The following is a 173,942-nucleotide window of genomic DNA, read 5'->3' as shown; positions in this document are numbered from 1 at the left end:
CGGCTTCCCCTGGTCACTGGGCGTCGGGATCAACTTCTCCTACACGACCCCCAACATCCTGATCGACGATGGTGACATCACCGGCCCGCCCTTCGGCCTGGAGTCCGTCATCACCCCGAACCTGTTCCCGGGTGTGTCGATCAGCGCGGACCTGGGCAACGGCCCCGGTATCCAGGAAGTCGCGACCTTCTCGGTGGACGTCAAGGGTCCGGCCGGCGGGGTGGCGGTGTCCAACGCGCACGGCACCGTGACCGGTGCGGCCGGTGGTGTGCTGCTGCGTCCGTTCGCCCGCCTGATCGCCTCGACCGGTGACAGCGTCACCACCTACGGCGAGCCTTGGAACATGAACTGAGCACATGAACGTCCAGTTCTAGGCCTCAACAAAGCAGCCCCTGGAGAAATCCAGGGGCTGCTTTTGTGTTCGGGTGTCTACTTGTCGCGGTCGGCGCTCGTGTACTTGGCGGTGTCGGGGCTCGGGCCGGTGCCGGGGCCGGTAACGTGCTTGCCGCCGGAGCCATTCTCGGCCAGCAGGTCGCGGATCTCGGTCAGGATGCTCAACTCGGTGTCCTGCGCCTGTTCGACCTCGCCGCGCTCGCGCAACTTCTTGTACGGCAGAACGATGACGAAGTAGATCACCGCGGCCACCAGGATGAAGTTGATGGCGGCAGACAGGACGGCATTGAAGTCGATGAACGTCTCGGGATCGCCGCCCAGCGAGATTTTGAGAACCCCGTACTCCTTGCCGGGGCCGGCGCCGATGCGGTCGATCAGCGGCTGAACGACCTTTTCGGTGAAGGCGGTGACCAAGCCGGTGAAGGCGGCGCCGATGACCACAGCAACCGCAAGATCGATGACATTACCGCGGGAGAGAAACTCTTTGAAGCCCTTCAACATGCGGGGACCCTTCCTGCAGTGTGGGTTGTTAAATGGGACAAGCAAACAGTAACGGAGTTGGCTGAGCGGCTGGGTGATTGTGGGACAACAACTTCGACTCGTGTGAACTGCCTTGTCCGGCAAGGGAACCCGAGCTCAGTGAATGGTCAGTGTCAGTGCCTGCACCAGGCTGGTGGCCGCCACTTCATTGGCCGGGCGGGCCGGTAGAGCTACCAGCGCCACCCGGTCGCCGCCCGCACCGGCTCCGCGGACCTTCTCCGAAACGAGCACCACCACGGCTCCGGCGGCCACCACGACCGGCCGGGCCGGCCCCTTGTCGTCCTGATCGGCGGTCACCGTCAGCACATCGACGACGTCGCCGGGGCGGATCAGATCCAGCAGCGCGGTGTCGTTGAGTTTCACCGGCACGATGCGGGCATCCGGGCCCGCTGCCGTCTCGGCCAATCGTGATCCGAGCAGCCGGACATCGGTGATCACCTCGCCGCGACGGGCCGGCGCGGTCAGCGTCGCGCCGATCATCGGTGCCACGTCACGCTGGGCGCCGTCGGGCACCGTCGCCGTACTACGCCGCTCCAGCCGCACGTCGGTGGCGGTCAACGCGACGCCAGGGGACAGGTCGTGCGCTGCCACCGCGACCTCGATGTAGTCGCCGTGCGGGTCGGAGCGTAACGCGGCAATGGCCGCCAGAATCACCAGACCGGCCGCCGCGGCGCGGCGGGCAGCCACGGTTCGGGTCCAATCAGGCCGCGCAGCAGTCAGCCGACGCCACGGTGGCGGGTTGAGTGATGCGGCCATGGCGCCACGGTAAGCGCGCGACGGCCGGGTGGGAACGGCGTCTTCGCCGCCCTGTGGATAACTCGGAGGCTAGCTTGACGCGGCCGCGGCGGGGGCGGCGCTGGAGCTGCTCGACGAACTCGAGGACGAAGAGCTCGATGAGGACGACGACGAGTCCGAGGACGTGCTCGACGACGAGCTGTCCGCGCTCTTGCCGGACGAACCGTTGGACGAGCTCTTGCCCGACTCGCGGTTGTCGGTGCGGTAGAAGCCGCTGCCCTTGAACACCACGCCGACCGAACCGAAGAGCTTGCGCAGCTTGCCGGAGCACTTGGGGCAGGTGGTCAACGCATCGTCGCTGAAGGCCTGCACCGCGTCGAACCGATTGCCGCACTCAGTGCACGCGTAGGAATAGGTAGGCACGAAAACCCTCCGAGTTGGTCAAACTTGTTAGCACTCTACCGGCTCAAGTGCTAGAACCGCTACGTGGGCCATGTCATTCCCGCGGGCCGCCGGCGCCGGCGCACCGGAAGATTAGCGGTCCTGCTCGTGGTGGCGGTAATCCTGGCGGTGCTCGCCGTGCTCGTGCTGGCCCGCATGAAGGCCGCCACGCCGGTCGACGGCTCCGCCGCGGCCTCGGCACCGCCCCCGACGACAGGCCTGGCGCCGGCGCCGATGCAGCGGACGCCCGGTTACGACCGGGCCCGCACGCTGTTGGCGGGGTTGCCGGTCAAGGGCTGGGACCGCGACACCGATTACGCCCGGTACCGCTTCGGTGAGGCCTGGAGCGACGACGTCAACGTCGAGTTCGGCCGCAACGGGTGCAACACCCGCGACGACATCCTGCGCCGCGATCTGGCTCGACTGACCGTCCGGCCCGGCACGTGCTATGCCGCCACCGGTGTCCTGCACGACCCCTACACCGGCGTCGAGATCGCGTTCACCCGCGGCCCCGACACCTCCAGCACGGTGCAGATCGACCACCTCGTATCCCTGTCGGACGCTTGGTACAAGGGGGCGCGGTCCTGGGACCCGCAGCGGCGCAAGGACTTCGCCAACGATCCGCGCAACCTGATCGCGGTCGGCGCACAACCCAACTTCGACAAGGCCTTCCGCGACGCGGCCGGATGGCTCCCATCCAACGTGGCGTTCCGCTGTGAGTTCGTGGCCCGCCAGGTCGAGGTGAAATCCGCCTATCAGCTGTGGGTCTCGGCCAAGGAGCAGCGCGCCATGGCAGTGGTGCTCGACAGCTGCTAGCCGCGCCGGTAGCTCGGCGCGATCATCACCGGCACCGGCGAGCGGCGCAGGATCTTGCCCGCCGCCGAGCCGAGGAACACCTGGGCCGTCGGGGCGGCGGCACCCGAACCCAGCACCAGCATGTCTCCGGTGTCCCACCCGATGCTCTGCACTGCGGCATTCCAATCGTGACCCGCACCCACCACCACGTCGACGTCGGGAACTGCCATCCGGTCACGAACGGCCTTGAGCTGTTTGGTGATCTCGGCGATGGTTCGCCGGGACCACTGCTGCACCACCAACTCCTCGGCCGACGATTCGATGGTTCCGGCGAACGCTGCGGTGTTGCGGACCGTGAACGAGACGATGCGCAGCTTGGCCTGCCATGACGCCGCGAGTTCGGCGGTGGCCGGGATGAGCCCGTTGACGTCGGCCTCGCCGCCGTACGCCGCGGTGAGCCGGCTGATGCGCCCGTCGGCCTGGGCATACCCACGTGGCGCGAACGCCACCGGCACCCGGGCGGTGTGCACCAGACGTTCGGTCACACTGCCCAGTGTGACCCGGCCGAGCATGCCCGACGAGGACGAACCGACGGTCACCATGGTCGCCCGGTGGGCATCGGCAAGCTCGATCAAACCGGTTGGAATCGAGGTGGAATCGTGTACCACCGGGGTGACGTCGAGATCGATGGGCAGGACCGCGACTGCCCGCTGCAACGCCTGGGTGGCCTGTGCGCGCACGTAGGCCAGGTACTCGCCCTCGACCATGTCATCGCGCGCCGCCCATGACCGTTCTATCACCGCCGCGGCGATCACCTGCTCGCCGGTGGTGCGGGCGATCTGGATCGCCAGGTTCAGCGGTGCGCTGCTGTGCCGGCTCGCGCTGAACGCGGCCAGGATGGTCACGACACTTGCTCCTGGGTACGGGTTCGCGACACCACATGGGTCACCGGGATCTGGTAGTCGGCGCGGGCCCGGTCGACGACCTCGAACCGGTGCCACACCGAATCCTCCGGCGGCAGCGTCGAAATCACTATCTGGTCGGGCCGGAACGTTTCGACGGCGTGGGCCAGGGCCCGCAGCGGACGATAGTCACCCAACTCACCGTCGGCCTGCAGCTCTTCGGAGCGCAGCGTGCTGAGCGTCTGATCGAGGCGACGCTGGGCCGCGCGGGTGGTGGCCTCGGAGATGTCGAGCGGCCCGTGGGTGGCGGCCACCCCGGTGTCGATCGGGCTGGCCGGCACCACCACCTGATAGACGGCGTCGCGGTCCGCGCCGATGCGCCGCAACTCGTCGAGCAGTTCGTTGGATTCGACGGTCTCGTTGGCCAGCACCAACACTCGGTGTGGATGGGCGGCTCCGTCCGCCGGGGCCACGCCGGCCACCTCGGGCCGGTGTCCGATGAACCACCGGTTGGCCAGGAACAGCAGGATCACCACCACCCACGACGCCACGCTCAACGTCAGGGCCTTCCGGTTGTCCCCGCCCTGCACATACATCTGGATCAGGATGCCGAAGATGGCTGCGGCGGTGAGGATCGACAGCACTGGGAACAGCCACATCTTCACCTTGAGCTGGTCTGGTGAGGTGCGATAGCGCAGCACGATCTGCGAGATGCAGATGAGCAGGTAGACGAACAGGATCACGGCGCCACTGGAATTCAGCAGGAACGCGAAGATGGTGTCCGGCCAGAACGCCGCAGCGATCACGCACAGGAAGCCGATGACAGACGAGGTCAGGATTGCCGGGGCCGGGACGCCGCGTCGGGTCACCGCGACCAACTGCGGCGGTGCCTCGCGCCGGGCGGCCAGCACGAAAAGCATGCGCGATGCGGTGTACATCCCAGAGTTCAGACAGCTGAGCACCGCGGTGAGGACCACCGCATTCATGATGTGATCGGCGTAGGGGATACCCATCTCGGTGAACACCGAGACGAACGGCGACGCGACATTGCCCGCGGCGTCCTTCTTGAAGTGATCCCACGGCAGGATCGTCGTGATCAGGAATGAGGAGCCGACGAAGAAGATCGCGATACGCATGATGACCGAGTTGGCGGCCTTGGCCACGGCGCGCTCGGGATCGGCGGACTCGGCGGCGGCGATGGTGGCGATCTCCGCACCGACCATCGAGAAGATCACCGTCACCACACCGACGGTGACGGCCATTGCGCCCATGGGGAAGAACCCGCCGTGAGAGGTCAGATTCGAGAAGTCCATGTCCTTGTTCGGCCACAGTCCGAAGACGAAGAGCGCGCCCAAACCGATGAACGCCAGGATCGCCGCCACCTTGATGCCGGCGAACCAGTACTCGAATTCACCGAAGGACGACACCGAGAACAGATTGGTGGCCGTCATCGCGATCAACAGGAGCAGTGCGGTCAGCCAGATGGGGACATCCACCCAGAATTGGATGATCTTGGCGCCCGCGATCGCTTCGAAGCCGACGACGATCACCCAGAAGTACCAGTAGAGCCAGCCGACCGAGAACCCCGCCCAGTTGCCCAGCGAGTTGCGCGCGTAATCGGCGAATGATCCGGTCGACGGGTTGGCCACCGCCATCTCGGCCAGCATCCGCATCACCATGATGACCAGGACCCCGGCCAGCGCATAGGTGATGAACGAGCCGGGTCCAGTAGCGCCGATCACCACCCCGGAGCCGACGAACAGGCCGGCGCCGATCACGCCGCCGATGGCGATCATCGTCAACTGACGCTGACTGAGTGCCTTCTTCAATGCGGGTGTTTCACCCATTTGCGTACCGACTCCTCCGTGGTATGTGACTCAGGTCACAAGCGACCAGAAGGAAACGCTATGCCCGGCGGCCGATCGATGGAGCCGAAATTGGGCCGAAACTGTAGGAAACCCAGGCGGCCGGTTCAGACAGTTGTCGAATCGGGCCGGTACAGCCCGGCAAGCCGGGCCAGTCGCAGGCTCAGCATCAGTTCGAAACGGGTCTCGCCGTCGCTGAGGTCGCTGCCGACGGCCTCGGTCAGCTTCTCCAACCGGTAGTACAGCGTGGACCGGTGCAGATACATGTCCTCGGAAGTGCGCCGCACGTCGCCGCCGTTGGCCAGGTAGGTCTCGAGCGTGCGAAGGAGGTCGTCGCGACCCTGTTCGATCAGGCTGACGATGCCGGGGTGGACCAGCTCGCCGAGCCGGTCCCGGTCGTAGGCCTGGCCCAGCAGCGCCAGTGTGCGCCACGAACCGAGTGCGGACCAGTCGGCAACCTGGGTGCTGTTCGCGCCGACGCCCGCGAGCGTCAGTGCCAGGCTCGCGTGTCGAAACCCAAGGGCCGCTTGTGTTATCGGCAGAGCGACGCCGGAGGTGCCGATGGCCAGGTGCGTTCGGTAGCTGGCCCGGACGGCACCGGCCACAGTTTCGGCCGCCGCGGCAGATCCGGTGCGCGATACCGCGACGATCGTGGTCGGCGATCCGGCGAGGGTGTACCACCGGTGCGTTCGGTCGGTGGCCGTCAACCGCAGGCGCAGCGCCATACTCCGATCGACCGGATTGCCCGCGCCGTCGAGGGTGGGCTCGAACCGGAAAATCTGAACCACGTCGTCCGGCTCGACCATCGCCCTGGCATGCAGCTCACGGACGACTGCCTGGGCGAGCGCAGGTTCGTCGGCGGCAAGCAACCGCATCAAAAGGCCCTGCTGCGCAGACTCTTCGGCGCGCAGTGCCGCGTTGCGGCGGTCGAGGATGGCCAGCAGGTCGGCGCCGGCTCGTTCGGCCAGCCGTTGACCGTCCTCGGACAATGACCCTTCAGGGGCGATGATCCACAGGTAGCCGAACCGCTCGGACGCCGAGCGCACTGGCACGCAGAACCGCGGCATCAAGTTGTGTTGCGGAAATGCCGGGATCCACACCGCCGAGTCGGCCGAACCGATTCCGAATTCGAACAGCGCCGCTTTGACCTCGGCGCGGGTCTCGCGTTGCAACACGCTGTGGACCCGCACGTCGTCGAGTTCGCCGAGTTGACGGCTGTGCGTGATCGGGGTCAGCTCCTCGTCGTCCAGGAGCACTGCCCGATCCAGGGTCTGGGCCAGGACGTCGACGATCAGCTGCATGCGGACACTGAAGTCGGCGCTCACCGGATCGGACACTCTGATGATTCTGGACCGCTCAGCTGTGCAACGTCACCATTCCGCCCGACGGCGTCAACGCGTGCGTCATGCGCACGTCGTGGGGGTCGGTGGGCAACTCGTCGAGCAATTCGTCGTCCCGTACCACCGCGACCAGTCGCGCATGCGGTGAGGCGTAGATCAGGCTGCGGTCGTAGAAGCCGGCGCCCCGGCCCAGCCGGTTGCCGTGGCGGTCGACGGCCAGTGCGGGCACCAGTACCACCGCCGCGTCGGCGATCGATCCGGCGGGCAACCACGGCGGCGCGGGCTCGCGGAGACCGAACTCGGCTGCCACCAACGTGCCGGGTACATACTCACCCCACTGCATCGGCATTGCGCGGCCGTCCCCGTCGTTGCGGGCCACCGGAAGCAGTACGCGCACACCGAGTTCCAACAGGGTGTCCAACATGGCCGCAGACCCCGGTTCGGAGCCGACCGGAACGTAGGCGCACACCGTTTGCCCGGGACGGACCAGTGCGGGCAGCCAGTGGCAAATTGCCTGCGCCTCGCGGTTGCGGCAGTCGTCGGTCGCGGCCCGTCTTGCACGGAGAACGCCAGCTCGCAACTCGGTCTTGGTCGGCGGGGTCACGCCCTCCACCATTTCAGAACGGACGTTAGTGTGTGAACGATGAGCACCTCTCCCAAGGCGCCTGAAGTGCCGATTCCCTACACGGCCGTGGTCCCCGCGGCCGGTCTGGGCACGCGCTTCCTGCCCGCGACCAAGACGGTCCCGAAGGAACTGCTGCCTGTGGTCGACACCCCCGGCATCGAGCTGGTCGCGGCGGAGGCGGCCGAGGCCGGCGCCGAGCGGCTGATCATCATCACCTCCGAGGGCAAAGACGGTGTCGTCGCGCACTTCGTCGAGGACCTGGTGCTTGAGGGCACGCTGGAGGCCCGCGGCAAGAAGACCATGCTGGAGAAGGTCCGGCGGGCTCCCGCGTTGATCAAGGTCGAGTCGGTGGTGCAGGCGGAGCCGCTCGGGCTGGGGCATGCCATCGGTTGCGTCGAGAGTGCGCTGGCTCCCGACGAGGACGCGATTGCGGTGCTGCTACCCGACGATCTGGTGTTGCCGACGGGCGTGTTGGAGACCATGTCGAAGGTGCGGGCCAAGCGCGGCGGCACGGTCCTGTGCGCCATCGAGGTCCCTGAAGACAAGATCAGCGCCTACGGCGTCTTCGACGTCGAGACGGTGCCCGATGCGGCCAACCCGAACGTGCTGCGCGTCAAGGGCATGGTGGAAAAGCCCAAGTCCGAAGACGCGCCGTCGCCGTACGCCGCGGCCGGCCGCTACCTACTGGACCGGGCGATCTTCGATGCGCTACGTCGGGTTTCGCGCGGTGTGGGTGGCGAGATCCAGCTGACCGACGCCATCGCGCTGCTGATCGAAGAGGGCCATCCGGTGCACGTGGTCGTGCACCGCGGAGCCCGACACGACCTGGGAAATCCCGGCGGCTACCTGAAGGCTGCGGTTGACTTTGCGTTGGAACGTGACGACTACGGCCCCGAATTGCGGAGCTGGTTGGTCGAACGGTTGGGTCTGGCCGGACAGGAGGGCTAGCAACGCGTCGGGCCCTACGCCGCGCGTTGTCCGGCAGTCGGGGCCCGTAGATAGGAAGGCGTGTTGTGCGTTCGGTCGAGGAACAGCAGGCTCGGGTAGCGGCTGCCGCGGTGGCGCCCCGGCCGGTGCGAGTGGCCATCGCCGAGTCACAAGGTCTGATGTGTGCCGAAGAGGTCGTGACCGAACGGCCCATGCCGGGATTCGATCAGGCCGCGATCGACGGCTATGCGGTCCGCAGCGTGGACGTGTTGTCGGTGGGCGACGGTGCCGGTGAGATCAGCTTGCCGGTGATGGGCTCGATCGAGGCGGGGGCGCGGACCCCGAGCCGCTTGCAGCCCCGGCAGGCTGCCCGGGTGCAGACCGGTGCGCCGATGCCGACGCTGGCCGACGCGGTGCTCCCGTTGCGGTGGACCGACGGTGGGGAGAGCCGCGTCCGGATCCTGCGCAGTGTGCGTTCGGGCGCCTACGTCCGGCGCACCGGAGACGACGTGCAACCCGGTGATGTCGCGGTGCGGGCCGGCACCATCATCGGTCCGGCCCAGGTGGGCCTGTTGGCCGCGGTCGGACGGGACCGGGTGCTGGTGCATCCGCGGCCGAGGCTGTCGGTGATGTGCGTGGGCGGCGAGCTCGTCGACGTGTCCCGCAGCCCGGGAACCGGGCAGGTGTACGACGTGAACTCGTATGCTCTCGCCGCGGCGGGCCGGGATGCGGGCGCGGAGGTCAACCGCGTCGGCATCATCAGCACCGACCCGAGGGAACTCCGGGAAACCGTTGAGGGCCAAGTCAATCGCAATGAGATCGTGGTGATCGCCGGGGCGGTGGGTGGGGCCGCCGCCGAATCGGTGCGCAGCGTGCTCACCGAACTCGGCGAAATGGAGGTGTCCCGGATCGCGATGCATCCCGGGTCGGTGCAGGGCTTCGGGCAGCTCGGCCGGGACCGCGTTCCGGTCTTCCTGCTGCCTGCCAACCCGGTCAGCGCGCTGGTGGTGTTCGAGGTGATGGTCCGCCCGCTGATCCGGCTCTCACTGGGCAAGCGCCAGCCCATGCGACGCGTGGTGCAGGCCCGCACGCTGGCACCGATCAGCTCGGTGGCCGGGCGCACGGGATACCTGCGCGGGCAGTTGATGCGGGACCAGGACACCGGCGAGTACCTGGTGCAGGCACTCGGCGGGGCGCCCGGGGCGTCGACGCATCTGCTGGCCACCCTCGCCGAGGCGAACTGTCTCGTGGTGATTCCGAGCGAGGTGGATGAGGTCCGGACCGGCGAAACCGTGGATGTGGCATTCCTGGCCCAGCGCGGCTGATAAGACTTCATTCGATGAATGACGGTGTGACGAATCGACTGTGCGGATGAGCCTGCTGCGGTCCAGTGCCTTTCACCCGGGTTGGCCCGGGCCGATCGGTCCGCTGCGGGTGCAGGCGGGCGTGGTGCGGCTACGCCCGGTGCGGCTGCGCGACGCGGCGGTGTGGAGCCGGATCCGGTTGGCTGACCAGGCCCACCTGGAGCCCTGGGAGCCGGTAAGTGGCGTGGATTGGCATGTCCGCCATGGGGTTTCGTCGTGGCCTGCGATCTGCTCGGGTTTGCGCGGTGAGGCCCGGCGCGGGCGGATGCTGCCGTATGTGATCGAGCTCGACGGCGAGTTCGCCGGCCAGCTCACGATCGGCAATGTCACCCATGGCGCGCTGCGATCGGCCTGGATCGGCTACTGGGTGGCCAGTGACAAGACCGGCGGCGGGGTGGCGACCGGAGCGCTGGCGCTAGGTCTCGACCACTGCTTCGCCGGGGTGCAGTTGCACCGGGTCGAGGCCACGGTGCGGCCCGAGAACGCCGCAAGCCGGGCCGTGTTGGCACGCGTGGGGTTCCGCGAGGAGGGCCTGTTGCGTCGCTATCTCGAGGTCGACGGTGCCTGGCGGGACCACCTTCTGGTGGCGGTCACGTTGGAGGAGCTGAAACATTCGGCGTCTCAAGCCCTTGTGTCGGCCGGGCGGGCCAGTTGGTGCTGAGCCGTCCGGGTCGGCCCGGATTGCGGCGCGCCGTGTCGAAACTGCGCCCAGGGTCGTGATTTCGCCGGATTCACAGCCCTGGAAGCCATCTCGGCGAATTCGGGTTCTTGAGCTGTTACCAATGTGACACGTGTGACTAGTGGTGCTTGTATCGAATGAATTACAGGTGTGTAATTGTGTCGGCGCGCCATCCATGGATGCGCTGGTCACAGACCTAGCCTGAAGGGGAAAGGAGCAGGCGTCATGCCAAGCATCCCCCAGTCACTGCTGTGGATTTCCCTTGTCGTTCTCTGGCTTTTCGTTTTGGTCCCGATGTTGATCAGCAAGCGCGACTCGGTGCGTCGCACCAGTGACGTCGCCCTGGCGACACGAGTTCTCAACAGTGGCCGCAACGCACAACGCTTACGACGCGGCCCGGCCGCCGGGCATCACAGCGATCCGCACTGGAAACACACGGCCGACCACCTCGACGAGAACCTCGATGACGACTTCGAGGAAGACGAAGAGCCGGCCGAGGTGCGCGTGCACGCCACCGTGCAGCGCACCGTTGTGGTGGCCGCCGTGAGCGTCGAGACCCCCGAACCCGACTATCTGGATGTCGACGTCGTCGACGAGGATTCCGGTGCACTGCCGGTCGGTGCGATGGCCGAGGCTGCCGAACCCGTCGCCGAACCCGAGGAAGTCGCCGAGCCCGAACTCGAGCTGGAATTCGAGACGCAGCCTGAAGCGGAAGCCGAGCCGGAACCGGAGCCCGAAGCGGAGCCTGAGCCCGTCGCGGTCGAGGAGCCGGCCGCGGAGTTCGACGCGGTCGAATCCGAGGCCCAGACCGAGCGCATCGCAGTGGATCTCGATGAGAACCAGGAACCCGAGGGCGCGCCGGGCCCCGTCGGCGCCGACGATGAAGAAGAACTTGCCGACGAGTACGAGTACGTCGACGACTCGTCGGGTCTGGAACCCGAGGCCGAGGACGAACCGGTCGGCGAGGAATCGGCAGAGACCCCCGTCGGATCGCCGAGTGCGCCCCGCCAGCGCCGGTTCGAGTCCAAGACCGCCGCGGAGGTCAGTGCCCGCAAGTTCCGGTTCCGCAAGCGGGTGCTCGCGGTGCTGGCGGCCACGATGCTGTTCTCGGCGGGCGCTGCCTTCCTGGTGACGCCGTCGGCCTGGTGGGTGTGTGGCGGTGCCGGCACGGTCACCGTGCTGTACCTGGCCTATCTGCGCCGCCAGACGCGTATCGAGGAACAGTTGCGGCGTCGTCGTGCACAACGGATGGCGCGGTCCCGGCTGGGCGTGGAGAGCACCGACGACCACAAGCTCGACGTAGTGCCGGCCCGCTTGCGTAGGCCCGGCGCAGTGGTACTCGACATCGACGACGAGGATCCGATCTTCGAGCACCTGGCCTACGCGTCGTATGGGTCGATGTCGCGCGAATACGATCTACCGCGGGCTTCCGGCCAGTAGGCCGGCCGGTTTCCGCTTCCGGGCCGACGGCTGGTAGCCTTTCGTTCCGGTATCAGGGGCTATAGCGCAGTTGGTAGCGCGTCTCGTTCGCATCGAGAAGGTCAGGGGTTCGATTCCCCTTAGCTCCACTCTCAAATGGCAGGTCAGGCAACTGATCTGCCATTTCTGGTTTGTGGGCGGCCCACAGTAACGCCTCCGCGTCCGTCCCCGTCGCCCCTTGAAGATCAATCCAGCCTTCACCCGTGCTGCGGCGCACTAAGCGGACATAATTCAGAAGATCGTATGGTCATCGTATGGTCTAGGTATCTGATGGACTGCCTGTACAGGGATAATGCTCCAGATTGTTGACGCTCAGATGTTCTTGGTCATACGGTTGTGGCAAATATGTCGGCTAGGGCCCGATATGGGCCTCGCGGAAGGTGGGAACGTCGATGAACGTCAACAGCGTGGCTCCCAACGTCTTCGACGCGGGGCTGCCGACCCTCAGTTACAGCCTCACCGCCACTCCGCACGACATCCTCGAAGATGTCCGAGCGGCGCAGGCACGCGCGCCTATCGCCATCGGGCCCCTCGGTCCGGAAATCCTGTCCTACGAACTGGCTCGCGACATACTGCGTGACAACAGGTTCCGCCTCCCGCCCGGTATCACTCTGGCGGCCCAGGGCATCACCTCTGGTCCCTTGTTCGACAAGATGGTGGGCAGCCTCCTGGGCCTGGACGGTGCACCACATGTGCGGTTGCGCAAGCTGGTTTCCAAGGCGTTCACTCCCCGCGCGACCTCACGCCTGCAGGACACGATCCACGACGTGGTGAACGGGCTGATCGATCGAGTGGTGGACGCCGGGCAGTGCGACGTCGTGACCGACATCGCGCGTCCCTACCCCACCCCGATCATGTGTGCGCTGCTCGGTGCGCCTCGCGCGGACTGGCATTTGTTCGCGGACTGGACTGAGGAGGTCTTCAAAGCCCTCAACTTTCAGCCGGACGCCAACTTCGACGAGTCCGCGATCATGCGTGCGTGGGGTGAACTCGACGACTACGTCGACGGCATGGTTGCCGCCCGCCGGGACAACCTGACCGATGATCTGCTGTCCGAGCTCATTCGCGCCGAAAGCGATGGCGACCGGCTGAATCTCGACGAACTCCGCATGCTGGTGGCCGGTTTCTTGATGGCGGGAACGGACACAACGCGAAACCAGCTGGCGGCATCGGTTCAGGTGCTCTGCGAGCATCCGGACCAATGGGCGAAGCTGCGCGACCATCCGGAACTTGCGATGCAGGCGGTCGAGGAGAGCATGCGCCACTCGCCAGCGGCCTGTATCGTGCCGCGAGCCGCCGTCGAGGATGTCGAGTTCGGTGGGTATCTGTTCCCGGCGGGCACCTTCGTACTCGCGAACACCTTTGCCGCCAATCGAGATCCGGCCATCTATGACGATGCTGACCGCTTCGACATCGCGCGCAACGACGTTCCCGCAATTCTGACGTTCGGCGGTGGCGCGCACTATTGCCTGGGGGCGAACCTCGCGCGCCGGGAACTGGCGGAAGCACTCACAGTCCTCACCCGCCGCCTCCCCACCACCCATCGTGTCGGGCCGGCTCCATGGAAATCGGTGCTCGGAATGACCGGTCCCACAACTCTTCCGATTGAATTCACCAGCGACAGGCTGGTGGCGGCGAATGCGTAGTCGTGGCTGGGCGGGTTCGACGCCCTCATCGGACGAGGAAGCTATCTCGCGCATCCTGACTGCGGTAGATGAGGAGATTGCCGAGCATGGAGCCGGGATACGTCTCGCCGACGTCGCCCGCCGACTCGGTGTCACTCGCCAGACGGTGTACCGCTACTTCCCCAACGCCGACGCGCTGCTCATCGCCAGTGCAATGCGTGCCGTCAACGGATTCATCGACCAGGTCACGGATCAGGTCAGCGGCGTCGGCGACCCGGTCACCGCAGTGGTCGAAAGCGTTTCATTTGGAATCGAGACCCTCTCCGGCGATCCACAGCTGGAGAAGCTACTGACCCGTCGAGAGGGCGGCGAACCCGTCACCTCGCTGACTTCCGACACGGCAATCACCTTCTGCTTGTCCGTCTTTCACCGACTCGATGTCGATTGGAGACTTCACGGCTTCGACGACACCGGCCTGCGTGAACTTGCCGAGATGACGTTGCGTACGGTGCAATCGATATTGACCGATCCTGGAACGGGTCCCCGCACGGGACCCGCATTGCGCCGCTTCGTCTCTCGCTGGCTGGGCCCGGCAATCCTCTATCCACGATGGGCGTCGTTGTCGATTTACGGACGGGCATCAGACGATGTTCATCGAGTCAAGCAGGGTGGTCAGTAGTTCCTGGTTTCCTGATATGGCGATGTCGGATGTGCGCCAGTCGACCCGTTTGGTCGCCCACACCGGAAAACTGTTGACATTGCCTCGTATAGAGGCAACCGGGCCGCAATCGCCAGCAGCGGTAGCGATCGTGCCGTCCGGTCGGATGAGCCACCGGCCACCACCGTCGCCATAGAGTTCCAGGCAGACTGGCGCTCTCAGCCATGAGGGCGGGTTAGCCCTCAGTTGATTGGCCAGCACAGCCAGCATCCACTCGACAACGACGGACATGCGTCCGGCGTCCGTACCGGGCGCAGGTGCGCCGATGGCCGGGGCGATGTCATGGCGTAGATGAGTGTGATGGTCGAAGACAAGTGCTCCGGGTAGGACCAGGCCGACCGTGAACGATCCGAGTTCGCCGAGGCGGGTGCGTAGCGCACGTGCCGGTGACCTGGCGACCAGCGAGGCTGCACGTAGTGTTCGGCCGCTCCACCGTTCGTATTCGGCCAGTACCTGGCTCCAATGCCAGTGGCGTCGGGAATCGACCGGGATGTTGTTGGCGCGCTCAATGTCTCGCGTCGTCAACAGCGTGATCGCGGCAGGGGTGAAAAGAGCGCGACAGCTGGCGCCGAGGTGGGCCACGACATCTTGCACGCGCCATCCGGCGGCCGCGCTGTCGGCCCGCCACTGCGACTGGGACAACTCGGCGCAGAAGCTCAACAAGGCAGCGCGTTCTCGTTGGAACGCGGCGACTCGATCGATCGTCACCGGTTGTCGTCCTCGTCCTGAGTCTTGAGCGCAAAGTCCGAGCTGGCGCCGACGGTCTTGGCCAGTCGGTCGCGATATCCGGCGCGTTGCCTCGTGTCGACTCCTCGCATGGCGCGGTCGTAGTCGGTAGCCCGTAAGAAAGGCTGTCGGAGGCGCGGCGGCAACAGGGCCAGTGTGCGCATCAGGGCGCCCGACCATGCCGGGACAGTGACCTCGGGCTTGGCGGCCAGGCCGGCTTGCACGATCGCCGCCGCGACCGTCGACGGGTCCGAGATCGGCACTCCGCGTTCGGGAACGCCACTCGACAGCTCGGTGCGGACCACGCCCGGCAGCACCACCGAGGCCGTCACCCCCGATCCATGCAACTCCTGCTGAAGCGCATGGGTGAAGCCGACAACGCCGAACTTGCTCGCGCTGTACGCCGCGACACCTCCGCCGGCGACGCGCCCCAACACCGACGCGATGTTGATGATCTGCCCGCGCCGTCGCTCCAGCATGCCAGGTAGAACGATGTGACAGCCGAGGATGACGCCCCACAGGTTGATGTCGATCGTCGCACGGACCGATGCCAACTCACCTTCGGTGAATGCGCCGACCGGCATGATTCCGGCGTTGTTGACGAGCACATCGATGGCGCCCGCTTCGTCGTGGACGGCGGCGACGAACCGCTCGTAGGACGTCTGGGACGACACGTCGAGACCGTGTCCGGATGCTCCTCGTCCGATTGCTGCGGCGGCCTCTTTGGCCGCCTGTTCGTCGAGGTCGCCGATGACGATCCGTGCCCCGCGTTCAGCGAAAGCGGCCGCCGTTGCGTGTCCGATGCCCCGAGCCCCACCGGTGATGACGACGACGGCATTGCGGAGATTTTCGTGAGGCAAGGTCAGTTTCCCTTCTCGATAAGTTTGACTAACGGTCAAACTTGACCGTCGGTGCTACGGTGGACGAAGTTTGACCGAAAGTCAATGTTTGGAGGATCGATGGCGAGTGGTGCGCGTCGACATCGCGATCCGGCCCGACGGGCAGAGCTACTGGTTGCGGCGGCCGACTGTTTCGCCAGCCGTGCATTCGATGACGTATCGATGGATGACATCGCTGAGCGCGCGGGCGTCACCAAGGGGTTGCTGTTCTACTACTTCGGTTCCAAGCGGCAGTGCTACCTGGCGGTCATCGAGGACTTCCATCGCCAGCTGCTCGACCACGCGCGGATGAACGAGGATGTCCCGCCTCGTGAGTTGATGTCCGCCATGCTCGACCGGTATCTGGATTTCGCAGTGAGCTCGGAGGCGGCCTACCGCCTGATCATGAGTGGCGGTCTTGGTGTCGACCCGGAGGTGCGTGCGTTCGTCGCCGACCACCGCGCTCAGTATCGGGCGCTGTTCACTCAGATGGTCTTGCCGGGTCAGGCTGAGCCCCCGGCCATGCGGGTCGCACTCGAAGGATTTCTGAGTTTCATGGAGGGTGCAACGCTGGACTGGTTGAGTCACCGCAAAATCAGCCGAGAAGCATTGCACCGCTTGATCATGTCGCTGGCCGCAGCCGTTCCGATGGCGGCCGTAGCAGCAGACCCGACGCTGGAACCCGAGCCCGTCGGTGAGGCGATGCCGCAGGTTTGAGGGGGCCTCCTTAGCGACGCTACGTCAAGCCGCGCGCCCGCAGGTTGATCGGCAGGTCATCGGCCGGCATCGGTCCGGTGCCCCAGGTCAGCTGGGGCCGGTAATCGTCAGGCACGTTCCACTCGAACCGGCGCAGCATCTGATGCATGGTGGTCTTGACGGTCATGTCGGCGAACTGCTGGCCGATGCACTTGTGTGCTCCGCCGCCGAACGGCGCGAACACGTAACGGCTCACCGCGGCACGAGATGCGGCGTTGTCCACGAACCGCTCCGGGTTGAAGGTGTCCGGATCGGGCCACCAGTCGGAAAGACGCATGGAGGCATAGACATTGATGGCCACCTGCGTTTTGCGTGGGACGAAGTGACCGAGGATCTCGGTATCGCGAACCGTTTGGCGGAAGAGTGCGCCGGCCGGCGCGTACATCCGCAGGATCTCCTTGAAGGCGGCGTCGAGCAGGGGATAGGCATCGAGGTCGAGAAGGGTCGGGGTGTCGTTCGGGTGAGCGAGCGCCTCCTCGCGAAGCGCGTCCTGCCACTGCCGGTTTCGGCCCAGTTCGTAGGTCAGCATGGACAACGCGATGGCGGTGGTGTCGTGTGCGGCCATCAGCAGGAAGATCATGTGGTTCACGATGTCGGCCTGGGTGAACCGGGCACCGTCCTCGTCCTCACTGCGGCACAACATCGAGAACAGGTCGGTGCCGTCGCCGCGTTGGCGGTCGGGAACCTGCGCGGCGAAGTAACGCTCGAGCCGCTCCCTGGCCCGTAGCCCCCTGGCCCACACACCGCCGGGTACGTCGGCCCGCACCAGTGCCTGCCCGCCGCGGACCGTGTCGTGGAAATCGGCCGACAACTGGTCGGATTCGGGACCGAGGTGAGTGCCGACAAACACCTCCGCGGCCTGCTCGAGCAGCAGATGCTTGATGGACGGATAGAACGGAAAGCTCTGTGTCGAGGGCCAATTGCGAAGCGTGCGATCGATACTGGGCCGCATCAGTTCGAGGTAGCCGTCCAGCGCGCTGCGGGTGAAGGCCTCCTGCATGATGCGGCGGTGATCGCGGTGTTCGTCGAAGTCGAGCAGCATGATTCCGCGGTGGAAGAACGGTCCGATGACCGGCGCCCAGCCGCGGGTGCTGGAGAACACCTTGTCCCGGTTGATCCATGCGGTTTCCAAGGCGTCAGGGCCCATGAGGCCGACGACGCGAAAGCCGACGCCGCCGGCCCAGGACACCGGTCCGTAGCGCTCGTAGCGATCCCGGGCGAAGGACAGCGGGTCGGCCAGGGAGCTCAACACGTGGCCGAGGAACGGGAAACCGTAGTTGCCCATGACCGGCTTGAGATTCGATCCCGGTGGCGGTGCGGCGAGTGGGCGGTCACCGCTCGGAAATCTGGAGGTGACGGCAGCGCCGAAGGCTTGGACGCGGTGCTTATTCACCGGGGAGGTGAGGCAGGTGGCCAAGATCGTCATCGGTTGATCCGGTTCAGGTAGTCGCGGCGACGGTCCGCATCGAAATGCCCGGGTGGCTCGTTTCGGGTGGCAAGTCGTTTGAACAGTTGCATCACCGGCTCCGGCGTGGCCTCCTCCAGCAACCCGAACGGCGACAACCATTTCGGGACGGTGACTTCGCGTCCGGGGTTGCGTGCGCTGTCGGCAATGACGGTTCCGATCTGCTCGGGTTGGCGGGTGGGGAGAAGGTCGAGTGTGACTCCTGCTGTCAGGTCGGTGTGGACTGCGGTAGGCATGACCGTAGTGATGGTGACGTCGGAGTGGGCGATTTCGGCGCGAACGGCTCGTGACAACGCCGCCACCGCGTACTTCGTCGCGCAGTACACCGACATGCCCGGAGTGGTCACCTTGGCCGCCATCGATGCGACGTTCACGATGTGGCCGTGATTACGATCGAGCATGCCGGGAAGAAACTCGTGCATGCCGTTGACGACGCCGGTCAGATTGACGGCGATCTCTTGGTGGTACGCCGCGAGTTTCTGGCCCACGAAGGGGCCCATGTGCTGGATGCCGGCGTTGTTCACCAACATCGCCACCGGTCCGTCAGCGCGGGCAGCGCTGTGAAACGCCGCCACACTCGCAGCGTCCGTGACGTCGAGATGTGCGGCGTTGGCGCCGATCTCATGTGCGGTGCGGGTGGCTGCATCGGCGTCGACGTCACCTATCCACACCCTCGCGCCCCGCTCGACCAGAGCCACCGCGGTGGCTCGACCGATACCGCGTGCGCCGCCGGTGACGCATACGACGGCCCCGGCGAGATCGATCACCGGCCGGCGCTTTCGTCGCTGAACTCCCGCAATGCGAAGTATGCGATGGGTCGCACTTCGCCGCTGTGCATGTTCAACAGGGCCCGCCCGAGATAGAGGCCGGGCAGCAGCTCGACGATTTCGTCGCGGGTCCGTTTGATCGGGAAGGTGCGCACGCTGGGGTTCCGGTATTCATCCGGGCTGTAGTCCAGTGCCCGAACCTTGATGTAGGGCGGGATAGCCGCGGTGTCGATGCGGTGGGTGAACTCGAATCCCACCATCTCGGATCCGGCCCGACGCAGTCCGCGGTACAGGGGCGCGATGACGCGCATCGCGTACTTGGCGATCGGCGCGAGCCGGTTGAAGCCGGTATCGGTGTCGAACGTCTTTCCGCGCCAGGTCGGTTCGATCTTCAACAGCGGATTCGCCAGGGACGCCTCGGGAATGCCGAAGAGGTTGCCGACGATCAGACCCTCCATGGCTCCGTGCGGTCCGTCGGGTTCGTGTCCCCGCTCGAACAGCGCGGCGAGTTGGTCGCGGCGACCCGCGGTGCCGAGTTCCTGTAGGTAGTCCCAGCCCTGGCGCCAGGCCAGGGCCGGTGCCGTCTGCGCCAACTCGCGCAAGTCGTTCAATACCGACCCCTTGGTGGCGTCCGGTGTGCGGTTGGCGTCGTGCGCTCTTGTGTCTGCGGTGGCCATGGGCGCCCCTCTCGAGCATCTGGTACGGAATCGTGCCCAATATCTGGTACTGAACCGTGCCAGAATGTGTTGGTGGTGTCAACGACCAATCGCGCCTACGGAGGCCAATCAGCTGACGCCCGCCGCCGGCAACGGCGCGGGCGCCTGCTGGATGCGGCGATGGACCTGATGGTGCGCAATGAATGGCGGGGTGTGACGGTTGAGAAGATTTGTGCCGCAGCCAGTCTCAACAAACGGTACTTCTACGAGAGCTTCACCGATCTCGACGGTTTATCGGCCGCGGTCGTCGACGACATCGCCGACGAGGTACGTAGCGCCACCGTGACGGCAGCAGATGCGGCGGCACAGCAGCCATTGGAGGTCCAGGCCCTGGCGAGTGTGGCTGCCGCGGTGCGGACCCTCGTGGACGACCCGCGTCGCGCCCGTGTCCTACTCGGGGGTGTCGCGGCGTCGCCCGAACTCGATGCGCACCGTACGACGGTCATGCACCGGCTGACCGACGTACTGATAGATCACGGACGCACCGTGCACGGGGTCGAGTTGGAAGCCGATCCGCTGGCGCAGGTCGCACCGGCGTTCATCGTCGGCGGGACTGCCGATGCCATCCTGGCGTTCGTCAACGGCGACGTGCATCTGTCGCTCGACGATTTCATCGCGCAACTCGCCACGCTGTGGTTGATCACCGGCAACGGAGCGGCGCAGGTGGCCCGCACCCGTATCGCGCCGGCTTAGTGCCCCGGCTTCACGCGAAGGTGATTCCCGTGAGTTCCTCCGACACCGTCCACACACGTGTGGCGTTCGCGTTGTCGCGCAGTGGTTTCCAGAGTTTCTGTTCACCAGGAGGGCCGCCGACGTGCCCCGGCTACTGGGGACCGTAGAACGCGCCGTCCTTCGCCTGGGCTGACGCCGCGGCCATCAGCGCAGGCAGTTTCGCGCTCGCCACGGTTCCCACGATGAGGCCCCGCGCCGAGAACCAGCGGATCAGCCGCACACCGACGGTGTCCTCGGCCCGCCCGACTTCCGGGCGAGCCGCCAGCAGGCTGGTCGGAGCGACGCCGGGGTGGGCGATATTGCTGGTGATGCCCCAGCCCGCGGCAATACTGCGACGGCTGAGCTCAAGTCCGAACAACTGTTGGTCTACACCGCTGCACCGGGCAGCGAGAGCTACGAGAAGCTGCAGTTGCTCTCGGTGATCGGCGCGCAGCCGGGGTAATTCGTCCACTCAGTCGAGTAGTCGACCCGCCCTGGTTAGGATGGGCTCGTGGAGGATCAGCCTGCGGGTTCCAGTCGCGTGGAGCGCCGTCGTGACCGGCGCAAGGCCGAGATCGTCAAGACCGCCACCCGCATCCTGACCGAATCCGGCTACCAGGGCATGAGCCTGGAAGATGTCGCCGAGCAGACCGACATCGCCAAGGCCACTCTCTACCACTACTTTTCGTCCAAGGATGCTCTGGTGGCTGCCGCACTGGAGGCCCTGACCCAGGAAGTGCTGCAGCGGTTGGCCGCGCGCGAAGAGGCGCTCGGAGAGGTGGATGCCCGCGAGCACCTGGCGGCCGTGATCGATGAACAGATCCGCATCCTCACCGAGACCGCGCCCGAGGTGGCCGCGGTGTTCTCCTGGCCGCGAGGCTGGCCGGAGGTCTTCGAGGAGCCGATGAAAGACATGCGGCGCCGCCACGACGCGGTGTTCCGCCGGGTGGTGGAGCAGGGTGTGGCCAGTGGTGAATTCACCTGTCCCGACGTCAATGTCGCTCTGCAGTGCCTGCACGGCGTCCTGAACCAGTCCTCGGTGTGGATCGGACCGGGCCTGCACGACGACGATCGCGGTGAGCTGCGCGCCGCGATCGTCGACCGTGCTCTGTGCCTGTTCTACTAGCCGCGAGCGGCCGCGGCGGCCACCTCGATCAGCATGTGCTCGTTGGCGTTGATGCGCTCGGCCTCGACCCCGTAGTGCGGTGGGTAGAGCAGCGCCCAGTCCACGACGTCGGCGTACCGGCGCAGTTGTTCGACGATGTCCTCCGGGGTGCCGAACACCGCACGGTCCTCGACCATCGCCTGCCCGGCGGCCACGACACCGTCGATATCATTGCGGGCCAATGCTTCCCGTGCGGATTGCCGTTCGGTGCTGTGCTGTGCCGTGCACCGGGGAACAACGCGTCGTAACCCTTGGGTGTGGCGTAGAAGCCCACCTGTGCCGCGGCTTCGTGACGTGCCGCGTCACGGTCGGAATCGGCTGCGGCCACGATCTGGGTGGTGATCCGGATGTCCTCGACAGCGCGCCCGGCCTGGGCGGCACCGGAGGTCAGCAGCGGCAGTGACGCGTCGCGCAGATTCTCGGCCGACGCGATGGTGTGCCCGACGAAGCCGTCCGCGCACTGCCCGACCGCCCGGACCATGTGCTCGCCCACTCCTGCCGCCATGATCGGTACTTCGGTGGGAAGCCCGGCGCGCTCATAGTGGCCCATCGCCACGGTGTCGAACCGTCCGTCGAAACGGAACGGGCCGCTGCGATGCGAGATCAGCTGTCGGATCAGCTCGATGCGCTCCTGGACCTGCGGCGCGGGGTGTTGCAGCGGCGCGCCGTACCAGTCCTGGTTCATCCGGCGGGTGCTGCTGCCGACCCCGAGCACGAACCGGCCACCGGCGATGGCCTGGATGTCGGCGGCCGCCGAAGCCAGCGCCAGCGGTGCACGGGCGAAAAGCGGTGTGACGCTGGTGCCGACGATCGCGTTGTCCGTGACCGCGGCGAACGACGCGGCGCGGGTGAGGCTGCTGCGGTTGTAGTAGTCGATGCTCCACAGCGAGTGCACGCCGGCGCGGTCCGCTGCCTTGACCACGTTCAATGCGTCGGAAGGATTCTCGTCCATCACGACCAGGCCGATCTTCATGTCAACTGTCCTGGGGCGGCTGCGCGGACGGGAACTGTGGCGCGCGCTTCTCACGCAACGCGGTGTAGCCCTCCACCACGTCCGGGCCGAGGAAAGTCAGCATCTCGTAGGCCGCGGACTGGTCGAAGATCGGGCCGGCGTTGCGCAGCCAGTTGTTGAGTGCCCGCTTGGTCAGCCGGATCGCCTGTTGAGCGCCGGTGGCCAGATTGTCGGCGATCCGCAGTGCCTCGTCCAGAACCTCCTCGCGTGGAAGGGCTTTGGCGACCATCCCGATTCGCTCGGCCTCGACGCCGCCGATCATCTCGCCGGTCATCAGGTAGTACTTGGCCTTCGCGGTCCCGGCCAGGAGCGGCCAGATGATGGCGGCATGGTCGCCCGCGGCCACGCCGAGTTTGACGTGTCCGTCGCCGATTCGGGCGTCCTCGGCGATGATCGCGACGTCGGCGAGCAGGGCCGCCACCGCGCCGGCGCCGACGGCGACACCGTTGATCGCGGACACGATCGGTTTGTCGCAGTTGATCATGTTGTAGACGAGGTCGCTCATCTCGGACAGCATGTGTGACACCCGGTCGTAGTCACCGGCCATCCGCTCGACCATGGCCAGATCGCCGCCTGCGCTGAAGGCCTTGCCTGCGCCGGTGATCACCGCGACCCGGGTCTGTGGATCGGCGGCCACGTCTTTCCAGATGCTGGCCAGCTCGGTGTGCATGCCCTCGTCGGCCGCGTTGTACTTCTCCGGCCGGTTCAGCGTGATCAGCAGAACGCCGTTGTCCCGGCGGGTCAGCGTCAGCTGCTGGTAATCAGAGAAATCCATGCGGGCGGTCCCTTCTGTCTGCACACACTGCAGCGTGCGTATTCAACCGAAGCTACGGTTTTTCGACCATATAAGTCAATTATCGACCGAATGGTTGATTTTCTGCGTCGGTACGCCGATAGTGGCCAGAGAGTCGACATCACCGCAGATATCACCGCAGATCGAGAGGCCAGATAGTGCGATTCGACAACAAAGTCGCCGTTGTCACGGGTGCCGCCTCGGGCATCGGCCGGGCGATCGCGATAGATCTGGCGGCGGACGGCGCCGCCGTCGCCGCCGTCGACCGCAACGAAGCGGGCCTGGCGCAGACCGTGCAGGCGTGTGCCGGCGCCACCGCCCACGTGGTCGATCTGGCGGATCCGGCGGCGGTGAGCACACTGCGCGACGAGGTGTTGGCGGCGCACGGACTGCCGGGTGTCATCGTCAATGCCGCGGGCTTCGACCGCGTCGAGCCGTTCATGTCCAACGACGATGCGCTCTGGCAGTCGTTGGTCGCGGTGAACTTCCTCGGACCGGTCCGCCTCACCCACGCGTTCCTCGAACCGATCCTCGCCAAGGGAGAAACGGCAAAGATCGTCAACATTGCCAGCGATGCAGGGCGGGTGGGCAGTCTGGGGGAGACCGTCTACGCCGGCACCAAGGGTGGGGTCATCGCATTCACCAAGTCACTGGCGCGTGAGATGGCGCGCCACCAGATCAACGTCAACTGTGTTTGCCCTGGACCGACCGACACCCCGCTGTTCGATTCGCTTCCCGACAAGGTCCGGGACGGACTGATCAAGGCCATCCCGTTCCGTCGGCTCGCCGAACCCGAGGAGGTCGCCAAGGCGGTGGCCTTCTTCGCTTCTGACGATGCCAGCTTCATCACTGGCCAAGTCCTTAGTGTCAGTGGAGGCTTGACGATGGCCGGTTGATGACCAACGGGTGACCGGCACACGCCGAACCCGCTCTTGGTCGACGCCAGTTCGCAATGGCATACTTGCTCAGCCCCTGGGCTCAACCCAGCCGATTCGGTTAGCCTCGGGGAGCAGATTGGCCAGTTGGGGGATTGCTATGGCAAACGATCTGAGAGTGGACCCGGGGGCGCTGAGGGCGGGGGCCACTAGCAGCGAGATGATCGCTGCCGAATTGAGGCTGACTCCTGCCCGTCCGGATGCCGGGGGCTACCCCAGCAGTACCGGTGTCGTCGCGATGGACGGGGCGGTGAGCACAGCGCGGACCTCCCAGTCGAGTCGCGTGAGTGCGCAGGCCGGGGACCTGTCTGCGGCCGCGCAGCGGTACGACGCGGTCGATGAGCAACACGCCGGGGGTCTGGCGGAGTTGATGTGAATGATCCGTCCGGCACCGGTCCTACTGGTGGAGACCTGACTCGTTCTCAGCTGGAAGCTTGGGACACAACGTATCTGGCGGAAGCTGCGGCCCGCTGGCGTCAATCGGCCGCCGAGTCGGAAGCGCTGTTCGAGTGGCACCGGCAGAACGTGCACGCCCCCGGTGGTGCCGAGTGGTCCGGCGACGCCAGTGAAGCCGCGGGGGAGCGGGTCAGCGCGGACACCGTCGTGGTCCGCAGGCAGGGCGACATTCAGCGGGAGGCCTCCGAGATCGCCGAGAACGGCTGCCGGGACATCCGCCTGGCAGTGGGGCAGGTGCTCGACGCCATCACCGCGGCCGAGGACGACGGTTTCCAGGTATCGGAGGATCTGAAGGTGCGCGACACTCGGCGCATCGACGTGGCCACCATGGCGACGCGGTACACCGCATCGCGAGAGCACGCCGAGGACATCCGGTGGTACTGCGAGCGGCTCATGCAGGCCGAGATCTATCTGGGGCAGCGGCTCGAGGGCAAGGCCCTCGAGCTCGCCGCCGTCCGGTTCTCGGTGTAACCGAACGCTCGTCCGCTACAGCTGCGCCCAGATCGACTTGGTCTTGAGGTAGCCGTCGATGCCCTCGTAGCCGAACTCCTTGCCGACTCCGGACTGCTTGAAACCGCCGAACGGCACGTTGTGGTCGAACGTCAGCTGACAGTTCAACCCCACCATGCCGGCCTGCAGGCGCCTGCCCACGCTGTGTGCACGGGCCAGGTTGGTGGTCCATACGGTGGCGGCCAGGCCGTAGTCGGTGTCGTTGGCCATCGCGATGGCTTCGTCGTCATCGTCGAACGGAAGGATCGTGACGACCGGTCCGAAGATCTCTTCCTTGTACAGTCGGCTGGTGGCCGGGTCGACATTGGTTAGCACCGTGGGTTTGACGAAGTAACCCTTGCGGTCGAGTCGGTAACCGCCGGAAACGATCTCGACACCGTCACGCTTGCCCTGGTCGATGTAGCCCAGCACCCGGTCGAGCTGCTTCTGGCTGACCAGCGGGCTGATCATGGCGCCCTCATCCTTGGGGCCGCCCAGGACGAGGTTCTCGCCGATCATCGAGATGCCTTGAACAACACGCTCATACACGCTGCGCTGCACGAAGATTCGTGATCCGCACACGCAGCCCTGCCCGGAATGCACGAAGATGCCCATCGAGGCCATCATGATCGCCATGTCGAGGTCGGCGTCCTCGTAGATCAGCACCGGTGATTTTCCGCCCAGCTCCAGGGTGACCTTCTTCAAGTTGTCCGCCGAGTCCCGCATGATCTGCTTGCCGACCTCGGTGGAGCCGGTGAAGGCGACCTTCTCGACATCGGGGTGCGCGGTGATCGCGGCGCCCGCGGTGGCGCCGTAACCGATCACGAAGTTGGCCACCCCGTCGGGGACGCCGGCCTCGCCGATGAGCCGCTCCAGCAAGACGGCCGACAACGGGGTCTCCTCGGCCGGCTTGACGACACTGGAGCAGCCGGCGGCGAGAGCCGGGGCGATCTTGGCGCAGGCATTGAACAGCGGGCCGTTCCACGGATAGATCAGGCCCACCACGCCGTACGGCTCCTTGGTGGTGTACGCGTGCAGGTTCGAGTAATTGCTGTTGACGCCACCCTCCATCTGCACCTGGTAGCTGCTGCCGTTGAGCTTGGTGCACCAGCCCGCGTAGTAGCGGAAGAACTCGGCGCAGGTGGAGACGATCATCTCGGCCTGCATCGGCGGCATGCCGGCGTCCAGCGATTCCAGCTCGGCGAATTCCTTGGCGTGCTCGTCGATGAGATCGCCCAGCTGCCACAGCACCTTGGCGCGCTGGCGGGCCGGAATGTCGGTCCAAACCCCGGACTGGTAGGCCGATTTCGCAGCGGCGACGGCCTCGTTGACCGCTTCCGGCCCGCAGTCCCGGAACTCGGTGATCTGCTCCTCGGTCGCCGGATCGATGACCGGAATCGTCTCGCCGGTACCCGGTCGGTCGCGGAGGTCGTCCAGAACTGTCTGCAGCGCCATGTGGTTCCCCTTCGTCAGCTGTCGTGAATGCTGAGCACTTGCTTAGCATTTGAGGATGTGTCGGTCAAGACCCGCACCTGCGGGCCCAATAGCGCGATTGCGTGGTATTTGCGGTTGTTGGAGGCTCGAGGTGTCGATACGCTGACGCGATGCCAGAGATCCGGGTCCGTGAGGCCGCCGAACTGCTCGGGGTCAGCGACGACACGGTGCGTCGCTGGATCGACGACGGATCCCTGCCTTCCCACCTCGACGGCTCCGGCCGCAAGGTGATCGACGGGGCGGCTTTGGCGGCGTTCGCGCGGGCCAACGCCGCTGCGGCGCCAAAGGATCCGCTCGGCATAGGCAGCTCGGCACGCAACCGCTTCACCGGGCTGGTCACCAATGTCATCGCCGACGAGGTGATGGCCCAGGTCGAGATGCAGTGTGGACCGTTCACCGTGGTGTCGCTGATGAGCAGCCAGTCGGTGCGTGAACTCGAGTTGGCCCCCGGCAGTGTCGCCGTCGCCGTGGTCAAGGCCACGACCGTGATCGTGGAAACCCCGAAAGGAAAGTCATGACCCGAGCCCGGATGTTCGCCCTGGCACTTACCGGGGTGGCAGCAACGGCCCTGATCGGTGGCTGCAGTTCGGCCACGCAATCGGTCCCGGCTTCCCCCTCCGGCGTCGGCGGCGGTTCGATCACCGTGTTCGCCGCCGCGTCGCTGAAATCCGCGTTCACCGAGATCGGCGAGCAGTTCAAAACCGACAACCCGGGGAGCTCCGTGGAGTTCTCGTTCGCAGGATCCTCGGACCTGGTCACCCAGCTCACCCAGGGTGCCGACGCCGACGTGTTCGCCTCGGCCGACACCCGGAACATGGACAAGGCGGTGAGCGCGGACCTCGTCGAGGGAGGCCCGGTCAACTTCGCGACCAATACTCTCACCATTGCCGTCGCTCCGGGAAACCCCAAGGGCATCAAGACTTTCGCCGACCTGACCAAGCCGGATACCAGCGTCGTGGTGTGCGCACCGCCCGTGCCGTGTGGCGGTGCCACCGAAAAGGTCGAGAAGGTCACCGGCGTCACGCTGTCCCCTGTGAGTGAGGAGACCTCGGTCACCGACGTGCTCGGCAAGGTGACCAGCGGGCAGGCCGACGCCGGCCTGGTCTATGTCACCGACGCCGCCGGAGCCGGGGACAAGGTGAGCAGCATCGCATTCCCCGAGGCCGCGCAGGCGGTCAACACCTATCCGATCGCCGTGCTCAAGCAGTCCAAGCACGCTGACCTGGCACACCGCTTCGTCGACCTGGTCACGGGTGAGGCCGGTCAAAACGCTCTCGCCAAGGCCGGATTCGCCAAGCCCTGACTGAGCCTGCGGTGGCGTCGTAGCCTTGGGGGCGTGGCCGATCTGAGCGAGATCAGTGCTGACGACCTGGCGGCGCTGGAATTCTTCGCCGGATGCCGGCCGTCCGTCCTGGCACCGCTGACCGCCCTGCTGCGGCCGTTGTCGGCCGCGCCGGGCCAGGTGCTGATCCGGCAGGGGGATCCGGCGCTGACGTTCATGCTGATCGCCTCCGGGCGGTCCCGGGTGGTCCATGACGGGCCCGACGGTCAGGCCGTCGTCGCCGATCTGGAGCCCGGTCTGATCATCGGCGAGATCGCGCTACTGCGCGATGCGTCGCGCACCGCCACCGTGACGGCACTCGAACCGGTCACGGGCTGGGTGGGTGACCGCGACGCGTTCGAAGTCATCCTGCACCTACCCGGCATGTTCGACCGCATGGTGCGCATCGCGCGCCAACGGTTGGCCGCGTTCATCACACCGATCCCGGTACAGATGCGCACCGGCGACTGGTTCTATCTGCGGCCGGTACTGCCCGGCGACGTCGAACGCACCCTGAACGGGCCGGTCGAGTTCTCCAGTGAGACCCTCTACCGGCGTTTCCAGTCCGTGCGCAAGCCGACCAAGGCGCTGCTGGAGTACCTCTTCGAGGTCGACTACGCCGACCATTTCGTCTGGGTGATGACCGAGGGTGCGTTGGGTCCTGTCGTGGCAGACGCCCGGGTGGTCCGTGAAGGGCACGATGCGACGACGGCCGAGGTGGCGTTCACCGTCGGCGACGACTATCAGGGCCGCGGTATCGGCACGTTTCTGATGGATGCCCTGGTGGTTTCCGCCGATTACCTTGGGATAAAACGTTTTACCGCCCGGGTGTTGAGCGACAACTACGCGATGCGACGCATCCTGGACCGGCTCGGCGCGGTATGGGAGCGTGAGGATCTCGGGGTGGTGCTCACCGACGTGGCGGTGCCCGCTGTCGACACGATCGGCCTGGAACCTGAACTGGCGGCCAAGATCCGGGATGCGACCCGACAGGTGATCCGGGCGGTGAGCCAGTGAGTGACGCGCTGCCGGCGCGTGGCCGCAGGCCACCATTGAGTAAAGACACGCGCGTGTGCATCTCGCTGGCGGCCCGGCCCAGCAACATCGGCACCCGGTTCCACAACTTTCTCTACGAACAACTCGGACTGGACTACCTCTACAAGGCTTTCACCACAACCGATATCGCCGCGGCGATCGGTGGCGTGCGGGCCTTGGGTATTCGAGGTTGTTCGGTGTCGATGCCGTTCAAGAAGGACGTCATCGACCTTGTCGACGAGGTCGAACCGTCGGCGCGGGCCATCGATGCGGTCAACACGATCGTCAACGACCTGTCGGTGCCCGGGGGCCGTCTCGTCGCCTCCAACACCGACTACCTGGCGGTGCAGGAACTCGTCGAGCGGTTGAACCCGGATGACGCCGTGCTGATCCGGGGCAGTGGCGGCATGGCCAAGGCGGTTGGTGCGGCCTTGCGGGACAAAGGTTTCAGCAACGGGACGGTGGTCGCGCGCAACCCCGAAGCGGGGCGCGCACTGGCCGACGCGCTTGGTTACGGCTATGCGCCCGAGGTCGGCACCCTGACAGCACCCATCCTGGTCAACGTCACCCCGATCGGGATGGCAGACGGACCCGACGAACATCGCAGTGCGTTCGAACCGGCCACCATCGCGGCGGCGGGCGCAGTCGTCGACGTCGTGGCGATGCCGGCCGAAACGCCGTTGATCGCCGCGGCCCGGGCGGCCGGCGTGCCGGTCATCACCGGCGCCGAGGTGATCGCGCTCCAGGCCGCCGAACAATTCGAGCGGTACACGGGAGTGCGGCCGACGCGTGAGCAGGTGGCTGCGGCGTCGGCCTTCTCCCGGCAGGTGACTACGGCGTGATGACCGTCTGCTCGTCGATCGCCGAGGTGGCGTCCATCAACGGACCCATCTGATCCTCGGTGCCATCGGCATTGAACTGCAGGACGAACAGCCCGTCGGATCCAGGAATCACCACCGTCTTCTGAGCGATCAGGCGGGTGGCGCCGTCCTTCACGTAGGTGGCACCGATCTGGTACGAATCGAATCCACTCAGTTGGCCCGCGGACCCGTCGCCCTGGTTCTCGTAACCCGGCAGGTTCCTGATCTCGTTCGGTGCGTACTCCAGGATCTTGGCCGGGTCGACGTCGCCGGTCAGCTTGGACATCAGCGCGATGATGGACGGCGGATCTGCTTCGAACGCCGGATCGGTGGATACGATTGCGGCCCAGGCCCATTCGGGAGCCGACGAGGTTGCATCCGTCCAGCCTTCGGGAATCGGAAGCTCCAACGTAGGTGTGCCCGGATCGCCTTGGTGGACCGGGGTTTCGGTGATGTTGTTGTCGCGGATGTAGTCCACGATCGTGTATTGGTGCCCTGTCGGGCTGTCCTTGTCATCGGCTTTGATCTTGGTTGGGGCGGTGCTGGATTCACTGGTTCCGGCGGCACCGGGGGCCTCGGTGGCGGTGCCCGACACTGTCTTGCTGGCGCAGCCGGCGAGTGCGACCCCGAGTGCGACAGCAGCGATGGCGATTCCACCGGCCCGCATTGAGGTGGTCATCGGTCTCCAATCGGTTGGACGCCCCGGCGAGGCGCAACTGATCTGCACGATAAACGCTTTCCTGGGCATCAGCTGGCAGAAGCCTCAGTCCTGGGCCGCCATCTTTTGCACAGTGAAATGTTCGACGGAGTGACCGGCTGGGCGGTCCTCAGCAATTTGCGGACAGATACACCGTCCGCTGCAGAATCTGCGCCGGCCGGACCGACGCGACGGTGCACCGATCGAGAGCAGCCGTACCGGCCCGGTAGATGATGACGTCGAAACCCTGTCGTTCCAGTTCGTCGGCGGTGTCCTGCGCGGACCCTACCCCCGACGGCGAGGCGGGGGCCGCGGCGGGGAAACTCAGGGCCAGGGCCGACAGAGCGCTGCCGGCCAGCACAGCTCCAGTCAGTGCGTACACCTGTTCTGCCCCTCATCATCGTGGATCTCCTACAGGCGACAACTACTCGCGCGACGGTTAAATTCCGCTGTATCGCAACACTTGTCGTGTTGTCAGCCCGAAAAACGAGTTGACAAAGGGCGCTGCGACCGTCCTCGACAGCAAACCCGGGGCTGTGGTATCAAAACGCCGTGCGCCTTTTCGCCGTCCCGACGGTTCTCCTGGTGTGCACCCTGGCCTGTGGGGTGGCATGCGGGCCGCGGCCGGCGCCGCAACCGACGTCGAGAACTTCGTCGCCTCAGACCACCGGTGCCGCCACCGTGAACCCGGCCCGCATCGACCGGGTGCGCCAAGAGCTGCCGTCCGGCTACGAAGTGGTGGCCATCGACCCACGGGCGACCCCGGTGTCGCTGTGGGGATTCGGGCCGGACTGGACCGCCGCCCCGGCGCGGTGCGCAGCGGCAGCCGCCCCTGACACCGAACCCGGCCGGGGTTGGTCGGCCTCGGGGCCCGGGGGCATCGTGTACGCGGCCGTTGCGAAAGAAAAGGCGGGGCATCCCGGCGCGGACGCGCCCGATCCCGACGCCGAAGGAACGTGCGAACAGTGGAGCGTGTCGGGCGGACATTCCACCGGTATCGTCACGCCCGTTGCTGCTCCGGGGATCGAGGGCGCGGTGACCGCGGGGATGTCCACCGCCGTCACCACCGTCGTCGAAGGCGGCACCGAAACCAGATCTCACGCCGACACTTTCACCGCCGATCTGCATTCCGAGGGTGCTGACTACCACGTGTTCATCACCGTCGTCACGGATCCCGGCTCGCCCAATCCTGCGCTCGATACCGCGTTCACCTCCGATCTCCTGGTGAAATCGGTTTCGGCGTTACGCGGCTGAGCCGGTCGCCCCGGGTATGTGGGCGAGCCCAGGTATGTTGTCCAGCGATGGAGAACCGCAACGTCTTACTCGCCGCCGCGGGCGTCCTTGCCTGCGCCACCGGATTGGTCGCGTGCGGTCAATCGGACCAGTCGACGTCCGCCAATGCGGACATCGCCAACATCGCCAAGGTGCGCTCCAGCTTCGGGCCGGAGTTCAAGGTCACCGACGTCGCCCCGGCCGGAATCGACCCCAAGAAGCTCGCGCCGCACAAAATGCCGCCCGGGGTCAAGATCGAACCTGCCGATTGCGCGAAGTTCGCCGAGGGACAGTCCCTGCCGGACGAGCTGAAGGGCAACGTGGCGGCCACCACGGCCGAAGGTGAGGGTAACCGGTTCATCGTGATGGCGCTGGAGACCTCGGAGCCGGTGCCGCTGAACGATCCCGGCGATGCGTGCAAGCAGGTGAAATTTCTGGGCCCCGGGATCCGCGGGCAGGTGGACGTGGTCGAGGCCCCGAAGATCGACGGGGCTCGCACGACGGGGACGCACCGCATCGTGCAGACCGCGATGGGCGGCCAGGCCCGCACCGGCGAGTTGTACAACTACGTCGCCAGTTTCGACACGTTCATGGTGATCGTCACGGCCAACCCCCTGGTGGTCCCGGACAAGCCGGTGGCACCGGTGGACGACAAGCGGGCCCGTGAGCTGCTCAGCGCCGCGGTCGCCGCGGTACGGGGCTAGCCCGGCGCTTCAACGCACGTCCTGCGGGCGGAACTGGATGCTGATGCGCGGCCCGACGAGGCTGGTGGTCTTGGGTATCGAATGCTCCCAGGTGCGTTGACACGACCCGCCCATCACCAGCAGGTCGCCGTGGCGGTGCTGTAAGCGCAGGGCGTGCCCGCCGCCGCGTGGGCGCAGTGCGAAAACCCTTGTCGCGCCGAGCCCGACGATGGCCACCATGGTGTCCTCGGTGCGGCTGCGGCCGATGGTGTCGCCGTGCCAGGCGACGCTGTCGTTGCCGTCGCGGTACAGGCACAGGCCCGCGGTGGTGAACGGTTCCCCGAGCTCGCCGCCGAAGGTGTCGTTGAGCCTGCGCCGGATCTGCTTGAGCCGGGGATGCGGCACCGGTTCGTCGATTAGATGGTGGAAGCTGACCAGGCGCGGAACCGCCACCACGCGGTCGTACATCTCGCGTTCCTCGGATCGCCAGGGAATCCCGTCCATCAACTCCTCGAACAGTGAATCGGCGTCGGGCAACCAGCCCGAGCGCAGTTCCACCCAGGCGTCGTTGCCGAGTCGACGCCGTTCAGCGTGCTCGAACAGTGAGCCTTGCAACGCCAGCTCCATGCGCGCGAGTGTATCGCACAGACGTTCGATTGCGTTAGAGGCGGGAGGCGCCCGGGCCCTGCTCGGCGAGGACGTCCCCCGGGTTGGTCAGCAGGCAGGTCTTGAGGCTCAGGCAGCCGCAGCCGATACAGCCGGTCAGGTTGTCGCGCAACCGTTGTAGATGCACGATGCGGTCATCGAGGTCCTGGCGCCAGCCGGCCGAGAGCTTGGCCCAGTCCTTGCTGGTCGGCACCCGGTCGGCGGGCAAGCCGGCCAGCGCCTCGCGGATGCGCGCCAGCGGAATGCCGAGGCGTTGGGACATCCGGATGAACGCCACGCGGCGCAGCGTCTCGCGTGCGTAGCGGCGCTGGTTCCCCGAGGTGCGGCGGCTGGCGATGAGCCCCTCGCGCTCATAGAAGTGCAGTGCCGACACCGCCACGCCGCTGCGCTGCGACATCTCGCCAGGAGTTAACTCGTGCGTCTCCATACACCTCAACCATAGTTGAGTTAACGTCATGGTGTGGAAACTGCGGCGTTCGGTTCCAATTCCGAGGTCGGCACACTGCGCGCCGTGATCCTGCACCGGCCGGGGCCGGAGTTGCAGCGGCTCACCCCGCGCAACAACGATGCCCTCCTGTTCGACGGCCTGCCGTGGGTGGCCAAGGCGCAGCGTGAGCACGACGCCTTCGCGGCAGTGCTGAGGTCCCGCGGCGTCGAGGTGTTGCTCCTGGCCGATCTGCTGACCGAGGCGCTCGACAGCGGCGCCGCCCGCATGCACGGCATCTCCGCCGCGGTCGACGCGCGGCGCCTGGGTGTTCCTCTGGCCCAGGAACTTTCGGCCTATCTACGTGGCCTGCCGCCGGCCGATCTGGCGCACATCCTGATGGCCGGGATGACCTTCAACGAGGTGCCCTTTCACGGTGCCGAACTGTCGCTGGTGCGCCTCATGCACCACGGCGGAGACTTCGTGATCGAGCCGCTGCCCAACCTGCTGTTCACCCGGGATTCGTCGTTCTGGATCGGCCCGCGCGTGGCCATCACCTCGCTCGCACTGCCGGCCCGGGTGCGCGAGACCTCGCTGACCGATCTGATCTACGCCCACCATCCGCGGTTCCTCGGCGTCCGGCGGGCCTACGAGTCGCGCTCGGCACCCGTCGAAGGCGGCGACGTGCTGCTGCTCGGGCCCGGTGTGGTGGCGGTCGGCGTGGGGGAGCGGACCACGCCGGCCGGTGCCGAGGCGTTGGCGCGCAGCCTGTTCGACGACGACCTCGCCCACACCGTGCTCGCTGTGCCGATCCGGCAGGAGCGCGCCCAGATGCACCTGGACACCGTGTGCACCATGGTCGATGTCGACGCGGTGGTGATGTACCCCAACATCGTGGACTCGTTGTCGGCGTTCACCATTCACCGCACCGAAGCCGGGATCCGGATCGACGACGAAGTGCCGTTCGTGCAGGCCGCCGCGGCTGCGATGAGAATCGAGCAACTGCGGGTGATCGACACGGGGCTCGACCCGGTTACGGCCGAACGCGAGCAGTGGGACGACGGCAACAACACCCTGGCTCTGGCGCCGGGTGTGGTGGTCGCCTACGAACGCAATGCCGAAACCAATGCCCGGCTGGCGGATTCGGGCATCGAGGTGTTGCCGATCGAGGCTTCGGAGCTGGGTACGGGCCGCGGCGGGCCGCGCTGTATGTCCTGCCCGGCAGCGCGGGACCTGCTCTAGCTCGACTGGGCGTGCTCCACGGTTTTCTAGCCCTTGCTCGCCGTTTTCGACGTGAGGGTCGTTGTGCGTGGGGTTTTGCAGCCCTCAAGTAGAAATCGGCGAAGGGCCCCGCCAAAACCGCGAACGGCGACAAGCCGGCGCAGGACCCGTTAAGGCCCAACTAGCGCCACGAGGGCAACCAGATCTCCAGATTCCAGGTCGACTGCGAAATCGGGATGCCTGTCAGGACCGGGTACAACCACGCGAAGTTCGCGATCACCAATGCCACGTAGAAGCACACCACCAGTAGGCCCAAGGTTCGGCGTTCGGGGTTCTGATTGGGTTTGTACAGGATGTCGCCGAGGATCAGCGCGATCGCCAGCACCAGGAATGGCGCCATCACCGTCGCGTAGAAGAAGTACATCTGCCGGTCGATGTCGAAGAACCAGGGCAGGAAACCCGCCGAGTAACCGACCAGGACCACGCCGTAGCGCCAGTCCCGTCGCACCACGGCCCGCCACAGGGCCCAGCCGAGCACCGGCACCGCGATGAACCACATCGCCGGAGTGCCCACCAGCATCACGGCCTTCACACACGACTGCGTGCCGCACCCGGCCACATCGTGGTTGTCGATCGCATAGAGCACCGGCCGCAACGACATCGGCCACGTCCAGGGCTTGGACTCCCACGGGTGGTGGTTGCCGTCTGCGTTGGTCAGCCCGGCGTGGAAATGGTAGGCGGCGTAGGTGTAATGCCACAGTGAGCGCAGCGCGTCGGGCAGCGGGATGATGCTGTTCTCGCCGATGGACTGGCCCGCCTCGTACCGGTTGATGCCGGTCTCGGAGGCGAACCACGGCCCGTACGACGCCAGGTACACCGCGAACGGGATCAGGCCGAACACATAAGCGGCCGGCCCCACATCGCGGCGCAGCATGCCGCGCCAGGGTGCCGGTACGTGGTACTGCTTGCGCGCGATCGCGTCGAGCACCAGCGTCATCACGCCGAAGAACGCCACGAAGTACAGCCCGGACCACTTCGTCGCACACGCCAGGCCGAGCAGCACGCCCGCACCGAACCGCCACCACCGCACGCCCAGCCGCGGACCCCACGGCGTCTCGGCGATCCGGCCTTCTACGAAGGCGGTGTGCATGCGCCGGCGGACGTCGTCGCGGTCCACCATCAGGCAGGCGAACGCCGCCACCACGAACGTCACCAGGAACACGTCCAGCAGCGCCGTGCGGGCCGAGACGAAGCTGACCCCGTCGGCGATCAGCAGGAGTCCGGCGATACCGCCGACGAGGGTGGAGCGGCTGAGCCGGCGCCCGATCCGCACCACCAGCATCACGATCAGCACACCGCACAGCGCGCCGGAGAACCGCCAGCCGAGCCCGTTGTATCCGAACAGCGCCTCGCCGATCGCGATCAACTGCTTGCCCACGGGCGGGTGCACCACGAGCCCGTAGCCGGGGTTGTCCTCGACGCCGTGGTTGTAGAGCATCTGCCAGGCCTGCGGCGCATAGTGCTTCTCGTCGAACACCGGGGTGCCCGCGTCGGTCGGCGAGCCCAGGTTCAGGAACCGGCTTATCGCGGCCAGTCCGGTGATGACCGCCGTCATCAACCAGCCCTGCAGCCGGTCGGTCGGGCCGAAATCGGCAGGCGGGATCAGCGGCGCGGGGCTGATCAGGGGGACCGAGCGACCAGCCGTCGGCGTATCGGTGGCGGTGGCGGTCACGCAAGCGATCGTAGGCTGTCTGGCGTGACACCCGGCAAACTACTGATCGGCGCCACGCCGCTGGGTCGGCCAGACGATGCGTCGACGCGGCTGGTCGAGGCGTTGACGACGGCTGACATCGTGGCGGCCGAAGATACCCGGCGCGCGCGTGCGCTGGCCCAGTCGCTGGGCGTGCAACCGTCCGGTCGGATCCTGAGCTTCTTCGACCAGAACGAGGCGAGCCGCGTGCCCGGCCTGGTCGCCGAGATCGCGGCGGGCGCGACGGTGCTGGTGGTCAGCGACGCCGGTATGCCGTTGATCAACGACCCCGGCTACCGACTGGTGGCGGCCTGCGCCGAGGCCGGGCTGCCGGTCTCGTGCCTGCCGGGTCCTTCTGCGGTGACGACGGCGCTGGCGGTGTCCGGGCTGGCCTCGGACCGGTTCTGTTTCGAGGGTTTCGCGCCGCGCAAACACGCGGCCCGGCTGGCCTGGCTGCAGACCCTGGCAGCTGAATCGCGCACCAGCGTGTTCTTCGAATCGCCGCGCAGATTGGCCGAGACCCTGCGCGACGCCGTCGAGGTGCTGGGACCGGAGCGTCGTGCCGTGGTGTGCCGCGAGCTCACCAAGACGCACGAGGAGGTCCGCCGCGGCAGCCTGGCCGAGCTCGCGGAGTGGGCCGCCGACGGAGTGCTGGGGGAGATCACCGTCGTGTTGGCCGGGGGCACCCCGTCGGTGGAACTGTCCGACCTGGTGGCCGAGGTGGAGGAGCTGGTGGCCGACGGCATCCGGGTCAAGGACGCCTGCGCCCAGGTGATCGCTGCGAACCCGGGGGCGCCGTCACGGCGCGAGCTCTACGACGCTGTGCTGCGCGCCCGGGATTGAACGATCGAGGCCGCTTTGTGCAGGCACTCTTCCCATTCCGCGTCGACGTCGGAATCGGCGGTGATGCCGCCGCCCACGCCGAGTACCGCCGAGCCGTCGGCGTTGAATTCCACGGTCCGGATCGCGACGTTCAGCTCGCATCCTGCCACTGGTGACGCCAATCCGACTGTGCCGCAATAGACTCCGCGACGTGCCGCTTCCCACTGCCGCAGCAGTTGGCGGGCCCGTCGCTTCGGTGTGCCGGTCACCGAGGCTGGGGGGAAGGTGGCGTCCAGCAGGGCGCTCATCGGCACCTGCGTGGGTAGCTCGGCGGTGACCGTCGAGACCAGGTGCCAGACCCCGGGCGCCGGATGTACCGCGAGCAGTTCGGGCACCGTCACGCTGCCGGTGGTCGCCACCCGTCCCAGGTCGTTGCGGACCAGGTCGACGATCATGACGTTCTCGGCGACATCCTTGACCGAGGCCAGCAGGGCGGCGGGGTCGGCCGAGGACGGCAGCGTGCCCTTGATCGGACTGGAGGTCACCGCGGTGCCCGCCCGGCGCAGGAACAACTCCGGCGACAACGACGCCACCGCACCCCAGTCGCCGGCCACATACGCGGCCCGTGCAGGCGCGGTCCGGGCCACCGCCTCGGTGAAGAAATCGATCGGCTCGCCGTCCATTCGGCCGGTGAACCTCGTGCACACACAGGCCTGATACACCTCGCCCGCCGCGATGGCGTCCAGGCAGGCCAGCACGCCACGGCGGTGATCATCGCGGTCGGGGGCCACCCAGCTCAGGGTGTAGCCTCCCGGCTGCGCCGGTTCCAGTGCTCGCAGCCAGGCGGGAAGCGCTGCGCCGCTGAGGCTTTCGAACCACCAAAGGCCCTCGGAGTCCTGGCGCAGCACGCAGTCCGACCAGCCGCCGGCGGCCACCGGGATCCGCGGTGGTGTGCCGTCGGCGCCGGGATCCGGGTAGGCGAGGTAGCCGAACCACCCGCCCCCGACCGCGTCCGACGGCCCCGAAGCGTCCTGTGCCACCGCGAAGGCGGTGTCGGGCGCAACCGATGTCACCGACACCGAGGGTGCGATCACCGCGCGTGACGAGAACCAGTTGCCGATCAGCGCGGCGGGTGGCGCCACGCCGGCGCGGGAGGCCGCCGCGGCGACACCGCGCAGCACCGCCGGGGCATCGCCCAGCGCGCCGAGCCGCTCGATCCGCATGGAGCTAGCTTGCTTCCTCCCGCGAGCAGACGCAAAATCGTGCGTTTCAAGGGGAAACAGTGCGAGTTGACGTCTGCTCGGCGGGAGTAGCGCGAGGGAGACTCAGCGACTGATCACCCGCGGGATGTCGACGCCGGTCAGTTTGTCCGGATTGCGCATCGCGTAGAAATGGGTGATCTTGCCGTCGGCGACCTCGACGGTGACCACGCCCTCGAAGCTGTCTTCGAGGTACAACTTGTACGCGGGGGCGTTGTTGTAGGTCGTCGGCTCGAAGCGGCCGCCCTGGTCGATGAACCGCATGAGGCCGACCACCAGCTTGGCCACCGACTGGGCGCCGGTCACCGGCCTGCGCGCGGCGCTGCGCTTGCCGTCGCTGTCGGCCGTCCACACCACATCGGGTGCGAGCAACTCCAACAACGTGTTCATGTCGCCGGTCGTGGCGGCGGCGAAGAACCGCTGGGTGATCTCTGTCGACACCTGCGGGTCGACCGGTTCGAACCGCTTACGCCGTGACTGCACATGGTTGCGGGCCCGGTGTGCCATCTGGCGCACCGATGCGCTGGATTTGCCGATCGCCGAGGCGATTTCGTCGTGACTGAATCCGAACACCTCGCGCAGCACGAACACTGCACGCTCGTCCGGGGTCAACGTCTCGAGCACCACCAGCATGGCCATCGAAACCGACTCGGCCAGCACCACATCGGCTGATGCGTCGCCGGCGACCCCGGCCGTCAACAGCAGCGGTTCGGGCAGCCACGGGCCCACGTACTCCTCGCGTCGCCGTGACTGGGCGCGAAGGGCATTGAGCGCCTGGCGGGTGACGAGCTGGGCCAGGAACGCCTTGGTATCGCGGACCGTGTCCAGATCCACCTCGGCCCAGCGCAGGTAACTCTCCTGCAGGACGTCATCGGATTCCGTTGCCGTCCCGAGGATCTCGTAGGCGATGGTGAACAACAGCGGCCGTAGCAGCGTGAACCGTTCGGCGTGTTCGTTCGAGTACGAGGTCGAGTTACCTGCGCCGGGCGTGTTCATCGGTTGTCCTTGCTCCTCGCGTCCGCGCCGACCAGTGTCTCCTGCTGTGCCTCGGCCAACTGCCGTGCTCGGTTGTCGCCCTTGAACCAGAAGTACGACCCCGGCTTCACACCCTCCTTGCGCAGGAACGTCAGCGTCGCCCGGCAGACCTGTTCTTTGAAGAAGGCGCCGGTCCGTCCGCCGATGAAGACGCGGCGCGGGCTGTCGTCCGAGTGGCACAGCTGCACTGTCCCGGCATTACGGCCGACGCTCACGCACTGTCCGGCGAAGGCCTGGTTGATCACCTTGGGCTCGGCGCCCGCGATGCGGGCCAGCACGGTGTTGGCCGACTGCACCCCCAACGGGCCTGCGGACTGGCAGCTCATCCGCAGCGGCACCCCCGACGGTGCGGCGGCGTCGCCGGCTGCCACGATGCGCGCGTCGTCGACGCTGGTCAAGGTCTCGTCGGTGAGCAACCGGCCCAGCTCGTCGGTACGCAGTCCGCTCGCCGCGGCCAGGCCGGGAACCCCGAACCCGGTGGTCCACACTGTCACCGCACTCGGCAGCCGATTACCGTCGGCCAGCGTGATGGCGTCGGCCTCGATCGCGGTCACCAGGACCTCGGGTCCGTCGATGATCGAGACGCCCAGCTTGGTGAGCGCCTTGACGATCGAGCGACGGGCGCCTGCGCCCACCGAGGCGCCGACCACGTCGGTGACGAGCGTGACCTTGCGGCCCGCCTCGGCCAGCTCGCTGGCCGCCTCGATGCCGGTCAGCCCGCCGCCGACCACGACCACCGGTGCCGACATCGGCACGTCCTGCAGCCGGGCGCGTAAGCGCTGGGCCTGCTCCAATTCCGAAAGCGGATAGGCGAATTCAGCAGCGCCGGGCACGGAGGCGGGCACCCCGCCGGTGCTTCCGACGGCGTAGACCAGGTAGTCGTAGTCGATGACGTTGCCGGACGTCAGCTGCACCTGGCGGATGTCGGCGTCGATGTGCTCGGCACCGTCGACCAGCAGCCGCACCCCGGCGCCCAACAGTGTGTCGTAGGCCGCGGTGGCATCGTGGTTTCCGGCCACCAGCTGGTGCAGCCGGATCCGTTCGACGAACTCGGGCCGCGGATTGACCAGCGTGACAGCCACGCCCGGTGTGCCCTGCAGTCGGTTGGCCGCCAGCACCCCGGCATACCCTCCGCCGATCACGACCACTCGGGTGTTCTGCGCAGTTGTTTCGGTCATGGGAGCGTCTCCTGTTCTCAAAGGCTTATGCCCTCAAGACACCGCGGGACGCGGATTTGTGACGGGACTTCAGGTGATGTGACCCACATCACCCTCGAGGTGTCGTCAGACGAGCCCCAACGCCAGCATCGCGTCGGCCACCCGGATGAAGCCGGCGATGTTGGCGCCGGCCACGTAATTGCCCGGCTGGCCGTACTCGTCGGCGGTGGTGAGGCAGCGATCGTGGATGCGGCGCATGATGTCGGCCAGCCGCTCCTCGGTGTCGTTGAAGGTCCACGAGTCCCGCGAGGCGTTCTGCTGCATCTCCAGCGCGCTGGTGGCCACACCACCCGCGTTGGCAGCCTTGCCCGGGGCGAACTTGATCCCGGCCTCTTCGAAGTACTTCACCGCGTCGGGCGTGCACGGCATGTTGGCGCCCTCGGCCACGATCTGGCAGCCGTTCTTGATCAGCATGGTCGCATCGTCGCCGGAGACCTCGTTCTGGGTGGCGCAGGGCAACGCGATGTCGCACGGCACCTCCCACACGCTGCGGTCCGTCACGACATGTGCGGCGCCGCCACGGGCCTCCGCGTAGTCCTCGATGCGGCCCCGACGCAGTTCCTTGACCTCTTTGAGCAGGTCGAGGTCGATGCCCTTGTCGTCGCGCACGTATCCGCTGGAGTCCGAGCAGGCCACCACGGTCCCGCCCAGCGAGTGCACCTTCTCGATGGCGTAGATCGCCACGTTGCCCGAGCCGGACACCACAACCTGCTTGCCGTCGAAGGACTGCCCGCTCGACCGCAGGATCTCGTCGACGAAGAAGACCGTGCCGTAACCGGTGGCCTCGGTGCGGACCTGCGACCCGCCCCAGGTCAGGCCCTTGCCGGTGAGCACGCCGGATTCGTAGCGGTTGGTGATCCGCTTGTACTGGCCGAACAGGTAACCGATTTCGCGCATGCCGACGCCGATGTCGCCGGCCGGGACGTCGGTGTACTCACCGATGTGGCGGTACAGCTCGGTCATGAAGGACTGACAGAAGCGCATCACCTCGGCGTCGGAGCGGCCCTTGGGGTCGAAGTCCGACCCGCCCTTGCCGCCGCCGATCGGCAGGCCGGTCAGCGAGTTCTTGAAGATCTGCTCGAAGCCCAGGAACTTCACGATGCCGAGGTAGACCGACGGGTGGAACCGCAGGCCGCCCTTGAAGGGACCGAGCGCCGAGTTGAATTCGACTCGGAAGCCGCGGTTGATCTGCGCGGTGCCGGAGTCGTCGAGCCAGGGCACCCGGAAGATGATCTGCCGCTCGGGCTCGCACAGCCGGCGGATGATGGCGCCGTCGGCGTAGTCGGGATGCTTGGCCACCACCGGGCCGAGGCTGGTCAGGACCTCGTAGACGGCCTGGTGGAACTCCTGCTCACCGGCGTTGCGTTGCGATACTTCCTCGTAGATCGCCTGCAGTTTCTCGTGTAGTACAGCCATCTCAGTCCATCTGGTAGCGGGGGAAAACCCCGGTGGGCGCGGGCAATTCGGTACCTGGCTTGAGCCGGGTCCCGATGGAGTCGAAGTCGCGTGCGTCGGTCGGCTGGCCCAGCAGGTCGAGCAGCTTGGCCATCGAGTCCGGCATCACCGGCTGCGTCAGCAGCGCCGCGATCCGCACCACCTCGAGCGTCGTGTAGAGCACCGTACCGAACCGTTGCTGGTCTGTTGGATCGTCGGACTTGCGCAGGACCCACGGCTCCTGGGCGGAGAAGTAGCGGTTCGCTGCGCCGAGTACCGACCAGATCGATTCAAGTGCGAGGTGCATCGCGGGCACATCGTAGTGCGTGCGCACCTGCTCGAGCAGGGCATCGGCGGCACTCAGGAGTGCGGTGTCGTCCTCGTTGAACGATCCGGGGTCGGGCACCACGCCGTCGAGGTTCTTGGCCACCATCGACAGCGAACGTTGCGCCAGGTTGCCCAGCTCGTTGGCCAGGTCGGCGTTGATCCGGCCGATGATGGCTTCCTCGCTGTAGCTGCCGTCCTGCCCGAAGGACACCTCACGAAGGAAGAAGAACCGCACCTGATCGAGGCCGAACGTGTCGATCAGATCGACTGGATCGACTACATTGCCGACCGACTTGCTCATCTTCTCGCCCTTGACGTTGATGAAGCCGTGCGCGAAGACCCGCTCGGGCAGCGCGATCCCGGCCGACATCAGGAACGCCGGCCAGTACACGCTGTGGAACCGGATGATGTCCTTGCCGATCATGTGCAACTTGGCCGGCCAGTACTTCTGAAAAGCGTCGGAGGCCACGTCCGGGAACCCGACGCCGGTGAGGTAGTTGGTCAGCGCATCCACCCACACGTACATCACGTGATCAGGGTGGTCGGGAACCGGCACACCCCAGTCGAACGTGGTCCGCGAGATCGACAGGTCCTTCAGTCCGCCCGAGACGAAGCTGACGATCTCGTTGCGGCGCACATCGGGCCCGATGAATTCGGGATGGGCCTCGTAGTGGGCCAGCAGGCGCTCGGCGTAGGCCGACAACCGGAAGAAGTAGGTCTGCTCCTCGGTCCAGGTGACGGGGGTGCCGGTCTCGATCGCGGTGCGGGTGCCGTCGGGACCCGCGGTCGTCTCGTCCTCGGCGAAGAATCGTTCATCGCGGATCGAGTACCAACCCGAGTAGGTGCCAAGGTAGATGTCGCCGGCCTCGTTCATACGGCGCCAGATCTCCTTGGACGCCTCGTAGTGGTCGGCGTCGGAGGTGCGGATGAACCGGTCGAAGGAGATGTTGAGCTTCTCCTGCAACCGCTGGAACACGTCGGAGTTGCGGTTGGCCAGCTCGGCGGCCGAGATGCCCTCGGCAGCGGCGGTATCGGCCATCTTCTGGCCGTGCACGTCGGTGCCGGTCAGGTAGCGCACATCGAAGCCGTCGAGTCGCTTGAACCGGGCGATCGCATCGGTGGCGATGTACTCGTAGGCGTGCCCGATGTGCGGCGCGCCGTTCGGGTAGGCGATGGCCGTAGTTATGTAGAAAGGCTCACTCATTTGGACCCCACCTTATTGTGTTGCGGTGGGATCCAAACGCTCAGCCAGGGAGAAGCCGCCGGCTCCGGAGCCGTTGGCTCCGCTGGTCGACGCACATACCCACCTCGACGCGTGCGGCGCGCAGACCGCGCAGGATGTCCGGGCGATCATGGATCGCGCGGCCGCGGTCGGAGTGGGCCAGGCGGTCACCATCGCCGACGATCTGGACTCGGCGCGCTGGGTGACCACGGCCGTCGAAGCTGATGAGCGGGTTTTCGGCGCGGTGGCGTTGCACCCCACCCGGGCCAATGCGCTCGACGACGCGGCCAGGGCCGAGGTGGAGCGGCTGGCGGCCCATCCGCGGGTGGTCGCGGTGGGCGAGACGGGGATGGACCTGTACTGGCCGGGCCGGCTGGACGGCTGCGCGACGCCCGCCGAGCAGCGCGAGGGCTTCGCGTGGCACATCGACCTGGCCAAGCGCACCGGCAAGCCGTTGATGATCCACAACCGGGATGCCGACGCCGAGGTGCTCGACGTACTACGCGCCGAGGGAGCGCCCGAGACAGTGATCTTCCACTGTTTTTCGTCAGGACCGGAGATGGCTCACACCTGCGTCGAGGCCGGCTGGGTATTGAGCCTTTCGGGCACTGTCAGCTTCCGTAATGCCGCTGAGCTGCGGGAAGCCGCTCGGGTGATCCCCCCGGGCCAGCTGTTGGTGGAGACCGACGCGCCGTTTCTGACCCCGCATCCGTTCCGCGGAGCACCGAACGAGCCGTACTGCCTCCCATACACTGTGCGGGCACTCGCAGAGTTGCTGGACCGACCTGCCGAAGAGGTCGCGTCCGAGACCGCAGCCACTGCGGCGCGGGTGTACGGACTTAACGGGGAGTCGCCGGCTCTAGTTGCCGAGTGAACCCCTTTTCGTTACCGTCTTGTGATCAAACCTCAACCGCCGGCGGTGATCTATGCCGTCCGTACCGGGGAGAAATGCGAGAACCGTGGACGCGCTCAACAAAATTCATGAATCCCGATCTCCGCTGCTGCGAGGCGTGGTGGGGGCCCTGCTGGTCACGCTGACCGCCGCCGGGGGCTACGCCGTCGGATCGCACAAGACCGTGACGCTGAGCGTCGATGGTGCGCCGATGACCGTGACGACGATGAAGTCGCGGGTGATCGACGTGGTCGAGGAGAACGGGTTCTCGGTCGGCGATCGGGATGATCTCTACCCCTCGCCCGACGAGTCCGTGCATCAGGCCGACACCATCGTTCTACGCCGTAGCCGACCGCTGGAGTTGTCGTTGGACGGCAATGACAGCAAGCAGGTGTGGACCACTGCCTCGACCGTCGATGAGGCCCTGGCGCAGCTGAAGATGACCGACAAGGCACCAGCCGCGGCCTCCCGTGGCAGCAGGGTTCCGCTGGGCGGCATGGCGCTGCCCGTGGTGAGCGCCAAGACCGTCCGGATCGATGACGGCGGCAACGTGCAGACCGTGCATCTGGCCGCCCCGAACGTGGCCGGTCTGTTGGCCGCGGCGGGGGCCCCGCTGGAGCAGAACGACACCGTCGTTCCGGCCGCATCGACCCCGGTCACCGAGGGTATGCAGGTTCAGGTGACCCGCATGCGCATCGAGAAGGTCACCGAGCGGGTGGCGTTGGAACCGGGTCATCAGCGCATCGAAGACGCCTCCATGAACATGAGCCGGCAGGTCGTCGAGGAGCCCGGCGCCCCGGGCACCCAGGACGTGACCTACGCCGTGGCCAAGGTGAACGGCGTGGAGACCGGCAGACTGCCAGTAGCCAATGTCGTGATCAACCCGGCTCGTGACGGTGTGCTGCGCGTCGGAGCAAAGCCTGGCACCGAAGTTCCGCCGGTCACCAACGGCGCTGCCTGGGACGCCCTTTCGCAGTGCGAAGCGGGAGGTAACTGGGCCATTAACACAGGTAACGGATTTTTTGGTGGGGTCCAATTCGACCAGAACACCTGGGAGCGACAGGGTGGTCTGAGGTATGCTCCGAGGGCCGATCTGGCGACTAGAGAAGAGCAGATTGCGATTGCTACGGTGACGCAGGCCCGGCAGGGTTGGGGAGCTTGGCCAGTGTGTAGTGGGAGGATTGGGGCGCGCTGACTATTCGACTGCTCGGGCGGACCGAGATACGACGCTTGGCGAAAGAAATCGACTTTCGACCACGCAAGGCCTTTGGCCAGAACTTCGTTCATGATGCCAACACCGTTCGGCGCATCGTGTCGGCCTCCGGGATTCACCGGAACGACCATGTGCTCGAAGTCGGACCCGGTCTCGGGTCGCTGACACTGCCCCTGTTGGACCGTGGTGCCAGGGTGACCGCAGTGGAGATCGATCCGGTGCTGGCCAAGCAATTGCCGGCCACCATCGCCGATCATTCCCACAGCGAGATCAACCGGCTCACGGTGATCAACCAGGACATCCTGACGCTGATGCCGTCTGATCTGGCCGAGCAGCCGACGGCGCTCGTGGCGAATCTGCCGTACAACGTGGCGGTGCCCGCACTGCTGCACCTGTTGGCCGAGTTCCCGTCGATCCGGACGGTGATGGTCATGGTGCAGGCCGAGGTGGCCGAGCGTCTGGCGGCCGAGCCCGGCGGCAAGGACTACGGCGTGCCCAGTGCCAAGGCGCGTTTCTACGGAAACGTGCGCAGGCACGGGATGGTCTCGCCGACGGTGTTCTGGCCGATCCCGCGGGTGTACTCCGGACTGGTCCGCATCGACCGGTACGAGACATCGCCGTGGCCGACGGACGCCGAGTTCCGCGATGAGGTGTTCCAGCTCATCGACATCGGATTCGCGCAGCGGCGCAAGACCTCTCGCAACGCGTTCGCGGACTGGGCGGGTTCGGGCAATGAGTCGGCAGAGCGGCTGCTCGCCGCCAGCATCGATCCGTCGCGCCGTGGCGAGACGCTCGGCATCGCCGACTTCGTCCGACTGCTGCAGCGGGCCAAGGAAGCCGAGGGTGAGGCCGCAGCTCAGATCGAGGCGGCCGCCGAGGTTGAGGCGGCACGGCAAGGCTGAGGACCGCCGAATGTGAAGAAGATCGCGAGATTGTCGGACAATCTCGCGATCGTCTTCACATCGGGGACCTGAGGGCCTCGGCGATCAGGCTGACGAACTCCGAACATGAGGGGTGTCTGCGCTCGGGGTCCTTCGCGAGTGCCCTGGCGATGATCGGGTCGGCCGACGGTGGAATCCAGTTGCACCGCTGCGATATTCGTGGTGGTCGGCTGTACATCTGATGATCGATCAGGGCTATCGCGGTATCTGCGGAGAACGGCGGTGCTCCGGTCAGCAGCTCAACTGTGGTGCACGCCAGCGCGTACTGATCCGTCGCCGCCGAAGGTGTCCGGCCGCTGAGGAGCTCGGGTGCCGAATAGGGCAGTGACGCTTGGATATCCGGGTGTGGTCGGGCTGCCTGGCGGGTGATGCGCCGGGCCGGGTCGAGGCTCATCCGGCCGTGCCGGTCGTGGGCCAACTTGGCAGCCACGTCCGCGGCCATCGAGTGGGCCACTCCGAAATCGATCAGTACCGCTCTCGAAAATGGTTGATCGACAAGGATGTTGGCGGGTTTGACGTCGCAGTGCACGATTCCGTGCCGGTGGGCGTGATCGAGTGCCCCGGCGATCTGGGCCAACGCGGTAAGCCGCTCCGGCGTGCCGGACAGGTTGCTCACCGTGCCGCCGTCGAGGAGTTCCATCGCCAGCCAGCCCGGGCCTGCCGCGTACACCGTGACGATGTTGGGGTGGGTGAGCTGCCTGGCGAAGTCGAACTCGCGCTGCAGCCGGGCCAGATGGGCGGGTTGGCGGTGCCGATCATCGAGAACCTTGAGCGCGACGGTGGAACCGTCGGGATCGCGGGCCAGGTATACGACGGCTGAGCCGCCGCTCCCCACGACTTTCACCGCGGTGTAGCCCGCGATGATCACCTCGGCTGAGGGCACCGTCTCAGCTTAGGTTCACCGACAACCACGGGTGAGCGGCGATAGTGTCGTGGCCGTGTCAGCATCCGATGGCAGTACCGCGTCCGAGTGGGTCCCCACCGGGTCGGTGACCGTGCGTGTACCCGGCAAGGTGAATCTGCACCTGGCGGTCGGGGATGTGCGCGACGACGGCTACCACGACCTCACCACGGTGTTCCATGCCGTGTCGCTGCTGGACGAGGTGACGGTGCGCAATGCCGACATGCTGTCGCTGACGGTGGCCGGCGAGGGCGTGGAGTCGGTGCCCACCGACGAGCGCAATCTGGCCTGGCGCGCCGCCGAGTTGCTGGCCGAACACGTGGGCCGGTCCCCTGATGTGGCGATCAGCATCGACAAGTCGATCCCGGTGGCCGGTGGCATGGCAGGAGGCAGCGCCGACGCGGCCGCGGTGCTGGTGGCGATGAACACGCTGTGGGAGCTCGGGGTGCCCAGGCGCGATCTGCACGCCCTGGCGGCCCGGTTGGGCAGTGATGTCCCGTTCGCGCTGCACGGCGGCACTGCGCTCGGCACCGGCCGTGGCGAGGAGCTGGCCACGGTGCTGGCCCGCAGCACCTTCCACTGGGTGCTGGCCTTCGCGCACAAGGGTCTGTCCACCCCGAAGGTGTTCGGCGAGCTGGATCGGCTGCGCGCAGACACCTCGACGGGCGGCCCGCCGCGGGCCGAGGAGCCCGAGCCTGTCCTGGCTGCGCTGGCTTCCGGTGATCCGGCCGAACTTGCCGCGCTGTTGGGCAACGACCTGCAGCCGGCCGCCCTGAGCCTGTACCCGGAGCTGCGCCGGACGCTGCGTGCCGGGGTGGAGGCCGGTGCCCTCGCCGGCATCGTGTCCGGCTCGGGCCCGACGTGTGCGTTCCTGTGTCCGTCGTCGACGTCGGCGGTGGACGTGGGGACTGAACTTGCCGGGGCCGGGGTGTGCCGGACGGTGCGGGTGGCCAGCGGCCCCGTCAGCGGTGCCCGCGTCGTTCCAGAGCCGTCGACGTCGGCCTGACGGACGTGTCTGGCAGGCGGGCTGCCTGGCCGTCGTCGCTGTTTTCGACGCCAGGGCTGCGAACTTTGCGCCGGAACAACCCGTCGAGTAGAAATCGACGGAGTACCCGTCGACGTCGGTCTGAAACTGTGACGCAGACCTCAATTATCGCGAGGGTTTGGCAGTTACTTAAGGGTCTCTTAAGATGAGCGGCGGTGAATGCTAGCGATCTCGCATCGGATGCGACTTGTGCTCCCGCCGTCCATGACGGTGGGGGGTCGCCCAGACGTACACCCGGATCTGGGGCATCACCTTTTCGAGACATAACTGCTCCCCAATCGTGTGCGCGCGCCTACCCAAAAGCGGTGCACAGCGGGCGGAGCATGGATAACCGGGCAACTGCACCTGGCGCACTGTCGTCGGTGTGGGGGCCGCGGAACCCAAGGAGGTCGTCGTGAGCAGATTCACCGAGAAGATGTTCCGCAATGCTCGTGAGAGCAAGCGCGGAATGGTCACTGGTGAGCCGCATGAGCCGGTTCGCCACACCTGGGGTGAGGTTCACGAGCGGGCCCGGCGGATCGCAGGCGGTCTGGCCGCCGCGGGTATCGGTCACGGCGACGCCGTGGGCGTGCTGGCCGGCTTCCCCGTCGAGATCGCGCCGACCGCGCAGGGCGTCTGGATGCGCGGCGCGAGCCTGACCATGCTGCACCAGCCGACCCCGCGCACCGACCTGGCGGTGTGGGCCGAGGACACCATGAACGTGATCGGCATGATCGAGGCCGACGCCGTCATCGTCTCCGAGCCGTTCCTGGTCGCCATCCCGGTGCTTGAAGAAAAGGGCATCAAGGTCGTCAAGATCGCCGACCTGCTGGCTGCCGACCCAGTCGATCCGGTGGAGACCGGCGAGGACGATCTGGCGCTGATGCAGCTGACGTCTGGCTCCACAGGGTCTCCTAAGGCAGTCCAGATCACGCACCGCAACATCCACTCCAACGCCGAGGCGATGTTCATCGGTGCGGAGTACGACGTCGACAAGGACGTCATGGTGAGCTGGTTGCCCTGCTTCCACGACATGGGCATGGTCGGCTTCCTGACCATCCCGATGTACTTCGGCGCCGAGCTCGTCAAGGTCACGCCGATGGACTTCCTGCGCGACACGCTGCTGTGGGCGAAGCTCATCACCAAGTACAAGGGCACCATGACCGCGGCGCCCAACTTCGCTTATGCGTTGTTCGCCAAGCGGTTGCGCCGTCAGGCCAAGCCGGGCGAGTACGACCTGTCCACCCTGCGGTTCGCGCTCTCGGGCGCCGAGCCCGTGGAGCCGGCCGACGTCGAGGACCTGCTCGACGCGGGCAAACCGTTCGGGCTGCCGTCCTCGGCGATCCTGCCGGCCTACGGCATGGCCGAGACCTGCCTGGCCGTGTCGTTCTCCCCGTGCAACGCGGGTCTGGTGGTCGACGAGGTCGACGCCGACCTGCTGGCCGCGTTGCGCCGCGCCGTGCCCGCCACCAAGGGCAACACCCGCCGGCTGGCCTCACTCGGCCCGCTGCTCAAGGACCTCGAGGCCCGTGTCGTCGACGAGCACGGCGACGTGATGCCCGCTCGCGGTGTCGGCGTCATCGAGCTGCGCGGCGAGTCGTTGACCCCCGGCTACATCACCATGGGCGGCTTCCTGCCGGCTCAGGACGAGCACGGTTGGTACGACACCGGAGACCTCGGCTACATCACCGAGGAGGGCAACGTCATCGTGTGCGGTCGCGTCAAGGACGTGATCATCATGGCCGGGCGCAACATCTACCCGACGGACATCGAACGTGCGGCCGGGCGGGTGGAAGGTGTGCGCCCGGGCTGCGCCGTGGCGGTGCGTCTGGATGCCGGTCACTCGCGCGAGACCTTCGCCGTCGCCGTGGAGTCCAACGCCTGGCAGGATCCGGCCGAGGTGCGCCGGATCGAGCATCAGGTGGCACACGAGGTGGTGTCCGAGGTCGACATGCGTCCGCGCAACGTCGTGGTGCTCGGTCCCGGCAGCATCCCGAAGACCCCGTCGGGCAAGCTGCGTCGGGCCAACTCGGTCTCACTCGTCACCGGCTAGCTGCAGCACTTCGTACCAAAACCGCCCCGTTTCGATGGAAACGGGGCGGTTTGTGTTCTGCCGCAACACGACGCGTACTGGCTCATTCGTCGTGCAATGACACGCAGTCATTTGTTGGACGGCCGGTGAACTGTGCGTGACCTGTGTATTCTGACGCCGAAACTAATTTGACGAGAGGACCGGCATGGTCAAATCCCGATGGGTTTCGGCGATCCTAGGCGCAGGCGTTGTCGCCGCCGGGATTACCGCGGGCACCGCCTGGGCGGGTGGTCCCGGAGGTTACGTCGAAGACCCCGAAGACATGTTTGCGGCAGTGGGCACTGGCGAATTCGTCGACACCTTGGCTGGTTTCACCGCTACCGGTGATACCGCCGAGGAGGCCTCCGCGGCAGTGATCGCGGCATGCACGAATGCCGGCGGTGTGGAATGCACTGCCGACGAGGTGACCAACGACAACCTGTGCATCGTGTCCGTCGCCAGTCCCAGCAATCACGCGGTAGCCGGCGGAGCCGGCGCGACGGTGGAGGCTGCCCGCCAGGACGCATTCAACAAGGCGGCTGCCAACAACACCCCGCTCGATGCAGATTCCTTTGTTGTCGTATCGGCCTGCCCCTGATGAGCGAGCGGATGCCGCCCCGTGTGGCGCATGACCATTCTGGTATCGCGATCGTAGCCCGGAAGGGGAAGGACATGATGACAGGTCGCGGGAAGTTTGCCTTTCTGATGGCGGGTTTGGTTGCGGTGTCAGTATTTTCGGCACCGATGGCTTCGGCTAGGCCGACCTGCCAGGAGACCGCCACCAAGACCATCTGCACGACCAACGGCAGCACATCGATCAAGGCGAGGCCCGGAACAACGGCGCCGCCCGCCAACATCCCGGTGTTCCCGTGGCTCGGAATGCCGGGGGCACGCCGCTAGGTAACCCCGTAGTACCGACCCCCGAGCGGGCGTGCCTCTGGTGGCGCGCCCGCTCGCGGCGTTTATGGAGTCGACGCGTGCACCGTGCGCTCAGCCGTATCGGCGAGCCGGTTCTGCCGAATTACGTAGCCGCGCAACATCAACAGCATCGCGGCCGGTGCCGCCATCATCGACATCACTTCGAGCATGTCCGACATCAGCTGGCCTGCTTGGTGTTTGCAGCGTGGTCGGTGCCGATCCGGTTGTAGACCTGCCACCAGATCAGCTCGTGATCGACCGCGGCGAGCTCACCGCGGTCGCGGCGTTCATCGGCTTGCAGGAGTGTCGCGGCGAGCACGACCAGGCGCTCCCGGGCACTCTGCGGTCCTGGATCGTCGTAGCCGGCCATCGTCGTGGCGCACAGTGTCCGCACCCGGTGGAAGGCGCTGCCGGACAGGCCGAGTGTGATGGCGCCGGTGGCGCAGTAGACCGCGGTGGCCACACCGAACGCAGGCCAGGGTGACATCTGCCCGCTCAGCCAGAGCTCGCACAGCAACCACACGAGCATTCCCCATAGTGGCCAGCCGCGGGCGAGTCGGACCAACCGGCGCTCTGCGGTGCTCAGGCCCGGCGGGTAGACCACCAGCCGGTAGTAGGTGATGCCGAAACGGCCCGGCCGGATCTGCACGCAACCCCATACCCGGGAGCCGTCGAGCAGTGGGGTCAGTAGCCGAATGTCGTCCATATCTCGGGTGTACCCGCTGCGCACGCGCTCGGACCGAGCCCGAACGGTTTCTTTACGGCGCGACGACGGATCCTTGCACTCTGGGTATAGTTATCTATACTCAGCTGCATGGAGCCGAAGCTTTCACCCCGCCTGGCCGATCACCCGACTGTGCGCGCGGTGCGCGCCCGCGCCGACGCGGTGGTGCCCGACGTGATCGACGCGGACTGGCTGCGGCAACTGTGTCTGGACGCCGGAGCCGACGACGTTGCCTTCGCCGCGGTGGATGATCCCGCTCTGGCCTCCGAGCGCGAACATGTCGAGGCTGCGCTGCCCGGGGTGCGCAGCTACATCTCGCTGGTGGTCAAGATGAACCGCGACAACGTCCGGTCGTCCACTCGCAGCGTGGCCAACCAGGAGTTCCACCGCAGCGGCGAGATCATCAACGAGGCCGCTCACCGGATCACCCGGGTACTCGAAGACGTCGGCCATCGCGCGGTGAACCCGTCGGCCACCTTCCCGATGGAGATGGACAGATACCCGGGGCGGATCTGGGTGGTGGCACACAAACCCGTCGCGGTCGCCTCGGGGTTGGGGGTGATGGGCATCCATCGCAACGTGATCCACCCCAGGTTCGGAAACTTCATCCTGTTGGCCACCATTCTGGTGGGCTCACCGATCAACAGTTACGGTGAGCCGCTGGATTATTCGCCGTGCCTGGAATGCAAGCTGTGTGTGGCGGCCTGCCCGGTCGGCGCCATCGGGAAGGACGGCGAGTTCGACTTCGCCGCCTGCTCGGTGCACAACTATCGCGAGTTCATGGGTGGGTTCACCGACTGGGCGCAAACCATCGCCGACAGTGCCGACGCCGCCGACTTCCGCTCCCGGGTCAGCGATTCGGAGAACGCCTCGATGTGGCAGAGCCTGTCCTTCAAGGCCAATTACAAGGCGGCCTACTGTCTGGCGGTGTGCCCGGCGGGAGAGGACGTGATCGAGCCCTACCTCGACGACCGCAAGGAGTTCATGGACCGCGTGCTCAAACCTCTGCAGGAGAAACGGGAAACGCTGTACGTGCTGCCGAACTCGGCAGCCAAGGCTCACGCCGAGAAACGGTTTCCGCACAAGACCGTGCAGGTGGTCGCCAGTGGAATCCGCGCGCTCGACGGCAGTTGAAATCCGCCTGAGCGCAACACCAGACGTCGCCGGACCGTGGCGCTAATCTGTCGCGACGATGGCGAAGCAGGGTGAGTTCCGGCTCTGGGCGTTCGGCGACGCTCACGTGGGCACCGACAACCAGTTCGATCGGGAGAGCCTGGCCGACGCCATCCGGCAGTCGGAATACGGTGGCGCCGAGGGCGGTCCGCCGTTCGACTGGGACATCGCGGTAGACGTCGGAGACATGTCCGGCGCGCATCACAGCCTGCCCGATGACGCCGAGGGGCGGGAGGTCCGCAGGCAGCTGTCGGTGATGCGCAAGCACCGGCGCGAGGACGTGTACTCGGTGTGCGGGAATCACGATCGCAGTGGTCTTTCCGAACCCGACGCCTGGTGGTGGCAGAAATGGATCGATCCGCTGGGTGCGCACACCGCACATTCCGGGGTCGACGCCACAGCCCGGCCCTATCCCGTCAGCGGGACCTGGGAGCGGTACTCCTTCCGGGTGGGCAACCTGCTGTTCCTGATGCTGAGCGACCGCAACGAGCCGTCGCAGACGGTCGGTCGGGGCACGCTCGGGGGTAATCCCGGCGGAGTGGTGTCCGCCGAGACGTTCGAGTGGTGGGCGAACATGGTTGAGCAGAACCGTGGTTCGATCATCGTCACGGTGCACCACTACGTCCTCAAGGACACCACGGTGGCATCGGGGGAGTGGGAGGGGGTGCGCCGGGATTCGGATGGGAAGCTCCATGAGCACTACCATCGGCCGTTCCTGGAGGGGACGCCGCAAGGCGCGTCCTACCTGTACTGGGTTGGCGGCAAGCCGGATTCCGGGGCCTTCGAGCGGTATCTCACCGAACATCCGGGGGCGGTGGCGCTGTGGCTGGCGGGGCATACCCACACCAATCCCGATGACTCGTATGGCGGCAAAACCCATGTCGAGCAGGCCTGGGGTGGAACCTATTTCATGAATGTGGCGTCACTGAGCCGCCATCACATGCCGATCACGACCCTGCCGATCAGCCGGCTGCTGACATTTCGTCCGGGTAGCCACGAGGTGAGGGTGCAGTGCTATCTGCACACCGACCAGCATGCGGCGCAGGGCTGGTATGCACCGGCCGAGCGCACGCTCACTCTGGATAGGCCGTTCCGTTGGTAGCCGGTGCAGTCCGTCCGCGAGCAGACGCAAACTTGCCCATTTTCGTGTGAAAAAGGGCAAGTTTGCGTCTGCTCGCGCGAGGAAGCCCGCAGCGAATCACCAGGCGTGAACGGTGTTCTGGGCGGGCTCCAGGCCCTGGGCGATCAACAGCTCGGTGGCATCGGCGGCCTGCTCGCAGATCGTCGGCAGCTCGGTGCGTTCGGCGGCAGTGAAGGCCTCCAGCACGAACGCCGCCGGATCCTTACGGCCCGGCGGGCGGCCCACTCCGATGCGGACCCGCTGAAAGTCCTTGCTGCCCAATGCCGACGCGACCGACCGTAATCCGTTGTGCCCGCCTTCGCCGCCTCCGACCTTGAGCCGGATCCGGCCGAAGTCGATGTCGAGTTCGTCGTGGATGACCACGATGCGGCCCGGTGGCACCGAGTAGAACTTGGCCAACGGCCCGACCTGACGGCCGGACTCGTTCATGTAGCACCGAGGTTTGGCCAGTACCACCGGGGCTCCTGCGAGCCTGCCGGTGATCACCTCGGCGCCGGACTTCTTGTGCACCTTGAAGGCCGAGCCGATGCGGGCGGCCAGTACATCGGCCACCATGAACCCGACATTGTGCCGGGTCTTGGCGTAGGCGGGCCCGGGATTACCCAGGCCCACCACCAGCAGCGGCTCGGCCATCGAAAGGGGTACTTACTCGGCGGCTTCGGCAGCCTCGGCGGCCGGCTCCTCGGCCGGGGCCTCGGCGGCAGCCTCGCCGGCGCCCTCGGACTCGAGGTCCTCAGCGCTCGGGGCCTCGACGACGTTGACCACGAGCAGCTCGGGATCCGACACCAGCGAAACGCCGGCGGGCAGCTCGATCTGGCCGGCCAGGATCTGGGTGCCGGTCTCGACGCCCTCGATCGACACGGTCAGGTGCTCGGGGATCGACAGGGCCTCGGCCTCGATCTCGATGGTGTTGGTGTCCTGGGTGACCAGGGCGCCCGGGACGGCGTCGCCCTCGATGGTGACGGTGACCTCGACGGTGACCTTCTCGCCACGGCGCACGACGAGCAGGTCGGCGTGCTGGATGTTGCGGCGGATCGGGTGGATGTCCAGCGCCTTGGTCAGGGCCAGCTGCTCCTTGCCCTCGATGTCGAGGGTGAGCACGGCGTTGGTGCCCGAGTGGCGCAGCACGGCGGCGAACTCGCGGGCGTTGATCTCTAGGTGCTGGGGGTCGGTGCCGTGGCCGTACAGAACGGTGGGCACGTTGCCGTCGCGGCGGGCCTGGCGTGAGGCGCCCTTGCCGGTGCGGGTGCGCACCGTCGCTGTCAGCTTGTTGGGGATGTTCTTGGCGGCGGTCTTGGCCATGATGTTGCTCCTCTAAATTGCGGTACTGCGGTCAGATCGTCAGCACGGCAAGGGTCGCAACACTTGAAGAAGTTCCCGCCGATAACGGTGGCCCCAAAGGTCCACCCTCGCCGTGACGCCAGGTCAGGGTAGCAAAGACGGGGCCGCCACCAAAAATCCGAGCTGGGCCTTACAGCGGGTATGCCGTGTCGGTGAGCTGCTCGGACAGGTCCCACAGCCCTTTCTGGGTGTCCACCCGCCGGGCCAGCGGGCTGCGCCCCACCGGTTGGCTGGGGCCGAACTGGCCGAACCGCGGCCCGATGAAGCTGTCGCCGGGAACATCCTGGGACACCGCATAGAGCGTCTGGCGGGCGCCGAACGACGGCTCGCTGGCGAATACCCGGTTGGCGACGGCCATCATGCGGGCACCGAACTTGTTGCCGCTCTGGCCCTGCAGGTTGGTGGCCGAATAGCCGGGGTGAGCGGCCAGTGCGCGCACCTGCGATCCCGACACGGTCAGGCGGCGCTGCAACTCGGAGGTGAACATCAGGTTGGCCAGTTTGGACTGCCCGTAGGCCAGCCAGGCCGAGTACGGCCGGGACTTCCAGTTGAGATCCCGCAGATTGACCTGCCCGAACAGGTGCATCAGCGACGACACCGTGACCACGCGGTCGGTGATCTTGGGCAGCAGCAGATTGGTCAGCGCGAAATGCCCGAGGTGATTGGTGCCGATCTGGCTCTCGAAGCCGTCGACGGTCCGGCTCAGCGGGACCGCCATGATGCCGGCATTGTTGACCAGCACGTCGACGCTTTCGACAGTGTCGGCGAACTCGCGGACCGAGGCCAGGTTCTGCAGGTCGAGTTTGCGCACCTCCACCTGCCCGCCGGTCATCGTCTCGGCGGCCGCGGTGCCCTTTTCCAGGTTGCGGACGGCAACGGTCACCTTGGCGCCGACGCGGGCGAGCTCACGGGCGGTGACGAGCCCCAGCCCGCTGTTGGCGCCGGTGACGATCACCCTGCGGCCGGAGAACGAGGGCAGGTCGGCGCTGGTCCATCCACTCATGCTGACCACCCTACGGGCGGCCCGATCACTTCTTCGCGATGTTGAAGCCCGCGATGATCGATTCGATGTCCGGTCCCTGTGCCGCAGCTTCGTCGGCGTAGGTGGTGACGGTCAGCTGGATGAGGTACCGCTGCGGGGGCTGTAACCCATCGTTGGCGATGATGACGCGGTTGTAGCTCTGCATGCGCTTGCCGTTGAGGTCGTAGCTGCCCTCGATCATCGCCGACGGGAAGCCCTTCCAGTCCGCGTTGGAAGCATTGAGCTGCTTGAAGTTCTCCGACAACTGGGCATCGGCGTACCCGTGGTCTTTGAGGGCCTTGGGCACATCGAAATCACCGTGCAAGGTGAACGCCAGCATCATCGCGGTGGGGTAGGTGTTGCCCTTGGCGATCATCCGGGTGCCCGGGGCCAGGTTCGGATTGTTGTAGGGATGCCAGCCCGGGGGGCTCGGCATGGTCACCGTCAGATGCGGGATCTTCTCGGGTGCGATGGGCTCACCGACCACGCCGGAGTCTTCCAGGTACTGCCACAGCGGCACCGGCTGGTTGTCGGCGGGGGCAGCGGGGGTCGTCGAGCTCGTCGTCCAGATCGACTTGTAATCAGGCGTTTCGGCGCCGCAACCGGTGACGAGCACCGCCAGCGCGCCGGCCGTGGCGAGCAGCCGCTTCACAGAATCTCGCGCACCGAATCGATCGGCCGGGCCAGCCGGGTGCCGTTGTCGGTGACGACGAACGGGCGCTCGATCAGGATCGGGTTCTGGGCCATCGCATCGAGCAGTTCGTCGTCGGACGCATCGGCCAAACCCAGTTCGGCGTACAGGGATTCACGTTTGCGCACCGCGGTGCGCACGTCGATCCCCGCAGCTTTGATCAGCGCGGCGATCTCGTCACGCGTCGGCGGCGTCTTCAGGTACTGCACCACCTCGGGCTCGATCCCGTTCTCGCGCAACAGATCCAGCGTCTTACGAGAGGTGGAGCACTTGGGGTTGTGGTAGATCCGTGCCGGCACGCTAGGCCGACCCGTCGAACAGTCCGGTGACCGAACCGTTGTCGAACACCGCGCGGATGGTGCTGGCCAGCAGCGGGGCGATGGACAGCACGGTCAGCTGCGGGAACTGCTTGTCCTCGGTGATCGGCAGCGTGTTGGTGACGATCACCTCGCGGGCACCGCAGTCAGCCAGGCGCTGGGCGGCCGGATCGGAGAGCACGCCGTGAGTCGCGGCGATGATGACGTCTTTGGCGCCGTCCTCGCGGAGCAGCTTGACCGCGCCGGCGATGGTGCCGCCGGTGTCGATCATGTCGTCGGTGAGGATGCAGGTCCGCCCCTTGACGTCACCGACGACCCGGTTGGCCTTGACCTGGTTGGGCACCAGCGGGTCACGGGTCTTGTGGATGAAGGCCAGCGGGACGCCGCCCAGGGAGTCGGCCCACTTCTCGGCGACACGCACGCGGCCCGAGTCGGGAGAGACGACCACCATGTCGGTGCCGGCGTACTTGTCGGCGATGTAGCCGCACAGCAGTGACTGACCGCGCATGTGGTCGACGGGACCGTCGAAAAAGCCCTGGATCTGATCGGTGTGCAGGTCGACCGAGACGATGCGGTCGGCACCTGCGGTCTTGAGCAGGTCGGCGACCAGGCGGGCCGAGATGGGCTCGCGGCCGCGGTGCTTCTTGTCCTGCCGTGCGTAGGGATAGAACGGCAGGATCGCGGTGATGCGCTTGGCGCTGCCGCGCTTGAGCGCGTCGATCATGATGAGCTGTTCCATGAGCCACTGGTTCAGCGGTGCGGGGTGGCTCTGCAGGACGAACGCGTCGCAACCACGCACAGATTCATCGAACCGGACGAAGATCTCGCCGTTGGCGAAGTCCCGCGCGGTTTGCGCGGTCACCTCGACCCCGAGCTCCTTGGCCACCTGCTCCGCCAGCTCCGGATGCGCGCGCCCCGAGAACAGCATCAGGTTTTTTCGATTGTCGGTCCAGTCCGTGGCCACTTCGCTGCCTTCGCGGTTGGGGATCGATACGGAGCAATCGTACGTAGCGTTTCTGGTAGTTCGTAGCCGGGTTACCAGATTGCCAACACGAAACTTCCCAACGGCACCGAGCTGGGTGGGGAGCAAGGCGTCCGCGGGCGACCGCCTATGCCTCGGATTGCTGCTCGATAGTGACTGCGATCCGAGGCGCAGATGTGTCAGTCTTCGGCGGCGCGGGCCTTGCGGGCGGCTTCGGCAGCGGCCGAGCCCGGGCGCTTGCGTTCGACCCAGCCCTCGATGGTGCGCTGGGCGTTGTCCGAGACCGCCAAGGCGCCGGGTGGGACGTCGTCGCGGAGCACGGTGCCGGCCCCGGTGTAGGCACCGTCGCCGACGGAGACCGGCGCGATGAACATCGTGTCGGAGCCGGTGCGCACATGGGAGCCGATGGTGGTCCGGTGCTTGTTCTCGCCGTCGTAGTTGACGAAGACGCTGGACGCCCCGATGTTGCTGTGGTCGCCGATGTCCGCATCGCCGACGTAGGTCAGGTGCGGCACCTTGGTGCCCGCGCCGATGGTCGAATTCTTCGACTCGACGAACGCGCCGAGCTTCGATTCGGCTCCGAGGATCGTGCCTGGGCGCAGATAGGCGAAGGGGCCGACGGTTGCGCCCGCGCCGATCACGGCGAGCTGGGCGTGCGTGCGCACCACCGATGCGCCGTCGCCCACCTCGACGTCGGTCAGGGTGGAGTCCGGGCCGATCTCGCAGCCGGCGCCGATCTCGGTCGTCCCCAGGAGCTGGGTGCCGGGGCGGACGACGGTGTCGCGGCCGATGGCCACGTCGACGTCGATCCACGTGGTGGCGGGGTCGACGATCGTCACGCCGGCGCGCTGGTGGCCGGCCACGATGCGGCGGTTGAGTTCGGCGCCCAGATCGGAGAGCTGCACCCGGTCGTTGACGCCGGCGACGAGGGCGCTGTCGTCGACGTGCATGGCCCGTACCGTCCGGCCGTCCTGGCGCACGATCGCGATGACGTCCGTCAGGTACAGCTCCTGCTGCGCGTTGTTCGAGCTCAACCGGCTCAGCGCCGAGCGCAGGTCGGCGATGTCGAATGCGTACACCCCGGCGTTGATCTCCCGGATGGCCCGTTGCGACTCGGTGGCGTCGGCCTGCTCGACGATGCCGATGACCTCGTTGTCCTGGGTGCGCAGGATGCGACCGTAGCCGGTGGGGTCGGGCACGGTGGTGGTCACCACGGTGGCGGCGGCGGTCGCGGCGCTGTGGGTTTCGATGAGCCCGGCCAGGGTGTCGGCATCGAGTAGTGGGACGTCGCCGGAGGTCACCACGACCGTGCCGGCAAATTCGTCGGGCAGTGAGCTGAGGCCGCAGGCGACGGCGTGACCGGTGCCCAGTTGCTGGTCCTGGATGGCGACGTCGATGGTGCGGCCCAGCTTGTCGGCCAGTTCGCCGACCGCGGGGGCGATGCGCTCCCGGTCGTGGCCGAGAACGACGACAAGATGCTGGGCGGCGGCGTTGGCCACGGTGTGGACCGCGTGGCTCAGCATGCTGCGGCCGGCCAGGGTGTGCAGCACCTTGGGGGTGTCCGAGCGCATTCGGGTCCCGGCACCTGCTGCCAGTACGACGACTGCGGCTTCGGTGGTCGACACCATCATCCCCTTCTCTGCCGGGCGACCTCCCCCGCAAGCGGGAGGTGCCCCCAGCATCCGTGCTGGCACGCCGCCAACTGTGTCATTTTGCGGTCGCTCGCCGGGATCGTGAGCTCCGTCGCCAGGACTCGAACCTGAACTATCTGAACCAAAATCAGAGGTGCTGCCGATTACACCACGACGGAATGTTCGGAAGAGACTCTAGTCGAACGGTCTAGCCTGATATGCGTGGCAGCACCCGACAAGGAAGTCAGGGCCCCCCGGGCCCGGATGACCGGCAGCGAACGGCGACAACAGCTCATTGAGATCGCCAAGTCGCTCTTTGCCGAGCGGGGCTATGAGGGGACGTCGATCGAGGAGATCGCCCAGCGCGCCAATGTCTCCAAACCCGTGGTCTACGAGCACTTCGGCGGCAAGGAAGGTCTGTACGCCGTCGTCGTCGACCGGGAGATGTCGGCCCTGCTGGACGGGATCACCTCGTCGCTCACCAACAACCGGTCGCGGACGCGGGTCGAGCGGGTGGCGCTGGCGCTGCTGACCTATGTCGAGGAGCGCACCGACGGTTTTCGCATCCTGATCCGGGACTCGCCGGCGGCGATCACCTCGGGTACGTACTCGACGCTGCTCAACGATGCGGTCAACCAGGTGTCCTCGATTCTGGCCGGGGATTTCTCCCGTCGGGGACTTGACCCGGACCTGGCGCCGCTGTACGCCCAGGCGCTGGTCGGTTCGGTGTCGATGACCGCGCAGTGGTGGCTCGACGTCCGCGAGCCGAAGAAAGAAGTGGTGGCCGCGCATGTGGTCAACCTGATGTGGAACGGGCTGACGCATCTGGAGTCCGACCCGATCCTGCACGAGGAGTAGGTCAGCGGTTCGCTCGTACAAACTGCAACCTTGAGGTTGCAGCAACGGGTTCTGATGTGCAACTCTTGGGTTGCAGCAATTCCGCCAAGAGAGGAACCCTGACATGACCACGGACTTCGACCGCATCGAGCGCGAGATCGCCATCGACGCACCGGCGCAACGCGTTTGGGACCTGGTGAGCGAACCCGGCTGGTACATCAACGAAGAACGGATCACCGAACATCAGATCGATCGTGACGGCGACGTCGCGATCGTCACCGACCCCACACACGGGAAGTTCGCCTTGCGAACCGTCACACTCGATGAGCCGCATTATGCAGCCTTCCGGTGGCACATCGACGCCGATGACCTCGACAGCTCATCCACCCTCGTCGAATTCTGGATCACCCCGGCACCATCCGGCGTGGTGCTCCGGGTTGTCGAGAGTGGGTTCGCCTCGCTCAACGAGCCCGAGGCCGACCGCCGCTCCCGGTTCGACGACCACAGCGGCGGCTGGCCGCTTGAGCTCGGCCTCGCCCAGAAGTACCTGGTGGGGGCCGCCGCCGATGCCTGAGAACGCCTCGCCGGTCGAGGTTTTCGCTGCGCTTGCCGATGACAGTCGGTGGCAGGTTCTGGTTGCCCTGGGGCACCGGCCCGCGTCGGCGTCAGGGCTGGCAGACGAGCTCCCGATCAGCCGCCAGGCCATCGCCAAACACCTGAGAGTGCTCACCGATGTCGGCCTGGTGGTGGCCACCCGGGTCGGGAGGGAGATCAGGTACGAGACGGTGGGGGCTCGGCTCAGTGAGGTGGCGCGGCGGCTCGACGGCATCGCGGCGGGCTGGGAACGCCGGCTTGCCAGGATCAAAGACGCTGTCGAGCAGGATGGTTCAATGTAGCTGCCGGGTCTTCGCGCGAGCGCTCATCCCAAGTCCCGCGATAGCAGATCCGCCGTCGTCTCCCGGCGTACCAGCATCCGCGCGGCGCCGTCGCGCACCGATACCACCGGAGGCCGCCCGACCATGTTGTAGGTCGAGGCCATGCTGTGTTGGTAGGCGCCGGTGCAGGCCACGGCCAGCAGGTCACCGGCATGGATGTCCGCGGGCAGTTCCACATCGCGCACGATCTCGTCGCCCGACTCGCAATGGCGGCCCACCACCGTGGCCACCATCGTCGGTCCCAGCGGGTGGCGATTCGCCAGGGCCACGGTGTATTTCGCTCCATACAGGGCGACCCGCGGGTTGTCGCTCATGCCGCCGTCCACCGCGACGAACGTGCGGCCGCCCGGCTGGGTCTTCACCCCGTGAACCCGGTACAGCGTCACCCCCGCTCGTGCACTGATGGCCCGGCCAGGCTCGACGACCAGACGTGGCCGCGGAAAGCGTTCGGCCGCACACGCCGCGGTCAGCTCGTCGTCGACGACGGTGGCGAACGCACCGATGTCGAGAGCCACGTCCCCGCGGACGTATGGAACCCCGTGGCCGCCACCGATGTTGAGCTCGGTCAGCACCAGGCCGTGTTCGGCACGGATGTCTGCCATGGCGCCGATCAGGCGCCGCACCGCCACTCCGTAGGGGGCGGGATCGGTGATCTGTGAACCGATATGGCAGTGCAAGCCAACCAGATCGAGGTTCGGGGTGGCCAGAATGCGGGCCGCGGCGCGGGCAGCCCGGCGGTCGGCCAGAGCGAAGCCGAACTTCTGATCGGTCACGCCCGTGGTGACCGCCCGGTGCCCGTGAATGTCGATGTCGGGGGTGACCCGGATCAGTACCGGCTGCGGCCGGCGCACCAACCCGGCGAGGTAGGTGATCTCCATCGGCGAGTCGATCACGATCCGGCCCACCCCGACGTCGATGGCATCGCGCAGCTCGTCACACGACTTCGCGTTGCCGTGCAGCACGATGCGCGTCGGGTCGACCCCGCCGGCCAGGGCTGTCGCGAGTTCGGCCGCAGAGCAGACATCCACTCCGAGGCCCTCCTCGGCGGCCCAGCGAGCGACGGCCGTGGTCAACAATGACTTGCCGGCGTAGACCACCTCGGTCTGACCGAGGGCGGCGCGGTAGCGTCGGGCACGGGTGCGGAAATCGGTTTCGTCCAGAACATAGGCCGGGGTGCGGTACTCGTCGGCGATGTCGGCCAGCGCCACCCGGCCCACAGTGATCCGACCCAACTCGTCGACACCCGTCGTCAGTGGCCAGATGTTCGGGTCGAGCCGCGGTCGGGTGGTGTCGCGAAGTGAGGGCAGGATGTCCAGCAGGGTCATGACTCCACCGTGGGCCGTGGCAGCGGAGCTGTCAGCAAGCTTGACGTTTCCTTGACGTCACCGGGGCCGATCCTGACGTGTTCAGGCCCTGCCGAAGGACTTCGTCTCCGTCGCCGTCGCGATGAACCCGTTGCCTTTGACGGGATCGGCCATCCGGCAGGCGAGCAGGATGTCGTCGGTGTGCACGCAGGTGGCGTTGCCCGCGTCGAAGCGTTGGCCGGCCGGGAGCATCGGGGCTTCGTCCGCGGTGAGGCCGTCGACCGGGCTGAGCGGCTCTGCGGTACGGGTGAAGCTCATCGGTATCGCGCCGTTGGTCGTGCCGTAACTGAACAGGTGCGCCAGGTTGGCATCGTTGGGCGCTCCGACGAAGGGGCCACGGCAATCCAGTGCGTACATCGCGCGGTGCTGGGTGGTCATGCAGGCGAAGCCGTCGGGGGTGCGAAATCCCTGGACCGGAAATCCCTGGCCTTCACGCAGGACATACTGCGTCGGATCGACGGCGGGGTAGGCGGCGAAGTCGGGGACGCCGTCCGGTCCGAGGTGCGTCGGTACTGCCTCGTGCGTGGATTCCGACGAGTGCCGGCCGGTCAGCCAGATGATCGCGAGCGCCACCGTCAGCACGACCGCGAGCGCCGCCGCCCACCGCTTCATCGGTCCATGATCTCCCCGGACAGAGCGGGGCGGAGCCGAATTCCCGGCCCCGTAGAATGGCGCCATCATGACCGCACCGGGGCACAACCATGTCCAGACCCCGATCGCGGGTCTCGTCGAGCTGGCATTAACCGATCCGTCTCTGCAGGACGTCCTTCGCCGCGCCGCCGACCGGCCCGCTGATCTCGCGCTCGTCGGGCCGGCCAGCGCCCGCGTGCTGGTGGCTGCCGGGCTGGCCCAGCAGGGCCCGTTGCTGGTGGTGGCTGCCACTGGGCGCGAGGCCGACGATCTGACCGCCGAGTTGCGAGGCGTCGTCGGCGATGCCGTCGCACTGTTCCCCTCCTGGGAGACGCTGCCGCACGAGCGGTTGTCCCCGGGGGTCGAGACCGTCGCTGCCCGATTGTTGCTGCTGCGCCGGTTGGCTCATCCCGAGGACGAGACGCTGGGGCCGCCGCTGCGGGTGGTGGTCACCACCACGCGTTCGCTGCTGCAGCCGATGGCCCCCGACGTGGTGGATACCGAGCCGGTCACGCTCACCGTCGGTGCGGAGGCCGAGTTCGAGGCCGTCGTCGCCCGCCTGGTCGACCTGGCCTACACCCGCGTCGACATGGTCGGCAAACGCGGGGAGTTCGCCGTGCGCGGTGGCATCCTCGACATCTTCGCGCCCACTGCCGAGCATCCGGTTCGTGTCGAGTTCTGGGGCGACGAGATCTCCGAGATGCGGATGTTCTCGATCGCCGACCAGCGTTCGATCCCCGAGATCCCGGTGCACGACGTCGTCGCAGTGCCATGCCGCGAACTGCTGATGACGCCGGATGTGCGCCGCCGTGCTGCGGTGCTTTCTCAAGAACACCCCACGCACGAGAACAGCGTGCCGGGCAGCGTGCCCGACATGCTGGCCAAGCTCGCCGAAGGCATCCCGGTCGACGGGATGGAGGCCCTGCTGCCGTTGCTGCATCCGGTGCAGCCGACGACGCTGACGCACCACCTCCCCGAGGGTGCCCCGGTGTTGTTGTGCGACCCGGAGAAGGTGCGGACCCGGGCCGCGGACCTGATCAAGACGGGCCAGGAATTCCTGGAGGCGTCGTGGTCGACGGCTGCCGTCGGCGGGGATGCCCCCATCGACCTCGAGGCGCTGGGTGCGTCCGGGTTCGTCCCGTTCGAGCAGGCCCGTGAGGATTCCGTGGCCGGCGGTCATCCGTGGTGGACGCTGAGCCAGCTGCCCGACGGCAAGGCCACCGAACTCGACCTGCGGCCGTCTCCATCGGCCCGCAGCCAGCAGAGCCTTGAAGAGATCTTCGCGATGCTGCGCGCCCACGTGGCCACCGGTGGCTACGCCGCGGTGGTCACCCCGGGCGCCGGTACGGCGCACCGCGTGGTGGAGCAGCTCGGCGATTCCGACACGCCTGCAGGCATGTTGGAACCGGGGACGGCACCCAAGGCCGGTGTGGTCGGGGTGCTCAAGGGGCCGTTGCACGACGGTGTGATCCTGCCCGGAGCCAACCTCGTCATCATCACCGAGACCGATCTGACCGGTAATCGGGTGACGGCCTCAGAAGGCAGAAAGCTTGCGGCCAAACGACGTAACGTCGTCGATCCGCTGGCGCTGACCGCCGGCGATCTGGTGGTGCACGATCAGCACGGCATCGGCAAGTTCGTCGAGATGACCGAGCGGGTGGTCGGCGGAGCGCGTCGTGAGTACCTGGTGCTGGAGTACGCGTCATCCAAACGAGGTGGCGGATCGGACCGGCTGTACGTGCCGATGGATTCGCTGGATCAGCTGTCGCGCTACGTCGGCGGTGAAGCGCCGTCGTTGTCGAAGCTCGGCGGCAGCGATTGGGCCAATACGAAAACCAAGGCTCGCAAGGCGGTTCGGGAGATCGCCAGTGAGCTCGTCGCGCTGTACGCCAAGCGGCAGTCCGCGCCCGGGTATGCGTTCGGTCCGGACACTCCATGGCAGAACGAGATGGAGGATGCGTTCGGCTTCACCGAGACCATCGACCAGATGACCGCGATCACCGAGGTCAAATCCGATATGGAGAAACCGGTTCCGATGGACCGGGTGATCTGTGGCGATGTGGGTTACGGCAAGACCGAGATCGCGGTGCGGGCGGCGTTCAAGGCCGTGCAGGACGGCAAGCAGGTTGCTGTGCTGGTGCCCACGACATTGTTGGCCGATCAGCATCTGCAGACCTTCACCAACCGGATGGCGGGTTTTCCGGTGACGGTCAAGGGATTGTCGCGGTTCACCGATCCGGCGGAATCGCGGGCCACCATGGAGGGAATGAAGGACGGTTCGGTCGACGTCGTGATCGGCACGCACCGGCTGCTTCAGACCGGGGTGACCTGGAAAGACTTGGGCCTCATCATTGTTGACGAGGAACAGCGCTTCGGCGTCGAACACAAAGAGCACATCAAGTCGATGCGTACACACGTCGACGTGCTCACGATGAGCGCCACCCCGATCCCACGCACCCTGGAGATGAGCCTGGCCGGCATCCGGGAGATGTCGACAATCCTGACCCCGCCCGAAGAGCGCTATCCGGTGCTGACCTATGTCGGCCCGCACGACGACAAGCAGGTGGCCGCGGCGCTGCGTCGTGAGCTGCTGCGGGATGGTCAGGCGTTCTACATCCACAACCGGGTGCGCACCATCGACCAGGCCGCGGCGCGGATTCGTCAGATGGTGCCCGAAGCCAGGGTCGTCGTCGCGCATGGACAGATGAACGAGGAGACCCTGGAGAAGACCGTCGAGGGCTTCTGGAACCGCGAGTACGACATTCTGGTCTGCACCACGATCGTCGAGACCGGCCTGGACATCTCCAACGCCAACACGCTGATCGTCGAACGGGCCGACACCTTCGGGTTGTCACAGCTGCATCAGCTGCGTGGCCGGGTGGGGCGAAGCCGCGAACGCGGATACGCCTACATGCTCTACCCGCCCAATTCACCGCTGACCGAGACCGCCTACGACCGGTTGGCCACTATCGCGCAGAACAACGAGCTGGGTGCGGGCATGGCGGTGGCCATGAAGGACCTGGAGATCCGCGGCGCGGGCAACGTGCTCGGCGCCGAGCAGTCCGGCCACGTGGCCGGGGTGGGCTTCGATCTGTATGTGCGACTGGTGGGCGAGGCTGTCGAGGCCTACCGAGCTGCTGCCGACGGGAAAACCGTTGCCACAGCGGAGGAGCCAAAGGAAGTGCGGGTCGATCTGCCGGTCGACGCTCACCTGCCGCCCGAGTACATCGGCAGTGATCGGCTGCGACTGGAGGGCTACCGGCGGCTCGCGGCGGCGACGGATGAGGACGCGGTGAAGGCCGTGGTCGACGAGCTCGTCGACCGTTACGGCCCGTTGCCCGAGCCGGTGAAGCGGCTGGTGGCGGTAGCCCGGTTGCGGCTGCTGTGCCGTGAGTACGGCATCACCGAGATCGGTGCGGTGTCGGCATCGACGATCAAACTGTCGCCGCTGGTCCTTCCCGATTCCGCGCAGTTGCGGCTCAAGCGGATGTACCCGGGTGCGCACTATCGGGCCACCACCTCGGTGGTTCAGGTGCCGATCCCGCGTGAGACCGACGGCATCGGCTCCCCGCGGATACGTGACCTCGACATTGTCCGCATGGTGGCCGGCCTGGTGTTGGTGCTCCACGGGCAGACCGAGGGCAGCATCGACATCACCGCGGGCCTGTAATTTTTTTCTCGCATCTTATTGCCTGGTCGCGGCGCCTTTCTGGCGTCTGCGCCTCACCGTATCCGCGAAGCGCTGTTAACGCACCGACACGGGGATCCGACATATATGCGGGGGGTCAAGGTATTGCGTAGTCGTCTGCAGAGAAGGCGGCGAGACCGTCGGCCATAGGGCGGTCATGCAATTTCCCAAACCGAACATCACGCGATTGACGTCTATTGGCGACAGATCGCGGTGAGGCAAGGCGAAGGAGTGACCATGAACTTCAAGAAGTTCGCAGTAACCACAACGATGGCCGGAGCACTGGGATTGGGCGCGTTTGGCCTGGGTACAGGCCTGGCGCAGGCCGTTCCGAACGTGCCCACGCCGCCTCCGGTTCCCGGTCCGGCGGTGCCCAATGTGGGCACGCCGAATGTGTATGTGCCGGGTGTCAACGTTCCTGATGTGAACGTTCCGAGCGTCAATGCTCCTGATGTGAATGTGCCGGCGGTGAATGTTCCTGATGTGAACGTTCCGAGCGTCAATGCTCCTGATGTGAATGTGCCGGTGGTGAATGTTCCTGATGTGAACGTTCCGAGCGTGAATGTTCCTGATGTGAACGTTCCGAGCGTGAATGTTCCCGATGTGAACGTTCCGAGTGTGAATGTTCCTGATGTGAATGTGCCGGCGGTGAATGTTCCCGATGTGAACGTTCCGACCGTCAGGTTTCCCGAGGTAGATAATTTCTTCGGGCAGCCGAACGGAAACATCGCGCCGGGTCAGTTGACGAACTCACCGACCATCAACGGCGTTGCGAATCCGTTCTTCGGAATCGCGCCTGGTCAGCTCAAGACGCTGCCCACGGTGAATGGAGTCGCCAACCCGTTCTACGACCAGACGCCGGGTCACTGGGTGATCCCGGAGGGCCAGTTCCCGCCGGAGTCGTAAACCACGGCCTGTGACATGATGGCCGCCTTGCCTTCGGGCAGGGCGGCCATCCCGTGTGGCTGCCGCCCGGTGCGGGCGAATCGCCGCGTTGGCCGTGCTCACGACGTACGTCGAAGTCGGGCACAGTGTTGGTATAACCGAGATCAGCAAATCTCGTCGAAATGGAAGGGGTGGAGCTCGATGACCGTCGTATTGGTCGACCCGCGCCGCCCTTCGCTGATCCCTGTCGACGCGATCGATCTGCTCACCGGCGATGTCCAGTACACCGAGGAAATGCCTGTCAAGGTGCCGTGGTCGCTGCCGGCGGCGCGACCGGCCTATGACGGTGAAGATGCTCCCGTTCTGCTGTCCTCGGACCCGGAGCATCCCGCGGTCAAGGCCCGTTTGGCCGCCGGGGACCGGTTGATCGCCGCCCCGCGGGCGCAGGCCGGGGAGCGGCTCGTAGACGCCGTGGCGATGATGGACAAGCTGCGTACCGACGGGCCGTGGGAAAGCGAGCAGACCCACGACTCGTTGCGTCGCTATCTCCTGGAGGAGACTTACGAGCTCTTCGACGCGGTGCGCGGCGGCAATGCCGACGAGCTGCGCGAGGAACTCGGCGATGTGCTGCTGCAGGTGTTGTTCCACGCCCGCATCGCCGAGGATGCGCCCGTTCACCCGTTCAACATCGACGATGTCGCCGATTCGCTGGTGCGCAAGCTCGGTAACCGGGTCCCGGCAGTCCTTGCCGGAGAATCGATTTCCCTGGATGAGCAGCTGGCTCAGTGGGAGCAGCGCAAGGCACAGGAACAGAAGGTGAAAGCCCGCGGGTCGTCGATGGATGACGTGCCCACGGGGCAACCAGCTCTGGCACTGGCGCAGAAAGTGCTGGCCCGGGTGGCCCAGGCTGGGCTGCCCGGCGACCTGGTGCCGGTTGCGCTGACCTCGGTGGTGGTTTCTGCGGATGCCGATGCCGAGAATGATTTGCGCAGCGCGGTTTTGGGGTTCATGGATACCGTGCGGGTGGTGGAGTCCGATGTCGCGGCGGGTCGCCGTGGCGAGGACGTTCCCGAGGAACTCGACGTGACACCGCTGGGGTCGATCACCGAGGACGAGTGGCGGACCTACTGGCCGCGCGCAGTTGCCGAGCCTGAGCCCGAGCCTGATGCGGACGGCGAGTTCGGGGACGATGGCGAGGATGCCGCTCCAGTCGAGGACGTCGCGGACACCGAGGAAGCTGACGCCGACGCGGATGATTCGGACTCTGAGGGCGACGCGGCCGACGACGCAGCTGAAGAGGGCGCTTCAGTCTCCGAGGGCGACGAGGCCGACGAGGGCGATCACCCTTAGCGATTGACGCCGCCCGCGTTTGTAACGTCAGGGCGGTTTCCGGCCGGTTTCTCCGCCACCACGTTACAAACGCGGGTCGCGGCGGACCGTTCTGGGCTGTTTCAACGGAGGTTCGGCCACTGCGAAGTTTGGCCCGTCCATCCTGACGGCGTGCCAGCAGCTTGCCACCTCGGGGCCCCGTTACCGTGGGGCCATGACGATGCTGCGGACCGCCACCACCGTCCTCGCGCTGGTCGTGGGAATGGTGGTTGCACCGCAGGCCATTGCGGACTGCGCGGCCACGGGATGTGATCTGCGCTCGCGCATCGCGGCGGCAGATTCCTACCTGGCGTCGCGGCCGGGCACCGTCGGCTATGTCCTACGTGATCGCGCCGCAGGCACACGGTACGCCAATCCCAATGCGAACCAGATGATCTGGACCGCCTCGACCATCAAGCTGGCCATGGTCGTCGATCTGCTGACCCGGGAGCGTGCCGGAGCACTGCGGATGTCGGGCAATGACCGGCAGCTCATGGTGAACATGCTGCGCAACTCCGACAACGACGCGGCCGATGCGCTGTGGACCCGCTACGGCGGCGCGGACCACAAGGCGTTCAACGCCGGCTTCCCGCGCTACGGCATGACCGACCTTCGGCCGCAACCGGGGTTCGGTGACATGTTCCCCTACTGGGGCTTCCAGAAGTCGACCGCCAATGATCTCGACCGGTTGATGAACTACACACTGACCCAACTGAATCCGTCCGATGCGGCCGCGGTGGTGGCCGAGATGCGACGGGTCGGCGGGGAGCAACAGTGGGGCGTCTGGGGTGCGGGGCCGTCGATGAGCCCCGGCAACAAGAACGGGTGGTCGCAGGAACAGGGCGGCTGGGTCATCAACTCGGTCGGCTTCGCCGGGCCCGATCAGCGCTACACGTTGGCGATCATGAACGGGCTCAACGGGCAGGGCGGCTACGACGACGGCGTCGCAACCACCACCCGGCTCAGCCAGATCCTGCTCGGCGCGTGACCGCGCCGCGCGGCCTCTCTATTCGGCCAGCGCCTGGTCGAACAGCGAGGTCAGATCGTCATAGCTGTGTGGCTGGATGCGCTCGCCGTTGAGAAAGAACGTCGGCGTGCCCTGCACGCCCAGGGCGCGGCCGTCGGCCACATCGAGTTGGACGCGGGCGGCGGTGGCCGGGTCGCTGTAGGACTTGTCGAATGCGGCCATGTCGAGACCGAGTTCTGCTGCGAAGCCCCGGAATACCTCGTCCGCCGGATCCTGCTTTTCGCCCCATTGACCTTGGGCGTCGTACATCTTCTTGTACATCGCCTCGAACTTGTCCTGCTGGGCGGCGGCCTCGACGGCGCGTGCCGCTCGTTCGGCGTTGTAGTGAGCGCTGAGCGGGAAGTACCGGATGACGAAGTTCACCCGGTCGCCGTACTCAGCCCGCAATTGCTCGATGGAGGGATACACCGCGCGACAACCTTCGCATTCGAAGTCGAGGAACTCCACGAATGTCACGTCGCTGTCGGGAACGGAGTTCAGCCGATGGCTGTTCTCACGTACCACTTGGCCGGATTCCCCGGCGGCCACCGGTGGCGGACCGCCGCGATCACGAGTCGACTGATACACGAAGACGCCGATGGCCAGCACCGCGATTGCCAGTGCGGTGAGCAGTATTCGGGTGTTGCGCGTCATCGGGTCAGTGCCTCACTCGAACAGCGTCGAACCCCAGTACCCCGAGCTGTCACCGTCACGCAGCCCGGGCGGGCAGGCGAAGATGGCCGTCCCCGTATGGGTGATGTACTCGTTGAGCGCGTCCTTGCGGGACAGTTCCCGCTGCATCGGGATGAACTGCTTCTCGGGACTGCGCACGAACGCGATGAAGAACAGGCCCGCGTCCAGGTGGCCGAAGCCGTCCGAACCGTCGGTGAAGTTGTAGCCGCGACGCAGGATCTCGATGCCGCCGAGGTGGTCGGCCGAGGCCAGCCGAACATGGGCGTCCTTGTCGATCTTCGGATCGCCCTTGCCGTCGGTGATCTCGAAATTGAGCTCGTCGAATTCCTGCTGCAACCCGTTGGGGGCGCCGCTGCCCTTCTGCCGGCCGATCACCCGCTCCTGCTCCAGAAGTGTGGTGCGATCCCAGTTCTCGATGCGCATCCGGATCCGTCGGGTGATCAGGTAGCTGCCGCCGGTGAGCCAGGCCGGCCCGTCACCCTCGCCCACCCAGACGTTCTTGTCGAGCAGATCGGTCTGATCGGACTTGAGGTTGTTCGTTCCGTCCTTGAACCCGAACAGGTTTCGTGGGGTGGCCTGGTCCCGGGTGGTCGACGAGGTACGGCCGAACCCCAGCTGTGAGTACCGCACCGCGACCGTGCCGAACCCGACGCGGGCCAGGTTGCGGATCGCATGCACCGCGACCTGGGGATCGTTGGCGCACGCCTGGACGCAGATGTCGCCCCCGCTACGGGCCGGATCCATGGTTTCGTTGGGGAACTTCGGCAGATCCTTGAGTTCGGCGGGCTGCTTGTCGGCGATGCCGAAGCGGTCCTTACCGTCCTTGCGGAAGAACGACGGCCCGAACCCGATCGTCAGGGTCAGCTGTGAGGCCGGAAGTCCCAGTGCCTCACCGGTATCCGAGGGTGGCGCATACGGATTGCCGTCCACGGCGCCGCCGTCTTCGGTCTCCTCACCGCGCGTCATCCGCTCGGCCATCTGCGTCCACTGCTTTAGCAGTGCAACGACGTCCTCGCGGTTGTCGGTGGTGACATCGAAGGAGCAGAAGTGCATCCGGTCCTGCGCCTCGGTGATGATGCCTGCCTGCCGGTCACCTCGAAACGGGACCGGCCCCTGCAGGACACCGTGCGGGACGCTGGCCGCCGAAGCGCGGCCGGCCAGCGCACCGGCGCCGGCCGCACCGACTACCGCGGCGGTGACCCCGGCGGCGCCGAACAGCTTGCGCCGGGAGAATCCTGCGGACTGCTCGGCATCCGAGGTGGATTCCGGAGAATCACTGCTTGGCGATGACACCCTGTACCTGGCTCACTTCTTTGCTCAGCGCGTCGATGGCGCGCGACAGTTCCTGGCGTTGCGGCTCGGTCACCTTGTCGTAGGAGACGAAGCCGTCGCCGTCACGATACTTCTCCAGCAACTTCTCGACGTCGGCAAAGCGGGCGTCCACCCGCTTGCCCAGCTCGGCGTCGCGCTCGTCGAGGATCGGCCGCACCGAGGCCACCGCGGTCTGCGAACCTTCGACGTTGGCCCGGAAGTCCCACAGGTCGGTGTGGCTGAAGATGTCCTCTTCGCCGCTGATCTTGCTCATGGCGATCTCGTCGAGCAGACCCTGTGCACCACCGGCGATCTGGGTGGAGTCGATGGTCCAGTCCGGTGCCTTGACCCCGGCCTGGAGTTCCTTGACGTCGGCGATCAGCTGATCGCCGAGGGCGTTGGCGTCCGGTTGCAGGCCGGTGACCCACAGCTGCTTCTCCAGCGCGTGGAAGCCGGTCCACTTCTGCCCGGGCTCGAGGTCGGCCTCACGCAGGTCGACTCGCGGATCGAGGTCATTGGGGAAGGATTCGGCGACCGGCTCGATGCGCTCCCAGTAGACGCGCGAGGTCGGGTAGTGCGCCTTGGCCTTTTCGACGTCCTTGGCCTTGACCGCGGCGACAAATTCCTCGGTCGCCGGAACCAGGGCGTCGACCTGGCTGATCACGTAGCGCTTGTAGTTGTCGGCGGCGTCCTTGAACTTGCCCTCGGTATCGACCTGCACGGCCTCGCCGGTGACCTCGAAGTTGCCGCGGATGCCCTCGCCGACCATGCCGGGCCGGCACGAGGTCTGGTACGTGCCGGGCTGGGTGAGTTGAACGATCAGCTGCCGCCTGAGTCCGGGGGAGATGTTCTCCACCTCGCCCATGACCCGCTCGCCCTCGCCGTAGACGTAGAACTCGGTGACCTTGTCGCCGGTGTTGGTGACCTCGAAGGTGCTGGGCCCGGTGGTCGCGGTTGTCCCGGACAGCTTGCACTCGGTGTCGGAGGCGTCGACGGTGATCGTGCCCGCCTTGGCGTCGTCGCCGCTGGTGGTCTCCTTGGCCTGGCAGGCGCTCATCGAAATGCCGGCCAGCACCGCGGCGGTGGCCGCGAATCCGGTCTTGACGACAGGGGTCATCTTCACTTGGTCGACCTTTCGGGTGCGGTGGAGGTCTCCGGCTCGACGGTCGACTCGGAGGACGGCTCGGAAGTGGTTGAGGCGCCGGAGGCGGCGCTGTGGGCGCGCACCGGCTTCAGGAACAGCGCCAGCACCACCACGATGTAGGCCACCCACGCACCGAACTGCAGCACGGTCGGTGTGGGGTCGATGTTGAAGACGCCCTGGATGATCTCGCCGTACCAGGCCGACCAGTCGAACGCACCGCTCATGTCGAAGGCCTTGGCGCTGAGCCCGGGGATCCAGCTGACGGTCTGCAGCGCCTTGATGCCGTAGGCCAGGATTCCGGCGGCCACCACGATCAGGAAGATGCCGGTGTATTTGAAGAACTTGGCGAGGTTGATCCGGACGGCTCCGGCGTACATGCCGTAGGCGATCGCGGCGGCGATCAGCACACCGATGATCAGACCCATCAGCGGCCACAACGTCTCGGCTTCGGCGTAGCCGACCATGAACAGCGCGGTCTCGACCCCTTCACGCCCCACCGCCAGGAAGGCCAGCAGTGCCACCGCCAGGCCGCCGGTCTCCAGCGCCTGCGACATGTCGCCGCGCAGCTGGCCCGACATCGAGGCCGACGCCTTCTTCATCCACAGCACCATGGTGGTGACGATGACGACGGCGATCAGTGAGGCGATGCCGGCGATGGCTTCGGCGCCCAGTCCGCTGATGGTGTTCTCACCGAACTGGATCACGAGGAAGACGGTGACGGTCATGGCAATCGCGGCGCCGACTCCCAGCCACACCCATTTGAGCGCGTCGCGGCGTTCGGATTTGACCAGAAACGCCACCAGGATCGAGACCACGATGGCGGCTTCGAGGCCTTCCCGCAAACCGATCAGGCCACTGCCGAATACCTGCGATGTGACGTTGGAGGCGGCCAGCGTGCTGGTCGGAACGTCCGAGATGACAGTCATCAAATCGTCCTCGTTCGACCGGGGTGAAAGCACCGTGAAAAATGTAGCCTTGCCTTGCCATAGCAAGGCGTGGCTCACCTTAGCAGGGGGGTCTGTGGGACCGGCTGACTTCACCTGCCGTTCTTCCGGCACGCCCCCGTCGCCCGACGCGTCCACGGTCGCGCATGCGACGATGGCCAATCAGACCGAGCGGGGTTGAGGGAGTCCGGTGTCGCCAGTGCGTTGGCTGCGGGCTGTCGCCGTTATTGCTGCGACAGCGCTGCTGTTGGCATCCAGCTGTTCGTGGCATCTGGGGACCCCAATTCCCGAAGGTGTGCCACCGCCGGCCGGGGATGCGGTGCCTGCGATCGATACCTATGCCAAGGGCCGACCGGCCGATCAGCTCCACGAATGGGCGGCGCAGCGAGCGCCCGCGATGGGCATGCCCGTCAACGCCCTGGAGGCCTACGCCTACGCCGCGCGCGTCGCCCAGGTGGAGAACCCCAACTGCAAGGTGGCCTGGACCACCTTGGCCGGCATCGGCATGGTCGAGAGTCACCACGGCACCTACCGCGGCGCGATGATCGCCCGCAACGGCGACGTCACGCCGCCGATCCGCGGCGTCCAGTTGGATGGGACGGCCGGCAACCTGCGCATTCCTGACACCGACAAGGGCAAGCTCGATGGGGATCCGCTGATGGACCGGGCCATGGGGCCGATGCAGTTCATCCCGGAGACCTGGGGTCATTTCGGGGTGGACGCCAACAACGACGGGGTCGTGAGCCCGGATAACTTCGATGACGCCGCGCTCTCGGCCGCCGGCCTGCTGTGCTGGTATGGCAAGGACCTGTCCACGCCGCGGGGCTGGATGACGGCGCTGAAGGCCTACAACAACTCCGACCAGTACGCCCGGATGGTCCGTGACTGGGCGACGGCGTATGCCGGTGGCCACGGCTTGTGACGCGCGTGGGTGACCCGCGTGACAAGCCCAAACACGCCGTCGCGCCCGCCACGATCTAGTCTCATCCCTACACGCCGGACTCAATAAGGAGAAGCCAGTGCCCATCATCGAGCAGGTTGGAGCCCGCGAGATCCTCGACTCCCGTGGCAACCCGACGGTCGAGGTCGAGGTGGCCCTGACCGACGGCACGTTCGCTCGGGCGGCAGTGCCGTCGGGCGCGTCGACCGGTGAGCACGAAGCGGTGGAGCTGCGCGACGGCGGCTCCCGCTACGGCGGTAAGGGCGTCGAGAAGGCGGTTGAGGCCGTTCTCGACGAGATCGCCCCGGCGATCATCGGCCTGGCCGCCGACGATCAGCGTCTCGTCGACCAGGCGCTGCTGGATCTGGACGGCACCCCGGACAAGTCGCGTCTCGGCGCCAACGCGATCCTCGGCGTCTCGCTGGCGGTGGCCAAGGCCGCGGCCGACAGCGCCGCGCTGCCGCTGTTCCGCTACCTCGGTGGTCCGAACGCGCACATCCTTCCGGTGCCGATGATGAACATCCTCAACGGCGGCGCTCACGCCGATACCGGGGTGGACGTCCAGGAGTTCATGGTCGCCCCGATCGGCGCTCCCTCCTTCAAGGAGTCGCTGCGCTGGGGTACCGAGGTCTACCACTCGCTCAAGTCCGTGCTCAAGAAGCAGGGCCTGTCCACCGGTCTCGGCGATGAGGGCGGCTTCGCCCCCGACGTCGCGGGCACCAAGGCCGCCCTGGACCTGATCGCCACGGCCATCGAGGCCACCGGGTTCAAGCTGGGCAGCGATGTGGCACTCGCGCTGGACGTCGCCGCCACCGAGTTCTACACGGACGGCACGGGTTACGCCTTCGAAAAGGAAACCCGCACCGCCGAGCAGATGGCGGAGTTCTACGCCGGCCTGCTCGACTCCTACCCGCTGGTCTCGATCGAGGACCCCCTGTCCGAGGACGATTGGGACGGTTGGGTGGCGCTGACCTCGGCCATCGGTGACAAGATCCAGCTGGTCGGCGACGACCTCTTCGTCACCAACCCGGAACGCCTCGAGGATGGCATCGAACGCGGCGCCGCCAACGCGCTGCTGGTGAAGGTCAACCAGATCGGCACGCTCACCGAAACGCTGGATGCCGTTGCGCTGGCACACAACAGCGGTTACCGCACCATGATGAGCCACCGCTCCGGTGAGACCGAGGACACCACCATCGCCGACCTCGCGGTCGCGGTGGGAAGCGGTCAGATCAAGACCGGTGCCCCGGCCCGCAGCGAGCGGGTGGCCAAGTACAACCAGTTGCTGCGTATCGAGGAGGCGCTGGGCGACGCTGCGCGCTTCGCGGGCGATCTCGCGTTCCCTCGGTTCGAGGCCAAGTAACGCAGGCGCCTGCGCCCCCACACGTCGATGCCTGAAGCGAAGCGGCCAGACCCGAAGCGACGGTCCCCAGCCTCCCGACCCGGCAAGCCGGGTAAGGCTGGGGAGTCGAATCGGCCGCGCGCTTCACAGCCCCGGCGCCGGGCGACCGAGTCCCGACCGGCACAGGCGGAACCGGTTGCCGACGAGACGGTCACCAAAGCCATTGCGGTGCAGGCGCAGCAGCAGGCCGAGCTGCAGTCAGAACAGCGGTTCGGGTCGACGGCGCGCCGAGCGGCGATCCTCGCCGCGGTGGTGTGTGTGCTGACGCTGACCATCGCGGGTCCGGTTCGCACCTATTTCGCCCAGCGCACCGAGATGAAACAACTCAAGGCCAGCGAGGAGCAGTTGCGCGCCAAGATCGCCGACTTGGAACAACAGAAGGTCAAACTGGCCGACCCGGTGTACATCGCGGCCCAGGCCAGGGAGCGGCTCGGCTTCGTCATGCCCGGCGACACTCCATATCAGGTGCAACTGCCGCCCGGAGCCATCGCGGCGGGCGAACCGGGCGAGCCTGTGCTGCCGGGATCTGCCGTGCCCGTGGGGCAGCCGTGGTACACCTCGCTGTGGCACACGATTGCCGATGAGCCCCATGGGGTTTCCCCGACCATCGGTGGACCACCGCCGGCACCGGGTGGACCACCACCACCCCCCGTTCCGCCACCAGCCGAGCCGTCCAGAGGTCCCAATGGTTGATCCCGCCGACATCGAGGCTGTGACACGGCAATTGGGCCGCGAGCCACGCGGCGTTCTTGAGGTCGCCTACCGCTGCCCCAACGGCGAACCCGGCGTGGTCAAGACCGCGCCGAAACTGCCCGACGGCACGCCATTCCCGACGCTGTACTACCTGACGCATCCGGCGCTGACTGCGGCCGCGAGCCGGCTGGAATCCTCCGGGCTGATGCGGGAGATGACCGAACGCCTGCAAGAGGATGAGGCCCTGGCCGCCGCGTATCGCCGGGCGCACGAGTCGTATCTGGCCGAGCGGGACGAGATCGAATCGCTGGGCACCACGTTCACCGGCGGCGGCATGCCCGACCGCGTGAAGTGCCTCCATGTGGTGATGGCCCATTCGTTGGCAAAAGGTCCCGGTGTCAACCCCTTTGGCGACGAAGCGCTCGCAGTGCTCGCGGTCGAGCCGGCGATGGCAGGAATCTTGGATCGAGAGGTGTGGGTTTGAGTCGGGTCGGCGCAATTGACGGCCCGCGCCGGGTCGGCGCAATTGACTGTGGCACCAACTCGATCCGCCTGTTGATCGCCGATCTGGTGGACGGCAAGCTTCACGATGTGCACCGTGAGATGCGGGTCGTACGGCTGGGGCAGGGCGTCGACGCCACCGGACAGTTCGCTCCGGAAGCCTTGGCGCGCACCGAATCCGCGCTTGCTGACTATGTGGCGCTGATGATCGAGCATTCGGTGACCGCGGTACGCATGGTCGCCACGTCGGCCGCGCGGGACGCCGGTAACCGTGACGAGTTCTTCGCGATGACCGCACGTCTGCTGGGCAAGGTGGTCCCGGGATCGGTGGCCGAGGTGATCACCGGTACCGAGGAGGCCGAGCTGTCGTTCCGTGGTGCGGTCGGTGAACTCGACCCTGCCGCAGGACCTTTCGTCGTGGTCGATTTAGGTGGCGGCTCCACCGAACTGGTGCTGGGCGAGACGGCCGTACAGGCGAGCTTTTCTGCCGACATCGGTTGTGTGCGGCTCACCGAACGGTGCCTGCACTCCGACCCCCCCACCGCGGACCAGGTGGAGCAGGCGCGGCTGGTGGCTCGTGACGGCCTGGCCGAGGCGCTTGCGGTGGTGCCGGTCGACGGTGCTCACACATGGGTGGGTGTGGCCGGGACGATGACCACGCTCTCGGCGCTGGCGCAGCGGATGACCGAATACGATCCCGAGGCAATTCACTTGTCCCGCATAGGTTTCGATGATCTGCTCGGAGTTTGTGAGCGGTTGATCGGAATGACCAAGGCCGAACGCCTCGCGCTCGGGCCGATGCATGCCGGCCGCGCTGACGTGATCGGTGGTGGTGCGATCATCGTCGAGGAGTTGGCGGCCGTTCTCAGCGATCGGGCCGGTATCGGTGAACTGGTGGTCAGCGAGCACGACATTCTCGACGGCATCGCGCTGTCGATCGCCTGACCTTTTCCCGCACTGATGGCGCTTCTTACGTTTCGAAAGCGCTTCTCCGCGCGCAGATTTCTACACCTGGGTTGTGATCCCACGCGATCGGCAGCCCTGGTGTAGAAAACCGCGGCGGGGCGCGGCGGGTGATCGAACGGGCCACGCGGCGGCGCCTCATCGTTTTCTACCGTGGGGTCGTTGGACCACGCGATCGGCAGCCCTGGTGTAGAAAACGGCGGTGGGGTGCGGCGCAGCGGGCAGCGCAACACCCCACACATAAAACAACGGCCGAACGCGGTTGCCCGCGTTCGGCCGTCGCCTTGACTACCTAGATCAGGACGCAGTCCCGTGGTTGCTCGCCGGGGCGACCGCGGGGGCCGGGGCGGGCGTGATGACCGGCTGGGTGCCGGCCGGAACCAGTGCGGGCTCGGGGGCGGGAGCAGCCGGAGCAGGAGCACCAGGAGCGGCGGCGGGCGCACCCTCGGCGGGCACACCTTCGGCCGGCGAGATCGCGGTGGCGGCGTTACCCGCACCGGTGGCGGCCGGTGCACCCTCGGCGACCGGGGTGCCGTGAGCGACCGGGGTCGACTCGGTGCCCGGGGCCGGAGCGGCCGGAACCGCTTCGGTGCCGGCCGGGGTGGCGGCCGGAGCGCCCGGAGTGCCAGGAGCGGCGGGGGTTGCGGCCGGTGCACCCGGAGCGCCCGGGGTCGCGGCCGGCGAGAGCGCGGTAGCAGCGTTGCCTGCACCGGTGCCGGCGGGCGTAGCCGGAACGGCGGCGGGCGCGGGAGCCGGGGAGGCGGCGGCCGGAGCCGCATTCGGAGCACCGGCAGCCGGAGCTGCGGCAGGTGCCGGGGTGGCGGCCGGAGCCGGACGCTTCGGGGCGCCGGCGGCCGGGGCCGCGGCGGGCGTAGCGGTCTTGTCCCACGCCAGCACGTCATGGCCGCCGGCGTTGTAGACGACGGACGTCGGCTGGTCGCCGGTGACGTCGAAGTAGATCTTGCCGCTGGTCTTCTGGCCCTGGGCGAGGGTGGCCGGGTTGACGCCCTGGGTGCTGGGCACCTGGAACAGCGCGCGGTAGTTCTGGCCGTCGGCGGCGCGGACGTTGAAGTTGGAGACGATCGGCGTCACCGAGCCCTGGAGGGCCTCGTTGGTCGCAGTGACCTCCCACAGGGTGCCGCGCGGGGTGTAGTTGATGGTGTCAGTGCTGGGCTTCAGGTCGGTCACAGTCCAGACCTGGGTACCGCCGTCCAGCTTGCCCTGGCCGCCGAGCGCAGCGGTGGTGACAGCACTGTCCTCGGCGTCGGCGAGCGCCATCGGGGCGCTGGCGACGAGCGCCATCGGGGCGCTGGCGACGATCGCCGCGGCGGCGATGGCCGCTCCGGCAAAGGCCGTACTGATGTTCGTCTTCTTCAAGGCGTTCACTCCTGACTGGTCCAAAGAAAGGTGGCAGGCCCCCCGGCAGTGGGACACCCACTTCATGCGAAGTTATCAGCTTAAGAGGACGGTTAGGAACAGTAGTTCACAGTTTCTGCCATCGGTGCCTGGCAGAAAGCGTCGTTGGCCTGGTCCCGAACGCTGCTGGTCGGAACCGAATGTGACGATGACCAGCCGTTTTTCCTGCTCATCGAATCTCGATGAGCGGTAGTGCCCGGCCTACTGACAGGGACAGCCGTTGACGCCCCAGCGCAGGCCAGGCTTGCACGGCGCAGAACGGCGCGCACTGGTGTTGGGCAGTGTCTGACTGGCCGGAGCGGGTGCCGACGTGGACACAGCACTGGGTCAGCCGCTCCTCGATCATCGTGGACATATCCATGAACGGTTTGACGGTCAGGCGCACCACGCGCTCGCCAAGCAGCTTGCGGATCTTGCGGCGGCGGCCGGGCAGTGCCGAGGACGCCAATGTCAGCAGTGTCCCCATACCCAGGTCGCAGCCCTCGCAGATGGCGCGCCAGACGTCACCGATTTGAGGGTGCGACAGGGACGACTGTTCCGAGAGCAGCCCGAGCAGTGACTCCTGAACGGCCATGCGCAGCTCGCGGGGGAGTTCGGCGTCGGCGATCCGATTGGACACCAGGCCCAGCTTGTCCTTGAGACTCTCGGTGCCGATCAGGGATACCAGCGAGCGCCACCGGTCGTTGTCGTCACGGACCAGATAGCCGACCGAGCAGCAGTGCGGGTGCGAGCAGGGCAGAGCGGTCAGGTCGCGCCAGGTGACGGCGCCGCCGGTCTGGGGTCCCAGCCGCTTGAGCACCCCGGTGTGGGTCAGTCGGTGCATGGGGTCGATCGCCCCTGACCGCCCGGAGCCGAACTGCGGCTGAATGGTGAGCCCACCGACGTACGGGGTGTCCAGGGCCAGCCGGACCATGTCGCCGATCTCGTCGTCGTTGACGCCCAGTGCAGTCGTCATCACCAGGGTTGTGAAGATCTCCCGCTCGGAGAGCCGTTGTAGGGCTTGGCTTTTGGTGCGACGAAGGTCGCCACCGCGGTGGTGGCGGTGGGCCTGCTCGGACAAACCGTCGTACTGCAGGTACACCTCGACGCGTTCGCGGTGCGCGGTGAGCAGATCCAGCAACGCGTCGTCGTTGGCGATGCGCACCCCGTTGCTGTTGATCAGGATTCGGGTGATCGGACGGGCCACCAGCTCATCGAGCAGTTCGGCGAGGTTCGGGTGCAGAGTGGGTTCACCGCCGCTGAGCATCAGGACGTCGATGCGGCCGTTCTCGCGGGCCAGCCGCTGATCGACGTTGGCGAGCACGTCAGCGGTGGGCACCACATGCCGCAGATCGGGCGAACTGTCGGTGAAACAGGTGGGGCAGCGCAGGTTGCAGGTCTCCGCGATGTCCTGCAGCAGGATGCAGGTGTGCTGGGTCTGCATCTCGGGCAGGCCACGCAGGTAGGCCGACGGGATCGGGTCGAAGTTCCCGGCGACGTCGGGGATGTGGGCCTTGGTCGGGGCGGTCCACTCCTCGAGGTAGGACAGGATCTCGGGGTCCTCGTCGTACAGGGTGCGTACCAACCCGTGTGTGCGGCAGCCGCGTTCGAGCCAGATATGCCCGTCGCGCTCGACCAGGATGCCGGCCAGGCGCACGACGTCGGCCAGCGGGCGCTCGGGTGCCTCGCTGTGGCAGTGCGGGCAGAACGCGGTGACGTAGCGGTGCAGGCGGTCGCCGCGCAAACCCATCCCGGTGCTCACCGGGCGTACAGCTCCGGGTTGACGCCGGTGCAGAAGCCTGCGGTGAATAGTGACATCAGGGCCCAGCCCACCATCAGTCCGATGCCGAGGCCCCTTGCCGTCGGATTCTTGGACATCAACATCAGGAACCCGCCGCCGAAGGCGACGGCGGCCAAGAACACTGCGGCCCCGCCGAGGACCAGGTTGGCGCTGCCGCCGGCGCTGTCGGTCGCGCCGGCGCCCATGAAGGCGACGAATCCGATCACCAGGTTGAGCGCGGCATAGATAAACGGACCGAGAATCACCATGAGGACGGAGATGCGCTGCGGGGGTTTCGGCGGTGGGCCGTACGAATAGGCGGTCGGGTACGGATATCCGGGGTAGCCCTGAGGCGGAGGTGGTGGCGGAGCGGGCTCGCCGTGATAGGCCGGTGGGATCCCTTGTGGTTCAAAGCTTTGGGGGCCGAAGGTAGGCGGTCCGGAAGGCGGTGGAACGAAGCCCTCGGGAGGCGTGTCATCGGGAGGATCGGGCGGTGTCGTCATGCGGGCACCTCCTCAGTGCGGGCTGGGTTGCGATAGTACCCGCGGCGGTAGCCGTACCACAGGCGAAATCCCAGGATCAGCAGCGATGGCAGCAGGAACCATTGCGGGCGGGTCAGATCCAGCCACACCGTCCCGTTGGCCCGGACGAACTCGACGAGGAAGCGGAACACCGCGTAGGCCGCGACGTAGAGCACGAACAGCTCACCGGGCCTGACGATCCGGGGACGCAGCCACAGCAACACGGCGAATGCGGTGAGCTGGAAGGCGATCTCGTACAGAAACGACGGATGCATCGCCAGGCCGGCCAGACATCCGGGACATTCGGGGGTGTCGGCCGGGGCGTGGATTCCCCACGGCAGTGTGGTGGGCCGTCCGGGCGCTTCGGTGAGGTGGCAGCCGATGCGGCCGATTGCCATGCCGAGCGCGACTGCGGGTGCGAACAGGTCGCCGGTCTTCCCGCGGTAACCGCCGAGACGCTTGGCGATCAGCACACCGAGGTACGCCCCGAGCAGTCCGCCGAGGATGCTGCGCGAGCCGAACTGCCAGGCCTGCGCCAGGGTCGGATTGGCGCTGAAGTCCAGGTGACGGATCCACCCGGTCAACCTCATCCCGATCGCACCACCGATCAGCGCGCCGGCCGCGGCGACCACGGACTGCTCGTTGACCGCGCCGCGCCGGCGGGCCTCGGTGACGAACACGAGCAGGGCGGCGAACACCCCGAGGGCGACGAACAGGTTGTGCACCCCGACGGTGACGGGCCCCAGGTGCCACTGCGCAGTCACCTGCCGAACCTAACCCGCGAGCGCTTCACCCGGCCAGCGACAGTCCGGCGGCGACGGCGAATCCCAGGACGGCCGCCAGACCGGCGTTTTCGCCGGCTTTCTCGGTGGCCTCCGGAATCATCGAGCCCACCAGCATGACCAGCAGTGCACCGGCGGCGAATCCGTTGATCCCGCCTTGCAATTGGGCGCCGGCGACATCCTGCAGCTGATAGCCGCCCACGGTGGCCAGCGCGCACAGTGCGGCGATCGCGGCCCATCCGCCCACGATCCGGCGGGCCGGTTCTCCGGCGGATCGCATGTCGCTGGCCGACCCGATGGATTCGGGCAGGTTCGACACGAAGATGGAGACCACCAGCGCCAGGCTGACACCTGCCCCGGTGGCGATTCCGATGCCGAGCGCGGCCTGTTCGGGAATGCCGTCGAGTAGGGCGCCCAGCAGCAGGGGCAACCCGGCGGTCTGGGTTCCCTTGCGGCCCATCCGATCTACTGCTTTGTCCGCGAGGTAGAACACCACGGCCCCGAGGGCCAGGCCGAGCGCCACGGCCCAGCCGCCGCTGGCTCGGAAGCCTTCCTCGGCGAGCTCGAAGGAGATGCTGGAGATGAGTGCCCCGGCTCCGAAACCGAGCACGAGGCCGACGAGACGTCGATTCCAATCGCGGACGACACCGGCGACCGCGCCGATGAGCAATGAGGATGCGGCGACCAGGCCCCAGGTCAACGCGGTGAGCACAGCCGCAGCATAAGACAGCGATGGCTCAGAACCCGGGATGCAGGAGTGGTGAGAAATGTGGCGAAGCGCGAAATGGCGCGACCGATCGGTGCGATCGATGAGGTGATGGCCCGATGATCAGGCGGCGTAGGGGCTACGGGTGGTGACCTGTCGCCGGTTGCCCGGACGACAGGCCACCGACGGCGTCAGCGCCGTGCGTTGCAGTTCGGGGGGTTTCCGCAGTGGTGGCCACCGTCGCAGGCATTACAGCGACAGGTGCAGGATCCCTTGGTTGCCATGCGCATCGTCGTTCAACTCCTCACTGTTCGGGTGCCGCCGGTATGACCGGCAGCAAACTCCCGAGTATGGGCGGACATCAACATATAACGACTTCACAATAGTTCGCTCCACGGTGAAAATAAAGGATTCCCTAAACTGCGCGGCTTTTTGCGCGACGGTTATTTCGGCTGCGGACACGCCGGTGAACAGTGCGTGAAACTCTTTGGCTGCGGCGGCTTTAGGGGCTCAGGCGGAGGTGTCGCGGGCGCCGAGCCGGAGGTGCTCGATGTGGTAGATGGCCTCGTCGAGCAGTAGGGCGACGTGGTTGTCGTAGAGCCGGTACACGATGTTGCGACCGGACCTGTCACCGGTGACGAGGCCTAGCGCCCGCAATAACCGGAGTTGATTGGAAACCGCGGGTTGCTCCATGCCGACTGCGGCGGACAGTTCGGTGACCGAGCACGGCGATTCCCGGAGTCGGGTCAGGATCAGCAATCGGTTGGGGGAGGCCAGGGCCTGCAGCGTCTCGGCGACTTTGGTCGCGGAGGCGGCGTCGAGGGACGCTGCCGGCGTCGCGTGCCCCTCAACTCCGTGGCCCATGGCACTCATTCAAGCATGCGGAACAAACATGGTTGATACATTTCAATCTTTACATGTATAAATGTATGCGCTGTAGGGGCCGAGCACGAACGAGAGGTGTCGTCGATGACCGCTCTGTCGACCGACCGGTCGCCGCTGTCCGGCGCCGACGCGGGGCCCGCAGGTTCACGCGGTGTCGGTGCATGGATGTGGTCCCTGGATTCGGTGCGTTGGGCGGCCGCAGCCCTTGTGCTGATGCTGTGCGGCGTGCTCGCGCAAGCGGCGAATGCTCCGCAACCGCTGTGGTGGACCCTGTATCTGGCGTGTTATCTCGCCGGCGGCTGGCAGTCGGCGGTATCCGGTGTGCAGGCGCTGCGTGCCCGCACGCTCGATGTCGACCTGCTGATGATCCTCGCGGCGATCGGTGCGGCAGCCATCGGGCAGGTGTTCGACGGCGCGCTTCTGATCGTCATCTTCGCGACGTCGGGCGCGCTGGAGGACGTGGCCACCGCACGCACCGAACGTTCGGTGCGTGGTCTACTCGACCTGGCTCCGGCCGACGCGACCGTCCTCGACGAGGACGGCACCCATCGCGTCGTCGCCGCAGGTTCTCTGCGCCTCGGTGACCGAATCCTCATCCGGCCCGGGGAACGAATCTCGGCTGACGGCACCGTGTTCGGTGGATCCTCGGACGTCGACCAGTCCTCGATCACCGGTGAACCGTTGCCGGTCGCCAAACAGGTGGGCGACGACGTCTTCGCCGGGACGCTCAACACCACCGGGGCCATGCAGGTCACCGTCACCCGCGACCCTTCGAGCACGGTGATGGCGCGCATCGTCGCGGCGGTCGCCGAGGCTTCGGCAACCAAGGCCACCACGCAGCTGTTCATCGAGAAGATCGAACAACGCTATTCGGTGCTGGTGGTGGCTGCCACCCTGGCGCTGTTCGCGGTGCCGTTGGTGTTGGGTGCGGATCTGCGCTCAACTCTGCTGCGCGCCATGACGTTCATGATCGTGGCGTCGCCGTGTGCTGTGGTGCTCGCGACCATGCCGCCGCTGTTGTGCTCGATCGCCAATGCCAGCCGGCACGGAGTGCTGGTGAAGTCCGCGGTCGCCATGGAACGACTGGCCGATACCGACGTCGTCGTGCTCGACAAGACCGGGACCTTGACCACGGGAGCCCCGCGTGTCGTGCAGATCGTGGGGCTGCCCGGTGGCGACAGCGGCGACGTCCTCGCAACTGCCGCTGCCGCAGAGCAATTCAGCGAGCATCCCATCGGACGCGCCATCGTCGCCGAGGCGGTGATACGAGGCATCCGGATTCCGGAGGCCACCGATTTCACCGCCCGCGCGGGTCGTGGTGTCCGGGCGGTCGTCGATGGGCGCACCGTCGAGGTCCTGAGTCCGGCGACGTATCGAGGCCCAGCGGTCCCGGACGTGGCCGAGATCGAGGCCACCGGGGCGACTGCTGTCGTCGTCACGGTCGACGGGGAGGCGAGCGGGGTGGTGGGTCTGCAGGATCGGGTGCGCCCGGGTGCCGCGGATGCGGTCCGGAAGCTGCACGCGCTCACCGGATGTCAGCCGGTTCTGCTCACCGGTGACAACCAGGTGGCGGCGTCGCGGCTCGCCGAGCAGCTGGGCATCGAGGATGTGCGGGGTGGTCTGCTGCCCGACGACAAGGCCGCTGCGGTCCGGGAGTTGGAATCCGGTGGACGGCGCGTGCTGATGGTGGGCGACGGGATCAACGATGCACCGGCCATGGCGTCCGCCCATTCCTCGATGGCGATGGGGCGCAGCGGTGCCGATCTGACGGTCGACACGGCTGACGCGGTCACGGTCGGCGACGACCTGTCGACGATCGGCGCGGTGGTCACGTTGGCCCGGCGGGCCCGGCGCCTGGTGAGCGCCAACCTGGTGATCGCCGCCACCGTCATCACCGTCCTGGTGATCTGGGACCTGTTCGGGCACTTGCCGTTACCGCTCGGGGTGGCCGGTCACGAGGGATCGACCATGCTCGTCGCCCTCAACGGGCTGCGACTGTTGAGCAGCCGCGCGTGGCCCCGACTTCCCTGGCGCGAGCAGACGTGAAAGTACCCGGGTAACCCCATTTCCGGGTACCGCAACGTCTGCTCGCGGAAGAAACTAGGGCCGCAGCACGTTCTTGAGCGCGTCGAGCACCGCGGGATCCTCGATGGTGGAGGGCACCGGCTCGTCGAGCCCGTCGGCGATACCGCGCATGGTCTTCCGCAGGATCTTGCCCGAGCGGGTCTTCGGCAGCGCCGCCACCACGTCGACCTTCTTGAAAACCGCCACCGCGCCGATGTTGTCCCGCACCCGGTCGACCAGCTCCTGGGTGATCCCCTCGGTCGAGGCCCCGGTCTTGAGCACCACGAACCCGCGTGGCACCTGGCCCTTGAGCTCGTCGGCGACTCCGATCACCGCGCATTCGGCCACCGACGGATGGTCGGCGAGTACGGCCTCGATCGATCCGGTGGACAGGCGGTGCCCGGCCACGTTGATCACGTCGTCGGTGCGGCCCATCACGAATAGATAGCCGTCGGAGTCGATGTAGCCCCCGTCGCCGGTGAGGTAGTAGCCGGTGAACGCCGACAGATACGACGCGACGTAGCGGTGGTCGTCGCCCCACAGTGTGGGCAACGTGCCGGGCGGGAGCGGCAGCTTGACGCAGATCGCGCCTTCCTCTCCGGCCTCGCACCGGGTGCCGTCGGAACGCAGGATCTGCACGTCGTAGCCGGGCATCGGCACCGTGGCCGAACCGGCCTTGATGGGCAGGGGTTCGACGCCCATCGGGTCGGCCGCGATCGCCCATCCGGTCTCGGTCTGCCACCAGTGGTCGACCACCGGGATGCCGAGTTTGTCGGCGGCCCAGTGATAGGTGTCGGGGTCGAGGCGCTCGCCGGCCTGGAACAGGTACTTGAGCCCGGACAGGTCGTAATCGGCCAGTCGCGTGGCGTCGGGGTCTTCCTTCTTGATGGCGCGGATCGCGGTCGGGGCGGTGAAGAGCGCCTTGACGCCGTACTCGGCGGCCACCCGCCAGAACGCCCCGGCATCGGGGGTGCCGATCGGTTTGCCTTCGTAGAGAACGGTTGTCGCGCCCAGGAGCAGTGGGGCGTACACGATGTAGGAGTGCCCGACCACCCAGCCGACGTCGGAGGCCGCCCAGAAGACGTCGCCGGGTGCCACGTCGTAGATGTTGCGCATGCTCCACAGCAGGGCCACCGCATGGCCGCCGTTGTCACGGACGATGCCTTTGGGCTTGCCGGTCGTGCCCGAGGTGTAGAGCACGTACAGCGGATCGGTGGCGGCGACCGGCACCGGATCGACCGGTGCAGCGTCGGCCGCCAGCTGCTGCCAGTCGTGATCGCGCCCGTCGACCAATTCGCACGGACTCTGCTCGCGCTGCAGGATGACGCAGGCCCTGGGCTTGTGCTCGGCGATGTCGAGCGCGGCATCCAGCATCGGCTTGTACTCGATGATGCGGGTCGGCTCGATGCCGCAGGATGCGCTGACCACGACCACGGGACGGGCGTCGTCGATGCGGGTGGCCAGCTCGTGGGCGGCGAACCCGCCGAACACCACCGAGTGCACCGCGCCGAGGCGGGCACAGGCCAGCATCGCGATGACCGCCTCGGGGACCATCGGCATGTAGATCACCACGAGGTCGCCCTTGTTCACCCCGAGCTCACGCAGGGCACCGGCGAACCGGGCGGTGTCGTCGCGCAGCTCGCGGTAGGTGTAGGTGGCCTTGGTGCCGGTGACAGGGGAGTCGTAGATCAGTGCGGCCTGTTCGCCGCGCTCGGCGACGTGGCGGTCCAGGGCGTTGGCGCAGGTGTTGAGCTCGGCGTCGGGGAACCAGCGGTAGAACGGCGGGTTGGTGTCGTCGAGTACGCGCTGCGGCTCGGAAGTCCAGGTCACCGCCTTGGCAGCGTCGGCCCAGAACGTGGCCGGGTCGTTGAGGCTGGCCTCGAAAAGGCTGCGGAAACGGGCGCGAGTACCGGACATACCGCAAACCGTAATCTGCGTCACTTGCAACGGCCGTGCAACCCTGCGAATGAGCGACAAGCGGTGCCATTTTGTCTGCGACCGGCAGGCGCGTTTGACTCTGGCGCTGCCGGGTAGCCCAGCGTCGAAGCCGTGCTGCACCGGTTGATCGCCGGAGCGACGGACGGCACTGACACCGAAAGGAGCGTGCGTCGTGGAATCTTCCCCGGTCGCTTCGGACAGCCACCTGGTCGTCAAACGCGACACGACGGCCACTCGACAACAGGTATGGGACGTCATCGCCGACGGCTGGACGTATTCACAGTGGGTGGTTGGGAACACGCGCATGCGCGCTGTCGACTCCTCCTGGCCGGCCCCCGGCAGCCGCATTCACCACACCATCGGCATCTGGCCGGTGGTGGTCAACGACGAGACGGAGGTCGAATCCTGTGCGCCGACCCGCGAGTTGGTGCTGCTCGCCAAGACCAGGCCGTTCGGAAAAGCCCGGATCGTATTGCGGCTCACCGATACCGAAACCGGGTCGCGTATCGAGATGGCCGAGGTCCCGGCCGGTGGACCATTGAACCTGATTCCGCGGCGGCTGGCTCTGCTGGCCGCCTACCCCCGGAATCGCGAATGCACTGAGCGATTGGCGGCGTTGGCCGAGCGTCGCGTCGAGCCGAAATAAGCCACGCCATCCTGCCGCTCACCGCGAGGAGGCCAATGGTCGGGTGGCCCGATACTCACACAGATGCCGACGGGCCGGGTCAGGATTGCGGCGACGCTGGTGCCATGAGCGGCTACTCCTGGAAGCGGTAGCCCATCCCGGCCTCGGTCAGCAGGTGCACCGGATGCGACGGATCGTCTTCGAGCTTGCGGCGCAGCTGCGCGAGGTACACCCGTAGGTAATGGGTCTCCTTGGCGTAGGCCGGACCCCACACCTCACGCAACAGTTCCTCGCGGCCCACCAACTTGCCGCGGTTGCGCACCAGCATCTCCAGCATGCCCCACTCGGTGGGGGTGAGATGTACTTCGTGATTGTTCTTCGTCACCTTCTTGGCGGCGAGATCCACCGTGAACGACGAGGTTTCAATGACGGGCTCATCGGTTTCGGAAGCCGCCGCCCCGCGGCGCACGGCCGCCCGGAGCCGGGCCAGGAACTCGTCCATGCCGAACGGTTTGGTGACGTAGTCGTCGGCGCCGGCATCGAGCGCCTCGACCTTGTCGGACGAGTCGGTGCGGGCCGAGAGCACGATCACCGGTGCCGAGAGCCAACCGCGAAGGCCGGCCAGGACCTCGATGCCTGACATGTCGGGTAGACCGAGGTCGAGCACGATCACGTCGGGCCGGTGATCGGCCGCGGCGCGCAGTCCCTGTCCGCCGTCGGTGGCAGTGTCGACCTCGTAGCCGCGCACCGACAGGTTGATCCGCAGCGCACGCAGGATCTGAGGTTCGTCGTCGATCACCAGGACGCGGGTCTTGGGTGCGGTGGTGGATGTCATGCAGATTCGTCCTTTGGCGGTGCGGCAAGGTCGATTTCGACGGTCAGACCGCCGCCGGGGGTGTCGGTCGCCGAGATGGTGCCGCCCATGGCTTCGACGAAACCGCGCGCGACGGACAGCCCCAGGCCGACACCGATGGTGGTGTTGTGGTCGCCGAGTCGCTGGAACGGCGCGAAGAGTTGTTCCTCGGCGCCGCGCGGCATTCCGGGCCCTTCGTCGATCACCGCGATCAGTACCCGGTCGGCCACCTGACCGGCGCTGACCCGGATGGGGCCGTCGGGCGCATACCTCAGGGCATTGTCGATCAGGTTGGCCAGCACCCGCTCCAGTAGCCCGGCGTCGGCCATCGCGACGGCATCGCCGACCTCGACCTTCACCCGGTCCAGACCTTCGCGGGTGAATCCGGTGGCGCCCTTGCTGATTCCGAGCAGTGCCCGCTGCACGTTCTCCTCCAGATACACCCGGCGCAGCTCGGGGCGGACCACCCCGGCTGACAGGCGGGAGGAGTCCAGCAGGTTGCCCACGAGCGCGGTGAGCGCGTCGACGGATTCCTCGATGGTGGCCAGCAGTTCGGCGGTGTCCTCGGCGGAGAAGTCGATGTCCTCGCTGCGCAGACTCGACGCCGCCGCCTTGGCCGCGGCCAGCGGGGTGCGCAGGTCGTGGCTGACCGCCGAGAGCAGCGACCGGCGCAGTTCGTCGGCCTGCGCGATCGCTGCGGCCTTGCCCGCCTCCTCGGTGAGCTCGCGTTGTTTGACCAGTCCGGCAGCCTGTTTGGCGACTGCGCTGAGCACGCGGCGGTCACGGGCGGCGAGTTTGCGTCCGGCCATCAACAGCCAGAACTCGTCGTCTCCGACCTCGATCGCGGTGTCGGCGGTGTCCACCTCGGCACACGGCTTGGTGCCGACGCACGCGACGATCTCGGCGGTTCCGTTCTGTTCGCGCAGCAGGCTCACCGCGCGTTGGGAGTACGTCTCGCGCAGGCGTTCCAGCAGGGTGGTGAGGTCGGCGCCGCGGAGCACCGACCCCGCGAACAGGGTCAGCAGTTCGGCCTCCTGCGAGGCCTTCCTGGCTTCGCGGGCCCGGCTCGCCGCTCCGTCGACCAGAGCCGCCACCGCCACCGCGACCAGCAGCAGCACGACCACCGTGACCGCGCTGTCGGGTTCGGAGATGGTGAACGTGTGCCGCGGCGCCACCAGGAAGTAGTTCAACAGCAGACCGGACAGCAGGGCCGACAGCCCCGCGGGCGCGACACCACCCAGAAGCGCCACGACCAGTACACCGATGAAGAACAGCGCGCTCTCGCCGCTGACCCCGAGAATCGGATCCAGTACCCCGACGATCAGCAGGCAGATGGCGGACGGAACCACCAGGGCCGCAAGCCAGGACACGACGTGGCGTTGCCGGGGTGTGGCGGTTGCCCAGCCGAACCCGCGACGGGCCTGGTCGTGGGTCACCATGTGGACATCGATCTTGCCCGATTGCTGCACCACAGCGGGCCCGATGCCTTCCTCGAAAATCCGGGCCCATCGGGACCGCCGCGAGGTGCCGAGCACCAACTGGGTGGCGTTGCGTTCGCGGGCGAAATCCAGCAGGGCCGCGGGTACGTCGTCGCCGACGACGGTGTGCACGGTGGCGCCCAGGCTGGCGGCCAGCTCCCGGACCTTCCCCATCTGCGGCGCCGAGACACCCGAAAGCCCGTCTCCGCCAACAACGTGGACCACCATCAGCTCGGCGCTGGACTTCGAGGCGATGCGCGAGGCCCTGCGCACCAGGGTTTCCGACTCGGCACCGCCGGTGACGGCGACGACGACGCGTTCCCGGGCTTCCCAGGTGTCGGTGATCTTGTTGTCGGCGCGGTACTTGGCCAGCGCGGCGTCGACCTGATCGGCCAACCACAGCAGGGCCAATTCCCTTAGCGCGGTGAGGTTTCCGCGCCGGAAGTAGTTGGACAGGGCGGCATCGACACGTTCGGGCGCGTACACGTTGCCGTGGGACAGCCTGCGCCGCAGTGCCTCCGGGGTGATGTCGACCAGCTCGATCTGGTCGGCCGCCCGGACGATCTCGTCGGGAACCTTCTCCTGCTGCTCGATTCCGGTGATCTGGGTGACCACGTCGTTGAGGCTTTCCAGGTGCTGCACGTTGACCGTCGAGATCACGGTGATGCCGGCGGCCAGCAGTTCCTCGACGTCCTGCCAACGTTTGGGGTTCTTGCTGCCCGGGGTGTTGGTGTGGGCGAGCTCGTCGACCAGCACCACCTGCGGGTTGCGGGCCAGCACCGCGGCCACGTCGAGTTCGGGAAAGGTGCCTCCCCGATACTCGACGTAGCGCGGCGGGATGATCTCGATGCCGTCGATCAGATCGGCGGTTTTCTTGCGCCCGTGGGTCTCGACCACCGCGGCGACGACGTCGGTGCCGCGTTCGAGACGGCGGTGCGCCTCGCCGAGCATCGCGAAAGTCTTCCCCACGCCGGGCGCCGCACCCAGATATATGCGCAGCTCACCGCGTTTGGTGGGACTGGACGCCGACGTACTCACAAGACCATCATCCTCGCGCCTACAGCGCGTCGAGGGCGATGTTGAGTTCGAGCACGTTGACCCGCGGTTCGCCGAAGAAGCCCAGGGTGCGCCCGTCGGTGTGCTGGGCCACCATCGCCCGCACCAGATCGGGGTTGAGACCGCGGATCCTGGCCACCCGGTTCACCTGCAGATCGGCGTAGGCCACCGAGATGTTCGGGTCCAGGCCGCTGCCGCTGGCGGTGACGGCATCGGCCGGTACCGCGGGGTCGGCGGGCGCGCTGCCACGGATCGGCACGATCAGGCCGAGGCTGTAGTCCTCACCGACTTTGGCGCATTCCACCCGGACACCCTCGTAGGTGTTGACGAACGGGGTCTTCGTCGTATCGCAGGGCTCGTTGACGCTGACCACCTTCGTCGGGTGAACGACGTTTCCGCGGGCATCCCGCGGTCCGATCACCGACAACACCGCGCCGACACCGTCTCCGGTGCAGAACGGGCGAGCGCCGTCGACACCGTCGAGCTTGCCGATGGCTGAACTGCGCGTGCACACCTGGGTGAGCAGGCTGGGCTTGTCGGGTTGATCGACAACGCTTTCCGGGCCGAGGTTGCTCGCGCTGGTGGCCATCGGGTCGTACCCGTCGCCGGCCATCGAGGGCCGGCTCTGGAAGTACCGGGGCAGCGGGTTGCCGTCGGTGTCGGTGAAGGACTGACCGATCAGGCTGCTGCCCACCGGTTTTCCGCTCGCCTCGATCAGCGACCCGTCGGCTTTGTCGCGCAGGCCGGGGATCTGGGCCACCAGCCAGATGAAGACCGGATAGCCGATCCCCAGGATCACGGTGAGTACCAACAGCGCCCGCAGGGCCGCGGCATGTTGACGAACCAGGTTGGAGATTTTCATGTCACATTCCCGGGAAGAGTTGGACGACGAGGTCGATCAGCTTGATGCCGATGAACGGCGCGATGACGCCGCCGAGGCCGTACACGTACAGATTGCGGCTCAACAGCTTGGACGCACTGCTCGGGGTGTAGCGGACACCCTTGAGCGCCAAAGGGATCAGCGCCACGATGATGATCGCGTTGAAGATCACCGCGGACAGGATCGCCGACTGCGGGCTGTGCAGCCGCATGATGTTCAGCAGGTCCAGGCCGGGGAACAGGGCCACGAACAACGCCGGGATGATCGCGAAGTACTTGGCGATGTCGTTGGCGATGGAGAACGTGGTCAGTGCCCCGCGGGTGATCAGCAGCTGCTTGCCGATCTCGACGATCTCGATGAGCTTGGTCGGGTCGGAGTCGAGATCCACCATGTTGCCGGCCTCTTTTGCCGCCGAGGTCCCGCTGTTCATCGCGACGCCGACGTCGGCCTGGGCCAGGGCGGGGGCGTCGTTGGTGCCGTCGCCGGTCATCGCGACGAGCTTGCCGCCGGCCTGCTCCTTCTTGATCAGCGCCATCTTGTCCTCGGGCGTGGCCTCGGCAAGGAAGTCGTCGACACCGGCCTCGTCGGCAATGGCCTTGGCCGTCAACGGATTGTCGCCGGTGATCATCACGGTGCGGATGCCCATGCGGCGCATCTCGTCGAAGCGTTCCCGCATGCCCTGCTTGACGACGTCCTTGAGATGGATGACGCCCAGCACTTGGGCTTTTCCGTCGACCACGTGACCGACGGCCAGCGGGGTGCCACCGGCGGCGGAGATCCCGTCGACGATGTCGCCGAGTTGGGTCGGGACCTTGCCGCCTTCGGAGCGAATCCATTCGGCGACCGCACCTGTGGCGCCCTTGCGCAGGCGATGGTCACCGGACAGGTCGACGCCCGACATCCGGGTGTTGGCACTGAATTCGACCCAGTGCGCCTTGTCGAGCTCGCCAGGCGTGCGGCCGCGTAGCCCGAATTCCTGCTTGGCGAACACCACGATCGAGCGGCCTTCAGGGGTTTCGTCGGCGAGGCTGGACAGCTGTGCCGCGTCGGCGAGTTGCTCGGGTGTGACGCCGGACAGTGGCACGAACGCGGCGGCCTGGCGGTTGCCGAGGGTGATGGTGCCGGTCTTGTCGAGCAGCAGGGTGTTGACGTCACCGGCGGCCTCGACGGCGCGGCCGGACATGGCCAGCACGTTGCGCTGCACGAGTCGGTCCATGCCGGCGATGCCGATCGCCGAGAGCAGCGCGCCGATCGTGGTCGGGATCAGGCACACCAGCAGCGACACCATGACGATGCCCGAGATGCCACTCCCGTTGAGCGCCAGGGTGTCCGCGACGCCGGGGTTGTTGGCCTTGGAGAAGATGGCCAGTGGCTGCAGGGTGGCGACGGCGAAGACGAAGATGATCGTCAGCGAGGCCAGCAGGATGTTCAGCGCGACCTCGTTGGGGGTCTTCTGCCGGTTGGCGCCCTCGACGAGGTTGATCATCCGGTCGATGAAGCTCTCGCCGGGCTTCTGGGTGATCTGGACGACGATGCGGTCGGACAGCACCGTGGTGCCGCCGGTGACGGCGCTCCGGTCACCGCCGGACTCACGGATGACGGGTGCCGATTCACCGGTGATCGCCGATTCGTCCACCGAGGCAATGCCTTCCACGACATCGCCGTCTCCGGGAATCACCTGCCCGGCCTCGACCACCACGACGTCGCCCTGCTGCAGCAGCGGAGCGGCGACCTCTTCTTCGGCGCCTGAGGCGGTCAGGCGCCGCGCCATGGTCGAGGTCTTGGTCTTGCGCAGCGACTCGGCCTGGGCCTTGCCGCGTCCCTCGGCGACGGCCTCGGCCAGATTGGCGAAGATCACCGTGAGCCACAGCCAGACCACGATCAAGCCGGCGAACCAGGACGGGTTGAGGACCGCCAGGATCGTGCTCCAGACAGCGCCGATCTCGACGATGAACATGACCGGGTTGCGCCACAGCGTGCGCGGGTCGAGCTTGCGCAGCGCGTCGGGCGTGGATTTCCACAGCATCTTCGGGTCCAGCAGACCGCCCTGGATTCGCGTCTTCTTTGTCACGCTGGAGTGGCTCCCGGCCGCGGACGCCACTCTGGCGTGACGCTCGGCAACGGGGGATGGGTTAACGCTTGGCATATCAGTGAATTCCTTCAGCAAGGGGCCCGAGCGCGAGCATGGGCAAGAAGGTGAGGGCGACCAGAATCAGGGTGACGCCGGCGACCATGCCGACGAACTGGGGTCGATGGGTGGGTAGGGTGCCGACGGATTCGGGTGTCTTGCCCTGGCGGGCCAGCGATCCGGCCAGCGCCAGCACGAAGATGATCGGCAGGAAGCGGCCGAACACCATCGCCAGGCCGAGCGCGGTGTTGTACCACTCGGTGTTGACGCTGATGCCCGCAAACGCGGAACCGTTGTTGTTGGCAGCCGACGTGAAGGCGTACAGCACTTCCGACAGGCCGTGCGGTCCGGTGTTCAGCATGCCCGCCCGTTGGCCCGGCATGGCCATGGCCACCGCCGTCCCGGTCAACACGAGCAACGGTGTGATCAGGAAATACGTTGCGGTGAGCTTGATCTCCCGCGGGGTGATCTTCTTGCCCAGATATTCCGGGGTGCGGCCGACCATCAGGCCCGCGACGAACACCGTGAGTATCGCGAGAACCAACATGCCGTACAGACCGGAGCCGACGCCGCCGGGAGCCACCTCACCGAGCTGCATGTTGAACATCGTGATCATGCCACCGAGGCTGGTGTACGAGTCGTGGAAGGAGTCCACCGCACCGGTCGACGTCAGTGTGGTCGCGTCCGCGAACACCGCCGAGTTGGCGATACCCAATCGCTGCTCGACACCTTCCATCGCTGCGCCGGCAGCGGTGGGGACGGTGCCGTGGGCCTGCAGCTGGAACAGCATCATCAGGCTGACGCTGATCGTCGCGATCACCGCCATCGCCGCGGCGATGGCCAGACCTTGTTTGGGGCTGCCGACCATGCGGCCGAACGTGCGCGGCAAGGAGAACGGGATCATCAGGATCAGGAAGATCTCCACCCAGTTCGTCCACGTGGTGGGGTTCTCGAACGGGTGCGCCGAGTTGGCGTTGAAGAAGCCGCCACCGTTGGTGCCGAGCAGTTTGATGACTTCCTGGCTGGCGACCGGGCCACCCGGGATGGTCTGTGTGCCGCCGATGAGGGTGTTGACGACCTCGGTGTGCAGCGCGAAGTTCTGAATGGCGCCGCCGCCGACCAGGATCAGCGCGCCGACGATCGAAATTGGCAGCAGGATACGGAGATTGCCGCGCACCAGGTCGACCCAGAAGTTGCCGAGCTCACCCGTATTACGCCGGACCAGACCCCGGACGAAGGCCATCGCGACGGCCATGCCGACCGCGGCGGACACGAAGTTCTGCACCGCCAGGCCGGCCATCTGCACCAGGTGGCCCTGGGTCGATTCACCGGAATAGGCCTGCCAGTTCGTGTTGGTGACGAAGCTGACGGCGGTGTTCCAGGCCAGCGCCGGTGTCATCGGAGTGCCCGGATCGTTGAGATGCAGCGGCAGCTTGCCCTGCACCAGCTGCAAGACGAACAGGAACAGGATGCTGATCGCGGAGAACGCCAGCACGCTGCGGGCATACGCCCCCCAGGTCTGCTCGGCCTTCGGATCGGCGCCGATCAGGCGGTAGATGACGCGCTCCACGCGCGAATGCTTGTCCGACGTGTACACGCGGTACATGTAGTCGCCGAGCGGCACGTGGACCGCCGCCACCGCGGCGATGAGGACGACGAGGAAGACGATCCCCGCGGTTGTAGTAGTCACTAGAACCTTTCCGGAAACAACAGCGCCGCGAAGAGGAACAGCGCGATCAGAATGGCCAGGCCCAGGCCGACGACGTTTTCGTAGCTCACAGGCCCTCGACCAACTTCTGCACCAGACCCAGCAGCGCAAAGATCGCCACTGTCAGCGCCAAATAGAGCAGGACAGACATGCCGTCTCCGTTCGAAGACACGTTTACGGGCCTCCGGATTTCGGTGGCCTGCCCCAGGATCTGCCCAGGCAGATGCCACGAACGGGGCCTTGACGCTTTCTTTACGGCCGCGGCGCAGTCCTTAACGGACTTCGTTCACGAAGACCCGGATTCTCAGGGCTTGGCGTCAACGCGGCGTCAAAGTTCCCACTGTGCCTGTCAAGGGCCCGCAAAGATGCTGGTGCGCTCCCAGGCGGCGGCGGAGTCTCGAGCTGTACGCCCGTGGCAACCGGCCGGGGCGCCTTGCAGAAGAGGTTTCAGTGACGCTGCCGATCGGACTTCGATCATTGGGTGTGGTCGAGCTATCCCTACCAGCAACAGCTTTGGCTGACTGTCGAGTTGCCAAGCGGGCGCGTGATCACGGACTCGCCGTCGAGGTCCGCACCGGGGCAGACCTGATCACCGCGATCGGTGTGGGTATCCACCCGATGTTTCTCATCGTGTACGCCGACCGGATGACCGCCGACGAATTGGTGTTCTGCACAGCCAATCTCGGGGTGGGACGGATCGTCGTGACGACGACCGACCAGGTCGACCTGCTCGTGTCGGCCACCGTGGCACACCGCAGGCAACGGGTGCTGGTGGGGATGACGCGGGTGGCCGATGACAAGGTGGTCGACGCGGTGGTGGCGGGCCGACGTCTGGATCTCGTCGGGCTCGCGTGTGAAATCGGCTCCGGCGAGGACGCTTTCGTCAGTTATCCGGCCGCGATGGGTGACATGCTGGCGGAGATGGCGCAGATCCGGCGTGCGCACAGCATCGTGTTGACCCGGGTCGCGATCTCCGGGGACGGATTCGCCGTCGACGAGACACCGGGCGGGTTGTCGGAGCTGGCCGAGCTGATCGACCAGACCCTCGACGACGCCTGTGCGACGTTGCGTTTTCCACGACCGGTCGCCATGGTGACGGCCCAGCCTGCGGGAACGAGGCGGCAACCCTGTACAGCGGACCTGCATCGGACATAAATTGAGCCGTGGGCCCAAAACGGCCCCAGGGCCGGCACCACGTCCAGTCAGCGCCGCAAGCGTCGCTGAAGGTGCTCGTTGTCGGTGCCGGGGTCGGGGGTATCTCCATCGCCCGCGGATTGCTGCGCGACGGGCATGACGTCACGGTGTTCGAGCAGCGCCCCGAGGTGCGGGCCGGCGGTGGTGCCGTCACCATCTGGTCGAACGGCGAATCGGTGCTGCGGCAGCTCGGCGTCGACATGGACGGTGCCGGCCAGGAGTTGGCCACCGTTCGGGTGGTGACCTCGACGGGGCGCCCGATGACCACCCTCGACGTGGCCGCGATCGTGAGCCGGATGGGTGCGCCGGTCCGGATGGTCCCGCGTCGGATTCTGCTCGAACGGCTGCTGGAAGGGTTTCCGGCTGAACGGATTCGGTGCAACACGCAGGTGGTCGGCGTCGCGAACGACAGCCACGGTGTTCGCCTCGATTTCGCCGACGGCAGTTGCGCGGAAGGCGATCTGGTGATCGGCGCGGACGGCCTGCACTCGAAGATCCGCGAGATCGTGGGCGCACCGCACGCGGAGCCGACGGGCTGGTGCAGCTGGCAAGGGCTGGCCGCGCTTCCGGATGAGGCTGATCGGCACGTCGCCTTCGTCATCGTCGGCGAGCGCGGGAACCTCGGCCTCTGGCCGGCCGGAGACACCGAGGTGCAGTGGTGGTTCGACCTGCCATGGTCGCCGGACTTCGTCAGGCCGGAGAACCCGATCGAGGTGATCCGCGGCAATTTCACCGGATGGTCCGAACTGGTCGACCGGGTACTTGCGACATTGACCGACGATGATCTGGCGCGTTCGCCCTATCCGCATTTCCGCCATCCGATTCCCGGGCCGGGCCGTGGTGCGTTGACGTTGTTGGGCGACGCGGCCCACACAATGCCACCAACGCTCGCGCAGGGAACCAACCAGGCACTTCTCGACACGATGGTGTTGTGCAAGGCGGTTTCGGATTTCCAGCACGGCGCCCACGGCGATCTCGCTGGTGCCCTGCGCTGGTACGAGAACACCCGCCGCCGTCGGGTCGCCGCGGTGTCCCGGGTCGCCTCGTTGCAGGTGTCGCACGGTGAGGCCGTGCTGCGGCCGGCGGCGATGGTGCCGAACCGGATGATGACCTGGGTGTTGGCGACGTTCCTGCGGGTGGTGAGTCACCGCCGGATGGCGGCGGGAATCGACCGGGACCTGGCCGCGACGACGATCACCGGCAGCGATGAACATGCCCGCTGAGGTGGTACAGGTGCGCGGCGCGATCGATGCGCCGTCGAGCCGGCTGTGGCTGGTCAAATGGTGCGTCCTGGCGGTGCCGCACTATCCGATCCTGATCGGCCTCTACCTGGTGTACCCGCTGGTGACGCTTGCCGCGGGTGTCACGATCCTGTTCACCGGCCGGTACCCGCGGCCCCTGTTCGACTTCAATGTCGGCGTGCTGCGGTGGTCGTGGCGGGTGATGAACTACCGCTTCCCGATGAACACCACCGACCAATATCCGCCATTCACCCTCAAAGCTGATCCCGACTATCCCGGCGATCTCGAGGTTTCCTATCCCGAGCAACTCTCCCGAGGGGCGGTGCTGGTCAAGTGGTGGCTGCTGGCGCTGCCGCAGATCATCATGTGCTGGGCGATGGAAGCGCCGCTGCAAGTACTGTGCGTCATCTCTGCGGTGCGGCTGTTGGCCCGGGGGACGGTGTCGGAGGACATGTTCGATCTTCTGATGGGGATGGTCCGGTGGCGTTACCGTGTGGCCGTGTACGTGTCGTTGATGAGCGACGAATATCCACCCTTCCGATTGGATCTGGGCAGTAAGTATTGAAGCACCGTAATCCGTTGTTCCCGTACGTGTATCGGCTCGGTATGCCGATATTCGACAGGCTGTTCTACCGCCGTTACCGGCGGTCGGCGATGAGCCATGCGACGGGGCGGTTGTTGATGGTCGGCGTCGGGCCGGGGACCGATCTGCTGTTCCTCCCGGGGGCGGTGACGTCGGTCGCCGCGGTGGAGCCGGAGCCGGCGATGCGGCGGATGGCGCGTGCCCTGGCCCGGCGGCACGGCGTCGAGGTCGATGTCGTCGACGGGGCGGGGGAGTCGATTCCGTTTCCGGACAACAGTTTCGATTCGGTCCATGTCGGCCTGGTGTTGTGTTCGGTCGACGACGTTGCGGCCACACTCGGTGAGATCCGGCGCGTACTGGCGCCCGATGGCCGGTTGGTGGTTCTGGAGCATGTCCGCGGCGAGGGCCTGATGGGGCGCTTCCAGGACCTGATCGCCAGGCCGTGGGCGTGGCTGTCATCGGGGTGCGAACCGAACCGCCGCACCGTCGACGCCATCGCCGCGGCCGGGTTCGACACCAGTGGGCTGCGCAGTACCCGGCGGACGCTGGTGCCGCCGCCGTGCACACCACATCTGCAGGGTGTCGCGACTATTCGACGCTGACGGCCTCGATGATGTTGAGCCGCGCGGCCCGTCGCGCCGGTGGCAGTGAGCCCAGCAGGCTGATCGCCAGCGCACCGAGGGTGAACACCAGCGCCATCGGACTCGGCCGGAACGTGACGTTGAAGTTCATGATGTCGCCGCTGACGAGGCTGAACAGCCATTGATCGACGAGCCCGACGAGCAGTCCCAGAATGCCGCCCACGATGCCGATGGCGGCTGCCTCGGCCAGCACCATGGCTAACGTGTAGCGGCGGCTGGATCCCATCGCCCGCAGCACCCCGATCTCGCGGCGCCGTTCGAGCACCGACAGGGTCAGGGTGTTCAACAGCGCGACGGCGGCGACGAACACCACGATGATCCACACCGCATTGGCGATCAGCATGCTCTGGTGCAGCGGTGCTTCGAGACCGGCCAGAGCCGTCCGGCCGTCATAGGCGTGATTGGGCGCGGGCACGACGTGACTCACGTTGGCCAGCAGGCGATCGGGATCGGTTCCCTTGACGGCGGTGACCTGTAACGTCGTTGACCCCGGTCGGTCGAACCAGGTGCGCATCTGGTCCAGCCCCATCCCGACCGTGCCGATCACCGTCGAGAAGTAGGGCACCAGGGCCAGTACCTTCGCCTGTTGGGGGCCGTGCGGTGTCTGCAGCTGCAGGTCGTCGCCGACGCGGACATCGAGCGTCTTGCCCAGATTCTGGGAGAGCACCACACCACGACCGGCGAGCACGTCGTTGCGGGTCTGGTCGTCGAGGGCACGGAAGAGGGCGTCGTGGCTGCCGGGGGCGAAACCGTCGAGCATGACGCGGGTACCGCCGACGACGGCGAAGCCCAGGGCACCTTCGGTGACGTTCGCGACTCCGGGCACCTCGGTGACATTCTGGGTAAGACCTTGCGGCAGACGGCCGGTGGCGTACTCGTCGGGCGGGTTGGCACTCACCCAGACGTCCACGTCGGCGACCGGGGCGAAGACATCGCGGGCCGAGCGGATCATGTCGTTGTTCGTGCCGGTGATCACCACGGTCGTCACGACGGCGATCAGCACGGTCATCACCGTGGCCCACACGCGCCGTGGTGCCCGCTTGACGGTCGCCGCACCCAGTGCACCGGCCGATCCGAACAGGCGCGCCACCGCGGCCGTGGCTCTGACGATGGGGCCGGCGAGCGCGAAGCCGAGCGCGATCTGCGCGGTGAACAGTGCCGCGATCGCCACGAATGCGACCGAACCCGGTTGGTAGAACACGATCAGGACCGACGCGGCCAGCACCGCTATCGCCGCGAGGCCGGTGACGATGCGCAGCCAGCGCGGCACGTTGTCCGCCGCCGATACTCCGACCGGGGCCAGCGCCTCGATCGGCGAGACCTTGTACACCTGCCGCGCCGCCATCGCCGACGCCGCCACACTCGTGAGCGCCGTGGCGGCGATGGCCACCGGGATCGCGTAGCCGGGCAGCCAGTACTCGATACGGGCTTCAAGGCCCTGGGTCATGGTCGGTGGCAGCCGGCCGATTGCCAGGCGACCCAACACAATTCCCAGCAGTGAGCCGATGCTGCCGCCGATCAGCCCGAGGATCGTGGCCTCGGCCAGCATGTCGCGGACGATGGTCGCGCGCCGGCCGCCGATGGCCCGCAGCATCGAGATGACCGGGCGGCGTTGGGCGATCGCCATCGTCATCGTGGTGTAGATCAGGAACGCTCCGACCACCAGCGCGACCGCCGCACCCATCAACGCCATGTAGTTCATCAACTTGACGCCGTCACCGGCGCGGGCCGCCCGCGAACTCGGGGCGGCGACCAGGGCCCGGCCGTTCACTGCCGCGGTGACCCGATCTCGCACCATGGCGAGGTCAGCGCCCGGTGTGGTGGTGATCAGGATCGAGTCGAGCTGGCCCAGTCTGCCGGTGACCTTCTGTGCCAACGGGAGTGGGGCCAGCACGTAGTGGCCGCCGTTGAGATCGGCGAGCTGCTTGCCCTCGAGGACTTCGGAGACGGTGACCGAGCCCGAGCCCAGTTGGAACGTCTCGCCTTTCGCGTGCCCGACGGCGGGCCCGACGCGCACACCTTCGGCTGCGGTGGGGGCGTGAACTTGGACACCGACCGCATCTTTGAGGGCACCTTCCAGGGCACGACTGCGGTCGTCGGCGCCGAACAGCAATACCGGTTCGGTCGCGGTGGGCGCGGTCATGCGGATCATGGGGGCGGCGGTCGCGACGCCGGGGACCTTGGCGACGTCAGCTGCTACCGATTCGGGAAACCCCGCGTCGGTGACACCCGAAACCTCGAGGGCGGCGATACCGGCGACGCCGTCCGCCAGTCGGTTGACCGATCCGGTGATCGACCCGAAGATGCCGAGGATAGCCACGAGATACATTGCCGACACGGCCATTACGGCGATGGAGGCGAGGGTGCGCCGCCGGTGCACGATCAGTTCGCGCAGGCTGAACACTCGGAGCCGACTTGCTGCGGCTGCGAGTCTGGTGATGAGCGCTCGCGCGAAGAACATCAGACCGAGCCCGGCACCACCGACATCTCGTCGGAGCCGAGCCGGCCGTCCTGCAGGGTGATCACCCGGTCGGTGGCGGCTGCGGCCTCGGCGTTGTGGGTCACCATCACCACCAGCCGACCCAGGCCCTCCTCGTGGGCGACCTCGCCGAGCAGGGTCAGTATCGCCGCGCCCGTCGTCGAGTCGAGGTTGCCTGTCGGTTCGTCGGCGAGGATCAGCGGCGGGTCCATCATCATGGCCCGGGCCACCGCGACGCGCTGCATCTGTCCGCCGGACAGTTCGGATGGCCGGTGCTCGGTCCGGTTCCCCAGGCCGACGCGGTCCAGCAGCTCCACGGCCTGTGGTTTGACCTTGCCGAGCCGGACCCCGTCGAGCAGCTTCGGGACGGCCACGTTCTCCCAGGCTGACAGGGTGGGCAGCAGGTTGAAGAACTGGAAGACGAAGCCCACCCGGTGGTGGCGGAAGGCCGACTGCTGCTCGTCACCGAGGCGCCCGATCTCTTCGCCGTCGAAGGTGATCGATCCCGAGTCGGGGGAGTCCAGGGCGCCCAGCAGGTGCAGCAACGTGCTCTTACCTGCACCGGAGGGGCCGATGATCGACACGAACTGCCCGCCGTTGAGGTGCAGGCTGATCTCGTCGAGGGCGCGCACCGTCTGGCCGCCGACCTTGTACTCGCGGACGACGTCGCGCAGTTCGATGGCCAGTTCGGGCATCGCAGCCTCCCGGGAGTCGGGATATCCGCAGCCTACGCCCGGTGGTGGGATCGCCGAACCTGAACTTATGTGCGAGATTTTGGCCGAAACTCGCACACAACTTCAGACTCGCGGCGCCAACGTGGCGACCAACCGAGCCTTCTGGTCGCTCGCCGGGATGATGCGGGGATTGGTCAGCAGGTAGCGCCGACCACGATGGACCACTTCAGCGGCGCCCGCAGCCCGGACATTGCGCACCCAATCCGAGTGCTCGCCGTAATTCAGCACGACCCTGACGGACTTGCTGTCGACGAACGCCATGACCGGGGTCCGGTACGGCTTGCCCGACTTACGGCCGGTGTGCTCGATGACGGCCATGTAGGGCAGCCACGGCGCCCACAGCCGCTGCAGCGGATTGGTGACGTACTTGTTGAAGCGGGCGATCACCCGCATCGCCCGAGGTCCAAGTGTTGCCGCGATCCGTTCGGCAACTACGGCAATCGAATTCGCGATACTGCTCGGCATATGCGGCCCCCTCGCTGTCCCACCCCTGGGACACATTCAACCAAACCTGCGCAACCCCTCCTGCGCAGGTCGTGGCCGAGGATTCGGCTCAGCGTTCCGCGGGAATATGGGGGTGTTTGCCCCGGTTGCAGCGGCTCATGGCTGAAATCATGCGCCGGTGGGAGATGGACGGCATTGGTCGCGACGCGCTCCGGCTGCGTGAGGTGGACGTTCCGCAGCCGGGTCCCGACGAAATCTTGATCAAGGTGGCCGCGGTTTCCTTGAACCACCGCGACAAGATGGTCATCGAAACCGGTCGCGGGCTGCCGCTGAAATTCCCCTTCACCCCGGGGTCCGATCTCGCCGGGACGGTCGTCGCGGCCGGAGACGCGGTGACCCGATTCGCCGTCGACGATCAGGTGATCTCGGTATTCACCCCGGACTGGCTCGACGGCGCCCGGGCAGGTGATGCGCGGACACCCTCGTACTGGACGCTCGGCGGGTTCTACCCCGGAGTGCTCGCCGAATATGTAGCGATGCCGCAGGATTGGGTGGTCCGCGCTCCGCGGAGCCTGTCACCGGCAGAGGCCAGCACGCTGCCGGTGGCCGGGCTCACGGCGTGGTTCGGGCTGGTGGAACGCGGCCATGTGCGGGCCGGCGACGTGGTGCTGGTCGAAGGCACCGGCGGCGTCGCCTTGTTCGGAGTACAGATCGCGAAGATGCACGGCGCCGAGGTCATCGTGTCGGGCAGTGCGGACAAACTGGACCGAGTCTTAGAGTTGGGCGCCGACCATGTCGTAGATCGGCGCAGCGCGGACTGGGCCGAGAGCATCCTCGCGCTGACGGGCGACCGCGGTGTGGATCACGTGCTGGAGCTCGTCGGAGGAGCGCATCTCGGCAAGGCGGCCCAAGTCGCCGCGGTCGGTGGCCACATCCATCTCATCGGCGCGCTCGACGGGTTCGAAGTATCAACCCCCGTTATGCCAATCCTGATGAAGGACATCACAATTCACGGGATCGGCACCGGGCATCGGCGCGCACTCAGCGAGTTGGTCAGCGCCATCGACAGTACGGAGACGAAACCCGTAATCGGTGCGCGCTATCCATTCCACGAGCTATCGGCGGCGCTGGACCATCTCGATCGCGGTCCGTTCGGCAAGATCGTCGTCGAGGTGGGGTGATCGAAACTGCGATGGTTGTCAGGGCGGTCTGATGAGGGGGAACAGTCCTGAAATATGCTCTCCTGCGACGCCCCCATAGCCCAATTGGCAGAGGCAGCGGACTTAAAATCCGCCAAGTGTCGGTTCGAGTCCGACTGGGGGCACCGTAAAAGGCCTGGTAGATGGGTTTTCGCGCCGAGTGGTTGCTCTACTAGCCGCTCTCGTCGCGGCGTCGTCGCGGCGCGCGGCGGGATCGCGGCGGCGAGGTCGCGCTGCTAGCTAACTGCGCGTCTGCTCAGGTTGTCGCTCGTCGCTGAAATAATCGCGTGGTGACTGAGCAGCAGCCTGAGGAGCCGGGGAACGACGACGCAGACTCGACTCAGAATGATGAGCCGACGGTGCTCGAATCTTGGACAAGCCCGTTCGGCATCGAGCGGGACAAGCGCAACGCCGATTTGGAGGCGATGCCAGGCTTCCGGCTGCGCGACGACCTTGACGCTCTCAGGCGCGCTGGGCACGTTATGTCCAAGAACGCCGATGAGCTGAACAGGCACGCCGCGAAGTTCCTGCAACGGCGGATGATGGCTCGCGACACCACCGACGAATACGCAGACGAATTGGTCCGGTACCTGCACAACTACCTCACGTCGGTCACGTCGCTGATCGACTCGCAGCGGGTTGTGATGCGGCACTGCTGGGGTAACGGTTCGGAGTTCGAGAAGGGCGAGTACCGGGAACACGTCAAGACGTCATTCGGCACTGGCGAAGCGGAGTTCATGAAGGACCTCCGGAATTACTGCACGCATCGCTCAATTCCGTTGCCAGGCATCAGCACAAACTTCTCCTGGGTTCAAGGTGGACCGACAATCATGGAGAACAAGCTGACGCTGGACCGCGACAAGCTGCTTGATTGGGACGGTTGGACAGCGCCCGCGAAAGGTTACCTGCGAGCCAAAGACAAAAGGTTCGACCTTTTACCGGTTCTGTATAGCTATATCACCACCGCAGCCGAGTTCTACGACTGGTTCGTGAACGAGATCAGGGAACGTAACGCCGACGATATTGCAGAGTTCAATAAAGCGGTGGACGACTATAACGAGTGGTACAGGGAAGAAATGGGGATGAACACCCCAGGATTCAAGGAACTGTTTCCAGACATGGTGCCGCAAAATCGCGCCGAGCGCCGCGGGCAACGAAGCCAACCGAGGCGTAGATCGAAGGCTAAAGGGAAGGGACGGCGCAAGTAAGGGCCAACCGGTCACGGGGCGGCGAAGGCAACGGAACTCCGCCCCGTGGCCGGGCCGTCTAGGGGTGCGGTTGCTGCGCCCGTGCAGGGCCGTAGGCGTGTTGCGACCGCACGGCGAGGGTTATCCGACCCGCGATCCCGGCGCACCGAGCGGCGGATCGCCTCGCTTCCATTTCACCTGCCGTGCTCGCACCGAAAGATCGGTGCTGGGGACAAGTTCGACCGGCGGACACTTCGCCCGGTACACGCCGCCCTCGCTCGGCGCTACGAATTCCTTGCCGGGTGGGACGAGTCCCGGCCCGAAATTGAACTCCGATCGGTCGCGGTAGTCCTTGTTCGGGTCGCGCGAATTGCGGCATCTGTCCGCCATCGGTCGTCCTAGGTCGCGATCGCCGGTGCGGTGGAGGTGGCGTTGGTGGTCACCTGCATGACGACAGCTGCGCCACGATGCCGCACGCCGGTACCGAAACCTCGTGCGTAAAAAGAGTCAACCAGCGGATAGGGGCCGCGACCCGGAATGTGGCGCAGTCCTTGGTAAGCCACATTTGGATGCTCACGGAAGCCGACCGGGTTCATGTGCGAGTCGAGCCCGCCCGTCGCCGCCACGATGACGTACCCGCTGGGGATGTAGTGAGATTCGATCAGCCACCCGTCGCCGTAGCTGCCGAGAACCTGGAGTCCCTCGAACTCGCTCGGCGCAGTCGCGCCGACGAGGTGCTCAGTGGTGAAGTAGCCCGGGGCGGCTTGGGACGGCACGAAGTCGAACTTGGGCACCTTGCCGGCGGCGTACTCTACGCCAGCCCGCCAGAACGTCATGTCCTCAACCTCGTTCGGATGGGCGAGGATGATCAACTGCCCGCCTTGGCTGCCGAAACGACCGTAGCCGTGCTCGGTGACACTCGACGTTCACGCTCACGCTCGACACGTACGGCGACTACATACCCGAGCAAGACGGCGGCGCACTCAACACGCTGCCCGAACCGCCCGCCCCGGCCCTCGTCGCGGAAATCGCAAGCAACGTCGTGCCGCTACTGCGGCGCGGATAGGAGGCCCAGGTCAAACAACAGCTGAATCGCCCCGGTGAGTCCGGAGACTTCGTCTCTTGTGAAGGATGGAGTCATGGCAGGTTCGAGGAAGTATCCGGCTGAGCTGCGTGAGCGGGCGGTGCGGATGGTCGCTGAGGTGCGCGATCAGTATTCGTCGGAGTGGGCAGCGATCGAGTCGGTGGCCACAAAGCTGGGCATCGGCACCCCGCAGACCTTGTTGACGTGGGTGCGCCGGGACCAGATCGACTCCGGCATTCGACCCGGGGTGACCAGCGACATGGCTGAAGAGCTGCGCAAGCTGCGAGCGGAGAACCGAGAACTCAAGCGGGCCAACGATATTCTGAAATCTGCATCGACTTTCTTCGCGGCGGAGCTCGACCGCCGCAACCGGTGATCCTCGACTACATCGACACTCACAAACAGGAGTACGGCGTCGAGCCGATCTGCCGTGTGCTGTCCGCGCATGGTTGCAAGATCGCGCCGTCCACCTACTACGACGCCTGCGCCCGCCGCAGCCAGCCGTCCAAGCGGCAGGTGCGCGACGAGGAGCTCAAGGTCGAGATCGGTCGGGTACACCGGCAGAACTATGCGGTCTACGGGGCACGCAAGGTGTGGTTGCAATGCCGCCGTGAGGGCATCGAGGTGGCTCGCTGCACCGTCGAACGATTGATGGGCGAACTCGGCCTGCACGGCGCTCGGCGAGGCAAGGTCAAGCGCACCACGATCGCCGATCCGCAAGCCGATCGACCCGATGACCTGGTCGGCCGCCACTTCTGTCCGAATGCACCAAATATGTTGTGGGTAGCGGACTTTACCTATGTGTCGACGGGGTCAGGATGGGTGTATGTGGCGTTCGTGATCGACGCCTACGCCCGGCGGATCGTCGGCTGGCGCACCGCGACCACCATGACCACCCAGTTGGTACTCGATGCGATCGAGCACGCAATCTGGACTCGTCAACGCGAGGGTGTCGAGGATCTGTCCGGGCTGATCCACCACAACGACCGCGGCAGTCAATACACCTCCCTCACGTTCACCGATCGACTCCTGCAGGCCGGCATCGACGCCTCGATCGGAGCCACCGGAAACTCCTACGACAACGCCCTGGCCGAGACCATCAACGGGCTTTACAAGACTGAGCTGATCAAGCCATTCGGGCCGTGGCGCACCGTGGACCAAGTCGAAGTCGCCACCCTGGAATGGGTCGACTGGTTCAACCACCGCCGCCTCTATGAGTACTTCGGGGACATGCCACCGTCCGAGTGCGAAGCGTTGTACTACCGTCACCACCGAACTCAGCACACCGCGGAGTTCTCAACCCCGTAAGTCTCCGGACATGCCGGGGCGATTCAGACACCCCGGCTGCGCCGTTGTGGCCGAGCCGGAAGAACGGCGGCGGGTACCGGGCGAAGGGTGAGCGGTTCCTGAGGAGGGCGGCGGCGCGGCGAACAACCTGCCCGAGCCACCCTCGTCGGTGCGCCCCGCTGAGGCGGTCGATAACGTTGTAAATCTATATATGACGCAGTCGGTTTAGGCCGTATAGCTCGCACCGCAGACCAGGCAGAACAACGGGCCACTGTCGGCGCGCTCCTCCGGGACTTTCACGGGTTCCCATGGGTGACAGGGCGGTTCGATGATGATCATGTCGTCAGGCTCGACTAGCGGCGTCGGAGCTGACGCGTTGTTCTTGCCTGGCGTGTACTTAATGTGCTTCGACCCCCGAAATGCGTTCTTCATCTCGTCGTTGATCGCATCCATCGCGTAGAACTCGATGAGTTCCCGCTGGTATTCAACTTGATCCTGGGTGAACCACTGATTGTGTTCTGCTTTTTGGCCGCAGAGGGGACAGGAGAACAGTTGCGGGTCGGCGGCATCATCTGGTCTTGTGTCTGTCGGCCCGTGGTGCCACTTGAATTCGTCCGCGCAGCTGGGACATTCGCGTCGAAGAAACCCATCCGTGTCGAGCGGATACTCCACTGGTATATCCACTTTGCCCCTACTTGTTGAGGTCGAGAAACAAGGTCTCGCGAATTTCGTCGCCATCCTCTGTCCGACCGGTTACGACGAGCTCGAAGGTGTCTGGCGATCCGCTCACGAGAAGCGTCATCAAGCTAACTGACTTGCCTGCCGGCAATCGTGCGACGGGGAAGCCCCGGATCACTCCGCGGAGATCTTTGACATTTGGCGAGGTCAACTCAAAGAGGTCAACCGAACCACGGTTAATCAGCTGGATGCGATCCGAGTTTGAACCACCTCGCCGCAAAAAATTCGCGTCGAGAAGATTCTTACGCTTCTTGGTGTTGCTGGGAAGCCTGCGACCCGCAGCCGGGCCGCTATAGGCTTTTGGGGCTGTGAAATCACCCGCCTCATACCAGTCTGACCCACTAGTGTCGACGTCGCAACCTGCGTTTTTCAACCGGTTTGCCAGTTCGCTCCGCTTCGGGGCCGAATTGTCAAGACGGACTGCATGCCTCCCCGCAACGTCGCTGAAAGACCGAAGCGAACCGAGTTCGACGAGAATCGTCCGGTTTGGGTGAAGCCCGAGGGCCATGCCTGCCTCAAATAGAACGTTTGGTCTGGCCTGCGGTGAAGGGGTGAGCTCCGGGTCATCGGGGCCGCTCGCGTACTCAGGTCGAAGTTGGGCGACGTCATCGGGGGTCATGAAGACCACGACGGCTTGCGCCCTGGCGAAGGCTGCTTCAAGCGCATCGCCGATATAAGGGCTGCCGGAACCGGTCGCGGCGATCGCCATGCTCCACTCGATCGGCTTCAAGTTGATGGCACGGAGGAAACTAAACATCGATTTGTTCGTCTCGGTGTTGCGGCCGACGACGACGAACACTTCTCTAGGATCCACATCTGTCACGGACTCACCATATTGGCGTGTACTGACAGAATCGGTCTCTTTAGCCGCCCGTGTCGCCAATTGACTCGCCCTGGTAGCGAACCCTGGCGGAAGCGGAGAGCGGAGGTCAGGTCGAGCCGTCCTTGGCAGGGGCACCCGGAGCCTCGCTTGCCGCCTTTTTCCGAAGGCGTCATTCCAGTCAATGCCCACGATGTTCGGAAGTGGTGCGGCCTCCCAGAGCGGCACAAAATCTGCGGTGATCTGTTCGCCGGGATGGACAGCTTTGGCCTGGTGGCGCCAGACAATTTCGATTGGCTCGCCGTCGCGCTTCGGCTGCCAACCTGACGACGGCGGCTTTCCAGTGGTCCGACTCTCCGCGAACATAGTGACGTCGGTCGCGTCATAGTCGAGCGTGCACAGGATGCCGTACTGCCGCCCGTCAATATGCTCGACCTTCCACCCCAATTGGTCTTCGTAGGCCATAGCGACAGCCTATTGGCGCGCCGGTCTGGTCGACGTAGCTAACATGTCGTCGCGGCGTCAACGCGGCGGCCGGGGGCGTATCTAGAGCGATCTAGACCCGAACCGAAGGCGTACCGGAGCCGGCCCAAAACCGTCTCTGATCAGGTCGTTAGAAGCTTGCAGTCGAACATTTTCGCTGGTGTTCGAAGGCCTCCTAGCCTTACTTAAAATCCGCCAAGTGTCGGTTCGAGTCCGACTGGGGGCACCGATATCGCTGCGGATGAACCGCCTGTGTAACGGCCAGACCGACCGAGCCGTGGCCAGTCACGACCTGGATCAACACCTAGACTCCGAGAATGCGCGTCCCTCGGCGAATCGCACGTTTCAACAAGCATGTGACCAATCCGCTGGCTCGCGCGATCACACCGTGGCTTCCGAGCCTCGGGACGCTCGAGCATGTCGGGCGGAAGTCGGGCAAGCGGTATCGAACGCCCCTTTTGGTGTTCAAGACCCACGACGGCTACGCCATCCTCGTCGGCTACGGCGAGCAGACGGATTGGTTGAAGAACGTACTGGCCGGCGGACCAACGGTGCTGCACAAGCGGGGACGGGCCATACCGCTCACCAACCCACGGGTGGTGAGCAAGGCCGAAGCCGCGGCCCTCGTTACACCCAGTTCCCGGCCGCTCTACAGAGCATTTCCCTACAACGAGGCAGCTCTGCTGTTGACAATTGCGGGTGCCGCGCGCTGACCGGATCGCGGTCTGAACTGGCCGCCCGCCCCAGGTAAGCGGATCTCTGCTGTGGGTTCGCTGTGCGGTCACAAGTGCGGGCCTGAAATCCGCTGACGGCGGGTATGCCTCCGCAATGATCCGGTTCGGCGCCGTAGCGGCATTGTCGGTGTTGGCAGCGGTCTTGGCTGCGGTGGCAGTGTTCGGGTCGTGGGGCTGGTGGATCCTGGCCGCCGTGACGATGTTGCTCGCAGTGGTCGGCTGGTATGACCTGATCCAGCGGCGGCACTCCGTGCTGCGCAACTATCCCGTCCTGGGTCATATGCGTTACCTGCTGGAGGCACTGCGGCCCGAGCTGCAGCAGTACTTCATCGAGCGCAACTTCGACGGGCGCCCGTTCGATCGGGACGTGCGGTCGCTGATCTACGAACGGGCAAAAGGCACCGCCGCCGAGCTGTCCTACGGCACTGAGCGTGACATCCACGTCGAGGGCTACGAGTACCTCGTGCACTCGACAGCGCCGATCGAGGATCCTCTGGAGCCGTTCCGGGCGCGCATCGGCGGCCCGGACTGCCGGCACCCCTACGACATGGCGTTGATGAACATCTCGTCGATGAGCTTCGGTGCTCTGTCGGGTAATGCATTACGCGCGTTGAACAATGGTGCCAAACTCGGCGGTTTCGCTCACGACACCGGTGAAGGCGGACTGACGCCCTATCATCTGGGCGGCGCCGACGTGGTGTGGGAAATCGGTTCCGGCTACTTCGGCACCCGTACGCGTGACGGTGCCTTCGATCCGGATCAGTTCGCCGACAAGGTCGCCCATAACGCCGTCAAGTGCGTCTCGATCAAGTTGAGTCAGGGCGCCAAGCCGGGCGTGGGCGGAGTATTGCCGGCCGCCAAGGTCAGCGAGGAGATCGCCCGCTATCGCGGCGTGCCGGCGGGGCAGAAATGCGTCAGCCCGGCAGCGCATTCGACGTTTCACACCCCACGGGAACTGATCGGCTTCATCGCCCGGCTGCGTGAACTGGCCGACGGAAAACCGGTGGGGTTCAAGCTGTGCGTCGGCTCGCGAGTCGACATTCTGGCGATCTGCAAGGCGATGCTCGCCGAGGGGATCACCCCGGACTTCATCATTGTCGACGGCGCCGAGGGCGGGACTGCGGCCGCACCTCTGGAATACGAAGACCATGTCGGCTTGCCGCTCACGGACGGCCTGATGACGGTCCACAACGCACTCGTCGGCACCGGGCTGCGTGACGTCATCCGGGTGGGCGCCAGCGGCAAGGTGGCCACCGGCACCGACATCGTCAAGCGCCTGATCCAAGGCGCCGACTACACCAATGCGGCCCGCTCGATGATGATGGCCACCGGCTGCATCCAGTCCCAGCGCTGCCACACCAACCACTGCCCGGTCGGGGTGGCCACCCAGGATCCGCGACGGGCACGTGCGCTCGACGTCGCCGACAAGAGCCAACGGGTGTACCGGTATCAGCGTGCGACGGTGGCGCAGGCGATGCGCCTGATGGCGTCGATGGGCATCACTGACCCGGCCCAGCTTTCGCCTCACCTGCTGCGGAAACGCGTGTCCGCGACCGAACAGCGGTCCTACGCCGAGTTGTTCGAGTGGCTGCCCACCAAAGTGCTCCTGAGTGAACCGCCGGAGAGCTGGCGGGCGGACTGGGAAGCCGCGGAGCCGGATTCATTCGCACCTGTCGGGACACAACGTATTTGATATCTGCTGGAAGGATTGCCATGCCTACCGTTGCTTCCGCCCTTGTATCGGCCCTCGCTGAACTGGGGGTCCGGCAGATTTGGGGGGTAGTCGGTGACGCGCTCAACCCGATCACGAATGCCATCCGTACCCAGGAAGAACTGGAATGGATCGGCGTCCGACACGAAGAGGTCGCCGCGTTCGCCGCGGGCGCACAGGCCCAACTGACCGGCTCGCTCGGTGTCTGCATGGGGACAGTGGGCCCGGGTTCGCTGCATCTGCTCAACGGCCTCTACGACGCCAAGAAGTCCCACGCCCCAGTGCTGGCTGTCTGCGGCCAGGTGCCCACCTCGGAGATGTGGAGCAGCTTCTTCCAGGAGATCGACAACGACGCGGTATTCGCCGACGTCGCGGTCTTTCACGCCACGGTCACCGCGCCGGCTCAGTTTCCGTTTCTACTGGAGCAGGCGGTCAACTCGGCGCTGGCGCGTCGCGGCGTCGCCGTACTGACGGTGCCCGGCGACATCGGTGACCAGGAGACCGGCGACTATCTGGCGTCTTTCGCGTTTCCACGCGCCGGCCAGGTCGCGGCGCCAGACGATGTTGACGCGGCAGCCTCACTCCTCAACGCCCCGGGCAACGTCGCCATGTTGGTGGGATGCGGAGGCCGTGACGCCCGCGAGGAGGTGCTGTCGGTCGCCTCCACCCTGGGTGCACCGATGGTGCTCACGATGAAAGGAAAGGAGGGGCTGGAAGGCGAGAACCCTTACCAGATCGGCCAGTCCGGGCTGATCGGTAACCCTGCAGCCCATCTGGCCTTGCATCAAGCCGACACCCTCCTGTTGGTGGGTACCGATTTCCCGTACCGGGACTGATTGCCCCAGGACAAGAAGGTCGTGCAACTCGACCACCGGCCCGAACACATCGGCCGACGATTGCCGGTCAGCGCCGCGTTGGTGGGCGATGCGAAAGGGACTCTGGCCCAGCTGCTTCCGAAGCTGCAGCGCCGGGAGGGCACGAAGTTCCTGGATCATCACCGTGCCGAATTCGATACGTGGCGGGCTGCGCAACGCCGGCTGGCCGAACCCGACCACGACCGCAAACTGCTGGGGAGAATTCGTAAGCACCTCGACAACCCCGATGAGTTGATCCGGCCCGAACTGGTCGCAGCCGCCGTCGACGAGGCCGCCGCCGACGATGCAATCTTCACCACCGACACGGGCATGTCGGCGGTCTGGTTGTCGCGTTTCGTCGAGATGCGCCGAGGGCGAAGGCTTCTGGGCTCTTTCAACCTCGGATCGATGGCCAACGCGATGCCGCAGGCTCTTGGTGCCGCGGCGCTGGACCGCCGCCGACAGGTCATTGCATTCTGCGGCGACGGGGGACTGATGATGCTGCTAGGTGACCTGCGTACCGCGGTCACCTATTCACTGCCCGCGACATTCGTCGTCTTCAACAACAACCGACTGGGCATGGTGAAACTCGAACAGGAGCAGAGCGGATTGCCCGAGCACGGTACCCAGCTGGACAACCCCGACATCGCCGCAGTCGCCACCGCGATGGGTCTACACGCTCAGCTCGTCACTCGTCCGGATGACGTCGCCGCGGCAGTCGCCACCGCGCTGGCCCATGAAGGCCCGGCACTACTGGACATCCGGACGAATCCCGACGAGATATCGGTGCCGCCCAAGCCGACCGTCGAACAAGGCTGGGGGTTCGCCATCGCCAAGATCAAGGAGACGCTCAACAGCCGCGAATGAGGCCGGTTCGAGTCCGACCGCCACAACACCAACGGCCACCCGCACACACGGGTGGCCGTTGGGCTTGCAGACAGGCTCAGCCCTTGTCGAGCAACCGCTCGATGTTGTTGACGCCGGCCGGGGTGATGCCGGACTTCTCGTCACTGGCGAGCACGATGAACCCGGGGCCTTGGTGGTTCTTGGTGATCAGCACCGTCTCGTTGCCCATCCCGAAGCTGGGGTCCTGCTTCTTGATCGGCGCGACGATCTGGCTGTTCAGCGTGGCGAAGAAGTTCTGGTCGATGTTGTCGGTGTTCCAGGCGCGGTAGCCGTGGGCGCTCTTCTCGATCGGGCCCGCCTGGGTGTGGCCCCGCACCCCGATCGCCGAGGTCTTCCAGGCCTTCTCATCCTTGGTGACCTTGTGGTTCTTGACGGCCTGGTCGATGTCGGCGCGGGCGGTGGGGTCGAGCAGGGTCACGTGGATGTGCAGCTGATCCTGGCCGCGGTTGTCGGCGGAGTTGATGCCCAACGCCCAGTCCGGGGCCTGACCCTGATTGCCCGGCGGCAGAATGCTGACCTGCTCGAAGGCGTCCTTGAAGTAGTGGGGAGCGCCGGCGTCCGTCAGGTTGTCGCATTCGATGCCGGTCTCGCGTGCCGTCGGGATCACCAGCAGGTCGGTCAGCTGGGCGGGGTGGTGGCCTTGCCGGACCGCGTAGCCGCGGGACTTGTCGCCGCCGGGGAACACCACGTCGATCGCGCCGTCCTTGTGTGCCGGCGTGGCGTACCTGACGTCCTTCCAGAGGTCCACCTTGTCGTTCACGTTTCCGCATGGACCGAAGTCCGGGACCTTTGCGCCGGCGGTCGGCGCGACGGCGAGTCCCATCACCGGCACGGCCGCCGCTGCGGCGATGAGTGCGACGCGGCGAACGAGGCCGATGCGGTTGGTGGTGTTGTTCGTGGTGGTCACGTGGTGTTCCCCTCGGTGGGTGTTGGTGTGTTGAAAACACCATCCCGTCTGCGCGACGCCGAGTCTGTCCGCTGGTCAGACCATGAATCGCCGGAATTCTGGGTCCACCGATCGGGGGAACGCCCCTACGATCGGTGGGTATGACGGCGTTACCCAGACCGCCCATGACGTGACGGCACCCGCGCCGTTCGGTATGCGCCCCGGGTCCGAGATGTGGCCGAGCTGTCCACTCCCTGACGGGGATGTGGGCTCGGTCTTCCGCGACCGTGGGGCGGCAACGCGCTATGAAGTGGGTTTTCACGCGGGCCCCGTTGTTCTCTCCGCTTGACCGCCGACGTCAGCGCTCGGGGATGCCGATCAACTCGGGCGGCAACGGCGCAGGACCGGTGATGTCGGGGCGCGCCTTGGGGAGAGTGGGGTGGCCGTCGGCGTGCTGGGTGATGGTCACGCCCAGGGTCATCGGACCGTTGCTCGAAATGTCGTTGTAGCTCAGGGCCTTTGCTGCCCCCGTGGTGGCGAGACCGGCAAGTGCCATCGCGGCAAGGGCCGTCATGATCCGAACCTTGGGTTGTGACATGGCTTGTGAACCTCCGTACTCCACGTCGAGACCGCATGCAGGACGGATCCCGTGTGCCTCTCGGCGACTCATTACTCAATCGATCAACGCGGCATGTCTGTGGTGAAGTCACACCCCGGCTGTCTGTCACGCCCTACCCGGTGGCCAATGGCGCCTGAACTACGTTGTGCACCTCTCTTATTGAAGTGCCAGTCGAATTGACGAACTCCTGTCAGTGTGATCCACCGTGATGGGATTGCGCTGGATACGGCGCGGCCAAATGCTTTTGGTGGGCGGCGTACTCACCGGGTCGGATGTGCCCGGCCGAAATCTGTTTCGCAGCGCAGTCGATCGGGTCGGGGGCGTCGGCAGGCGCCCGGGCGCTGCTGTGATGTCTACGACTGCCAACCCAGCGCAGCTGACACCGACACGGTGGTTGCGTAACGCAGCGCGTCGCGTCGGGAAAGCTGCCCGAGGGTTGACAGACTCCGGGTGTCGTTCTGATTCGGTCGACCTCAACAACGTGAACGGTGTCAACGGTGTAGCCCGCTCCGGAGTGCGTGCCCGGAAAAGCGGTCAACTGGTCAGTGCTGGCCGCGCGGGTGTTCTTGATCGTAGGTGCGCACGGTGATCTCCCGTTGACGCACACTGTGGTCGGCCACGGGTGGGTGCCCCCTCTGCTGGACATGATTGAGCCAGTTCAGGTTATCGATGCTGTTCGGGGCAGGGACGGCCCTGGTGGCTGCGGTTGCGCTAGGGGGCGACGTCACCATTCCGCCCGCGACCAGCACTCCCACAACCGCTGTCGCACAGCCTAATAGCTTATTCATTTTCTCTCCTATTATTCGGTTAACTCCTCGGCGGCGATCGTGAGCAGCACACCTTCGAGTTCAGGTGAATGCGTGCCGGTTATGCGTGCGTAAAAAATGCAACACATCTGAGCGCCGATGATTTTGGCCTTAGTGGCCGTTCTTCCGACAAAGAGCTCGTCGACAGTTGCCTGCCAGAGCTCAATCCAGCGTTGGAAGTCAGTGTCCTGCAACTCATGTAGTGCATTGAGCCGCAGGTGTACCTGAAGTGAGTTTTCCTGGTATCGCGCGGTATGGAACAGCTTGGTGTCCCAGTAGTCGGCAATTTTCGGTAGGTGGTCCTCCAGTTCACCGAACCGGAGCTCCAAAAAATATTTGAACAGTATTTTGTCCGAGAGAGCCCGGGTGTAGAAGACGCGGACCAGTTGCTCGATGTCGGCGCGGTTGACGAGTTGCCGGCGGGAGTCTGTGTGCATGGCACCGTGGACGGGAATGCCGGCGCTCTGCCATATGCTGAGGCTGCTCATTCTCCGCGCTACCGTCAGAAGGCTCTGAGTAACGTAGCCCGGGCCTTCACGTGCAACTTTTCGAAGGTCGAATCGCGTAACTGCCGCATCCGCACGATCATCTTGAGCCCTAGCCGCTCCAGTTGGTCCTCAGTGAGGAGAATCGGGGGAGGCGGGGGGATGAGATCGCGCTCTTCTTCGATGGCGTGTGCCAGTAGAACCGTCATAAAGCTCTCCCACTCCTGTTGGTAATCAGGAGAATCTGACGAGGTTCGGAGAGCGACGGCGAGCTGGTCATAGATCTGCCGGTGCTCAGCGTGTGCGATCGCGATGAGCGTGCTGGCGGCCTCGAGAGCCGGGTAGTAGATGTCGTCCTCGATGCGCATGTGGATGTCGAACTCGATGAGGAGCCGGTCGATACAGACCTGGCGCTCTGCGGTCCCCGGCGTTGCCGCCAGCATTTCCTCGCCGAGGTGGTGCAGCAGTTCGTGGTGCTCGATCAGCACGTCGTAGGCGTTCACAGGGTGGCCTCGCTGTTGTCGTCGGTGAGGTACGCCTCGGCCAAGCAGGCCTCGATGACCACGGACTCGTCGTCGACGGGCTGCTCGGAAGTGGCACGTACCTCGATCACGCCGTCCCGGGTCCTGACCTGGTAACAGGGCAGCGGAGCCGAGGCGGGCCCGCGCACGACTTCACCGGACTCCGGATCGAATTGCGAACCGTGCCAAGGGCATACGATCTTTCCGCGGTCCACCCAGCCATCGGCCATGGGGGCGGCCAGGTGCGGGCAGAATTCTCCGACCGCGCGGATGCCGTCTTCGGAGCGGAACAGCACGACTCCCACATTGTCCACCTCGACCCGGTGCAGACCCTGGTCCGGCAGGGAATCCTGGGCAAGTGCCGGCACCCACTGCGCGGACTCCAATTGAGGACCGGACTGGTCGGTGCCCACTCCGGACGCGAACACCAGGTGGCCACCAAGGACTCCGCTGCTCATGGAGATCGCGTAACCGACAGCGCTGATAAGTGATGCGCGCAGGTGATGCTTCCGTCGACGTTCGGTCCACGAGAGCGCGTACATCGCCGTGGCAGTGAGGTTGAGCAGGCCGTGCACCAGGCCGATTCGGCGATCCTGTTCGTGCGTGTGCTGCCAGTCGGTGGCACCGGTCACCGCCGCCCCGAGGTTGGCCAGGATTCCCAGTGCCAAGGTGTGCTGAGCCATGTGTGACGCGTCGATCGCGTTCGCCCGTCGTCCGATGGTGACCTGGTATGCGTCCAGGGCGACGGTGGCGCCCAGTACACCGCTGGACAGTGACGCCAGTGGGGGATGGACGGGATGGCCCAGCCACACGCCGTTGAGTGCGTTAGTAACCTGGTTGCGGGCACCGCCGAATGCGTTGAACCCGAAGGTTAGTACGTTCTCAAGGCGGTAGCTGGGACGATCGAGCCGAGTTTGATCTCCGAGCCAGTCCAACAACTGTGTTCTGCGGCGACTTATAGGGCGTCGAGCGCCCGGGTGACGAGCTGACATCAATCGTTCTCCTGTTCTGTGAAAGCTGTTGGCTGCGAAGCGGTCTCAGAACGGCAGGTTCGGCTGGCCGCCGTCCGTACCGCCCGGGAACTGCGATGCGTTTGTGCCCCAAGGCGCAAACGGGTTGGTGCCGTTGGGGACCCACGGATTGGTTCCGCCGGTGACGCAGTAGATGGCGCCCTCGCAGTCGCCGTTGGGCAGGCTGTCCGTGGCGGGTGCGTGTGCATGGAACCCGGTGAAAAGCGACGCTGCGGCCGCTGCCGATACCGCGGCTGTACAAACTCGAATCAACGTTATTTGCTCGAAGGCCATCTGAGTGCTTTCTGATGTTCACGAAGTGGTTACCCTTGCGAACCTAACAGTCTTTGTCATAGGACAAAATATGGGAGTGATCACACAGGTTGTCCATAGGAAACGTCCAGGTCATTCCCAGCTTGTTCGGGGTCAACGGATCCGCGACTGATGCGTCGGAGTGCTTCGCGGGGCGACATACCCTCGGTCGTCGTGGCCGGGATGGCCGAATGGCAGCGCGGTCACGGTGCTCGGGCAGGGTTGCTGGAGGGAGGCCGGGCGGTGGGGCAGGCGTTCGCCGAGCGCTATGGGGGCCAATTGCTTTGCCGAAGGCGGGCATTCCTGTCGTGGCCCGAAGTATGTCAATGGTCGTACCGGGTGGCCCGCTGCGACGCTGCCTGCGAGCCTTGCCAGATAGGGTGCATCATGTGAGTGCTATTAGGGGCACGACTGCGAATGCGATCGCCGAGAGTATCCGCGATTTGGTGCTCCGAGGGGACTTCGAACCGGGTTTCGTGCTGCCACCGATTCGCGTCTTGGCCTCCGACCTCGACGTCAACCGCAACACCGTGGCAGCCGCGTACCGGCAGTTGGTGGCGGCCGGAGTGGCCGAAGGTCAGGGGCGTCTGGGTACCACCATTGCCAAGATCCCAGAACTCGATACCGAGTATCCGCTGGAGCCGAGCCTGGTCGACCTGGCCAGCGGCAACCCAGATCCGGATTTGCTGCCAGACCTACGGCAGGTGCTCAACCGGATGGATTACCGCCCGGTGCTCTACGGAGCACCACCCATCAGCGCTGGTTTGCTGAAAGTCGGGTCCGCGATGTTCGAGGGCGACGTCTCCGGGGCTGAAATCGCGGTGACCCACGGTGCGGTCGACGCGGTGGAGCGCGTGCTCAACAGTTGCTTGACCCGCGGCGATGCCGTGGCCATCGAAGACCCGTGCTTCCTGTCCAGCATCGGAACCGTGCGCCTCAACGGTTATCGGCGGGCCCCGGTCTTCCTCGACGAGCATGGGATGACGGCCGAGGGTCTGCGCGTCGCACTCGCCGAGCGCCGAGCGCGGGCGGTGATCCTGACCCCTAGGGCGCACAACCCGACAGGCGCAAGCCTCACCGCGGTTCGCGCCGCGGAATTACGGGAGGTCTTGGCCGACTATCCGGAAGTCCTTGTGATAGAAGACGACTACTTGTCGATCGTGTCCTCGTCGCGGTACCACCGGGCCACCCCGGACAGTACAAAACACTGGGCGCTGATCCGTTCGCTCGCCAAACCGCTCGGCCCGGATCTGCGACTGGCAGTGGTGGCCTCCGACGCCCAGACCGCACAAATCCTCGGCGCACGACTGCGCGCAGGCAAGACGTGGGTGAGCCATGTGTTGCAGGATGCTGCCGCCTATCTGTTGGCTGATCCCGAGGTGCTGGCCGGGGTCGAACGAGCTCGGCGTGCGTACGCCAAACGCAGCGCGATGCTGGTAAAAGCACTTGCAGCAGAAGGTATTACGGCGGCAGGTAAGCCTGATGGTCTCAACATGTGGATCGATCTTCCCAACGCCGAGAGCGTTGACGAGGTGGTCACACGGCTGGCGCGAGCCAACTGGGCGGTGCAGTCCAGTCAGCTTTTCGCAGTGGACCCGTACCGGCCCCGGCATGGCATCCGAGTCACGTCGGCGACGATCGACCGGCAGCTGGCAGAGCAGTTTGCTGCCAAACTCGCCGAGATCTTCGAGGCACTCGGAATCTCACGCTAGACCGTCGCGGCATGCGCGGGTCGTGATGACGACACGCTTCACATCGGTCACCCCGAACCCCTCATACATGGTGGTTCACCGATCGGGGGAACGGCCCTACGATCGGTGGGTATGACCAGTAAGCCTGCATTGATTCTGGCGTTCGCGGCATTCGCCGCAGCTGTCCCCGTGGTTGCGTCTGCGTCGGCCCAAGCCGCACCGTGTCCCGATGTCGAGGTGGTGTTCGCCCGCGGCACCAACGAGCCCCCGGGCCTGGGCAGTGTCGGTGGTCCGTTCGTCGACGACCTGCGTGCGCGGGTGGCGCCGCGCACCGTCGACGCAGCCGCCGTCGATTACCCGGCGACCAACGACTTCAACACCAGCACCCCAGCGGGTACTGATGCGGCGCGGTCCCTCATCGAGTCCGTCGCGGCCAGCTGTCCGAACACGAAGATGGTGCTCGGCGGCTACTCACAGGGCGCGGCGGTCATCGAAAAGGCCACCAACGAGGCGTCTCCTCAGGTCGCCGACCATGTCGCGGCCACCGCACTGTTCGGTACACCGCTCACCAGCTTCTCGGGACTTCTGGCCGCTGGGCAGACGCTGCCGGTGCTGGCACCGCAGTACACGGCCAACTCCATCGCCCAGTGCAACGAGGGCGATCCGATCTGCTGGGAAGGCGGCTGGGACATGGGTGCCCACGTGTCCTATGTGCAGTCCGGGAAGGTCGCGCAGGCAGCCGATTTCGCGGCCGGCAAGGTCTAGCCGAACCGCCCAACCTGAGCTTGTGTGCGAGATTGTGGCCGAATCTCGCACACAACTTCAGACTCGCGGGCTGACGCCCGGCTCAGTTGAGCCTGCGGACGTTCTGGGCGCTCACGGCGGAGCCGTCCCACCGCAGATCGGCAGCCATCTTGATGGTGGGACAGCACTCGCCATCGTTGGGTCCGTTGGCCAGCCAGTTCACGTGCGCCACACCATCACTGATCGACAGGTCGGTCACAACCTCGCGGCTGTGCGTGAGGTCGCCCAGGTTCACCCCACCCAACAGCGTCGGCCCGGCCGTGTAGAGCTGCACGGTCTCTGGCCACGGCACCCCACCGGCGCTGCAGTCGGTCACCATGGCGGCATCGGTGTTGGCGCCGCCGGTGAGGTTGCCGAACGCGACCTTGTAGCTCCGGTCCGGCTCATCGTTTCTCTGGGCGATTCTCACCGAACCGGGATGCGAATCCTGCGGCGGTAGTTGCCCGTTCACCAGGTTGCCCGGGTCGTGCTGGCACAGCGCGGGCACCGGTGCGGACAGCAAGTCCTGCAGCGTGACCGACCTGCCGGCGGCCGGGGCCGCGGGAGACGGGTCGGCGCAGCCTGTCACCGACGCGAACACGCCGGCCACCAGTACGCCGACCACACCCGTCAGCCTGATCATCGAGTTTCCGATCTTCATGTGTTCCACCTCAAAGCGTCTTCCAGGTCAGCGCACGCCGCATTTTGGCGCCGGGCTGGGTCGTCAAGACTGCGCGCAGTTTTGACGACCCAGTGCGCCAGGTAGTCCGGTGCCAGCCGATTGACGTCCCGGGCGTCGCTATCTTGCACGCTCATCTGTCAAGGGTCCTGCAGGGAACGAGAGATGCGTAGCGTAGTCGGCTACGCAATTCTCGGGTCCCGCATTCCGGTCGCTCCCGCGCTACAGCCGGTCCATACTGCACAAATGCGTGCCCGGGCCGGTATCGCGGCGCCGACGGCTGCGATCGCACTGTTGACGGGATGTACGTCGGGGGTCGGTCTGTCCGACGTGAAGATCGTGATCGACGGTGATGCCCACACCCTGGCCGCGCAGGTCACCTGCACCCGGTTCCCCGACGGCAACCTGCTGATCTATGCCTCGCCGTCGGCGACGAATCACCGACAGAGTGTGCGGCTCATGCTGGCGACGACACACCGCCTGGTCGTCACGGCAGCGGGCTTCCATATCCCCGAAAGCAGTGGATTCACCAAGGACTCGCAGGAGATGACGGCCATCAAGGTCGACGACGTCTACACGGTCAGCGGACGGATGCCTGCCGAGGAAGGGCACGGGTGGCGCCAGGTCAAGATCGAGATAGCCTGCCCCGGGTACCAACAGCCGAAAGGCCGACCTGACACCGTGCCCGCGATCGGAAGCCCCTGACCAGACATGGTCGGTAATCATCTGCATCGCGTGGCCTCACAGGCGATACTGCGTCTATAGCGAACGATCAGGGGAGATTGGAAGTGGATTCGCGCGTCGGTACGACGTTCGGCAAGTACTCGATCACACGCCTGTTGGGCAAGGGCGGGATGGGGGAGGTGTACGAGGCCTTCGATGCGGACAAGAACCGGACCGTGGCCTTGAAGATCCTTGCCGATCAGTACTCCAACGACGCCATCTTCCGTACCCGGTTCCAGCGGGAATCGCATGCGGCGGCCGTCTTGCAGGAACCGCACGTCATCCCCATTCATGACTGGGGCGAGATCGACGGCAGCCTCTACATCGACATGCGGTTGGTGCAGGGTGCGACGCTGTCGGATCTGATCTCCGACGGTCCGCTGGAACCGGCGCGCGCGGTGGCTATCATCAACCAGATCGCGGCTGCCCTGGACGCTGCGCACGCGGCGGGGTTGATCCACCGCGACATCAAGCCGCAGAACATCATCGTCACGCCGGCCGATTTCGCCTACCTAGTCGACTTCGGTATCGCCGAGAGCGAGGGCGACAGCCGGCTGACCACCGAGGGATCGCGCATCGGCACGATGAATTACATGGCGCCCGAACGGTTCACGGGGCAGACGGTGACGCCGGCGGTCGACTCGTACTCGCTGGCGTGCGTGCTGTACGAGTCGTTGACCGGTTATCCTCCGTTCCCCGGCGACAACCTCGAAAATCTGCTCGCAGCACACATTTCCGCACCGCCTCCGCGCCCCAGCGTCACGAATCCCGCGGTGCCCTCCACTCTCGACGATGTGGTGGCTCGGGGCATGGCCAAGGACCCCGACGACCGGTACGGGTCCGCGGGTGCATTGGGCCGGGCAGCCCAACGTGCGCTGCAGGCCGGCTCGGCGCCGACGACCCTGCCGCACCAGGCGCCGACGCTCGCCGCCCCCACGTTCAGTCCACCGCCGGTCCAACATGAGGAGCCCGCCCATTCCGAGCCCCGCCGGCGTGGCTGGGTGCTGCCGACCGTCATCGCCGTGGCGGCCGCGCTGATCCTCGGCGGCCTCGGCGTTGTGATCGGCATGCTTGCCACCGACGTCGGCCAGCCCTCGGACACACCGCCTTCCGCGTATGGCAAGGATCCGGGGCAGGACGGAGGTCCGCTGCCGCCGCTGGTTACCGGTCCCGATCAGAGCAGCTTGCACCAGACCTGCGACGACGGTTTCGCAGCCACCACCGCTAGCGGGTTCGGTAGCCGCGCGGGACGCGGAACACCGGAAACCTCATGCCTTTTCACCAACAGTGTGCTGACGTCGTACTGGGCCGAATACGGCAACGCGAGCCCGCTGCCGCGCGCGGTGTCGGCCCCCGGTGCCGTGGACTGCGGCAGGGTGCCCGGTGCACTGTGCGACGGCTCCAATTTCCTTATGCACTGCCAGCAGTCCTCGGGCGAGAACTGGATCACCTGCACGGGCGGCAAGAACGCCCGCGTCTACCTCTGGTGAGCCGGGCAGTCACCGGCGGGCAATGCGGCCAGCCGTTGTCGCAGCCAGTTGGCCATCGTGGTGAGTGCGGCGGTGCCGTCCTCGAATTTCCCCGAGTGCGGTAACGCGGCCAGCGCCACCGCCACTGTTCCGGTCGGGGTGGTCAGCACCCCGATCTGACGCACCAGGTAACCGCCCGTGGGTGACGGGCCCCAGCCGCCCTTGAACCGGCTGCCCCCGATCGTGCCGAGACCCCACCGCTGATCGGGCTCGACCCGGCCCATCAGGTCGAACACCGGAGCATTCGCCTTGTCGCACACGGCCACCGAGGTAAACCGTGCCTGGTCGGCCAGCGGCCAGTCGGTCTGTCCCGACGCGCTGAACTCGGGCCGAATGCGTTGCGATTGGACGATCGTCGGGTCACCGGCCTGCCGCAGCACCGCCTCGACTTTGTCGGTAGCTTCGGCCGGGGTGCCCAGGCTCTCCCAGATCGTCTCGGCGGCGGCATTGTCGGATTGGGTGATGGCCGCGGTCATCGCTTCGGTGATCTGTGGCGGCACCTGGGCGCGCAGCGCGGCGATGATCAGCGGCACCTTGATCGTCGACCAGGCGGGGCCGCTCTGCCAGTCGCCCAACGACATTGGTACCTGCCCGGGACCGACGCCACTCAGCGCGATCCCCGCCGTGGCGTGCAGTCCGGTCTCCAACTGGGTGAACTCCGCGGCCAGTGACGCGGTGGGGGCAGAGCGGCCCGTGTTCGGGCGCCGGGTGAGGTGTGTGCCGACGATGACCCCTGCGACAAGGGCAAGCGTCGCGAAGACGGCGATGAGAGCCCATAACCGACCGCTGCGCATCGATGTCACGGTGCAGCGCTTTGAAGTTCGAAGGTGAACTCGCGGCCGCCGATGCGGATGTGGTCGCCATCGCCGACGGTGGCGCTGGGATGGATGCGTTCCTGCCGCACCTGCACACCATTGGCCGACTGCAGGTCGGTGATGAAGAAACTGCTTCCGGTGTCGATGATCACGGCATGGTGGCGGCTGATCTCGGCATCGTCGAGCACGATGTCGTTGTCGGGTAGCCGACCGATGCGGGTGACGTTCGGCTTCAACGGGTATCGGCGTCCGTCGGCATCGTGCAGCGCGGCGGCCGACGAACCACGGCCGACGGCGGTGCGTCCGGCGCTGACGGTGCGCGCAGCGGTGGCCATGGCGACCTGCCGGATGTCGAGGCGCTCCTGACGCAGGATCCGCGCATGCAGAGCGCTGAGCGTGGGCCCGGGGTCGATGCCGAGTTCGTCGGCCAGCACTGATTTGACGCGCCGATAGGCTTCCAGCGCATCGGACTGCCGCTCCGCTTGGTAGTAGGCGGTGATCAGTTGAGCCCATACGGGTTCGCGGTACGGATGCCTGGCGACGAGGTCTTCGAGATCGGCGATGACGGTTGCGGCGCGTCCGCAGGCGATCTCGGCCTCGGCACGGCTGGTGTGCACCACCACGTGGTCCTCGGTCAGGGCCGCGGCGAAGGTGTCGGCGAACCGGAATCCGCGGAGATCCTCGAGGACGTCGCCACGCCATTGCGCCAGCGCTGCGGCCAGGTGCGTGCCGGCTGACTCGAACCGCCCTGCCGCAGCGGCGGTTATCCCCGCGGACTTCTCGGCGATGAACCGGTCCAGATCGCACCTGCCGACAGCTACGTTGAGCCGATAACCGGGAGCCGCTTTGACGAGCGTGGCATGCGTATCCCGGTCGGAGCCGCCGAGCAGCCGGCGCAAGTTGGAGACGTGCGTGTGGATGGTGGCGCGGGCCGCGGGCACCGGTTCGCCGTCCCAGACGGCGTCGATCAGCGATTCGGTGCTGATCGCCCGATTGCGATTGATGAGCAGGAATGCCAACACCGCACGCTGTTTGGGCGTGCCCAGCGCAACATTCGCGTCGTCCACGGTGACCTGCAGCGGCCCCAGCAGGCCGAACCCGAGCACAGTGTCGCTCATCGCCTGCCTTCCCGGTGTTCGGCGCGGTCCGCATCCCATTGTGACGCCGGGCGGCGCTACCGCAAGGATCCGTTGAGAATCCTGCAAGGTGTCGGCGTCATCGTTCCGGCATGACCACGATTTCGCACCTCCCCGCTCGGTACGACGACACTGCCGGACTGGATTCGCTGCTCGACGACTTGGCCGGCGTCGCGGCCAAGGGAGAGGTCCCGGAGTCGGACCTGTTGGCCCGGGTCACCGGTGTGCGCACGGCGCTGGCCGCCATGGCGGCCCACCCGAACGACGGTGAGCCCTACTCCCGGACGATCTTGCGCGTCGATGACGAGGTCGAGATCATGCTGGCCCGGTGGCGACCCGGGCAGCGCTGCGCACCCCACGACCACGGCGGGGCAGGCGGTTTCGTCATCGTCCTGCAAGGCCGGTTCGAGGAGCGGCGCTTCGACTGGGACGGTCCACGGTTGTCCGTCATCAGCAGCACCGAGCACCACACCGGCGAGGTCACGAGCATCACCAGCGAGGTGATCCACGATATGGCCGGCTTGGATGGGGGATTGACCCTGCATTTCTACAGTCCGCCCGCGACCAGCATGCGGGTGTTCGATCTGGATCGCTCCGAGATGTTGGAGTTGGTCGGCAACTATGGAGCCTGGATTCCGCGAGAGCCGCACCCACGCGTCCCGTTCGCCCAGATATCCCCCGAAACACTGGCTGCACCGGTGATCTGGGTGGCACACACCACGCACTACCGGGGCGGATCGGCAGAGTTCGCGGTGGCCGCGGCGACCATGGCGCGTGAGCTGGCCGCCGCCCATCCCGATGCCGAGATCATCATGTCGGGCCTGCATCACAAGGCCGACTTCACCGCGCAGGTCACCCGACTGACCGAGGCAGGCCGCGTCATCGACCAGTTGCACCTCATCAGCCATTCCGGAATGTACGGCCCGATGTTCGGATCGACCGACTGGCCCGAGCAGTTCTCACCGCACGAATGGCGTTCGATGACAATCCCGTTCACCGAAACGGGCCGCGCCTACTTTCATGCCTGCCGCACCGCACGCTGGTTCGCGCCGTTCTTCGCCAACGTGTTCGGCGTACCCGCGTTCGGAAACCGCAACTACACCACGGTGTCGACGCGCAAGGACCGGTTCTCCTGGGCGGGACGCCGTCCCGTAACCCGCCCCGACCTCTACCTGATCGACGCGCCGGGACGGAAGTCGCACGGGCCACTGGGCGCCGCCCGCAAGTATCTCGGAGCCGCAGCACAGCCACCGGTGCTCAGCATGCCCGACCACGCCGGTTCCGTCGGCTCGTACGATCCGGTGGCCGAACTCTATGACCGTGCCTACGCTGACATCAGGGTGCGCGGCACCGAGTGGCGGTGGGTGTCCGAACGCGCCGCACACGCCCGGGCTGAACTCGGGCGGGGGCTACGGGTACTTGAAATCGGCTGCGGCACTGGTGCGTTGTTGCGTGCATTGGACGACGAGGACGTACTCGACTTCGGCATCGGCGTGGACATCTCCTCGGGCATGCTTGCCCAGGCGCGCAACCGTGGCCGGCATCGCTCCCGGCTGCGGTTCACCGCTGTCGATGGTCCGCAGCTCGACCTCCCCGACGATCACGTCGACGTGGTGATCTGCTTTCTGTCGTTCCGGTACCTGGATTGGGATCCGGTGATGGCCGAGATCCGCCGGGTACTGGCGCCCGGCGGACAGCTCTGGGTGGTCGACATGGTGGAGCACCCGATACGGGTTCGCGAACTGCCGGTGCTGGCCCGGTCGGCGCTCGAGCACATGCGCACCCGTCGGGCCCGACCGCAGTTCGCCGCCGATCTGACTGCCTTGACCGGCCATCCGGCATGGCGGGAGATGCTGCGGCACAATCCGATCCGCGCCGAACACGAGTACCGCTGGTACTTCGCCAGCCGGTTCCCCGGCACACAGTTGCGGCTGCTGACCGCGACGCCGTCACAACGGGTGTTGGCCTTCGACTCCGGACCCCTCGACAAGGGGCTCACGGCCCCGCTGACCTACCCATGACGCCGCCGGCGTGCCTCGGCATCGTCGACTGGGGCATCGGAGGTATCGGGCTGGTGCGCGAACTGGACCGGCATGTGCCCGCATTACCGGTGTTGTACTGGTCGGACGCCGGTGCCACGCCCTACGGCCGGATGTGCAGCGCGGACCTGACGGCCCGGCTCCACGCCGTGGTCTCCGAACTCGCCCGCCGCGGGGCCGCCGAAGTGGTGCTGGCCTGCAATGCGGCGAGCACGGTCGCCCCGCGCCTGAGTCGGGCGCCGGTTCCGGTGGAGGGCATCATCCGTCATGGCCTGGCGTCGGTGCCCGATCATGTCCGGGGACCCGTCGGCGTCGTCGGCGGGCGCCGCACCATCGCCAGCGGCTGTTACCGGCGCGGGCTGGCCCGGCCCGGTCGCGAGGTGCTGTCCCGGGTGGCGCAACCGTTGTCGGCCCACATCGAGGCGGGCCGCAGCGGCTCACCGGGATTCGTCGCCGACCTGCGCCGGATCGTGGCCCCGCTGCAGCGAGCCCAGGCCGTGGTCTTGGCGTGCACCCACTACCCGGCCGCGAGCGACTGGTTCGCCGACGCCTTGCCCGACGCCACGCTGATCGACCCGGTCGAGCGGCTGGCCGCCGCGATCGCCGCGCGCCATCCCCCCGCACAGACGGGCCCAGTAGCCGCAAGGACCTATCTGACCAGCGGTGACGCCGAAGCCATGCGGCGAGGTGCGGCGCTCGCCTGGGGAGTGGAACTCGTCGCCGAATCGGCCGCCACCGCCGACGAACTCAGCACAAGATTCCATTGAGAATTCTGCAAGACGGTCCCCGCATGCTCGACGCCATGAGCACACAACCGCGTCACCTCATCCCGTTCGTCACCGCGGCGGCCGCCCTCATCGCCCTTCCCACCACCGCGAACGCCTGCCCGCCACCACCCAAGTTCGTCACCCCGTCGGGCAACATCTGGTGCCTGGTCCCGAACGGCTTCGACGGCAGCAACGGCGTCGTCTGCGAGATCCGGGACCACACCTACACCCCGCCGGCCAAGCCCGCGGACTGCCATCTGGACTGGGGCGACCGCGTCAGCCTGAAACCGGGCAGCACTCCCGAGGTGCACTGCCACGGCGACACCATCTTCGACAACGGAATGCCCACGCTGGCCTACGGTCAGACGCGCTCGGCCGGACCGATGAAGTGCGAGTCGCAACCCGCGGGTGTCACCTGCACCGACACCGGCACCGGACACTTTTTCCGGATGTCGCGTGATTCGCTCGAACTCGGCTAGGGCTCTCGAGGCGATCTCGCCGAATCCCGTCCGACGGAGCGCCGACCCCCGCTAGCGTGACAAAGGTCGAGTTCGATGTAACGGGGGGACTAATGACGCGTGTCGCAGCGTGGGTGGGTGCTGGAGTTTTCACAGCCGGACTATCGGCGGCCGTACTCGCCGGCGCAGGGACAGCACACGCCGACGATGACGGCGGGTCAAAGCGCGATGCGAAGCCGGCGGCCACACACAACGCGTCCAACCAGAAAACGCAGAAACCGAAACCACGCGCGGTGAAGCCGCGGCCGACAGCGGCGCTATCGACGGCGGCCACAGACACCCAGCGCACGACCAAACAGCGCAGGGTTGAAACTCAACGGCCCATCCGCCAGCTCGCCGATTCAGTCCAGGCCAAGGTGCGCAACGAGATTCGGCAGGCGACCCGCGGCGAGCGGAACCCGGTGAGCGTCGTGGGCGGCCCCGACGCTGAAGCGCCTTCGAGCGACGTCGAGGTGCGGGTCCGGCCGCCGATAAGCATCAGGTCCGCCATTGCCGCGCAACGTGAGCGCCTCCATCCGTCGGTGGAGGGTGCCGCACCGGCAACCCAACAACGCGATATCCAGGTCACGAGGACGCTGCGGGACGTCTTGAAGTCGGCCATCCCGGAACAGTCCAAAACCGAAGGCGTAGTCGACCTCGCCGCGGCCACCCCGGCCCACGGTGATCCCATCGAGGCGATCCACGATGTGATTCGCAGCCTCGGCGCCCTGACGCTCAATCCCGAACCGCAGAACTATCCCAAGCCGCTGTCGGTGATCACCGGTGTCGTGTTCGATACCGTCGCCGCGTTGGAACGAATCGTCGGTGGCGACCCGGTGGTCCCGCCGGGCCTGCGTGACTCGGTCGAGGTCAGCACCTCCACCCTGGTGATCTCCGAAGGCCATGAAGTCGAATCCAACTGGTATTTCCCCACATCCGCCAACGGTGAGCCACCAACCCGGTTGATCTACCTGCAGCACGGCTTCCTGGCCAACGGGCCGCTCTACAGCTACACCGCCTCCTATCTGGCCCAGTCGACCAACAGCATCGTCGTCACCACCACGTTCACGTCGAACCCCTTCGAGGCCGACGGCATGTGGCTCGGTGGAGACAATCTGCACGAGGCGGTCGCCCAGCTGTTCCTCGATCCTGACCGCACCGCCCTCAACGCCAGCATGGACACGGCGGAGCTGAAGGCCGGCCGGCCGGAGAATCTCGATGTGCCGACGCAGTTCGTCCTCGTCGGACACTCGTTGGGCGGCGGGTTCGCCCCTGGGGTCGCCGGGTACTACGCCGAAGGTTTGACCCGCCGGCGCGATCAGGGGCTGGATGCGCCCAACGACCTTGCCGGCGTGGTGATCTACGACGCGGTGCCGATGGGCTCGATCATTCCCGACGCCATGGAGCGGCTCGACCAACTGGAGACGAACGGGACCGCTGACCCGAGTGACGACGACCCGAACGACTACATCCCGATCTATGAGATCGGTGCGCCGCTGAACTTCCTGAACGTATTCAGCGACGTCAACGACCAGCTCACGGAAGCCCGACCCGGGCAGTTCACCGGCGTGGTGCTCGAAGGCGGCGTACATATGGACCCGATGCAGGGCGGCAACCCGTTGATTCAGGCCACCGCTTACCTCATCGCCGGGTTCCCGCAGCCGCAGAACCCGCTGGCCGTGCGTGAGCTGTCCGCCGGGTGGATCAACGACATGTTCGACGAGAAGATCGACCCCACCACTGGGACGTGCCACACCGACTGCGCCGGGCAGTACGGCGACGGCGATGACTCGTTCACCATCTCCACCGACAAGGGCGACGCCGTGGCGGTGCTGATCGGCACGCAGAAGGCCACTGATCTCACGTCATTGCGTGCCATCAGCGCCACTGACTTCATCTCCGCGATCCCCGCCGGTGTACTCAACGGCCTACAGACGACTTGTGATCTGTTCACCGGGGACAAATGTTCGGTGTAGCCGACCTTGCGTAGTCGTTCGTAGCGTTCGCCGGGTGGAACCATGGGGGTTCATGAGCGTCGTTGCGGCACACCGAACTCTGCTGCGTCGTCTGTTGCCCGACGACCATCCCGACGACCTTTCGGTACGCCAAGGGCAATTCCACATCGTCGTCATCGGAGCGGATTGTGTCGTTTGTCTTCCTCGCACCCGCGCTGCAGCTGACCGGCTGCCCGGGCGGGCGACCTCACTACGCACACTCGCCGCCCTCGGGCTCGGTTTCCGCACACCTGAACCGCTCCTCCAGAGCGGTGCGGATGAGACGCCATTCCTACTGCTCAGCAGAATTCCCGGGGAACCGCTTGAAAACGACGCGCTCGAAGATGACCGGGTGGTCGAAGCCGTGGCGGGGGAGTACGCCACGTTGCTGTCGGCTCTGGCCCGAGCAGGCACCAACGAGACAGTCCGAGCAGAGCTCCCTGAGGCCCCGGAAGGCCGATGGCGCGAATTCGCCGAGAGCGTACGCGCGGAGCTGTTCCAGCTCATGTCCCGCGACGGGCGCCTACGGGCTGAGCGAGAACTCGCAGCACTCGACGACCTTCCCCATCTCACCCAAGCAGTCGTACACGGTGACCTCGGTGCTGAGAATGTGTTGTGGGAGTGGCGGGATGGCGTGCCACACCTTTCTGGAGTCATCGACTGGGACGAGGTAACCCTCGGTGACCAGGCCGAGGACTTCGCAGCGATCAGCGCCGGCTACAGTCGCGAGTTTCTTGAGCGAGTACTCGCCCTACGCAGTTGGTCAAGCCATGCGCTCGCCGATCGAATTGCCCCCATCCGCGAGACATTCGCTCTGCAACAAGCCCTCTACGCAATCCGCGACGGCGACGAGGAAGAACTTGTTGACGGTCTTGCCGGCTACCGCTGAGGTGAATTCCGCATCAACGTTCTGAACTGAAGCACGGGTGTAGAGCCTCGCGACGGACGTAGTGTTCAAGCATGACCGAAGCCCTGCCCAAGACTGCCCTGGAACTCCGGTCGCTGGTGACCGATAACGGCACGCTCGAGTTGTCGCTGCACGAGGTTGCGGTGCCCACTCCGGCGCAGGACGAAGTGGTGGTCCGGGTCGAAGCCTCACCGATCAACCCGTCGGATCTGGGTCTGCTGATTCCCAGCGCCGCCGACATGTCGGCGGCCACGGTCGCGGGCACGCCGGACCGGCCCGTCGTCACCGCGCCACTGCGCGACGGGGCACTGGCCGGGATGGCGGCACGCGTCGGCATCTCGCTTCCGGTGGGCAACGAAGGCGCGGGCACGGTGGTGGCGGCGGGGGAGTCGGCGCAGGCACAAGCGCTACTCGGTAAGACAGTCGGGATCGCTGGTGGCGCGATGTACGCGCAGTACCGGGTGGTCAAGGCCGAGGCGTGTCTCGTGCTGCCCGAGGGGGCCAGCGCCAAAGACGGTGCGTCGTCGTTCGTCAACCCGCTGACGGCGCTGGGCATGCTGGAAACCATGCGCCGCGAAGGACATTCGGCTCTGGTTCACACGGCCGCGGCGTCGAACCTCGGCCAGATGCTCGTCAAGGCGTGCCTGGCCGACGGTGTGCCGCTGGTCAACATCGTCCGCAAGGCCGAGCAGGAGGAGATCCTGCGCGGCCTCGGCGCGGTCCATGTCTGCAATTCGTCGTCGCCGTCGTTCGAGACGGATCTCGTCGAGGCGCTCAGGGCGACATCGGCGACGCTGGCGTTCGACGCCACCGGCGGTGGCACGTTGGCGAGCCAGATTCTCAACGGCATGGAGCGGGCCGCCAACGCGACTGCCGCGCAGTACTCCCGCTACGGGTCGAGCGTCCACAAGCAGGTGTACATCTACGGCAGCCTCGACACCGGCCCCACCGTGCTGACCCGAAACTTCGGGATGGCCTGGGGCGTCGGGGGTTGGCTGCTCACCCCGTTCCTCGCCGGTGCCGGCCCGGAGACCATCGCCCGGCTGCGCGCCCGTGTCGCCGCGGAACTCACCACGACGTTCGCGAGCGCATACACCCAAGAGGTCTCACTGGCCGGCATGCTCAAACCCGAGGCGTTCAACAGCTACCTGCAGAAGGCCACCGGCGAGAAATACTTGGTGACCCCTCAAGCCTGAGCGCCCAACTGTTCGTCGAGCCAGTCGAACATGACCTGGTTCGCGCGCGATGCGGCACCCATATGGCAGTGCTCGCCGGCGCCGTCGGCCTCGTAGAGCGTCACCAGGGTGGTCTTCGCGTTGACCATCGCCTCGGCCGCCCGTGCCGGCTCGCCCTTGAAGAACTGGTCGTTCTCGGCATCGAGCACCAGCACCGGGGAGGTGATGCGGTCAGCCACGTCGGCGATCGTGTAGGCCTTGAAAGCCCGGGCCAGCTCGGCGGGTGATTCGATTCCCAACGCCCACAGCCCGTTTCGCACCGCCCAGCGGGTCTGGGTGTTGACGGCCATCAGCAGTCCGAGCACCGCCTCGGCGGCCTCGTCATTACCCTCGTCGACCCACTTGGACAGGAACGGCGGCATCATTTTGGTCAAGGCCGAGTGGAAGTCGTAGACACCGTCGTTGAGGATGACGGCGGCGAGCCTGTTCTCGAAGGCCGCTGCGCGGGCCACCAGATAGCCGCCGAGGCTGTAGCCGAACACCGCGATCGCGTTGGGTGCGATCTCAGGCCGTGTGAGGGCGAAGTCGACCACCGGGGTCAGCACGGCCTCCCAGTCGGACCGGAACGTCAGGCCCTGCTCACGCAACGTGGCGCCCTGACCGGGTCCGTCGAACGCCAGCACGTTGTACCCGCGCACCAGGGCTCCGGCCGCAAGCGCGACGTAGGACTCTTCGAGAGTGGAGTCGTACCCACCGTTGAAGATGACGGTGGGGCGGGGGACTCCGGAGTTGTCGACCAGGTACAGGTAGCCGGGCAGCGTGGTGTCCCGGTACGGGATGGCGATGCGTTCGAAACCGAAGCCGAACAATGACATTGACTCCAGGAACGTCTCGCGCGAGCGGTTGAACAGTTCCTTGGCCTCGGGATCATGGGCAGGGCGTTCGCGGAGGTAGAACTCCGCGGTGCGGTAATAGTTCGACGCCCGCAGCAACGCCTCACGCGCGCTGACTGTATGACCCGCGGCCAGCGATTGGCGGCCGAGGGCCTCGACCCGCTGCGCGGTCGCCTTCCATTCGCGATGCCAGGCGGCCTCATCACCTTCGGGGATGGCTCGGGCGGTCACCAGGATCTCGCCCAGATCGGCGCCGCCGGCATTGGCGTACCCGGCTGCGCGAAGCGTTTCGAACGAGAACGATTCGTCGTCGAACAGGAACTTCATGGCTTCTCCTTAACGAAACGGAACTGCATCGTCTCGATTAGGCTAGATCGCGATTAAACGGAACGCAACCGTTCCGTCTCGTAGAATCTGCCCGTGGCCACAGCAGCGCGCCGGACCTCCGGCGGTCCCGTCCTTCTCGACGACGTGACCGCTGCGATCGAGTCCGCGTTCTTCGAGGAACTGGCCGCCGTCGGCTACGGTCGGCTGTCCGTCGACGCCGTCGCCAAACGGGCCGGAGTCGGCAAGGCCGCCATCTACCGCCGCTGGAAATCGAAGCAGGACCTGGCCGTCGACCTGGTGACCAAGGTGGCCGTTGCCGCGATCGATGTCCCCGACACCGGCACCCTTCGAGGCGACATCCGGGCGTACCTGCGGAACGGACGCGAGGCGCTCACCCATCGGCTGGCCCGCACCATCATCCCGGATTTGCTCGCCGAGGCCGCCCGCGATCCCGACTATTCAGCCACGATCGCCGGCCAGATCCGAGAACCCCGGCGTTTCAAGGCCGCTCAGCTGTTCGAGAGGGCCCGCTCGCGCGGCGAGATCGCCGACGACGCCGACATCGATGTTGCGCTCGACATGATCGGGGGAGCGTTGTACTGGCGCCAGTCGGTCATGCAGGTCGACGCCGACGACGACTACCTGGACCGGTTGACCGAAGCCATCATGACTCTGGTCGGTACCGACTCACGGTCCGCGCAGCGCTGAACAGCATTCTCACCGGTCGGTGATGTCGGCATACTCCGGATGCTTGTCGATGTACTCGGCCACCATCCAGCACGTGGGCACGATGCGCAGCCCCGCGGCGCGCGTCGAACGTAAGGCTTCGGCGATGAGGATCGTCGCCAGCCCGCGGCCACGGAACTGTGGGTCGACCTCGGTATGAGGAAAGATTCGCTGCCCGTCACGGTCGTGGAAATCGGCGAGCCCGACCGTCCTGCCGTCGACGTCGATGGTGAAGCGGTCAGCGTGTTCGGCCACGCTTGTCGCAGCACCGGTGCGGTCGAGTTGGGTCCCCGAGCTCATCTGCCCTCCGTTCGCCGTTATCCCACGATAGCCGCGGCCTGCGATGTCCAAGGATCCCGGCGTTTGCTGATGAGGCGCCCACAGCGGTGTTACGTTCAAAAAATGGATCAAAAGCTGATCAAACGCACAGGTGCGCTGGCTGCAGCTTTCGCCATCACGGGGGCGGCTGCCATCGCATGCTCAGAGGAATCAAAAGACCAGACCAAGGACGCCTTGTCCAGCGCGACGAGTGCCGCGTCGTCGGCCGTCGATGCCGGCACGAGCAAGGCTAAGGAGGGTGCCAGCTCCGCTTCGAGCGCGGTCTCGTCGGCTGTCGAAGGCGCACCCAGCACCGTGAATGCGCCCGGTGTCGGCGAGGTGGTACTCGACGCTCCCATCGCCGAGGAATACTCCGATGCCGGCGGCGAAGCCAAGCTGGGGCTACCGACAGCGCAGCCGGAGAAGGTGGGCGATGGCACCGTGCAGGCATTCGCCAACGGCACCATCTTCTCGTCACCGTCGACCGGCGCGCACGTGGTGCAGGGCGAGATTCTGCGGGTCTACACCGCAAACGGTGGTCCGGCGGGCAAGCTTGGCTTTCCTACCGGCGACGAGGACGAGACCGGCGGTGGACCGGATGTCGCCAACGGCGGTTGGGTCACCGAATTTCAGCACGGCACCATCAGCTGGCTGAACAAGGGTGACGGCACGTTCGCGGAGACCATCACGCCCAAGTAGCGGTTGCGCTACCGCGGCTACCAGACGCGGACGTAGTCCACGAGCATGTCGGCCGGGTAGGTGCCGCCGCTGGGGTCTTCTCCGCCCGAACCTGCCACCGCAAGGTTCAAGACGACGAACATCGTGTAACCGGGCTGGCTGAACGGCCAGTCCGGCAGCTGGCTCGCCGAGACCTCGAAGTAGGGCTTCGCGCCTTCGGTGTAGTCCTGCCAGAACCGGGCGCCGTTCGCGTCCCACTGGGTACGCCACGTGTGCCAGCCGGTGTCGACAGCGATGTTGTGGGTCTCCCACTCGCCGCCGTTCGACTTGGCATGGACGGTGGTGGCGGAGGGCCACTTGCCGTTGCCGTACCACTCGACGATGTCGAGTTCACCCTCGCCCAGGGTGCCCAGCCAGAAGGCCGGCCAGGCGCCCGCGGTCAGGCAGTTGAACTTGATCCGGGCTTCCCACGTATGCCCGGCGCCGCCCTCCCACACGCTCGCCAGCTTGGCGCCGTAGTAGGTGTCGCCTTCCTTCGTGGCGCGGATGACGAGATTCCCTTTGCCGTCGAGGAAGGCGTTCTTGCGGTCATCGCGGTACTGCCCGATACGGCCGGGCACCTCCCAGTAGGTGGGGTCCTTGATGGTCTCCCGGGCCTTCGCGATGGTCCACTTCGACGTATTCGGCGACGAGCCGGCAGCCCCGTCGAACTCGTCCGCGAACACGTAGTTCACCGTGGCCTGTGGTGCCGACGGCGCGGGAACAGGCGGTGTCAGGGGCTTGGTCGGGAGGGCCTGGGCTTGCGGGGCGGGTATTGCCGCTGCCATCACGCCCAGACCTGACAACATCATCATTTTTCGGCGATCCAAGTTGGCCATGGTGGACCACCCTAGCCGTGCTGCGTGCGTGAGTGCGGAATCGAGGGTTTTGCCGGGGGAAGTTCACTTCAGAAGATTTCCATAGGAAACGCTTCATCCCTGCTCAGTCAGCGCGGGCACAGTGGGTTGTATGACACTGATCGATTCTTTGCGCCGGGCCACACGGGGGCGCAGTGCGCTGACCGCCGGGCTGGTACTCGCCGGAGCGTTCGTCGCGCTCCTGCTCAGTGTCGCCACCAGCGGGGAGTGGGCCACGGTGCTGGCCTCACTGGCCGGCTTCGCGACGGCCATCACGGTGATCGCGGCCGTGGCGACGAGTTGGGAACACGTCGTCGTCAACGCCCGCAGCGCCGGGTTGGTCGAATCCGAGGTCGAGTCCCGGTAACCCGCGGCTGGTTTGCCAGCTAAGGTGATCGCTGCTCAACCGCGCCGGCTCGAGTCGCCGCACTGCCAATTCTGCTGTGCCCAAGGCACGTTCGTGTGAGATGCTCTCCGCGTCAATTTTGGGCACCGGGTCGGGGCGACTTCAGGGGAGTGCGATCGTGAGACTTGTCATGGGCTTTATTCCGGCGATGGTTCTTGCCGGAACCGCTGTCGGTTTCGCGAGCCCGGCTTTCGCCGAGGAACTCAACGGCACCTATCGCTATGACCACGACGGCCCGTCGACGTGGAGCACCTGGACCGTGACGTCGTGTGGCCAGGGTTGCGCCGACGTGGCGGCGACCGGCGGCGCGACCTGGGCGCCATACGGCGGGCGGGCTCACCTGGATGGCGGACGTTGGACGATGGTGAGCCCTTGGACCGACGCGGGGACCTGCGAGGGCACCCCGCTGACCGCCTCACGCACGCTTTCCTGGGACGACGAGACACTCACCGGCACCGGCTACGCCACCTGGGAGGCCAGCGATTGCGGCCCGGCCGAGCGTAGCGAGCGGTTCTCGTTCACGCTGACCAAGCAGTCGTAGAACGGACTCCGACGCGTCGACCGTGAATGACCACCACGCTCTGCGATAGTCGTGGATTGTGGGTGGTCAGAAAATGCACTACTGGCGACGGTCGTTCTGGGCACTCGTAGGTGTTGCGGTCCTGGGTGTCGGGTCGGCCGTGTTGCGCGTCGCCCAGGTCGGTGTGGATCCCTACACCGCGGCCAACATCGGCATCAGCAACACGATCGGTCTCGACCTCGGCACGTACCAGCTCATCAGCAACGCCGTGCTGCTGATCCCGGTCTTCTTCTTCGGCCGCATGTACATCGGGATCGGCTCGATCATCAACATGGTCATGACCGGGTACTTCATTCAGTGGTTCTCGGCCCTGTTGAGCCCACTGGTTCCCGCCGATCCGGGACGCGTGCTGCAGACCGGGATGTTCCTCGTCGGCATCACGCTGTTCGCCGCCGGTGCATCGATGTACATGACCGCGGCGCTGGGCAACGCCCCGTACGACGCGATCGCCCCGATCATCGTCGACCACACCCGCCTGCCGTACCGGGTGGTGCGGGTGGCCCAGGATCTCGCGTTCGTCGCGTTGGCCTTGGCCTTCCACGGGCAGGTCGGCATCGGGACCGTGATGACCGCGTTCTTCGCCGGCCCGCTGATCGACTTCTTCACCGAGAAGGTCAACAAGCCGCTGATGAAGAAGGACCTGGCGGCACTCGAAGCATTCCAGCAGCGCGTGAAGACCACCCGCTGGCATTTCTGACGGCGACCGCGTTTGTCCTGCCCCGTCAAAATCTTTGACGGATCCGCGCCGGACCTGCCGTGCAGACAGGCGCGCTCTGGCGCCACTGACCTAGTATGCCCAGGTGGGAGCAGGATCCTGGCCGGCGCACATTCCGGTGGCGACCGTCGGACGGCCTGCCACCGCACGCGCCGGTGTTCCCCGTCCAGAAATCACCCGTTTGCTGCAGGACCGCACCGGTCTGGTGGTGGTCACCGCACCGGCGGGATACGGCAAGACCACTGCGGTGGCGCAGTGGGACGACGCCGACGAACGCCCGTTCGCATGGGCGCGGCTCGACAATCTCGACAACGACCCCGCGCATCTGCTGTTGCATCTCGCCACAGCGCTGAACCAGGTCAAGCCGATCGATCCGGCGGTGCTGCAGTACCTGCAGGGCGCAGGACGGGCCGAGACCCAATTGGCGTCGGCATTCGTCCAGGCACTCGAAACCGCGGGGCCCGTCGTTCTGGTGCTCGACGACGTCCACGAGTTGTCGGCGAGCGCCGCGGTCGACACCCTGCGCGCCGTGGTGGACCTTGCCCCGAGTTCGACGACGTTGGTGCTGGTCGGCCGGCAGGCTCCGGCACTCGATCTGGCCCGCCGCCGGCTGCAGGGCTACGTCGTCGACATCGGAATTCCGGAGCTGAAGCTGTCCGGATCCGAAGGCGCCGCTGCTTTCGCGGCCCTCGGTGCCGGGATGGACGAGGCCACGATCGCACGCGTTCTCGACAAATGTGAAGGCTGGGCGGCCGGGGTGGTGATGGCGGCCCTGGCGCTGCGCGATGGCGCCCCCGCCGAGGCGGTGACCGGCCGGCACCGGCTGATGGCCGACTATCTGGTGGAGGAAGTGCTCAGCCACCTCGAACCCGACACCGTCACGTTTCTGACGGAATCGGCCATCCTGGACCGCTTTTGCGCCGGCGAGCTCGACGCGCTGCTGGGCCGAAGCGATTCCGCTGCGATGCTTGAGGCAATTACCGGATCGGGCAACCTGTTTCTGGTTCCCCTTGACTCCCAAGGCATCTGGTACCGCTATCACCAGCTTTTCGGTGACCTGTTGCGCGCGCGCCTACGTGACCGGGATCCGGACCGGTTCCGGGAGTTGGCGGCGCGCGCGTCCGATCGGCTGGCCCAGGCCGGTGACGTCGACGGAGCGCTGGCGCAGGCGCTCGCCGCCGATGACCGCGCCAAGGCCGCAGCACTTGTGGGGATCGACGCGGTGCGGCTGGGTTTCGATGGCCGGGTCGGTGTTCTGGCCCGCCGGCTCAGCCTGATCGACGAGCGGACCTTCACGGACTACCCGGACGCTGCGATCGCGCGGGCCTGGCTGGGCGTGATGACCGGGGACGCCGAGTTGATCCAGCGGTCCCTGTTGACCGCCGCGGCGGCCGATTCCGGGGAACCGCTCTCCGACGGCACGCCGTCCGTCGAAGTGGCCGCGGCACTGATCGGATCCCTACTGGGTGTCGGCGGCGTAGGCGAGGTCATTCGACACGCTGAAACAGTCTGTGGTGCAGGCGATCACCTGGTCAACCCGTGGTGGGGTGCGGCCACCACTATGAAGGGGGCCGCGCTGTCCATGCTCGGTGAACCCGGACCGGCGCGGGCCACCCTGGAATCGGCGATACCGGTGACCGAAGACCTCCCCGGATTCCAGGCTGCCGCGCTGGCGCATCTGGCCGCACTGGACCTCGGCGACGGCGACTTGCCTACCGCGGTTTCACACACCAACGCCGCGCGCATGATCGTCGACTCACGCGATTTGTCCGACATGGTTCCGATGGTGGTGGTCTACGCGGTCGACGCATTGGTCCGGGCTCGGCGCGGTGACCCGTCCGGAGCGCGCTCGGCCGTCCGCGCGACCGAGCGGCTCCTCGACCGGCTGGGCGATCTGTCCGCCCGCACCGCCCTGACCGCCCATGTGCTGGTCGCCGGCGCAGCCGTTGAGGTCGACGACACCGAACTGTGCGACCGACACCTGGGTGAGGCACAACGCGCGTATCGGCGTGAACCAGAGGCCGTCGGCATCGGGTTCTGGCTGGACCGCATCCAGGCCTTGTCGGCGACCCGGGCGGCCCGTGGTGCTCGGCCGGCGCTGACGACGGCCGAGCTCAGGCTGCTGCCGTACCTCGCCACCCATCTGTCGCTGCAGCGCATCGCAGGTGAGCTGTCCCTGGGCCGTGAAACCCTGAAGAGCCAGGCGAAGTCGATCTACCGCAAGCTCGGCGTCTCGTCCCGCGCTGCCGCGGTCACCGAGGCCGACCGGCTCGGGTTGCTCAGCGAGACCGTGCGAGCCGCCGCGAGAACGGCAACAGCATCAGGAACTCCACGATCAACACCACGGTGATCATCACGACCACCTTCGGATCGTCGAAGTTCTGCCCGGCCACCACGAACGCCGCGGCGGCGTTGCGCTGAGCGGTACCCAGCGCCAGGACATCCCGCGCCCCGCGGCCGCCCAGCAGCCAACCGATGCCGGCGCAGATCACCGTGTACACGACGGCGGCCAGGATGCCGAATGTGCCGAAAACCGATAGCACGCTGTTGAAATGGGCGGCGATGGTGAGCACGATCACCAGAACCATGCTGATGGTGGACACCTTGCCGACCACCAGCCGGAGGCGGGCGGCCACCGCCGGAGCGCGGGCCCGCAGCAGTAGGCCCGCGGCCAGCGGGATGAGCATCAGCACCACAAGGGACGCCGCGATCTGGGCAGGGTTGACCGCGGTGCCTGCGACGAAGATCGGCAGGACCAGTGGCACGAACCCCACGGTGATGACCATCAACAGCACCATCAGGCCCACCGCGAAGGCCATGTCGGCCTTCGCGAACTCGGCGAGCTTGATCAGGAACGGTGCGCCCGCCGCGAGCCCGCACAACAGCAACCCGATCCCGAGCGGCTCGTCCAGATCAAACACCCGCCACAGCCCGAACGCGGCCAGCGGCGCCAGCACGAAGTTCGCCGCCAGCGACAGCGCAACCAGGCGAATGTTCTTGAGCGGCGCGAGGATCTGACTGACGGTCAGGCTCAGACCGACGGCCAGGGTGCTCGACACGACGAAGAAGACGACAGCGATATTCGAGCCCTGCAACAGCAGATCTGTCACCTTCACTGCGGTCAGGCCATCGTCACGAGGTTGCGCCAGAAGGACTTCAGGCTGTCACTCGCGCCGAACAGGGTGGTGAAATGGGTTGAGTCGACCAGCACGATGTCGCCGGCGCGGTCACCGGACGGCGGCATGTGGATCAATGCGTTGAACTCCGTGTTGCCCGCCAAGGTGAACGGGTGGGGCCGGGTCTGGTCGATCAACTGCCGGCCGAGCACTCGGAGGTCCGGCCCCTCGGGAGCGGTCAGCTCATAGTGCGGCAAGTGGGGATGCAAGGCCAGCGTCGTGACGTCGCGCAGCAAGCCGGCCGAATCCAGATCGCGGAAACCGGTAAGCGGCACAATCTGTTTGGTGCCCTCGACCGTGGCGGGACGCAGGCCCCAGGTGTTGTGCACCGGGATGTTCAGCCCGGTCAGCAGCGACCGGGCGTAGCCGCTGAACCGCTGGACGCGCGGCGTCAGCGGGTCACCGTGGTGCAGATACTCCATCTGTTGCTGCTCTTTGTCGTCGGTGAACCCGACGTCGTGGTGCGGCGCGAGCATCAGGCACTTGCCTTCCTGCCGCAACCACTGCTGTATCGCCGCGATCTCCTCTGGCAAGGCATCCTCCTCGCCTAGCAGGTGGTCGAGGCCGAAGATCATCAGGGTGTCGGTGTCGTCGAGGATGCGTTCATCGATGGGCAACCGGTACCCGGCCTGGTCGACCCGCTGGAACACCGCCACCGGATGTCCGGTCGCCTCACCGGCCACCTCCTGGAAATTCAGGGACGACCGGTGGAACAGTTCCAGCGTTCCGTCGATGCCCTGCAGGAAGTCGCGGGGGTCGTACTCGGGTCCGGCGTAGGCGGGCCAGGTCGCCAGACGAACCTCGGTCATGGTGGAGAATCGGTTGTACAGCAGTGCCGAATCGCGCTGCGCCTCCCACGGGTAGCTCCACGACCAGTAGATCGACACCCGCCGTTTGCCGTTGTGCGGGCGGGTGATGTGCGCCTGGTTATAGGTGCGGGCGGGCGTGGTCATGCTGACTCCTTCATTCTTGGGGTCTCAAGGTTTGAGAGGTAACGCAGCGCGCTCAGGCCGGGCAGAAAGAAGTAGGCCCCGCCGCGCAGCGTGGTGAACGCGGGTAACCCCTTGTGCACCTTCCGGATCGGACGATTCGGAATCGTGAAGTCCAGCGTGCCGTCCTGGACGCCGCAGATGGGGTCGTGTTCGTTGCCGAGATCTTTGAATGCCGCGTCGTTGATCCAGACGTTCTGCGCGAACTCGAACTGGCGCACCAGGCTGGCGCAGATCAGGAACATCCCGACCCCGCGTTCGACTCCGTCGTCGGCAACACCTTCGGGTAGTGCCGGTCCGTAGGTGCCGCTGCGCCGGATCAGCCTTCGCCGATTGGGATTCGGCTCGGTATCGCGTGGGTTGAGGCGACGAGCGTGGGAGCCGAGCGGGCAGGCGTAGCCGTGTGGATCCATCTCGGCGTAGTCGAAGTCGTTGTTGCGCATCGGATCCGCACCGAGTTCCGGGTCGTCACGCTCAGGTGCCAGGACCAGCGGCGCGCCGCTGCGCCACCGCCCCATGAACTTCGCGGCCAGCAACTCCTCGCCGTCGGCGTCCTCGGCGTTCTGCTTCAGGTAGTCCCGGAAGATTCCGACGTGTTCTTCCAGCCGGCGGTACGCCAGGTAGCTGCCGTTGCGTGAAAGCACCTCGGGTGTGGGATGGTTCGCCTCCAACCCCTCCTCATCCGGATAACCGAGGATGAACTCACCGGGTGCCAGATACCCACCTGCGCCGGGTATCAACACCTCGCCCGAACCCTTCATCTGCGGCTGCGACACCGGATCGCGGTACCCGAAATGGTCGTGGTCGTACTCGAACGGAGCGGTGGCGGCCAGATCCAGATACGACAGGGTCCGCACCCCGGGGCAGCGGGCCAGCAGGGCGTCGTGTTCGCCCACGCACCGCACGCGTTCCGCCTCGTCCCGGGCGAACAGGATGACGATGGCATGCAGATCGTCGTCGGCGAGCCCGCCCAGCCAGTGTTCAGGTGCGGCGGTACCGGTGTCCCCGAGGATGGCGGCCCGCGACGCCATCCCTTCGCGGAACTCGCCCGGGAACGATGCCAGCGACTCCTCGTCCAGACCCAACGCGCGCAACCCATTCCAGGTGAAGGCCAGGTTGACCCAACGTTTGAAGACGTTGACCGTCTCACGAACATCGGTGGCCGACTGCACGAGCGGCACCATTTCGGACAACCAGGCCCGCCCCGCTTCGGGGGTGTCGAAGGACAGGAATTCATACCGACCGGTCAGATGCGGTGTCCCGGTCAGCATGATGTGCTGGATGTCGTCGAATTCGAGGTCGGTCATTGCATCCATGGTCACTGCATCTGATCCAACATGTCCGCGAACGCCGCCTTGAGCCGCAACGCCTTCTTGACCTCCTCGGACGTCACGTACGGGTACTCGCCGTACTCCAGGAAGCTGGGTACCTGGTGGTCGCGGACGAACATGATGAAGGCCTCCGGGTTGGTCTTCCAGTCCTCCGGGAAGCCCTCCAGATGAGTGAACGCCGTGGTGATGCCGGTCGAGCTGAACAGTTTTACGGCGTCCTCGGTGTACTTGTCGAAGTCGGTGTCGAAGATGCCCTGGTATTGGAAATGCAGACCCGAGCCGACATCGAACAGCTGCCAGCGCAGGTAGTGCAGCTTCAGCGGAGCAAGCACATCGGGCTGTGCGGCGACGGCGGCCTCGAGCTGCTTGCCGTAGTCGCGGATCGCCTGCTCGTGGCCGTCCAGCACCTTGGCGATGATGTTGAAGCCGTAGCACGCGGGGGTGCGGGGGAAGACCGGGCCATACCGACCCCGGGTCAGTTCGAAGTAGCCCTCTTTGGGGAGGGCGAGGGCTGCGGGCTGGGTCCAATCGTTGTTTCCGTTGTGCGCCATGGCAACGAGATTATGAGCGCGTTGACCGCACGTCGTCCCCCAATTCGGGGGAAAAACCGCCTGTCAGGGGCACAGTGCTGATGTGTGCGTCACATGGACGCGACCGGCAATCGGGGTGGCCCGGTGCCGCCTTCTCGTGCCTGCGCCTCATATGAGTGCGAGTTTGACGCGTCAGGCCAGTCGCTCGACTTCGACGAAGATGATCGGATCGCGGTCGCCGCGGTTCTCGACGGTGTGCTCGGAGCCTGCGGGACGTGAATAGCTCTGCCCGGCTACGAGTTCTGCGACGATCTCGGAGCCGTCGGCAGTGACGACATGCATGGTGCCGGTGGCCACGGGAACGACCACATACTCGTAATCGTGCCGGTGCATCGGTATCGCGCCGCCCGGGTCGATCGTCCACTTGGTGGCGCGGAACCACTCATTGTCGAGCTGGATCTCACCGTGGGACCCGGTCGTCATGATCCTCCTTGCCGCCGTCCGCTTCGGAATCTCACCGCCCAGGCTGGTGGCCGGCCGTCAGAAGTCGGGCGTGCTCACGTTTTCGAGCCCCTGCTTGGGGCCCGTCGGAGCGACCGGCGCAGTAGGAATCGCCTGGATTCCTGACGAACCACATTCCGTGCCGCTCACCCCGGGCGGGCACAGGTTGTTGCCGCTCGGTGAGTTCGGCACCAGATAGGGGACACAATTCTGGGTATAGGTGTCGTTGTCCTCGCCGTTCGGGCAGGCCGCCAGCACGGCCGACGGGGCGGGCAGGGCGGCGACCGCAGTCGCCGCTACCATCGCGATGCCGCAGCAGGCGGAGATGATCAGGTGTCGCATAGGGATCAAGGCTGTCATGTCATTCGCTTTCAGTCGATGACCGCAGTGGCCTTGTGCACGGTAATCGGCGCGGCCAACTGCTGCTCGTCGCAGATCCGTTGCAGTTTCTTCAGTGTCTCGGCCAGGCCCAGACCGGTCCGCCGGCCCGGGGTGAATGTCGCGGGTAGGTGCTGCATGCCCTGGATGACGCCGATGGTCTCGTAGTGGACGGCGCCCGCCGGGTCGCATCGGTAGTCCGGCATCCGGTCGAGCACCCCGGTCAACATCGACTTGAACACCGTCCGCGCCACATTCGAGCCGATGCAGCGATGTACGCCCAAGCCGAAACTGAAGTGGCGGTTACCCGTTCGGTCCATCATGAGCTCGTTCGGGTTCTCGAAGACACGTGGGTCGCGGTTGGCCATCGCCCAGGACAACCACAGCCGCTCACCTTCCTTGAGCGGCACGCCGTCTACTTCGATGTCCTCGGAGACCGTGCGGCCGTCCCCCGGGGCAGGGGTGAAGAACCGCAGGAACTCCTCGGTCGCCGGGTCGAGCAGAAAAGCGCGGTCCCGGCTCAACCGCTCCCGCTGATCGGGGTGCTCGGAAAGCCACTCGAGCGAGTGCGCGGTCAGCGCTGTCGTGGTGTCGAAACCTCCGCCGATCAGGAGCATGAGCATGCCCAGAATCTCCGAATCGGGAGCCGGCTCGCCGTCGATGCGCATCTGGACCATCGCGTCGATCAGTCCGGGACGCGGATCCTCGCGGATCACCGCGACGTGCCCCATCATGTGTACCGCTGAAGCCACTGACAGGTCGAAGACGCGCTGGGCGTCGGGGGAGTCGGCCCGGGTGTACACCGATGCATGTGCGGGTTCGCAGTAGATCTCCCATTCGGCGAGCGGGACGCCCAACAGTCCGAGCGTCAACACAGCCGGCACGATGTTCGCCAGATCGTCGACGAAATCGATACTGCCGTCTTCGATCTTATCGTCCAGACACGCCCTGACGAGTTCGTCGACGACAGGTTTCCACCGCGCGACCGCGGCCGGTGACAGGTAGCCGTTGAGCGGTGTCCGGTAGGAACGGTGTTCGGGATCATCCATCTCCAGCATGCCGCCGCGGAACTGCGTGCTCACCTCGCCGCGCGGAATGTTGATGCCCCGATAGCCTTTTCGTTCCCCGACGACGTCGTTGTCATTCGAGATGTGTGGGCAGCGGGCCAGTTCGAAGACCTGGCTGCTGCCGGCGGCCACCCAATGTCCGCCGTATGTGTCGGTCCAGGCGAGCGGACAGGAGCCCAGCATCTCCGACGTGATCGGCTCGAACTGGTCGCGGTACTGCGGGGTGTGCCGGTCGAAGTGGTAGCTGTGCTCGCTATGTCGAGCTTCTGCCGTCGCGCCCTCGGTCATCTGCGCCTCCAACGTCGTTGTCGGTCTGCAGGTCTGAGGATAGGAACTACGCGCGCCGGTGTGGGCGGTTCTGGCAGATCACGGCGTCAGATTCAGGACGGCCTTGCCGTATTCGAGGTCCGCGGGCACCGAGATGTGGTCGTGAAAGACGCGCCAGACGCCGTCGACGCAACGCAGACATGCCGTCCATCGCACCCACATGTCGGTGTCACGGCCACTGGCGAGGGTGCCGCGGACGTGGTTGAGGCTGTGCACGAACGCGATGTCGCCCTCGGTGGTGACGGTCAGCTCGTGCACGTCGTAGCCGATCGGCCCGGTATACGCGGTGAAGACCTCCTGCCAGGCCCGTCGCTTGTTGTCGTCACCCGCGTAGCGCAGCGGTGCCCCGAGATCGAAAGACACGACATCGGGCGCGTAGAGAGCCGTGAGCGTGTCCAGATCGCGCGCACGGATCGCATTCACACCCTCGGCGATGCGCTGGCGAATGGCGGCTTCAGTCACGAATGTCACGGTAGGCCACCATCGCCATCGGACACCGGAAAATCAGTCGGCGGGGCCGAGTCCGAGTTCACCGAGGAGGACTCGAACGCGTCGTTCGATGTCGTCACGGATCGGACGGGCGGCTTCGACTCCGAGGCCGGCCGGGTCGGCCAGGTCCCAGTTCTCGTAGCGCTTGCCCGGGAAGTACGGACAGGTGTCTCCGCACCCCATCGTGACCACGACGTCGCTCGCCTCGACGATGTCGTCGGTCCATCGCTGCGGCTGTTCGTGCGCGATATCGATACCGACCTCGGCCATGGCGGCGATCGCGGCGGGATTCACCTCGTCAGCCGGCTCCGAGCCGCCCGAGAACACGGACGCTCGGTCTCCGGCGAGGTGGGTGAAGTAGCCCATCGCCATTTGGGACCGGCCTGCGTTGTGGGTGCATAGGAACAACACGCTGGGGCGGTCGCGCTCGGTCATCGAGGTCTCCTCACAGGACGGTCGTCTCCTGCGGTTGCGAACCGGCGCCGCAATCCCAGTGACACGTAGACCAGCGCCACGAGGACGGGCACTTCGATCAGGGGGCCGACGACACCTGCCAGGGCCTGGCCAGAGGTGGCACCGTACGTCGCGATCGCCACCGCGATGGCCAGTTCGAAGTTGTTGCCTGCGGCCGTGAACGCCAGGGTGGTGGTGCGCTCGTAGCCCAGCCCCAGCGCAGCGCCCAGTGCGTATCCGCCGCCCCACATGATCGCGAAGTACGCCAGCAGCGGCAGCGCGATGCGGGCGACGTCCCAGGGGCGAGTGGCGATCTGGTCACCCTGAAGCGCGAACAGCACCACGATGGTGAACAGCAGTCCGTACAGGGCCCACGGGCCGATACGCGGCAGGAACGTCGTTTCGTACCAGTCCCTGCCTTTCGCGGATTCACCGATGCGACGTGACAGGTACCCGGCCAGCAGTGGGATGCCAAGGAAGATCAGCACCGATTTGGCGATCTGCCACGGCGATGTGTCGATACTCGTCTGTTCCAACCCGAGCCAGCCCGGCAGCACCGACAGGTAGAACCAGCCGAGTACGGCGAACATGAGCACCTGGAACATCGAATTGAGGGCGACCAGTACCGCGGCGGCCTCACGGTCGCCGCAGGCCAGGTCGTTCCAGATGATGACCATCGCGATGCACCGGGCCAGTCCGACGATGATCAGGCCCGTCCGGTACTCAGGTAGATCCGGCAGAAAGAGCCACGCCAGCGCGAACATCAGGGCGGGACCCAGCACCCAGTTGAGGACCAGCGAGCTGATCAACAGCTTGCGATCACCGGTCACCCGGTCCAGCCGGTCGTAGCGCACCTTGGCCAGGACCGGGTACATCATGATCAGCAGGCCCAGGGCGATCGGCAGTGAAATGCCGTCGATCTGAACGTGATTCAGGGCAGTGTTGACGCCGGGGACGAGTCTGCCCAGCAGCAGACCTCCCGCCATCGCCACGCCGATCCATACCGGCAGCAGTCGGTCCAGCGTGGAAAGTCGCGAAGTGACAGCCTGGTTCACGATGTGCAGCAGGTGCCGCCGGCCTCGGGGCTGTTGAGGGCGGGGGAGTTCGCGCCGAAGGACTCTGAGTCGGCGAGAACGGTGTAGACCTCCCACTTTTCGCCGGCAGGCCCCGTCACCCAGACCTTGTCCTGCGTGGCGAAGCAGCAGGTCGTGCCGATCTCCTCCTCGGTGAACAGGCCTTCGTTCGTCAGGCGCGCGATCTCGGCGTGCACCTCGTCGCTGGACTCGACTTCGACGCCGAGGTGGTTGAGTGTCCCGCCGTGACCGGGGTTTTCGATGAGTACCAACTTCAGCGGGGGCGCGGCGATCGCGAAGTTGGCGTAGCCCGGCTTGACCTTCGCCGGCGCGGTGTCGAAGAGCTTCGAGTAGAACGTGATCGCCTCGTCGAGATCATCGACGTTCAAGGCGAGTTGTGCGCGGGACATGGCAGCCTCCGGACCTCTGTGGCATATGTCGAACTATCGGGCAGCATCGATGATGCCACCTCTTCGACATATGTCAATGTCCTCTGGCAGAATCGATCCATGCCCAAGGCGTTGCCGGTGGTCGACACCACCGAACCGGTCTGCTGCACACCTGTGGCTGCGGGACCGATCGATGACGGCGGAGCGCTGGAGATTGCCTTACGGCTGAAAGCGCTGGCCGACCCGGTGCGGGTCAAGCTCGTGTCGCTGTTGTTCAGCGCCGAGGCCGGAGAAGTCTGCGGGTGTGATCTCGCGGCTGCGGTCGGCCTGGCCGAATCCACCGTCAGCCACCATCTGTCCCAATTGCGGCGGGCGGGCATGGTGGAGTCCGAACGGCGCGGTATGAACGTCTACCACCGCCCGCGCCGGGACTCGCTCGTCGCGCTGTGTTCCGTGCTCGACCCCAACTGCTGCCGGTAGGGCACGTGCGGCCGTCGGGCCGCGGTCCGGCTCTGCGTCAGACGCACTCGACGCAGAGCTGCTGCTCGCCCTTCTGCAGCGCCAACCGGTTGCGGTGCTGCACCAGGAAGCAGCTGGAACAGGTGAACTCGTCAGCTTGCTTCGGGACGACGCGCACGCTCAGCTCCTCGCCGGAGATGTCGGCGTCGGGCAGGTCGAACGAATCGACCACCTCGTCCTCGTCGATGACCGCCGTGTCGGCCGCGGTGCGCCGCGTGGCCAGCTGCTCCAGCGACTCCTCGGCGGGCTCGTCGGTCTCCTTGACGCGCGGGGCGTCGTAATCGGTAGCCATGAATGATCCTCCTAAGTTCAAGACCAATGTTTCTCGCCAACGCCACAGCGGGACTCCTTGTTCCCCGGGCGAACAGCCTGTAAACGTCGGATGCACGTTAGCGGTTCAATCCGCCGGGGTCTGCATCGGTGGACGTGATGCTGAGTACAGTCGTCGGCGTGCATGACGATGTCAGAGGTTCGGACGCCGAGATCTTCGATGACGCTGAGCTTGATGAGTACCTCGATGACGACGATGCCGGCCTGGAGGATCTGGACTCCAACGGCCAGGTGATCTCGATCCGTCGCGCCGATGGCGAGGAGCTCCTCACCATCGTCGCCCAGGACGACGAGTGGAATGTCGACCTGCAGCCGGGGGGCTCCGTACAGAGCGCGTTCCTCGGTTCGCGACGGGACACCCCGGTGTGGATCAATGCCCTCGACGGCCAGATCGAGCGCGACGACGACGGCACCTACGTCATCCGCATCGACTGACCTTCGAACGCTTTGCGCTCGTAGTGAGCGCAACCGTGGTGCTGCCACACCCCATCGCCGATGGTGACGGGGTGTCCACTCTGCGTGTAGTGAAGCTCGGAGCCCATATCGGGGCCCGCATCGACGGAATCGACGTCAACGGCAACCTCGACGCCGCCACGGTGTCCGCGATCAACGATGCCCTCCTTGAACACAAGGTCATCTTCTTCCGCGGCCAACACCACCTCGACGACGACGGACAGTGGGCGTTCGCGCGGTTGCTCGGCACCCCGACCCGCGCGCATCCGACGGTCACCTCGCGCGGCGACCGGATCCTGCCGATCGACTCGCGGTATGACAAAGCGAACAGCTGGCACACCGATGTGACCTTCGTCGACCGCATACCGAAGGCCTCGTTGCTGCGGGCGGTCACGCTCCCGGAGTACGGCGGCACCACGACGTGGGCGTCGACCGAGGTCGCCTACGACCGGCTGCCCGGGCCGTTGCGAGCGCTGGTCGAGAACCTGTGGGCCGTGCACACCAACCAGTACGACTACACGGCCGGCGATCAGGTCGACCACGAGGGCCAGCCCGTTGTGGCCGACGGTCACCGTCAGTACCGCGAAGAGTTCGAATCCGAGTATTACGAGACCGAGCATCCCGTGGTGCGGGTCCATCCCGAGACGGGCAGGCACGTGCTGTTGCTGGGGCACTTCATCAAACAGTTCGTGGGTCTCAGTCCCGCCGAGTCGGCCACCCTCTTCCAACTGCTCCAGAACCGGGTCATCAAGCTGGAGAACACGATTCGATGGAACTGGGAGTTGGGGGACCTGGCGATCTGGGACAACCGGGCCACCCAGCACTACGCGGTGGCCGACTACGACGACCAATTCCGCCGGCTCAGCCGGATCACCCTGGCCGGCGACATCCCCGTCGATATCCACGGACGGCACAGCCGGGTGATCGCCGGCGACGCGTCGCGATACTCCGAGGTCATCAGGCCGGTCGCACTGGCCGGGTGAGCGGGCCCGCCGGTCAGAGCCGGTCCATCTCCCGCGCCATCAGACTGTTCTCCAGATAGCTGTAGTGCGACGGGTAGTGCGGGCGGGCGCGGTGCGTCCGCCAGTGGTCCGTCACCGAGGCCACCGCACGCGACATCATCGTGATGACGTTGTGGTGCGGATGGGCGCCGGCTGCCGCGGCCGTACTGAACAGCACCTGCTGTTCGGTGATCAGCACCGGCTCGTGCGTGTGCCGGCGCGTCGGGGTGTGTGCTGAGGCTTCGCGTCGGACGGCGGAAACCGAATGGAAAACGCTCATGTCGAAACTTCCTCTGAACCGAGCGTCTTGCTCTCCAACGCTCTCATGAAGGCAACGTACGACTGACCGGAGTCATTCCTCACGCGTAGTCCACTACCTCAATAAGGAGCATCTGCAGCTGAACGTTCTTTTACAGAGCGGGTTCTCGCGGCGCAGGGATGGACAGCTCGGATGATTTGTAAAGCCCACCACGCGGGTTGCCATCAGCCGATGGCGTGGATGAGACGTTGCCCGAGCAACTATCTTCGCGCACACGACAATTCGACGACCGGTGTGCTCCTGTGGCTCACACACCCGCCCCAGCGAGACCGCGACCGGTGGTGACATCAGCTGCGCGCGTCGTCCCGGGTGGCACGCAGTGCGACCGTCCGACCCCATCGAGTCGCCGAACCGTGCCCCGGTAAATCCCGCCCTAATCGCAGTGACGGCGATAGCGTGAGAACTCGTCGTTTCCACACCTGGATAGGAGACTGGGCGATGAGAGCCGAATCCGCGTCGGGCGAGGGCATCGCCGGAGTCATCCGGTCCCCGCACCGGCTGTTGGCCGCCGTCGTGGCGTTACTGGTCGGGCTGGTCGGGGCCGCGATGCTGGCCCCGGCCCGTGCCGCCGCCGAAGGCGAGACCTATATCGTCGCCACCGACATCACGTTCGCGCCGTTCGAATTCCAGGACGTGGACGGGAAATTCGTCGGCATCGACATCGATCTCATCAACGAGATCGCGGCCGACCAGAAGTTCAACATCACGATCAAACCGCTGGGCTTCGACGCCGCACTGCAGGCCGTCCAGGCCAATCAGGCCGACGGCGTGATCGCGGGCATGTCGATCACCGACGAACGCAAGAAGGTCTTCGACTTCTCCGACCCGTACTTCGAGTCCGGGGTGCAGATGGCCGTGCTGGCCGGCAACGACGACATCAAGTCCTACGCCGATCTCAAGGGCAAGCGGGTCGCAGTCAAGAACGGCACCCAGGGCGCCGAGTTCGCCGAGTCGATCAAGGACAAGTACGGCTTCCAGATCGTCTCCTTCGCCGATTCCGCGTCGATGTTCGAGGAAGTCAAGACGGGTAACTCCGTTGCGGTCTTCGAGGACTACCCGGTGCTCGCCTACGGCATTCAACAGGGCAACGGGTTCAAGACCGTGACGCCGAAGGAGAAGGGCTCCAGCTACGGCTTCGCGGTCAACAAGGGCCGAAACGCCGAACTGCTGACGAAGTTCAACGCGGGTCTCAAGGAACTCAAGGACTCCGGCCGGTACGACCAGATCATCGAGAAATACCTCGGCGAGGGCGCCGCCGAGGCCGACAACTCGTTCATCGGACTACTCAAGAGCACCTTCCCGTTCCTGATGACCGGCCTGAAGATGACGCTCATCCTCACGGTGGTGTCCATCGCCATCGCGCTGGTGCTCGGCATCATCTTCGGGCTCTTCCGGGTGTCACGGTCGATCGTGCTGCGGGCCATCGGCACCACCTACGTCGACATCTTCCGCGGCACACCGCTTCTGGTGCAGGCATTCTTCATCTACTTCGGCATCCCGACCGCGCTGGGAATCCAGATGACTGCACTGACCGCGGGCATCATCACGCTCTCGCTCAACGCCGGCGCCTACATGACCGAGATCGTCCGCGGCGGAATCCAGTCGGTGGACAAGGGCCAGATGGAGGCGGCCCGCAGCCTCGGCATCGGGTACCTGCCGACGATGCGCAAAGTCATTCTGCCGCAGGCCATTCGCACCATGATCCCGTCGTACGTCAACCAGTTCGTCATCACCCTCAAGGACACCTCGATCCTGTCGGTCATCGGCATCGCCGAACTGACCCAGACCGGACGGCTGATCATCGCCCGCAACTACCAGTCGTTCACCATGTGGCTGATCATCGGCATCATCTACTTCATCGTCATCATGGCGCTGACGAAACTTTCCGACCGGCTCGAGAAACGGATGGTGAAATGACCCAACTGGTACCGGAAGCCGCGGCCGCCGAACCCGAGGGCACCGTCAAGATCCGCATCGAGGGACTCAAGAAGTCGTTCGGTGACCTGGTGGTGCTCGACGGCATCGACACCACGATCAGCAAGGGCGAGGTGGTCTGCGTCATCGGCCCGTCCGGATCGGGCAAATCCACCTTCCTGCGGTGCCTCAACAAGCTCGAGGACATCACCGCAGGAAAGGTCACGGTCGACGATTTCGACCTCACCGACCGCAGGGTGAACCTCGACAAGGTCCGTCAGCACATCGGCATGGTCTTCCAGCACTTCAACCTGTTCCCGCACATGACCGTGATCGACAACGTGACACTGGCGCCGCTGCTGACCAAGAAGATGGACAAGGCCGCCGCCGAGAAACGGGCCATGGAGTTGTTGACCCAGGTGGGGCTCGCCGAGAAGGCCAAGGTCAAGCCGGCCACGTTGTCGGGTGGACAGAAGCAGCGCGTCGCGATCGCCCGCGCCCTGGCGATGAACCCGTCGATCATGTTGTTCGACGAGGCCACCAGCGCGCTGGACCCTGAGATGGTCGGCGACGTGCTGCAGGTGCTGCGTGACCTGGCCGAGGGTGGCATGACGATGGTGGTGGTGACGCACGAGATGGGTTTCGCCCGCGAGGTGGCCTCCCGGGTGATCTTCATGGCCGACGGCAACATCGTCGAGGACGACTCGCCGTCCGAGGTGTTCGACAACCCGAAACATCCTCGGCTTCAGGAGTTCTTGTCGAAGGTGCTGTAGCTCAGCCGACGAACAGCCCGTCGACCAGTGCCCGGGCCACCACGCCCGCGTCGCGCCGGGCCGCGGCCGGATCGTCGGCGGTCGCGATCAGCAGGGCCGCCTCGTCCAGCGCCCCGATGATCATCGACGCCAGGGTTTCGACGGGAAGGTCGGGGAGTTCACCGGCCTCGACGGCGCTGCGGATGCCGTCGCGCAGGGCGCCGAGGTAATTGCGGTTGTCGATCTCGCGCATCTGAGCGAATCCCAGTGCGGCCGGCGCCTGCAACACGCTGATTCGGGCCACGGTGGGGTCGAGGCAGCCGTCAAGGAACTCCTCGATGCCTGCCTCGAGTTGGCCGCGGCTGGTGGCATGGGCCAGCGCCGCGGGTAGCACCCGTTGTGCCAATTGGCCTTCCACATCCTCGTAGACCGCTCGGAACACCGCCTCCTTGGTGGGGAAGTGGTAGTACAGGGCGTTTCGGGTCACGGCCGCGACGCGCGCGATGTCCCCGGTGGAGACGGCCGCGTAGCCCCGTTCGACGAACAGTGAGCGCGCCGCGGCGACCAGCGCCGAGCGGGTGGCCTCACTGCGTTGTTCGCGGCCGTCGCGTCCATCTTCACTCACGGGGAAATTTTAACAAGCTGTATGTATTGATGTTCCGCCAATGATGTGTTTGCATACAGTCTGTATTGATTTATGTCCGATGCTCGCGGCGAGAGGACAGACAGATGGACACACTCAGCTCCCGGCGGACGGTCTCGTTGCCCTGTGGTCCGATCGGCGTGCGCGAATGCGGTGACGGCCGCCCGGTCGTCCTGCTGCACGGACTTGTTGCCAACGGATTGGTCTGGCGTCACGTGGCTGACGGCCTCGGAGGCGGAATCCGTTGTATCGCGCCCGATCTGGCGCTCGGATCGCACACCCCGGCGTTGCCCGACGCCGATCTCACCCTGCCCGGGCTGGCCCGGACCGTCATCGACCTGCTCGACGCCCTGGAGATCCCGCAGGCAGTGCTCGTCGGCAACGGCTACGGCGGCGACATCGCCCAGGTGGCCGCCGCGTGCTACCCGCAGCGGGTCGAGGCCCTGGTGCTCGTCGCCACCAACGCCTTCGACTCCGATCCGTGGCCGGTGAAACTGCTGTCCCGGCTCGCCTCGCTGCCCGGTGCCGGACTGCTGCAGTCGGCATTGATCGGTCTGAAACCCGTGCAACGTCTCCGGATCACCTATGGCGGCGCGACCAAGCGTCCCATCCCGGCCGACATCATGGCCTCCTACCTGCAGCCGCTCCGCAGTGATCCTTTGGTGCGGAACGATTTCCGGCGTTTCCTCGGTGAGTTGTCGCCGGCGTACCTGGCGGAGTACTCGCCCCGGCTGGCCGACTACGATCGACCCGCGCTCGTGGTCTGGCCACGCGAGGAGCGTTATTTCCCCGCCGAAGGGGCCTCGCGTCTGGCGCAGACGCTGCCGCAGGCCGCACTCCAATTCATCGACGACTCCTATGCCTGGGTGCCAGAGGACAATCCGGCACCGCTGGTGGGTCTGCTCGATGAATTCTTCCGGCGCCTCGACCGTCGGGCCGAACCCGATCAGCCCGCCTCGACCACGTTGGACTGACCCGAATTGCTCACCTCGGGTTCCCCAGTGCGGTAGGTGACGCGGTTTTCGAATCCTGACACGCCGATGGCGTCGGCGGACTCGACGGTGATGACGTTCTTGACACCGGACACCGTAAGGCCCACGCAGTGACCGGTGATCTCCAGTTCGTTCTCGATGCCGCTCACGATCACGGTGTTGTCCCGGCACTCGACGGTCCGATGCTCGTTGATGCCAGAGACGATCACCGTCTCTCCCGCCGGAACCTGCGTCGGCGCAACAGGGCCGGGAACCGGTACCCCGTTGATGCTGGTCTGCCGGATGGTGGTCGATTGGCTGTCCGAGTACGAGTCGGTGTCAGTCGTTTCTGTGTCGCCAGTGCCTGCGCCGGTATTGCTGAACATCACGGTGGCGGCGATACCCCCGGCGACCAGGATCACCGTCAGTGCGCCGAACAGGACGAAGAACGGGGTGGCGCTCGAAGTGCGTCGCGGTTGCGGCGGGGTGGGGTAGGGCTCGTAGCCCGGCCACGGAGCCGGGGGGCCCGGGGGTGGCGGCGGGTACGCGTTGGTCCACGGCTGGGTCGGCGGCGGACCGGAAGGGCGAACGGTCTTACCGGTGCCCAACTCGGACGCTTGGGCGGCATCAGCCAACGGGCGCTCGAGCTCCCGGATGCGGGCCTCGGGGTCGTCCTTCGGATCCATGCGCAGATGCTCGCACATCTGGCCGCCGATGCGGACGGAAAGCGTGGTCGCAACCAGACAGGTATGTTTGCCTGCCGTGCTGTGGGCGAACGTGCTGCCTGGATGCTGTGCAGGTGGTGTTCCTGTGGGCAAATATATTGACACATAACCTGTCTGACCGCTTCGGTGAGGGTGAGGAACTGTCGGTCCGCGCGCGTAGGCTTGGGGTCACCGATCGTTTGCTATGGAAGGAAAAGGAATCTCAGTGCCACAGACAGGACGATGGACCGGGGATCCGGTCTGGCTGGCCGACGTGCTCCGAGCCGAAGGTATCGACCTTGTCGAGTACCCCGGTTGGCGCACCCGGGGGCACGGCGATTTCAAAGACATCCGCGGGGTGATGGTGCATCACACCGGGTCGGACACCGCCACCGCTGCATCCATCGCCAATGGGCGTCCGGACCTTCCCGGACCGTTGTCGCAGTTGCACATCGCGCGCGACGGAACGGTGACGGTCGTGGCGCTCGGGGTGGCCTGGCATGCCGGTGTCGGCATGTATCCGTGGTTGCCGACGAACATGGGCAATTGGCACATGATCGGTATCGAGTGCGCCAACAGCGGTACCAGTCCGACGGCACCGCATCGCAAAAATTGGCCTGATGCACAGTATTTCGCTCTGGTGCGGTGCTGCGCCGCGATCAACCGCCGGTTGGCGCAGAGCTCTGAACGCACCATAGGGCACAAGGAATACGCCGGCCGCGCGCAAGGCAAGTGGGATCCGGGCGCCATCGACATGGACATCCTGCGCGCCGACATCCAGGCGCAGATCGGCGATGTCGGGAAGCCGGCACCGACGCCTCGACCGCCTGTGCCCGTGGGGCAGTACACCGATGTGCTGCTGTATCGGCCCATGGAGGGGCCCGAGGTTGCCGCATTGCAGCGCAGGCTCAGGTCCGCCTACGCGGCATATGCGGGGGATCTCGAGGTCGACGGAGTCTTCGGCCCGCAGACCGAGGCCGCGGTCAAGGAGTTCCAACGGCGTACCCGCGGGCTGAAGGTCGACGGCATCGTCGGCCCCGCCACCGCAGCTGCGTTACGGCTCTGACCCCTGCGCGCAAACTTACTCACCCGCGTTCCTGACGAAGGTGTTGTCTTAGGCTAACCAAACTTCTATGGTTAACCGGATACTTCTCCTTCAAATTAAGGAACCGCTGATGAAGCGCCTGATCTGCCTGCTTGCCAGTGCTGTTGTTGTGCCCTTCTCAGTGGTGACAGCGCCCCTCGCCAGCGCCGAGGACTTCGCCATCACGGCGCCGGTGCCCGCGCTGGAGGAACTCAATGCCCAGATCCAGCTACTCGTGGCGAGTCAGGCGCCGGATCACGTCAAGGCCGCACAGCTGGAGGGCGGATCACGGGCGGTGATCGTGCCGAAGATGGTCTACCGGATCGGGATTTTTCGCGCCCCGAAAGGCTCGGCGGTGGTGACCGGGCCCGAGACCCACGACGGCAACAGTCACACCGCGGTGATCAACGGCAGTCGCGTCGGCCAGCCCACCCTGCAGATACCCGGCGAATGGCGCTATATCGACGGGCAGTGGAAGCTGGCGAGCAAGTCGATGTGCAACGGCATCTCGACCCTGGGCCTGCCCATTCCGTGCAATTTCCAGTGATCCGGAGATGATCGAGGTCCGCGGGTTGACCAAGGCGTTCGGGAACACGCCGGCGCTGACCGATGTCAGCGCTTCCTTCCCGGCCGGTACGGTCACCGGGCTGCTCGGCCTCAACGGTGCCGGAAAAACCACGCTGCTCCGTGTGATCGCGGGCATGGAGCGTGCCGACAGCGGCACAGTGACGTTGTGCGGGAATCCAATTGATCACTGCGCGGAACCGATGCGGATGCTCGGTGTGCACTTCGACCCGATGGCGATGGACCCGCGACACAGTGCCCAGCGCCACCTGTCGTGGCTGGCGGCGCTGGGCGACATCGCCCGCGGGCGCATCGACGACGTGCTGGCGCTGGTAGGGCTGACCGAACTCCGGCACCGACGCATCGCGCAGCTGTCGATGGGCGCGCGGCAGCGGCTGGCCATCGCCAGCGCTCTGTTGGCCGAACCGCGGGCGCTGATCTTCGACGAACCCGTCAATGGCCTGGACGTCCCCGGCATCGTCTGGCTGCGGGAGTTGTTGCGGCAGTTGGCTGCCGAAGGCCGGACCGTGGTGGTGGCCAGCCATCTGCTCGGTGAGGTGGCGTTGACCGCGGACCGGCTGCTCGTGATGGAACGGGGGCGGGTGGCCGCAGCGGGCAGCCTTGACGAGATCCTGCCCGCCGGTGCAGATCCGCGTCAGCACCTTGAGGCCCTGCTCCTGCGGATGGCCGCGGCATGAGCGGGACGGTGCTGCGCAGCATGCGCGCCGAGATGATCCGCACCGGCGGCCGCGGGCCGCTGTGGAGCGTCCTGGTGCCGGCGGCGGCGATCCTTCCCGCCGTGATCACATACCTGATCGCCTATGTCGCAGAACAATTCGCTCGCATCCCGGGCCAGAGCTATGTCCAGCAGGTGTCGACCACGAACGCCGCGTACTGGGTGATCACCGTGACCGTCGTGTTGGCCGCGTTGGCGGCAGCCCACGGCCAGGCCCACGAATTCCGCTATGGAGCACAACAATACGTGCGATTCGCACTGCCACGTGCATCGGCGGCCCTTGCCGGTAAGTGGTTGTACTACGGACTACTCGGGGCCGTGGTGGCGGCAGCCATGGTGGTGCTGGTGCTGGTCACCCTGCCCTGGGTGTCGACTTCGGTCTACGGACAGGTCTCGCTGACCGATCCGCATGGCGTGCGTCTGCTGTGGACCGTGCCCGTCTACGCGTTCTTCGCGGCGGGTCTCGGGCTCGGAGTGGGTGCGGTGATCAGAACACCGGCCGCAGCCGTCGGAGTGATCCTGTTGTGGGTGTACGTCATCGAAACTGCCGTCGGCTACCTGCCCGGCGGCTATTCGCTGCAACGGTTCATGCCGTTTCTCAACGGGGTCTTCGCCACCGGGCAGGACATCGTCCTGAACCCGCCATGGGGACCCGACCTGGCCCTGGCGTACACGTGCGCCCTGTTTTCCGTTGTCCCGCTGTGCAGTACGTGGTGCATGGCCCGCAGAGGAGGAATCACGAGATGACCGGCAAGAACGATCTGCCGCTGGCGCAACGGTCCGATGCCGATGTGCCCGGGCACTGGCTGCTGGCCCGGCTCGGCAAGAGGGTGCTCCGGCCCGGAGGGCTGGAGCTGACCACCCGACTGCTCGCCGCGGCCCGAATCAGCGGCGCCGACGTCGTTGAACTCGGGCCAGGGCTTGGCCGGACCGCCACCGACATCGCCGCATGCGGGCCCCGCTCGTACGTCGGCGTCGACGACAGCTCGACCACCTCGGCCCCGCTGCAGAAAGTGGTGGCCGACACCGGCGGGCGGTTGGTGGACGCCGACGCCGCCAGCACCGGACTGGACGCCGGTTCGGCCGATGTGGTCGTCGGCGAGGCCATGCTGACCATGCAGGGCGACAAGGCCAAACAGGCCATCGTCGACGAGGCCTTCCGGGTCCTGCGCCCCGGTGGGCGCTACGCCATCCACGAACTGGGCCTGATGCCCGACCAACTCGCCGACGACATCAAGGACGACATCCGCCGCCAGATGGCCCGCGCCATCAAGGTCAACGCCCGGCCGCTGACCGTGGCCGAATGGACCGAGCTGCTGACCGGCGCGGGATTCGAGGTGGTCACTGTTGAGCGTGCCCCGATGGCGCTGCTGGAACCGCGCCGGGTGATCGCCGACGAAGGCCTGCTCGGAGCGCTGCGCATCGTCGGCAACGTGCTGACGCATCCGGCTGCCCGCAAGCGGGTTCTCCACATGCGCAAGACCTTCGCCCGCTACCGCGATCATCTGACCGCGGTGGCGATCGTCGCCACGGTGCCTGCCGCAGAATCGAAATGACTCCTGCCGCGGTGCCGGATGGGCGGCCCGCCGCCGTGCCGGACGGGCGGCCCGCCGCCGTGCATGATGTGGGCATGCCCCGGCACGGTCAACGCATCGAATCGGATCGGGCAGTCGGCCAGCAGCGGCAGCGGGTTCTCGACCTGCTGCGTGCCGCAGACAGCCCGGTGGACGCCCGACAGATCTCCGAGACACTGCGGATCCACGTCACCACCGCTCGGTTTCACCTCAGCACCCTCGAAGACCAGGGCATCATCCGCCGTGGCGGGGCGGCATCCGGCGGCGGGCGGGTCGGACGACCGCGGCTGACCTACGAGATCGCCCCACGACTCGACTACGCCGACATCGTCGCGCTGTTCGCGGCGCACCTCGGCGGCACTCCCGCCGAACGGGAAGTGCGGGCACTGCGAATCGGTGCCGATCTGGCCCGGCGAGTGCGCGTAGCGCGCCGGCGCAGTGAGACGTCGATCGCCGACCTGGTGGTGGCCACCCTGAGTGAGCTGGGATTTCAGGTCCGCTCAGTGCTCACCTCGTTCGGTGAGGTGTCCGTGGAGATCTGCACCTGCCCGCTGGCCGAGGTCGCGGTGGATTCGCCCGAGGTCGTGCGCGGCATCCAGCAGGGCCTGATCCAGGAAGTGATCGACTTGAACGCCGAGGTCATCGGCGGTCGATACGCGGCTTCGGTGCGGCCCGACGCCCGGCACGGATCGTGCGAAGTGAGTCTCGTCGTTCGGCCGGTGGCGGGGTAGTTGCTGCCGACAGCGAACTGCCCATGCGGCATGACTCATCTTTCACAGCAGTAACACATATCGGCCGTCACCGCAGCCTGCCCGGTGTTGACGCTCTGGAAAGTTTGCTGGCGTGTCGCAGTGTGATCTACCGCTCACTTTTGCCGGCGATGGTAAGAATTGCTATTGACGGTCCCGCTGCTCGTGAAATGTGCCACGTCTAACCGAGCCTGCGAAGTCGCTGGTAACAGGGTTTTAATCAAATGCGTCCAAAAGGTAACGAGTCGATAACGAAGAATTTCCTAAGCGCATTCTGAGAGAGAATTGGCCTGTGCGACTTATTCGCTGTGAAGTCGTCCGGGACCTGTCGGTTTCGTCGCTAGACTCAATGCAACCGCGCCACTCCCGGCGCAGATCGACCTGAAATCTAGAGCCGGTGACAGCCTTGCCGGCGGAGGTGCCGATAACGATGGCAAACAACTTCCTGCGCGCGCTGGTCACGGCGCTGCGCGCTGGCCACGATGATCGCGCCATCGACGATTCGACTGCTCGCAGCGTCGCATTCGACGGTGCGCTGGACGACATCGATGTGGCCGGACTGGCCGCAGTCGGACGCGGGCCGATCGGCGACATCGCAGTCGATCCCGAGCGTGACACCGTGGTGGTCACCAACACCGGCGCGCAGAGCCTGACCGTGATCAACCCTCACACCATGGGTGTCGTGGGCTCGGTCCGTCTCGCCGGAGACCCTTTTGCCGTCGTCGTCGCGGATGACCGTGCCTACGTCAGCGTCGCCACTCCCGGGCACGACGCGATCGCGGCGGTCGACACCATCACCGGTGCCGTGCTCAACGAGTACCCGCTGGCCTTCAGCGTCACCGCCCTGTCCATCAGCCCGGACGGCAAGCGGGTGTTCGCCGGCCGCGCGGGCCACGAGCGCATCGACATCGCGGTCATCGACACCACCGCCGAGCGCGTCGGCACCATCGACATCGCCACCGGCGCGGGTGTCAACCTCGACGCCCTACAGATCGACTCGACCGGCAAGCGCCTGTACGTGGCCACCTCGGACTTCCGTGGCAGCCGGTTGGTCGTCGTCAACACCGAGACCGCTCAGGCGCAGGCAACGGTCTGGATCGGCGCACCGATCCGTGACATCGCGATCGGCGACGGCGTTGCCTACGTGCTGACCTCTGACCTGGCGCATCGCGGTGTGGTGCACACCGTTGACCTGTCCGCCGGGACCGTGGTGGACGCCGTCGAGATCGGCGGGGCGCCGACCCAGTTGGTGCTGAGCCCTGACACCACCCGCGCGTACGTGGTCGACTATGACCGTGTGATCGTCTGGTGCACGCTGACCAGCGAGGTGCAGGGCAGCATCGACGTGCACGCCCAGCCTGCGGCGGTCGCCTTGCGCGACAACGGCACTCGGCTCTACATCGCCGACTACGCGGGCCAGGTCAACGTCTTCGACGTCGCCGAATCGCTGTACTCGCAGCTGGCGTCGACGGATGCAGTCGAGATGCACCACCTGCCCGCGCTGGCGCCGGCCGGGGTCTGATTCAACGCCACCTGTAGCGGGTGCGCGGCCGCCCGGCTTTGCCGTAATCCGTAGTGCGGGTGACGGTGCCTTCATCGGCCAGACGCTCGAGGTAGCGCCACGCCGTCACCCGTGACACTCCGACCCGCTTGGCCGCCTCGTCGGCGGTCAGGCCGTCGGGTTCGTCGCGCACAGCCACGGCAATACCTTCTGTGGTCTGCGGCGCCGCACCCTTTGCGGAAGATCTGACAGATTCGCTTGAGGCAACCCGCAATTCGGCCAACGCTCGGTCAACCTCGGCCTGGCTGGCGGCATCAGTCCCCGACGGCAGCGCTAAACGATAACGGCGATAGCGCTCCAGCCGATCGCGAAAGGCCGCGAAGGTGAACGGTTTGAGCAGGTAGGCCAGGGCGCCGTGGGCGACCGCGGCGCGCACCATCTCCAGATCGCGCTCGGAGGTGATCGCGATGATATCGGGCGCCGGCCGCAGCCCGGAAAGCCCGGATGCCAGCGAGATTCCGCTTGCGTCGGGCAATCCGAGATCCAGCAGTACCAGGTCCACCGGATGTTCGGAGGCCGCGGCCCCGGCTGCCGCGCGCATCGCGTCGCGGGCGGTGTGTGTCACCGCGGTCACCGAAAACCCTTCCAGGCGACCGAGATAAGTCTGGTGGGCCTCAGCAATCAACGGATCGTCCTCGACGATGAGCACATTGATCATCGCGGCACCGTTGCCGTGACCACGGAGCCGTACGTGACGTCGGTTCGCAGCGTCCCGCCGTGTCGTTTGACCGTCTGCGCCACCAGAGCCAGGCCCAGCCCGTGGCCGGACGTATCCGATTTCGTCGAATATCCGCGCTGCATTGCCTTTTCGAAGGTGTCCGGATCCATCCCGTCTCCGCTGTCGGCGACCCGGATCAACAACTCGCGATCGTCCTGGCTCACCGTGACCTCGATCCACGGATCCTCACGGTCACACGCATCCATGGCATTGTCGATCAGGTTACCCAGCACCGTCACCATCTCCGGTCCGGAGAGCACGGTGTCGGCGGACAACTGGGTGTCCTCGGTGACGGTCAGCGTGATCCCACGTTCGTCCGCCTGAGCGGTCTTGCCGAGAAGCACTGCCACCAGAGCCGGTTCGCCCACGGCCTGCGACAATCGGTCCACCAGGCGTTGGGACAACTCCAACTCGCTGGTGGCGAACCGAACCGCGTCCTCGGGTCGGCCCATCTCCACCATGGTGACCACGGTGTGCAGCTTGTTCGCCGATTCGTGCGCCTGTGCCCGCAGTGAGTCGGTCAGTACCTGCAGCGAGCTGAGTTCACCCAGGGCGCCTTGTAGTTCGGTGCGGTCACGGATCGTGACGACCTCGGACATGACCCCCCGGTCGCTTCGGTCCTGACCGCCGAATCCTGAACCGGCGACCAGTGCTCGGTTGACCACCAGCACCCGGTCCCCGGTGACGTGCAACTCGTCGCGCGCTCCAGGTGCGGTGGTGCGCAGAAACTCCGGCAGGTCCTGTGTCCGCACCGGCCCCGGCGCGAGCCCCAGTAGACGGCGGGCTTCGTCATTCACCAGCGCCACACCGCCACGATCGAGCACGATGAGTCCCTCGGACACTGAATGCAGGATCGCGTCGTGGTGGTCGTACATGACCCGCAACTCGTCGGGTCGCAGCCCCCGCGTCTGACGCAGCAGCCTGCGCCGGATGGCCCACACCCCGATCAGCGAAATCCCGAGTGCGGCAGCGGTTACCGCAACGATCACCGGGATCTGCGCACGCCAGCGCTGGCCCAGGGTCTGCTGGGTGATCCCGGCCGACACCATGCCCACGATGCTGCCGTCGCGACCACGCACCGGTGCGATCGCGCGCACCGACGGGCCAAGCGTCCCGGTGTAGACCTCGCTGAAGGTGTCGCCGCGGAGTGCGGGCTCGACCGTGCCCAGGTAATGGCCGCCGATCTGGCTGGGATCGGTGTGGGTGAACCGGACGCCGTCCGGCGCCATGATCGTGATGAACGCGATGCCCGTCTCCGTGCGTACCGCCTCGGTGACCGGCTGCAAAACCTCTGTCGCAGTGCCGGATTCGATGGCCGCCGCAGTCGAAGGTGAATCCGCCAGGGTAGTGGCGATGCCGATCACCTGCTGCCGGGCCGCATCCTCACCGTCACGACGGGCATCGATAAGGGCCAGCGCCGTGCCGGCCAGCACCACCACTGCGACCACCAGGACCTGCAGGGCGATGGCCTGCCCCGCCAAGGAGCGCGGCCAGATTCGGCCCGACAGTCGTCGCCACCAACGCGTCACCGCACCTCCGATTGTGAAGGCAACAATCTTCCCAAAAAGTGGCGCGGATATCCGCTGGTAGCGAGTTCGCGGCGGCACTTCTGCCACCTTCGCGGCCGTCAATTCAGGGCTGCTGTTCGCGGGCGCGGAGTCGTAGAATCTGACCATAAGCAGGGGTCGAGGGTAGATCCAAGGGAGACCTGCGATGAGCGTGATTCATCGCTTGACAACCATCATCATGGCCGCGGTTGCGTCACTGGCAGTGGTGACGGCGATTTCCCCGGTGGTCGGCAATGCGACCGAGTGCGGGGCGGGCACCGTCTTCGACCCGCCGTCGAACACCTGCGTGGCGGCGCAGGTGCCGCCCCCTCCGCCGCCGCCACCCCCTCCACCCGCGTGGAACGGCGACATCACGCCCTACTTCTCGGTCGGTATCTGCGCACCGATCCCATTCGTCGCGCTCTGCGCGGGCATCTGAGCGATTGATCGACGGTCCGGTCCCCGAAGCCGCTCGCGTAGGGGACCGGACCGCTGCGTGAACGTAATGAACTAAAACGTGACCTGGCTCACCCTATGGTCGAAGGTGCTTGTAACAGCGCATTCGAAGTCAACTGGAGGTGGCACCGATGACCGTGTCCGTAGACCCGCAATCAGAGCCGGCGTCCCCGCCGCGTCGCGACCGCACTCACTGGCTCTACATTGCGGTCATCGCGGCCGTCGTCGTCGGCATCGTGGTCGGTCTCGTCGCACCTGAGGTCGGTAAGAGCGTCGGTGTACTCGGCACCATGTTCGTCAGCCTGATCAAGATGATGATCGGCCCCATCATCTTCTGCACGATCGTGTTGGGCATCGGCTCGGTGCGCAAGGCCGCGACCGTCGGGAAGGTCGGTGGGCTGGCCTTCGGCTACTTCCTGGTGATGTCCACGATCGCGCTGACCATCGGGCTGGTGGTCGGCAACCTGATCCACCCCGGCAGCGGCATGCACCTGACCGAAAGTTCGGCAGGAAAGGGCGCCGAACTCGCGGAGAAAGCTCACGAGTCCGGCGGACTGATGGACTTCGTCCAGGGCATCATCCCGGAGACGCTGTTCTCCTCGCTGACTGCCGGAAGCGTGCTTCAGGCGTTGTTCGTGGCGCTGCTGGTCGGATTCGCGCTGCAGGGCATGGGCAGCGCCGGGGAACCGATCCTGCGCGGCATCGAGCACCTGCAGAAGCTCGTGTTCAAGGTGCTGATCATGATCCTGTGGCTGGCGCCGATCGGTGCCTTCGGCGCGATCGCCAACGTCGTCGGACAGACCGGCTGGACAGCCGTCACGCAGCTGCTGACCCTGATGCTGGGCTTCTACGTGACCTGTGTGCTGTTCGTGTTCGGCGTGCTCGGTGTATTGCTGCGTGCGGTGTCTGGTGTGTCCATCTTCAAACTGGTCCGGTACCTGGCCCGCGAGTATCTGCTGATCTTCTCGACATCGTCGTCGGAGTCGGCGCTGCCGCGCCTCATCGCCAAGATGGAGCACCTGGGCGTCGACCGCAGCACTGTCGGTGTCGTTGTGCCGACCGGGTATTCGTTCAATCTCGACGGCACCGCGATCTACCTGACCATGGCTGCGCTGTTCATCGCCGACGCGCTGAGCGCCCCGATGTCCGTCGGGCAGCAGATCGGTCTGCTGGTGTTCATGATCGTTGCGTCGAAGGGAGCCGCCGGTGTGACGGGTGCCGGACTGGCCACGCTGGCCGGCGGCCTGCAGGCGCACCGCCCGGATCTGCTCGACGGGGTCGGACTGATCGTCGGAATCGACCGCTTCATGTCCGAGGCCCGCGCGGTGACCAACTTCTCCGGTAACGCGGTGGCCACCCTGCTCGTCGGCTCGTGGACGCACACTGTGGACAAGGCCAAGGTCGATGCGGTGCTGCGTGGGGACGACCCGTTCGACGAGCTCACCATGGTCGATGACCACTCCGCGGCGGCCGCCGAACCTGCGCGCGTCTAGCCTCACGGCAAAAGGCCCGGCCGGTACATCCGGCCGGGCCTCTCGCGTTGAACCGGCGCCGAGCCTGGCCCGTAACAACGGGCAGGACATCACCGAAAAGGTGTATGCGACAAGAAAGAAGACACGACCATGCGAGCATCAATCATCATGCTCGCCGCGTCGGGGGCGGCAGTAAGCACGATTCTGGCGCCGGCAGTGCCGGCACATGCCGATTCCGCGGTCGAGACGATCGGTCTGCTGGAAGCCGAGGGCTTCTACGTCAACATCGACCGGGTGGGCAGTGCGCCACTCGACCAGTGCACCGTCACAAGCATCCGCAATCCACAGACCCAGACCAGGCTCATTCGGGTCGAACGGTTCGGCAAGAACGGCGCGAAGGATTTCGATCTCGTACCCGTGGTGGTGCGCCGAACCATCACGGTGTCACTGGACTGCTCCAGGTGAGCGTCAGCGCTGGCAGTTGAGCGACACCGACACGGTCCGGCTGGTGACCGACGGCACCAGGATCCGGTCACCGCCCAGCCCCGGCCCGACGTAAGGCACCAACTGGCTGACCTGTTGAGGGTTGCGCACACTGGTGACCGTGCACTGGTCCAGCGGCGCGGTCCCGATCTTGTCGATGGTGACGGTGTAGCCCTCGGACTGCAGCCGGTTGATCGTGTCCTGCGCCGTCTCCTCGGCCGAGGCCACCGCGGACGACGCGCCCACCACGCCCAACACAGCCAGCCCCACTGCCGCCGGCAGCGACTTCGTGCGCATCGGACACGTCCTTCCGTTGTGGTCAGTCCATCTTCCCCTACATACATCGTTCGGGAAATTCGAAACGTTCCCGCCGGCGCCGACCGACGAGCGCATACCATCGCGCCCGTGAAGAGCACGATGCAGAACTGGCCGTTGACGATCACGTCGATCCTGCGACATGCCTGCGGCGTCAACGGGGACCGGACCGTGACCACCGCGGTCGGCGAGGGCCGCTACCGCACGATCGACTATCGGGAGCTGGGCGGGCAGGCGGCGCAGCTGGCCCATGCCCTGCGCGGGCTCGGGGTCGACGGCGACCAGCGCGTCGGCACGTTCATGTGGAACAACACCGAGCACCTCGTCGCCTACCTCGCGGTGCCCGCGATGGGCGCCGTGCTGCACACCCTGAACATCCGGTTGTCGGCCGAACAGATCGCCTACATCGCCAACGAGGCGGCCGATCAGGTCGTCATCGCCGACGCCTCCGTGGTGCCGCTGCTCGCCCCGGTCCTGCCCCTGCTGGAGACCGTGCACACCGTGGTCATGGTGGGCGAGGGCGACGTGGAGGCGTTGAAGGGTGTGACGGTCGTGCGCTGGGATGATCTGCTGGCCGGGCAGCCAGAAGAATTCGACTGGCCGGAGATCGACGAAAACTCCGCGGCGGCAATGTGTTACACCAGCGGCACGACTGGCAATCCGAAAGGCGTGGTGTACAGCCACCGTTCGAGCTACCTGCATGCGCTGAACACCTGCACCGCCAATGCGCTCGACGTCAGCTGTGGTGACACCGTGCTGCCGATCGTCCCGATGTTCCACGCCAACGCGTGGGGCCTGCCGTATGCGGCACTCATGGCCGGCGCGAACGTGGTGATGCCCGACCGGTTCATGGACGGCGCCTCGTTGATCAATCTGATCGAAACGCAACGCCCGACCGTGGCCGGTGCGGTGCCGACCATCTGGAACGACGTCATGCACTGCCTGGAAAAGAATCCCGGACATGACATTTCGTCGCTGCGACTGGTCGCCTGCGGCGGTTCGGCCGTGCCGCTCTCCCTGATGAAGACCTTCCAGGAGACCTACGGCGTACACATCCAGCAGGCCTGGGGGATGACCGAGACCTCGCCGCTGGCCACGGTGGCCAAGCCGCTGCCCGGGGTGTCCGAGGAACGGCAGTGGGAGATGCGGGTCAGCCAGGGCAGGCCGATGTGCGGCGTGGAGGTGCGCGTCGTCGACGACGAGGGTGCCGCGCTGCCCAGCGACGGTTCCGCGGTCGGCGAACTGGAGGTACGGGGCCCGTGGATCACCGGGGCCTACTACCTGGGCCGTGACGCCGAGAAGTTCGACACCGGCTGGTTGCGCACCGGAGACGTCGGCGTCATCGATCCGCAGGGCTACGTGACGCTGACCGACCGCGCCAAGGACGTCATCAAGTCCGGCGGCGAGTGGATCTCCTCGGTGGAGTTGGAGAACCATCTCATCGCCCACCCCGCGGTGCTGGAGGCGGCCGTGGTCGGGGTGCCCGACGAGCGCTGGCAGGAACGCCCGCTGGCCGTCGTGGTGTTGAACGAGGGCGCTTCGGCGGAAGCGGCTGAACTGAGGGAGTTCCTGGCAGACAAGGTGGTTCGCTGGTGGCTGCCCGAGCGGTGGACATTCATCGAGCAGGTGCCGCGCACCAGCGTCGGCAAGTACGACAAGAAGACCATCCGGGCCCGTCACGCGGACGGTGCCTATGAAGTGGTCACGCTGTAGTTCTCCGTTGGTCCGTCGTCCCCGCCATTGTCACGCTGGAGTGGCTCTCGAGCCCGAGCGTCACGCTGGGGTGACTAACCGCGCTGGCCCGACCCCGCCCTGTCACGCCAGAGTGGCTGTCGACGTCGACAGCCACTCCAGCGTGACAACGGGGCAACGGGGCAACGGGGCGACGGGGCGGGAGGGGCGACGGGGCGCGTCGGACGGGACCGCTAGACATCCCAGGACCGCAAGTTGTCAAGCGGCCTCGGTGTCCCGGGTGGTGTGACGGTGTGCCCAGGCTTTGTGTTCGTCATAGGTGGTGTGGTG

The 173,942-nt window shown here is 66.2% G+C and carries 177 protein-coding genes, 3 tRNA genes, 3 pseudogenes and 1 other annotated feature; of the genes and pseudogenes, 92 read left to right on the top strand and 91 right to left on the bottom strand.

The window, feature by feature from the left end:
- On the top strand, positions 1-352 hold a 352-nt coding region (locus tag AC4ELS_RS11395), incomplete at its 5' end, for an MspA family porin (protein ID WP_499047438.1).
- Positions 353-429: 77 nt separating this feature from the next.
- On the opposite strand, the gene mscL is transcribed toward AC4ELS_RS11395, so the two are convergent.
- From mscL to AC4ELS_RS11380, 3 genes are all read right to left on the bottom strand, one after another.
- The gene (gene mscL / locus AC4ELS_RS11390; protein WP_064886108.1) at positions 430-894 is read right to left on the bottom strand and encodes a large-conductance mechanosensitive channel protein MscL; all 465 of its coding nucleotides are present in this window, start codon (positions 892-894) and stop codon (positions 430-432) included.
- Positions 895-1,029: 135 nt separating this feature from the next.
- On the bottom strand, positions 1,030-1,689 hold the full coding sequence (locus tag AC4ELS_RS11385; protein WP_448441976.1) for an SAF domain-containing protein: 660 nt from the start codon (positions 1,687-1,689) through the stop codon (positions 1,030-1,032).
- Positions 1,690-1,758: 69 nt separating this feature from the next.
- Positions 1,759-2,091 carry an FmdB family zinc ribbon protein gene (locus AC4ELS_RS11380; RefSeq protein WP_064886104.1) on the bottom strand — a complete coding sequence of 111 codons (333 nt, stop codon included), beginning with the start codon at positions 2,089-2,091 and terminating at the stop codon, positions 1,759-1,761.
- A gap of 63 nt (positions 2,092-2,154) precedes the next feature.
- On the opposite strand from AC4ELS_RS11380, the gene AC4ELS_RS11375 reads away from it, so the two are divergent.
- Entirely contained in the window at positions 2,155-2,925 is a 771-nt protein-coding gene (locus tag AC4ELS_RS11375; RefSeq protein ID WP_499047436.1) for an HNH endonuclease family protein, read from the top strand.
- On the opposite strand, the gene AC4ELS_RS11370 is transcribed toward AC4ELS_RS11375, so the two are convergent.
- The 4 genes from AC4ELS_RS11370 to AC4ELS_RS11355 all read right to left on the bottom strand — a co-directional run bounded on the left by AC4ELS_RS11370 (position 2,922) and on the right by AC4ELS_RS11355 (position 7,615).
- Entirely contained in the window at positions 2,922-3,809 is an 888-nt protein-coding gene (locus AC4ELS_RS11370; RefSeq protein ID WP_499047434.1) for a universal stress protein, read from the bottom strand. The two genes, AC4ELS_RS11375 and AC4ELS_RS11370, sit on opposite strands and share 4 nt — an antisense overlap.
- On the bottom strand, positions 3,806-5,653 hold the full coding sequence (locus AC4ELS_RS11365; protein ID WP_499047432.1) for an amino acid permease: 1,848 nt from the start codon (positions 5,651-5,653) through the stop codon (positions 3,806-3,808). The genes AC4ELS_RS11370 and AC4ELS_RS11365 overlap by 4 nt, the downstream gene beginning before the upstream one ends.
- Before the next feature lie 125 nt (positions 5,654-5,778).
- Positions 5,779-7,008 (bottom strand): PucR family transcriptional regulator, encoded by a 1,230-nt coding sequence (locus AC4ELS_RS11360; RefSeq protein ID WP_499047430.1) that lies wholly within the window; start codon positions 7,006-7,008, stop codon positions 5,779-5,781.
- Positions 7,009-7,027: 19 nt separating this feature from the next.
- Positions 7,028-7,615, bottom strand: a complete 588-nt coding sequence (locus AC4ELS_RS11355) for a 5-formyltetrahydrofolate cyclo-ligase (RefSeq protein ID WP_499047428.1) — start codon at positions 7,613-7,615, stop codon at positions 7,028-7,030.
- A gap of 39 nt (positions 7,616-7,654) precedes the next feature.
- Here AC4ELS_RS11355 and AC4ELS_RS11350 point away from each other — a divergent pair, with 39 nt between their 5' ends.
- The 7 genes from AC4ELS_RS11350 to AC4ELS_RS11320 all read left to right on the top strand — a co-directional run bounded on the left by AC4ELS_RS11350 (position 7,655) and on the right by AC4ELS_RS11320 (position 14,389).
- Positions 7,655-8,584 (top strand): UTP--glucose-1-phosphate uridylyltransferase, encoded by a 930-nt coding sequence (locus AC4ELS_RS11350; protein WP_064886096.1) that lies wholly within the window; start codon positions 7,655-7,657, stop codon positions 8,582-8,584.
- Between the two features lie 65 nt (positions 8,585-8,649).
- Positions 8,650-9,888, top strand: coding sequence for a molybdotransferase-like divisome protein Glp (gene glp / locus AC4ELS_RS11345; RefSeq protein WP_064886094.1), 1,239 nt, complete (start codon positions 8,650-8,652; stop codon positions 9,886-9,888).
- A 46-nt stretch (positions 9,889-9,934) separates the two neighbouring features.
- Positions 9,935-10,588, top strand: a complete 654-nt coding sequence (locus AC4ELS_RS11340) for a GNAT family N-acetyltransferase (RefSeq protein WP_498889116.1) — start codon at positions 9,935-9,937, stop codon at positions 10,586-10,588.
- A gap of 243 nt (positions 10,589-10,831) precedes the next feature.
- On the top strand, positions 10,832-12,046 hold the full coding sequence (sepX, locus tag AC4ELS_RS11335) for a divisome protein SepX/GlpR (protein WP_499047426.1): 1,215 nt from the start codon (positions 10,832-10,834) through the stop codon (positions 12,044-12,046).
- 55 nt (positions 12,047-12,101) lie between these two features.
- Positions 12,102-12,174: transfer RNA gene (locus tag AC4ELS_RS11330), tRNA-Ala, on the top strand.
- A gap of 303 nt (positions 12,175-12,477) precedes the next feature.
- On the top strand, positions 12,478-13,731 hold the full coding sequence (locus AC4ELS_RS11325) for a cytochrome P450 (protein ID WP_499047424.1): 1,254 nt from the start codon (positions 12,478-12,480) through the stop codon (positions 13,729-13,731).
- Complete coding sequence (locus AC4ELS_RS11320; RefSeq protein ID WP_499047423.1) at positions 13,724-14,389, top strand: TetR/AcrR family transcriptional regulator; 666 nt, start codon at positions 13,724-13,726, stop codon at positions 14,387-14,389. Before AC4ELS_RS11325 ends, AC4ELS_RS11320 begins: the two co-directional genes overlap by 8 nt.
- On the opposite strand, the gene AC4ELS_RS11315 is transcribed toward AC4ELS_RS11320, so the two are convergent.
- Positions 14,351-15,136 carry a maleylpyruvate isomerase family mycothiol-dependent enzyme gene (locus tag AC4ELS_RS11315; protein ID WP_499047421.1) on the bottom strand — a complete coding sequence of 262 codons (786 nt, stop codon included), beginning with the start codon at positions 15,134-15,136 and terminating at the stop codon, positions 14,351-14,353. The genes AC4ELS_RS11320 and AC4ELS_RS11315 overlap by 39 nt on opposite strands.
- Positions 15,133-16,014, bottom strand: coding sequence for an SDR family oxidoreductase (locus AC4ELS_RS11310; protein WP_499047419.1), 882 nt, complete (start codon positions 16,012-16,014; stop codon positions 15,133-15,135). The genes AC4ELS_RS11315 and AC4ELS_RS11310 overlap by 4 nt, the downstream gene beginning before the upstream one ends.
- Before the next feature lie 84 nt (positions 16,015-16,098).
- On the opposite strand from AC4ELS_RS11310, the gene AC4ELS_RS11305 reads away from it, so the two are divergent.
- Positions 16,099-16,749 carry a TetR/AcrR family transcriptional regulator gene (locus tag AC4ELS_RS11305; RefSeq protein WP_064886081.1) on the top strand — a complete coding sequence of 217 codons (651 nt, stop codon included), beginning with the start codon at positions 16,099-16,101 and terminating at the stop codon, positions 16,747-16,749.
- A gap of 19 nt (positions 16,750-16,768) precedes the next feature.
- On the opposite strand, the gene AC4ELS_RS11300 is transcribed toward AC4ELS_RS11305, so the two are convergent.
- The 3 genes from AC4ELS_RS11300 to AC4ELS_RS11290 are packed head-to-tail and all read right to left on the bottom strand — an operon-like array spanning position 16,769 to position 19,697.
- Complete coding sequence (locus tag AC4ELS_RS11300; protein WP_499047416.1) at positions 16,769-18,214, bottom strand: cytochrome P450; 1,446 nt, start codon at positions 18,212-18,214, stop codon at positions 16,769-16,771.
- Positions 18,211-19,020 (bottom strand): SDR family NAD(P)-dependent oxidoreductase, encoded by an 810-nt coding sequence (locus AC4ELS_RS11295; RefSeq protein WP_499047414.1) that lies wholly within the window; start codon positions 19,018-19,020, stop codon positions 18,211-18,213. Before AC4ELS_RS11295 ends, AC4ELS_RS11300 begins: the two co-directional genes overlap by 4 nt.
- Positions 19,017-19,697: a hypothetical protein gene (locus AC4ELS_RS11290; protein ID WP_499047412.1), complete on the bottom strand. Its 681-nt coding sequence runs from the start codon at positions 19,695-19,697 to the stop codon at positions 19,017-19,019. Before AC4ELS_RS11290 ends, AC4ELS_RS11295 begins: the two co-directional genes overlap by 4 nt.
- A gap of 147 nt (positions 19,698-19,844) precedes the next feature.
- Between AC4ELS_RS11290 and AC4ELS_RS11285 the strand changes: the two genes are divergently transcribed.
- Positions 19,845-20,429 (top strand): TetR/AcrR family transcriptional regulator, encoded by a 585-nt coding sequence (locus AC4ELS_RS11285; protein WP_499047461.1) that lies wholly within the window; start codon positions 19,845-19,847, stop codon positions 20,427-20,429.
- Between the two features lie 10 nt (positions 20,430-20,439).
- On the opposite strand, the pseudogene AC4ELS_RS11280 reads toward AC4ELS_RS11285, so the two are convergent.
- Positions 20,440-20,856 (bottom strand): annotated as a pseudogene (locus tag AC4ELS_RS11280) (short chain dehydrogenase); the annotation flags it as partial.
- Here AC4ELS_RS11280 and AC4ELS_RS11275 point away from each other — a divergent pair.
- A pseudogene (locus AC4ELS_RS11275) lies at positions 20,812-20,910 on the top strand (transcriptional regulator); the annotation flags it as partial. The pseudogenes AC4ELS_RS11280 and AC4ELS_RS11275 overlap by 45 nt on opposite strands.
- Positions 20,911-20,958: 48 nt before the next feature.
- A complete protein-coding gene (locus tag AC4ELS_RS11270) occupies positions 20,959-21,573 on the top strand; it encodes a TetR/AcrR family transcriptional regulator (protein WP_448442007.1) in 615 nt (204 codons plus the stop codon).
- Positions 21,574-21,601: 28 nt separating this feature from the next.
- Here AC4ELS_RS11270 and AC4ELS_RS11265 read toward each other — a convergent pair whose 3' ends face one another.
- Together AC4ELS_RS11265 and AC4ELS_RS11260 are read right to left on the bottom strand one after the other, a co-directional pair.
- Positions 21,602-22,585 carry an LLM class flavin-dependent oxidoreductase gene (locus tag AC4ELS_RS11265; protein ID WP_499047410.1) on the bottom strand — a complete coding sequence of 328 codons (984 nt, stop codon included), beginning with the start codon at positions 22,583-22,585 and terminating at the stop codon, positions 21,602-21,604.
- A gap of 1 nt (position 22,586) precedes the next feature.
- Positions 22,587-23,399: an enoyl-CoA hydratase/isomerase family protein gene (locus AC4ELS_RS11260; protein ID WP_448442011.1), complete on the bottom strand. Its 813-nt coding sequence runs from the start codon at positions 23,397-23,399 to the stop codon at positions 22,587-22,589.
- 176 nt (positions 23,400-23,575) lie between these two features.
- Here AC4ELS_RS11260 and AC4ELS_RS11255 point away from each other — a divergent pair, with 176 nt between their 5' ends.
- The 3 genes from AC4ELS_RS11255 (at position 23,576) to AC4ELS_RS11245 (ending at position 25,279) form a co-directional block, all read left to right on the top strand.
- The gene (locus AC4ELS_RS11255) at positions 23,576-24,313 is read left to right on the top strand and encodes an SDR family NAD(P)-dependent oxidoreductase (RefSeq protein ID WP_064881238.1); all 738 of its coding nucleotides are present in this window, start codon (positions 23,576-23,578) and stop codon (positions 24,311-24,313) included.
- A gap of 199 nt (positions 24,314-24,512) precedes the next feature.
- Positions 24,513-24,728: a hypothetical protein gene (locus AC4ELS_RS11250; protein WP_448442013.1), complete on the top strand. Its 216-nt coding sequence runs from the start codon at positions 24,513-24,515 to the stop codon at positions 24,726-24,728.
- Positions 24,725-25,279 carry a hypothetical protein gene (locus tag AC4ELS_RS11245; RefSeq protein ID WP_055117017.1) on the top strand — a complete coding sequence of 185 codons (555 nt, stop codon included), beginning with the start codon at positions 24,725-24,727 and terminating at the stop codon, positions 25,277-25,279. The genes AC4ELS_RS11250 and AC4ELS_RS11245 overlap by 4 nt, the downstream gene beginning before the upstream one ends.
- A 15-nt stretch (positions 25,280-25,294) precedes the next feature.
- Here AC4ELS_RS11245 and AC4ELS_RS11240 read toward each other — a convergent pair whose 3' ends face one another.
- Positions 25,295-26,752, bottom strand: a complete 1,458-nt coding sequence (locus tag AC4ELS_RS11240) for an aldehyde dehydrogenase family protein (RefSeq protein WP_448442016.1) — start codon at positions 26,750-26,752, stop codon at positions 25,295-25,297.
- Positions 26,753-26,901: 149 nt separating this feature from the next.
- Between AC4ELS_RS11240 and AC4ELS_RS11235 the strand changes: the two genes are divergently transcribed.
- Genes AC4ELS_RS11235 through AC4ELS_RS11220 form a run of 4 tightly spaced genes read left to right on the top strand, consistent with a single transcriptional unit; the run spans position 26,902 to position 29,989 of the window.
- Positions 26,902-27,309: a TOBE domain-containing protein gene (locus tag AC4ELS_RS11235; protein WP_064881244.1), complete on the top strand. Its 408-nt coding sequence runs from the start codon at positions 26,902-26,904 to the stop codon at positions 27,307-27,309.
- On the top strand, positions 27,306-28,094 hold the full coding sequence (gene modA / locus AC4ELS_RS11230) for a molybdate ABC transporter substrate-binding protein (protein WP_499047407.1): 789 nt from the start codon (positions 27,306-27,308) through the stop codon (positions 28,092-28,094). Before AC4ELS_RS11235 ends, modA begins: the two co-directional genes overlap by 4 nt.
- 33 nt (positions 28,095-28,127) lie before the next feature.
- Positions 28,128-29,129, top strand: a complete 1,002-nt coding sequence (gene pat / locus AC4ELS_RS11225; protein WP_064881248.1) for an acetyltransferase Pat — start codon at positions 28,128-28,130, stop codon at positions 29,127-29,129.
- A complete protein-coding gene (locus AC4ELS_RS11220) occupies positions 29,126-29,989 on the top strand; it encodes a shikimate 5-dehydrogenase (RefSeq protein ID WP_499047405.1) in 864 nt (287 codons plus the stop codon). Before pat ends, AC4ELS_RS11220 begins: the two co-directional genes overlap by 4 nt.
- Here AC4ELS_RS11220 and lpqN read toward each other — a convergent pair.
- Together lpqN and AC4ELS_RS11210 are read right to left on the bottom strand one after the other, a co-directional pair.
- Positions 29,979-30,686, bottom strand: a complete 708-nt coding sequence (lpqN, locus tag AC4ELS_RS11215) for an envelope biogenesis lipoprotein LpqN (RefSeq protein WP_499047403.1) — start codon at positions 30,684-30,686, stop codon at positions 29,979-29,981. The genes AC4ELS_RS11220 and lpqN overlap by 11 nt on opposite strands.
- Before the next feature lie 148 nt (positions 30,687-30,834).
- Complete coding sequence (locus tag AC4ELS_RS11210; protein WP_499047401.1) at positions 30,835-31,086, bottom strand: hypothetical protein; 252 nt, start codon at positions 31,084-31,086, stop codon at positions 30,835-30,837.
- Between the two features lie 170 nt (positions 31,087-31,256).
- On the opposite strand from AC4ELS_RS11210, the gene AC4ELS_RS11205 reads away from it, so the two are divergent.
- On the top strand, positions 31,257-31,958 hold the full coding sequence (locus AC4ELS_RS11205) for a DUF5642 family protein (protein ID WP_498889225.1): 702 nt from the start codon (positions 31,257-31,259) through the stop codon (positions 31,956-31,958).
- A 47-nt stretch (positions 31,959-32,005) separates the two neighbouring features.
- Positions 32,006-32,680 carry a DUF5642 family protein gene (locus AC4ELS_RS11200; protein WP_498889227.1) on the top strand — a complete coding sequence of 225 codons (675 nt, stop codon included), beginning with the start codon at positions 32,006-32,008 and terminating at the stop codon, positions 32,678-32,680.
- A 9-nt stretch (positions 32,681-32,689) separates the two neighbouring features.
- On the opposite strand, the gene AC4ELS_RS11195 is transcribed toward AC4ELS_RS11200, so the two are convergent.
- The gene (locus tag AC4ELS_RS11195) at positions 32,690-33,286 is read right to left on the bottom strand and encodes an alpha-ketoglutarate-dependent dioxygenase AlkB (RefSeq protein ID WP_064887076.1); all 597 of its coding nucleotides are present in this window, start codon (positions 33,284-33,286) and stop codon (positions 32,690-32,692) included.
- A 34-nt stretch (positions 33,287-33,320) separates the two neighbouring features.
- Entirely contained in the window at positions 33,321-33,752 is a 432-nt protein-coding gene (gene soxR / locus AC4ELS_RS11190; protein WP_055116999.1) for a redox-sensitive transcriptional activator SoxR, read from the bottom strand.
- A 33-nt stretch (positions 33,753-33,785) separates the two neighbouring features.
- Between soxR and arcA the strand changes: the two genes are divergently transcribed.
- Positions 33,786-34,991: an arginine deiminase gene (arcA, locus tag AC4ELS_RS11185; protein ID WP_055116997.1), complete on the top strand. Its 1,206-nt coding sequence runs from the start codon at positions 33,786-33,788 to the stop codon at positions 34,989-34,991.
- 160 nt (positions 34,992-35,151) lie between these two features.
- Here the strand turns inward: arcA and AC4ELS_RS11180 are convergent, their stop codons facing one another.
- Complete coding sequence (locus tag AC4ELS_RS11180) at positions 35,152-36,702, bottom strand: dolichyl-phosphate-mannose--protein mannosyltransferase (protein ID WP_499047399.1); 1,551 nt, start codon at positions 36,700-36,702, stop codon at positions 35,152-35,154.
- A gap of 24 nt (positions 36,703-36,726) precedes the next feature.
- Between AC4ELS_RS11180 and rsmI the strand changes: the two genes are divergently transcribed.
- Complete coding sequence (rsmI, locus tag AC4ELS_RS11175; protein WP_064887078.1) at positions 36,727-37,563, top strand: 16S rRNA (cytidine(1402)-2'-O)-methyltransferase; 837 nt, start codon at positions 36,727-36,729, stop codon at positions 37,561-37,563.
- Here the strand turns inward: rsmI and AC4ELS_RS11170 are convergent.
- The 5 genes from AC4ELS_RS11170 to metG all read right to left on the bottom strand — a co-directional run bounded on the left by AC4ELS_RS11170 (position 37,533) and on the right by metG (position 44,018).
- A complete protein-coding gene (locus AC4ELS_RS11170; protein ID WP_499047396.1) occupies positions 37,533-38,765 on the bottom strand; it encodes an aminodeoxychorismate synthase component I in 1,233 nt (410 codons plus the stop codon). The genes rsmI and AC4ELS_RS11170 overlap by 31 nt on opposite strands.
- A 102-nt stretch (positions 38,766-38,867) precedes the next feature.
- On the bottom strand, positions 38,868-39,797 hold the full coding sequence (gene sigJ / locus AC4ELS_RS11165; protein ID WP_448442031.1) for an RNA polymerase sigma factor SigJ: 930 nt from the start codon (positions 39,795-39,797) through the stop codon (positions 38,868-38,870).
- A complete protein-coding gene (locus AC4ELS_RS11160) occupies positions 39,794-41,014 on the bottom strand; it encodes an NAD(P)/FAD-dependent oxidoreductase (protein ID WP_448442033.1) in 1,221 nt (406 codons plus the stop codon). The genes sigJ and AC4ELS_RS11160 overlap by 4 nt, the downstream gene beginning before the upstream one ends.
- Positions 41,015-41,119: 105 nt before the next feature.
- The gene (gene gdhA, locus AC4ELS_RS11155; RefSeq protein WP_064959738.1) at positions 41,120-42,469 is read right to left on the bottom strand and encodes an NADP-specific glutamate dehydrogenase; all 1,350 of its coding nucleotides are present in this window, start codon (positions 42,467-42,469) and stop codon (positions 41,120-41,122) included.
- 1 nt (position 42,470) lies between these two features.
- A complete protein-coding gene (gene metG / locus AC4ELS_RS11150) occupies positions 42,471-44,018 on the bottom strand; it encodes a methionine--tRNA ligase (protein ID WP_448442035.1) in 1,548 nt (515 codons plus the stop codon).
- A gap of 25 nt (positions 44,019-44,043) precedes the next feature.
- Here metG and AC4ELS_RS11145 point away from each other — a divergent pair, with 25 nt between their 5' ends.
- The 3 genes from AC4ELS_RS11145 to rsmA all read left to right on the top strand — a co-directional run bounded on the left by AC4ELS_RS11145 (position 44,044) and on the right by rsmA (position 47,043).
- A complete protein-coding gene (locus AC4ELS_RS11145; RefSeq protein ID WP_064887084.1) occupies positions 44,044-44,910 on the top strand; it encodes a TatD family hydrolase in 867 nt (288 codons plus the stop codon).
- A gap of 85 nt (positions 44,911-44,995) precedes the next feature.
- Positions 44,996-46,123, top strand: a complete 1,128-nt coding sequence (locus AC4ELS_RS11140; protein WP_499047394.1) for a resuscitation-promoting factor — start codon at positions 44,996-44,998, stop codon at positions 46,121-46,123.
- Positions 46,120-47,043: a 16S rRNA (adenine(1518)-N(6)/adenine(1519)-N(6))-dimethyltransferase RsmA gene (rsmA, locus tag AC4ELS_RS11135; protein WP_064959735.1), complete on the top strand. Its 924-nt coding sequence runs from the start codon at positions 46,120-46,122 to the stop codon at positions 47,041-47,043. The genes AC4ELS_RS11140 and rsmA overlap by 4 nt, the downstream gene beginning before the upstream one ends.
- 55 nt (positions 47,044-47,098) lie before the next feature.
- Here rsmA and AC4ELS_RS11130 read toward each other — a convergent pair whose 3' ends face one another.
- Complete coding sequence (locus tag AC4ELS_RS11130; RefSeq protein ID WP_448442037.1) at positions 47,099-47,965, bottom strand: serine/threonine-protein kinase; 867 nt, start codon at positions 47,963-47,965, stop codon at positions 47,099-47,101.
- Between the two features lie 55 nt (positions 47,966-48,020).
- On the opposite strand from AC4ELS_RS11130, the gene AC4ELS_RS11125 reads away from it, so the two are divergent.
- The 4 genes from AC4ELS_RS11125 to AC4ELS_RS11110 all read left to right on the top strand — a co-directional run bounded on the left by AC4ELS_RS11125 (position 48,021) and on the right by AC4ELS_RS11110 (position 51,978).
- Positions 48,021-48,989: a 4-(cytidine 5'-diphospho)-2-C-methyl-D-erythritol kinase gene (locus tag AC4ELS_RS11125; RefSeq protein WP_064887119.1), complete on the top strand. Its 969-nt coding sequence runs from the start codon at positions 48,021-48,023 to the stop codon at positions 48,987-48,989.
- 433 nt (positions 48,990-49,422) lie between these two features.
- Positions 49,423-51,060 carry a fatty acyl-AMP ligase gene (locus AC4ELS_RS11120; protein ID WP_499047392.1) on the top strand — a complete coding sequence of 546 codons (1,638 nt, stop codon included), beginning with the start codon at positions 49,423-49,425 and terminating at the stop codon, positions 51,058-51,060.
- 184 nt (positions 51,061-51,244) lie between these two features.
- Positions 51,245-51,676, top strand: a complete 432-nt coding sequence (locus tag AC4ELS_RS11115; protein ID WP_064887088.1) for a DUF4189 domain-containing protein — start codon at positions 51,245-51,247, stop codon at positions 51,674-51,676.
- 146 nt (positions 51,677-51,822) lie between these two features.
- Positions 51,823-51,978, top strand: coding sequence for a hypothetical protein (locus tag AC4ELS_RS11110; RefSeq protein WP_499047390.1), 156 nt, complete (start codon positions 51,823-51,825; stop codon positions 51,976-51,978).
- 62 nt (positions 51,979-52,040) lie between these two features.
- On the opposite strand, the gene AC4ELS_RS11105 is transcribed toward AC4ELS_RS11110, so the two are convergent.
- Complete coding sequence (locus AC4ELS_RS11105; protein ID WP_448442040.1) at positions 52,041-52,175, bottom strand: hypothetical protein; 135 nt, start codon at positions 52,173-52,175, stop codon at positions 52,041-52,043.
- Complete coding sequence (locus AC4ELS_RS11100; protein WP_499047388.1) at positions 52,175-52,702, bottom strand: DUF6611 family protein; 528 nt, start codon at positions 52,700-52,702, stop codon at positions 52,175-52,177. The genes AC4ELS_RS11105 and AC4ELS_RS11100 overlap by 1 nt, the downstream gene beginning before the upstream one ends.
- Positions 52,703-52,810: 108 nt before the next feature.
- On the opposite strand from AC4ELS_RS11100, the gene AC4ELS_RS11095 reads away from it, so the two are divergent.
- Positions 52,811-53,854: a 4Fe-4S binding protein gene (locus tag AC4ELS_RS11095; RefSeq protein WP_448442044.1), complete on the top strand. Its 1,044-nt coding sequence runs from the start codon at positions 52,811-52,813 to the stop codon at positions 53,852-53,854.
- 58 nt (positions 53,855-53,912) lie between these two features.
- Positions 53,913-54,995 carry a hypothetical protein gene (locus AC4ELS_RS11090; protein WP_463792782.1) on the top strand — a complete coding sequence of 361 codons (1,083 nt, stop codon included), beginning with the start codon at positions 53,913-53,915 and terminating at the stop codon, positions 54,993-54,995.
- A 96-nt stretch (positions 54,996-55,091) separates the two neighbouring features.
- Here the strand turns inward: AC4ELS_RS11090 and pth are convergent, their stop codons facing one another.
- From pth to AC4ELS_RS11050, 8 genes are all read right to left on the bottom strand, one after another.
- On the bottom strand, positions 55,092-55,667 hold the full coding sequence (gene pth / locus AC4ELS_RS11085; protein WP_064931770.1) for an aminoacyl-tRNA hydrolase: 576 nt from the start codon (positions 55,665-55,667) through the stop codon (positions 55,092-55,094).
- A 12-nt stretch (positions 55,668-55,679) separates the two neighbouring features.
- Complete coding sequence (locus AC4ELS_RS11080; protein WP_064959731.1) at positions 55,680-56,336, bottom strand: 50S ribosomal protein L25/general stress protein Ctc; 657 nt, start codon at positions 56,334-56,336, stop codon at positions 55,680-55,682.
- A gap of 169 nt (positions 56,337-56,505) precedes the next feature.
- Entirely contained in the window at positions 56,506-57,378 is an 873-nt protein-coding gene (locus tag AC4ELS_RS11075; RefSeq protein ID WP_448442048.1) for an oxidoreductase, read from the bottom strand.
- A gap of 25 nt (positions 57,379-57,403) precedes the next feature.
- Positions 57,404-58,048 carry an LpqN/LpqT family lipoprotein gene (locus AC4ELS_RS11070; protein ID WP_064887095.1) on the bottom strand — a complete coding sequence of 215 codons (645 nt, stop codon included), beginning with the start codon at positions 58,046-58,048 and terminating at the stop codon, positions 57,404-57,406.
- Positions 58,045-58,386: an arsenate reductase (glutaredoxin) gene (arsC, locus tag AC4ELS_RS11065; protein ID WP_064887096.1), complete on the bottom strand. Its 342-nt coding sequence runs from the start codon at positions 58,384-58,386 to the stop codon at positions 58,045-58,047. The genes AC4ELS_RS11070 and arsC overlap by 4 nt, the downstream gene beginning before the upstream one ends.
- Before the next feature lies 1 nt (position 58,387).
- Positions 58,388-59,368, bottom strand: coding sequence for a ribose-phosphate diphosphokinase (locus tag AC4ELS_RS11060; RefSeq protein ID WP_448442051.1), 981 nt, complete (start codon positions 59,366-59,368; stop codon positions 58,388-58,390).
- A 197-nt stretch (positions 59,369-59,565) separates the two neighbouring features.
- On the bottom strand, positions 59,566-61,014 hold the full coding sequence (gene glmU / locus AC4ELS_RS11055; protein WP_499047385.1) for a bifunctional UDP-N-acetylglucosamine diphosphorylase/glucosamine-1-phosphate N-acetyltransferase GlmU: 1,449 nt from the start codon (positions 61,012-61,014) through the stop codon (positions 59,566-59,568).
- A gap of 110 nt (positions 61,015-61,124) precedes the next feature.
- A tRNA-Gln gene (locus AC4ELS_RS11050) sits at positions 61,125-61,196 on the bottom strand.
- A gap of 85 nt (positions 61,197-61,281) precedes the next feature.
- Here AC4ELS_RS11050 and AC4ELS_RS11045 point away from each other — a divergent pair.
- From AC4ELS_RS11045 to AC4ELS_RS11035, 3 genes are all read left to right on the top strand, one after another.
- A complete protein-coding gene (locus AC4ELS_RS11045) occupies positions 61,282-61,875 on the top strand; it encodes a TetR/AcrR family transcriptional regulator (protein WP_064887098.1) in 594 nt (197 codons plus the stop codon).
- Between the two features lie 103 nt (positions 61,876-61,978).
- The gene (locus tag AC4ELS_RS11040) at positions 61,979-62,428 is read left to right on the top strand and encodes an SRPBCC domain-containing protein (RefSeq protein WP_448442055.1); all 450 of its coding nucleotides are present in this window, start codon (positions 61,979-61,981) and stop codon (positions 62,426-62,428) included.
- Entirely contained in the window at positions 62,421-62,750 is a 330-nt protein-coding gene (locus AC4ELS_RS11035; protein ID WP_499047382.1) for an ArsR/SmtB family transcription factor, read from the top strand. The genes AC4ELS_RS11040 and AC4ELS_RS11035 overlap by 8 nt, the downstream gene beginning before the upstream one ends.
- 23 nt (positions 62,751-62,773) lie before the next feature.
- Here the strand turns inward: AC4ELS_RS11035 and lysA are convergent, their stop codons facing one another.
- Entirely contained in the window at positions 62,774-64,114 is a 1,341-nt protein-coding gene (lysA, locus tag AC4ELS_RS11030) for a diaminopimelate decarboxylase (protein WP_448442059.1), read from the bottom strand.
- Positions 64,115-64,195: 81 nt separating this feature from the next.
- Positions 64,196-64,765, bottom strand: a complete 570-nt coding sequence (locus AC4ELS_RS11025; protein WP_499047379.1) for a hypothetical protein — start codon at positions 64,763-64,765, stop codon at positions 64,196-64,198.
- Positions 64,766-64,832: 67 nt separating this feature from the next.
- Between AC4ELS_RS11025 and mfd the strand changes: the two genes are divergently transcribed.
- From mfd to AC4ELS_RS11005, 4 genes are all read left to right on the top strand, one after another.
- Positions 64,833-68,453 carry a transcription-repair coupling factor gene (mfd, locus tag AC4ELS_RS11020; protein WP_499047376.1) on the top strand — a complete coding sequence of 1,207 codons (3,621 nt, stop codon included), beginning with the start codon at positions 64,833-64,835 and terminating at the stop codon, positions 68,451-68,453.
- A 255-nt stretch (positions 68,454-68,708) separates the two neighbouring features.
- A complete protein-coding gene (locus AC4ELS_RS11015; protein WP_499047373.1) occupies positions 68,709-69,377 on the top strand; it encodes a hypothetical protein in 669 nt (222 codons plus the stop codon).
- Between the two features lie 180 nt (positions 69,378-69,557).
- Entirely contained in the window at positions 69,558-70,706 is a 1,149-nt protein-coding gene (locus tag AC4ELS_RS11010; RefSeq protein WP_499047370.1) for a nucleoside triphosphate pyrophosphohydrolase, read from the top strand.
- Positions 70,707-70,899: 193 nt separating this feature from the next.
- Positions 70,900-71,712, top strand: coding sequence for a serine hydrolase (locus AC4ELS_RS11005; RefSeq protein WP_499047367.1), 813 nt, complete (start codon positions 70,900-70,902; stop codon positions 71,710-71,712).
- Between the two features lie 18 nt (positions 71,713-71,730).
- On the opposite strand, the gene AC4ELS_RS11000 is transcribed toward AC4ELS_RS11005, so the two are convergent.
- From AC4ELS_RS11000 to efeU, 4 genes are read right to left on the bottom strand one after another with little or no spacing between them, the layout of a single operon-like run.
- Positions 71,731-72,384, bottom strand: a complete 654-nt coding sequence (locus tag AC4ELS_RS11000) for a DsbA family protein (RefSeq protein ID WP_499047364.1) — start codon at positions 72,382-72,384, stop codon at positions 71,731-71,733.
- Positions 72,385-72,396: 12 nt separating this feature from the next.
- Positions 72,397-73,716, bottom strand: a complete 1,320-nt coding sequence (gene efeB / locus AC4ELS_RS10995; protein ID WP_499047361.1) for an iron uptake transporter deferrochelatase/peroxidase subunit — start codon at positions 73,714-73,716, stop codon at positions 72,397-72,399.
- Positions 73,697-74,857, bottom strand: coding sequence for an iron uptake system protein EfeO (efeO, locus tag AC4ELS_RS10990; protein ID WP_064887107.1), 1,161 nt, complete (start codon positions 74,855-74,857; stop codon positions 73,697-73,699). Before efeO ends, efeB begins: the two co-directional genes overlap by 20 nt.
- On the bottom strand, positions 74,854-75,804 hold the full coding sequence (efeU, locus tag AC4ELS_RS10985) for an iron uptake transporter permease EfeU (protein WP_499047358.1): 951 nt from the start codon (positions 75,802-75,804) through the stop codon (positions 74,854-74,856). The genes efeO and efeU overlap by 4 nt, the downstream gene beginning before the upstream one ends.
- A gap of 208 nt (positions 75,805-76,012) precedes the next feature.
- Here efeU and AC4ELS_RS10980 point away from each other — a divergent pair, with 208 nt between their 5' ends.
- From AC4ELS_RS10980 to AC4ELS_RS10960, 5 genes are all read left to right on the top strand, one after another.
- The gene (locus AC4ELS_RS10980; RefSeq protein ID WP_448442078.1) at positions 76,013-76,744 is read left to right on the top strand and encodes a lytic transglycosylase domain-containing protein; all 732 of its coding nucleotides are present in this window, start codon (positions 76,013-76,015) and stop codon (positions 76,742-76,744) included.
- A 97-nt stretch (positions 76,745-76,841) separates the two neighbouring features.
- Positions 76,842-78,125 carry a phosphopyruvate hydratase gene (eno, locus tag AC4ELS_RS10975; protein ID WP_064887110.1) on the top strand — a complete coding sequence of 428 codons (1,284 nt, stop codon included), beginning with the start codon at positions 76,842-76,844 and terminating at the stop codon, positions 78,123-78,125.
- Positions 78,126-78,152: 27 nt separating this feature from the next.
- Positions 78,153-78,857 (top strand): FtsB family cell division protein, encoded by a 705-nt coding sequence (locus AC4ELS_RS10970; RefSeq protein ID WP_064887111.1) that lies wholly within the window; start codon positions 78,153-78,155, stop codon positions 78,855-78,857.
- A complete protein-coding gene (locus AC4ELS_RS10965; RefSeq protein WP_055116926.1) occupies positions 78,850-79,341 on the top strand; it encodes a DUF501 domain-containing protein in 492 nt (163 codons plus the stop codon). Before AC4ELS_RS10970 ends, AC4ELS_RS10965 begins: the two co-directional genes overlap by 8 nt.
- Positions 79,338-80,303 (top strand): Ppx/GppA phosphatase family protein, encoded by a 966-nt coding sequence (locus AC4ELS_RS10960; RefSeq protein WP_498889267.1) that lies wholly within the window; start codon positions 79,338-79,340, stop codon positions 80,301-80,303. Before AC4ELS_RS10965 ends, AC4ELS_RS10960 begins: the two co-directional genes overlap by 4 nt.
- 315 nt (positions 80,304-80,618) lie before the next feature.
- Here the strand turns inward: AC4ELS_RS10960 and AC4ELS_RS10955 are convergent, their stop codons facing one another.
- The 6 genes from AC4ELS_RS10955 to AC4ELS_RS10930 form a co-directional block, all read right to left on the bottom strand.
- Positions 80,619-81,698 (bottom strand): MPT63 family protein, encoded by a 1,080-nt coding sequence (locus tag AC4ELS_RS10955; RefSeq protein WP_499047355.1) that lies wholly within the window; start codon positions 81,696-81,698, stop codon positions 80,619-80,621.
- Between the two features lie 208 nt (positions 81,699-81,906).
- Complete coding sequence (locus tag AC4ELS_RS10950) at positions 81,907-83,466, bottom strand: radical SAM protein (protein WP_448442386.1); 1,560 nt, start codon at positions 83,464-83,466, stop codon at positions 81,907-81,909.
- Between the two features lie 8 nt (positions 83,467-83,474).
- Complete coding sequence (locus tag AC4ELS_RS10945) at positions 83,475-83,999, bottom strand: hypothetical protein (protein ID WP_448442083.1); 525 nt, start codon at positions 83,997-83,999, stop codon at positions 83,475-83,477.
- Positions 83,996-84,781, bottom strand: a complete 786-nt coding sequence (locus AC4ELS_RS10940; RefSeq protein ID WP_463805484.1) for a prolipoprotein diacylglyceryl transferase — start codon at positions 84,779-84,781, stop codon at positions 83,996-83,998. Before AC4ELS_RS10940 ends, AC4ELS_RS10945 begins: the two co-directional genes overlap by 4 nt.
- A gap of 25 nt (positions 84,782-84,806) precedes the next feature.
- Positions 84,807-85,511 (bottom strand): ZIP family metal transporter, encoded by a 705-nt coding sequence (locus tag AC4ELS_RS10935; protein ID WP_064887116.1) that lies wholly within the window; start codon positions 85,509-85,511, stop codon positions 84,807-84,809.
- A gap of 504 nt (positions 85,512-86,015) precedes the next feature.
- Complete coding sequence (locus AC4ELS_RS10930; RefSeq protein ID WP_055120635.1) at positions 86,016-86,369, bottom strand: ArsR/SmtB family transcription factor; 354 nt, start codon at positions 86,367-86,369, stop codon at positions 86,016-86,018.
- Between the two features lie 105 nt (positions 86,370-86,474).
- Between AC4ELS_RS10930 and AC4ELS_RS10925 the strand changes: the two genes are divergently transcribed.
- Positions 86,475-88,436, top strand: coding sequence for a heavy metal translocating P-type ATPase (locus AC4ELS_RS10925; protein WP_499047352.1), 1,962 nt, complete (start codon positions 86,475-86,477; stop codon positions 88,434-88,436).
- Positions 88,437-88,490: 54 nt separating this feature from the next.
- On the opposite strand, the gene AC4ELS_RS10920 is transcribed toward AC4ELS_RS10925, so the two are convergent.
- Positions 88,491-90,371: a propionyl-CoA synthetase gene (locus AC4ELS_RS10920; protein ID WP_498889271.1), complete on the bottom strand. Its 1,881-nt coding sequence runs from the start codon at positions 90,369-90,371 to the stop codon at positions 88,491-88,493.
- Between the two features lie 193 nt (positions 90,372-90,564).
- Between AC4ELS_RS10920 and AC4ELS_RS10915 the strand changes: the two genes are divergently transcribed.
- Complete coding sequence (locus AC4ELS_RS10915) at positions 90,565-91,038, top strand: SRPBCC family protein (protein ID WP_174554274.1); 474 nt, start codon at positions 90,565-90,567, stop codon at positions 91,036-91,038.
- 112 nt (positions 91,039-91,150) lie between these two features.
- On the opposite strand, the gene AC4ELS_RS10910 is transcribed toward AC4ELS_RS10915, so the two are convergent.
- The 7 genes from AC4ELS_RS10910 to AC4ELS_RS10880 all read right to left on the bottom strand — a co-directional run bounded on the left by AC4ELS_RS10910 (position 91,151) and on the right by AC4ELS_RS10880 (position 99,292).
- Positions 91,151-91,852 carry a response regulator gene (locus AC4ELS_RS10910; RefSeq protein WP_454791718.1) on the bottom strand — a complete coding sequence of 234 codons (702 nt, stop codon included), beginning with the start codon at positions 91,850-91,852 and terminating at the stop codon, positions 91,151-91,153.
- Positions 91,849-94,386, bottom strand: coding sequence for a DUF4118 domain-containing protein (locus tag AC4ELS_RS10905; protein ID WP_499047349.1), 2,538 nt, complete (start codon positions 94,384-94,386; stop codon positions 91,849-91,851). Before AC4ELS_RS10905 ends, AC4ELS_RS10910 begins: the two co-directional genes overlap by 4 nt.
- Before the next feature lie 19 nt (positions 94,387-94,405).
- On the bottom strand, positions 94,406-95,266 hold the full coding sequence (locus AC4ELS_RS10900) for a potassium-transporting ATPase subunit C (protein WP_499047346.1): 861 nt from the start codon (positions 95,264-95,266) through the stop codon (positions 94,406-94,408).
- A 1-nt stretch (position 95,267) separates the two neighbouring features.
- On the bottom strand, positions 95,268-97,310 hold the full coding sequence (kdpB, locus tag AC4ELS_RS10895) for a potassium-transporting ATPase subunit KdpB (protein ID WP_499047459.1): 2,043 nt from the start codon (positions 97,308-97,310) through the stop codon (positions 95,268-95,270).
- Between the two features lie 121 nt (positions 97,311-97,431).
- Entirely contained in the window at positions 97,432-99,102 is a 1,671-nt protein-coding gene (kdpA, locus tag AC4ELS_RS10890) for a potassium-transporting ATPase subunit KdpA (RefSeq protein ID WP_499047343.1), read from the bottom strand.
- Positions 99,102-99,191, bottom strand: a complete 90-nt coding sequence (locus AC4ELS_RS10885) for a potassium-transporting ATPase subunit F (protein ID WP_019347277.1) — start codon at positions 99,189-99,191, stop codon at positions 99,102-99,104. The genes kdpA and AC4ELS_RS10885 overlap by 1 nt, the downstream gene beginning before the upstream one ends.
- Positions 99,188-99,292 carry a potassium-transporting ATPase gene (locus AC4ELS_RS10880; RefSeq protein WP_216622388.1) on the bottom strand — a complete coding sequence of 35 codons (105 nt, stop codon included), beginning with the start codon at positions 99,290-99,292 and terminating at the stop codon, positions 99,188-99,190. The genes AC4ELS_RS10885 and AC4ELS_RS10880 overlap by 4 nt, the downstream gene beginning before the upstream one ends.
- A 341-nt stretch (positions 99,293-99,633) precedes the next feature.
- Here AC4ELS_RS10880 and AC4ELS_RS10875 point away from each other — a divergent pair, with 341 nt between their 5' ends.
- The 4 genes from AC4ELS_RS10875 (at position 99,634) to AC4ELS_RS10860 (ending at position 102,740) form a co-directional block, all read left to right on the top strand.
- On the top strand, positions 99,634-100,275 hold the full coding sequence (locus AC4ELS_RS10875) for a type III PLP-dependent enzyme domain-containing protein (protein WP_499047340.1): 642 nt from the start codon (positions 99,634-99,636) through the stop codon (positions 100,273-100,275).
- 65 nt (positions 100,276-100,340) lie between these two features.
- Positions 100,341-101,537, top strand: a complete 1,197-nt coding sequence (locus AC4ELS_RS10870; RefSeq protein ID WP_499047457.1) for an FAD-dependent oxidoreductase — start codon at positions 100,341-100,343, stop codon at positions 101,535-101,537.
- 10 nt (positions 101,538-101,547) lie between these two features.
- The gene (locus tag AC4ELS_RS10865; RefSeq protein ID WP_064887297.1) at positions 101,548-102,120 is read left to right on the top strand and encodes a DUF4389 domain-containing protein; all 573 of its coding nucleotides are present in this window, start codon (positions 101,548-101,550) and stop codon (positions 102,118-102,120) included.
- Entirely contained in the window at positions 102,117-102,740 is a 624-nt protein-coding gene (locus AC4ELS_RS10860; protein ID WP_135362359.1) for a class I SAM-dependent methyltransferase, read from the top strand. The genes AC4ELS_RS10865 and AC4ELS_RS10860 overlap by 4 nt, the downstream gene beginning before the upstream one ends.
- Here the strand turns inward: AC4ELS_RS10860 and AC4ELS_RS10855 are convergent.
- From AC4ELS_RS10855 to AC4ELS_RS10845, 3 genes are all read right to left on the bottom strand, one after another.
- Complete coding sequence (locus AC4ELS_RS10855; protein WP_499047337.1) at positions 102,727-105,240, bottom strand: FtsX-like permease family protein; 2,514 nt, start codon at positions 105,238-105,240, stop codon at positions 102,727-102,729. The two genes, AC4ELS_RS10860 and AC4ELS_RS10855, sit on opposite strands and share 14 nt — an antisense overlap.
- The gene (locus AC4ELS_RS10850) at positions 105,240-105,953 is read right to left on the bottom strand and encodes an ABC transporter ATP-binding protein (RefSeq protein WP_003885102.1); all 714 of its coding nucleotides are present in this window, start codon (positions 105,951-105,953) and stop codon (positions 105,240-105,242) included. The genes AC4ELS_RS10855 and AC4ELS_RS10850 overlap by 1 nt, the downstream gene beginning before the upstream one ends.
- A 102-nt stretch (positions 105,954-106,055) precedes the next feature.
- The gene (locus AC4ELS_RS10845) at positions 106,056-106,385 is read right to left on the bottom strand and encodes a nitroreductase family deazaflavin-dependent oxidoreductase (RefSeq protein WP_064959708.1); all 330 of its coding nucleotides are present in this window, start codon (positions 106,383-106,385) and stop codon (positions 106,056-106,058) included.
- A 209-nt stretch (positions 106,386-106,594) separates the two neighbouring features.
- Between AC4ELS_RS10845 and AC4ELS_RS10840 the strand changes: the two genes are divergently transcribed.
- The 3 genes from AC4ELS_RS10840 (at position 106,595) to AC4ELS_RS10830 (ending at position 108,843) form a co-directional block, all read left to right on the top strand.
- Positions 106,595-107,617: a zinc-dependent alcohol dehydrogenase family protein gene (locus AC4ELS_RS10840; protein WP_499047333.1), complete on the top strand. Its 1,023-nt coding sequence runs from the start codon at positions 106,595-106,597 to the stop codon at positions 107,615-107,617.
- Between the two features lie 69 nt (positions 107,618-107,686).
- A tRNA-Leu gene (locus tag AC4ELS_RS10835) sits at positions 107,687-107,760 on the top strand.
- A 165-nt stretch (positions 107,761-107,925) separates the two neighbouring features.
- Positions 107,926-108,843 carry a hypothetical protein gene (locus AC4ELS_RS10830; protein ID WP_499047330.1) on the top strand — a complete coding sequence of 306 codons (918 nt, stop codon included), beginning with the start codon at positions 107,926-107,928 and terminating at the stop codon, positions 108,841-108,843.
- A gap of 377 nt (positions 108,844-109,220) precedes the next feature.
- Here the strand turns inward: AC4ELS_RS10830 and AC4ELS_RS10825 are convergent, their stop codons facing one another.
- Complete coding sequence (locus AC4ELS_RS10825) at positions 109,221-109,658, bottom strand: hypothetical protein (protein WP_499047327.1); 438 nt, start codon at positions 109,656-109,658, stop codon at positions 109,221-109,223.
- A gap of 303 nt (positions 109,659-109,961) precedes the next feature.
- Here AC4ELS_RS10825 and AC4ELS_RS10820 point away from each other — a divergent pair.
- Positions 109,962-111,214 (top strand): IS3 family transposase gene (locus AC4ELS_RS10820; protein WP_499047324.1). Its coding sequence is split into 2 segments (ribosomal slippage): positions 109,962-110,244 and positions 110,244-111,214, totalling 1,254 coding nucleotides; the frame shifts between segments, so codons are not numbered across the junction.
- Positions 110,243-110,371, top strand: a sequence feature (AL1L pseudoknot). It overlaps the preceding gene by 129 nt.
- 204 nt (positions 111,215-111,418) lie before the next feature.
- Here AC4ELS_RS10820 and AC4ELS_RS10815 read toward each other — a convergent pair.
- Entirely contained in the window at positions 111,419-111,865 is a 447-nt protein-coding gene (locus AC4ELS_RS10815; protein ID WP_499047321.1) for a hypothetical protein, read from the bottom strand.
- A 19-nt stretch (positions 111,866-111,884) separates the two neighbouring features.
- The gene (locus AC4ELS_RS10810) at positions 111,885-113,216 is read right to left on the bottom strand and encodes a TIR domain-containing protein (RefSeq protein WP_499047319.1); all 1,332 of its coding nucleotides are present in this window, start codon (positions 113,214-113,216) and stop codon (positions 111,885-111,887) included.
- Positions 113,217-113,551: 335 nt separating this feature from the next.
- Between AC4ELS_RS10810 and AC4ELS_RS10805 the strand changes: the two genes are divergently transcribed.
- The 4 genes from AC4ELS_RS10805 (at position 113,552) to AC4ELS_RS10790 (ending at position 117,400) form a co-directional block, all read left to right on the top strand.
- Positions 113,552-113,947, top strand: a complete 396-nt coding sequence (locus AC4ELS_RS10805) for a nitroreductase family deazaflavin-dependent oxidoreductase (protein WP_499047317.1) — start codon at positions 113,552-113,554, stop codon at positions 113,945-113,947.
- Positions 113,948-114,062: 115 nt separating this feature from the next.
- Entirely contained in the window at positions 114,063-115,661 is a 1,599-nt protein-coding gene (locus tag AC4ELS_RS10800) for an FMN-binding glutamate synthase family protein (RefSeq protein ID WP_499047314.1), read from the top strand.
- A gap of 20 nt (positions 115,662-115,681) precedes the next feature.
- The gene (locus AC4ELS_RS10795; protein ID WP_499047311.1) at positions 115,682-116,515 is read left to right on the top strand and encodes a thiamine pyrophosphate-binding protein; all 834 of its coding nucleotides are present in this window, start codon (positions 115,682-115,684) and stop codon (positions 116,513-116,515) included.
- Positions 116,516-117,400 (top strand): thiamine pyrophosphate-dependent enzyme, encoded by an 885-nt coding sequence (locus AC4ELS_RS10790; RefSeq protein ID WP_499047309.1) that lies wholly within the window; start codon positions 116,516-116,518, stop codon positions 117,398-117,400. It abuts the gene before it with no gap.
- Between the two features lie 76 nt (positions 117,401-117,476).
- Here the strand turns inward: AC4ELS_RS10790 and AC4ELS_RS10785 are convergent, their stop codons facing one another.
- The 5 genes from AC4ELS_RS10785 to AC4ELS_RS10765 all read right to left on the bottom strand — a co-directional run bounded on the left by AC4ELS_RS10785 (position 117,477) and on the right by AC4ELS_RS10765 (position 121,715).
- The gene (locus tag AC4ELS_RS10785; protein WP_448442129.1) at positions 117,477-118,346 is read right to left on the bottom strand and encodes a CDP-diacylglycerol diphosphatase; all 870 of its coding nucleotides are present in this window, start codon (positions 118,344-118,346) and stop codon (positions 117,477-117,479) included.
- A 337-nt stretch (positions 118,347-118,683) separates the two neighbouring features.
- On the bottom strand, positions 118,684-118,899 hold the full coding sequence (locus AC4ELS_RS10780; protein ID WP_498889293.1) for a hypothetical protein: 216 nt from the start codon (positions 118,897-118,899) through the stop codon (positions 118,684-118,686).
- Between the two features lie 844 nt (positions 118,900-119,743).
- On the bottom strand, positions 119,744-120,238 hold the full coding sequence (locus AC4ELS_RS10775) for a group III truncated hemoglobin (RefSeq protein WP_498889295.1): 495 nt from the start codon (positions 120,236-120,238) through the stop codon (positions 119,744-119,746).
- Between the two features lie 14 nt (positions 120,239-120,252).
- The gene (locus AC4ELS_RS10770) at positions 120,253-120,738 is read right to left on the bottom strand and encodes a hemerythrin domain-containing protein (RefSeq protein WP_498889297.1); all 486 of its coding nucleotides are present in this window, start codon (positions 120,736-120,738) and stop codon (positions 120,253-120,255) included.
- Positions 120,735-121,715 (bottom strand): Rieske (2Fe-2S) protein, encoded by a 981-nt coding sequence (locus AC4ELS_RS10765; RefSeq protein ID WP_498889546.1) that lies wholly within the window; start codon positions 121,713-121,715, stop codon positions 120,735-120,737. Before AC4ELS_RS10765 ends, AC4ELS_RS10770 begins: the two co-directional genes overlap by 4 nt.
- Before the next feature lie 752 nt (positions 121,716-122,467).
- Here AC4ELS_RS10765 and AC4ELS_RS10760 point away from each other — a divergent pair.
- Positions 122,468-123,790: an aminotransferase class I/II-fold pyridoxal phosphate-dependent enzyme gene (locus tag AC4ELS_RS10760; RefSeq protein ID WP_498889301.1), complete on the top strand. Its 1,323-nt coding sequence runs from the start codon at positions 122,468-122,470 to the stop codon at positions 123,788-123,790.
- A gap of 111 nt (positions 123,791-123,901) precedes the next feature.
- Complete coding sequence (locus tag AC4ELS_RS10755; RefSeq protein WP_499047307.1) at positions 123,902-124,534, top strand: cutinase family protein; 633 nt, start codon at positions 123,902-123,904, stop codon at positions 124,532-124,534.
- Between the two features lie 82 nt (positions 124,535-124,616).
- Here AC4ELS_RS10755 and AC4ELS_RS10750 read toward each other — a convergent pair whose 3' ends face one another.
- The gene (locus AC4ELS_RS10750) at positions 124,617-125,213 is read right to left on the bottom strand and encodes a hypothetical protein (RefSeq protein WP_499047305.1); all 597 of its coding nucleotides are present in this window, start codon (positions 125,211-125,213) and stop codon (positions 124,617-124,619) included.
- A 264-nt stretch (positions 125,214-125,477) separates the two neighbouring features.
- Here AC4ELS_RS10750 and AC4ELS_RS10745 point away from each other — a divergent pair, with 264 nt between their 5' ends.
- On the top strand, positions 125,478-125,936 hold the full coding sequence (locus AC4ELS_RS10745) for a lipoprotein LpqH (RefSeq protein WP_448442135.1): 459 nt from the start codon (positions 125,478-125,480) through the stop codon (positions 125,934-125,936).
- 83 nt (positions 125,937-126,019) lie between these two features.
- Positions 126,020-127,444, top strand: a complete 1,425-nt coding sequence (locus AC4ELS_RS10740) for a serine/threonine-protein kinase (RefSeq protein ID WP_448442137.1) — start codon at positions 126,020-126,022, stop codon at positions 127,442-127,444.
- On the opposite strand, the gene AC4ELS_RS10735 is transcribed toward AC4ELS_RS10740, so the two are convergent.
- Together AC4ELS_RS10735 and AC4ELS_RS10730 are read right to left on the bottom strand one after the other, a co-directional pair.
- Positions 127,432-128,277: a serine hydrolase gene (locus AC4ELS_RS10735; RefSeq protein WP_499047303.1), complete on the bottom strand. Its 846-nt coding sequence runs from the start codon at positions 128,275-128,277 to the stop codon at positions 127,432-127,434. The genes AC4ELS_RS10740 and AC4ELS_RS10735 overlap by 13 nt on opposite strands.
- A 5-nt stretch (positions 128,278-128,282) precedes the next feature.
- Positions 128,283-129,416: an AfsR/SARP family transcriptional regulator gene (locus AC4ELS_RS10730; protein ID WP_499047301.1), complete on the bottom strand. Its 1,134-nt coding sequence runs from the start codon at positions 129,414-129,416 to the stop codon at positions 128,283-128,285.
- Positions 129,417-129,526: 110 nt separating this feature from the next.
- On the opposite strand from AC4ELS_RS10730, the gene AC4ELS_RS10725 reads away from it, so the two are divergent.
- From AC4ELS_RS10725 to AC4ELS_RS10700, 6 genes are all read left to right on the top strand, one after another.
- A complete protein-coding gene (locus AC4ELS_RS10725) occupies positions 129,527-131,455 on the top strand; it encodes a methyltransferase domain-containing protein (protein ID WP_499047298.1) in 1,929 nt (642 codons plus the stop codon).
- Positions 131,452-132,240 (top strand): glutamate racemase, encoded by a 789-nt coding sequence (locus tag AC4ELS_RS10720; protein WP_499047296.1) that lies wholly within the window; start codon positions 131,452-131,454, stop codon positions 132,238-132,240. The genes AC4ELS_RS10725 and AC4ELS_RS10720 overlap by 4 nt, the downstream gene beginning before the upstream one ends.
- 35 nt (positions 132,241-132,275) lie before the next feature.
- The gene (locus AC4ELS_RS10715; protein WP_499047293.1) at positions 132,276-132,719 is read left to right on the top strand and encodes a DUF6636 domain-containing protein; all 444 of its coding nucleotides are present in this window, start codon (positions 132,276-132,278) and stop codon (positions 132,717-132,719) included.
- 440 nt (positions 132,720-133,159) lie between these two features.
- The gene (locus tag AC4ELS_RS10710; RefSeq protein WP_499047291.1) at positions 133,160-134,713 is read left to right on the top strand and encodes a hypothetical protein; all 1,554 of its coding nucleotides are present in this window, start codon (positions 133,160-133,162) and stop codon (positions 134,711-134,713) included.
- Positions 134,714-134,765: 52 nt separating this feature from the next.
- Positions 134,766-135,620 carry a viomycin phosphotransferase gene (gene vph, locus AC4ELS_RS10705; protein WP_499047288.1) on the top strand — a complete coding sequence of 285 codons (855 nt, stop codon included), beginning with the start codon at positions 134,766-134,768 and terminating at the stop codon, positions 135,618-135,620.
- Positions 135,621-135,691: 71 nt separating this feature from the next.
- On the top strand, positions 135,692-136,834 hold the full coding sequence (locus tag AC4ELS_RS10700; protein WP_499047285.1) for a zinc-binding dehydrogenase: 1,143 nt from the start codon (positions 135,692-135,694) through the stop codon (positions 136,832-136,834).
- On the opposite strand, the gene AC4ELS_RS10695 is transcribed toward AC4ELS_RS10700, so the two are convergent.
- Entirely contained in the window at positions 136,825-138,033 is a 1,209-nt protein-coding gene (locus AC4ELS_RS10695; RefSeq protein ID WP_499047283.1) for an alpha/beta hydrolase family protein, read from the bottom strand. The two genes, AC4ELS_RS10700 and AC4ELS_RS10695, sit on opposite strands and share 10 nt — an antisense overlap.
- A gap of 93 nt (positions 138,034-138,126) precedes the next feature.
- Here AC4ELS_RS10695 and AC4ELS_RS10690 point away from each other — a divergent pair, with 93 nt between their 5' ends.
- Positions 138,127-138,741: a TetR/AcrR family transcriptional regulator gene (locus AC4ELS_RS10690; protein ID WP_499047281.1), complete on the top strand. Its 615-nt coding sequence runs from the start codon at positions 138,127-138,129 to the stop codon at positions 138,739-138,741.
- Positions 138,742-138,750: 9 nt separating this feature from the next.
- On the opposite strand, the gene AC4ELS_RS10685 is transcribed toward AC4ELS_RS10690, so the two are convergent.
- A complete protein-coding gene (locus AC4ELS_RS10685; RefSeq protein ID WP_499047278.1) occupies positions 138,751-139,059 on the bottom strand; it encodes a GNAT family N-acetyltransferase in 309 nt (102 codons plus the stop codon).
- Between the two features lie 102 nt (positions 139,060-139,161).
- Here AC4ELS_RS10685 and AC4ELS_RS10680 point away from each other — a divergent pair, with 102 nt between their 5' ends.
- Positions 139,162-139,776 carry an LGFP repeat-containing protein gene (locus tag AC4ELS_RS10680; RefSeq protein WP_499047276.1) on the top strand — a complete coding sequence of 205 codons (615 nt, stop codon included), beginning with the start codon at positions 139,162-139,164 and terminating at the stop codon, positions 139,774-139,776.
- A gap of 17 nt (positions 139,777-139,793) precedes the next feature.
- Here AC4ELS_RS10680 and AC4ELS_RS10675 read toward each other — a convergent pair whose 3' ends face one another.
- Complete coding sequence (locus AC4ELS_RS10675; protein WP_064879518.1) at positions 139,794-140,633, bottom strand: glycoside hydrolase family 16 protein; 840 nt, start codon at positions 140,631-140,633, stop codon at positions 139,794-139,796.
- A 130-nt stretch (positions 140,634-140,763) separates the two neighbouring features.
- Between AC4ELS_RS10675 and AC4ELS_RS10670 the strand changes: the two genes are divergently transcribed.
- The 4 genes from AC4ELS_RS10670 (at position 140,764) to AC4ELS_RS10655 (ending at position 144,702) form a co-directional block, all read left to right on the top strand.
- The gene (locus tag AC4ELS_RS10670; RefSeq protein WP_110776888.1) at positions 140,764-141,018 is read left to right on the top strand and encodes a hypothetical protein; all 255 of its coding nucleotides are present in this window, start codon (positions 140,764-140,766) and stop codon (positions 141,016-141,018) included.
- Between the two features lie 157 nt (positions 141,019-141,175).
- Positions 141,176-141,598, top strand: a complete 423-nt coding sequence (locus tag AC4ELS_RS10665) for a hypothetical protein (RefSeq protein WP_131812713.1) — start codon at positions 141,176-141,178, stop codon at positions 141,596-141,598.
- 73 nt (positions 141,599-141,671) lie between these two features.
- Positions 141,672-142,334 (top strand): YczE/YyaS/YitT family protein, encoded by a 663-nt coding sequence (locus AC4ELS_RS10660; protein WP_499047272.1) that lies wholly within the window; start codon positions 141,672-141,674, stop codon positions 142,332-142,334.
- A gap of 103 nt (positions 142,335-142,437) precedes the next feature.
- Positions 142,438-144,702: a winged helix-turn-helix domain-containing protein gene (locus AC4ELS_RS10655; RefSeq protein WP_499047270.1), complete on the top strand. Its 2,265-nt coding sequence runs from the start codon at positions 142,438-142,440 to the stop codon at positions 144,700-144,702.
- Here the strand turns inward: AC4ELS_RS10655 and AC4ELS_RS10650 are convergent.
- From AC4ELS_RS10650 to AC4ELS_RS10605, 10 genes and pseudogenes are all read right to left on the bottom strand, one after another.
- The gene (locus AC4ELS_RS10650; RefSeq protein ID WP_499047267.1) at positions 144,632-145,468 is read right to left on the bottom strand and encodes a bile acid:sodium symporter family protein; all 837 of its coding nucleotides are present in this window, start codon (positions 145,466-145,468) and stop codon (positions 144,632-144,634) included. The two genes, AC4ELS_RS10655 and AC4ELS_RS10650, sit on opposite strands and share 71 nt — an antisense overlap.
- A 5-nt stretch (positions 145,469-145,473) precedes the next feature.
- The gene (locus AC4ELS_RS10645; protein ID WP_064879507.1) at positions 145,474-146,481 is read right to left on the bottom strand and encodes a hypothetical protein; all 1,008 of its coding nucleotides are present in this window, start codon (positions 146,479-146,481) and stop codon (positions 145,474-145,476) included.
- A complete protein-coding gene (locus tag AC4ELS_RS10640; RefSeq protein ID WP_499047265.1) occupies positions 146,478-147,824 on the bottom strand; it encodes a Dyp-type peroxidase in 1,347 nt (448 codons plus the stop codon). Before AC4ELS_RS10640 ends, AC4ELS_RS10645 begins: the two co-directional genes overlap by 4 nt.
- Positions 147,825-147,835: 11 nt before the next feature.
- Positions 147,836-148,399, bottom strand: a complete 564-nt coding sequence (locus tag AC4ELS_RS10635; protein WP_055116840.1) for a hypothetical protein — start codon at positions 148,397-148,399, stop codon at positions 147,836-147,838.
- A gap of 171 nt (positions 148,400-148,570) precedes the next feature.
- A complete protein-coding gene (locus AC4ELS_RS10630) occupies positions 148,571-148,861 on the bottom strand; it encodes a cupin domain-containing protein (protein ID WP_499047262.1) in 291 nt (96 codons plus the stop codon).
- A gap of 57 nt (positions 148,862-148,918) precedes the next feature.
- A complete protein-coding gene (locus AC4ELS_RS10625) occupies positions 148,919-149,221 on the bottom strand; it encodes a hypothetical protein (protein WP_499047259.1) in 303 nt (100 codons plus the stop codon).
- 29 nt (positions 149,222-149,250) lie between these two features.
- On the bottom strand, positions 149,251-150,612 hold the full coding sequence (locus AC4ELS_RS10620; protein ID WP_499047256.1) for a cytochrome P450: 1,362 nt from the start codon (positions 150,610-150,612) through the stop codon (positions 149,251-149,253).
- Between the two features lie 78 nt (positions 150,613-150,690).
- Positions 150,691-151,113, bottom strand: a complete 423-nt coding sequence (locus AC4ELS_RS10615; protein ID WP_064879561.1) for a YybH family protein — start codon at positions 151,111-151,113, stop codon at positions 150,691-150,693.
- 42 nt (positions 151,114-151,155) lie between these two features.
- A pseudogene (gene arsB / locus AC4ELS_RS10610) lies at positions 151,156-152,660 on the bottom strand (ACR3 family arsenite efflux transporter).
- Positions 152,645-153,076: an ArsI/CadI family heavy metal resistance metalloenzyme gene (locus tag AC4ELS_RS10605; protein ID WP_448442181.1), complete on the bottom strand. Its 432-nt coding sequence runs from the start codon at positions 153,074-153,076 to the stop codon at positions 152,645-152,647. Before AC4ELS_RS10605 ends, arsB begins: the two are co-directional and overlap by 16 nt.
- A 99-nt stretch (positions 153,077-153,175) precedes the next feature.
- Between AC4ELS_RS10605 and AC4ELS_RS10600 the strand changes: the two genes are divergently transcribed.
- Positions 153,176-153,535, top strand: coding sequence for an Rv2640c family ArsR-like transcriptional regulator (locus tag AC4ELS_RS10600; RefSeq protein WP_064959683.1), 360 nt, complete (start codon positions 153,176-153,178; stop codon positions 153,533-153,535).
- Between the two features lie 37 nt (positions 153,536-153,572).
- Here the strand turns inward: AC4ELS_RS10600 and AC4ELS_RS10595 are convergent, their stop codons facing one another.
- On the bottom strand, positions 153,573-153,866 hold the full coding sequence (locus AC4ELS_RS10595) for a DUF4193 domain-containing protein (RefSeq protein WP_064879481.1): 294 nt from the start codon (positions 153,864-153,866) through the stop codon (positions 153,573-153,575).
- Positions 153,867-154,024: 158 nt separating this feature from the next.
- On the opposite strand from AC4ELS_RS10595, the gene AC4ELS_RS10590 reads away from it, so the two are divergent.
- Together AC4ELS_RS10590 and AC4ELS_RS10585 are read left to right on the top strand one after the other, a co-directional pair.
- Positions 154,025-154,339 carry a hypothetical protein gene (locus tag AC4ELS_RS10590; RefSeq protein ID WP_236734649.1) on the top strand — a complete coding sequence of 105 codons (315 nt, stop codon included), beginning with the start codon at positions 154,025-154,027 and terminating at the stop codon, positions 154,337-154,339.
- Between the two features lie 71 nt (positions 154,340-154,410).
- A complete protein-coding gene (locus tag AC4ELS_RS10585) occupies positions 154,411-155,340 on the top strand; it encodes a TauD/TfdA dioxygenase family protein (RefSeq protein ID WP_448442399.1) in 930 nt (309 codons plus the stop codon).
- A gap of 13 nt (positions 155,341-155,353) precedes the next feature.
- On the opposite strand, the gene AC4ELS_RS10580 is transcribed toward AC4ELS_RS10585, so the two are convergent.
- A complete protein-coding gene (locus tag AC4ELS_RS10580; protein WP_064879476.1) occupies positions 155,354-155,638 on the bottom strand; it encodes a hypothetical protein in 285 nt (94 codons plus the stop codon).
- Positions 155,639-156,223: 585 nt separating this feature from the next.
- Between AC4ELS_RS10580 and AC4ELS_RS10575 the strand changes: the two genes are divergently transcribed.
- Together AC4ELS_RS10575 and AC4ELS_RS10570 are read left to right on the top strand one after the other, a co-directional pair.
- Complete coding sequence (locus AC4ELS_RS10575) at positions 156,224-157,594, top strand: amino acid ABC transporter substrate-binding protein/permease (RefSeq protein WP_499047454.1); 1,371 nt, start codon at positions 156,224-156,226, stop codon at positions 157,592-157,594.
- Positions 157,591-158,364: an amino acid ABC transporter ATP-binding protein gene (locus AC4ELS_RS10570; RefSeq protein WP_499047253.1), complete on the top strand. Its 774-nt coding sequence runs from the start codon at positions 157,591-157,593 to the stop codon at positions 158,362-158,364. Before AC4ELS_RS10575 ends, AC4ELS_RS10570 begins: the two co-directional genes overlap by 4 nt.
- Before the next feature lies 1 nt (position 158,365).
- Here the strand turns inward: AC4ELS_RS10570 and AC4ELS_RS10565 are convergent, their stop codons facing one another.
- Positions 158,366-158,968 (bottom strand): TetR/AcrR family transcriptional regulator, encoded by a 603-nt coding sequence (locus tag AC4ELS_RS10565; protein WP_064959681.1) that lies wholly within the window; start codon positions 158,966-158,968, stop codon positions 158,366-158,368.
- A gap of 104 nt (positions 158,969-159,072) precedes the next feature.
- On the opposite strand from AC4ELS_RS10565, the gene AC4ELS_RS10560 reads away from it, so the two are divergent.
- Positions 159,073-159,960: an alpha/beta fold hydrolase gene (locus AC4ELS_RS10560; RefSeq protein ID WP_499047251.1), complete on the top strand. Its 888-nt coding sequence runs from the start codon at positions 159,073-159,075 to the stop codon at positions 159,958-159,960.
- On the opposite strand, the gene AC4ELS_RS10555 is transcribed toward AC4ELS_RS10560, so the two are convergent.
- Positions 159,933-160,643: a DUF3060 domain-containing protein gene (locus AC4ELS_RS10555; protein ID WP_499047248.1), complete on the bottom strand. Its 711-nt coding sequence runs from the start codon at positions 160,641-160,643 to the stop codon at positions 159,933-159,935. The genes AC4ELS_RS10560 and AC4ELS_RS10555 overlap by 28 nt on opposite strands.
- A 244-nt stretch (positions 160,644-160,887) precedes the next feature.
- Between AC4ELS_RS10555 and AC4ELS_RS10550 the strand changes: the two genes are divergently transcribed.
- The 7 genes from AC4ELS_RS10550 to AC4ELS_RS10520 all read left to right on the top strand — a co-directional run bounded on the left by AC4ELS_RS10550 (position 160,888) and on the right by AC4ELS_RS10520 (position 166,890).
- On the top strand, positions 160,888-161,727 hold the full coding sequence (locus AC4ELS_RS10550) for a peptidoglycan recognition protein family protein (RefSeq protein WP_448442193.1): 840 nt from the start codon (positions 160,888-160,890) through the stop codon (positions 161,725-161,727).
- Between the two features lie 109 nt (positions 161,728-161,836).
- A complete protein-coding gene (locus tag AC4ELS_RS10545) occupies positions 161,837-162,292 on the top strand; it encodes an MTB12 C-terminal domain-containing protein (protein WP_448442195.1) in 456 nt (151 codons plus the stop codon).
- Between the two features lie 7 nt (positions 162,293-162,299).
- Positions 162,300-163,007 carry an ABC transporter ATP-binding protein gene (locus AC4ELS_RS10540; RefSeq protein ID WP_448442197.1) on the top strand — a complete coding sequence of 236 codons (708 nt, stop codon included), beginning with the start codon at positions 162,300-162,302 and terminating at the stop codon, positions 163,005-163,007.
- Positions 163,004-163,792, top strand: coding sequence for an ABC transporter permease (locus AC4ELS_RS10535; protein ID WP_499047246.1), 789 nt, complete (start codon positions 163,004-163,006; stop codon positions 163,790-163,792). The genes AC4ELS_RS10540 and AC4ELS_RS10535 overlap by 4 nt, the downstream gene beginning before the upstream one ends.
- Positions 163,789-164,601, top strand: coding sequence for a methyltransferase domain-containing protein (locus tag AC4ELS_RS10530; RefSeq protein ID WP_448442201.1), 813 nt, complete (start codon positions 163,789-163,791; stop codon positions 164,599-164,601). The genes AC4ELS_RS10535 and AC4ELS_RS10530 overlap by 4 nt, the downstream gene beginning before the upstream one ends.
- A gap of 74 nt (positions 164,602-164,675) precedes the next feature.
- Positions 164,676-165,350, top strand: coding sequence for an ArsR family transcriptional regulator (locus tag AC4ELS_RS10525; protein ID WP_448442401.1), 675 nt, complete (start codon positions 164,676-164,678; stop codon positions 165,348-165,350).
- A gap of 448 nt (positions 165,351-165,798) precedes the next feature.
- A complete protein-coding gene (locus AC4ELS_RS10520) occupies positions 165,799-166,890 on the top strand; it encodes an MmpL3/TtfA transport complex stabilizer (RefSeq protein WP_064887892.1) in 1,092 nt (363 codons plus the stop codon).
- 1 nt (position 166,891) lies between these two features.
- On the opposite strand, the gene AC4ELS_RS10515 is transcribed toward AC4ELS_RS10520, so the two are convergent.
- On the bottom strand, positions 166,892-167,587 hold the full coding sequence (locus AC4ELS_RS10515) for a response regulator (RefSeq protein ID WP_448442205.1): 696 nt from the start codon (positions 167,585-167,587) through the stop codon (positions 166,892-166,894).
- Complete coding sequence (locus AC4ELS_RS10510; RefSeq protein ID WP_499047243.1) at positions 167,584-169,176, bottom strand: sensor histidine kinase; 1,593 nt, start codon at positions 169,174-169,176, stop codon at positions 167,584-167,586. The genes AC4ELS_RS10515 and AC4ELS_RS10510 overlap by 4 nt, the downstream gene beginning before the upstream one ends.
- Before the next feature lie 184 nt (positions 169,177-169,360).
- On the opposite strand from AC4ELS_RS10510, the gene AC4ELS_RS10505 reads away from it, so the two are divergent.
- From AC4ELS_RS10505 to AC4ELS_RS10495, 3 genes are all read left to right on the top strand, one after another.
- On the top strand, positions 169,361-169,633 hold the full coding sequence (locus AC4ELS_RS10505; protein WP_448442209.1) for a hypothetical protein: 273 nt from the start codon (positions 169,361-169,363) through the stop codon (positions 169,631-169,633).
- 148 nt (positions 169,634-169,781) lie between these two features.
- Positions 169,782-171,143: a cation:dicarboxylate symporter family transporter gene (locus AC4ELS_RS10500; protein ID WP_064957237.1), complete on the top strand. Its 1,362-nt coding sequence runs from the start codon at positions 169,782-169,784 to the stop codon at positions 171,141-171,143.
- Between the two features lie 129 nt (positions 171,144-171,272).
- A complete protein-coding gene (locus tag AC4ELS_RS10495) occupies positions 171,273-171,587 on the top strand; it encodes a hypothetical protein (RefSeq protein ID WP_499047240.1) in 315 nt (104 codons plus the stop codon).
- A 3-nt stretch (positions 171,588-171,590) separates the two neighbouring features.
- Here the strand turns inward: AC4ELS_RS10495 and AC4ELS_RS10490 are convergent, their stop codons facing one another.
- Positions 171,591-171,902 carry a hypothetical protein gene (locus tag AC4ELS_RS10490; RefSeq protein ID WP_064887532.1) on the bottom strand — a complete coding sequence of 104 codons (312 nt, stop codon included), beginning with the start codon at positions 171,900-171,902 and terminating at the stop codon, positions 171,591-171,593.
- Positions 171,903-172,010: 108 nt separating this feature from the next.
- Between AC4ELS_RS10490 and AC4ELS_RS10485 the strand changes: the two genes are divergently transcribed.
- A complete protein-coding gene (locus tag AC4ELS_RS10485; RefSeq protein WP_499047238.1) occupies positions 172,011-173,633 on the top strand; it encodes a fatty acid--CoA ligase in 1,623 nt (540 codons plus the stop codon).
- The last annotated feature ends 309 nt before the right edge of the window (positions 173,634-173,942 follow it).

The sequence above is a fragment of the Mycobacterium shunyiense genome (assembly GCF_058270035.1).
The sequence above is the reverse complement of the archived record's forward strand: the minus strand, read 5'-3'. Positions and strand labels throughout refer to the sequence as shown.

Excerpts from the sequence above, each read along its gene's own strand:
- mscL (WP_064886108.1), bottom strand. The coding sequence starts at position 894 with ATGTTGAAGGGCTTCAAAGAGTTTCTCTCCCGCGGTAATGTCATCGAT.
- AC4ELS_RS11385 (WP_448441976.1), bottom strand. The coding sequence starts at position 1,689 with ATGGCCGCATCACTCAACCCGCCACCGTGGCGTCGGCTGACTGCTGCG.
- AC4ELS_RS11365 (WP_499047432.1), bottom strand. The coding sequence starts at position 5,653 with ATGGGTGAAACACCCGCATTGAAGAAGGCACTCAGTCAGCGTCAGTTG.
- AC4ELS_RS11350 (WP_064886096.1), top strand. The coding sequence starts at position 7,655 with ATGAGCACCTCTCCCAAGGCGCCTGAAGTGCCGATTCCCTACACGGCC.
- AC4ELS_RS11340 (WP_498889116.1), top strand. The coding sequence starts at position 9,935 with ATGAGCCTGCTGCGGTCCAGTGCCTTTCACCCGGGTTGGCCCGGGCCG.
- sepX (WP_499047426.1), top strand. The coding sequence starts at position 10,832 with ATGCCAAGCATCCCCCAGTCACTGCTGTGGATTTCCCTTGTCGTTCTC.
- AC4ELS_RS11325 (WP_499047424.1), top strand. The coding sequence starts at position 12,478 with ATGAACGTCAACAGCGTGGCTCCCAACGTCTTCGACGCGGGGCTGCCG.
- AC4ELS_RS11320 (WP_499047423.1), top strand. The coding sequence starts at position 13,724 with ATGCGTAGTCGTGGCTGGGCGGGTTCGACGCCCTCATCGGACGAGGAA.
- AC4ELS_RS11305 (WP_064886081.1), top strand. The coding sequence starts at position 16,099 with ATGTTTGGAGGATCGATGGCGAGTGGTGCGCGTCGACATCGCGATCCG.
- AC4ELS_RS11300 (WP_499047416.1), bottom strand. The coding sequence starts at position 18,214 with ATGACGATCTTGGCCACCTGCCTCACCTCCCCGGTGAATAAGCACCGC.
- AC4ELS_RS11290 (WP_499047412.1), bottom strand. The coding sequence starts at position 19,697 with ATGGCCACCGCAGACACAAGAGCGCACGACGCCAACCGCACACCGGAC.
- AC4ELS_RS11265 (WP_499047410.1), bottom strand. The coding sequence starts at position 22,585 with ATGAAGATCGGCCTGGTCGTGATGGACGAGAATCCTTCCGACGCATTG.
- AC4ELS_RS11260 (WP_448442011.1), bottom strand. The coding sequence starts at position 23,399 with ATGGATTTCTCTGATTACCAGCAGCTGACGCTGACCCGCCGGGACAAC.
- AC4ELS_RS11250 (WP_448442013.1), top strand. The coding sequence starts at position 24,513 with ATGATCGCTGCCGAATTGAGGCTGACTCCTGCCCGTCCGGATGCCGGG.
- AC4ELS_RS11240 (WP_448442016.1), bottom strand. The coding sequence starts at position 26,752 with ATGGCGCTGCAGACAGTTCTGGACGACCTCCGCGACCGACCGGGTACC.
- AC4ELS_RS11235 (WP_064881244.1), top strand. The coding sequence starts at position 26,902 with ATGCCAGAGATCCGGGTCCGTGAGGCCGCCGAACTGCTCGGGGTCAGC.
- modA (WP_499047407.1), top strand. The coding sequence starts at position 27,306 with ATGACCCGAGCCCGGATGTTCGCCCTGGCACTTACCGGGGTGGCAGCA.
- lpqN (WP_499047403.1), bottom strand. The coding sequence starts at position 30,686 with ATGACCACCTCAATGCGGGCCGGTGGAATCGCCATCGCTGCTGTCGCA.
- AC4ELS_RS11200 (WP_498889227.1), top strand. The coding sequence starts at position 32,006 with ATGGAGAACCGCAACGTCTTACTCGCCGCCGCGGGCGTCCTTGCCTGC.
- AC4ELS_RS11195 (WP_064887076.1), bottom strand. The coding sequence starts at position 33,286 with ATGGAGCTGGCGTTGCAAGGCTCACTGTTCGAGCACGCTGAACGGCGT.
- soxR (WP_055116999.1), bottom strand. The coding sequence starts at position 33,752 with ATGGAGACGCACGAGTTAACTCCTGGCGAGATGTCGCAGCGCAGCGGC.
- AC4ELS_RS11170 (WP_499047396.1), bottom strand. The coding sequence starts at position 38,765 with ATGCGGATCGAGCGGCTCGGCGCGCTGGGCGATGCCCCGGCGGTGCTG.
- sigJ (WP_448442031.1), bottom strand. The coding sequence starts at position 39,797 with ATGAACACGCCCGGCGCAGGTAACTCGACCTCGTACTCGAACGAACAC.
- AC4ELS_RS11160 (WP_448442033.1), bottom strand. The coding sequence starts at position 41,014 with ATGACCGAAACAACTGCGCAGAACACCCGAGTGGTCGTGATCGGCGGA.
- gdhA (WP_064959738.1), bottom strand. The coding sequence starts at position 42,469 with ATGGCTGTACTACACGAGAAACTGCAGGCGATCTACGAGGAAGTATCG.
- metG (WP_448442035.1), bottom strand. The coding sequence starts at position 44,018 with ATGAGTGAGCCTTTCTACATAACTACGGCCATCGCCTACCCGAACGGC.
- AC4ELS_RS11115 (WP_064887088.1), top strand. The coding sequence starts at position 51,245 with ATGGTCAAATCCCGATGGGTTTCGGCGATCCTAGGCGCAGGCGTTGTC.
- AC4ELS_RS11110 (WP_499047390.1), top strand. The coding sequence starts at position 51,823 with ATGGCTTCGGCTAGGCCGACCTGCCAGGAGACCGCCACCAAGACCATC.
- AC4ELS_RS11105 (WP_448442040.1), bottom strand. The coding sequence starts at position 52,175 with ATGTCGGACATGCTCGAAGTGATGTCGATGATGGCGGCACCGGCCGCG.
- AC4ELS_RS11100 (WP_499047388.1), bottom strand. The coding sequence starts at position 52,702 with ATGGACGACATTCGGCTACTGACCCCACTGCTCGACGGCTCCCGGGTA.
- AC4ELS_RS11095 (WP_448442044.1), top strand. The coding sequence starts at position 52,811 with ATGGAGCCGAAGCTTTCACCCCGCCTGGCCGATCACCCGACTGTGCGC.
- AC4ELS_RS11090 (WP_463792782.1), top strand. The coding sequence starts at position 53,913 with ATGGCGAAGCAGGGTGAGTTCCGGCTCTGGGCGTTCGGCGACGCTCAC.
- pth (WP_064931770.1), bottom strand. The coding sequence starts at position 55,667 with ATGGCCGAGCCGCTGCTGGTGGTGGGCCTGGGTAATCCCGGGCCCGCC.
- AC4ELS_RS11080 (WP_064959731.1), bottom strand. The coding sequence starts at position 56,336 with ATGGCCAAGACCGCCGCCAAGAACATCCCCAACAAGCTGACAGCGACG.
- AC4ELS_RS11075 (WP_448442048.1), bottom strand. The coding sequence starts at position 57,378 with ATGAGTGGATGGACCAGCGCCGACCTGCCCTCGTTCTCCGGCCGCAGG.
- glmU (WP_499047385.1), bottom strand. The coding sequence starts at position 61,014 with ATGGTGTCGACCACCGAAGCCGCAGTCGTCGTACTGGCAGCAGGTGCC.
- AC4ELS_RS11045 (WP_064887098.1), top strand. The coding sequence starts at position 61,282 with ATGACCGGCAGCGAACGGCGACAACAGCTCATTGAGATCGCCAAGTCG.
- AC4ELS_RS11040 (WP_448442055.1), top strand. The coding sequence starts at position 61,979 with ATGACCACGGACTTCGACCGCATCGAGCGCGAGATCGCCATCGACGCA.
- AC4ELS_RS11035 (WP_499047382.1), top strand. The coding sequence starts at position 62,421 with ATGCCTGAGAACGCCTCGCCGGTCGAGGTTTTCGCTGCGCTTGCCGAT.
- lysA (WP_448442059.1), bottom strand. The coding sequence starts at position 64,114 with ATGACCCTGCTGGACATCCTGCCCTCACTTCGCGACACCACCCGACCG.
- AC4ELS_RS11025 (WP_499047379.1), bottom strand. The coding sequence starts at position 64,765 with ATGAAGCGGTGGGCGGCGGCGCTCGCGGTCGTGCTGACGGTGGCGCTC.
- mfd (WP_499047376.1), top strand. The coding sequence starts at position 64,833 with ATGACCGCACCGGGGCACAACCATGTCCAGACCCCGATCGCGGGTCTC.
- AC4ELS_RS11015 (WP_499047373.1), top strand. The coding sequence starts at position 68,709 with ATGAACTTCAAGAAGTTCGCAGTAACCACAACGATGGCCGGAGCACTG.
- AC4ELS_RS11010 (WP_499047370.1), top strand. The coding sequence starts at position 69,558 with ATGACCGTCGTATTGGTCGACCCGCGCCGCCCTTCGCTGATCCCTGTC.
- AC4ELS_RS11005 (WP_499047367.1), top strand. The coding sequence starts at position 70,900 with ATGACGATGCTGCGGACCGCCACCACCGTCCTCGCGCTGGTCGTGGGA.
- AC4ELS_RS11000 (WP_499047364.1), bottom strand. The coding sequence starts at position 72,384 with ATGACGCGCAACACCCGAATACTGCTCACCGCACTGGCAATCGCGGTG.
- efeU (WP_499047358.1), bottom strand. The coding sequence starts at position 75,804 with ATGACTGTCATCTCGGACGTTCCGACCAGCACGCTGGCCGCCTCCAAC.
- AC4ELS_RS10970 (WP_064887111.1), top strand. The coding sequence starts at position 78,153 with ATGCCTGAAGCGAAGCGGCCAGACCCGAAGCGACGGTCCCCAGCCTCC.
- AC4ELS_RS10965 (WP_055116926.1), top strand. The coding sequence starts at position 78,850 with ATGGTTGATCCCGCCGACATCGAGGCTGTGACACGGCAATTGGGCCGC.
- AC4ELS_RS10950 (WP_448442386.1), bottom strand. The coding sequence starts at position 83,466 with ATGGGTTTGCGCGGCGACCGCCTGCACCGCTACGTCACCGCGTTCTGC.
- AC4ELS_RS10945 (WP_448442083.1), bottom strand. The coding sequence starts at position 83,999 with ATGACGACACCGCCCGATCCTCCCGATGACACGCCTCCCGAGGGCTTC.
- AC4ELS_RS10930 (WP_055120635.1), bottom strand. The coding sequence starts at position 86,369 with ATGGGCCACGGAGTTGAGGGGCACGCGACGCCGGCAGCGTCCCTCGAC.
- AC4ELS_RS10925 (WP_499047352.1), top strand. The coding sequence starts at position 86,475 with ATGACCGCTCTGTCGACCGACCGGTCGCCGCTGTCCGGCGCCGACGCG.
- AC4ELS_RS10920 (WP_498889271.1), bottom strand. The coding sequence starts at position 90,371 with ATGTCCGGTACTCGCGCCCGTTTCCGCAGCCTTTTCGAGGCCAGCCTC.
- AC4ELS_RS10910 (WP_454791718.1), bottom strand. The coding sequence starts at position 91,852 with ATGACATCCACCACCGCACCCAAGACCCGCGTCCTGGTGATCGACGAC.
- AC4ELS_RS10900 (WP_499047346.1), bottom strand. The coding sequence starts at position 95,266 with ATGAAAATCTCCAACCTGGTTCGTCAACATGCCGCGGCCCTGCGGGCG.
- kdpB (WP_499047459.1), bottom strand. The coding sequence starts at position 97,310 with ATGCTGTGGAAATCCACGCCCGACGCGCTGCGCAAGCTCGACCCGCGC.
- AC4ELS_RS10855 (WP_499047337.1), bottom strand. The coding sequence starts at position 105,240 with ATGTTCTTCGCGCGAGCGCTCATCACCAGACTCGCAGCCGCAGCAAGT.
- AC4ELS_RS10850 (WP_003885102.1), bottom strand. The coding sequence starts at position 105,953 with ATGCCCGAACTGGCCATCGAACTGCGCGACGTCGTCCGCGAGTACAAG.
- AC4ELS_RS10845 (WP_064959708.1), bottom strand. The coding sequence starts at position 106,385 with ATGCGGGTGATCGCCCGCTTCAACAAGTACGTCACCAATCCGCTGCAG.
- AC4ELS_RS10840 (WP_499047333.1), top strand. The coding sequence starts at position 106,595 with ATGGCTGAAATCATGCGCCGGTGGGAGATGGACGGCATTGGTCGCGAC.
- AC4ELS_RS10825 (WP_499047327.1), bottom strand. The coding sequence starts at position 109,658 with ATGACGTTCTGGCGGGCTGGCGTAGAGTACGCCGCCGGCAAGGTGCCC.
- AC4ELS_RS10810 (WP_499047319.1), bottom strand. The coding sequence starts at position 113,216 with ATGGCCTACGAAGACCAATTGGGGTGGAAGGTCGAGCATATTGACGGG.
- AC4ELS_RS10805 (WP_499047317.1), top strand. The coding sequence starts at position 113,552 with ATGCGCGTCCCTCGGCGAATCGCACGTTTCAACAAGCATGTGACCAAT.
- AC4ELS_RS10800 (WP_499047314.1), top strand. The coding sequence starts at position 114,063 with ATGATCCGGTTCGGCGCCGTAGCGGCATTGTCGGTGTTGGCAGCGGTC.
- AC4ELS_RS10795 (WP_499047311.1), top strand. The coding sequence starts at position 115,682 with ATGCCTACCGTTGCTTCCGCCCTTGTATCGGCCCTCGCTGAACTGGGG.
- AC4ELS_RS10780 (WP_498889293.1), bottom strand. The coding sequence starts at position 118,899 with ATGACGGCCCTTGCCGCGATGGCACTTGCCGGTCTCGCCACCACGGGG.
- AC4ELS_RS10775 (WP_498889295.1), bottom strand. The coding sequence starts at position 120,238 with ATGAGCAGCCTCAGCATATGGCAGAGCGCCGGCATTCCCGTCCACGGT.
- AC4ELS_RS10755 (WP_499047307.1), top strand. The coding sequence starts at position 123,902 with ATGACCAGTAAGCCTGCATTGATTCTGGCGTTCGCGGCATTCGCCGCA.
- AC4ELS_RS10750 (WP_499047305.1), bottom strand. The coding sequence starts at position 125,213 with ATGAAGATCGGAAACTCGATGATCAGGCTGACGGGTGTGGTCGGCGTA.
- AC4ELS_RS10745 (WP_448442135.1), top strand. The coding sequence starts at position 125,478 with ATGCGTGCCCGGGCCGGTATCGCGGCGCCGACGGCTGCGATCGCACTG.
- AC4ELS_RS10735 (WP_499047303.1), bottom strand. The coding sequence starts at position 128,277 with ATGCGCAGCGGTCGGTTATGGGCTCTCATCGCCGTCTTCGCGACGCTT.
- AC4ELS_RS10730 (WP_499047301.1), bottom strand. The coding sequence starts at position 129,416 with ATGAGCGACACTGTGCTCGGGTTCGGCCTGCTGGGGCCGCTGCAGGTC.
- AC4ELS_RS10725 (WP_499047298.1), top strand. The coding sequence starts at position 129,527 with ATGACCACGATTTCGCACCTCCCCGCTCGGTACGACGACACTGCCGGA.
- AC4ELS_RS10720 (WP_499047296.1), top strand. The coding sequence starts at position 131,452 with ATGACGCCGCCGGCGTGCCTCGGCATCGTCGACTGGGGCATCGGAGGT.
- AC4ELS_RS10715 (WP_499047293.1), top strand. The coding sequence starts at position 132,276 with ATGAGCACACAACCGCGTCACCTCATCCCGTTCGTCACCGCGGCGGCC.
- vph (WP_499047288.1), top strand. The coding sequence starts at position 134,766 with ATGAGCGTCGTTGCGGCACACCGAACTCTGCTGCGTCGTCTGTTGCCC.
- AC4ELS_RS10700 (WP_499047285.1), top strand. The coding sequence starts at position 135,692 with ATGACCGAAGCCCTGCCCAAGACTGCCCTGGAACTCCGGTCGCTGGTG.
- AC4ELS_RS10695 (WP_499047283.1), bottom strand. The coding sequence starts at position 138,033 with ATGAAGTTCCTGTTCGACGACGAATCGTTCTCGTTCGAAACGCTTCGC.
- AC4ELS_RS10685 (WP_499047278.1), bottom strand. The coding sequence starts at position 139,059 with ATGAGCTCGGGGACCCAACTCGACCGCACCGGTGCTGCGACAAGCGTG.
- AC4ELS_RS10680 (WP_499047276.1), top strand. The coding sequence starts at position 139,162 with ATGGATCAAAAGCTGATCAAACGCACAGGTGCGCTGGCTGCAGCTTTC.
- AC4ELS_RS10675 (WP_064879518.1), bottom strand. The coding sequence starts at position 140,633 with ATGGCCAACTTGGATCGCCGAAAAATGATGATGTTGTCAGGTCTGGGC.
- AC4ELS_RS10670 (WP_110776888.1), top strand. The coding sequence starts at position 140,764 with ATGACACTGATCGATTCTTTGCGCCGGGCCACACGGGGGCGCAGTGCG.
- AC4ELS_RS10660 (WP_499047272.1), top strand. The coding sequence starts at position 141,672 with ATGCACTACTGGCGACGGTCGTTCTGGGCACTCGTAGGTGTTGCGGTC.
- AC4ELS_RS10645 (WP_064879507.1), bottom strand. The coding sequence starts at position 146,481 with ATGACCACGCCCGCCCGCACCTATAACCAGGCGCACATCACCCGCCCG.
- AC4ELS_RS10640 (WP_499047265.1), bottom strand. The coding sequence starts at position 147,824 with ATGACCGACCTCGAATTCGACGACATCCAGCACATCATGCTGACCGGG.
- AC4ELS_RS10635 (WP_055116840.1), bottom strand. The coding sequence starts at position 148,399 with ATGGCGCACAACGGAAACAACGATTGGACCCAGCCCGCAGCCCTCGCC.
- AC4ELS_RS10630 (WP_499047262.1), bottom strand. The coding sequence starts at position 148,861 with ATGACGACCGGGTCCCACGGTGAGATCCAGCTCGACAATGAGTGGTTC.
- AC4ELS_RS10625 (WP_499047259.1), bottom strand. The coding sequence starts at position 149,221 with ATGCGACACCTGATCATCTCCGCCTGCTGCGGCATCGCGATGGTAGCG.
- AC4ELS_RS10620 (WP_499047256.1), bottom strand. The coding sequence starts at position 150,612 with ATGACCGAGGGCGCGACGGCAGAAGCTCGACATAGCGAGCACAGCTAC.
- AC4ELS_RS10605 (WP_448442181.1), bottom strand. The coding sequence starts at position 153,076 with ATGTCCCGCGCACAACTCGCCTTGAACGTCGATGATCTCGACGAGGCG.
- AC4ELS_RS10600 (WP_064959683.1), top strand. The coding sequence starts at position 153,176 with ATGCCCAAGGCGTTGCCGGTGGTCGACACCACCGAACCGGTCTGCTGC.
- AC4ELS_RS10595 (WP_064879481.1), bottom strand. The coding sequence starts at position 153,866 with ATGGCTACCGATTACGACGCCCCGCGCGTCAAGGAGACCGACGAGCCC.
- AC4ELS_RS10580 (WP_064879476.1), bottom strand. The coding sequence starts at position 155,638 with ATGAGCGTTTTCCATTCGGTTTCCGCCGTCCGACGCGAAGCCTCAGCA.
- AC4ELS_RS10575 (WP_499047454.1), top strand. The coding sequence starts at position 156,224 with ATGCTGGCCCCGGCCCGTGCCGCCGCCGAAGGCGAGACCTATATCGTC.
- AC4ELS_RS10570 (WP_499047253.1), top strand. The coding sequence starts at position 157,591 with ATGACCCAACTGGTACCGGAAGCCGCGGCCGCCGAACCCGAGGGCACC.
- AC4ELS_RS10560 (WP_499047251.1), top strand. The coding sequence starts at position 159,073 with ATGGACACACTCAGCTCCCGGCGGACGGTCTCGTTGCCCTGTGGTCCG.
- AC4ELS_RS10555 (WP_499047248.1), bottom strand. The coding sequence starts at position 160,643 with ATGGATCCGAAGGACGACCCCGAGGCCCGCATCCGGGAGCTCGAGCGC.
- AC4ELS_RS10545 (WP_448442195.1), top strand. The coding sequence starts at position 161,837 with ATGAAGCGCCTGATCTGCCTGCTTGCCAGTGCTGTTGTTGTGCCCTTC.
- AC4ELS_RS10540 (WP_448442197.1), top strand. The coding sequence starts at position 162,300 with ATGATCGAGGTCCGCGGGTTGACCAAGGCGTTCGGGAACACGCCGGCG.
- AC4ELS_RS10535 (WP_499047246.1), top strand. The coding sequence starts at position 163,004 with ATGAGCGGGACGGTGCTGCGCAGCATGCGCGCCGAGATGATCCGCACC.
- AC4ELS_RS10530 (WP_448442201.1), top strand. The coding sequence starts at position 163,789 with ATGACCGGCAAGAACGATCTGCCGCTGGCGCAACGGTCCGATGCCGAT.
- AC4ELS_RS10525 (WP_448442401.1), top strand. The coding sequence starts at position 164,676 with ATGCCCCGGCACGGTCAACGCATCGAATCGGATCGGGCAGTCGGCCAG.
- AC4ELS_RS10520 (WP_064887892.1), top strand. The coding sequence starts at position 165,799 with ATGGCAAACAACTTCCTGCGCGCGCTGGTCACGGCGCTGCGCGCTGGC.
- AC4ELS_RS10515 (WP_448442205.1), bottom strand. The coding sequence starts at position 167,587 with ATGATCAATGTGCTCATCGTCGAGGACGATCCGTTGATTGCTGAGGCC.
- AC4ELS_RS10505 (WP_448442209.1), top strand. The coding sequence starts at position 169,361 with ATGAGCGTGATTCATCGCTTGACAACCATCATCATGGCCGCGGTTGCG.
- AC4ELS_RS10500 (WP_064957237.1), top strand. The coding sequence starts at position 169,782 with ATGACCGTGTCCGTAGACCCGCAATCAGAGCCGGCGTCCCCGCCGCGT.
- AC4ELS_RS10495 (WP_499047240.1), top strand. The coding sequence starts at position 171,273 with ATGCGAGCATCAATCATCATGCTCGCCGCGTCGGGGGCGGCAGTAAGC.
- AC4ELS_RS10490 (WP_064887532.1), bottom strand. The coding sequence starts at position 171,902 with ATGCGCACGAAGTCGCTGCCGGCGGCAGTGGGGCTGGCTGTGTTGGGC.